247 protein-coding genes, 3 other RNA genes, 2 pseudogenes, 6 riboswitches and 3 other annotated features (2 of these 261 cut by a window edge) are annotated in these 230,686 nt (G+C 35.4%); of the genes and pseudogenes, 54 read left to right on the top strand and 198 right to left on the bottom strand.

Annotated elements, in window-relative coordinates; genetic code table 11:
* Positions 1-9,814: the 3' portion of a DUF7507 domain-containing protein gene (locus tag AC2CGR_RS03330; RefSeq protein WP_484480501.1), read on the top strand. It extends 5,240 nt beyond the left edge of the window; 9,814 of the gene's 15,054 nt are visible here — the last part of the coding sequence; its start codon lies off the left edge, out of view; the stop codon is at positions 9,812-9,814.
* A gap of 112 nt (positions 9,815-9,926) precedes the next feature.
* Here the strand turns inward: AC2CGR_RS03330 and AC2CGR_RS03325 are convergent, their stop codons facing one another.
* From AC2CGR_RS03325 to AC2CGR_RS03255, 15 genes are all read right to left on the bottom strand, one after another.
* Positions 9,927-11,474, bottom strand: a complete 1,548-nt coding sequence (locus AC2CGR_RS03325) for a glycoside hydrolase family protein (protein WP_270185345.1) — start codon at positions 11,472-11,474, stop codon at positions 9,927-9,929.
* 91 nt (positions 11,475-11,565) lie between these two features.
* Positions 11,566-12,618 (bottom strand): glycosyltransferase family 4 protein, encoded by a 1,053-nt coding sequence (locus AC2CGR_RS03320; RefSeq protein WP_484480500.1) that lies wholly within the window; start codon positions 12,616-12,618, stop codon positions 11,566-11,568.
* Positions 12,615-13,415, bottom strand: coding sequence for a glycosyltransferase family 2 protein (locus tag AC2CGR_RS03315; protein ID WP_484480499.1), 801 nt, complete (start codon positions 13,413-13,415; stop codon positions 12,615-12,617). The genes AC2CGR_RS03320 and AC2CGR_RS03315 overlap by 4 nt, the downstream gene beginning before the upstream one ends.
* Complete coding sequence (locus AC2CGR_RS03310; RefSeq protein WP_484480498.1) at positions 13,390-14,604, bottom strand: O-antigen ligase family protein; 1,215 nt, start codon at positions 14,602-14,604, stop codon at positions 13,390-13,392. The genes AC2CGR_RS03315 and AC2CGR_RS03310 overlap by 26 nt, the downstream gene beginning before the upstream one ends.
* Positions 14,605-14,607: 3 nt before the next feature.
* Complete coding sequence (locus AC2CGR_RS03305; RefSeq protein WP_140349769.1) at positions 14,608-16,044, bottom strand: oligosaccharide flippase family protein; 1,437 nt, start codon at positions 16,042-16,044, stop codon at positions 14,608-14,610.
* A 56-nt stretch (positions 16,045-16,100) separates the two neighbouring features.
* Entirely contained in the window at positions 16,101-16,739 is a 639-nt protein-coding gene (locus tag AC2CGR_RS03300) for a sugar transferase (RefSeq protein ID WP_087964799.1), read from the bottom strand.
* Positions 16,740-16,757: 18 nt separating this feature from the next.
* The gene (locus AC2CGR_RS03295; protein ID WP_484480497.1) at positions 16,758-17,378 is read right to left on the bottom strand and encodes a CpsD/CapB family tyrosine-protein kinase; all 621 of its coding nucleotides are present in this window, start codon (positions 17,376-17,378) and stop codon (positions 16,758-16,760) included.
* Complete coding sequence (locus AC2CGR_RS03290) at positions 17,365-18,108, bottom strand: YveK family protein (protein WP_087964797.1); 744 nt, start codon at positions 18,106-18,108, stop codon at positions 17,365-17,367. Before AC2CGR_RS03290 ends, AC2CGR_RS03295 begins: the two co-directional genes overlap by 14 nt.
* Entirely contained in the window at positions 18,109-19,302 is a 1,194-nt protein-coding gene (locus tag AC2CGR_RS03285; protein WP_087964795.1) for an acyltransferase family protein, read from the bottom strand. It lies immediately after the preceding gene.
* A gap of 330 nt (positions 19,303-19,632) precedes the next feature.
* Positions 19,633-19,773, bottom strand: a complete 141-nt coding sequence (locus AC2CGR_RS03280) for an FbpB family small basic protein (RefSeq protein ID WP_001228048.1) — start codon at positions 19,771-19,773, stop codon at positions 19,633-19,635.
* Positions 19,774-20,130: 357 nt separating this feature from the next.
* Positions 20,131-20,997: a 5'-3' exonuclease gene (locus tag AC2CGR_RS03275; protein ID WP_087964792.1), complete on the bottom strand. Its 867-nt coding sequence runs from the start codon at positions 20,995-20,997 to the stop codon at positions 20,131-20,133.
* Between the two features lie 130 nt (positions 20,998-21,127).
* Positions 21,128-21,853 (bottom strand): P-type ATPase actuator domain-containing protein, encoded by a 726-nt coding sequence (locus AC2CGR_RS03270; RefSeq protein WP_029440722.1) that lies wholly within the window; start codon positions 21,851-21,853, stop codon positions 21,128-21,130.
* Between the two features lie 343 nt (positions 21,854-22,196).
* A riboswitch (M-box (ykoK) riboswitch) is annotated at positions 22,197-22,362 on the bottom strand.
* A gap of 125 nt (positions 22,363-22,487) precedes the next feature.
* Entirely contained in the window at positions 22,488-22,874 is a 387-nt protein-coding gene (locus tag AC2CGR_RS03265; RefSeq protein ID WP_000606854.1) for a DUF350 domain-containing protein, read from the bottom strand.
* Positions 22,867-24,105: a glutathionylspermidine synthase family protein gene (locus tag AC2CGR_RS03260; RefSeq protein WP_484480496.1), complete on the bottom strand. Its 1,239-nt coding sequence runs from the start codon at positions 24,103-24,105 to the stop codon at positions 22,867-22,869. Before AC2CGR_RS03260 ends, AC2CGR_RS03265 begins: the two co-directional genes overlap by 8 nt.
* Before the next feature lie 3 nt (positions 24,106-24,108).
* Positions 24,109-24,420: a hypothetical protein gene (locus AC2CGR_RS03255; RefSeq protein WP_087964788.1), complete on the bottom strand. Its 312-nt coding sequence runs from the start codon at positions 24,418-24,420 to the stop codon at positions 24,109-24,111.
* Between the two features lie 83 nt (positions 24,421-24,503).
* Between AC2CGR_RS03255 and AC2CGR_RS03250 the strand changes: the two genes are divergently transcribed.
* On the top strand, positions 24,504-24,953 hold the full coding sequence (locus AC2CGR_RS03250; RefSeq protein ID WP_087964786.1) for a hypothetical protein: 450 nt from the start codon (positions 24,504-24,506) through the stop codon (positions 24,951-24,953).
* 54 nt (positions 24,954-25,007) lie between these two features.
* Here the strand turns inward: AC2CGR_RS03250 and ssrS (AC2CGR_RS03245) are convergent.
* From ssrS (AC2CGR_RS03245) to AC2CGR_RS03225, 5 genes are all read right to left on the bottom strand, one after another.
* A non-coding RNA gene (ssrS, locus tag AC2CGR_RS03245) (6S RNA) lies at positions 25,008-25,191 on the bottom strand.
* Positions 25,192-25,212: 21 nt separating this feature from the next.
* Positions 25,213-25,395: non-coding RNA, 6S RNA (gene ssrS, locus AC2CGR_RS03240), on the bottom strand.
* A 116-nt stretch (positions 25,396-25,511) separates the two neighbouring features.
* Positions 25,512-26,345 (bottom strand): sulfurtransferase, encoded by an 834-nt coding sequence (locus AC2CGR_RS03235; protein WP_087964784.1) that lies wholly within the window; start codon positions 26,343-26,345, stop codon positions 25,512-25,514.
* 2 nt (positions 26,346-26,347) lie between these two features.
* A complete protein-coding gene (locus AC2CGR_RS03230; protein WP_000451818.1) occupies positions 26,348-26,620 on the bottom strand; it encodes a YpbS family protein in 273 nt (90 codons plus the stop codon).
* A 20-nt stretch (positions 26,621-26,640) separates the two neighbouring features.
* Positions 26,641-27,108 (bottom strand): GNAT family N-acetyltransferase, encoded by a 468-nt coding sequence (locus AC2CGR_RS03225; protein WP_061687681.1) that lies wholly within the window; start codon positions 27,106-27,108, stop codon positions 26,641-26,643.
* Between the two features lie 72 nt (positions 27,109-27,180).
* Here AC2CGR_RS03225 and AC2CGR_RS03220 point away from each other — a divergent pair, with 72 nt between their 5' ends.
* The gene (locus AC2CGR_RS03220; protein ID WP_000369737.1) at positions 27,181-27,435 is read left to right on the top strand and encodes a DUF3931 domain-containing protein; all 255 of its coding nucleotides are present in this window, start codon (positions 27,181-27,183) and stop codon (positions 27,433-27,435) included.
* A gap of 3 nt (positions 27,436-27,438) precedes the next feature.
* Here AC2CGR_RS03220 and AC2CGR_RS03215 read toward each other — a convergent pair whose 3' ends face one another.
* Positions 27,439-31,098, bottom strand: a complete 3,660-nt coding sequence (locus AC2CGR_RS03215) for a dynamin family protein (RefSeq protein ID WP_087964781.1) — start codon at positions 31,096-31,098, stop codon at positions 27,439-27,441.
* 551 nt (positions 31,099-31,649) lie between these two features.
* Between AC2CGR_RS03215 and AC2CGR_RS03210 the strand changes: the two genes are divergently transcribed.
* On the top strand, positions 31,650-32,813 hold the full coding sequence (locus AC2CGR_RS03210; protein WP_087964780.1) for a DUF418 domain-containing protein: 1,164 nt from the start codon (positions 31,650-31,652) through the stop codon (positions 32,811-32,813).
* Positions 32,814-32,828: 15 nt separating this feature from the next.
* Here AC2CGR_RS03210 and pbuX read toward each other — a convergent pair whose 3' ends face one another.
* The 13 genes from pbuX to AC2CGR_RS03145 all read right to left on the bottom strand — a co-directional run bounded on the left by pbuX (position 32,829) and on the right by AC2CGR_RS03145 (position 44,342).
* Complete coding sequence (gene pbuX, locus AC2CGR_RS03205) at positions 32,829-34,151, bottom strand: xanthine permease PbuX (RefSeq protein WP_002194155.1); 1,323 nt, start codon at positions 34,149-34,151, stop codon at positions 32,829-32,831.
* A 3-nt stretch (positions 34,152-34,154) separates the two neighbouring features.
* A complete protein-coding gene (locus AC2CGR_RS03200) occupies positions 34,155-34,748 on the bottom strand; it encodes a xanthine phosphoribosyltransferase (protein ID WP_044584263.1) in 594 nt (197 codons plus the stop codon).
* Positions 34,749-34,856: 108 nt separating this feature from the next.
* Positions 34,857-34,958, bottom strand: a riboswitch (purine riboswitch).
* 116 nt (positions 34,959-35,074) lie between these two features.
* The gene (locus AC2CGR_RS03195) at positions 35,075-35,821 is read right to left on the bottom strand and encodes a type I methionyl aminopeptidase (RefSeq protein ID WP_484480495.1); all 747 of its coding nucleotides are present in this window, start codon (positions 35,819-35,821) and stop codon (positions 35,075-35,077) included.
* Positions 35,822-35,960: 139 nt separating this feature from the next.
* A complete protein-coding gene (locus tag AC2CGR_RS03190) occupies positions 35,961-36,434 on the bottom strand; it encodes a GNAT family N-acetyltransferase (protein WP_087964776.1) in 474 nt (157 codons plus the stop codon).
* A gap of 46 nt (positions 36,435-36,480) precedes the next feature.
* Positions 36,481-37,998: a carboxypeptidase gene (gene ypwA / locus AC2CGR_RS03185; protein WP_087964774.1), complete on the bottom strand. Its 1,518-nt coding sequence runs from the start codon at positions 37,996-37,998 to the stop codon at positions 36,481-36,483.
* Between the two features lie 101 nt (positions 37,999-38,099).
* Positions 38,100-40,037: an ATP-dependent DNA helicase gene (locus tag AC2CGR_RS03180; protein ID WP_000493699.1), complete on the bottom strand. Its 1,938-nt coding sequence runs from the start codon at positions 40,035-40,037 to the stop codon at positions 38,100-38,102.
* A gap of 137 nt (positions 40,038-40,174) precedes the next feature.
* Complete coding sequence (locus AC2CGR_RS03175) at positions 40,175-40,357, bottom strand: DUF3921 family protein (RefSeq protein WP_029440710.1); 183 nt, start codon at positions 40,355-40,357, stop codon at positions 40,175-40,177.
* A gap of 61 nt (positions 40,358-40,418) precedes the next feature.
* Positions 40,419-41,558, bottom strand: a complete 1,140-nt coding sequence (locus AC2CGR_RS03170) for a THUMP domain-containing class I SAM-dependent RNA methyltransferase (RefSeq protein WP_000521234.1) — start codon at positions 41,556-41,558, stop codon at positions 40,419-40,421.
* Between the two features lie 180 nt (positions 41,559-41,738).
* An RNA gene (gene rnpB / locus AC2CGR_RS03165) (RNase P RNA component class B) lies at positions 41,739-42,129 on the bottom strand.
* An 87-nt stretch (positions 42,130-42,216) separates the two neighbouring features.
* Positions 42,217-42,555, bottom strand: a complete 339-nt coding sequence (gene gpsB / locus AC2CGR_RS03160) for a cell division regulator GpsB (protein ID WP_000622430.1) — start codon at positions 42,553-42,555, stop codon at positions 42,217-42,219.
* Between the two features lie 97 nt (positions 42,556-42,652).
* Positions 42,653-43,207, bottom strand: a complete 555-nt coding sequence (locus tag AC2CGR_RS03155; protein WP_000862921.1) for an SLOG family protein — start codon at positions 43,205-43,207, stop codon at positions 42,653-42,655.
* A gap of 57 nt (positions 43,208-43,264) precedes the next feature.
* Positions 43,265-43,687 carry a CotD family spore coat protein gene (locus AC2CGR_RS03150; RefSeq protein WP_000546264.1) on the bottom strand — a complete coding sequence of 141 codons (423 nt, stop codon included), beginning with the start codon at positions 43,685-43,687 and terminating at the stop codon, positions 43,265-43,267.
* A gap of 154 nt (positions 43,688-43,841) precedes the next feature.
* Positions 43,842-44,342: a YppG family protein gene (locus AC2CGR_RS03145; RefSeq protein WP_000487702.1), complete on the bottom strand. Its 501-nt coding sequence runs from the start codon at positions 44,340-44,342 to the stop codon at positions 43,842-43,844.
* Between the two features lie 177 nt (positions 44,343-44,519).
* Here AC2CGR_RS03145 and AC2CGR_RS03140 point away from each other — a divergent pair, with 177 nt between their 5' ends.
* Positions 44,520-44,711: a YppF family protein gene (locus AC2CGR_RS03140; RefSeq protein ID WP_000242660.1), complete on the top strand. Its 192-nt coding sequence runs from the start codon at positions 44,520-44,522 to the stop codon at positions 44,709-44,711.
* Between the two features lie 24 nt (positions 44,712-44,735).
* Here the strand turns inward: AC2CGR_RS03140 and AC2CGR_RS03135 are convergent, their stop codons facing one another.
* Together AC2CGR_RS03135 and AC2CGR_RS03130 are read right to left on the bottom strand one after the other, a co-directional pair.
* Positions 44,736-45,080 (bottom strand): YppE family protein, encoded by a 345-nt coding sequence (locus AC2CGR_RS03135; protein ID WP_000872961.1) that lies wholly within the window; start codon positions 45,078-45,080, stop codon positions 44,736-44,738.
* 15 nt (positions 45,081-45,095) lie between these two features.
* Positions 45,096-45,338, bottom strand: coding sequence for a hypothetical protein (locus AC2CGR_RS03130; protein ID WP_001252039.1), 243 nt, complete (start codon positions 45,336-45,338; stop codon positions 45,096-45,098).
* Between the two features lie 85 nt (positions 45,339-45,423).
* Here AC2CGR_RS03130 and AC2CGR_RS03125 point away from each other — a divergent pair, with 85 nt between their 5' ends.
* Positions 45,424-45,600, top strand: coding sequence for a hypothetical protein (locus AC2CGR_RS03125; RefSeq protein WP_002020884.1), 177 nt, complete (start codon positions 45,424-45,426; stop codon positions 45,598-45,600).
* 149 nt (positions 45,601-45,749) lie between these two features.
* Here the strand turns inward: AC2CGR_RS03125 and AC2CGR_RS03120 are convergent, their stop codons facing one another.
* Entirely contained in the window at positions 45,750-46,775 is a 1,026-nt protein-coding gene (locus AC2CGR_RS03120) for a DUF2515 domain-containing protein (protein ID WP_087964994.1), read from the bottom strand.
* Between the two features lie 103 nt (positions 46,776-46,878).
* Between AC2CGR_RS03120 and recU the strand changes: the two genes are divergently transcribed.
* Both recU and AC2CGR_RS03110 read left to right on the top strand, forming a co-directional pair.
* Positions 46,879-47,481: a Holliday junction resolvase RecU gene (recU, locus tag AC2CGR_RS03115; RefSeq protein ID WP_000155595.1), complete on the top strand. Its 603-nt coding sequence runs from the start codon at positions 46,879-46,881 to the stop codon at positions 47,479-47,481.
* Between the two features lie 65 nt (positions 47,482-47,546).
* On the top strand, positions 47,547-50,255 hold the full coding sequence (locus AC2CGR_RS03110; RefSeq protein WP_484480494.1) for a PBP1A family penicillin-binding protein: 2,709 nt from the start codon (positions 47,547-47,549) through the stop codon (positions 50,253-50,255).
* Between the two features lie 23 nt (positions 50,256-50,278).
* Here the strand turns inward: AC2CGR_RS03110 and AC2CGR_RS03105 are convergent, their stop codons facing one another.
* The 10 genes from AC2CGR_RS03105 to panB all read right to left on the bottom strand — a co-directional run bounded on the left by AC2CGR_RS03105 (position 50,279) and on the right by panB (position 59,445).
* Complete coding sequence (locus AC2CGR_RS03105) at positions 50,279-50,797, bottom strand: YpoC family protein (protein WP_033692812.1); 519 nt, start codon at positions 50,795-50,797, stop codon at positions 50,279-50,281.
* Positions 50,798-50,800: 3 nt separating this feature from the next.
* Positions 50,801-51,448 carry an endonuclease III gene (nth, locus tag AC2CGR_RS03100; protein WP_484480493.1) on the bottom strand — a complete coding sequence of 216 codons (648 nt, stop codon included), beginning with the start codon at positions 51,446-51,448 and terminating at the stop codon, positions 50,801-50,803.
* A 15-nt stretch (positions 51,449-51,463) separates the two neighbouring features.
* Positions 51,464-52,171 carry a DNA replication protein DnaD gene (dnaD, locus tag AC2CGR_RS03095; protein WP_000728549.1) on the bottom strand — a complete coding sequence of 236 codons (708 nt, stop codon included), beginning with the start codon at positions 52,169-52,171 and terminating at the stop codon, positions 51,464-51,466.
* Positions 52,172-52,292: 121 nt separating this feature from the next.
* Positions 52,293-53,480 (bottom strand): aspartate transaminase AspB, encoded by a 1,188-nt coding sequence (gene aspB, locus AC2CGR_RS03090; RefSeq protein ID WP_000761545.1) that lies wholly within the window; start codon positions 53,478-53,480, stop codon positions 52,293-52,295.
* An 18-nt stretch (positions 53,481-53,498) separates the two neighbouring features.
* Positions 53,499-54,002 carry a cell wall elongation regulator TseB-like domain-containing protein gene (locus tag AC2CGR_RS03085; protein ID WP_000758750.1) on the bottom strand — a complete coding sequence of 168 codons (504 nt, stop codon included), beginning with the start codon at positions 54,000-54,002 and terminating at the stop codon, positions 53,499-53,501.
* Between the two features lie 7 nt (positions 54,003-54,009).
* Entirely contained in the window at positions 54,010-54,180 is a 171-nt protein-coding gene (locus AC2CGR_RS03080) for a YpmA family protein (RefSeq protein WP_000358353.1), read from the bottom strand.
* A 251-nt stretch (positions 54,181-54,431) separates the two neighbouring features.
* Positions 54,432-57,236: an ATP-dependent DNA helicase DinG gene (gene dinG, locus AC2CGR_RS03075; RefSeq protein ID WP_087964766.1), complete on the bottom strand. Its 2,805-nt coding sequence runs from the start codon at positions 57,234-57,236 to the stop codon at positions 54,432-54,434.
* A gap of 128 nt (positions 57,237-57,364) precedes the next feature.
* Positions 57,365-57,748, bottom strand: a complete 384-nt coding sequence (panD, locus tag AC2CGR_RS03070) for an aspartate 1-decarboxylase (protein ID WP_000490177.1) — start codon at positions 57,746-57,748, stop codon at positions 57,365-57,367.
* A gap of 12 nt (positions 57,749-57,760) precedes the next feature.
* Positions 57,761-58,609: a pantoate--beta-alanine ligase gene (gene panC, locus AC2CGR_RS03065; protein ID WP_000707005.1), complete on the bottom strand. Its 849-nt coding sequence runs from the start codon at positions 58,607-58,609 to the stop codon at positions 57,761-57,763.
* Entirely contained in the window at positions 58,609-59,445 is an 837-nt protein-coding gene (panB, locus tag AC2CGR_RS03060) for a 3-methyl-2-oxobutanoate hydroxymethyltransferase (RefSeq protein WP_087964764.1), read from the bottom strand. The genes panC and panB overlap by 1 nt, the downstream gene beginning before the upstream one ends.
* Positions 59,446-59,853: 408 nt before the next feature.
* Here panB and AC2CGR_RS03055 point away from each other — a divergent pair, with 408 nt between their 5' ends.
* Entirely contained in the window at positions 59,854-60,243 is a 390-nt protein-coding gene (locus AC2CGR_RS03055) for a cupredoxin domain-containing protein (RefSeq protein ID WP_087964763.1), read from the top strand.
* A 103-nt stretch (positions 60,244-60,346) separates the two neighbouring features.
* On the opposite strand, the gene AC2CGR_RS03050 is transcribed toward AC2CGR_RS03055, so the two are convergent.
* From AC2CGR_RS03050 to AC2CGR_RS03020, 7 genes are read right to left on the bottom strand one after another with little or no spacing between them, the layout of a single operon-like run.
* Entirely contained in the window at positions 60,347-61,327 is a 981-nt protein-coding gene (locus AC2CGR_RS03050) for a biotin--[acetyl-CoA-carboxylase] ligase (RefSeq protein ID WP_087964761.1), read from the bottom strand.
* On the bottom strand, positions 61,312-62,505 hold the full coding sequence (locus AC2CGR_RS03045; RefSeq protein ID WP_484480492.1) for a CCA tRNA nucleotidyltransferase: 1,194 nt from the start codon (positions 62,503-62,505) through the stop codon (positions 61,312-61,314). The genes AC2CGR_RS03050 and AC2CGR_RS03045 overlap by 16 nt, the downstream gene beginning before the upstream one ends.
* Complete coding sequence (gene bshA / locus AC2CGR_RS03040; RefSeq protein WP_000768298.1) at positions 62,492-63,637, bottom strand: N-acetyl-alpha-D-glucosaminyl L-malate synthase BshA; 1,146 nt, start codon at positions 63,635-63,637, stop codon at positions 62,492-62,494. Before bshA ends, AC2CGR_RS03045 begins: the two co-directional genes overlap by 14 nt.
* The gene (bshB1, locus tag AC2CGR_RS03035; protein WP_000015666.1) at positions 63,634-64,338 is read right to left on the bottom strand and encodes a bacillithiol biosynthesis deacetylase BshB1; all 705 of its coding nucleotides are present in this window, start codon (positions 64,336-64,338) and stop codon (positions 63,634-63,636) included. Before bshB1 ends, bshA begins: the two co-directional genes overlap by 4 nt.
* An 11-nt stretch (positions 64,339-64,349) precedes the next feature.
* The gene (gene mgsA, locus AC2CGR_RS03030) at positions 64,350-64,745 is read right to left on the bottom strand and encodes a methylglyoxal synthase (RefSeq protein ID WP_000684765.1); all 396 of its coding nucleotides are present in this window, start codon (positions 64,743-64,745) and stop codon (positions 64,350-64,352) included.
* Positions 64,746-64,759: 14 nt separating this feature from the next.
* Positions 64,760-65,560 (bottom strand): dihydrodipicolinate reductase, encoded by an 801-nt coding sequence (gene dapB, locus AC2CGR_RS03025; protein WP_000658802.1) that lies wholly within the window; start codon positions 65,558-65,560, stop codon positions 64,760-64,762.
* Positions 65,560-65,901 (bottom strand): nucleotide pyrophosphohydrolase, encoded by a 342-nt coding sequence (locus AC2CGR_RS03020; RefSeq protein WP_050587968.1) that lies wholly within the window; start codon positions 65,899-65,901, stop codon positions 65,560-65,562. The genes dapB and AC2CGR_RS03020 overlap by 1 nt, the downstream gene beginning before the upstream one ends.
* A 268-nt stretch (positions 65,902-66,169) precedes the next feature.
* On the opposite strand from AC2CGR_RS03020, the gene AC2CGR_RS03015 reads away from it, so the two are divergent.
* Positions 66,170-67,051 carry a YitT family protein gene (locus AC2CGR_RS03015; RefSeq protein ID WP_087964758.1) on the top strand — a complete coding sequence of 294 codons (882 nt, stop codon included), beginning with the start codon at positions 66,170-66,172 and terminating at the stop codon, positions 67,049-67,051.
* A 28-nt stretch (positions 67,052-67,079) separates the two neighbouring features.
* Here the strand turns inward: AC2CGR_RS03015 and AC2CGR_RS03010 are convergent, their stop codons facing one another.
* The 29 genes from AC2CGR_RS03010 to AC2CGR_RS02870 form a co-directional block, all read right to left on the bottom strand.
* Positions 67,080-67,721 (bottom strand): uracil-DNA glycosylase, encoded by a 642-nt coding sequence (locus tag AC2CGR_RS03010; protein WP_484480491.1) that lies wholly within the window; start codon positions 67,719-67,721, stop codon positions 67,080-67,082.
* Between the two features lie 101 nt (positions 67,722-67,822).
* Complete coding sequence (locus AC2CGR_RS03005) at positions 67,823-68,503, bottom strand: zinc metallopeptidase (RefSeq protein ID WP_025988738.1); 681 nt, start codon at positions 68,501-68,503, stop codon at positions 67,823-67,825.
* A 112-nt stretch (positions 68,504-68,615) separates the two neighbouring features.
* Positions 68,616-69,401, bottom strand: a complete 786-nt coding sequence (gene ypjB, locus AC2CGR_RS03000) for a sporulation protein YpjB (protein WP_061687692.1) — start codon at positions 69,399-69,401, stop codon at positions 68,616-68,618.
* Between the two features lie 107 nt (positions 69,402-69,508).
* Positions 69,509-70,195: a lipoprotein intramolecular transacylase Lit gene (gene lit, locus AC2CGR_RS02995; protein ID WP_270185352.1), complete on the bottom strand. Its 687-nt coding sequence runs from the start codon at positions 70,193-70,195 to the stop codon at positions 69,509-69,511.
* Positions 70,196-70,219: 24 nt separating this feature from the next.
* Positions 70,220-70,810 (bottom strand): lipoprotein heptaprenylglyceryl N-acetyltransferase LhaT, encoded by a 591-nt coding sequence (gene lhaT / locus AC2CGR_RS02990; protein ID WP_131101770.1) that lies wholly within the window; start codon positions 70,808-70,810, stop codon positions 70,220-70,222.
* A 110-nt stretch (positions 70,811-70,920) separates the two neighbouring features.
* On the bottom strand, positions 70,921-71,688 hold the full coding sequence (gene qcrC, locus AC2CGR_RS02985; protein ID WP_000554603.1) for a menaquinol-cytochrome c reductase cytochrome b/c subunit: 768 nt from the start codon (positions 71,686-71,688) through the stop codon (positions 70,921-70,923).
* A gap of 43 nt (positions 71,689-71,731) precedes the next feature.
* Positions 71,732-72,406: a menaquinol-cytochrome c reductase cytochrome b subunit gene (qcrB, locus tag AC2CGR_RS02980; RefSeq protein WP_000932700.1), complete on the bottom strand. Its 675-nt coding sequence runs from the start codon at positions 72,404-72,406 to the stop codon at positions 71,732-71,734.
* On the bottom strand, positions 72,407-72,919 hold the full coding sequence (gene qcrA / locus AC2CGR_RS02975; RefSeq protein WP_001290420.1) for a menaquinol-cytochrome c reductase iron-sulfur subunit: 513 nt from the start codon (positions 72,917-72,919) through the stop codon (positions 72,407-72,409).
* 140 nt (positions 72,920-73,059) lie between these two features.
* Positions 73,060-73,518 (bottom strand): YpiF family protein, encoded by a 459-nt coding sequence (locus tag AC2CGR_RS02970; protein ID WP_000871318.1) that lies wholly within the window; start codon positions 73,516-73,518, stop codon positions 73,060-73,062.
* A gap of 153 nt (positions 73,519-73,671) precedes the next feature.
* Positions 73,672-74,208, bottom strand: coding sequence for a ReoY family proteolytic degradation factor (locus AC2CGR_RS02965; RefSeq protein WP_001095923.1), 537 nt, complete (start codon positions 74,206-74,208; stop codon positions 73,672-73,674).
* A 73-nt stretch (positions 74,209-74,281) separates the two neighbouring features.
* Positions 74,282-75,544 (bottom strand): tetratricopeptide repeat protein, encoded by a 1,263-nt coding sequence (locus AC2CGR_RS02960; RefSeq protein ID WP_001168676.1) that lies wholly within the window; start codon positions 75,542-75,544, stop codon positions 74,282-74,284.
* Positions 75,545-75,851: 307 nt separating this feature from the next.
* Positions 75,852-76,964, bottom strand: a complete 1,113-nt coding sequence (gene hisC / locus AC2CGR_RS02955; RefSeq protein WP_087964748.1) for a histidinol-phosphate transaminase — start codon at positions 76,962-76,964, stop codon at positions 75,852-75,854.
* Between the two features lie 132 nt (positions 76,965-77,096).
* On the bottom strand, positions 77,097-78,182 hold the full coding sequence (aroB, locus tag AC2CGR_RS02950) for a 3-dehydroquinate synthase (RefSeq protein ID WP_087964746.1): 1,086 nt from the start codon (positions 78,180-78,182) through the stop codon (positions 77,097-77,099).
* Positions 78,182-79,354, bottom strand: coding sequence for a chorismate synthase (gene aroC, locus AC2CGR_RS02945; protein WP_087964744.1), 1,173 nt, complete (start codon positions 79,352-79,354; stop codon positions 78,182-78,184). The genes aroB and aroC overlap by 1 nt, the downstream gene beginning before the upstream one ends.
* A 270-nt stretch (positions 79,355-79,624) precedes the next feature.
* Positions 79,625-80,071 carry a nucleoside-diphosphate kinase gene (gene ndk / locus AC2CGR_RS02940; protein WP_087964742.1) on the bottom strand — a complete coding sequence of 149 codons (447 nt, stop codon included), beginning with the start codon at positions 80,069-80,071 and terminating at the stop codon, positions 79,625-79,627.
* A gap of 124 nt (positions 80,072-80,195) precedes the next feature.
* A complete protein-coding gene (gene hepT, locus AC2CGR_RS02935) occupies positions 80,196-81,158 on the bottom strand; it encodes a heptaprenyl diphosphate synthase component II (protein WP_000776081.1) in 963 nt (320 codons plus the stop codon).
* A 31-nt stretch (positions 81,159-81,189) separates the two neighbouring features.
* Positions 81,190-81,903 carry a 2-heptaprenyl-1,4-naphthoquinone methyltransferase gene (menG, locus tag AC2CGR_RS02930; RefSeq protein WP_001187661.1) on the bottom strand — a complete coding sequence of 238 codons (714 nt, stop codon included), beginning with the start codon at positions 81,901-81,903 and terminating at the stop codon, positions 81,190-81,192.
* Between the two features lie 29 nt (positions 81,904-81,932).
* Positions 81,933-82,682, bottom strand: coding sequence for a heptaprenyl diphosphate synthase component 1 (locus AC2CGR_RS02925; protein ID WP_131102719.1), 750 nt, complete (start codon positions 82,680-82,682; stop codon positions 81,933-81,935).
* A gap of 214 nt (positions 82,683-82,896) precedes the next feature.
* Entirely contained in the window at positions 82,897-83,466 is a 570-nt protein-coding gene (gene folE / locus AC2CGR_RS02920; RefSeq protein ID WP_001151482.1) for a GTP cyclohydrolase I FolE, read from the bottom strand.
* 120 nt (positions 83,467-83,586) lie between these two features.
* Positions 83,587-83,859: an HU family DNA-binding protein gene (locus AC2CGR_RS02915; protein ID WP_001043860.1), complete on the bottom strand. Its 273-nt coding sequence runs from the start codon at positions 83,857-83,859 to the stop codon at positions 83,587-83,589.
* 298 nt (positions 83,860-84,157) lie between these two features.
* A complete protein-coding gene (spoIVA, locus tag AC2CGR_RS02910; RefSeq protein ID WP_000416519.1) occupies positions 84,158-85,636 on the bottom strand; it encodes a stage IV sporulation protein A in 1,479 nt (492 codons plus the stop codon).
* 243 nt (positions 85,637-85,879) lie between these two features.
* Positions 85,880-86,593, bottom strand: a complete 714-nt coding sequence (locus tag AC2CGR_RS02905; protein WP_048527031.1) for a hypothetical protein — start codon at positions 86,591-86,593, stop codon at positions 85,880-85,882.
* Between the two features lie 64 nt (positions 86,594-86,657).
* Positions 86,658-86,861, bottom strand: a complete 204-nt coding sequence (locus AC2CGR_RS02900; RefSeq protein ID WP_001288997.1) for a DUF2768 domain-containing protein — start codon at positions 86,859-86,861, stop codon at positions 86,658-86,660.
* A 267-nt stretch (positions 86,862-87,128) separates the two neighbouring features.
* Positions 87,129-87,380 (bottom strand): stage VI sporulation protein F, encoded by a 252-nt coding sequence (locus tag AC2CGR_RS02895; RefSeq protein ID WP_000369753.1) that lies wholly within the window; start codon positions 87,378-87,380, stop codon positions 87,129-87,131.
* Positions 87,381-87,495: 115 nt separating this feature from the next.
* On the bottom strand, positions 87,496-88,518 hold the full coding sequence (locus AC2CGR_RS02890; RefSeq protein ID WP_029440681.1) for an NAD(P)H-dependent glycerol-3-phosphate dehydrogenase: 1,023 nt from the start codon (positions 88,516-88,518) through the stop codon (positions 87,496-87,498).
* Between the two features lie 18 nt (positions 88,519-88,536).
* Positions 88,537-89,847, bottom strand: coding sequence for a ribosome biogenesis GTPase Der (der, locus tag AC2CGR_RS02885; protein ID WP_001125893.1), 1,311 nt, complete (start codon positions 89,845-89,847; stop codon positions 88,537-88,539).
* 124 nt (positions 89,848-89,971) lie between these two features.
* Positions 89,972-90,157: a capping complex subunit for YIEGIA gene (locus tag AC2CGR_RS02880; RefSeq protein WP_087964738.1), complete on the bottom strand. Its 186-nt coding sequence runs from the start codon at positions 90,155-90,157 to the stop codon at positions 89,972-89,974.
* Positions 90,154-91,047, bottom strand: coding sequence for a YIEGIA family protein (locus AC2CGR_RS02875; protein WP_270185353.1), 894 nt, complete (start codon positions 91,045-91,047; stop codon positions 90,154-90,156). Before AC2CGR_RS02875 ends, AC2CGR_RS02880 begins: the two co-directional genes overlap by 4 nt.
* Complete coding sequence (locus tag AC2CGR_RS02870; RefSeq protein WP_000399228.1) at positions 91,040-91,651, bottom strand: YphA family membrane protein; 612 nt, start codon at positions 91,649-91,651, stop codon at positions 91,040-91,042. Before AC2CGR_RS02870 ends, AC2CGR_RS02875 begins: the two co-directional genes overlap by 8 nt.
* Before the next feature lie 117 nt (positions 91,652-91,768).
* On the opposite strand from AC2CGR_RS02870, the gene AC2CGR_RS02865 reads away from it, so the two are divergent.
* Positions 91,769-91,903 (top strand): YpzI family protein, encoded by a 135-nt coding sequence (locus AC2CGR_RS02865; RefSeq protein WP_000513900.1) that lies wholly within the window; start codon positions 91,769-91,771, stop codon positions 91,901-91,903.
* Between the two features lie 314 nt (positions 91,904-92,217).
* Here AC2CGR_RS02865 and AC2CGR_RS02860 read toward each other — a convergent pair whose 3' ends face one another.
* From AC2CGR_RS02860 to AC2CGR_RS02845, 4 genes are all read right to left on the bottom strand, one after another.
* Positions 92,218-93,267, bottom strand: a complete 1,050-nt coding sequence (locus tag AC2CGR_RS02860) for a type 2 isopentenyl-diphosphate Delta-isomerase (protein WP_029440680.1) — start codon at positions 93,265-93,267, stop codon at positions 92,218-92,220.
* Between the two features lie 12 nt (positions 93,268-93,279).
* A complete protein-coding gene (rpsA, locus tag AC2CGR_RS02855; protein WP_000229567.1) occupies positions 93,280-94,428 on the bottom strand; it encodes a 30S ribosomal protein S1 in 1,149 nt (382 codons plus the stop codon).
* Between the two features lie 333 nt (positions 94,429-94,761).
* Entirely contained in the window at positions 94,762-95,439 is a 678-nt protein-coding gene (gene cmk / locus AC2CGR_RS02850) for a (d)CMP kinase (RefSeq protein WP_131101765.1), read from the bottom strand.
* A gap of 128 nt (positions 95,440-95,567) precedes the next feature.
* A complete protein-coding gene (locus AC2CGR_RS02845) occupies positions 95,568-95,741 on the bottom strand; it encodes a YpfB family protein (protein ID WP_087964731.1) in 174 nt (57 codons plus the stop codon).
* 180 nt (positions 95,742-95,921) lie between these two features.
* Between AC2CGR_RS02845 and ansA the strand changes: the two genes are divergently transcribed.
* Positions 95,922-96,896 (top strand): asparaginase, encoded by a 975-nt coding sequence (gene ansA / locus AC2CGR_RS02840; RefSeq protein ID WP_000822020.1) that lies wholly within the window; start codon positions 95,922-95,924, stop codon positions 96,894-96,896.
* 37 nt (positions 96,897-96,933) lie between these two features.
* On the opposite strand, the gene AC2CGR_RS02835 is transcribed toward ansA, so the two are convergent.
* From AC2CGR_RS02835 to AC2CGR_RS02780, 12 genes are all read right to left on the bottom strand, one after another.
* Complete coding sequence (locus tag AC2CGR_RS02835) at positions 96,934-97,914, bottom strand: YpdA family putative bacillithiol disulfide reductase (protein ID WP_131101761.1); 981 nt, start codon at positions 97,912-97,914, stop codon at positions 96,934-96,936.
* Positions 97,915-98,022: 108 nt separating this feature from the next.
* Complete coding sequence (locus AC2CGR_RS02830; RefSeq protein ID WP_001240643.1) at positions 98,023-98,553, bottom strand: peptidoglycan recognition protein family protein; 531 nt, start codon at positions 98,551-98,553, stop codon at positions 98,023-98,025.
* 79 nt (positions 98,554-98,632) lie between these two features.
* Positions 98,633-98,869: a DUF3961 domain-containing protein gene (locus AC2CGR_RS02825; RefSeq protein ID WP_001983018.1), complete on the bottom strand. Its 237-nt coding sequence runs from the start codon at positions 98,867-98,869 to the stop codon at positions 98,633-98,635.
* A gap of 93 nt (positions 98,870-98,962) precedes the next feature.
* The gene (locus AC2CGR_RS02820; protein ID WP_087964727.1) at positions 98,963-99,172 is read right to left on the bottom strand and encodes a hypothetical protein; all 210 of its coding nucleotides are present in this window, start codon (positions 99,170-99,172) and stop codon (positions 98,963-98,965) included.
* Positions 99,173-99,250: 78 nt separating this feature from the next.
* Complete coding sequence (gene gudB / locus AC2CGR_RS02815; RefSeq protein ID WP_000225176.1) at positions 99,251-100,537, bottom strand: NAD-specific glutamate dehydrogenase; 1,287 nt, start codon at positions 100,535-100,537, stop codon at positions 99,251-99,253.
* A 268-nt stretch (positions 100,538-100,805) separates the two neighbouring features.
* Complete coding sequence (locus AC2CGR_RS02810) at positions 100,806-101,414, bottom strand: genetic competence negative regulator (protein ID WP_001235392.1); 609 nt, start codon at positions 101,412-101,414, stop codon at positions 100,806-100,808.
* 77 nt (positions 101,415-101,491) lie between these two features.
* The gene (locus tag AC2CGR_RS02805; protein WP_484480490.1) at positions 101,492-102,367 is read right to left on the bottom strand and encodes a MerR family transcriptional regulator; all 876 of its coding nucleotides are present in this window, start codon (positions 102,365-102,367) and stop codon (positions 101,492-101,494) included.
* Entirely contained in the window at positions 102,367-103,143 is a 777-nt protein-coding gene (locus AC2CGR_RS02800) for a metallophosphoesterase (RefSeq protein WP_087964723.1), read from the bottom strand. The genes AC2CGR_RS02805 and AC2CGR_RS02800 overlap by 1 nt, the downstream gene beginning before the upstream one ends.
* A 58-nt stretch (positions 103,144-103,201) precedes the next feature.
* Complete coding sequence (locus AC2CGR_RS02795; protein WP_087964721.1) at positions 103,202-103,681, bottom strand: LysM peptidoglycan-binding domain-containing protein; 480 nt, start codon at positions 103,679-103,681, stop codon at positions 103,202-103,204.
* 22 nt (positions 103,682-103,703) lie between these two features.
* Positions 103,704-104,267, bottom strand: coding sequence for a CPBP family intramembrane glutamic endopeptidase (locus tag AC2CGR_RS02790; RefSeq protein ID WP_001025765.1), 564 nt, complete (start codon positions 104,265-104,267; stop codon positions 103,704-103,706).
* On the bottom strand, positions 104,267-105,796 hold the full coding sequence (locus tag AC2CGR_RS02785) for a RecQ family ATP-dependent DNA helicase (RefSeq protein WP_087964719.1): 1,530 nt from the start codon (positions 105,794-105,796) through the stop codon (positions 104,267-104,269). The genes AC2CGR_RS02790 and AC2CGR_RS02785 overlap by 1 nt, the downstream gene beginning before the upstream one ends.
* The gene (locus AC2CGR_RS02780; RefSeq protein WP_087964717.1) at positions 105,786-106,847 is read right to left on the bottom strand and encodes a YpbB family protein; all 1,062 of its coding nucleotides are present in this window, start codon (positions 106,845-106,847) and stop codon (positions 105,786-105,788) included. Before AC2CGR_RS02780 ends, AC2CGR_RS02785 begins: the two co-directional genes overlap by 11 nt.
* A 298-nt stretch (positions 106,848-107,145) precedes the next feature.
* Between AC2CGR_RS02780 and AC2CGR_RS02775 the strand changes: the two genes are divergently transcribed.
* On the top strand, positions 107,146-107,394 hold the full coding sequence (locus AC2CGR_RS02775) for a ferredoxin (RefSeq protein WP_001151996.1): 249 nt from the start codon (positions 107,146-107,148) through the stop codon (positions 107,392-107,394).
* Positions 107,395-107,516: 122 nt separating this feature from the next.
* On the opposite strand, the gene AC2CGR_RS02770 is transcribed toward AC2CGR_RS02775, so the two are convergent.
* Positions 107,517-108,095, bottom strand: a complete 579-nt coding sequence (locus AC2CGR_RS02770) for an ECF transporter S component (protein WP_484480489.1) — start codon at positions 108,093-108,095, stop codon at positions 107,517-107,519.
* A gap of 162 nt (positions 108,096-108,257) precedes the next feature.
* A riboswitch (FMN riboswitch) is annotated at positions 108,258-108,397 on the bottom strand.
* Positions 108,398-108,642: 245 nt separating this feature from the next.
* Between AC2CGR_RS02770 and AC2CGR_RS02765 the strand changes: the two genes are divergently transcribed.
* Entirely contained in the window at positions 108,643-109,329 is a 687-nt protein-coding gene (locus tag AC2CGR_RS02765) for a hypothetical protein (RefSeq protein WP_087964715.1), read from the top strand.
* Positions 109,330-109,357: 28 nt separating this feature from the next.
* Here AC2CGR_RS02765 and AC2CGR_RS02760 read toward each other — a convergent pair whose 3' ends face one another.
* From AC2CGR_RS02760 to AC2CGR_RS02695, 14 genes are all read right to left on the bottom strand, one after another.
* The gene (locus AC2CGR_RS02760; RefSeq protein WP_029440669.1) at positions 109,358-109,972 is read right to left on the bottom strand and encodes a peptidoglycan DD-metalloendopeptidase family protein; all 615 of its coding nucleotides are present in this window, start codon (positions 109,970-109,972) and stop codon (positions 109,358-109,360) included.
* 84 nt (positions 109,973-110,056) lie between these two features.
* Positions 110,057-110,638, bottom strand: coding sequence for a cob(I)yrinic acid a,c-diamide adenosyltransferase (locus AC2CGR_RS02755; protein WP_087964713.1), 582 nt, complete (start codon positions 110,636-110,638; stop codon positions 110,057-110,059).
* 137 nt (positions 110,639-110,775) lie between these two features.
* Complete coding sequence (gene resE / locus AC2CGR_RS02750) at positions 110,776-112,551, bottom strand: sensor histidine kinase ResE (protein WP_087964712.1); 1,776 nt, start codon at positions 112,549-112,551, stop codon at positions 110,776-110,778.
* Positions 112,551-113,267, bottom strand: coding sequence for a DNA-binding response regulator ResD (resD, locus tag AC2CGR_RS02745; protein WP_000426862.1), 717 nt, complete (start codon positions 113,265-113,267; stop codon positions 112,551-112,553). The genes resE and resD overlap by 1 nt, the downstream gene beginning before the upstream one ends.
* A gap of 302 nt (positions 113,268-113,569) precedes the next feature.
* Positions 113,570-114,727, bottom strand: coding sequence for a cytochrome c biogenesis protein ResC (gene resC / locus AC2CGR_RS02740; RefSeq protein WP_000250094.1), 1,158 nt, complete (start codon positions 114,725-114,727; stop codon positions 113,570-113,572).
* 14 nt (positions 114,728-114,741) lie between these two features.
* A complete protein-coding gene (gene resB / locus AC2CGR_RS02735) occupies positions 114,742-116,367 on the bottom strand; it encodes a cytochrome c biogenesis protein ResB (RefSeq protein ID WP_087964709.1) in 1,626 nt (541 codons plus the stop codon).
* A 121-nt stretch (positions 116,368-116,488) separates the two neighbouring features.
* On the bottom strand, positions 116,489-117,010 hold the full coding sequence (resA, locus tag AC2CGR_RS02730; protein WP_087964708.1) for a thiol-disulfide oxidoreductase ResA: 522 nt from the start codon (positions 117,008-117,010) through the stop codon (positions 116,489-116,491).
* Positions 117,011-117,104: 94 nt separating this feature from the next.
* Entirely contained in the window at positions 117,105-117,833 is a 729-nt protein-coding gene (rluB, locus tag AC2CGR_RS02725; RefSeq protein WP_029440666.1) for a 23S rRNA pseudouridine(2605) synthase RluB, read from the bottom strand.
* A 289-nt stretch (positions 117,834-118,122) separates the two neighbouring features.
* Positions 118,123-118,653 (bottom strand): spore maturation protein SpmB, encoded by a 531-nt coding sequence (spmB, locus tag AC2CGR_RS02720; RefSeq protein WP_029440665.1) that lies wholly within the window; start codon positions 118,651-118,653, stop codon positions 118,123-118,125.
* Positions 118,650-119,246 carry a spore maturation protein SpmA gene (gene spmA, locus AC2CGR_RS02715; RefSeq protein WP_000247806.1) on the bottom strand — a complete coding sequence of 199 codons (597 nt, stop codon included), beginning with the start codon at positions 119,244-119,246 and terminating at the stop codon, positions 118,650-118,652. Before spmA ends, spmB begins: the two co-directional genes overlap by 4 nt.
* Entirely contained in the window at positions 119,239-120,363 is a 1,125-nt protein-coding gene (gene dacB, locus AC2CGR_RS02710; RefSeq protein ID WP_087964707.1) for a D-alanyl-D-alanine carboxypeptidase DacB, read from the bottom strand. The genes spmA and dacB overlap by 8 nt, the downstream gene beginning before the upstream one ends.
* A gap of 111 nt (positions 120,364-120,474) precedes the next feature.
* Positions 120,475-121,389, bottom strand: a complete 915-nt coding sequence (locus AC2CGR_RS02705) for a superoxide dismutase (protein ID WP_000082664.1) — start codon at positions 121,387-121,389, stop codon at positions 120,475-120,477.
* A 105-nt stretch (positions 121,390-121,494) separates the two neighbouring features.
* On the bottom strand, positions 121,495-121,986 hold the full coding sequence (locus tag AC2CGR_RS02700; RefSeq protein WP_000067568.1) for a YpuI family protein: 492 nt from the start codon (positions 121,984-121,986) through the stop codon (positions 121,495-121,497).
* A 21-nt stretch (positions 121,987-122,007) separates the two neighbouring features.
* Positions 122,008-122,397: a hypothetical protein gene (locus tag AC2CGR_RS02695; protein ID WP_000583785.1), complete on the bottom strand. Its 390-nt coding sequence runs from the start codon at positions 122,395-122,397 to the stop codon at positions 122,008-122,010.
* A gap of 186 nt (positions 122,398-122,583) precedes the next feature.
* Here AC2CGR_RS02695 and mprF point away from each other — a divergent pair, with 186 nt between their 5' ends.
* Positions 122,584-125,169, top strand: a complete 2,586-nt coding sequence (mprF, locus tag AC2CGR_RS02690) for a bifunctional lysylphosphatidylglycerol flippase/synthetase MprF (RefSeq protein WP_087964706.1) — start codon at positions 122,584-122,586, stop codon at positions 125,167-125,169.
* Positions 125,170-125,173: 4 nt separating this feature from the next.
* On the opposite strand, the gene AC2CGR_RS02685 is transcribed toward mprF, so the two are convergent.
* Positions 125,174-125,962, bottom strand: a complete 789-nt coding sequence (locus tag AC2CGR_RS02685) for a hypothetical protein (protein ID WP_061402064.1) — start codon at positions 125,960-125,962, stop codon at positions 125,174-125,176.
* 175 nt (positions 125,963-126,137) lie between these two features.
* On the opposite strand from AC2CGR_RS02685, the gene deoD reads away from it, so the two are divergent.
* The 5 genes from deoD (at position 126,138) to AC2CGR_RS02660 (ending at position 131,449) form a co-directional block, all read left to right on the top strand.
* Positions 126,138-126,845: a purine-nucleoside phosphorylase gene (gene deoD / locus AC2CGR_RS02680; protein ID WP_000110703.1), complete on the top strand. Its 708-nt coding sequence runs from the start codon at positions 126,138-126,140 to the stop codon at positions 126,843-126,845.
* 156 nt (positions 126,846-127,001) lie between these two features.
* Positions 127,002-128,813 (top strand): sensor histidine kinase, encoded by a 1,812-nt coding sequence (locus AC2CGR_RS02675; protein ID WP_000797529.1) that lies wholly within the window; start codon positions 127,002-127,004, stop codon positions 128,811-128,813.
* A gap of 107 nt (positions 128,814-128,920) precedes the next feature.
* Positions 128,921-129,451, top strand: coding sequence for a tyrosine-type recombinase/integrase (locus AC2CGR_RS02670; RefSeq protein WP_000806236.1), 531 nt, complete (start codon positions 128,921-128,923; stop codon positions 129,449-129,451).
* 119 nt (positions 129,452-129,570) lie between these two features.
* Positions 129,571-129,765, top strand: coding sequence for a DUF3924 family protein (locus tag AC2CGR_RS02665; RefSeq protein ID WP_001094857.1), 195 nt, complete (start codon positions 129,571-129,573; stop codon positions 129,763-129,765).
* A gap of 946 nt (positions 129,766-130,711) precedes the next feature.
* The gene (locus tag AC2CGR_RS02660) at positions 130,712-131,449 is read left to right on the top strand and encodes a hypothetical protein (protein ID WP_484480488.1); all 738 of its coding nucleotides are present in this window, start codon (positions 130,712-130,714) and stop codon (positions 131,447-131,449) included.
* A gap of 507 nt (positions 131,450-131,956) precedes the next feature.
* Here the strand turns inward: AC2CGR_RS02660 and AC2CGR_RS02655 are convergent.
* Entirely contained in the window at positions 131,957-132,802 is an 846-nt protein-coding gene (locus AC2CGR_RS02655) for a DUF72 domain-containing protein (protein WP_484480487.1), read from the bottom strand.
* 160 nt (positions 132,803-132,962) lie between these two features.
* On the opposite strand from AC2CGR_RS02655, the gene AC2CGR_RS02650 reads away from it, so the two are divergent.
* From AC2CGR_RS02650 to AC2CGR_RS02640, 3 genes and pseudogenes are all read left to right on the top strand, one after another.
* The gene (locus tag AC2CGR_RS02650; protein ID WP_484480486.1) at positions 132,963-134,234 is read left to right on the top strand and encodes an ATP-binding protein; all 1,272 of its coding nucleotides are present in this window, start codon (positions 132,963-132,965) and stop codon (positions 134,232-134,234) included.
* Positions 134,235-134,461: 227 nt separating this feature from the next.
* A pseudogene (locus AC2CGR_RS02645) lies at positions 134,462-135,883 on the top strand (Gly-Xaa-Xaa repeat protein); the annotation flags it as partial.
* Between the two features lie 195 nt (positions 135,884-136,078).
* Entirely contained in the window at positions 136,079-136,507 is a 429-nt protein-coding gene (locus tag AC2CGR_RS02640) for a hypothetical protein (protein WP_001265569.1), read from the top strand.
* 124 nt (positions 136,508-136,631) lie between these two features.
* Here the strand turns inward: AC2CGR_RS02640 and AC2CGR_RS02635 are convergent, their stop codons facing one another.
* On the bottom strand, positions 136,632-138,674 hold the full coding sequence (locus AC2CGR_RS02635; protein ID WP_087964702.1) for a transglycosylase domain-containing protein: 2,043 nt from the start codon (positions 138,672-138,674) through the stop codon (positions 136,632-136,634).
* Positions 138,675-138,986: 312 nt separating this feature from the next.
* Here AC2CGR_RS02635 and AC2CGR_RS02630 point away from each other — a divergent pair, with 312 nt between their 5' ends.
* The 3 genes from AC2CGR_RS02630 to AC2CGR_RS02620 all read left to right on the top strand — a co-directional run bounded on the left by AC2CGR_RS02630 (position 138,987) and on the right by AC2CGR_RS02620 (position 141,535).
* Complete coding sequence (locus tag AC2CGR_RS02630) at positions 138,987-139,607, top strand: DUF47 domain-containing protein (RefSeq protein ID WP_000231448.1); 621 nt, start codon at positions 138,987-138,989, stop codon at positions 139,605-139,607.
* 11 nt (positions 139,608-139,618) lie between these two features.
* Positions 139,619-140,617, top strand: coding sequence for an inorganic phosphate transporter (locus tag AC2CGR_RS02625; protein ID WP_087964701.1), 999 nt, complete (start codon positions 139,619-139,621; stop codon positions 140,615-140,617).
* Positions 140,618-140,734: 117 nt separating this feature from the next.
* The gene (locus AC2CGR_RS02620; RefSeq protein ID WP_000455757.1) at positions 140,735-141,535 is read left to right on the top strand and encodes a sulfite exporter TauE/SafE family protein; all 801 of its coding nucleotides are present in this window, start codon (positions 140,735-140,737) and stop codon (positions 141,533-141,535) included.
* A 294-nt stretch (positions 141,536-141,829) separates the two neighbouring features.
* On the opposite strand, the gene AC2CGR_RS02615 is transcribed toward AC2CGR_RS02620, so the two are convergent.
* Complete coding sequence (locus AC2CGR_RS02615) at positions 141,830-142,057, bottom strand: hypothetical protein (RefSeq protein ID WP_000882907.1); 228 nt, start codon at positions 142,055-142,057, stop codon at positions 141,830-141,832.
* A gap of 165 nt (positions 142,058-142,222) precedes the next feature.
* On the opposite strand from AC2CGR_RS02615, the gene AC2CGR_RS02610 reads away from it, so the two are divergent.
* Complete coding sequence (locus AC2CGR_RS02610) at positions 142,223-142,735, top strand: Crp/Fnr family transcriptional regulator (protein ID WP_087964700.1); 513 nt, start codon at positions 142,223-142,225, stop codon at positions 142,733-142,735.
* Between the two features lie 29 nt (positions 142,736-142,764).
* Here the strand turns inward: AC2CGR_RS02610 and hmpA are convergent, their stop codons facing one another.
* The 3 genes from hmpA to AC2CGR_RS02595 all read right to left on the bottom strand — a co-directional run bounded on the left by hmpA (position 142,765) and on the right by AC2CGR_RS02595 (position 145,863).
* Entirely contained in the window at positions 142,765-143,973 is a 1,209-nt protein-coding gene (hmpA, locus tag AC2CGR_RS02605) for an NO-inducible flavohemoprotein (RefSeq protein WP_484480485.1), read from the bottom strand.
* A gap of 156 nt (positions 143,974-144,129) precedes the next feature.
* Positions 144,130-144,651 (bottom strand): hypothetical protein, encoded by a 522-nt coding sequence (locus AC2CGR_RS02600; RefSeq protein ID WP_484480484.1) that lies wholly within the window; start codon positions 144,649-144,651, stop codon positions 144,130-144,132.
* Positions 144,652-144,765: 114 nt separating this feature from the next.
* The gene (locus AC2CGR_RS02595; protein ID WP_087964697.1) at positions 144,766-145,863 is read right to left on the bottom strand and encodes a site-2 protease family protein; all 1,098 of its coding nucleotides are present in this window, start codon (positions 145,861-145,863) and stop codon (positions 144,766-144,768) included.
* Positions 145,864-146,014: 151 nt separating this feature from the next.
* Here AC2CGR_RS02595 and AC2CGR_RS02590 point away from each other — a divergent pair, with 151 nt between their 5' ends.
* Positions 146,015-146,212 (top strand): hypothetical protein, encoded by a 198-nt coding sequence (locus AC2CGR_RS02590; protein WP_484480483.1) that lies wholly within the window; start codon positions 146,015-146,017, stop codon positions 146,210-146,212.
* Positions 146,213-146,296: 84 nt separating this feature from the next.
* On the opposite strand, the gene AC2CGR_RS02585 is transcribed toward AC2CGR_RS02590, so the two are convergent.
* A complete protein-coding gene (locus AC2CGR_RS02585; RefSeq protein WP_029440652.1) occupies positions 146,297-147,148 on the bottom strand; it encodes a YhfM domain-containing protein in 852 nt (283 codons plus the stop codon).
* A gap of 108 nt (positions 147,149-147,256) precedes the next feature.
* Between AC2CGR_RS02585 and AC2CGR_RS02580 the strand changes: the two genes are divergently transcribed.
* Positions 147,257-148,033 (top strand): class I SAM-dependent methyltransferase, encoded by a 777-nt coding sequence (locus tag AC2CGR_RS02580; protein WP_087964696.1) that lies wholly within the window; start codon positions 147,257-147,259, stop codon positions 148,031-148,033.
* A gap of 39 nt (positions 148,034-148,072) precedes the next feature.
* Here the strand turns inward: AC2CGR_RS02580 and AC2CGR_RS02575 are convergent, their stop codons facing one another.
* Positions 148,073-148,282, bottom strand: coding sequence for a hypothetical protein (locus AC2CGR_RS02575; RefSeq protein WP_000880630.1), 210 nt, complete (start codon positions 148,280-148,282; stop codon positions 148,073-148,075).
* 266 nt (positions 148,283-148,548) lie between these two features.
* Positions 148,549-148,807, top strand: a binding site (T-box leader).
* A 56-nt stretch (positions 148,808-148,863) separates the two neighbouring features.
* Here AC2CGR_RS02575 and brnQ3 point away from each other — a divergent pair.
* Positions 148,864-150,219: a branched-chain amino acid transport system II carrier protein BrnQ3 gene (gene brnQ3 / locus AC2CGR_RS02570; RefSeq protein WP_087964695.1), complete on the top strand. Its 1,356-nt coding sequence runs from the start codon at positions 148,864-148,866 to the stop codon at positions 150,217-150,219.
* Positions 150,220-150,243: 24 nt separating this feature from the next.
* Here the strand turns inward: brnQ3 and AC2CGR_RS02565 are convergent, their stop codons facing one another.
* From AC2CGR_RS02565 to gltP, 9 genes are all read right to left on the bottom strand, one after another.
* The gene (locus tag AC2CGR_RS02565; protein ID WP_412678144.1) at positions 150,244-150,582 is read right to left on the bottom strand and encodes a DUF3992 domain-containing protein; all 339 of its coding nucleotides are present in this window, start codon (positions 150,580-150,582) and stop codon (positions 150,244-150,246) included.
* Positions 150,583-150,637: 55 nt separating this feature from the next.
* The gene (locus tag AC2CGR_RS02560) at positions 150,638-151,270 is read right to left on the bottom strand and encodes a response regulator (protein WP_000598703.1); all 633 of its coding nucleotides are present in this window, start codon (positions 151,268-151,270) and stop codon (positions 150,638-150,640) included.
* Complete coding sequence (locus tag AC2CGR_RS02555) at positions 151,267-152,322, bottom strand: sensor histidine kinase (RefSeq protein ID WP_000744330.1); 1,056 nt, start codon at positions 152,320-152,322, stop codon at positions 151,267-151,269. Before AC2CGR_RS02555 ends, AC2CGR_RS02560 begins: the two co-directional genes overlap by 4 nt.
* Entirely contained in the window at positions 152,322-153,062 is a 741-nt protein-coding gene (gene liaF / locus AC2CGR_RS02550; protein ID WP_000716094.1) for a cell wall-active antibiotics response protein LiaF, read from the bottom strand. The genes AC2CGR_RS02555 and liaF overlap by 1 nt, the downstream gene beginning before the upstream one ends.
* A 106-nt stretch (positions 153,063-153,168) precedes the next feature.
* Entirely contained in the window at positions 153,169-153,831 is a 663-nt protein-coding gene (locus AC2CGR_RS02545; RefSeq protein WP_087964692.1) for a PspA/IM30 family protein, read from the bottom strand.
* Positions 153,832-153,881: 50 nt separating this feature from the next.
* Entirely contained in the window at positions 153,882-154,238 is a 357-nt protein-coding gene (locus AC2CGR_RS02540; protein WP_000808632.1) for a lmo0954 family membrane protein, read from the bottom strand.
* Positions 154,239-154,466: 228 nt separating this feature from the next.
* Entirely contained in the window at positions 154,467-155,783 is a 1,317-nt protein-coding gene (locus AC2CGR_RS02535) for a Na+/H+ antiporter NhaC family protein (RefSeq protein WP_087964691.1), read from the bottom strand.
* Positions 155,784-155,877: 94 nt separating this feature from the next.
* A riboswitch (SAM riboswitch) is annotated at positions 155,878-155,983 on the bottom strand.
* A 120-nt stretch (positions 155,984-156,103) separates the two neighbouring features.
* Positions 156,104-156,622: a ribonuclease FAU-1 family protein gene (locus AC2CGR_RS02530; RefSeq protein ID WP_087964690.1), complete on the bottom strand. Its 519-nt coding sequence runs from the start codon at positions 156,620-156,622 to the stop codon at positions 156,104-156,106.
* Between the two features lie 66 nt (positions 156,623-156,688).
* Entirely contained in the window at positions 156,689-157,960 is a 1,272-nt protein-coding gene (gene gltP / locus AC2CGR_RS02525) for a glutamate/aspartate:proton symporter GltP (RefSeq protein WP_070805591.1), read from the bottom strand.
* Between the two features lie 493 nt (positions 157,961-158,453).
* On the opposite strand from gltP, the gene AC2CGR_RS02520 reads away from it, so the two are divergent.
* Positions 158,454-159,725 carry a murein hydrolase activator EnvC family protein gene (locus AC2CGR_RS02520; RefSeq protein WP_087964689.1) on the top strand — a complete coding sequence of 424 codons (1,272 nt, stop codon included), beginning with the start codon at positions 158,454-158,456 and terminating at the stop codon, positions 159,723-159,725.
* A gap of 103 nt (positions 159,726-159,828) precedes the next feature.
* The gene (locus tag AC2CGR_RS02515) at positions 159,829-159,990 is read left to right on the top strand and encodes a hypothetical protein (RefSeq protein ID WP_001096005.1); all 162 of its coding nucleotides are present in this window, start codon (positions 159,829-159,831) and stop codon (positions 159,988-159,990) included.
* A gap of 30 nt (positions 159,991-160,020) precedes the next feature.
* Here the strand turns inward: AC2CGR_RS02515 and AC2CGR_RS02510 are convergent, their stop codons facing one another.
* From AC2CGR_RS02510 to AC2CGR_RS02455, 12 genes are all read right to left on the bottom strand, one after another.
* On the bottom strand, positions 160,021-161,376 hold the full coding sequence (locus AC2CGR_RS02510; RefSeq protein WP_029440642.1) for a sodium-dependent transporter: 1,356 nt from the start codon (positions 161,374-161,376) through the stop codon (positions 160,021-160,023).
* A 111-nt stretch (positions 161,377-161,487) separates the two neighbouring features.
* Positions 161,488-161,736: a binding site (T-box leader), on the bottom strand.
* 61 nt (positions 161,737-161,797) lie between these two features.
* Positions 161,798-162,415: an NAD(P)-binding protein gene (locus AC2CGR_RS02505; protein ID WP_087964687.1), complete on the bottom strand. Its 618-nt coding sequence runs from the start codon at positions 162,413-162,415 to the stop codon at positions 161,798-161,800.
* Complete coding sequence (locus AC2CGR_RS02500; RefSeq protein WP_087964686.1) at positions 162,390-163,145, bottom strand: sirohydrochlorin chelatase; 756 nt, start codon at positions 163,143-163,145, stop codon at positions 162,390-162,392. The genes AC2CGR_RS02505 and AC2CGR_RS02500 overlap by 26 nt, the downstream gene beginning before the upstream one ends.
* A gap of 1 nt (position 163,146) precedes the next feature.
* Positions 163,147-163,923, bottom strand: a complete 777-nt coding sequence (cobA, locus tag AC2CGR_RS02495) for a uroporphyrinogen-III C-methyltransferase (RefSeq protein ID WP_484480482.1) — start codon at positions 163,921-163,923, stop codon at positions 163,147-163,149.
* Positions 163,924-164,009: 86 nt separating this feature from the next.
* Positions 164,010-164,210: a DUF3906 family protein gene (locus tag AC2CGR_RS02490; RefSeq protein WP_000366912.1), complete on the bottom strand. Its 201-nt coding sequence runs from the start codon at positions 164,208-164,210 to the stop codon at positions 164,010-164,012.
* Between the two features lie 10 nt (positions 164,211-164,220).
* Positions 164,221-165,843: a nitrite/sulfite reductase gene (locus tag AC2CGR_RS02485; RefSeq protein ID WP_484480481.1), complete on the bottom strand. Its 1,623-nt coding sequence runs from the start codon at positions 165,841-165,843 to the stop codon at positions 164,221-164,223.
* 11 nt (positions 165,844-165,854) lie between these two features.
* Positions 165,855-166,448, bottom strand: a complete 594-nt coding sequence (cysC, locus tag AC2CGR_RS02480) for an adenylyl-sulfate kinase (protein WP_000380508.1) — start codon at positions 166,446-166,448, stop codon at positions 165,855-165,857.
* A gap of 12 nt (positions 166,449-166,460) precedes the next feature.
* Positions 166,461-167,597: a sulfate adenylyltransferase gene (gene sat, locus AC2CGR_RS02475; RefSeq protein WP_087964682.1), complete on the bottom strand. Its 1,137-nt coding sequence runs from the start codon at positions 167,595-167,597 to the stop codon at positions 166,461-166,463.
* Between the two features lie 38 nt (positions 167,598-167,635).
* The gene (locus AC2CGR_RS02470) at positions 167,636-168,340 is read right to left on the bottom strand and encodes a phosphoadenylyl-sulfate reductase (RefSeq protein WP_484480480.1); all 705 of its coding nucleotides are present in this window, start codon (positions 168,338-168,340) and stop codon (positions 167,636-167,638) included.
* A gap of 87 nt (positions 168,341-168,427) precedes the next feature.
* A complete protein-coding gene (locus AC2CGR_RS02465) occupies positions 168,428-168,571 on the bottom strand; it encodes a YezD family protein (protein WP_000116161.1) in 144 nt (47 codons plus the stop codon).
* A 72-nt stretch (positions 168,572-168,643) separates the two neighbouring features.
* Positions 168,644-168,752, bottom strand: a riboswitch (SAM riboswitch).
* A 117-nt stretch (positions 168,753-168,869) separates the two neighbouring features.
* Positions 168,870-170,186, bottom strand: a complete 1,317-nt coding sequence (gene lysA, locus AC2CGR_RS02460; RefSeq protein WP_029440634.1) for a diaminopimelate decarboxylase — start codon at positions 170,184-170,186, stop codon at positions 168,870-168,872.
* 180 nt (positions 170,187-170,366) lie between these two features.
* Positions 170,367-170,548, bottom strand: a riboswitch (Lysine riboswitch).
* 89 nt (positions 170,549-170,637) lie between these two features.
* A complete protein-coding gene (locus tag AC2CGR_RS02455) occupies positions 170,638-171,033 on the bottom strand; it encodes a DUF3888 domain-containing protein (RefSeq protein ID WP_029440633.1) in 396 nt (131 codons plus the stop codon).
* A gap of 254 nt (positions 171,034-171,287) precedes the next feature.
* On the opposite strand from AC2CGR_RS02455, the gene AC2CGR_RS02450 reads away from it, so the two are divergent.
* Together AC2CGR_RS02450 and pssA are read left to right on the top strand one after the other, a co-directional pair.
* Positions 171,288-173,174 carry an LTA synthase family protein gene (locus tag AC2CGR_RS02450; protein ID WP_087964679.1) on the top strand — a complete coding sequence of 629 codons (1,887 nt, stop codon included), beginning with the start codon at positions 171,288-171,290 and terminating at the stop codon, positions 173,172-173,174.
* A 182-nt stretch (positions 173,175-173,356) separates the two neighbouring features.
* Complete coding sequence (gene pssA / locus AC2CGR_RS02445; protein WP_000285422.1) at positions 173,357-174,058, top strand: CDP-diacylglycerol--serine O-phosphatidyltransferase; 702 nt, start codon at positions 173,357-173,359, stop codon at positions 174,056-174,058.
* 31 nt (positions 174,059-174,089) lie between these two features.
* Here the strand turns inward: pssA and AC2CGR_RS02440 are convergent, their stop codons facing one another.
* From AC2CGR_RS02440 to AC2CGR_RS02340, 21 genes are all read right to left on the bottom strand, one after another.
* On the bottom strand, positions 174,090-175,061 hold the full coding sequence (locus tag AC2CGR_RS02440; RefSeq protein WP_240687556.1) for a 2-hydroxyacid dehydrogenase family protein: 972 nt from the start codon (positions 175,059-175,061) through the stop codon (positions 174,090-174,092).
* Positions 175,062-175,208: 147 nt separating this feature from the next.
* Complete coding sequence (locus tag AC2CGR_RS02435; RefSeq protein WP_087964677.1) at positions 175,209-175,376, bottom strand: YozQ family protein; 168 nt, start codon at positions 175,374-175,376, stop codon at positions 175,209-175,211.
* Between the two features lie 67 nt (positions 175,377-175,443).
* Positions 175,444-176,460, bottom strand: coding sequence for a histidinol phosphate phosphatase domain-containing protein (locus AC2CGR_RS02430; RefSeq protein ID WP_087964676.1), 1,017 nt, complete (start codon positions 176,458-176,460; stop codon positions 175,444-175,446).
* A gap of 11 nt (positions 176,461-176,471) precedes the next feature.
* On the bottom strand, positions 176,472-176,795 hold the full coding sequence (gene hisI / locus AC2CGR_RS02425; RefSeq protein ID WP_001973369.1) for a phosphoribosyl-ATP pyrophosphatase: 324 nt from the start codon (positions 176,793-176,795) through the stop codon (positions 176,472-176,474).
* Positions 176,796-176,805: 10 nt separating this feature from the next.
* A complete protein-coding gene (gene hisI, locus AC2CGR_RS02420) occupies positions 176,806-177,111 on the bottom strand; it encodes a phosphoribosyl-AMP cyclohydrolase (RefSeq protein WP_087964675.1) in 306 nt (101 codons plus the stop codon).
* Positions 177,108-177,866 carry an imidazoleglycerol phosphate synthase cyclase subunit gene (hisF, locus tag AC2CGR_RS02415; protein WP_087964674.1) on the bottom strand — a complete coding sequence of 253 codons (759 nt, stop codon included), beginning with the start codon at positions 177,864-177,866 and terminating at the stop codon, positions 177,108-177,110. Before hisF ends, hisI (AC2CGR_RS02420) begins: the two co-directional genes overlap by 4 nt.
* A complete protein-coding gene (hisA, locus tag AC2CGR_RS02410; protein WP_087964673.1) occupies positions 177,860-178,579 on the bottom strand; it encodes a 1-(5-phosphoribosyl)-5-[(5-phosphoribosylamino)methylideneamino]imidazole-4-carboxamide isomerase in 720 nt (239 codons plus the stop codon). Before hisA ends, hisF begins: the two co-directional genes overlap by 7 nt.
* Positions 178,552-179,181 carry an imidazole glycerol phosphate synthase subunit HisH gene (gene hisH, locus AC2CGR_RS02405; RefSeq protein WP_087964672.1) on the bottom strand — a complete coding sequence of 210 codons (630 nt, stop codon included), beginning with the start codon at positions 179,179-179,181 and terminating at the stop codon, positions 178,552-178,554. Before hisH ends, hisA begins: the two co-directional genes overlap by 28 nt.
* A complete protein-coding gene (gene hisB, locus AC2CGR_RS02400; RefSeq protein WP_087964671.1) occupies positions 179,182-179,766 on the bottom strand; it encodes an imidazoleglycerol-phosphate dehydratase HisB in 585 nt (194 codons plus the stop codon).
* Complete coding sequence (gene hisD, locus AC2CGR_RS02395) at positions 179,766-181,055, bottom strand: histidinol dehydrogenase (protein ID WP_087964670.1); 1,290 nt, start codon at positions 181,053-181,055, stop codon at positions 179,766-179,768. Before hisD ends, hisB begins: the two co-directional genes overlap by 1 nt.
* An 11-nt stretch (positions 181,056-181,066) precedes the next feature.
* Positions 181,067-181,702: an ATP phosphoribosyltransferase gene (hisG, locus tag AC2CGR_RS02390; RefSeq protein ID WP_087964669.1), complete on the bottom strand. Its 636-nt coding sequence runs from the start codon at positions 181,700-181,702 to the stop codon at positions 181,067-181,069.
* A complete protein-coding gene (gene hisZ, locus AC2CGR_RS02385; protein WP_484480479.1) occupies positions 181,678-182,940 on the bottom strand; it encodes an ATP phosphoribosyltransferase regulatory subunit in 1,263 nt (420 codons plus the stop codon). The genes hisG and hisZ overlap by 25 nt, the downstream gene beginning before the upstream one ends.
* A 310-nt stretch (positions 182,941-183,250) precedes the next feature.
* Positions 183,251-183,832, bottom strand: a complete 582-nt coding sequence (gene leuD / locus AC2CGR_RS02380; RefSeq protein ID WP_087964667.1) for a 3-isopropylmalate dehydratase small subunit — start codon at positions 183,830-183,832, stop codon at positions 183,251-183,253.
* Positions 183,810-185,204 carry a 3-isopropylmalate dehydratase large subunit gene (leuC, locus tag AC2CGR_RS02375; protein ID WP_131101736.1) on the bottom strand — a complete coding sequence of 465 codons (1,395 nt, stop codon included), beginning with the start codon at positions 185,202-185,204 and terminating at the stop codon, positions 183,810-183,812. Before leuC ends, leuD begins: the two co-directional genes overlap by 23 nt.
* The gene (gene leuB / locus AC2CGR_RS02370; RefSeq protein WP_087964665.1) at positions 185,204-186,268 is read right to left on the bottom strand and encodes a 3-isopropylmalate dehydrogenase; all 1,065 of its coding nucleotides are present in this window, start codon (positions 186,266-186,268) and stop codon (positions 185,204-185,206) included. The genes leuC and leuB overlap by 1 nt, the downstream gene beginning before the upstream one ends.
* Positions 186,269-186,344: 76 nt before the next feature.
* The gene (gene leuA / locus AC2CGR_RS02365; protein WP_131101734.1) at positions 186,345-187,865 is read right to left on the bottom strand and encodes a 2-isopropylmalate synthase; all 1,521 of its coding nucleotides are present in this window, start codon (positions 187,863-187,865) and stop codon (positions 186,345-186,347) included.
* A 1-nt stretch (position 187,866) separates the two neighbouring features.
* Positions 187,867-188,877 carry a ketol-acid reductoisomerase gene (ilvC, locus tag AC2CGR_RS02360; protein WP_484480478.1) on the bottom strand — a complete coding sequence of 337 codons (1,011 nt, stop codon included), beginning with the start codon at positions 188,875-188,877 and terminating at the stop codon, positions 187,867-187,869.
* Positions 188,878-188,903: 26 nt separating this feature from the next.
* The gene (ilvN, locus tag AC2CGR_RS02355; protein ID WP_000822948.1) at positions 188,904-189,413 is read right to left on the bottom strand and encodes an acetolactate synthase small subunit; all 510 of its coding nucleotides are present in this window, start codon (positions 189,411-189,413) and stop codon (positions 188,904-188,906) included.
* A complete protein-coding gene (gene ilvB / locus AC2CGR_RS02350) occupies positions 189,410-191,110 on the bottom strand; it encodes an acetolactate synthase large subunit (protein ID WP_087964663.1) in 1,701 nt (566 codons plus the stop codon). The genes ilvN and ilvB overlap by 4 nt, the downstream gene beginning before the upstream one ends.
* A 72-nt stretch (positions 191,111-191,182) precedes the next feature.
* Positions 191,183-191,410 (bottom strand) — a binding site (T-box leader).
* A 16-nt stretch (positions 191,411-191,426) separates the two neighbouring features.
* Entirely contained in the window at positions 191,427-192,323 is an 897-nt protein-coding gene (gene ilvE / locus AC2CGR_RS02345; protein ID WP_131101732.1) for a branched-chain-amino-acid transaminase, read from the bottom strand.
* A gap of 141 nt (positions 192,324-192,464) precedes the next feature.
* On the bottom strand, positions 192,465-192,680 hold the full coding sequence (locus tag AC2CGR_RS02340) for a hypothetical protein (protein WP_484480477.1): 216 nt from the start codon (positions 192,678-192,680) through the stop codon (positions 192,465-192,467).
* A 59-nt stretch (positions 192,681-192,739) separates the two neighbouring features.
* Here AC2CGR_RS02340 and AC2CGR_RS02335 point away from each other — a divergent pair, with 59 nt between their 5' ends.
* Positions 192,740-192,979 carry a DUF3911 family protein gene (locus AC2CGR_RS02335; protein WP_000752502.1) on the top strand — a complete coding sequence of 80 codons (240 nt, stop codon included), beginning with the start codon at positions 192,740-192,742 and terminating at the stop codon, positions 192,977-192,979.
* Between the two features lie 125 nt (positions 192,980-193,104).
* On the top strand, positions 193,105-193,344 hold the full coding sequence (locus AC2CGR_RS02330; RefSeq protein WP_000101006.1) for a YkuS family protein: 240 nt from the start codon (positions 193,105-193,107) through the stop codon (positions 193,342-193,344).
* 352 nt (positions 193,345-193,696) lie between these two features.
* Here AC2CGR_RS02330 and AC2CGR_RS02325 read toward each other — a convergent pair whose 3' ends face one another.
* Positions 193,697-193,786 carry a hypothetical protein gene (locus tag AC2CGR_RS02325; protein WP_000608225.1) on the bottom strand — a complete coding sequence of 30 codons (90 nt, stop codon included), beginning with the start codon at positions 193,784-193,786 and terminating at the stop codon, positions 193,697-193,699.
* Positions 193,787-193,894: 108 nt separating this feature from the next.
* Positions 193,895-194,362 carry a GerW family sporulation protein gene (ytfJ, locus tag AC2CGR_RS02320; RefSeq protein WP_001973324.1) on the bottom strand — a complete coding sequence of 156 codons (468 nt, stop codon included), beginning with the start codon at positions 194,360-194,362 and terminating at the stop codon, positions 193,895-193,897.
* Between the two features lie 264 nt (positions 194,363-194,626).
* Here ytfJ and AC2CGR_RS02315 point away from each other — a divergent pair, with 264 nt between their 5' ends.
* Positions 194,627-195,019, top strand: coding sequence for an imidazole glycerol phosphate synthase (locus AC2CGR_RS02315; protein ID WP_002020776.1), 393 nt, complete (start codon positions 194,627-194,629; stop codon positions 195,017-195,019).
* A gap of 33 nt (positions 195,020-195,052) precedes the next feature.
* Here the strand turns inward: AC2CGR_RS02315 and AC2CGR_RS02310 are convergent, their stop codons facing one another.
* Complete coding sequence (locus tag AC2CGR_RS02310) at positions 195,053-196,396, bottom strand: TrkH family potassium uptake protein (RefSeq protein WP_087964659.1); 1,344 nt, start codon at positions 196,394-196,396, stop codon at positions 195,053-195,055.
* A gap of 766 nt (positions 196,397-197,162) precedes the next feature.
* On the opposite strand from AC2CGR_RS02310, the gene AC2CGR_RS02305 reads away from it, so the two are divergent.
* Entirely contained in the window at positions 197,163-198,398 is a 1,236-nt protein-coding gene (locus AC2CGR_RS02305) for a dicarboxylate/amino acid:cation symporter (RefSeq protein WP_029437975.1), read from the top strand.
* A gap of 22 nt (positions 198,399-198,420) precedes the next feature.
* Here the strand turns inward: AC2CGR_RS02305 and AC2CGR_RS02300 are convergent, their stop codons facing one another.
* Complete coding sequence (locus tag AC2CGR_RS02300; RefSeq protein WP_000184934.1) at positions 198,421-198,576, bottom strand: hypothetical protein; 156 nt, start codon at positions 198,574-198,576, stop codon at positions 198,421-198,423.
* A 137-nt stretch (positions 198,577-198,713) separates the two neighbouring features.
* Entirely contained in the window at positions 198,714-199,133 is a 420-nt protein-coding gene (locus AC2CGR_RS02295) for a MarR family winged helix-turn-helix transcriptional regulator (protein WP_000081447.1), read from the bottom strand.
* Between the two features lie 161 nt (positions 199,134-199,294).
* Here AC2CGR_RS02295 and AC2CGR_RS02290 point away from each other — a divergent pair, with 161 nt between their 5' ends.
* Together AC2CGR_RS02290 and AC2CGR_RS02285 are read left to right on the top strand one after the other, a co-directional pair.
* Positions 199,295-199,726, top strand: a complete 432-nt coding sequence (locus tag AC2CGR_RS02290; RefSeq protein WP_098314276.1) for a YrvL family regulatory protein — start codon at positions 199,295-199,297, stop codon at positions 199,724-199,726.
* Between the two features lie 33 nt (positions 199,727-199,759).
* Positions 199,760-200,347 carry a thioredoxin family protein gene (locus tag AC2CGR_RS02285; protein ID WP_110093220.1) on the top strand — a complete coding sequence of 196 codons (588 nt, stop codon included), beginning with the start codon at positions 199,760-199,762 and terminating at the stop codon, positions 200,345-200,347.
* Between the two features lie 28 nt (positions 200,348-200,375).
* On the opposite strand, the gene uppP is transcribed toward AC2CGR_RS02285, so the two are convergent.
* Positions 200,376-201,167 (bottom strand): bacitracin resistance undecaprenyl-diphosphatase, encoded by a 792-nt coding sequence (gene uppP, locus AC2CGR_RS02280; RefSeq protein WP_000796243.1) that lies wholly within the window; start codon positions 201,165-201,167, stop codon positions 200,376-200,378.
* A 183-nt stretch (positions 201,168-201,350) separates the two neighbouring features.
* Between uppP and AC2CGR_RS02275 the strand changes: the two genes are divergently transcribed.
* The 3 genes from AC2CGR_RS02275 (at position 201,351) to AC2CGR_RS02265 (ending at position 203,126) form a co-directional block, all read left to right on the top strand.
* A complete protein-coding gene (locus tag AC2CGR_RS02275; protein ID WP_131101728.1) occupies positions 201,351-202,715 on the top strand; it encodes an MATE family efflux transporter in 1,365 nt (454 codons plus the stop codon).
* A gap of 69 nt (positions 202,716-202,784) precedes the next feature.
* Entirely contained in the window at positions 202,785-202,958 is a 174-nt protein-coding gene (locus AC2CGR_RS02270; RefSeq protein WP_000343559.1) for a hypothetical protein, read from the top strand.
* A gap of 18 nt (positions 202,959-202,976) precedes the next feature.
* Complete coding sequence (locus tag AC2CGR_RS02265) at positions 202,977-203,126, top strand: hypothetical protein (protein WP_165507125.1); 150 nt, start codon at positions 202,977-202,979, stop codon at positions 203,124-203,126.
* Positions 203,127-203,189: 63 nt separating this feature from the next.
* On the opposite strand, the gene AC2CGR_RS02260 is transcribed toward AC2CGR_RS02265, so the two are convergent.
* Positions 203,190-203,708, bottom strand: a complete 519-nt coding sequence (locus AC2CGR_RS02260) for a biotin transporter BioY (RefSeq protein ID WP_270185360.1) — start codon at positions 203,706-203,708, stop codon at positions 203,190-203,192.
* A gap of 83 nt (positions 203,709-203,791) precedes the next feature.
* Here AC2CGR_RS02260 and AC2CGR_RS02255 point away from each other — a divergent pair, with 83 nt between their 5' ends.
* Entirely contained in the window at positions 203,792-204,694 is a 903-nt protein-coding gene (locus AC2CGR_RS02255; protein WP_270185361.1) for an aminoglycoside phosphotransferase family protein, read from the top strand.
* A 2-nt stretch (positions 204,695-204,696) separates the two neighbouring features.
* Here the strand turns inward: AC2CGR_RS02255 and AC2CGR_RS02250 are convergent, their stop codons facing one another.
* The 5 genes from AC2CGR_RS02250 to amaA form a co-directional block, all read right to left on the bottom strand.
* Entirely contained in the window at positions 204,697-204,858 is a 162-nt protein-coding gene (locus AC2CGR_RS02250; protein ID WP_000651093.1) for a hypothetical protein, read from the bottom strand.
* A 98-nt stretch (positions 204,859-204,956) separates the two neighbouring features.
* The gene (locus AC2CGR_RS02245) at positions 204,957-205,730 is read right to left on the bottom strand and encodes a hypothetical protein (protein WP_000544557.1); all 774 of its coding nucleotides are present in this window, start codon (positions 205,728-205,730) and stop codon (positions 204,957-204,959) included.
* A gap of 24 nt (positions 205,731-205,754) precedes the next feature.
* A complete protein-coding gene (locus tag AC2CGR_RS02240; RefSeq protein WP_000041145.1) occupies positions 205,755-206,201 on the bottom strand; it encodes a flavodoxin in 447 nt (148 codons plus the stop codon).
* Positions 206,194-206,370: a hypothetical protein gene (locus tag AC2CGR_RS02235; protein ID WP_071724117.1), complete on the bottom strand. Its 177-nt coding sequence runs from the start codon at positions 206,368-206,370 to the stop codon at positions 206,194-206,196. Before AC2CGR_RS02235 ends, AC2CGR_RS02240 begins: the two co-directional genes overlap by 8 nt.
* 226 nt (positions 206,371-206,596) lie before the next feature.
* Complete coding sequence (amaA, locus tag AC2CGR_RS02230) at positions 206,597-207,766, bottom strand: N-acyl-aliphatic-L-amino acid amidohydrolase (protein ID WP_484480476.1); 1,170 nt, start codon at positions 207,764-207,766, stop codon at positions 206,597-206,599.
* Between the two features lie 336 nt (positions 207,767-208,102).
* On the opposite strand from amaA, the gene AC2CGR_RS02225 reads away from it, so the two are divergent.
* From AC2CGR_RS02225 to dltD, 5 genes are all read left to right on the top strand, one after another.
* Entirely contained in the window at positions 208,103-208,249 is a 147-nt protein-coding gene (locus tag AC2CGR_RS02225) for a teichoic acid D-Ala incorporation-associated protein DltX (protein ID WP_000440293.1), read from the top strand.
* A 12-nt stretch (positions 208,250-208,261) separates the two neighbouring features.
* Positions 208,262-209,776: a D-alanine--poly(phosphoribitol) ligase subunit DltA gene (gene dltA / locus AC2CGR_RS02220; protein ID WP_087965269.1), complete on the top strand. Its 1,515-nt coding sequence runs from the start codon at positions 208,262-208,264 to the stop codon at positions 209,774-209,776.
* A complete protein-coding gene (dltB, locus tag AC2CGR_RS02215; protein WP_071724114.1) occupies positions 209,773-210,939 on the top strand; it encodes a D-alanyl-lipoteichoic acid biosynthesis protein DltB in 1,167 nt (388 codons plus the stop codon). The genes dltA and dltB overlap by 4 nt, the downstream gene beginning before the upstream one ends.
* Positions 210,940-211,007: 68 nt before the next feature.
* Positions 211,008-211,247 carry a D-alanine--poly(phosphoribitol) ligase subunit DltC gene (gene dltC / locus AC2CGR_RS02210; protein WP_000807310.1) on the top strand — a complete coding sequence of 80 codons (240 nt, stop codon included), beginning with the start codon at positions 211,008-211,010 and terminating at the stop codon, positions 211,245-211,247.
* Positions 211,244-212,419 carry a D-alanyl-lipoteichoic acid biosynthesis protein DltD gene (gene dltD / locus AC2CGR_RS02205; protein WP_001030263.1) on the top strand — a complete coding sequence of 392 codons (1,176 nt, stop codon included), beginning with the start codon at positions 211,244-211,246 and terminating at the stop codon, positions 212,417-212,419. The genes dltC and dltD overlap by 4 nt, the downstream gene beginning before the upstream one ends.
* Before the next feature lie 17 nt (positions 212,420-212,436).
* Here dltD and AC2CGR_RS02200 read toward each other — a convergent pair whose 3' ends face one another.
* Positions 212,437-213,531, bottom strand: a complete 1,095-nt coding sequence (locus AC2CGR_RS02200) for an NAD(P)H-dependent flavin oxidoreductase (protein ID WP_484480906.1) — start codon at positions 213,529-213,531, stop codon at positions 212,437-212,439.
* A 115-nt stretch (positions 213,532-213,646) separates the two neighbouring features.
* Here AC2CGR_RS02200 and AC2CGR_RS02195 point away from each other — a divergent pair, with 115 nt between their 5' ends.
* Positions 213,647-214,567, top strand: coding sequence for a S66 peptidase family protein (locus AC2CGR_RS02195; RefSeq protein ID WP_131101720.1), 921 nt, complete (start codon positions 213,647-213,649; stop codon positions 214,565-214,567).
* A 27-nt stretch (positions 214,568-214,594) separates the two neighbouring features.
* Here AC2CGR_RS02195 and AC2CGR_RS02190 read toward each other — a convergent pair whose 3' ends face one another.
* Positions 214,595-214,993, bottom strand: coding sequence for an SseB family protein (locus AC2CGR_RS02190; RefSeq protein WP_016716961.1), 399 nt, complete (start codon positions 214,991-214,993; stop codon positions 214,595-214,597).
* Positions 214,994-215,095: 102 nt separating this feature from the next.
* A complete protein-coding gene (locus tag AC2CGR_RS02185) occupies positions 215,096-215,611 on the bottom strand; it encodes a carboxymuconolactone decarboxylase family protein (RefSeq protein ID WP_270185362.1) in 516 nt (171 codons plus the stop codon).
* A 63-nt stretch (positions 215,612-215,674) separates the two neighbouring features.
* Here AC2CGR_RS02185 and AC2CGR_RS02180 point away from each other — a divergent pair, with 63 nt between their 5' ends.
* On the top strand, positions 215,675-216,127 hold the full coding sequence (locus AC2CGR_RS02180; protein WP_001175492.1) for an Lrp/AsnC family transcriptional regulator: 453 nt from the start codon (positions 215,675-215,677) through the stop codon (positions 216,125-216,127).
* 100 nt (positions 216,128-216,227) lie between these two features.
* Positions 216,228-216,410 carry a DUF3913 family protein gene (locus AC2CGR_RS02175; protein ID WP_087965279.1) on the top strand — a complete coding sequence of 61 codons (183 nt, stop codon included), beginning with the start codon at positions 216,228-216,230 and terminating at the stop codon, positions 216,408-216,410.
* Positions 216,411-216,439: 29 nt separating this feature from the next.
* On the opposite strand, the gene AC2CGR_RS02170 is transcribed toward AC2CGR_RS02175, so the two are convergent.
* From AC2CGR_RS02170 to AC2CGR_RS02115, 12 genes and pseudogenes are all read right to left on the bottom strand, one after another.
* Positions 216,440-217,453, bottom strand: coding sequence for a CPBP family intramembrane glutamic endopeptidase (locus tag AC2CGR_RS02170; RefSeq protein WP_087965281.1), 1,014 nt, complete (start codon positions 217,451-217,453; stop codon positions 216,440-216,442).
* A gap of 202 nt (positions 217,454-217,655) precedes the next feature.
* Entirely contained in the window at positions 217,656-218,432 is a 777-nt protein-coding gene (locus AC2CGR_RS02165) for an ABC transporter permease (RefSeq protein WP_087965283.1), read from the bottom strand.
* Positions 218,432-219,334, bottom strand: coding sequence for an ABC transporter ATP-binding protein (locus AC2CGR_RS02160; protein ID WP_484480475.1), 903 nt, complete (start codon positions 219,332-219,334; stop codon positions 218,432-218,434). The genes AC2CGR_RS02165 and AC2CGR_RS02160 overlap by 1 nt, the downstream gene beginning before the upstream one ends.
* A gap of 14 nt (positions 219,335-219,348) precedes the next feature.
* A complete protein-coding gene (locus tag AC2CGR_RS02155) occupies positions 219,349-220,137 on the bottom strand; it encodes a hypothetical protein (RefSeq protein WP_000804803.1) in 789 nt (262 codons plus the stop codon).
* Positions 220,134-220,832: an ABC transporter ATP-binding protein gene (locus AC2CGR_RS02150; protein WP_484480474.1), complete on the bottom strand. Its 699-nt coding sequence runs from the start codon at positions 220,830-220,832 to the stop codon at positions 220,134-220,136. Before AC2CGR_RS02150 ends, AC2CGR_RS02155 begins: the two co-directional genes overlap by 4 nt.
* Positions 220,829-221,209 carry a GntR family transcriptional regulator gene (locus AC2CGR_RS02145; RefSeq protein WP_000687513.1) on the bottom strand — a complete coding sequence of 127 codons (381 nt, stop codon included), beginning with the start codon at positions 221,207-221,209 and terminating at the stop codon, positions 220,829-220,831. Before AC2CGR_RS02145 ends, AC2CGR_RS02150 begins: the two co-directional genes overlap by 4 nt.
* Before the next feature lie 216 nt (positions 221,210-221,425).
* On the bottom strand, positions 221,426-222,394 hold the full coding sequence (gene nrdF, locus AC2CGR_RS02140; RefSeq protein ID WP_001203038.1) for a class 1b ribonucleoside-diphosphate reductase subunit beta: 969 nt from the start codon (positions 222,392-222,394) through the stop codon (positions 221,426-221,428).
* 93 nt (positions 222,395-222,487) lie between these two features.
* Complete coding sequence (locus AC2CGR_RS02135) at positions 222,488-223,438, bottom strand: ribonucleotide reductase large subunit (RefSeq protein ID WP_074543497.1); 951 nt, start codon at positions 223,436-223,438, stop codon at positions 222,488-222,490.
* A 382-nt stretch (positions 223,439-223,820) separates the two neighbouring features.
* A pseudogene (locus AC2CGR_RS02130) lies at positions 223,821-224,948 on the bottom strand (ribonucleotide reductase N-terminal alpha domain-containing protein); the annotation flags it as partial.
* A complete protein-coding gene (nrdI, locus tag AC2CGR_RS02125; protein ID WP_000959450.1) occupies positions 224,935-225,294 on the bottom strand; it encodes a class Ib ribonucleoside-diphosphate reductase assembly flavoprotein NrdI in 360 nt (119 codons plus the stop codon). The gene nrdI and the pseudogene AC2CGR_RS02130, both read right to left, overlap by 14 nt.
* A 476-nt stretch (positions 225,295-225,770) precedes the next feature.
* Entirely contained in the window at positions 225,771-226,088 is a 318-nt protein-coding gene (locus AC2CGR_RS02120; protein ID WP_270185367.1) for a hypothetical protein, read from the bottom strand.
* A gap of 26 nt (positions 226,089-226,114) precedes the next feature.
* Positions 226,115-226,309, bottom strand: a complete 195-nt coding sequence (locus tag AC2CGR_RS02115) for an abortive phage infection protein (protein WP_484480473.1) — start codon at positions 226,307-226,309, stop codon at positions 226,115-226,117.
* Between the two features lie 245 nt (positions 226,310-226,554).
* Here AC2CGR_RS02115 and AC2CGR_RS02110 point away from each other — a divergent pair, with 245 nt between their 5' ends.
* Positions 226,555-227,133, top strand: coding sequence for a GNAT family N-acetyltransferase (locus AC2CGR_RS02110; RefSeq protein WP_131101711.1), 579 nt, complete (start codon positions 226,555-226,557; stop codon positions 227,131-227,133).
* A 35-nt stretch (positions 227,134-227,168) separates the two neighbouring features.
* Here the strand turns inward: AC2CGR_RS02110 and AC2CGR_RS02105 are convergent, their stop codons facing one another.
* Both AC2CGR_RS02105 and AC2CGR_RS02100 read right to left on the bottom strand, forming a co-directional pair.
* The gene (locus AC2CGR_RS02105) at positions 227,169-227,771 is read right to left on the bottom strand and encodes a histidine phosphatase family protein (protein WP_484480472.1); all 603 of its coding nucleotides are present in this window, start codon (positions 227,769-227,771) and stop codon (positions 227,169-227,171) included.
* 88 nt (positions 227,772-227,859) lie between these two features.
* Positions 227,860-228,042 carry a hypothetical protein gene (locus AC2CGR_RS02100; RefSeq protein WP_001997014.1) on the bottom strand — a complete coding sequence of 61 codons (183 nt, stop codon included), beginning with the start codon at positions 228,040-228,042 and terminating at the stop codon, positions 227,860-227,862.
* A gap of 234 nt (positions 228,043-228,276) precedes the next feature.
* On the opposite strand from AC2CGR_RS02100, the gene AC2CGR_RS02095 reads away from it, so the two are divergent.
* Complete coding sequence (locus tag AC2CGR_RS02095) at positions 228,277-228,462, top strand: YkvS family protein (RefSeq protein ID WP_001165081.1); 186 nt, start codon at positions 228,277-228,279, stop codon at positions 228,460-228,462.
* Positions 228,463-228,517: 55 nt separating this feature from the next.
* Here the strand turns inward: AC2CGR_RS02095 and queF are convergent, their stop codons facing one another.
* The 4 genes in view from queF to queC are tightly spaced (at most 18 nt apart) and all read right to left on the bottom strand, a layout consistent with a single transcriptional unit that may run on beyond the window.
* A complete protein-coding gene (queF, locus tag AC2CGR_RS02090) occupies positions 228,518-229,015 on the bottom strand; it encodes a preQ(1) synthase (protein WP_000918895.1) in 498 nt (165 codons plus the stop codon).
* Between the two features lie 18 nt (positions 229,016-229,033).
* A complete protein-coding gene (queE, locus tag AC2CGR_RS02085; protein WP_087965291.1) occupies positions 229,034-229,750 on the bottom strand; it encodes a 7-carboxy-7-deazaguanine synthase QueE in 717 nt (238 codons plus the stop codon).
* On the bottom strand, positions 229,743-230,234 hold the full coding sequence (gene queD / locus AC2CGR_RS02080) for a 6-carboxytetrahydropterin synthase QueD (RefSeq protein WP_000368412.1): 492 nt from the start codon (positions 230,232-230,234) through the stop codon (positions 229,743-229,745). Before queD ends, queE begins: the two co-directional genes overlap by 8 nt.
* On the bottom strand, positions 230,234-230,686 hold the 3' portion of the coding sequence (gene queC / locus AC2CGR_RS02075) for a 7-cyano-7-deazaguanine synthase QueC (protein ID WP_000711596.1). The gene runs 210 nt beyond the window's last position; the window shows 453 of its 663 coding nt (coding positions 211-663); its start codon lies off the right edge, out of view; it ends in the stop codon at positions 230,234-230,236. The genes queD and queC overlap by 1 nt, the downstream gene beginning before the upstream one ends.

Raw genomic sequence — 230,686 nt, 5'->3', positions numbered from 1 at the left:
GAGTACACTCAGTTTTCAGGTAAACATTACAACACTTCCAGCCCCTAATCCAATTCCGAACAAATCATCACTTCAATATAGCTTTATTGTTGATATAAATGAGCCGCCTGTTTCACGAACAGTTCAATCCAATAAAACTTTTACACAAGTAAATACTGCTTCTGTTATCGCAACAAAAACTGCAAGCAGCGCATTTGCTGCTGTTGGAGATACAATTACGTATACAACTACCCTCACTAATAGCGGAAATACTACCGCAAACACACCTGTTTTTATCGATATATTACCACCTGAACTTTCATTCGTTCCTGATAGCGTACAAATTAACTCCATCCCACAACTTGGATTTAGACCAGATAGCGGAATCTCTTTAGACTCAATTCCAGTTGGAGGAACGACAACAATTAGCTTTCAAGCTATCGTTGGCTCAATACCAGCTACAAATCCAACATTGAACCAATCTAGTACAACATACTCTATCATTGTTGACCCTACCCAGCCGCCGGTGACAGAAACAGCTACAAGTAATCCAACGTTAGTTCAAATTAATGAAGCGATTATTCAAGCAACGAAAAGTGTGGATCGACTATTTTCTGACATCGCACCTGGAAATTCATTTTTAACGTATACAGTTTTATTAGAAAATGTAGGGAACACAACTGCTACGAATATCATTTTTACAGATCCGATTCCAAATAACGTAGTATTTATAGAAGATAGCGTTCGAGTAGGCGGAGTTTTATTACCTGGAGTAAATCCAGCGAACGGGATACCAATTGGAGATATTATTGCAGGAGATTTTATAAATGTTACCTTCCGTGTGCAAGTAGTTAGCATTCCAAATCCAATTTTCACAATTGGACCAGGCGGACCAAACTCACCGGTTGTAAACGGCGCTTCTATTGATTATCAATTTATGACAGGACCTAATTTACCACTTGTTTCACGAAATACGACATCTAATTCTGTTTCGACACAAATAAATTCTGGGGAAATTGTGGCAATCAAATCTGTAGATAAAACTTTCGCAACGATTGGCGATACAATTTCTTATACAATTACATTAAGTAACCCTGGAAATGTCACTTCACAAAAAATAATTTTCACGGATACTTTACCTGATGGAACGACATTCATATCTGGTACTCTTACAAACGATTCTGGTACACAGCAAATCGGAAATCCATCTAACGGGATTCAGATTGGAAATATAAACCCAAATGGAACGGCCGTTATTACTCTCAATGTACTTGTTACAAACATTCCAAGTATAAATCCAATTTCTAATTTTAGTTCTGTACAATTTCAGCATATTGTCGATCCAAGTCAACCAGTTATCACTCAAACCGCTTCATCGAATACCGTTACTACGACAATAAATAGCGCAATATTAACTACCACAAAAAATGCTGATAAATCCATTATTTCTGTTGGCGATACAATTACGTATACATCTACTATTACAAATACAGGAAATACAACAGCAACGAATATTACATTCACAAGCGCTATTCCAGCTAACACAACATTTATACCAAATTCCTTCACAATCAATGGTATGCAGCAATTTGGTGCACGGCCAGCGCTCGGAGTAACTATACCAAATATCGCCCCTGGCGCAACAGTAACTGTTACTTTCCAAGTAAATGTTATTTCTGTACCCCCTTCAAGTTCAATTATGGGGAACGATACAATTTTATACTCTTATACTGTTGATCCAAGCGCAGCTCCTATTACTACTTCTACTTCAACGAATATCGTTACAAACCCTGTATTAGATGCTATGATAACGATGGTAAAATCGGTCGATCAAACTATTGTAACACTAGGTGATACCATTACCTATACAACCATTTTAACGAATACTGGCAATACAAATGCAACGAATATTACTTTCACTGATCTTATTCCAGACGGCACAACGTTCATTCCGAATAGTGTCACAATCAATGGCAGTACACACATCGGACTCGATCCTAATACAGGTATAACAATCGGATCAATTGCTCCTAACAACTCAATATCTATAGCATTTCAAGTTACCGCTACTTCGACCCCTGTTCAAAATCCTATTGCCAATGCGGCTACTGCTTCTTACTCATTTATCGCTGATCCAAATACACCGATTGTTTCAAGAACTGCTACTTCAAACACTGTATTTACTACAATTAATACCGCTACAATTCTTTCATCAAAGCAAGTGGATAAAACCTATAGCCAAATCGGAGATACAATCACCTATACCGTCGCTTTAACAAACAACGGAAATTCCTCCGCACAAAATGTTATTTTTACAGATACCGCGCCAAGCGGAACCACATTTATTGCAAACTCATTTTCTATTAATGGAATTCCTCAAATTGGTGCGAATCCAACAAACGGTGTAAATATTGGGCCTATAACAGCTGGGTCTACAGTAAATATTTCCTTCCAAGTAAACGTGAGCTCCTTCCCAACTGAAAATACCATTGTAAATTTCTCATCGACATCGTATCAATTAGTCTCACCACCTGATACAGAAACTTCTATTAGTAATCCTGTTTCCACGCAAGTTACAGAAGCTATATTATCCATGACGAAAAATGAAAGTGTATCCTATGTAGATATCGGGCAAACCGCTTTTTACACTACTTCTATTACCAATGTAGGCAATACCGATGCAACTAATATTATATTCACAGATGTATTACCAAGTGGACTCACATTTGTTCCTAACACATTAACCGTTGATGGCGTTTTACAACCTAACGCGAATCCAAATACAGGTGTATTACTTGCAGCACTTCCACCAAATGAAATATATAGTATCGTCTTTCAAGTTACAGTTAGCAGCATTCCACCTATTAATCCAGCACCGAATACAGCATCAACGACATATGAGTTTACTGTTGATCCTGTTAACCCTCCAGTGTCGAGTTCAGCTACTTCCAACACTACGCTTCTTCAAATAAATAACGCAAATATTATAAGTACAAAAACAGCAGATCTTACCTTTGCGGATGTTGGTAATACAATAACATTTACACTTAATCTCCCTAATACCGGGAATGTGACCGCAACTGATGTTACCGTTATCGATATACTTGATAGCAATTTAAGTTTCGTTCCAAATAGTTTCACAGTTAATGGGCAAACCATTCCAAATGCTGATTTATCTACTGGTGTAAATATCGGTTCCATTAATGGTGGTAATGCGGCAATCGTCACATTCCAAGCAACTGTTACTACACTTCCAACACTGAATCCAATTTCTAATTCTGCTTCTATCACATATCATTATGTCGTTGACCCTAGCCAGCCATCTATTACAACTTCTAATCAATCTAATACAACAACCACACAAATTAATAGCGCTATCCTTACTGCACAAAAAAATTCAAATGTATCTACGGTTGACATCGGGCAAGATATTGTCTACTCCGTTACAATTACAAATAGCGGAAATGTTAGTGCAACAAATGTTATTTTTACCGATCTTATTCCAGATGGAACTTCATTTGAACCGAATAGTTTTACACTTAACGGAACTAGCATCCCAACTGCAGATATCGTTACAGGGGTTCCAATTGGTGATATCGCGCCAAATCAATCTGTCATTGTGGCATTTAATATTATCGCAGATGAAATCCCGCCTATAAATCCAATTACCAATCAAGCTAGCGTTAACTTTCAACATATCGTTAATCCGGCTAATCCATCAGTTTCAAAAAACATTACTTCTACTACTGTTTCAACAAAAATCGAAAGTGCAATTTTAAACACGATTAAAATCGGAGATAAAGCTTTTGCAACGATTGGTGATACGATTACGTATACAACTACGATTACGAATACAGGAAATATTCTAGCTAACAACGTTATTTTCTCAGACCCTTTACCATCATGGACACAATTTGTTGCAGGATCAGTTGTTGTTGACGGTACTTCATTACCATCCGCTTCTATCATTGACGGTGTTGGCATAAATACAATCAATCCAAATCAAACTGTAACAATCATATTCCAAGTTCAAATTGTAAGCAATCCAACAACATTCACTCCTGAACTTCAAAACTTAGGATTTGTGAACTTCCAATATAACGTAGGCAATGCCTTACAGGCTCAGCCTGGCAACGTGGAAACGAATGTCTTCGTTACTTCTATTAATTCAGCAATACTTTCAGCTGTAAAAACTGCTAGTACAGCCTTTGCAAATATTGGAGACACGATCACTTATACCGTTTTAATTCAAAATAGCGGCAATACAAACGCTACGAATGTAAATTTCTCAGACCTCATTCCAGCAGGAACGACCTTTGTTGAAAATAGTTTTGCTGTAAATGGAAATACCATTCCAGGTGCAAATCCAAATAACGGAGTTAATATCGGAACCGTTAGCGCGGGTAGTTCCTTAGCTGTTACTTTCCAAGTCATAGTTACATCTACTCCACCTTCAAATCCAATTACAAACGTTGCATCTATTCAATACGCATTTATCGTTGATCCGGCGGCTCCTCCTGTTACCGGCACAATAAATTCTAATAGCGCTTCAACACAAATTAATAACGCGACTGTTACAACTGTTTTAGAGGCAAATCGAACAATTGTATCTACCTTAGATATCATTACGTATACAGCAATATTAACGAATACTGGAAACTTCCCTGCAAACTCTGTATTACTCATTAACGGAGTTCCTGAAGGAGCATTATTTGTTCCAAATAGTGTTACACTCAACGGGATTTCACTTCCAGATGCAAGTCCAACTCTCGGTATTCCAGTTGGTATTATCGCACCAGGTGATTCTGCTACGATTACGTTCCAATTTCTTGCAAGCTCTATTCCATCGCAAGGAGCAATTATAAACCAAGCACTTACAAGTTACACGTATATTGTCGATCCGAGTCAACCACCAGTTACAGCAACATCTTCATCTAATACGGTTAGTACAGCTGTCGTTGATGCATCGTTATCCGCAATTAAAAATACAGATTCTCTCGTACAATCTACTAACGGTACAATCACTTACACCGTAGTCATTCAAAATAAGGGGAATACAACTGCAAATACAGTTACTTTAACAGATTTGGTCCCAGAAGGAACTGCATTTATTCCGAATAGCGTAACCATTAATGGCGTTTCAGCTCCAGGTACCGATCCAAACGTAGGGATACCATTAAACTCCATCGTGCCTTCAGACATTATCACCATAACATTCCAAGTTATCGTTCAATCCATTCCAAGCGTGAATCCAATTTCTAATATAGCCCGTATTGCCTATACTTTTATCGCCGATCCAACCGCTCCTATCATCTCTCGAACAATAACGTCTAATCCAGCATTCACACAAATTTCGGATGCGAATGTTCTTTCATTAAAAGCAGTCAATGCACAACAAGCAACAATAGGTGACATTTTGACCTATACGATAACACTAGAGAATACCGGAAATATTCAAGCTACTAATCTTATATTTTCAGATACTATTTCAGAAGGGACTACATTCGTAGATAATAGTTTTACACTTAACGGAACAGCTATACTTGGTGCAAATCCAAACGCAGGTGTTACTTTGCCTAACCTAGCAGCAAACGCTACTCACCTTATTTCGTTCCAAATTCTTATTAACGATCCATTCTCGCAACAATCGATTACAAATCAATCCAATACAACATATACAATTCAACCAGATCCAGGGCAACCTCCTATTACGGAAACATCTACTAGTAATATCGTCATTACAAATTTCGTGCAAGCACAATTGACAATTACAAAAACATCCAATCCAACAACTGTAGATATTGGTGGAACGATCCATTATATTTCTGAAGTGAAAAATATCGGCAATGTTGACGCAATAAATATTATTTTTACAGATTCGATTCCAGCTGGGACTACATTGGTTCCCGACAGCGTCACAATTAACGGTGTACTTCAGCCTGGTGCAAATCCTGAAAATGGAATATCAATTGGAACGATCCCACCAAATAGTTCCAAAACAATACTATTTCAAGTACAAACAAATAATCCACCTACTGAAACAGAAATTGTAAATCAATCTTCAGCAACTTACCAATATGTAAGTATTCCTACAGCTCCCCCAGTGAATCGCTCTGCAACTTCTAATATCGTTACAACATCACTTCAAAATGCAAATATTATTTCCGTTAAACAAGCGGATGTTACTTTCGTATCCATCGGGCAAAATATTACCTACACAAATACACTACAAAATATCGGAACTGTTCCAGCTAACAATACGGTGTTCATTGACAACATTCCAGAAGGTACTATATTCATTGAAGATAGCTTATCAATAAATAATGTCATTCAGCCTGGTGCGAACCCTGAAAATGGAATAACTCTTGGCACGATACAACCAGATGAAACAGTCACTATTTCATTCCAAGTACAACTTACAAGTATACCTCCTGGCAATACAGTCATTAACATTTCAGACACTTCGTATGAATACCAAATTGAGCCTAGTTCTCCAATTATTCAGCGTAGATCGTTATCAAATGCAGTAAACACGGAAGTCCGTACAGCAAATGTTAGTGCAATTAAATCCGCTAACAGATCTATTACACGCATCGGTCAAATCATCACATATACAGTCGCAGTTACAAACGCTGGTACAGTACCTATTACAAATACTCTCCTAATTGACGCAATCGCTGCTGGCACTACATTCATTCCAAATAGCATCCTTGTAGATGGTATACCAAGACCTAACGAGAATCCAATTACCGGAATCACCCTTAATATTATCCTTCCAAATAATACAATTATCGTTACGTTCCAAGTAAATGTAGTCTCTATACCTCCTCAAAATAACATTAATAATATCGCCGTCATTCACTACGAGTATCGACCAGACCCAAGCACACCAGCAATTTCAGAAACGACCTCTTCCAATGCTACAAATATACAATTTATTGATGCTATTCTTATCGCTACAAAATCCGCTAATACAGTATTAGCTAACATTGATGAAACTATTGAATATACAGTACTCATTCAAAATAACGGTTCCACTACAACTAACTCCATCTTTTTTACAGATACGATAGAGGATGGAACAGTATTTATCCCGGGAAGTGTAATAGTTAACAATACTGCATTTCCTGCGGCAGATCCGAATATCGGCTTTTCCATCCCTAATATCGCATCAGGTCAAGTGGCTACAATAACCTTCCAAGTTTCCGTTACGAATTTACCTGCTGTAAACCCAACACCTAATACTGCAAACATCGCCTACGACTTTATTTTCAACCCTGATTTTGCACCAATTCAAAAATCGACTACTTCCAACACTACTTTCGTTCAAATTAATGATGCTGATATCGTTTCACTTAAAACTGTTGATTTGACTTCTGTAACAATTGGTGACATTTTAACTTATACAACAACTTTAACGAATACAGGGAATACAGATGCCACTGCTGTTGTATTTACAGACAATATTCCTGGTGGAACTACCTTTATTGACGGTAGCGTTTTAGTAAATAACACTCCGCAGCTGAACGCCAATCCAAGTACCGGTATACTTGTAGGAACGATTGCTCCTAACATTTCTATCCCAGTCACATTTTCTGTTACCGTCATAGCGCTCCCAGCTAGCGGCCATGTTCAAAATCAATCAACTTCTCGTTATACGATAAATGGAGAAGAACAAATATCGACTAGTAATATTACCTTCACTGAAGTTATTACTGCTACTATAGTCGCAACAAAAACAACGCCTATCCAATACGCTGACCTACAAACGATTATCCCTTACACAATTTCCATCACAAACAATGGGAATATACAAGTAGAAAACATTATCGTTACAGATATCATCCCAGCAAATACGAGCTTTATAGAGAACAGTGTTATTGTGAATGGCAACGCTCGTCCAAATGACAATCCACTTAGCGGGATACAAATTGATAACATTCCACCTAATACAACAGCAACTATTCTATTCCAAGTACGGGTTACTTCGATTCCACAAACAAATCCAATCTCTAACACAAGTACAATTGAATTTCAATACACGTTACCAGATCGACCACCTATTACCGAAACTATTATTTCATCAGCTGCCGTAACAGAAATTAATCACACGACTTTGAATAGTAATAAAGCTGTAGACCTTGCATTTGCAACTGTCGGTGACACGTTAACGTATACGATTACACTCAATCAAACTGGTAATGTTGCAGCAAATGATGTAGTCATTCAAGATATTATTCCTGAAGGTACTACGTTTATAGAAAATAGCGTTATTGTAAACGGAGAAACTCTTCCAGGAGTTAATCCAGTAAGTGGCATACCAATTGGCACTATAATTGTTGGTGGAGATGCTATCGCTTCATTTCAAGTTTCTGTGACTTCTATTCCAATACAAAACGAACTCACCAACCAAGCAATCACTACTTTTAACTATATAGTCAACCCAAATAACGCACCTGTTACGAATACGACGACAACAAATACAGTCACAACAACCGTTCAAAATGATAATGTCATTGCCATAAAAGCAGTTGATTTCACGAGTGCCTTACCTGGTCAAACTTTAACGTACACCATTACTATTACTAATAGTGGTAATATGACTATTGAAGATATTCTTCTAGTAGACACGGCACCAGTAGATACGACATTCGTTATTGGTAGTGTTACGATTAATGGACTCAATCAGCCTAATGCAAATCCTGAAAATGGTATTACGTTAGGAAAGCTTGCTCCAAATGAATCTGTTATTATTACATTCCAAGTTACAATATCTTCCTCTACTCTTCAATCTACAATCAATAACGATGCTACTATTTCCTATACACCTATTGTCGGTCCAACCAAACCACCTATTACGATTACAAGGCAAATAAATACCGTTACAAAGCAAACAACTACTGTTACAACAACAGTAGTTGATCCGATGGTTAGTATTGAAAAAACAGCCGATAAATCTATCATAGCGACAGGAGATACCATAACTTTCACATTAGAAGTGATAAATCATTCACCAATTCCTACAATCAGTACTTCCGTCCTAGATATAATTCCAGTTGGTACAACATTTATAGAAAATAGCGTAACAATTAACGGGACTCCGGTTCCAAATATCCGGCCAGACACTGGTATTAATATTGGCGCTTTACCTGCAGATACAGTAGCAACGATAACATTTCAAGTTCTCGTCACTTCTATCCCTTCAAACAGTACAATTATTAATTCTGCAACAGTTACAGCCGCCTTCCAATTGACACCACAGGCCCCAATTATTACTTTTATTGTTAATTCAAATATCGTTCGTATACCAGTTCAATTTATAACTGCGACAGTAGTGAAAAACGCTTCCGTCAGCTCAGCTTATTTAAATCAATATTTTGATTACACGGTGCGTATTACGAATACTTCCGAGGTTTCACTTTCAAATGTTTCTTTACAAGATACTATTCCAGCAGGCTTACAATTTATGAACGGCACTGTCTCCATTAATGGGGAACGTTCTCCACTAGCGAATCCGAATATCGGTTTCCTAGTCGCTACTAATTTAGAACCAAGCGAAACAATTATCGTATTATTCACAGTACAAGTGATAAGTACACCTGTTAATAATCAATTTAAAAATACGGCTAATATTTCGTTACAACTTCAAGCCTCGCCTACCGACCCACCAATTACAGTAACCATCACAAGTAACGAAAACATTGTCACCTTTGTTACAGAAAATCCAGATGAAACACTTCCAAATTTTAATTGCTTCTTTGACGGTGAACGCTTCATACGGATTACTCCTGGAAATGTACGAAATTACCTTTGGACTTGGATTTGGTGGGATTAAATGAAACAAAAAAGAGATTGTAATTTGGTTTCAACCAAATTACAATCTCTTTTTCATTACCTTTATCGCACTACGTTGTAACTCGTCCAATGATATACAATTAAGCATTATCTCAAGTTATTTTCGTCGTAATAAGTTGGCCAGCCTCATTCATAGTAATTTTCCATTTCGCTCCACTAGCAGTCTTCATGATTATACCTTTACTTGCCTCTATTTCAATATCTCCAAACATTCTTCCGCCAGTTGTTGCTAACCAAGCATTCCCATTTTCCATAGAAGACCTTGCAAACATACGATTAATTCGAAAACGCTTATGATCTTGAGAATAACCACTCAATGTAATTCTAACTTTATATAACTGACTCGCTTTCATATTAGATATAATTGTATCGCCTACATTTAATGGAACATCCGATGCAACCACCCAATTTCCAGTTGCACTTAATGCATATTCAACTTTAATTTTCTTCGGGCTCTCTCCCCATCCAAAATACATTCCAAAACAATTCAACATTTTGATTGGATTGTTCGTGAAATCTAGTTCAATGACAACTGGATTACTATCAGGAACATCAATATAGTTTACACTTTGTTCATCTATTAAATTAAAACAATTTGCGAGATTCCCCCCGTACGGTAATTTCCCACTTACTTGCTTAATTGTATACTTCTGCTGAGCATTTACTAAAATATCATCTTGATTCCCTATTAAATGTGGTTTATTTAACGTAATTGGTAACTGAATTCGAAGAGATTCTTCATAGGTAGACTTACAAACATTGTATTGCCCTTTATCTACAATAGTTGTAGAAAGTAAATTTGAAAAAAGATAGTTACGATGCGAATTAGAAGAAAATTCAATGACAATCTGTTCACTACTCATCCGGTACGTATCCCAAATCATACAATCAAATGTATTATAGGCACCCGTACAACGAATGACTTTTTTCGTTTGCTGTCTACATTGCACTTGAATATCATGAAACGTATTTCCTGAACTTTCATTTGGTAAATCACTGTTCCCATCAACTTCTATCCCATACTGACATCCATCAATAAATATAGATTGAAATACATTTGCGTTAATCCAGCAAGGTGTATTGATATCATCTATATATTCTGTCTTCAAATGTATTGCAGTTTGAAAGTTTTTAATTTGAATAAAATTAACTTGAAAGAAACTAATATAATCCCATGCTTTTTGACAATAAAAGTGTATTGCTTTACCTTTATATGACGACGTTGCATTTATTATATTTATATTTGATATAAGAGAGTGATTAGGAACTTCTATTTGTTGTGAACCGGAAATATAAATAACAGCGGATTGAAACACTGAATTTATAACTTGAACTGTACCACCTGTTATAGACGCATTTTGTTGCAGTTCAAACGCATTAAAATCTCCATCAATTTGCAGCGTTACAGTAGGATCTAACTCTAATCTTACATTTGACTTAATAACAATCGGCTTTACAATTTTGTACGTATTTACCCCTGTAATTCTAACCGTCGAAATTCGATTCGCTACACAATAATTTATAGCTTGCTGGATTGCTAATGAGCTATCATTTCCTGAGTTCGGAACTGCTCCAAAACAATCAATATGAACGCTATTTTCTGGTGCACAATCTTCTTGGGAAGAAATATATTCTGACAAAATAAATTCACTCCTCATATTACCTTTTTCATATAATATGTGCGTTTTCTCTTAAAAGTTTCTATAATAAAAAAACAAACGACTTCGACAGTCATTTGTTTAATTCATATATATCTTTCGTTTCTTCTATCATTTTAAATAACGAGAAATTTCGTTCCGCTTTTTCTCGCGCTTTCTCTCTCATATCATTCACCTTTTCTTCATTTCCATGTAATTTCTCCAGTGCATCTGCAAATTTAGATTCGCAATATTCATGTATCAACACACCTGATTCTCCATCTATTACTGCCTCATTTATGCCGCCAACATCTATTGAAACAATTGGTGTTCCTGTAGCCATTGCTTCAATTACTACCATTGGAAACACTTCACGAAAAGATAATAAAAGTAAGACATCCATATTCCCTATAAACCTATGCGGCTCGGAAATATTCCCTAACATCTTTACACTTTGTTGCAATCCATACTTTTCTATTTCTTTCATAATAGGTTCTTTCTCTGGCCCATCACCAGCAATATAAAATTTAAAATCATTTCTCTCTTTCAACACATTTGCAATTTTTACAAATAGTTGATGGTTTTTCTCCTTGGATAGCCTAGCTAATATCCCTATTTTATAAATAGATTCTTTCTTTTTCTGCTGGAATAAAAACTTTTCTATATCAACACCGTTATAAATTGTCTTTATTTTCTCTTCTGCTACATGCATTGAAAGTAAATTATTCTTTTCAAACTCACTTACTGTAATAATATTGTTCACATATTTATTCATAAAATAACGAAAAAGAATTGGCATTTTCTTTTCTAATATTGTTACATTATGTTTCGTATACACAATTTTCATCTTTTTTTTCATAAATTTTTGAAGTAGAAAAGCATATAATACCATTCGCAAACTATTTGCATGTATAAGTTCTATCTTTCGTTTACAAATTTCGTTTCGTAAGTAATAAAGATTTCTCAAATGATTCCATCGACTAAGTAACATAAAATTTTCTTTTCTAGTAAGAGATTCATATAGTTCTCCATCACCTGCAGCTGTATAAACCTTAAAATCCTCATAACGCAAATTGCTTTCCAATTTACAGAAATAACTTTCGGCTCCGCCAGTTATCAATTTATCTGTCATCAACAGTATATTCATAATTGCGTCTTCCCAACTACATTGATTTTATTTTTTCTATAGGCATGATAAGCATACTTACTAAAATAGTAAAAAATTTGCACTGCATTAAGACATTTTTGCTCCCTTAATAATTTCCAATACCGAAAAGCAGCTCTCATTTTATTTCTTGAAACAGAATTTGCAACAATTCTATACTTCGCTAACACTTGCTGTATCCCTTTCGCTTCATGCCCTTCATGTAATAAGTACAGCCATAACGCTGTATCTTCTGGCTGTACACTAGGCATTTCAATATGCGGAATTTTTTCACGATCAATCATTACTGTTAAACAACCGATAATTGTATTCCCTACCAAATAGTGATAGTCAACAGATTTTGGTACATTCACTTCTCGATTTAGTTCATTACCGTTTTCATCTATTAAACTATACGATGCATATGAAAAGGCCACATTCATTTCTTCCATAAATATCAATTGCGTCTCCAATTTATTTGGTAACCAAATGTCGTCACTATCTAAAAAAGCAATATACCTTCCTCGTGCTTCTTTAATTGCTAAATTCCGAGCTTTCGCAGCACCAACATTTTCTTTTAATGATAATAGCCTAATACGCGAGTCCCCTTCTATTATCTCTTTAATTTTTGCAAGAGATTGGTCAGTTGAAGCGTCATCAACGATAATCATTTCCCAATTTTCATATGATTGATTCTGTACAGATAAAATCGTCTCACCTATAAATCGTATACTATTATAAGAAGGTGTTATTACGGAGACATGAGGCGTCATATTATGCGCTAATAGACATTTTACCATCTACCTTTCCCCTTCCTTCATATATTGAAATGTACTTCACAACCATTGCTAAAAATAAAAAGAACGCTTCGTTAATAATGAGTGACAATGACATCATCTGAAATAAAAATCCAATCATAGTCAATAAAAGATATGGTTTTTCGCGAAACAAGTTATACTGTGTTAACTTGAACAGTAATATGAATAAAAACGCACTATATAAAAGAAAACCGATTGTACCCGATTCAGATAAAATTTCTAAAAATGTATTGTGCACATATAATTTCTCATTGAACTGGTATTCATAATAATTAGAAAAATTAAATGCACCGATACCGATATATGGATTAGATAAATAATATTTAAAAGCAGCTTCCCATAATGTAAATCTACCACTTCCATTATCGTGAGAAAAATCAGAAATCCGCTTGTTCAATATATCATCCAACTGTCCACCCATTACTGCATTCGATAAACTAAAAATAACAATACTAAATATTACTAAACCTATTAATATTTTCACTTTTTTAGCAAAGCTAGACATGCATATATATACAACAATAACAAGCGCAATTGCTAAAATCCCACCTCTTGAAAATGTTAATAAACTTGTCGTAACACATAAAACCAATCCTATGACGTTGGTCATGTTATATAAATTTGTCATATAATACATAAAAAATATCGTATTATAAAAAATAAAAATGTTAGGATCATCTAATAGCCCAATTAACCTTGGATATCCTCTATCAACTAATAACCCAGCATAAACTTCTCTCTCTTCCCCACCATATAGTCCAAAATATTGTAATCCGATTATATAGAGTATAAGACTCACAATATTAAATACTATCCCTGCGTAGGCAATGGATGATTCAAGCACTACTATTTCGGTATTCCCCAATAAATTCCTCATTATAAAATAGCAACCTAAAACAAGAAGCACACCAAAAACCATACGAATACTAGCACTTAAATACACTGAAAGAATACCACTTAAACAATAAACGAAATAGAACAATAAAAATACCACTTCATGCAAATATAGCTTTTGAACATGAAAGTCTTTAATTGTAAAACAAAAATAAATGACTAAGAAAATCATATATATTTTCAAGGAAAATCCTATATATATATTGTATTTACTTAACATAACAAACAAGATTAGAAGAAAAATCCATTTCATCGAAATTTGCATATTATTTTCCATAGGCTATATCCCCTGTTTCGTAATATAATCCTTTTCTCCTGTCTTTCGTATAAACGAAAGAATAAGTTTGTTCAACTCACGATCATATAGGAATATACCAACTACTACAATAACCGTATGAAGTACAAGTGCAATCAAATTGTATGCATGCAACATATATTGCACTCCTATAAAAGTTATGCCAAAGTAAATTGTATAAGGGATTACAATTTGGAATACAATTTTTTTCTTCACTGCACTTACCGCTATATATCCCACTAAAGCGACGATTTCAAATAAAACCATAGCATATGCCGCTCCTATCACTCCACCAATACTACTAAAGCTATAAAGCATAACCCCACCCATCACCAATGCTACACACTGCACAATAGTTCTCTTATTTTGACATCCACTCGTCGTTAAACCGTCAGCAATGGCAATATTTAAACTTTGTAGCACAATAAGAAATGATAATATTTGGAGTGGTTCTACTGCATTGCTCCATTCTTCATGAAAAAATATAGAAATAAAGTATGGTGCTAAATGATATAAACCGATCGTCATACATATTCCTACAATCGCCATTGATTTGATTTGAAGCAAATTTAATTTCGTATGCTCTTCTAAATTATTCTGGTTATAATGCTTAAAGAGCACTGGAAAAAATGCACCTGCAATCACCCCTGGTACTTGATATAAAGCTGCCGGCATCCGGTACGCCACTGCAAAAACACCTACCATACTTAATGGCAATGTATAGTTGAGCAAGATAGGCGCTAATTGTGGCGTACTCATTATTAAAAAACCGCTAATAATAAAGGGAGGTAATTGCCAAAATAACGCTTTATGAATTACAACTTTCATATTCATTTTCGTCTTTCTTCTCATGATATATATACTGAATAAACCACCAATCATATACCCAAAAGCATATAAGCGAGCCGTTACATACACCGGCAACTCTCCCAAAATACAAAAACATGTAATTATAATGATAACCGATGCTGATACAACTTTAATGAGCGCTATATACTTCATACGTTCCGTCAGTTGAAAATAGGCAATACCTATGTTTTGCCAAGTTAACCCTATTAACATGAAAAACATTACGTTTATCATCATATAAATTACATTTCTATCCGCATACATATAATGAATAGCAATATAACCGATGATAGAAATAAAAATAAGTAGAATCACCCTTATTTTTATATACGATGATAAAATCTTTTCTAAATCTGCTCCATCTTTTGCCCCTTCTCGAAGAAACGTATTACTAAGTCCTAAATCTGTAAAAAATAACATAACAAACGTCACTGCTATGGCAACACTAAACATCCCATAATGTTGTGCGTTAAAAAAGTTTGCTAAAGCGATTAAACTGACAGCCTGAAGAAGGTTAGCTAAAATCGTACTATAAAATAGATGGATAATATTGTTTAGAATAGATCTACCCATACCAGTTCTCCTTTGCAAGTAACCTACTTACATATGTTGTTTGTTTACATATATATTTATCTTGCGCCATTACCATTCAATACAATTAAAACCGTCTTACATAAAATATGAATGTCCATCTTAATCGTTTTCATTTCAATATACTCCATGTCCCATTTCAACTTTTCTTTCGGATCAAGATCATACCCACCATTTATTTGTGCCCATCCTGTTAACCCTGGCTTCACAATTAAACGTTCCTTGAATTCCGGAATATAGGCATCAAATTGTTTATAAAAATACTCTCTCTCTGGCCTAGGTCCAACAAAAGACATATCGCCTTTTAAAACATTGAAAAGTTGCGGCAATTCATCAATTCTCGTTTTTCTTATAAATGATCCAACTTTAGTAATTCTTGGATCATTTTCATCTGCCCATTGCGGTCCATTTATTTCAGCATCTTTTACCATCGACCTTAATTTAAATACATTAAATTTCTTCCCATTCATCCCTAAACGTTCTTGAAAATAAATTGGAGCTCCTGCTGTTTCGAAAGCAATTATAATACAAAAAAACAACATAATTGGCAGCGTTACTAGTAACAATATGAGTGAAAATATAATATCAAACAAGCGCTTTATACTTCGATTCAAAATACTGGTCTTTTCTTGGGCCGGAATCGTATACAACTTGGCTTGATTTGTTTCACGAATCATAGATCGTTACCCCCACATTCAAGAATATAAAACTATACCTATTAATTCACATTCTTTCTTCTTTATATTTGCTATCACTTTTTGCACAGTACGTAGGGAATCTTTTCTCTTTTTAACCGCTAAGACCACTCCATCGCATTTCCCTGCAATCATGTGCGTAGCAGGAAGCTCAAATACTTCAGATGAATAAAAGAAAATGTAATCAAAATCTTCTTTCCACTTAGCAATTAAACTATCAAATTCATCCATTGCAACTAATGGTGTCCCTGTGTGTACTGTTTTTTTTGCAGGAATACAATATAAGTAATTAGACAAATTACTAGAAAAAGGTTCATAATTGCAGGCGAAAGAGCTTATTATATCGTTTACTGTTATCATGTGATCGCTTTGTAATAATACATGTAATTTAGGGTCAGAAAAATTCACATCGATAAGTAACACCTTTTTCTTCATTTCCGCAAACACTAGACCCATATTTACGATAAGTGAGGCAACAACGCCACTGTCCTTCGTTGAACTAATTGTAAACACTTGCTTTCCAGATTTTTTTAATGCGTGATACACCGTATAAAACTGCTCTTTCATCAGAGCATCATGCGGATCGAATGGTAGTATTTTTTTTTTCTTAAACATCGACATGTTCACCTCGATATATAGATGATTGCCCATCAACTTCTGTAGGTTTCTTTTTTCTATTTGGTTTCATATTTATGTGACCAATAACAGAGACTGTTGTTATTTTCTCTAAATCCTGTTCCGTGTATATACGTTCATCAAAATAATCTCGAAATACAGCTAAACCTATCCCAACAAAAAAACTAACAATTAAAGAAATAGGAATGATTAGTTGAAATTTCGGAAACAATTTTTCAGCCTGTTCCTGTAACTCAGGATCAGTCAATACTTTCACCCCTTGTACATTTGTGTACTGTTGAAAGCTTTTTTGTGATTGCTCTGCCAATGTCTTTACAATGTCTTTCACGATTTTCGGATTGGAATCTTTTACTGTAACAGTTACAATTTGTGAGTTGTCCGTATTCACCACCGAGATTTTTTGTGCTAATTCATAACTTGATTGCTCTAATTTCAAAGTTTTTTTGACTGTTGAAATAATTAATGGGCTTTTTAAAATATCAACATACGATGTTACTAGTTGCTTATTTTCTTGTGTTTTATTTGTTGAATTTTCCTTATTAAACTCATCTAAATTCCCAACAAGAATTTGCGTTGAATATTGATATGACGGCTTTAAAACATACATAGAGATAAGAACTAAAGAAGCGGTTAAACAACACATCGTTAAAATAATCGTTACGAATCTTCTTTTCAATAATTGTTGAAAATCTTTTATACTCATTTCTTGCTTCAATTATTTCACCGCCTTTGTTTGAATGACATCCTGCAACTCACTTTCTACAGATAGTCCTTTCTTTTCTAAATTCGATTGCTTTGTTATATACTTTCCGATCCTGAATGCAAATTTTTCTACAAACAAATAAGAAATCATCGCAAGTATAAACGAAAAAATAAGCGAAAAAATTAAAATAATAGGTAAAGGCAATATTTCATGGAGCATGTACATAAGGGAAAATAAAGATATAATATGGTATAAATAAAGACTGTAAGAAATCTTTCCCAAGTATAACAAGTATTTATTACGCAGCAAGGATGACAAAGTTGATACTGACAAACTTAATATGACAAATAAACACGCACTTATCGCTACTACGTAGTCTCGAAATATAAAATTATTGAGTAATTTAATTTCTCCAATAAGCCCTTCATACATATAAAGTAAAATCGCAAATAAAAACCATGCAATTTTCTCATTTTTAGTACGATTACTATAAAAAACTATTAACTTATTTTTATATTTCGCAACTAGTGCTCCTAGTAAAAACAGCACTGTGTAATGCAGAGTTAATGTATAACTAGTTAATGTTAAACTTGAGTGAAATAAAAATAAAATTACGACAGAACATATACTAAAACTAAACACTGACAATAATGAATACCTCAACGTTTTTCGTAAACAAACCATCAAAACTAACGGGAAAATTATTGATATTCGCATTTCATGAACAAGTGACCAAATTACGCCGTTATATGCATCTGTATTATATTTCCCAACCAATAAAATATGTTGCGCTATTAAACTTGAAGAACTTTCAATCGTCCATGAGCGATTAAACCATTCACTTAAATACGAAATACCATATTTACTCATTGTAGTCTGGCATAAAATAGCTATAATTATCGCGACGATATATGGAATATATATTCTGCATATACGCTTTAAAACGAATGACCTATAGCTATCGTAGTTCTTTTGAATGGATTTATACAAAACAAATCCACTCAAAACAAAAAAGATAATAACAGATTCGTTACCACTACTAAAAATTAGACGAGCAGGCGTTTCTTTTAATAGATACACAACAAATGGTTTATTATCTTCATAACTGTAATTTTGAAATGCTGAAAAAATCATTAAATGATGGCCAATCATTACTATCAATGAAGAAATTCCTCGTATAGAATCCAGTTCTTCATACCTATCCATCGTTTTACATCAACTCCTACTGAAATGATAATAATCATTTCAAAGCGACACCATTATTCATATTCCTCTCCTTTCTTTTCATTCCAATTTTTCATATTAAAATGATTTTATAGCGTAATTTTGAATGTATTGTAACATTTTTTGTAATATTATGAATAGCGAATCTTAAGAATTGGCATATACCAATTTCAACCTCGAAAAATGAATAATATTGATAGAAAAACACTATAAAAATATCTTGTATAGTTACAAAATTAAAGAGAGAAATAGAGTTTTTTCAATATAAAACAAAAAAAGATAGCCTATAAAGGCTATCTTCTTTTATTTTATTTAATTACTGGCACCACTATATGCTACATGTCGTTTCTCAATTCGTTCCTCAATTTCTTTCATATTTTCTTTATTATTTAATAGTGATTGTTTATTTTCAATTAATAATTGTTTAAAGGATTTTCTCACTTTTTTTCTCATTTTCATTGTCCTCCTTGGGGGATGGTTTATATAAAAGATAAAGAATTATCTGGTTGTTCTTATAATAATTGATTGTTGTGAACTTCATTTGAACTTCATATGAAAATTCCGTTTATTTTCTGACAACTTTGTGAACACGAAAAAAGAGCCTGTTCTAAAACTATGTTGAAATTAATTCACTTAATTATAAAATTTGCTATTTTCATCAACTTTTATCAATTTATATTGTCGAAATATTTATATATTTTAAGCTACATTCCATATACTTTCACTTACTAACATACTGTTTTCCAAAACAAAAAGAAGGTGTCACTTAGTCAACGTTCGACTCATGCAACATCCCTCTTACCAAACTATTTACAGCATATTGATTAATATTTCAGGTCTTCCCCAATTCATTTCTTCACAAACGAATCGTAGTTTTTCTTCATCTATTGTGTGTAATCCCTCTTCTAGTGAACATGAAATAGGAACTTCACAATGAATTTGCGCTAATTGTAATGAAATATTTAAATTCTCTAAATCACTTTCAATCTTCGTACGTTGTGCTTTCGTTAATGATGCCACATTTTCTAGTACAGTTGCTACTGTACCATGTTCTTGTATAAGCTTATACGCTGTTTTTTCACCGATACCTTTTACACCTGGGTAATTATCACTCGTATCTCCCATGAAAGCTTTCGCATGCACGATTTGCCACGGTTCCACACCTTTTTCTTCCATAATTTTCTCCGGTGTGTAATACTCGTAATTTCCAATTCCTTTGCGCAGAAGCATAACTGTAACGTTCTTATCAACAAGCTGAAGTAAATCCGTATCACCTGTTAAAATATAAACTTCCGCTTCATTGCCGTATTGTTTCGCTAGTGTACCGATACAATCATCCGCTTCATACCCTTTCATACCGATAACTGGAACAGATAATTTCGCAGTCATTTCTTGTACTAGATCAAATTGCGGAATTAATTCTTCCGGCGGTGCCGCACGATTCGCTTTATAATTTGAGAACGATTCTGTTCTAAATGTCGTACTTCCCATATCCCAGCATGTTACGATGTGTGTCGGTTCAATTGCTTGCATTGCCGTTAATAAATGTTTCATATAACCATGAATCCCGTTTGTAGGGATACCATCTTGTCGTTTCATAAACTGTCCGTAGACACTTGTTGCATAAAAAGCACGAAATAATAGCGCCATACCATCAACTAATAATACTTTTTTCATAATTCCTCTCCTACCAAAAAAATAATAACCCCACGTCATCACGTAAGGTTATATAAATAGATTACCATTCTACGTTTTTTCAACTTTGTCTATTATACATTGTTTTTGTATATTTAGCATCATTTACACATTAAGACGTTCTACTACAACAAGTATGAAGAATCCCTGAATACGTATTTTTCCCAGTCGAAACTACTACAGCCTTCGCATTTCCACCAACAATATACGTCCCTTTAAAACATACGTTTTCAAGTTCAAGTGGATTATAATCTTTCATTCTTTTTAAAGGAATAAATCGTTTGCGCTCAAGATGATAGCAGCTTTCAAATTTCTCAATACTCGCATCGTTTCCTGTTAGCACAGATTCATTTACTAATAAATCATTTGCATAAATGATACGTACATCTGCTGGTACTGTATCACCTTCTGAAAGGAAAATCATATCTCCAGGAACAAGCTCTTGTACTGGCAAGTTCATCATTTTTAATTCACCGTTTAAACTTGTTACACTAGAACATTCTACTCGAGACACAGTAATTTTCTCACATTGTACTCCATCACTCACATGTTGTTTTGAAAAACCTGGAATCATGCCACTTAGCTTCATCATCACTTCTGCAATACGAGCTCTTTTTGAAGTTAATTCATTTCGGCCGTATACTTGAATACGTTTTTGTGCCTCTTTCATAGATAATCCGTCTCTTGTTGTTTTGAAATACGCAAATACAGATTTTACATCTCTCGTTGCGATTTCAATTAATAAATCTTTATTTTTTTGAAGTAATGTTTGTTCTTTCATTGATTTTTTACTTAATTTATATGACGTGTTACCCACAGTTTTGTTTGCATATAACATATTATCGTCTCCTCCTTTACAACATAGGAAGAAACGCTTTGTTTCTCAATTTATCCACTTTACTGTGAAAGTGTCTAGCGCTTAAACATACATATAAACGCTACATGATGATAAATATAAAGGGAGGAACAAGTCGTTTCCTGCCTACATCATATATTTTTGATTTGAAGTATATGGGTAACGGAACCGAGTCAGAATTTGACATGCTCCTCACCTCCTCGTTTCATTTTATAGTTTATACTATGAACTTACTCATAGCTTTGTAACAAAAAGACCTTTACTCTGAAAAGAGTAAAGGTCATGACATACACAAATAAACGATTCCTAATACAATTAGAAATCTACGGACCTCTCCCTCACCGAGTTTTAGCACTGTATAGCATAGGTACATTACCAGCTACGTTAAGAAAAACCTTAATTCGATCATTCCTGTTGACCCATTGGCGTCTCTCGACATTTTTGGGCAGTAGCATTTCTCTATACAGGAGCCTCACCTAACAGAGACTTATTTTAATTACATAGAAAATGTTACTCTTATTTAAAATAGATGTCAACTGTAGTCTACAATTTTTTCAAAAGGTATAACAAACTAACGTAGATAAAATAAAAAACTTTACGTTCAAACGTAAAGTTTTTAATAAGTTATACAACCAGCAATTACAATCCCAATGGAAAGCGATAAAAACATAAGAAAAAGACCGACTGCTTGATTATCTTCTTCAAGACTTTTATTTATATTAAAGCGTGGTGTAAGCCACTCAGCTAAATAAAAGACGATGATTTGAGCCAGAATTCCAACCGCTCCCCACGAAACCATATCAAAAAGTGAAATGGAATTAGCCGCTGTTGAATATAAAACAATAGCTAACCCAAGTAATCGACCTCCAAGTACATAGCTTACCGCCTTATTTCCTTGGGCCATTAACTTAAATTCTTTTACTTTCGTTGTCACTTCCATTAGGAAAAGACCAATGCATAAAAGACCAAGTGTTACTGCTAAATATAATAAAAAATTAATCATATACTTCCTCCTTTTTTATACCTACCGGTAAATAGTACGATTCATTCCCCGTAATTTTTTCACCAGCACGAATACCAATACTGCTCGCTTTTCCAGCAATTAAAAATGAACCAAACACATACGACAATTTCTCCATCCCTTTTTCTGTTTCCAACGATACGACTGGAAGTTCTGTATACTTTTGAAATATCGGCAGCGACGCTTTATACGTTTGGTGTGTATTTTGAAGCATAATATTTTCGTCCTTATCGCGAATCGTAATTGTATCTCCTTCTCTACCAAATGAAGGTTTTTGAACGAAAGAACCTCTTCCTAAAAATAAATCTGGTTCTAAATATGTAGGTAGCATATATTCTTTAATCCACTGTTGTTCCTCATTTGTATAAAAGGCCTCTTCTTCTGCTAACCCCCAAATAAGACACTGAACTGATTTTGACTGAAGTAAAAAGGCTGACAAAGGATTGATGATAAAAAGCTTTCCGGCTTTTACAAGTTGCAACAACTCCACGCCTACCAAATCCCCTGTTTCAGGATCTTGATCCTCAATTAAATCTTCTATCGGATATGTTTGGCGATATAAAACATCAATTTGTACTCCATCCCTATCCACTAAAGCATCTTTTGTAATTCTAAGTTCTGACATTGGCACTACTTTATTTTCAACATGGCATAGCTGACTCAAATACATAGTCGTATTCCAATCCTCAATATGTTCATGATGTGCTGTAAAAACAACATTTGGATTGTCTATTCCCTTTGTCGCTTCCATTACTGCTTTTGTAACACCAGAAGATAGTAATCGCTCTTGATCCGAGTTTGGATCATCATAGCCTAGTTTCTCGCAAACTTTTCCATTCATTTGAAAGCATTCCATAATAAATGTTGGTGTATCACTATTAAACTCAAGCATTTTAATTTTGTTTTCACCTGTTAAAACAAAATCAAACCGCGAAATAACAGATTCAGGATATAATCCTTTCATTCTAATGAATGATAAGCTTGCAGGAGGAAACCCAAGTTCAAGAAGCTGTTCGTCACTTAAATTACGCAGAAGTCTAGCAGTCTTAAAAAATATTTTTCCCATTCGTTCAGTTGCTAACTGTAATTGTTTCATATTCTCATTTGTTATAGAGAAAACATGAAACAAACTATACTCACATTCATATAAATCCGACCAGAAATCCGGATATTTTGAATAAAACTCTTTTCGATTTCTTATGTACTGCGACATATTTTAGCCACCAAATCCTCCCTTTGAACCACTTCCAATTCCACCTTTAAATTCCGCAGACGATTGATACGATTTAAACGCCGATGAATTTTTAAAAGTGGATTTATTTTGATAGTATGTTCCGCCATAGAAATAATGTCCACGATAACCTGAACTACTATCATCACACTGCCATACCCCAAGTTCATCATCCCAATCCCAATCTGAACAACTTCTATCATTCGGTTTTGGGGGTAAATCTTGCGCGCAGCCAAATAAGGTGCCAGTCATTAAAGACGTTATGACACCACCTACTAGCCATTTCGTTTTTGTCACCTTCGCACTCCCCTTTTTAAATTCTATTTCTATTATATAAGATGGCATGATAAAGTAGAAGAAAAAGGAAGAAGAGGGATAAAATGCGTTTAGAGTATCGACTTAATGATGAAACGAAAGGCTACCCTGCTTTATGGAATTACGCAAATATTTCTAATTCTGAAATTATCGCACGCATGACTTGTGAATATTTTATAAAAGATAAAAATACATATGTTGTTACTGCAACTTCAGTAGATCCAGATGGAACAGCAGTTATATATATTCAACAAGAAACTTTTTCTAACGACCCTTCAGATCCTACTTACTTCCATATCGGTTTTGAAATTAGAGAGCTAAAGGATACGAGTTCCAACTTGATTGAAAGTAAAGATGTATGGAACTATGAAGAAATTCTACCATCTCTTCATTCAGATATTATATATATTCAGCAAGATGGCATGCATATGGAGTTTACTTTAGATTCAAGAGAGATTGATGAAGACAGAAAGTGCTATATTTATTATGGAAACTTCACAGGTGAATCAAGATAACATGGATATTTGTATACAACAAAAAAACCTTACGTATAAAACGTAAGGTTTTTATATAGCCCCACATATGCCGTTCTCTCTAGATGTCCATAAACCTGCTCTCACAGGTGGATGCTCTCACAAATGTTTGTAACTTCCTTCTTAAAAAGATGGCATGTTAGCTACATTTAAATATTGAACTTCCATATTAAACTTATTGGTTTAAGACATGCATAAGCTACGTACACCGTAGGAATTTTATATAGTGTTAGTTGAAATAAGACCCCCGCACGTGCCGCTCCTCGTAAATGTCCAAAAACCCGCTACTCGCAGGTGGATGCCCTCACAGTTACCGTACATCTTCCTCCACAAGGAAGGCTTGATGATGATCGCTAAATATTGAGCTTCCGTATAACTAACATCGGTTTTAGACATAAATAAGTTACGTACACCGCAGGATGTATTATTTACTTGTCGTTATATTATCACATTGTTTCCAATGTGTAAAATACAAAGTTTTTCGAGCAATCTCTTGCTTGTGACCTTATTTTAATACAAATTATTTTTGCATGCAAGTGATTAATCTTCTTCTTTTGCAATTTGATTTTCTGGATAAGAAATCCAATCACTCCAACTACCTGCATACAATTTAACATTTTGGAATCCAGCTAATTTCAATGCAACGATATTTGGACATGCTGTAACACCAGAACCACAATATACAATTGTTTCCTTATCTTTCGAAAGATTTTGGAATCGCTCTTGTTGCTGAGCTTTATTCTTAAATTGCCCTGATTGCAGCATTCCATCCTTCCAAAAATAGTTTACTGCCGTTGGGATATGCCCTGCTTTTGGATCAACAAGTTCCTCTACACCAGCATAACGTTTTGGCTCTCTGGAATCAATTAATGTAACATCTGCACCTGCATGAATATTCTCTCTAACCGTTTCCATCGTTACAAGCATATGATCTCGTATATTTGCTTTGAATGTCTTTCGCATAACAACAGGAATTTCTTGTGTTACTGATAGTCCATTCTCTTTCCATGCTGGAAACCCACCATCTAATATATATGCTTTCTCATGTCCTACATAGTTTAGTAACCACCAGAAACGAGAAGCATTTGCACCCGCTTGACTGTCATATGCAACTACTGTCGTGTGTTCATCAATACCAGCTCGCGAAAGCTTGTCCGCAAACTCCTCAATATTTGGCAACGGATGACGACCACCATGTTCTGTTACAGGACTTGATAAATCTAAATTCAAATCAAAATATAATGCATGAGGAATATGTTCTTCCTCATACTTTTCTCTACCCCAATTAGGATTCGCTAAATCAAAACGACAATCGATTATACGGACGTTCTCATCTTCTATATGCTCACGTAACCATTCGACTGTAACTATCATCTTTAACGACCTTCTTTCTCTTTCAAACGACTTACATACTCCATAACCATTTCTTCTGTAACATATTTACGCTGCAAGGTAACACCATTTTTTGCAAGATCATTAATTTGCTTCGTTACAACATTAATGACATCAACCGAAAATTCTTTCCCGTTTGACGCAAGAGATACGGCAGCTTCAATAGCTGCTTCACGCTGCGCATCTAATTGTAAACATGCTTTTACACTTTCATTTTGTTTACGAGAATGTGCTGTAATTGCTTTATGTACTTCCATCTTCTCTTCCCCCTAAATAGTTATACGTTTTGATTCAATTCCATTGCAAGCCGAATCATATCGCGGCAGACAATCCCATTTTCAATAATCTCTTCTTCATAATGCTTCGAAAAGTAATCAAAATCAATAGAAAAAATACGAAATCCACATTTTTGATATAAAGCAAGTTGTGAAACACTAGAATTGCCTGTACCAACTTCAAGTTTTGACATACCATATCCTTTAGCAGTTTCTATAGCATGACTTAATAGCTTCTTTCCAATCCCTTTTCCTTGCAAATGCTCTACAACCGCAATATTCATAATTTCCATCGTCTTCGGCCTTGTTTCCAAAATCACATATACACCGATTACATTATCTTCTTGCTTAGCTACGTATGTTACCCCTCTTTGTACATATGTAGCTACTTGCTGTTCACTCGGATCAGCAAGTAGTAATAAAGACTTCGGTATAGCTTCTTTTGAAATACGTTCTATTACAACAGTCATAAAAAATTCCCCCTTCTCTATTGTTCTAAACCCTCCTTGTCTACCATAAGTAATAGAAAGGAGGGATTCACCATGGACAACAATGAGAAAAAATGCAACGTCATCTCTATTGATGGAAAGAAGAAGAAGAGCGATACGTATTCCCATCCAAAATTAGTAGTAGAAAACAAAACATATGAATTTTCTTCATTCGTCTTATGCGGTGAAACACCAGACGGCAGACGACTCGTTCTTACTCATATGATTTCTACCGATGAATTTGCTGGGTTTGTCAAATCTTTAGATACGGTACTACAAAAGAAAATCGAACGAATCTTTTTCTCATAACGACTACATCACATAAATTTCTTTTTCAATCTCTACTAATTGCTTTTGCAATCGTTCTTTACTTTGTTCATATAGGGATACATCAATCGTTTCAGCCAATGCAAATAATATACTTTCATAATAGTTTATCACATCTTGCTGCATCACTTTTTGGAATAATTTCCATTTCATATCCCATTCTTGCTTATAATGATGAACAAATAAATCTTTTTCATCAGCTACATAGTTTGATACGAAAGGCTCTAATACAACTTTAGCCTCTTCTTGCATGAAAGCTTTATCATTTTTTTCAAAAAAGCTTTTTTCATTTTTAAAATGTGCCAATGCTTTTTTGAAATCTTTTATTTCAACTGATGGGAACGGTTCTTTATGTGTAATATCTTTATATTCATATTCCACTGTTCCACTCATAGAAATTGATTCATTTTCTACTTTACAGTTCACCACAATTTCATTCTTGGCACGCTTCATCGCTTCGTCTATCCATTTTTCAAGACGTAATGATGTCGCACGCATTTCTTGTAATAAATCATGCTGAATAAATGCTACTAATTCCATAACACACTGCTGCAACTGCGCTTTCACATTTCCGTCCGTTCGAAGCGATGCCGGATTAATAAATTCAGTAAACACATCGTTATAACGTAGGAATAGGCGTTGTTGCACGTAATAAAGCAATTCTTTCACTTCATTTTGCATCGCCTGTTCTTCAGCAAGCACACTATATGATGAAATAATATGAAGTAGTTGATCACGCTCTGCTTCATATTTTTTCGTTTGCTTCTCTTTCTCTTCATTCCCCTGCTTTGCACCATTTATCATATTTACTAACAGCTGATCTGCCCCTTGCAATGCACCATATAAAGCATGAACAGATACGAGCATTAAATCTCTCATCATAAAGGATGTAAATGATTCCTCGAACTTAGCAATCCCAGAGTTTTGTAAAATACCGTACTTCTCTTTTTCAATATTTTTTCCTTGTTTCTCTTCAAGGGCACATAAACTTGAAATTGCAAATAAACGTGGATTTCTAATACCATATTGCAATAGCTGGTCTGCGATATAACCTTTTACCATTTCAAGTTCTTCTTCAGACTCTGCTAAATCGGCCGCATTAATTAAGAAGAACATTTTATCAAGAGCGAAAGTATCCTTTACACGACCAAGCTGAATTAAAAATTCACGGTCAGCACGAGAGAACACGTGATTATAATACGTTACAAATAAAATAGCATCTGCGTTTTTAATATACTGGAACGCAACGTCTGTATGGCGGGCGTTAATAGAATCCGCTCCAGGTGTGTCTACAAGCGCTACTCCTTGCCTTGTTAATGCACAATCATAATAAAGCTCCATATACTCAACAAAACAAGATTTTTCTTCATTCGCTACATAATCAGAAAACTCTTCTAATGTAACTTGTACTTGCTCACCTAAATACGCTGAAACTGTATCATACCCTTTTTGTACCGCTCGTAAAAAGCTAAATGTTGTTTTTTGCTTTCCAGTTGGTGAAGGATATTTCATAACTTTATCAATCTGTGCTAACGCTTCATCTAACGTAGTAATCTCATAATGAAACAGCTTATAAACAGCTTTCATATCTTCTAATAAGGCTTGCTTTGATTTAAATTGAACCATTACTGTGCCATGTGGTTTTTCCTCTGTAACTGGCAAAATTTGATTAATTGTTGCCGTCGTCGGATTTGGTGACACTGGAAGTACTTTCTCACCAAGCAATGCATTGGCAAATGATGATTTCCCAGCACTAAAAGCTCCGAATAATGCCACTGTAAATTGTTTCGTTTCCACACGGCGCCTTTTTTCTATTACTTCTTGCTGTACATGTTTCAGCGCTGGCAATGGCTCTAATATCGTTTCAGCTTTCTTCACTTTCTCTAATATACGCTGAATATTTAAAGCTGCCGTTCCTTTTATCTCTTCCTCATGAGCCGCTACGTTATCATTTACAATTTCCTGCTCTTGTAGTGTGAATTTCTCACTAACAATTTGTTTTTTACTTTGCAATATCTCTTCTATTTGCAACCCTTCTGGTGTAGCAACACGCTCATACCAAACATTTTGTAAATAACTTTCATATGTCTCCAAATTGTTACTGTATTGCAATTTCGTTTCTTTTGCCGTTTGCAACATCGTATACGTTTCAATCTCTTCTTCAATACGATTAACTGCTTCTTTTACCTTTTGCTTTAAAACGACTGCACTTTTATCAAAAATTTGCTGTGCTTTTGTAAAATAACGTTTCTTTAATTCATTCGCTACATCCGCTGTATAAAGAAGTAAGTAATCACCTGTGAAACCTGCACCTTGTTTAATTACTTCAGCTAACATTTCTGGGCCAAAAGCAATTTCTAAAGCATATATGTCTTTCCCGATCTCTTCTGTAAACAACCCTTCTTCTTTTAAGAAGGCAACAATAAATTCTTTCACATGAAAATCAAGTTGCGTTTCGACAGTCTTTTGCAAAGCAGAATAAAAAGCATCTAAACGTCTCTGTTTTTCTTGCTCAGTCTTTCCTTTCGCAAATAGCAAACCAACTTTAAATTTTGTTAATTTCGTTTCTAAGTAGGCATTTGCCAATTCTCTCATTTCAAATGGCATTAAATACGCGTTATCTAATATAGCTTGTAAGCCTTTTATAAATTCGTTTCTCATATGAGACTCTTTACTAGCCTCGCGATGTTTCGTTTCCGTTAGCTCTTCTTTCTTTTCAACTATTTCTGAAATGGAAAGCGGTGATGCTAACTCTTCCTCATATTTCAAAAGAGCTTTTTCATTTTCAGAAAGAATAAACGAGAAATGTTCCCCCATTAAATATTCTGTTTCTCGCTCCATTCCATCTCTTACATACTTCTCTTTTTCTTTCATAATAGAAGTAATTAATGTTTCTAAGCTTCCAATTTCATTATGTGGATGGTTCATCATTCGTAATGATGTATAATAAACTCCATCTACTTCAATATCCCAGTTAGAGAACGATTGTTTTACACTATCTCTATAATCCGCAAACGATAATTCATTTTCTTTATGTTTATCTATTTGATTTACAACGAGATAAACTGTTTTATTACGTTGTTTCAATTCTTTAACAAATTGTAAATTCACTTCCGATTGGACGTGATTATAATCCATCATATAAAAAATTACGTCTGCTAGATGCAGCGTTGATTCTGTCGCTAGTTGATGGGCATCATCTGTTGAATCAATCCCTGGTGTATCAACTAGCATAACACCTTCAGGAATTGGAGCATCATTCCGATAAATATGAACACCAATTACCTCATCGCCATCTTTACAAATTTGTTTTAATTCTTCTGCTGAATATGCACCGTCATATTCGTACTGCTCTCCAGATTTAATTGTTACAACAACACGATTAAATCCCTTTTCAATTTTAACGACGTTAGCGCTTGTCGGAATCGGACTTGTCGGTAACAACTGCGCTTTATATAGATGATTCATCATCGTTGATTTCCCTGCTGAGAAGTGACCGCAGAATGCTATCATAAGCTGCTCTCGTTTATATTTTTGAATTACTTCAAACAACTTTAAGCTATTCTCTGCATCGCCGTGTTTTTGCCACTCTTCATAAAAACAAACAAGTTTTTTCATACCGTTTGTCTGTACTATGTTTGTCATCCCCTTGTTCCCCTTTATCCAAGATGTATATACTTTTCGCCCGCTATTTGCGAGCTCACAATCAACAGGAGATACATCCCCTCATTGATTACCGTTTTACTTTACTATCATACTAAATTTTCAGCATATTCTCATTAAAAATAAAAAATCCCTTTCATTCTTTTTACAAATGAAAGGGATTTTATGTAATATCACTCATTTTGCTGTTCCTACTCCATTTAAAACATACTTTGCAATAACTGCATATACAGCGACTGTACCTGCTACTAATGCATATACCATACTCATGCACCAACCTTTTTTTGATAATGATTATCACTTTTGAATACATTTTATCATTAAAGAGAATCATTATCAACACTTTTCATAAAGAAAGCCCCTTATAAGAAGGAGCTTCACTGCCTGTTTTGAAAAAGGTTAAAACTTGTTGTGCACTCTTATTATATCTCATCTTACATAACTTAATAGTTAAAAAAAATGGAAATCCACCCTATACCCTCCATCTTACATTTTGTATAATAAAAGGGAATTACTTAACAAGGAGGAAAATAATGACACAAAATATTTCACAAGGCGAGAGGATACACTCCATCGATATTATTAGAGGAATAGCTGTACTTGGTATTTTTCTTGTTAACTGGCCTGTTATCGCCGGGATTGACTCACGTGATCTTTCAGGAGTTTACGAGGGGCTAGATAGCTATATCCGTCTATTTTACGATATGTTTATTCAAACAAAGTTTTATACTATCTTTTCGTTTTTATTCGGCCTAGGCTTTTACATTTTTATGACTCGTGCTGAAGCGAAAACGGATCGACCAAAAACTTTATTTGTTCGTCGCTTACTTATTTTATTATTATTTGGTTTCTTACATTACGTTCTTTTATGGGACGGAGACATCTTACATAGTTATGCAATCGCTGGATTTTTCTTATTTTTATTTTATAAGAGAGAACCTCGTACTATTTTAATATGGGCAATCGTTTTATTAAGTATTTTTCAATTTCTTATGCTAATCGCTAGTATTGGTATTGCCTTCATGCCAAAGAATGAACTTGGGTTATCCTTACCAATCCTGCCACTTGAAGACTGGGTGTCACAAATTCAAAATCGTTTCCATGATTTTTATGCTAATGGAATAGGGCTAAATATTTCTATGCTCCCAGAAACACTCGGATTATTTTTACTCGGTTTATATGCTGGAAAAAAAGACATTTTCCGTCGCACGAAAGAGTTAGATCCGAAACTAAAAAAATGGCAAATCATTATGTTCGTTTTAACATTACCGTTTTGGTTCTTTATGGTTCGTTATTTCTTATCAACACCATCATATGAACCACTTTATATGCAAGGACTTGCAATGTTTAGCGGAAAAACATTATTCATCTTCTACATTTTCACACTCATGCGTTTATTACAAAAGGAAAGATGGCAAACATTATTACGTCCATTCCAGTACGTTGGGCGAATGGCATTAACAAACTACATCTCGCATACAATTGTTACATTACTTGTATTCGGACTACTGTTTAAAAGTTATTATCCTGCTCCATTATGGGTAGGACCAATATTTTGCATCGGTTTCTATACGTTACAAATCTTTATTAGCCGCTGGTGGCTGTCACGTTATCAATACGGGCCACTTGAATATATATGGCGCCTTGGTACGTACGGGAAAATGATGCCACTTAAAAAGAAAAGCAAGGTCTCATAGTGAGACCTTGCTTTTTTATGCTTCTCTTACCGCACTTTGTATCGGAACTGGTTCGTCCTTTACTTTCACTTTACGCTGCGGCACCATATTAAATACGATATTTAAAAGTACTGCTGACGCACTTCCAAGTACGATTCCGTTATCTGTTAAAATACGAATGCTTTCTGGAAGTTGTGAGAATAATGTAGGAACGACAGTAACCCCTAGTCCGATCCCAACAGAACATGCAACGATTAATAAGTTTTCTTGTCTTCCAAAATCAACGCTACTTAACATTTTAATACCATATGCCATTACCATACCGAACATCGCTAACATCGCACCGCCAAGTACCGATTTCGGAATAATTGTTGTAATAGCTGCGATTTTTGGGATGAACCCAAGAACGATTAACATACCACCACAAGTGTAAATAATCACGCGATTTCTTACTCCAGTTAATTGAACAAGCCCTACGTTTTGAGAGTATGTTGTATATGGGAAGGCGTTGAAAATACCACCTAACACCATCGCTAATCCTTCTGCACGATAACCTTTTGTTAATTCTTTTTCACCAATCTTTTTATTGCAAATATCAGATAATGCAAAGTAAACGCCTGTTGCTTCTACAATCCCTACGCAAGCAACTAAAATCATCGTAATAATTGGCGTTAATTCAAACGTTGGTGTACCGAAGTAAAATGGCTGAATACCATGGAACCAATCTGCTTCTCCAACCGCTTGCAAGCTTACTTTTCCCATAAATGCTGCAACGATTGTACCGAACAATAGACCTAGTAAAATAGAGATTGAACGAATAAATCCGTCAAAGAAACGATACATAATGATGATAAATAGTAACACACCAAACGCTAATGCTAAATTTTCAAGACTACCGAAATCTTTGCTTCCTACTCCACCAGCCATATCATTAATTGCTGCTGGAACAAGTGTAACTCCAATTACGGTAACGACAGATCCTGTTACAACAGGGGGAAACAGCTTTACAAGCTTTCCAAATAATTTCGCAAAAATAACAACGAATAACCCCGCAGCAATAATTGCTCCATAAATAGAAGACACGCCGTATTGTTTTCCGATTGCAATCATCGGCCCAACGGCTGTAAATGTACAACCTAGTACAACTGGGAGCCCAATACCGAAAAAGCGATTTGATAATGCTTGTAAAATTGTCGCAACGCCGCACATTAATAAATCAATTGAGACTAAATACGTTAACTCTTTTTGATTTAAACCTAGTCCGCCGCCCACAATAAGCGGAACGATAATTGCACCCGCATACATAGCAAGCATATGCTGCATACCAAGCGATGCAATTTTAATTGGATGTTGCTTCATCGTTTATTTCACCTCCGCAGTTTCTTGCTGTACAAATGTAACTGTGCCGTTATCAAGTGATGCAATTTCTGCTAGTGATTCAACACGAACGCCTTGTTCACGAAGCTTCTTTCCTCCATCTTGAAATGCTTTTTCAATAACAATACCAATTCCGGCAATACTTGCTCCTGCTTGCTCGACTAAACTCATTAAACCTAAAGCAGCCTGACCGTTCGCTAAAAAGTCATCAATAATTAAAACGCGATCACTTTCATCGATATGATTTCGAGATAATGAAATTTCATTCGTTTCTTGTTTTGTAAATGAATATACGTTTGCAACATACATATTATCTTGTAACGTTAACGATTTACGTTTTCTTGCAAAAATTACTTTTACACCAAGCTCTAGTGCAGCCATAACCGCTGGTGCAATGCCTGAAGATTCAATCGTCACGATTTTTGTAATGTTCTCTTCTTTAAAACGTTTAGCAAATTCTTTTCCGATTTCTTGCATAAGTACTGGATCAATTTGATGATTTAAAAAAGCATCTACCTTTAATACGTCACCAGATAAAACCTTTCCTTCGTTCAAAATCTTTTCTTGTAATACTTTCATGTTTGTTCCCCCTCTTATGCAATAAAAAAACTCCAAAAGCTGCCACCACTCGTTACAAGTGAGAGACGCGCTTTTGGAGTTTCGCAAAAAAAGAATGCTAAACAAGCAAATATATTCGTCCTCACTCATAGTCAAAGTATTTACGGTACTTCGGTAGAAACTTGCAGGCCATATCCCCGCGATTATATGAGTGTAGCTAACTATTTATTTTATAGATGGATTATAACGCACTTTTTATACTTTGAAAAGCATTTATTAACAAAACACGTACAAATTTTATGAAATTATCATTTTCGTTCGATTTTTGTAAACTCTTTCATTCCCAATTATAACTTCGTTAAAATGATTGGTCCATCTTTTGTAATCGCAATTGTATGTTCATATTGAGCTGATAATTTCCCGTCCATCGTTCTCGCCGTCCATCCATTTAAATCTACTTTCGAATATCGCATACCTACATTGACAATTGGCTCAATCGTAATTACCATTCCTTCTTGTAACTCAGACCCTTGTCCTTGCTTCCCAAAATGAAAAATTGCTGGTTCTTCATGAATCTCTTTACCGATTCCATGTCCCGTAAAGTCTCTTGCGACAGAAAAACCTTCACTTGCTACATAACTTTCAATTGCATAGCCAATATCTCCTACATGATTACCGATTATCGCCTGATCAATCCCTTTATACAAAGCATTCTCAGCTACTAACAACAACTTTTCTGCTTCATCAGAAACTTTTCCAACTCTATACGTCCAAGCAGAATCTGAAAGACCACCATTTAAGTTTACTACCATGTCAATTGTTACAATATCACCCTCAGTTAAAGGAACATCGGCCGGAAGCGCATGACACATTTCATCGTTTACAGATGCACACGTTGCATATGGATACCCGTTATATCCTTTCTGCTGAGATATTGCACCATGCTTTTCTAAATATGCTTCAACAAACGTATCAATTTCTTTTGTTGTCACACCCGGTTTCATCATTTTCGCAATTTCTCTATGACATGAAGCAAGTAACTTTCCAGATTCATGCATTAAATCTATTTCATTTTTCGTTTTAATTGTAATCATGCTGTCTCTCCTTACTAAACTCGCTATTTACTATTAAACTTCAATCATACACATCCTCTTCCAAAATTTCAAAACTTCCAATTACAAAAAGTATGATTCATTTCTGCATAAAAAAACAGAAGGAGATTCTTCTGTTTTTTTATGCATTTTTACATATATAATTCATTTTCAAAAACTCAAAACAACTACCATTTGTTTTCTGTATAAACGTTCCAACCACTTCAAATCCTGCCCTTTTATACACTTTAATCGCTCTCTCATTAAATATAGCTACTGATAGTGTTATATACTTGCATCCATATTTTTCTTTACTAAAAGCTAGTATAGCGTTTAAGAACTGTAAACCAAATCCGTTCCCAGTTATATTAGGTCTCATTCCAAGACCAATATCAACCGTTCCATCATTTATTTTACAAACAGTAAAATAACCCATGAGAGTGCCATTTTCCTTCACAGAAAATGTATGATCCCCTCTACTTTCATCATGTAAAAATTCAGCTAAATCTTCTTCATCTGCCTCTATATCGTAAAAGGAATATTTCCCTTCATAATGCCAGTTGTATGCAATTTCTTCTGCTTCTTCTTGCGTCATTACCGTATAAGTATACTCCATTTTTCTATCCCCTTTAAAAAAAGAGCTGCAAGTAAGCAGCTCTTTTTTATAACTCATAAATTTCTTTATACTTCGCTTCCAAATAATCTGCTAAGTAATTTGCATTTAATCCTTCACCTGTTACATCTTCTAAAATTTCAAGTGGCTTTTTCGTTTTACCGTATTGGTGAATGTTTTCTGTTAACCATTCACGAATTGGTGTTACGTTTCCTTCTTCTAATAATGAATCAAAGTTCGGAATATCTTTTAACATCCTTTGCTTAAATTGCGCTGCATACATATAACCAAGCGCATAAGATGGGAAGTATCCAAATGAACCACCAGCCCAGTGAACATCTTGTAATACGCCTTGTGCATCGTTAGACGGACGAATCCCTAAATATGCCTCCATCTTATCATTCCAAGCAGCTGGCAAATCCTTCACTTGTAATGTACCATCAAATAACTCTTTCTCAAGTTCATAACGAACCATGACGTGAAGCGGATATGTAAGCTCATCTGCTTCTATACGAATAAACGACGGCTTTGATTCGTTAATCGCATCATAAAACTCATCGACTGATATATCATTGAATTGACCATCGCTATACTCTTTTAATAAATCATAATTTTTCTTCCAGAATGATTTATTACGACCAATAAAGTTCTCAAAGAATAATGATTGTGACTCATGAATACCCATAGATGTTCCACTACATAGCGGTGTACCTTCAAATTTTTCTGCTATATTTTGTTCGTATACGGCATGACCACATTCATGAATTGTTCCAAACACAGCCATACGGAAATCTTTTTCGTCATAGCGTGTCGTAATACGAACATCCCCTCTATTTAATGTAATCTCGAATGGATGTACCGTTTCATCAAGACGACCTGCTTCAAAGTCATAATTTAATTGCTTTAATAGCTCTAATGTAAAGCTTTTTTGTTTTTCTTTTGAAAAATGTTCTGATAAAGCACTTGTCTTTAATCTCTTTTGCGACTCTGATATTTCTTTTACAAGCGGAACGATACGCTCACGAAGTTGACCAAATACGTGATCTAACACTTCTACCGTAATACCCGGCTCATACATATCTAATAATGTATTATATTTATATGTTTCGTAACCCCAATATGCAATAAATTTCTTTTTAAATTCAACTATTTGTTCTAAATACGGACGGAACATTTCGAAATCAGATTTTTCGCGAGCTTCTTCCCACACACTTTCCGCTTTCGCTTCTAATTTTACATACGCTTCATATTCTGCTTGTGGAATTTTCTTGTTTCTATCATATTCTTTACGACACTCTTCAACCATTTTCTTCGTCGTTTCAGAAAGTTTGTCTTCACTTATTAAAGCTTCAAGCTCTGTTAAATAGTTCCCCATCTCATCTGAAGTTGACATGGCAAATACTTCTGATGAAAGCATGCCAATTACTTCTGAACGCTGGTCTACACCTTTTTTAGGCGCGCCTGTTCTCAAGTCCCAAAACATTAAGCTTAATGCTTCTCCGTAATTCTGTATCTTCTTCACATATGTTAAAAATTGTTTTTCTACTTCATATGTAGCTACTGTCATCGTATAAAAACCTCCTTTTTCTACCTCAAACTTAATTCGACATGAAAATCTAAATTCCTTTTATAATAGAAAAAAAGCTTGGCAAGCGCCAAGCTTTCTCCTTATAATTCTTTACCTTCTACTGGTAGTACGTTTTTCACCGCTTCTACCACTTTCTCATCTTCTGTATCAGATAAGAAGATTGATATAGCACCTTTATCGTCGCTCGTACGAATTAAACGGCCAATCCCTTGACGAAGACGTAAAATCATATATGGTACATCTACATCCCAGAATGGATCATTTACGTGCTTACGCTTCGCTTCAAACACAGGATCATTTGGAGGGAATGGTAATGACCAAATAATAACATGTGATAATGATGAACCAGGAATATCTAAACCTTCCCATAAATGAACGGCACAAAGTACAGTCTCTTCTTCATTTTGGAAACGGGAAACGAGCTGACTAATTTCTTGGTCCCCTTCATATAAAAACGGAACTGACATTTGCTCTTTACTTACATATTCTTTAAACGCTGCAAGTTCTTGCGTTGTACGGAATAATACAAGTGTACGTCCATTTGTTTTCTGTATATTTTCAAGTGTATATTGACACTTTCTTTCCCATTCATTTTCTTTCGTATGCGATAGTAAGTTTACTGCCATTTGCTCTTCGTAATCAAACGGCGAGGCAACTGAGAATGATAAGTAATCTTTTACCCCTAGGCTATTTGCTGTAAATGCGAATGAATCGTTGTTAGATAATGTAGCAGAAGAGAAAATATATGGAATTTTCTTCGAGAATACTTTCTCTTGTAATACTTCTTCAACTGCACGCGGCATAATTACTAACGTGAAGGCTCCATCACCTTCTTCACCCCATGTAATTACATTTTTCTCGTGCATAAACAGACGAAGTGAATGCTCTAATACATCTAAATGTTCATCAACGATATTTAAATCATACGTGTTTACTGTATGCATTTCACTTTCAAATACTAATGCATCACCGACTTCACCAATTTTCGCATAAAGTCGCTTTGCTTCAGCAGTTACTTTTTCTGTCACGGTAATTTCTAAACGGTCAGAACCGGCAATTTCTTTTTTATTCTCTTGTAACACATCAAAGAATCGCTCTGTTTGCCAAATTGTTTCTTCTACTAAATGTGCAAACTCCTCGCGAATATCATTTTGTAATAATCTCGTTAAAAGTTGCTCCATCATCGTTTGTTTTAAACGATATGTTAAAGCTTTTTGAGCTGCATATTCTACAAGATGTCCTTCATCGAATACAACACAACTACTTTCTGGTAATAACGGAATTTGTCCTTCACGCTTACGAGCATCGTACGTCCAAATATGATCCATATAGAAATCTTGAGAACAAATAATTAAATCTGCTGCTTTACGATAATGTTCACGTGATAGAGTTTGTCCGCAACGATGACGAGAATCACAAGTGAAACAATCTTGGAAGTAATCCCAATTTACTTTTGACCATTCTTCGTCATTTAAAAGCGGAAATTCTTTTCGGTCACCATAGTGAGTAAAGTTTTGCATCGTACCGTGGTCAAATACAAACTGCGGTAATTCGTAGTACACATCTTCAATTACTTCTGGAGCTCGTCCACTCATAACATCTTCAAGTTTACGTAAACATAAATAATTATCCATTGATTTCGCAAGTCTTACATCTACTGATAAACCTAACGCTTCGGATAATTTAGCAATGTCCCCTTCTTCTTTCACAAGCTGCTCAATTAACGTTTCATCTGCACAAGCGATAATCGCTGGCTTTCCAGTATAACGTGCATAACAAATTGCATATAGAAGATATACAATTGTTTTCCCGGTTCCTACACCCGCTTCTGCGAACATAACTTTCTTTTCTTGGAAAGCACGCTCTAATTGAAACGCCATAAAAATTTGTTCATCACGCTCTTCAAAGCCTTTTTCCGGAAGGATGTCGTAAAACACATCTCCAATCCACTCATTCAACTTATCATAAAAATTGTCTTGTTTCCCTACTTCAAATGGTAATCTCTTCTCAGTAAACATCCTTAGCCTCCAACCAAAAAGTTTTTCTATAAAAGATATAGCAACTGCTACTCATATGTGTGCAGCCACTTTCCCCTGTTGTAAAACATAGAAATACACGAAAAAAAATTTTCCTTTCGAAAAAGGAAAATTTTCTTCTATATTAATGACTTTAAATACCGTTTATCAATCGCTGTTTCATGTGAAAGAGCTGACAAATATTCTTCTTGTGCTTTTTGTATTTCATCTACAATCGCATCTTGGCTATCCACTTCTTTTCCAAGCTCATCATACGTACGGTGAATAGCTTTTTGAATCATTGATAATTGGAAACTATCCATATCAGTTCCTCCTTTACGCATTACATAATAGCCAGTATATGCGCGCTGGAGGAGTTTTATACTAGGAATTACGCGGTGGACGTTTTCCGAAGTATTGGTAGTAATCTGTACGGATAAATCCGTTAAACAGTTTACGCTTCTTCGATGCATCTTTTCCGTAGCACTTCTCAAATGCTTCGTAACTTGTTAATACATACGCTGACCATGTGTCTAATGGGCGGAATACTTGTCCCATTTCTTTATACAATTGTTCAACGAGTGCTTTTTCACTTAAACGTTCTCCGTATGGAGGATTCGTTACAACATAGCCATAATCCTCTTTTGTTGTGAAATCTTTTACTTGCATTTGTTTAAATGTAATTAAATCGCCTAAACCTACTTCTTCTGCGTTATCTTGAGCAACTCGAATCATACGATGGTCAATATCTGATCCAATGATTTGCAACGGTTGATCGTAGTTTGCTAAATCTTCAGCTTCTTGACGAGCTTCACGCCAGTTTTGTTTACCAACCCAGCCCCATTCATCCGATGCAAAGCCACGGTTAAATCCTGGTGCGATATTTTGTCCAATTAATGCTGCTTCAATCGGAATTGTACCTGATCCGCAGAAAGGATCAACGAAAGGACGATCTGGCTTCCAGTTTGTTAATTTAATTAAAGATGCAGCTAATGTTTCTTTTAAAGGAGCTTCCCCTTGATCCACGCGGTATCCACGTTTATGAAGTCCCACACCGCTCGCATCAATTGTTAATGTTGCGATATCCTTGAGCATTGCGATCTCAATACGGAATAACGGTCCATCTTCTTCAAACCAAGTTGTACGTTTATATGTTGTTTTTAATTTTTCAACGACAGCCTTTTTAACGATACGTTGGCAATCCGAAACACTGAATAACTCAGATTTTAAAGATTTACCGATAACAGGGAACTCACCGTTTTCTGGAATATAATCTCCCCAGTTTAATGCTTTCGTTTTCTCAAACAGCTCATCAAATGTTGTCGCTTTAAATTCGCCAACTTTAATTTTCACACGGTCCGCAGTACGTAACCATAAATTCGTGCGACAAATCGCCTTTTCATCTGCTTCAAATGTTACTTTGCTGTTTTCTACTTGGCATTCATAACCAAGATCACGAACTTCTCGGGCAACTAAAGCTTCAATACCCATTGCCGCTGTTGCGATTAAAGTAACTTTTCCCATTTGCATTCACCTCTTATGTATATTCAAACAATAATTAATAGCCATTTATCCTATTAATCATTACATTTTACGAAGAATTTTCTCATTAACCATTTTAACTCATAATTTATAACTTCATACAAATAAAAAGCCCTCCTCTAACAAAGGAGAGCTGAGTTATTTCATAGTTGGTTCATAACGTTCTGTAAGCCATGTTCTGTTCCTTTGTACTGCAAACGGCCCACGCCTCGTACTCCGGTGGCAATCATCTATCTACAGGTTATACAACCTGTCCTTTCCCATCGTTCATTTCCTTGGAAAAGATTCCCCTACCATTATTTGGGTTTCTCGCTCGTGGGGTTTACCTCGTTCCACTCCTATCATTTCTTCAAGGACTTCGTCACTGTGGCACTTTAAAGGTAGTCAAACCATATCCGAAAGGACTTAGGTTTTTTCCCTGCCGTTAAACCAGCCTTACAGCCAGAATACCCTAGCTTATGAATTGGCTAGGCACGAACACTACAGCCATCTCAGGCCGTGCGAGCATGGACTTTCCTCTACAACGTTGGCGTTGCAGCGATTACCCAAACGTTATGACATCCATTAGTATAGTGGAAACAAAAAGATTTTGCAATGTTTTTTTCTATGTAAAATGCTTTAACCTTTTTATCACCAGAAATTATTCGTATAACTTACTTCCAAATACAGCTTTTTCTAAATTCGATAGACGTTTTAAAATGTCCGTATTCGTGTTGTTATATACTGGTTGTGCAACTGGTGTTTGTACAACTGGTTGTTGTGGAACTTGCGTTGCTGCTAGCTTTTGTTCTTCTAGTTCACGCTTTAAACGAGCATTTTGTTGCTTTAATTGCTCAAATTCCTTGTGAAAGGCTTCATAATCTTTAATGATCATATCAAGAAACTTGTCTACTTCTTCTTGTTGATAACCTCTCATACCTGTTTTAAATTCTTTTTCTAAAATATCTTTTGCCGTTAATTTAATTTTATCCGAAATCATTTTCTTCACCTCAAATTTTTGCCAAAACTTTCATTAACTAAATTTTTTCAGAAACAATGCTTTTTGTCAATCATATATACGAGTACTATATTACATATTACTCAGCATTATTCCACTGTTCCTCTTCTATTATATCTTGTAAATCGGAAAAAAGAATGAAATAACTGTGATAATTTTCTATTTCTCCTTTTTTCTTTGCCGCTTCTACAATATATTTAGGACTCCCTGGTTTTTCTTCATCATATACAGCTAAAAGTGCATCACTTTTTTCAATAAAAAATTGATTTTTTAATTTAAATTGCTCTGGGCTTTCGTACTTTCGTTTTGTGATACTATCAACATGGTCTGCTTGAGAGAGAATAAATTCGTAATATTCACGGTTATCTTCCTTCCAACCTTCTTCTTGTTCTAAAAATGGAGTAAATACCGCTAATTTTAAATCTGGATATTCTACTTGTATTTCAAAAACAACTTCAGCAGCCCATAATTCTACACCTAACTGGCCACTTATTATAACCCACTCTAACCCATCTTCTACAAAAGCAGTTAATTTACGACGCAGCGCCTTTTTTATACATTCTACTCCTGGATGATCATTTTTAAATATTCCAAGTTCAAATGGCTTATAGCCTGTTACTGCAATAACTTTCATATCAACACTCCAATTACAAAAAAAAGAACTAGCATTTCGCTAGTTCTAACATATCATTTACTTTTTAAATATTCCACCAACGTTTGGTCCAATATTCGGACCTACTGGTGATACATTATTTGGTAAAAACGGAGATACATTTGGTCCTGGTCCAAACGGTGATACATTCGGTCCTGGTCCGAATGGGGATATTTGATGACCGTGGTGGTGATGATGACCATGGCCACATGGTCCACATCCGCCGAATCCTGGGTCGATTGGGTCCACAACATTTACATTTGAATTTGTTTGCGGGAAGAAGTTTTGGTTTTTAATTTGTTGATGATGTACATGTGTTGTATGCGTCGGGAAAATGTGTGGCACCACCGTTGTTGAAAAAGAATGTGTTACGCATTGTTTCGTCGGATGAATGACAGGAGCAGTTGTACAAATAGGTCCTGTAGGCTTATGCCCTCCAAAGCAAGGATGACAATGATGCATAGTTTTTCTCTCCTCTCTCATAAAAAAAATCTGATTACACTTTACAGTATGAGAAAAGAGGGTAAGCCGCTTGTTATATATACCCATTTATTCTAAGGAAATTTGTCTAGTCTTTATTTCATATACAATGTTTTTTATAGACAACCCTCCAAAATTACTTACCGAAAAAACCTCCAACTTGCTTTACAATACCTGTCACTTGATTCATCGCATTCATCATTTGTCCAGCTGTGTTCATCATTTTATTTACATCATAGTTACCATCTGAATTTTTAAATTGGGAAACAAAACTAGAAAATTGACTTGGTTGTTGCTGTTGCTTTTGTTTATTTTGTGTCGGATACGGTTGTTTTGGTGGATAAAACATCGCTTGTTGATTATAGGGAGATGGTGGTGGCATATAGTATTGTGAATTCATATAAGGTTGCTGTTGTTGATCCATATAGGGCTGCGGTTGTTGATTCATATAAGGTTGCTGCGGTTGTTGCGGTTGATTCATAAACGACACTTCAAATGGCTGGTAATAATTTTGATTTCCATAATGAGGTTCGAAAGGATACATATTATAACGTAAATATGTATCCGTATTATATTGGTACATATTTTGCTGTGCATATGGATTGGATTGCTGATATACGTTAGATTGTTGAAACATGCATTCTCTCCTCCTTCACATAAGTTTCTACATATATAATATGTACTTGTAAAATAATTTGTGTGACGGAGTATCTGTCTATTTTTGTCGGAAGTTTAAATTTTTAAAAAATTAAAAAAGAAAACCCTTCCATGCTATGATAGTGAAGAAGAAGATTCTCATGGGGGAGGAATCAACATGGTATTAGGGGATTTAAAACAAGCGTTTTCTCAAAAAAAGGGGTATTACACAGAGAATGTAAATGAATTGTTAGACTTTGCGAGACATTGGTATCTCGAAGGAAAAATATGTATTTCAGATTACCGAACATTAATAAAAGAATTAGAAATAAACGGTGCAACAAAGCCTTCAACAATGACAGAAGCATAAAAAACAAGAGGGTTTCCCCTCTTGTTACTTACATTGCTCCATTATATTTTGCAAAGTATACGAAATGGCTTGATGCGTTTCAAAGAATCGCTTGCCCTTACCTTTATTTACAAAACATTGCAACACATTTGTTTGTAAATTATCGTACACTTGATCAATTTGCTGTACATGTATATACTTCGGTTTTTCTTCCTTAATCCATTCATAAGCCAATTCTTTCCATACCTTTAATTCCTCATCTACCATATCTACAAACGGTTTCATATCCTTATAAAAATCGTATTCAATCATTTCTCTTTTTTTCACATTTGCTTCATTATTATGTTGCATAAGTTTTTCCGAAGACTGTATTAATGCCTCATACTTCATTTTATTCCCACCTTATTATGCACTCACTACGACGTTTTGAAATGCCTTCACCCAATTCCCTTTTTCTTCGTGATGCACTAATTTATTTTCCATATGCTCAATATGCATTTCTGTTATTTCTATCTTGTTGCATATTTTTTCACTCTTATCCTTTAATGCATGATTCATTCTAATCCCTATATTCATTTCCAGCAAATCGAGAGAACTTAACATTTGATCCATTGTTTTCATTACATCTTCCTTCTGAACCATCGCCATATACAAAACGCCTCCTTCTTTGCTTTTCCTTTGTCATGTAATTTCGCCGAATGATTCTTCACTCCTGCCCACATGACAAAACTAGTTGTTATTCGTCAAAGAAATCATTTTGTATGTCATTTATAGAAATGGTAACAATACAAAAAGGAGGTGCATGAAAATGACAAAGAACAAAAACGAAAAAAAGAAAAAACAAAACAAACAAAATAAACCCGAAACTGGCAATCCAAAATTAGATGGTCCAAACTTCCCTGCTACATAAAGTGAAACTTTAATCATTGGGGGTAAAGTGAAACTTCCTTAATCTCTTATATCCATTACATTTTGAGATTAAATGTTTATCACGCATAGCAGGATTACTTCACATTAAGAAGTCCCGTCTTCATAAATGAAGACGGGACTTCTTTTTAATTATATCACGAACTCATCCATCCTCTTAACAAAACGATTTATGATAGAAGCAACATAAATTTGCTCCCTCTTTCTTTTATACCATTCTGTTATATCAACTTCACCCTTATACTCTACTGGTAAAAATAGTTCATTTATTTCCGTATCTCTACAAAACCAATCTCTCATACTTATTTCATTATGTGCAATAACAGGATAAGCTTGTCTAAGGGTTGGCGTACAAGATTTTCTAGCTTCTCCTACATAATATTCATAATCTGCTCTCGATCCTGTATGTCTAGTTTGCAATGCAAACCTATGAAATAAACTTTTATAATTTGGATGAAATAGTAACGCTGCTAATTTCTTTCCTAGTTCTATACGCTTTTGCAACGTTTCAAATTGATAAACTGAAAAACCATACATCTTCCCTTCAACGGTTGGAAAAATAACAGCACTAACATGAAGCATTTCTTGCAATTTAAAAAGGGCTGTATGAAATACATGTTTTTTAAAATATGCATTCTCAATAACTGGTTTTTGAATTTTATTTTGTTCATTTATAATAAGCGCCGTCATAAGCCTATTTATATCTTTTTTCTCCCAAAAATATATCCATTCTTTTTCCATAAAAATTGATACGTTGAAATATTGTAACAAATGGAATAGTGGCACCTGCCTCCTCTTACTTTCTTCGTATAACAACAGCTGAGGAAATGCATCTAAAAAAATAATCCAATTTGCTTCTTCATAAGTCAAAAACAAATGTTTTTTTACTGTTTGAGGTAAAACAGTAGCATAATACCTCCCTTTTAAATCAGTCATATTCCACCCCGCATTTCTCGAGACCATACTCGCTAAAAAAGCCCACCTAATTTCACTATTTCTTACATAATAGTCTTGATAAGACTGTGTTCGAGAAATGTTATCCATATTAGCTATTTCTATTTCCCTCTTCATGTTGTAAACCATTGTTTTTTCTTCTTCTGTACAGACCATATTTTTACGATATTGTTTAATTTTTTCATAATTATTCCATGTAAACATGAATAAGTCATCATACCTTTCTTCAAAAAGGTCACATCTTTTTTCATTTTTTGTTATAATCACCTTTGTAAGTAATTCTTAGCAAGTTGGGAGTGGACACGCTATGACCATTCGTTACCCAAATGGAAAACGGTACAATCAAGCTTCACAACCTCATAAAACACCAATTAAAAAACATACTTATAGTAACAGAGGTATGTCCCTTGAAGAGGAATTGAATGAAACAAATGAATATTACTTAACCCATAATATTGCATGTGTACATAAAAAACCTACACCTCTTCAAATTGTAAAAGTAGATTACCCCGCTCGAAGTGCTGCAGTGGTAAAAGAAGCGTATTTTAAACAGCCTTCTACAACAGATTACAACGGTGTATATAAAGGGAAATACATCGATTTTGAAGCGAAAGAAACAAAAAATAAAACCAGCTTTCCACTTCAAAACTTCCACCTTCATCAAATTGAACATATGAAGCAAGTAATTGCTCATAATGGAATTGCATTTGTTATTATTAAATTTACACTTTTTGATGAACTTTATTTATTAGATGCAAAATATATTATTGCATTTTGGAATCGTCAAAATACTGGTGGACGAAAATCGATTACGAAAGAAGAAATAGTAGAGCATGGGTCTTTATTATCATGCGGTTATCACCCTCGGATTGATTATATCCGTGTACTAGACACGGTTTATTTTTCGTGATAGAGTCATCACTAAGGCTCTTTTTTCGACTTTTGGGGAGAGAATGAAAGGTAGGAGAAAGTATAATGTCAGATAATTATCGTTCTCGTACAGAACGAAATCATGTAAAAAATCAAAAGGAAGAAACAAATACAGAGAAAAAACCAAAGAAAAAAGGCTCCTTTTTTAAAAAATTCCTTATAGGTTGTCTACTTCTTGGTATCGTTGGTCTTGTAGCTGGCGTTTCCGCTTTCTTTGTTATGGTGAAGGACGCTCCAAAATTAGACAAATCTAAACTTGTCAATCCTTTATCAACAAAGTTTCTTGATAAGGATGGGAACTTTTTCTATGAATACGGTGCTGAAAAACGAACCCACGTTACGTATGATCAAATTCCAAAAGTAGTTGAAAATGCATTCCTTGCAACTGAGGATTCACGTTTCTATGATCATAATGGAATTGATTTTAAACGAACTACAAAAGCAGTTATGGAAAATGTCACTGGAGGATTCGGATCTCAAGGTGGTAGTACGATTACACAACAGGTAGTTAAAAACTATTTTTTAACGATGGACAAAACTGCAAAGAGAAAAGTACAAGAATGGTACTTATCTTATAAATTAGAGCAACAATACTCTAAACATGAGATTTTAGAAATGTACTTAAATAAGATTAATTTGGGTAACCGTTCATATGGTATTGCGACAGCAGCGCAAAAATATTACGGTAAAGATTTAAAAGACTTGCAATTACATGAAGCTGCAATGCTTGCAGGTTTACCCCAAGGTCCTAATATTTATGATCCAACAAAACCAGACAACGTTGAACGAGCTACACAACGTCGTAACGTCGTATTATCATTAATGAATCGACATGGTTATATAACAAAAGAAGAAATGAATAACGCAGTTAAGATCCCAGTAACAGAGGGGCTTCAACCGTCTTCAGAAATAACTGAGATGAAGTATCAAGCATTTTTAGATGCTGTTGTAAAAGAAGTTGAAAAAGAATATCCTGATGTAAATATTGGCTCAGATGGTTTAACGATTCATACAACACTTGATCAAGATGCTCAAGATTATGCTGAAAAAATTATGGATGGCAATCTTATTAATTATCCAAACGATCAATTCCAAGGATCGTTCGTATTTATGGATACACAATCTGGAGAAGTTCGAGCAATTGGAGCTGGGCGTAAAGGAAGTAAGTCTACTTTCAAAGGTCATAATATGGCCACTGATTTAAAACGCCAAGTCGGTTCAACAATGAAACCAATTTTCGACTACGGACCAGCAATTGAGAATTTACAATGGTCTACATACCATCAATTAAATGACTCAGAGTATACGTATTCCGATGGTAAAAAAATACGAAATGCAACAAATAGTTACAAAGGTGACGTTTCACTACGTGAAGCTTTGAAAAAGTCATTAAACATCCCAGCTTTAAAAACAGCCCAAGCGGTTGGTATTCCTAAGTCTCAAGCGTTTGCTGAAGGATTAGGTATGACATTTAAAGACGGCAAAGCATATGAATCAACGGCAATTGGTAGTAACGATAGTTCTCCATTACAATTAGCGGGTGCATACGCAGCCTTTGGTAATGGTGGGAACTACAATAAACCGCACTTCGTAAAAGAAGTTATCTTCCCAGATGGGAAAAAGAAAAGTTTTAAACCGAAAGAACAACGTGCGATGCAAGACTACACAGCTTACATGGTGACTGACGTTCTTCGTGACGTAGTAAAACCCGGTTCTGGTGGTACAGGTGCAACGGCATACGTTCCAGGTGTTGATGTAGCCGGTAAAACAGGAACACAAAACTTTGATGAAGATGTTATTAAAAAATATGGTATTCCAGCTGATGCAAACAGGGATAGCTGGTTCGCTGGATATACACCGCAATATACTATGACTGTTTGGACTGGTTACGAAAAAGACGGTCCAGAAAATTACATTGGCGATCGCTCTACTAGAATTGCGCAACAAATGTTCCAAGTAATGATGAGCAAATTCGCTACAGATAAAACTCGTTTCGAACGCCCTTCTTCTGTACAAGAATTAAATGGTGAATTGTACGTAAAAGGCGCTAAGAAAGATGCAGTGAAACAAATTAAAGTCGATGCACCTAGTGGTCTTAATGTCACTTTCGATGGTGCTAGCACAGTTACACTAAACTGGTCTGGACCAGCAGAAGTTGATGCTTATGCAGCAAGCTATAAGGCGACTGACGGTTCAAGCGGTAGTTTATCAATAAAAGGTACGACAGCTACTCTTGGTGGTATTAAACCAGGTGTTACTTATAGCTTCTCTGTAGTAGCGAAAAAAGGTACTGGAACAAGCCCGGCCGTTGGTGCATCCTTCACTGCGCCTGGAGGAACTCCAGACGCGAAGAAAGCTGAAGATGAGGCTGCTAAGAAGAAGGCTGAAGAAGAAGCTAAGAAAAAAGCCGATGAGGAAGCTCAGAAAAAGACTAATGAAGATAAATTAAAACAAGAAGAAGCTGCTAAGAAAAAAGCTGAAGAAGAAACTAAGAAACAACAAGAGCAACAACATAAACAGCAAGAAGAAGCTCAAAAGAAAGCTGAAGAGGAAGCTAGAAAAAAAGCTGAAGAAGAAGCTAAGAAACAACAAGAACAACAACGTAAACAGCAAGAAGAGGCTCAAAAGAAAGCTGAAGAGGAAGCTAGAAAAAAAGCTGAAGAAGAAGCTAAGAAACAACAAGAACAGCAACAACAAAATACCGGCGAAGATACACCACACGCAGACGGAGATGTTGTTACAACAGAGTCTTAATACAAAAAAGAAGTCCTTTTCTCTTAACGAGAAAAGGACTTCTTTTTTGTTATCATTTTCTTTACATATAGCTTTTCTATTTCAATATACAACTGTGCTAACTGAATATAAGAATGATAATTATTCGGTTTCTTTATAATGAACGAATATCGCTCTATAAAATTAACTGGTTGTACTTCCAACTTACTCGTGTAATCTGCCATTTTGTTCAAACAATGAACAGGTTGCTCGTTTAGCCAATATACAATTGATAACAAATGCGCTGCAAAAAGAATCATTGGGCCTTCAGCTTCTTGCTTATTTCTGTTTCGAAATAGTGTCGCAATGTCTTCATGCTTACTTTTCCATACATTCAATAGTACTGGAATACTATTTTCAATTTCATTCCACGGCTCATATTGTCTTTCCATATCATATATAAAATAAGTATTTTGTATTGTTTCTTCAAAAGACTGTTCTGTATAATATGCAATCGAATTTATACTTTCTTTAAAAAATGGTAAGCATCGAAATTCTTTCGGTATTTCTATAACTCGCTCCATCCTTTATTTCCCCTTCATTCGCTTTTTTCCTTCACGACATACTTCTAGTAAAGGGCACTCCTCACATTGTGGTCGCTGTGCTTTACAGTGATAACGTCCAAAGAAAATCATACGGTGATGTGTAACGCTCCATTCATCCATCGGAATTTTCTTCATTAATGTCTTTTCTATTTCTAACACCGAATCTTTCCATCTACAAATCGCTAACCGTTTACTCACTCTCTCTACATGAGTATCAACAGCAATTGCCGGAATACCAAACGCTACCGAAACAACTACATTTGCTGTTTTTCTCCCTACTCCTGGTAATTTCGTCAACTCGTCACGGTCTTCTGGAACTTTTCCGTTATAATCATCCAGCAACATCCGGCACAATTTTTGAATGTTTTTCGCTTTATTTCTATACAATCCAATAGAACGTATATCTTGTTGTAATTCTTCTAGAGAAACACTTAAATAATCTTCTGGTGTTTTATATTTTTGAAATAAATTTTTCGTTACTTTATTTACAAGTGCATCTGTACATTGTGCAGATAATGCTACCGCTATTACTAGTTCAAATGGATTATCATGAATTAATTCGCAATGTGCTTCTGGATACATATCCGCCATTGTGTCTAAACAATAGCGGATTTGCGTTTTATTTAACATATACTTCCTCCTACATTACTGCTCCAACCAATTATAAAAAGGCACTTTCCCAGTAAATTTCGTCTCTTGTTTTGTCGTTTGCTGCGTTCGTTGTTGATTTGCTCTAAATTTCCGTCCTTGGTTTTGGGCTTGATCTACTGTTTTAATACCATTCTTTTTCCATTCAAATAAAATACGATCAATATATCGGAAATTAAGCTTACCACTCATTACAGCTTCCCTGAGGGCCGCTTGAATTAAATTCGGATGATGTTGATCTTGATCTTCCCACATTCCCAACGTTTCACATTCAAATGGAGAGAGCGGTCTTCCAAATTCTTTTTCAAATACTGTATATAAATTTACTTGCAGTTGCTTTATTTCTTTTTGTTCTTCCTCTATTGATTCATTCATTAAGAAATGCAATATTTTTTCCCATAGCGGTTGTAAAGAATAACTTTCACACATCATCGCTTCTGATTTTTGTCCACCTTCTAGTGATAAAAAACCTTTTTGAATCAATGTCTGAATGACTTCCATACATTTCATTTCGGTAATCGTCATCCGTTCTGAAATCTCTGACGGAGTCGGAAACGAATTGCCCGATTCTAAAAATGTATGTACATGAAGTACAACCATAAATTCCGTTTCATTTAACCCTAATTTTTTATAATGCATCATAAGTAATTTTGGAATTGCAATGCTTCCCTGCTCAAACCACTGTAACATCATTTTCTTTTTCATCACCAAACACCTCGCTCTCTAGTATAACACACCTTTCGCTATTTCTTTTTGCCACAATTCGTCAAAAAAACCTCCCTATTATGTAGGAAGGTTTTTTGTATTACATTAATAAAATATACAATTAAGCTTGCACTTTACTTTTCATAAACGTATGAATGCGTTCTAATGCTTTCTCCACTTGTTCAAGAGATGTCGCATATGATAAACGAACGTTATTTGGAGCACCAAATCCTGTACCTGGTACAAGAGCCACTTTTTCCTCTTCTAATAGAGCTTTTGCCCAATCATCAACAGTTTCGTATCCTGATAAAGCTACTGCTTCTTTTACATTAGGGAATAAGTAAAATGCACCTTGTGGTTTAATGCAAGTAAAGCCAGGGATTTGAATTAATTTATCATAAATAATGTTTAATCTCTCTTCAAATGCTTGACGCATTGTTTCTACAGGTTCTTGTGAGCCTGCATATGCCGCGATTGCGCCGTATTGAGCGATTGAAGTAGGGTTTGACGTACTATGACTTGCTAAGTTCGTCATCGCTTTAATAAGCTGCTTATTTCCTGCTGCATATCCAATACGCCATCCTGTCATAGAATGAGATTTAGATACACCATTAATAATAAGTGTTTGTTCTTTTAATGCATTAGAAAGCTGGGCAATTGAAGTATATTCTGCTCCACCATAAATTAATTTCTCATAAATTTCATCTGAAACGATTAAAATATCATGTTCTAAACATACTTCTCCAAGCTGTTGTAATTCTTCTTTGCTGTAAATCATTCCTGTTGGATTACTCGGTGAATTAATAATAACTGCTTTCGTTTTCTCTGTAATTGCCTCACGCAGCTGCTTTGCTGTAATTTTGTATTCATTGTCTTCCAGACCTTCTACATAAACCGGCTTACCACCAGCAAGCTTTACTTGCTCAGGATAGCTTACCCAATAAGGAGTTGGGATGATAACTTCATCTCCTTCATCAAGTAACACTTGGAATAATGTATATAATGCATGCTTTGCACCGTTACATACAATAATTTCAGACGGATCATACGCAATTCCTTGATCGCGAGTAAATTTCTTCACAATTTCTTGTTTTAACGCTTGTAATCCACCTGTTGGTGTATACTTCGTATGTCCTTCTAACATCGCTTTATGTGCAGCATCCATAATATGTTCTGGCGTATTAAAGTCAGGTTCTCCTGCCCCTAATCCAATTACATCATGACCTTCTGCTTTTAATGCTTGTGCCTTTGCTGTAATTTCTAAAGTTGCAGATGGTGTTAAAGCAGCTACTCGCTTTGCTAATTTCATTTGTAGTTCCCCCTACATCTATTTTTCAATGCTGTAATGACCAGCATAAGCCCCATTTTGAAACTCTAAATAATAATACGTATAACGATCTTCCTGATCAATATATGTAATTTCCCACAACGGAATATCATTTTGAGCACCTAATTTTACTTTTATAATTTCTTTTGGCTTTGGCTTCGGCTCATCGCCTTTTCCTGTAGCTTGTTCAGCCAACTTTTGCAAAGCTTCTTTTTCAGGAATACCTTCACTCTTTTTCTTCACAAGGACATTCCCTTTTTTATTAGGCACCCAAACAATAATTTGTTCTCCTTTTTCGTCTACACCTTGTACGACTGTATATGAAGAATTTCCGTTATAATAATCCACAGATTTTACTTTTACAAGCTTTGCTTTTTCTTTTGCAATTTCTACAGATTTTGCCTCTTTAGGGATTTTCTTTTCCATTGCTTTATTATAAACATACGCCCCATATATTCCGCTAGCAACGATTACGATAACGATTGCAAAGATCCACTTTTTCATTGTATCACTACGTTCTGTAAATCGTAAATACAGCTGTTTCTTTATCTTTTTCGTCTAATGCTAATCCGAACATGAGGTCCTGCTCTTTTAACGTACGATTCAAACTATCAACAATTTTATACAAGTCAGACGTATATTTAATACGCGTCGTTGATAGGACTTCGATTTTCTTATCCATGAAAAAACTCCTCCGTTACACAAAAATTTCTAATTATAGAAGAACGCAATGCGGTTACAATAAGAGTACATTCTTTACAACCCCTGCTTCATCACCCATCTATTATAGCAGGACATGTACAGCAAAAAAAGGTTTCAAGTCGAAAACCAATACATTTTGTATACAAGAAGTAAGAAAAATAAAATTCCTCCTACCCACATTTTTTACGCCTGAAGTTTAAATGTACTTCAGGCGTATTTTTTCTTCCAATTTTATTCAGTTGGTCGTTCCTTTAATTGTTCTAACAATTCTTCTAAAGGGCCTTCATAGAGCGGGACATTGGGGATTGATTGTAAAAAATGTTTCCCATATGAAGAGCTTGTCAAACGACGATCTAATACAAACACCGTCCCGGTATCTGTACTTGTTCTAATAAGACGACCAAATCCTTGTTTGAAACGCAGTATTGCTTGCGGGAGTGCTAACTTAGCGAATACGTCCTCTCCTTGATTTTTTAACCACTCCCCTTTGGCTTGCATCATCGGTTGATGAGGAGGCGTAAAGGGAAGGCGGACAATAACAAGACAACTAAGGGCATCTCCAGGTATATCTATCCCTTCCCAAAAACTACTTGTTCCTAATAAAATTGATTTGTCGAACTCTTGAAACTTACGAATGAGACGACTTCGGCTCTTATTATTCACACTTTGCGTTAATAATAAATACCCTTCCAATTCCTCATCATTTTTCAAATTCGTATAAGCTTCTTTCAACATTTCATACGAAGTGAATAAAACAAGCATTCTACCTTCTGTAGCTTTTGCTATTTTTGCAATATGTGCCGACACAGATTCAATATATTCTTCATTACTTGCTTGCTTAATAAAAGGCACATCCGTTGAAACCATTAATTTCATCTGTTCTTCAAAACGGAATGGGGACGGGACCTGTAATGTATTTGGAGCAAAGTCATGTAAACCTAGCTCTTCTTTTATATAGTCAAATGAATCGTTTACTGTCAGCGTTGCTGATGTGAAAATAACACTCTTTTTTTGTGTTAAAAATTCATCCGCAAATCTTTCACCAATATGAACAGGCTGTGCATATAAAACCGTTGAATGAATTGTTCCCTTCGTTTCAGTCTCCATCCAAGTCACGTATGAATTTTTTTCTAAAATGAGTAATTGTAAAGATTGCTCCATCTTTCTCAACAACTCAATTAAATGCATAAATTCACCTGTAACAACATGCATCTCCCATTCTAATTTACTTTGCAATATGTCAACTTGCTTCTCAAGTGTGGTCAACAATTTTCTTACATCGTATACAAAACGATTTGTTAACTCGGTAATACTATCCCACAACTTACCTTTCTCTACTTCCGTGTTATATCGATAAATGAGTGGCATATTGCTTATCCCTTGTTCCTGCTTTGTTTGCTTAAAGATAAAAGCACGTAACATTTGGAATAGCTCATCCGCATCAAATTTCAACTCCTTCAAACTATGACTCACCATACGGAAAGTTGAACGAGAGGCTTGCTCTGATTTTTTCATCATTTTATATACTTTAGAAAGTACATCATCTGTTTCTAGCGTACCAAGACGAGATAAAACTAATTGAAAATACATACAGGAGAACTGTTCACCTAATGTTCTACTCGCCGCTTCCTCAATATGATGAGCTTCATCAAAAATAATATGTTCACATGAAGCAAAAAGTGGTTCTTCACTTGAAAAATCTTGAAATAATAACGCATGATTTGTAATAACGATATCTGCAAATAATGCTTTATTCTTTGCTCGTTGATAAAAACAACGACTATACCAGTTGCTTTGCATCCCGCCTGGACTATGTACATCACTACAAATACGGTTCCAAAGTAACTTTCCGCCCTCAGGAATATTTAATTCATCCCGATCGCCCGTTTCCGTTTGCAATAACCACACTAAAATTTTTGCCTTTGTGAGCGCCATATCATAATTTTTCTCTTCCTCTTGCAAAGCATATTCAAATTTATGTAGACAAAGATAATGCTTTCTTCCTTTCAAAAGAGCTACTTCAAATGAAAATGGCATTATTTTCTGTAATAATGGAATTTCTTTTTCTAATATTTGTTGTTGCAATTGTACTGTTTGGGTACTAATGATGACAGGTTCTTCTTTTTTCGTTGCAAAATAAATACTTGGAAGTAAATATGCAAGAGTCTTTCCTGTTCCTGTTCCAGCCTCAATTAGTGAAAACCTAGAATCTCTTAGTGCTGTATATATTTCCTTCATCATAATCTGTTGGCTTTCTCTTTTTTCAAACTTTGGCATATTCAATGCAAGTTTATCGATTGTCTTATGCAAGAAAGCATCAAATTTTGATGAACATGTTTCACTGAGATGTAAAGAATAATTCCGCTTTCGAAGCGCAATATTTCGATACACTTCATACCCCTCTGCCGCTTTTTTACCATGCATCATTTTCTTTAAAATATTTTCAGAAAGTACATCCGCTATATCACTTTGAAAAACATCGCTCAATTCATAGAGGGATTGCAAGGTGACAAGGGGTAACTTTTCAATTTCATTTAAAAATTGTAAAAACAATTCCGCTGTTGCAAGAGCATCACTATCCGCACGATGCGGTTGATCATGCTCTAATTCGTGTCGTTTAGCTAAATCACGTAATTTATAACTATCAGCCGTTGGCAAAAGAATTTGCGCCAACTCAACTGTATCAACTTTTGGACAATGTATTTCTGTATATCCAGCCTGCCTTAATTCTTCCGTTAAAAAATTCCAATCAAAGTGAACATTATGTGCAACGAAAGCTGCACCTTGTAATAGCTCAACAACCATCGGGGCTACATCTTGAAATAACGGGGCTTGCTTAACCATACTCTCATCAATCCCTGTTAGCTCTGTAATAAATGGCGGAATCTCTCTCTTCGGATTAATAAAAGATGAAAAAATCTCTAATATCTCTCCATCTTCCACTACAACAGCTGCAATTTGGGTAATTTTATCTTTCCCATCCTTCCAGGAGTTCCCTGTCGTCTCTAAATCCACAACGACATAACGCTTACTCATATATGTAACACCTCAATTTCTTACCTATCAAACACAAAATTATATAATGTTACTATACCACGTTTTATCTCATCTTAATGAAAAGATGCACAAAAAAGCTATCTCCGTAATAGAGATAGCCTTCTTACTTATAATATCGTGCCCGCTTTTTCAGCACCTAACATTTCAATAATTTGATTATTATCGTCTAATACTGCAATTTTAGGCTCTTGTTTATGAATATTTTCTTCTGCCACTAGACCGTAGCAAATAATAATAACTTTATCTCCTGGCTGTACAAGCCTTGCAGCTGCACCATTCAAACAAACAACACCGCTACCGCGTTCTCCTTTAATAACATATGTCTCTAAACGAGCACCATTATTATTATTTACAATTTGTACTTTTTCATTTTCTACAATATTTACTGCATCCATTAAATCTTCATCAATTGTAATACTACCTACATAATTTAAATTTGCCTCTGTTACTGTTGCGCGATGTAACTTCGCTCTCATCATTGTGCGAAACATAGATGCTCCCCCTTATTTAACCGTTACTGTTATATTGTCAATTAATCGTACATTTTCAAATTTAACTGCGATTGCTAAAATGATTCGCCCTTCAATTTTATCCATTACTTGTAGTGAAGGATATGCATATAAATCAGCATAATCTACAGTGCCTTGCGTATGCGTCTCAATATACTCTTTCACAAGTGTTGTAATGATTTCTGCATTCCGTTCGCCTGCCTCAATTCTGTCTTTCGCTACACATAGGCTACGGTATAAATGAGGAGCCTCTTTACGCTCTGCTTGTGATAAATACACGTTACGAGAACTTTTCGCTAATCCATCTTCTTCCCTTACAATATCTACTGGTACGATTGTAACCGGAATATTAAAATCAGCAACAAATCCTTCAATGACAGCAACTTGCTGTGCGTCTTTCATACCGAAATAAGCACGCGTTGGTAATGTAATATTAAATAGTTTCATTAGTACAGTCGCAACACCAGCAAAATGACCAGGTCTTTGTTTGCCACATAATACATCGGTACGCTTTACAACTTCAACTGTTGTCGTTTGTTCTGATGGATACATTTCTTCCACGCTCGGATAAAATAAATAATCTACACCGTTTTCTTTTGCTACATTTTCATCTCTATTAATATCACGAGGGTATCGATCTAAATCTTCATTCGGTCCAAACTGTAGCGGATTAACAAACACGCTTAACACTACAATTTCATTTTCTTCTCTTGCCTGACGTAATAAAGTCGCATGACCTTCATGCAAATAGCCCATCGTTGGGACAAAGCCAATACTTTTTCCACTTGTACGAATTTCATTTGTAATTTGCTGCATCTCTTGTACTGTAGTTACGATTTTCATTACTGTTTTCCTCCGTATAACGCTAAGCATTCTTCCTCTTTCATTGTGAATGAATGTATTTCTTCTGGAAATTGCCCTGTCTTTACTTCAGTAACATATTGTGAAATTCCTCGCACAATCTCTTCTTGAACAGACGTATATTGCTTCACAAATTTCGGAACACGATTTACGCCGTATGAGATAAGATCATGATAAACGAGTACTTGCCCATCTACTTTTTTTCCTGCTCCAATTCCAATCGTTGGAATTGTTAGTTGCTTCGAAATCAATTCCGCTAACTGCATTGGCACACATTCTAATACAAGCGCTATCGCACCAGCTTCCTCACATCTCTTCGCATCTTCTATTAATTTTTTTGCACTTTCAGCATCTTTTCCTTGTACTTTATAGCCACCTAGTACTCCTACAGATTGAGGAGTTAAGCCTAAGTGTGCCACGACAGGAATTCCCGCATTCGTCAAGTAATGAATAGTGGCTAACACTTCCCCTGCACCTTCTACCTTCAGTGCATGAGCACCACTCTCTTGAACGATGCGGCGTGCATTCACCATCGTATCTTGAGGCGACACATGATACGACATAAATGGCATATCAGTTACAATAAACGTCTCTTTTGCCCCCCGGCGTACAGCTTTCGTATGATGAATCATATCCTCTACTGTTACAGGTACTGTTGAATCGTATCCGAGCACAACCATCCCAAGTGAATCTCCAACTAGAATCATATCAACTTTAGCTTCTTCCGCTAACTTAGCAGATGGATAATCATACGCCGTTAGCATTGTAATCGGCTCACCTTGCTCTTTCATTTTCAAAAAATCTGTTTTTGTTTTCAAAAACTACTCCTCCTTTATACAGGAGAGAGGAGATGGCCGAAATCATATAAAAACCCCTCTGGCCATAAAAGGGCAGAAGGGTTGTGTGTTAGTCGGCATTATTCATCCCTCTGTCCCAGTCCGTTATTGGATCAAGGCAGAATCCAAGTTATTATTTTTTGTATTGCATCGAATCATGGTGCAGTTCGCTCTGATACTGCCCACATTCGAACTAATTATAGCAAACTCCAAAAAGGAATTACTACATTTTTTTGAAAAAATAATTTTTATTCTTATTACGGTATGTGAAATTTTTATGAATAACTCAATTATAGAAAGATAAACAACTTTGTTTACATGTATAGTATAACTCTTAAAATAATGATGCAGGTTAATTGAGGAAACATACTTACAAAAGGAGAATTGCGAATGTCTATGAGTAAATGGTTATTTCCATTCATCGGTTTTCTTGTGATGCTTGTGGGAGTAACAACTTTAAATTCCCTCAATGTATTTGCCTCAGTTAACGTCGTAACACAACCTGTTGAGTCTGCGAAAGTGATTGAAGTCGAGCTAAACGATGATTACTTCAAGCCAAACGTCATCACGATTCCGACTGAAGAATCAACAACATTGCTATTGAAAAATAAAGGCAAGAGTGAGCACACCTTTACAGTGAAAAAACTCGGAATTGACGTCGTCGTCGAGTCAGGAAAAGAAAAAAACATTACCGTGAAACCTACAAGTACTGGTACATATGAACTAATATGTCGGTACCATCTTCTTAAAGGAATGGAGGGCAAAGTAATCGTCAAATAACATGCATGGCCAACTAGACGAATGATAATAAGACTTTATTATCAATTTACAAATTCAAATCAAAAACATTGAAATAAAAAGAAGTTCCAAAAAGGAACTTCTTTTACTTAATTTCGATATCCGCAGAATGAATGTGATGTACTTTTCCTTCATGGTCTTCCAGAAGCAATACACCATCCTCTGTAATTCCTTTTGCTACACCTGTAATCGTCTCTCTCATCGTTCGAGCGTTAATTTCTTTCCCGATGCTCACAGCGTAACTTTCCCAAAGAATTTTAATAACAGAGAAACCATTTTGTAAATACTCTTCATATAATTTTTCTAGTTGTAAAAAGATTTGTTGCATAAGCTCTGCACGAACAATTGGCTTACCAGATTCAATCGCTAAAGAAGTAGCAATATGCTGAATTTCCTCATCAAAATGTTCTTGCTTTTGATTCACATTCATACCAATACCCATAATGACAGCATTAATTTTATCAGGATCAGCCTGCATTTCTGTTAATATACCTACAGCTTTTTTCCCTTGAATTAAAATATCATTCGGCCATTTTATTCCTACATTTACACCTGTGCACTTTTCAATTGCTTGTGCAACGCTAACAGCCGCTAACAAAGTAAGTTGTGGTGCATGATGAACCGGGATTGATGGACGTAAAATAATACTCATCCAAATTCCTGTTCCTTTTGGTGAATGCCATTTTCTGCTTAAACGACCTCTACCCGCTGTTTGTTCTTCTGCCACAACAATCGTTCCTTCTTCTGCACCTTCATAAGCAAGCTTTGCTGCAATATGCTGCGTTGATTCAACAGACTCTTCAAAATACACTGTTCTACCAATATGTTTCGTTTGTAACCCTAACTGAATTTCATTCGCAGTCACTTTGTCTGGCTTACTTGCAATTCGATAGCCTAATCGACGGACAGCTTCAAGTTCATATCCCTCATTCCGAAGGTCCTCCATATGTTTCCACACAGCGGTTCTTGAACAACCAAGTTTATCACTAATCGTTTGGCCAGATACAAACTCGCCATCCGCTTCCGAAAAAACTTGCAATAACTGCTTTCTTATAGTAGATTGCATTCTTGCAGCCACTCCCTTATACACTCTTTCTCATTAACTACGTTTCCTTGTACGATTGCTTCCTCAATCTTTTGAATCATTTCAGCAACCCATGGACCTGGCTTTTTACTTGCCCAGTTTAACAAATCATTCCCAGTCACATTCATCTCTTGTCGACTCTTGATTGGCAATGCTTGAAACAACGTTTGTACCCGGTTAACAGATGTATTATCATAGCTTTCAATCATCGCTTCATATACTCTTTCTGCCATTTCAGCTATATGAATTCCCGTTTTATAAAGAAGAACTGTATCCCAATCCTTCTCCTTTCTCTTACGGATTGTTAATAAAACTGCGACGATATCTTTTATTTTTTTATTCGAAAACTTCCATTGACGTAAAAAGACAGATGGATGTTCTTCCCCGATACAATATAAGAAAAACGCCCATGCCTCAATGTCTGTTTCAAAAGAATCCCAGTTATACTGCGTAGCTTTTAGCAATCTCTCTTCTGACATTTGTAAATACGGCAGATGAGAAAATAGTTTCGTTTCTACTAATTCTTTGAGACCCTTCACACAATATGTGCCAGTTAACAGTTTTTCAAACTCCACTGTAATTCTCTCAATTGCTATATGTTCCAGCAAATGTCCAAATGTTTCAATTGCTTGTTTCGTTTTCGTCTCTAAAGAAAAACCTAACGTACTTACGAACCGAATACCACGCATCATTCGCAGGGCATCTTCTTGAAAACGATCCGCAGCATTTCCCACTGTCACAATTTCTCTCTTTTGAATCGCTTCCTGTCCAGCAAATAAATCGACCATTTTGCCTTCTTCTGTCATTGCAATTGCATTCATTGTGAAATCACGACGTTTTAAATCCTCTTCTAATGAACGAACAAATTGAACACTACTTGGTCTTCGAAAGTCTTCATACTCACTCTCTGTTCGAAAAGTGGTTACCTCATAAGGCTCACCATTTTCTACTACAATTACAGTTCCATGCTCAAGACCAACAGGAACATGTCTTGGAAATATCCCCATCACTTCTTCTGGTAAAGCAGATGTCGCAATATCAATATCACCAACCGGCCTATCGATAATAAGATCTCGTACGCTTCCACCGACAAAGTAGGCCTCATGTCCTTGTTGCTTTAAAGTCTCAATAATAGAACTAGCTTTTTTAAATCTTTCCATTTTTGTCATCCCTTAGTACATCATAATAAATCGCTTCATATTGCGAAACGATTTTTTCAGAGCGGAACTGCTCGTAAACACTTTCTCTTGCTCGCTCTCCCATATTACGGTGAAGTTCTTCATCCTTTAATAGCTGAATAGCTTGACCTGCCACTCCTGTTGTATCGCCAACTTCACATAAATATCCTGTATCACCATGTTGAATGACTTCTGGAATACCTCCAACCCTTGTTCCGATACAAGGTACACCACACGCCATCGCTTCTAATAAAACAAGACCAAAACTCTCCTTCTCTGATAAAAGCAACATTAAATCACTCATCGCAAGTAACTCTGCAACATTATCTTGCTTCCCTAAGAATAAGACGCGATCTTCAATATGTAAATTTTTCACCAACTGTAAAATCGTGCAAAATTCCGGTCCATCTCCAACAAGAAGCAACTTCGCATCTACTTCTGTAACAATTTTAGCGAATGCCTGCACAACATCTTGCACACGTTTCACTTTACGGAAATTTGAAATGTGAATGAGTATCTTTTCACTCTCACTTATACCGTATTCTTTCTTTAATTGAGTCATATCACGTTTGAAATATACACGTTCGTCTATAAAATTATATACCGTTTGAATGTCTTTATTTGGTTTTACAAGCTCGTGCGTTTCGTTAATTAATGAATGCGAGACAGCCGTCACAACATCAGATTGCTCAATACCAAAACGAATTAAATTATTTAGCGAGGGGTCGGAACCTAACACAGTAATATCTGTTCCATGCAAGGTTGTAACAATTTTAATACGCTCGCCAATCATTTGTTTTGCTAAATAGGCACAAATGGCATGTGGTATTGCGTAATGCACATGTAAAATGTCTAGGTTTTCTCTTTGTGCAACCTCTGCCATTTTACTCGCTAACGCTAAATCGTATGGTGGATATTGAAATACAGAGTATTGATTTACCGTCACTTCATGAAAATAAATGTTTGGATACACTTTATTTAACCGGAATGGTAAACCCGATGTAATAAAATGAATTTCATGCCCGCGTTCCGCTAATTGCTTTCCTAATTCTGTTCCAACAACTCCAGAACCACCTACAGAAGGATAACATGTAATACCTATTTTTAATTTCATTTACATCCCCCTATTAAATCAGCATGTAATAAAACCGGTTTCTTACTCATAAACCCTTCGGCATATAAGACTCCAACTTCTTTTCCAAACATTTTCTCACGAGCGACTACAGTTTCAACGTAACCTTCTGTTAACGGCGTCTTCACACCATCACTCCCTGTTGAAAACTGACTTTCATATGCTTCTAATGCTTCCACTTTTTGCGATACGTATTCACTAATATCTATACAAAAATTCGGTTTATGAAAACCATTAATCATATAATGATAAAAAGACTCCACACGATGTGGTGGAACCTCTGGCATATATTTGCGAATTCCCGCTGAAAAAATAGCTTCTTCCACAAGTTTTGCACAATTTGCATGATCCGGATGGCGATCTTCATAATACGGCGCAAAAACTAGTTTTGGTTTATATGTACGAATTACCTTTACAATTTCACGTATATACTCTTCTTTCATATACAAACCACGGTCTGGCATCGCTAAATTTAGTCTCGTTTTTACTCCCATTATACGAGCTGCCGCCTTTGCTTCTTCTTTTCTTAACTCTATCGTTCCATTAGAAGAAAGATCAGCTTCTGTTAAATCACAAATACCTACTTCATACCCTTGCTTCGTATATTTAGCAATGGTACCAGCCATGCCGATTTCAACATCATCGGCATGAGCACCAAACGCTAATATATGTAATCCACTCATAATTGTTCCCCTCATTTTCTTAACTTGCGGTAATCTAAATCTCCTCGCTCTAATGCGTGCATTAACATTTCAGCACTTGCCATATTCGTTGCAAGTGGAATTGCATATACATCACATAAACGAAGCAATGCATTCACATCCGGTTCATGCGGCTGTGCTGTTAATGGATCGCGGAAGAAAATTACCATGTCTAAATCATTTTTCGCAATCATTGCACCAATTTCTTGATCGCCGCCAAGAGGACCAGATTGATATCTTGTTACAACTAAACCGGTCGCTTCCATAATACGAAGCCCTGTCGTTCCTGTTGCAAATAATTCATGTTGTTCAAAAATTGGTTTATATGCGTATGCAAACGAAACCATGTCATTTTTCTTTTTGTCATGTGCGATTAAGGCAATTTTCATCCGTTGTCTCCCCTTTAGTCGATAATATTCTCTAAACCGTACACAAGATGATCTAGATTCATTACTGTCTCAATTGATAGTTTTACACCAGACATAAATGATGCACGATTGAATGAATCATGACGAACTGTTAACATTTGTCCGTCTCCACCAAACATTACTTCTTGGTGTGCAATAAGTCCTGGTAAACGTACACTATGAATGTGAATGCCGTCTACATTTGCACCACGAGCTCCTTCTAATTGCTCTACTTCATTTGGATGGCCTTGCTGCTTGGATTCACGATTTTGACGAATCAATTCTACTGTTTTTACCGCAGTACCAGATGGTGCATCTAATTTTTGATCATGATGCAATTCAATTACTTCAACATCTTGGAAGTACTTCGCTGCCATTTGTGAGAATTTCATCATAAGAACTGCACCAATTGCAAAGTTTGGAGCGATAATTGTTCCTACTGCTTTTTCTTTTGCAGTCTCGGTTAATTGTTTTAGCTCTTCTTCTGTAAATCCAGTTGTACCAATAACTGAACGAAGTCCACGCTCAACTGCTAGTGTAACGTGTTGTTTCCCAACTTCTGGCGTTGTTAAATCTAACAACACATCTGCTTCTACTTCCTCTAAACAAGTATGTAAATCTGCGTAAATAGGTGCATCTAGCGCTGGCATTCCAGGTAAATCAGAGATTTTCTCTCCACCATGCTTATAATCCACTGCTGCTACTAAATTAAAATGTTCCGTTCTTTCCATAAGAAGAACTGCTTCATGTCCCATGCGTCCTCTTGGTCCAGCGATAATTACTTTAATTTCTTTCATTATTCTTTCTCTCCCTCATCAATACGTGTCCAGCGATCTTTATCGCGAGTATTAAATTTATTCATTACAATGTTATGTGCTGTTTCTAAATCAATATTTAAACTATTTGCCATACAAATCATAACAAATAATACATCTCCAAGCTCTTCTTCAATACTACGTTCTTTTTCAGTTGTTTTCTTCGGTTTCTCACCATAATAATGATTAATCTCTCTTGCAAGCTCCCCCATTTCTTCCGTTAAACGAGCCATCATTGCAAGTGGACTGAAATAACCTTCTTTAAACTGACCAATATATGCATCTACTTCTTTCTGCATATCCTTCATCGTTTTCGCTTCCATACAATTCACCTCTAATCCTTCCTCTTTCATGTTAGCCAATTCATCGCGATTTGACAAATATTATTCCCCGCTAAACACCTATTTGCGACCCTTTTTTGGATAGACTATAATAAAGTGAAACTTCTTTTGCACTTTTTGCAAAAGATTAGCCAGAACCAATTTGGTTTTATAGCCTTCACTATTTTCACTAGCAACTAGAAATTACTTATCATTATGTTTTACCGTTTCAGCGGAGCAATGCCATTTACATAATTAGGGGGATTTCTATATGACATCAAATTTGAAGATTCGAAATATCATTTTCATTTTAATCGGTTCCGCTATTTTTTCTTTCGGTATTGTGAATATCAATATTGAAAATCACCTTGCAGAAGGTGGATTTACCGGTATTACACTCTTATTGTATTTTCTATTTAAGTTTGACCCTTCTTATTCAAACTTAATTTTAAATATCCCTATATTTTTTATTGGTTGGAAGTTACTTGGAAGAACGACATTTATATATACACTAATCGGCACCTTTAGCGTATCTTTATTTCTATGGATTTTTCAGCGTTACGAAGTTCTCAACTTACATGTAAACTTACAAAACGATATGACACTCGCTGCTTTATTCGCCGGAGCATTTATTGGTATCGGTCTTGGGATCATATTTAAATACGGCGGGACTACTGGCGGTGTAGATATTATCGCGAGACTCGCTCATAAATATGTTGGCTGGAGTATGGGGAAAACGATGTTTATGTTTGATGCTATCGTCATTATCGTCTCTATCCTTACCTATTTATCATATCGCGAGGGTATGTATACGTTAGTTGCTGTTTTTATCGGGGCGAAAGTGATTGATTTTATGCAAGAAGGAGCCTATGCAGCAAAAGGAGCAACTATTATATCAGATAAAAACGATGAAATTGCTGCCAAAATTTTATCTGATATGGAGCGCGGAGCAACCTTTTTAAAAGCTGTTGGATCGTATACAAAAGTGGAACGGAACGTATTGTATTGCGTTGTTGCTAAAAATGAAATCGTGAAATTAAAAAATATTATTACTTCTGTAGATCCTCATGCATTTGTTGCTGTAAGTGATGTACATGATGTAGTTGGTGAAGGTTTTACATTGGATGAAAATAAAAATCCATTACATACATAAACACAACTAGAAAAGCTTTTTAGCTTTTCTAGTTTTTTATTACATATCGCTTAAGTTTCTCTAAATCCTCATAAATAAGCTCCAATAAGCTCCGATTATAAAAAATAGAAGCAGGATGGAAGGTCGGAAAAATATGATATTCTTTCTCTGACCATGTAAACGCTGCACTTTGCATATCCTTTAATTTTTGAATGGGCTGTTTTAATAATTGTCCGTGTACGTCTGTAATCTTTTTATCTTTTCCTGCTAAACGTTGAAGACCGATATTGCCAAGCGTGACGATAAGCTTCGGATTTATTTTCTCTAATTCATAATCTAACAAAGGTGCATGGGCAACTATTTCTCCTTGATTTGGCGTTCTATTATACTTTTTTTGTATAATTTCACCATTTCGTTCTTTTTTCTCTCGCCATTTATAAGGTCTACTTCGAACAGCGCTCGTAATATATACTTCTTCCCTTGTAACATGAATACGTTCTAAAAAACCCATTAATTGTTTTCCGGCTCTCCCGCTAAACGGAATCCCATTATGAATTTCTGTTTCACCAGGCGCTTCTCCTAACAACATAAATTTCGGATTTTCAGGACCTTGTCCACTTAAAAAACCTTCTAATTGATAAGGAGCACTACGCTCTTTCACTTGTTTTACTAAATGGTCTGGATATTTCATTCCCCCCACCACCTTTCCGTATTACTTCTATTATTTCTATTTGCAATACATTATATAATTCAATCCACACAACAAAAAAAGACTATCAAAATTGATAGTCTTTAGTCGTCGCTACGCTGCATACCAGTATACATTAATACGAGACGTAATAATTCAAATACCGCTACAGCTGCAGCTGCTACATATGTTAATGCTGCCGCATTTAATACTTTACGAGCTTGCCCATATTCATCTGTTGATACGATACCTAACGCTTCAATTTGTTGCATTGCACGCTTGGATGCATCAAACTCAACTGGTAATGTAACAAGTTGGAACACAACTCCTGCTGCCATTAAGATAATACCTAATAACAATAAGTTAGCCATAGATGCAAAGGCACCAATCATAATAAATATCCAAGAAATATTCGATCCAAAGTTTGCAACTGGCACTAACGAATGACGAATACGCATAAAGTTATAATCTTTTGCATCTTGAATTGCGTGTCCTACTTCGTGTGCTGCAACTGCTGTACCAGCAACTGAATGACCGTAATAGTTATCTGTTGATAATCGAACTGTTTTAGCAGTTGGATCATAATGATCTGATAAATGACCTGGTGTTTCTTCTACAGCTACGTTGTATAATCCATTCTCATCTAAAATTTTCCGAGCCACTTCCGCTCCTGTCATACCCGATGTTGAATAAACTTGTGAATACTTGCTATAGGCACTACGTACTTTTGACTGTGCATACAACGGTATGATCAAAATGATCGCGAAGTAAATTAAATAAAACATCATGAATCTCTGAACCTCCATTGAAGTTTTAATTATAGTACTTCTCATTCTATTTTCTTCTGCCACCATTGTCAATGAATAAAACTTACAATCCGTATCTTTATTTATTACATTATCTATTCTTAGAATGTACATTACCTTTTCTTTTTTCTCTCTCTCCTTTATACTTTCTCCACCCAACATAAGTTAATGTGAATAAAATAAGACCTCCAGTAATTGTCATAAACCAAATGAGAGAAGGTGCAATTTCATCTTTTTTTACTGTATGAAATATTTTTTGCAAATCTCCTTTAATGATTCCTAATTGCATTTGTCCACCTTTCGTTTTTAACATAACGTTACGAAATTCATCTAAATAAGATAGATGGGCATTTACACGCTGTACTTCATTTTCTGGCAGGGCTATCATTAAGCTTGGATAAATAATATTAAATTCATGTAAAAATGTGTTTAACGTTTGTTGAAACTGTCCCGTATCTTCTTTTGTCATCGCTTTTTCCATTTGAGAAAAGGCATCCATTACTTTTCCTTCTCTTTCCATCCAAAGTGGTTGATACTTGGATACTTGTGCATCAACAGCGAGCTGCAGGGCTAGCACATTATCAATTTTAACTTGTTTACCTACATCTTCCGCGAGAGATTGTTTCGCTTTGTCGTAAGCTAAAGAAATAACTCTAACTTGATCTGGCGTTACTTCTTGCTTCTTTTCATTCCCCTTTATGACAAACTGCTCCGAGAAATGTTGTAATACTTGTACTGCTTTTTCATCTTCATTACGCTTCACTAATTGTAATGAGTCATCCAACAATCCTGTTAGTTCACTCCACTCTTCAGCATATATACGTAACGGAAACATTATAATTAGAAAAGCTATCAATCCAATTAATGTTCTCTTCATCACGGTCCCCCCTATAACTACTAGTACAAAATATGTTAATTTGGACAAGAATAGAACAGAACTGGACCGAAAAATATATTATCGTTTTACAAACAAAAAAATTCTCTTTAAACAGAGAATTTTTCCTTTGAAATCCTTTTCTTTTTTACGAAATATTTATACAAGCTATAACAAATTATGCTGCCACATAAAATAAATAATAAAATAGCACACGCTGCATGCATAAAGAACTCTTCTGGTAACATTAATATAATTGGATCCGTTTCAATATCAAACATCCAATAATCATTACTGAATAAAAGCTTATGGAATAATACAAAACTCTTTTCAAAATTAATAGCGATTGGTAGCACAAGCGCGATCGGAAAAATAATTGTTACAATCGATCCGTGCAGTAAAAACTTTTCATTTTTCTTTTTTAATAAATACATGCCGCCTACTATTGCAATCATAATTGTCGCATACATTACATATTGAATCTTTACTAAAATATTTTTAACATCTACAAAATGAATACGGCCATTTGCAGACATATCTAATGTGGGCAACTGTAATGCTCCATCATAAAACGGAGATAAATATGTGATAAGCACATCATAATTTCTTTTAATATCATCCTTCGTCATATCTGCTAAATCTGGAATGTTTAAAAAATCAATTTCAAAATAATATAGCCATTTTCCGTATACAACCGCCGTTGTTGCGAGTGCAAATATAGAAAATGCTATGCTATATGAAACAATTATCGTAGTCAATCGATCCAATATTTTTATACCACTCGTATTTTTCTTCATTTTCTCCCCCTAATGTTCTAACTATCATAAAGAAAACTGTTTTCGATTCTCACGTAAGCAATAATAATATGTCATACAAAGTACTACAATGCTTAGCCAAAACGTAAAATAACCAATTTCCCCTACAAACAAATGCATAATTCCATATCTCGGCATTTGCCAAAATAAATAATCAATTGCATCGTTATGTAATGTCCATATAGCTGCTACCGCAAAATGCCATTTTTTTATACGGTAAAACGGTGCATATAGCACTGCTTGTACTGCCATCGCAAAATGTGAAAGCATTAACATATAACCGATAAAACCAATAGGACCTTTTACATAGATCATAACCCCATTTACAACAACAGCCCATATTCCATATTTTATTAAAGTAACAATCGCTAGCGCCTCTATTAATCCCCAATTTTTCTTTATTAAAAAAGCAATTAAAACAAAGACAAAAAAAAGACTCGCCATAGGGCTATCAGGTACAAACGGCCAAAATATAGGTGAAGTTTCTTTTAATTGGTTTCCATACCATATAAATCCGTATATCGTACCTAATATGTTAACAACTAATAAAAATAATAATACGGAGCGTTGCCTTAACATTGCATACAAGTAAACCAAGCTGTATGTCCAACACCTTTCATTTTTTCATCAAACTCTACTCTATTATATAGTAAACTTTCTATCATCAAAATAAAAAGCTGACTACAAATTTTGTAGTCAGCTTTTTATTATTTTTTATTATACTTTGCAACGAATTCCGAAAGCTTCTTCAGTTCCTCATCTGTACCTTTAAATACACCTTTAGGCATGGAACCTTTTCCCTCTTTCGCAATTTTAGCAATTTCTTCTGGCTTCAAAGTTAAATTTTGCAGTGCCGGTGCTGCTGCGCCGCCCTGTAAATTGTCACCGTGACATGTTAAACAAGTATTTTTTTGCATTAATTTATAACCGTCATCATTTTTATCAACTGGTGCTGTTTTTACAATTGCTCCTTGTTTTTTTGCAGCTTCCCAGTCGTGGTGTGCTACAGATTCCCAAGTTAAAAAGATAATCGATGCAATTGCTAAAAGCATAAATCCCGTTGCTACAGGACGCTTCAATGGGCGTCTTTCTGGGCCTCGATCAAGAAATGGAGCTAACAGTAATGCGCCAAACGCAATCCCTGGCATAATGAACGCTCCAATTACAGTAAATGAGCCAGAAGCATAAGAATACTTTAATAACTGATACAAGAATAAGAAATACCAGTCTGGAAGTGGTATATACCCAGCATCAGTTGGATCCGCCATTCTCTCAAGCGGTGACGGATGCGCCACTGTTAAACATAAATAACCGATTAAAAAAACTGCACCAACCATCCATTCTTTTAACAAGAAGTTCGGCCAAAATGCTTCTGTTTTCCCTGGGTATTCAGAATAGTCTTTTGGAATATTGGGTTTTCGAGCTACTGGTACCCGAGAATCTCCTACAAACTTCATCCCTTTGCCGCGATGCATAATCTCCCTCCTTTAGTTCTTTCCCCTTTAATTTAGCAATCTCTTATAGCGGACCGGAAATACCTTGTTTGCGAATCATGATGAAGTGGAAGGCCATTAAACCTAGAAGTGCTGCTGGTAAGAAGAAGACGTGAATAGCAAAGAAGCGAGTTAATGTTTGAGCGCCAACAATTTCGGAATGACCAGCGAGTAATGTTTTAATGTAAGGACCAATAAGCGGCGTTTGCTCTGCAATTTGAATCCCTACTTTCGTAGCAAATAACGCTTTCATATCCCACGGTAATAAATATCCGGTAAAACCAAGACCTAACATAACAAAGAAAATAAGAACACCAACAATCCAGTTTAGCTCACGAGGTTTTTTATACGCACCCTGGAAGAAAACTCTAAGTGTATGTAAAAACATCATTACAATTACGAGACTAGCACCCCAGTGGTGCATACCACGAACAATTTGTCCATATGCAACTTCATTTTGCAAATAATAAACCGATTCCCAAGCATTTTTAATATCAGGCACATAATACATCGTCAAAAACATTCCAGATAAAATTTGAATTACAGTAACGAAAAAGGTAAGTCCGCCAAAACAATAAACGAATGCAGAAAAGTGATGTGCCGGGTTTACATGTTCAGGTACTTCATGATCAGCGATATCACGCCATATTGGTGTAATATCTAACCTTTCATCTACCCAATCATAAATTTTATTTAGCATCTACTTTGCACCCCCTCTTGGCTTCGCTTTTCCTAGATACAACGTTCCATCTTTCACTTTAGATTCGTATACATCAAGTGGAGCAAGGGGCGGCGTGCCTTTAATGTTCATCCCGTCTTTTGTGTAACGGCCCCCGTGACATGGACAAAAGAATTGATTCGGATGTGCTTTGTCCGAATTCCAGTTCACTGTACATCCTAAATGTTTACATACCGGAGAGAACGCAACAATGTCTCCGCTTTCATCTTTATGAACCCAAGCTGATTTTGGCTCTTCGGACTTGTACCAACCATCAACCTGCTTCACCTTAAAGTCGAAACGTTTCGGCTCTGTTGTAATATCCTTTACTTGTGCAACAGCAACCATATCTGTTCCCGCTTCTTTTCTTAACACCGGATCAAGCGCAAATCGCGTCATCGGCATTAAAATACCCGCTGCCATAAAGCCTCCTACCCCTGTAAGGGTGTAATTTAAAAACTGTCTTCTTGACACACGATGTTCTTTCTCGCTCACGAAAATTTCCCCCCTCTATCAGAAATTGTCCCCTCGTGATAAATTATATAAAAAATAAAAACTAGGACACTATCATGATATAATACGCTCATGCACAGGTCAATATCATACTACTCATAATAATAAGAACTTTCTGTTTATTATTTTTTTCCCCATTTTTCTTCTAACATTACCATTATATTTTTTATATGTGCATGAATCACTTCTCTTTTCGCTTGATCACTAAATTGTTCTAACGCTAATGAAGGAAACCAAAATAAATCTCCCTGTAATTCTTGCATATCTTCTTTCCATGAAAAATCACTTGTAACATAAGCAATATGCTTAAAACCTTGCTTTTGTAAATGATTTGTCCATTCTTGCAAACGACCTTTTTCGTTTTTTTGACTTTCTACTAAATACGTAAATGCAGGTAGTAAAAGTACTCTTCCTTTATATTCTCTTTCCAGCTCCATACTCAACAATTCGATAAATTCTCCTTGTTCTACTACTGTTTTCATTTCTTTCGCTGCCGAAATTGATAAAAGTGGTATTACCCCTGTATCTACATACTCTCTTGCTTGCTCAAACTGTTCCACATCTTTCACAATCCATTTCAAATTTCTCCCCTCCCTCACCTAGAAATGACAGAACTTTCACTTTATATATATTAAACCACACTAAAAGAGGTAAAAAAAGAAAAACCACCTATATTAAGGTAGTTTTTCTTAAAAAGTCTGAAATTTGTAAAATTTTATGAATCCAAATGAATTCTATAACATCTTTAACTCCGCTGTTAACCTATGAAATGCTTCCTTATCTTGCTTATCCAGCGCTTCATCAATTTGCTTTAGAAGACGTTCTCTTCTAAAAGAAAATACACTTTCTTCTAAAAATCTTTCTGCAAGTAAACGATCTTTTTCATTTACTTCAATATGCTTTGGTAAATACGGGTTTTCTTCTAATACAGCTACATAATTGGCATTTTGAAACGATGATTTAAAATTGAGTTGAATATAAATATCCTCATCTCGATTTAAACGAATATCATGAAACGATTTTTCAGCATCTGTTGTCATAACATTTTGTTTGAAAAAGTGAAACGGTGTGTCTTTTACACAATTCGCGGACATTACTAAGCCACGCGGACAATATTTTGCATGCTCTACGAAGTGGACTTTATGCATCAATTGGTCGTGACTCATTAAATAATTCAAAATCCATACACATTCACGCTGTTTCAGTTGGTAATTATTCAAAAACCATTTTACAAAATCCTTCTTCTCGTTTACAGAAACAGGGGTATTCATAGCAATTAAGTCCCTCCTCTGTCTTTCTCTTTTCTTTTTAGATTCAAGAAGCGGTATTCAGTTTCCTTCCAACTTATGAAAAATCCTCTAAATTATATAACAATTCTTCAATATGAATTTGTGTCGGGTCTAGTTGTATTAACTGAGTAAATACTTCTTTCGCCTCTTTTCGCATACCTTCTTCCAATAAGAAATAACCGTACTCTTCCAAGAAGTCTGGATGATTCTTAAAAGAAGTATATGCACTTTCATAGTGTTTTAATGCATCCGAATACATTTCTAATTGTTTTTTTGCAAACGCAAGATCCCAAAGTAGTTGTGTATCTGGTTCTCCGCTGTCAATGGCACGCTCTACAACAGCAATTAGCTCTTCATACTTTTCTTGTTCTTTTAAGATATACGCATATTTTAATGTTGCCCCTAAATGTCCTGGATCTAACTCAAGCGCTTTTTGAAGTACTTCCTCTGCTTCCGCTATTTTCCCTAATTTCGCCGCGATGTTCGCTAATTCTACATAAAATGGTACAGAAAGCTCATCTACTTTAATTCCTTCATGAAGTGTTTCATAGCTTTCTTGAAGCATTCCTTCTTTTTCATAGCTTTTCGCTAAATACATGTAAAGCGATGCATACTCAGGATCTAATTCTTTTAGTTCTTGCCAAGCACCAATTGCTCTTTGATATTCTTCACCTTGGTATAATGTGAAGGCATATCCAAATAATGAGTGAATATCTTTCTGTTCCTCTAAACCTGCTTCGTAGTAAGAAATCGCCTCTTCCCAATTTCCAATCGCACTTAACGTTTCTCCAAGGCGTAGCGCAATGACAACACCACCCATTACTTTATGTTCCGCTAATAGCGACTCATAATAAGTAATTGCCTTTTGTTCCTCACCTTTACTACTATATAACTCTGCTAATCCAAACGTAATAACAGGTTCGTCAGGCATCATTTCTTTCGCCTTTAATAGTTTTTGTTCTGCTACATCATCGAAACCTTGCATTTGGAATAAATCCGCAACAAGTAATAACGATTGAACATATAAATCATCATTTTCTGGAATATCATGAAGCACTTCAATCGCTTCGTCTTCTTTGTCTAGATCAATATATAATTCTGCTAAAAATACAGTAAATTCACTTTCTTCTGGATACAATAAACGTAAGTCTTCTGTAATAGCTAACGCTTCATCCGTAAATCCAAGTGTATGATAATAGCGAGCGATATCATACTTCTCTTCATCATTCGCAATTTTTAATTGTTCTTTTAATAATTGTAACCCTTTTTCAGCTTCACCATTTTCAATATATGAAACAGCTTGTTCAAACTTTTGCATAAACGTCTCCTTTAATTCTAAAAAATATTCTTTTCTGTTCATTTATCATAAGCAACAAGGTGTAAGAACGCAACCTTTAGAATGAGTATACTTCTTGTACTTTCACTGATAACGATTCGAATATGACACCGATACCGCATTACTACTTTCTATTGTACCGTTTTCTTTTATGACCGTGCAAATAACTTCTCTCACTAATTATCGAGCCATACAAACCGTGGTTTACAGAACAACTTAATTACCAGTCTTCAACCTTTATTTTTAATGCGATAAAAAAGGCTCCTATAATAGGAGCCTTCACAATCTCTTAAGAATATGTTTCTTCTTTCTGTACTTGCTCATTTACAAGCTCTTTCAACAACTCTATAATTTCATCATTTTCTTCCTTCAAACCGACAGTAATACGAATACCATCATCGATACCAAATGCAGCACCCGAACGAACAATATATCCTTTTTTCATTAATCGTTCGAAAGCTTCATTACCAGGAATACCGAGTTTTAGGAAAATGAAATTTGTTTGAGATGGATAATAGAATACATTATATTCCTTACAAAATGCGTAATATTGATGTAATCCTTCTTCATTCTTTTTCACACATTCTTGTAAAAACGCTTGATCTTCTAATGCAGCAAGTGCTACTGACTGCGCTACAGTCGATGTATTAAATGGTAACCTAGCTACTTCTAGCTGTCCGATTAACTCCGCATTACCAACCGCATATCCGATACGGAAAGCAGCTAAACCATATGCTTTTGAAAATGTACGTAATACCATAAGATTTTCATACTTTTCAAGAAGTGGTAACGTTTGCGGATAGTCTTCTGCCCCCGCATATTCATAATATGCTTCATCCATAATAACAAGCGCTGACTTAGGAACTGATTCTAAAAATGAAAGTAATTTTTGTTTTTCTACATATGTACCTGTCGGATTATTCGGGTTACAAATCCATACAATCTTCGTTTGATCATCTACTTGCTCTAGCATCGCATCTAAATCATGAATGCCATCTTTAAGTGGTACTTCACGAACTTCTGCTCCTTCAATAACAGCATGGTGATGGTATTGCGAGAATGTTGGATTCGCCATTACAACATTTGTTCCTTCATGTAGTAATGCACGACTAATCATTTGAATGACTTCATCTAACCCACTACCAAATAACAGTTGTTCCGCTTTAACACCTAAATGTTTTGCTACTTGTGTTCGAAGTTCAAAGGCATATCCATCTGGATAAAGAGCGTATTGACTCGCTAAAGAAGTTAATGCCTCTGTTACGCGTGCTGAGCAACCGAATGGGTTTTCGTTCGATGCCAATTTCACAATTTTTGATAACCCATATTCCCTTTTTACTTCTTCAATATTTTTCCCAGGTACATATGCTCTCAAAGTTAACAATTGCTCTTTCACTCTCATTTTTCTTCCCCCAGTCATTTTATTGAATTCGATTACAATACAATATTAGCCCTTTACTGTAATCTTTTATCCTAACCGTCATTATTACGAAAACACCTCTAAATAAGCACTTCATGACTACTCTCTATTATTTTAAACCATATCCTTTTGAAATGCCTCTAACGCAATATGAACAGTCTCATCAGGAATAGATACGACATTCACTACCCCATATTCCTGCATAAGTACCATATGAATTGTTCCTGCATTCGCCTTCTTATCTTGTTTCATCAATTGAACGAGACGCTCTACATTCAAATCACTTGGCATTTTTGGATAGCCGTACTTTAAGAACCACTGCTTCATCGCTTCATAAGCAAGATCAACCTTATGCACTTGCTCACTTAAAAACAAGGCAAATAACATTCCAACCGCTACTCCGTCACCGTGAGTAATATTTCCATACCCTAACTCTTTTTCAAGAGCATGTCCTAACGTATGTCCAAAGTTCAAATGAGCACGTACACCTTTTTCTTTTTCATCTTGCGATACAATGTTTGCTTTTACAGGAATCGCCTTCGTTAATATGTGAATTAACTTCTCATCACGAAGATCTGCTAATGTTTGCACTTCTTCTTTTAGCCAATGATACAGCTTTACATCACCAATTAGTGCATGTTTTATCACTTCTGCATAACCTGAACGCCACTCTTTTTCGGGAAGAGACTGTAAAAATGGCGTATGATATACAACTGCTTCTGGTTGATGGAATGCTCCTATCATATTTTTACCTAACGGATGATTGATCGCTACTTTCCCACCTACTGCGCTATCGTGAGCTAATAAAGTCGTCGGAACTTGAACAAAGCGAATTCCACGCATAAACGACGCAGCAACAAAACCAGCTAAATCTCCAATCATCCCGCCTCCAAGTGCAACAATTAAAGAATTTCTATCTAATTTATTTTCAAGAGCTGACGTATGAGCCGCATAGAAATTTTCAAAGGACTTCTCTTTTTCACCACTCGGTACAACGAATGAAAATACTTTTTGCTCTATTTGCAACGCATCTACAACTGTCTGTAAATGTAAAGATGCAACAGCTTCATCTGAAATGATCATTACATTAGACACAGCTGGCTGCATATTTTGAACAATTGTTATCAAATGTGACAACGCTTCTTTTCCAACGTGTACATCATATTCTTTTGACTTCGTTTGAATATGTATGTTTCCCATTAAAATCCCCTCGCATATTCATTATGTTTCTCAATATTTTCACGAATAAGGTCCATACGATCTAATCCGAATTGTTCTATTAAAGCTGTAGCTAATTCCCAAGCTACAACCGCTTCTGCAACGACACTAGCTGCTGGAACAGCACAACTATCTGAACGTTCAATACTCGCTGTAAAAGGCTCTTTCGTATCAATATCGACACTTTGAAGCGGTTTATATAGTGTAGGTATCGGTTTCATCACTCCGCGCACAACAATTGGCATTCCAGTCGTCATACCGCCTTCTAAACCACCCGCGTTATTTGTTCTTCGTGTATATCCATGCTCTTCATTCCACAAAATTTCATCATGAACTTCGCTACCCGGTCTATGTGCTGCTTCAAAACCAATTCCAATCTCGACACCTTTAAAAGCATTAATGCTCATCATTGCGGCTGCTAATTTTGCATCTAGTTTTCGATCATAATGCACATAGCTTCCTACTCCAATCGGCATCCCTTCCACAATTACTTCAACGATGCCACCGATTGAATCACCATTCGCTTTCGCATCATCAATTGCTTTTATCATTTGATTACCAGCTTCTTCATCTAAACAACGGACAGGTGATGCTTCTGTAATACTTTTTAATTCTTCAATTGAACGATACGTAGTCTCCTTAGCCTCAACACCGCCAATTTCAATTACATGGCCCGCTACTGTAATACCAAGTTCCGCTAACACTTTTTTAGCAACCGCACCAGCAGCAACACGTACTGTCGTTTCGCGAGCTGAAGAACGTTCCAGTACATTTCTCATATCTCTATGACCATATTTAATCGCACCATTTAAATCAGCATGTCCAGGTCTTGGTTTTGTTACTTTCCTTTTCATTTCTTTTTCTTCTTGTTCCGTTAACGGCTCTGCCCCCATAATTTTTGTCCAATGTGCAAAATCACGGTTTTCGACAACAAGTGCAATTGGAGAACCTAATGTCTCTCCATGTCTAACACCACTTACAATTTGCACTTGATCTGTTTCAATTTGCATGCGTCTACCACGCCCATATCCCTTTTGCCTTCTAGCTAACTCTTCATTTATATCATCCGCTACTAATGGTAGTCCGGCTGGAACACCTTCTATAATCGTTGTAAGTTGTGGACCATGAGATTCACCAGCTGTAATATATCGCATACGTTATTCCTCTTTTCGTATATGTATTTATCTCGCTATATTAAGCAATAATATTATCTTTCATTACTCTAAAAATATGAAAGAATTATTTATACATCAGCCATTCGCTTATTCTCCGATAGGCCTTTACTTTACATATCAATATATCATAACAGCTCTAACTTCGTAACTAATAGAAATAAAAAAAGTGCAAGAAGAATACCCCTATTCTCCTTGCACTTTCTACTATTATCACAGTTATTAAAGCGTTTACAAATTATTTCAAAATAATTAGTAAATCCATTCATTCATTAATTTTGAGTAGTCAACTAATTCTTCTTCTTTAAAGAAAATAGCAATCTCGCGCTCTGCACTTTCTAACGAATCAGAACCATGGATAATGTTTTTCGCAACAGTTACACCGAAATCTCCACGAATTGTTCCAGGAGCTGCTTCATGTGGTCTTGTTTTACCCATCATGTTACGAGCTGTATCTACTACACCTTCACCTTGCCATACCATTGCGAATACAGGGCCAGATGTAATAAAGTCTACTAATTCACCAAAGAAAGGTTTCTCTGTGTGCTCAGCATAGTGTTTTCCAGCAATTTCTGGAGTAACTTGCATTAATTTTGCACCAACTAATTGAAAGCCCTTCTTCTCAAAACGAGCTACAATTTCCCCAATGAAGGCACGTTGTACACCGTCTGGTTTAACCATTAGAAATGTTTTTTCCATAAAAAATCTCTCCACTTCTGAATTATGTATGTAATTGTATATCCCCACACACATATTAACACCCTTATCACAATTGTGCAATAGTTTTGAAATAGAGAGATTATTTTATTTTTTAGAAAAAACACTAAAATTTTCGTTTTCCAATATACTTTGCTACATTTTGTAATGCATACTTTGCTTGTCCGCGTGGGAGTGGTTTTATAATTTCTAATGCTTTATGTAAATAACGTTCACTAAACGCAAATGCTTTATCAATAGCAGCACTATTCTTTACAGCCTCAATAATTTCTTTCATTTCGTCCGCTGTTGTATTTTCATGTACAGATCTGATTTTCTTACAAAGGATCGGATCTTCCATAGCATATAGAGCAGGAAGCGTAATGTTTCCTTGCAATAAATCACCACCAGCAGGTTTTCCAAGTTTCTCTTCTGTGGAAACAAAGTCTAAAATGTCATCAATAATTTGATACGACATCCCTACGAAATAGCCATACCAAAACAGACGACTTACCGTATCACGATTAGCGCCAGCAGCAATCGCTCCTAGTTGGCAACTTGCAGCAATTAATAATGCGGTTTTTCGCTTTATTCTTCTTAAATATGTTCTTAAATTTTGGTCATAGTTATACTTATCTTTAATTTGTTCGATTTCACCTTTACAAACTTCTAAAATGGTATGCGATAGAGCCTGATGTGCCTCTGGAATTTCAATATTCGTTATACATTCAAGAGACTTAGCGAATAAATAATCCCCTGTATACATTGCAATACGATCTCCCCATTTCGCATTCACAGTTGCACTACCACGTCGTAAAAACGCAGCATCAATAACATCATCGTGAACAAGAGAAGCCATATGAATAAGTTCTAACGCTACAGCTACATGCTTAATTGCGTCTAACTTATAATCTCCAAATTTCCCCGCAAGCAACACAAATACAGGACGAATTCGCTTCCCACCAGCTTCAATAAGTTGTAATGCTGCCTCTTCTACTAATGGCTGTTCAGAAGCAACTGTCTTTTTTAATTCTTTTTCTATCACATTAATATCCGATCGTAAAAAAGAGTACATAAGTTGTAACTTCATATTGTTCACCTTAACCTAAAACTTCTTTTTTCTATTTTGATTCTGGTTTCATACCTAAATGCATCGCTGCTACCCCAAAAGTAAATGGCTTCACTTGCACACGTTCAAGTCCAGCTTTTTCGAACATATTAGCCAATTCTTTCATCCCTGGGAATGTACTAGCAGATTCTTGCAACCATGAATATTCTTTATAACTTTTCGCAAATAACTTTCCAAATAACGGCATGATATATTTAAAGTATAAAATATAACCTTGTCGAAAACCAATCATTGTTGGTTGAGATGTTTCTAAACATATTACTTTTCCACCCGGTTTTACTACACGCGTCATTTCTTTTAATACGTGCATATAATCCGGTACGTTACGTAAACCAAATCCAATCGTTACATAATCAAATGTGTTATCTTCAAATGGAAGTTCCATTGCATTCCCGTGTAGAAGTTCTACTTGTTTTAATTGTAACGCCTCTACCTTTTGTTTACCAACAGATAACATATTTTCACTGAAGTCTAAACCAACAACCTTGCCCTGTTCACCCACCGCTCCAGCTAGCGCAATTGTCCAGTCCGCTGTCCCGCAGCATACATCAAGTGCTTTATTACCTGGTTTTACATCCATAATGCGCATCGTCTCTTTACGCCACGCTTTATGCCTTTGAAAACTAATTACAGAATTCATTACATCGTATTTGTCAGAGATTTTCTCAAATACATCATGTACTCTTTCTTCTTTTGATTGTTGCATGCTCGTACCTTCTTCCAATGTAAAGTTGCTTATGTCTTCGATTTATCTCTTAACACAGAGTTTATTTCGCTTATATCTGTGTGATTTTCTAAAAATTGATTTTCTTTCTTTCCGAGTTCCATCACCCATCCACTCATAACTGCTTCTGCATCCGCTTTATCGTTCACAATCCCTTGAACCGCTTGAAAAACAGGTGAATGTTGTTTATCAACATGTAGTTCACATTCTTTTTGAAGACGATTTTTTCCTAGTACATACGCTATAAACGGCTTCCAATGCGATAAATGAAAATGATCACATGTTTTTTGCAAAAGTGCAGACTCAATTGTTACTACACTTTCCTTTATGTCATCCATCGTTTTATGCGCTTTTTGATATAACATTATTTTGTGTTCATTAATTTCTTTAATTCCTTCAGCAAGCGCACGAATTAAAACAATATCACGATTCATAGACAATAAGTAATAATATAACCCACTATAATAATCGCCTGCAAGTACTGTTAACTGGCGACGCTTATGCGATTCATTTGCTTCTTCTCCTGCTTTATTTGATACTCTTTCATGTGTATCAAGCGCAATTTGCACAAGCATAATCGTTACTACATAATGCTCAATTTGTTCTATATGTAAATTTGCACCTTTTAAAGCACCGTATAACAATGCTATTTTCTCTTCATCAATAAACGGTTCTTCAATATAGTTTATAAAATAAGGATGGCGTAATTTCACCATCAATTTCTCTCTTATACCCGCATACCCTCCGTAGATGTCACACACAAAAATCACCCTTGTTTTCTAATTCATAAAACTTATTATAACACATACACTCTATTTTCTATAACCAAAACTTGGCTACTCTTTCCAAACTTCTATCGAACTAAATAACATCTGCTATTCTTTTACATAGTCTTTCTATTCTCACTCTGCCTTGCTAAAACTATATCATTTATTTACAAAAAAAAAAAAAAGAAAAGCAGTTTCCCACTTTTCTTTACTTCGTTTTAATAAAAGATAAAATTTCACTACGTGCTGCAGCATCATTTTCTAGTACACCACGTACTGCTGTTGTTACTGTTTTTGCACCTGGCTTTTTCACACCGCGCATTGTCATACACATATGTTCCGCTTCTACTACTACCATTACACCATGCGGCTCTAGTACTTCCATAATAGAGTTCGCTACTGTTGATGTAATACGTTCTTGCAGTTGTGGACGACGTGCAATTGTATCTACAGTACGAGCTAATTTACTTAACCCTGTTACTTTTCCGCCTTGCGGAATATATGCAACGTGAGCAACTCCATAGAATGGAACTAAATGATGCTCACACATCGAATAAAACGGTATATCTTTTACTAGTACAAGCTCCTCGTGATCTTCCCCGAACACTTTGTGCAAATGTTCTTTCGGATCTTCATGCATACCTGAGAACACTTCTGCGTACATTTTTGCAACACGCTTTGGTGTATCAAGTACTCCCTCACGATTTGGGTCATCTCCGATTGCCTCTAAAATAAGGCGTACTGCATGTTCAATTTGTTCTAAATTAACTTTTGCCATCCGCTAGCCCTCCCGAAAACCTAAAAGTGATACGAACACATTCTAGCATATTTATGTTTTTAAAAGCAAAAAGAAGAGTTTCCAAAAAGGAAACTCTTCTTCCCTGTTAATATGTAAGGATTATTTAACCGCATCTTTTAACGCTTTACCAGGTTTGAATGCAGGTACTTTACTTGCAGCGATTTCAATCTCCTCACCTGTTTGTGGGTTACGACCTTTACGAGCCGCACGCTCACGAACTTCGAAGTTACCGAATCCGATCAGTTGTACTTTATCACCTTGTTTTAAAGCTTCTAAGATAGAATCAAAAACAGCGTCTACTGCTTTTGTTGCGTCCTTTTTAGAAAGGGAACTTGCTTCTGCAACAGCATTGATTAAATCTGTCTTGTTCATGCCATTCACCTCCTCCCAAAGATAAGACTGTATAATGATCATAAAATGAGTCTTACTTTCATTTGTAGGCAATTTTTGCAAATTCTATACTACAAAGATGTAGATAAATCATTATCAACGCCTATATTATACGATTCTCCTTTATAATTCAATATTTTTAAGGAAATTGTTACTCTTAAAATGTGAAAATCTGATGAAACTTGACAATTTACAACAATATATTAGATAATGACTGTTTATTTTCCTATTCTATATGCGAAAATTAAAAAAATCCCTCTACGATGAGAGGGATTTTTTCTTATAATATAATCGCAATTAATCCGCCAGATCCTTCATTAATAATTCTTTCTAGCGTTTCTTTTAATTTATATCTCGCATTTTCTGGCATTAAAGATAGTTTCGCTTGAATGCCTTCCCGAACAATAGAGCTAAGCGAACGTCCAAATATATCAGAATTCCAAATTGATAATGGATCATCTTCAAAATCTTGCATTAAGTAACGAACGAGTTCTTCACTTTGTTTTTCAGTACCAATAATTGGCTCAAACGTGGACTCCACATCAACTTTAATCATATGAATAGATGGTGCTACAGCTTTTAATTTCACACCAAACCTTGAACCGTGACGAATAATTTCTGGCTCATCTAAGCTCATGTCAGCTAACGCAGGCGCGGCTACACCATATCCTGTTTGTTTTACCATGCGCAGGGCATCCGCCACTTGATCATATTCTATTTTCGCATGAGATAAATCGAGCATAAGCTTCAATAAATGATCTTTCCCTCGAATTTCTACCCCTACTACTTCTTTTAAAATTTGATCATATAATTCATCTGGTGCATATAAATCAATCTCTGCTACGCCTTGCCCCATATCAATGCCAGCTAGGCTCGCTCGATCAATAAATTCATACTGACTAAACTGCCATACGACACGGTCTACATCACGAAGACGTTTTATATCCTTGACAGTCTCTTGAACAGCTTCTTGATAACTCTGACGTAACCAATGCCCTTCATTTAGCACCATTACCCAGCTTGGAAGGTTCACATTCACTTCTAAAACAGGGAACTCAAATAACGCCTCTCTAAGCACATTGTACACATCTGTTTCTCTCAAACTTTCGACACTCATCGCAATAACTGGGATATCATATTCTTCAGATAAACTTTGGCGCAATTGCTCTGTATCTGGATGATACGGCTGTACAGTGTTAATGATCATAATGAAAGGTTTTCCGACTTCTTTTAACTCATTTACGACGCGTTCTTCTGCCTCTATATAATCTCTTCTTGGAATTTCACCAATCGTTCCATCTGTTGTAATCACAACACCAATTGTTGAATGTTCTTGAATTACTTTACGTGTTCCAATTTCTGCAGCTTCATGGAATGGAATAGGCTCTTCATACCAAGGAGTATTAATCATGCGCGGGCCATTCTCATCTTCATAACCTTTTGCTCCTGGAACTGTATATCCGACGCAATCTACTAATCGAATATTCACTTCAAGACCTTCATCTACTTCAATAGAAACCGCTTGGTTTGGAACAAATTTAGGTTCCGTCGTCATAATTGTACGGCCAGCAGCACTTTGAGGCAGCTCATCCTGCGCCCTTTGACGGTCAGACTCATTCTCAATATTAGGGATAACTACAAGTTCCATAAATTTTTTAATGAATGTTGATTTCCCTGTTCGAACAGCTCCTACAACTCCAAAATAAATATCACCGCCTGTGCGTTCCGCAATATCTTTAAAAATATCTACCTTTTCCAAGTGATTCCCTCCCTCAATATTTTTGGGAATAATTCCACGTTTATAGTCAACTAATACCTTCTCTAACGTTGCCTATAATATCTGATATAATATAATGGTATTCTAGAAGTTCGGACAATATATCATATAATTTTGTCCAATTTCATATGACTATTAAAAAAATACCTTTTGTTTGCATCGCAAGTTGTGTAACATAAAAAACCTTTCTTCTAGAACTTATTCACTAAAAGAAAGGTTCATGACTTATGATTTTAAAAAAATTGGTTCTCCATCCTTTACCGTATACGGCAAAGAATACGCAGGTACAAATGGAGAATCTTTCGAAAGGATATTTCGGATATCTTCTCCCTCCTTAAATTGCCCTTCATTCTTTTTCAACGCTTCATATAAGTCAATTCTATAATCAACAAAAAGTTCTCCTTTTTCGTTGATTACAAATGGTAGTCCTTTACCAGAATAAGGACTTGTCACTTGCGGTACATCTTTATATCCTAGTTTTTTGAAATCTAATTCATACACACCATCTGAAATTACCTTTTTAAAAGGTGGATATTGATGTTCATCTCGATACATCCGAAGCTTTAAAGATAATTCCTGAATTTGTTCAGCCATCCTAACATCAATTAACTTTACTGTCGGGTTTGTTTCAACGTCTATTAATACGTATTGATATACTCCCCCGCTTTCATACGCGTTCCCTGGCGCTTCTTGTATGTAACGCGGAGAAATTTTTTGAAAATCGATTGGATACTTTTGATAAATAGGCGTATTCATATCCCGCGTCTTAATTGGCAATATCCCACTATTTTGCTCCTTAAATGTCGCAACAGCTTTTTGAACGACCTGTAGCTGATCTTCATAAGGGACAGCATTTTGTTTCATATTTTCTTTTGGATACAGACATCCTGTTAAAAGGCTGATACAACAAAATATTAAAATAATATGGATTTTTTTCACTAGTAATCACCTTTTCATACTAATATAACTTGCTCCGTATGTAGCATTTTCGAGACCATCCCCTTTACTGCTGTACCGGTCCACTAAATACAACAAGAAAAATAACAATTCCTGACACAACCATAAGGGTGTAGGCTACCAATGCTGTAATCCCTTTCAAAATTTTATTCTTTATTTTATATCTGCTTAGCAAAATAAAACTTACTGCAAAAAACATAAAGCCAATTGCCCCTAAAGCAAACCACATTTTTATAAGCCCTTCCGACATATACACACCCCTTTTTATCAATCTATTTTTATACTATTTTAACAAATTAAAATCTTTAAACAAATACAAAAAGAACATTTTACTACAAATTGCGAATATGTAACTTTAATCAATAGGTTTTTCAGCATTTCTCACTAATCTACATAAACATAAAAACCGAAGCGAGTGTATCTCTCGCTTCGGTTGACCAAATATGCCCAAAACAGCTCTATTCCCATACTTTCATGGCTATCATATGCAATCTACAAACTCTTTGTTTCTCATATTTTATTTTTTAAACATTTTGCTTAACGAGCCAAAATCTGCCGGCATATTATTGTTAATAATCGCTTTTACAATTTGATCCTCTTGTTCTTTCGGCACTTCACGTCCTGCCATAAGAGCCACTTGATGAATCAATTGACGAAGCACAGTCTCATCACGTAAATTCGCATTTTGTACAGATGATGCTAATTTAAAAATATCTTCTTTATTCACTTTCGCTTCTTTTTCAATGTTATTAAAAATGTTATTATCCATTCTTTTCACCCTCTCCTCAAGTTACTCTTCATCCTATGCAAAAATAAAAAAATGGTGAAAAGACCCAAAAAAATAAAAAGCGACAGAAGTACAAATGTACTTCTGTCGCTTTTCTTTACAGTAAGTCAGGTATAGCTTCCACTTCGTGTTTTCGAACACGTCCCATTAATGAGCCTACTGCGTCTTTTACATTATTCCCATTAAATAGCACGTCATATAAAGCTGCTGTAATCGGCATTTCAACTTCCATTTTCTCTGCTAATTCATGAGCAGCTTTCGTTGTTCTTACACCTTCTACAACCATACCCATACTTTCTAATACTTCTTCTAAAGAGTGTCCTTTTCCAAGCATATTTCCAGCACGCCAATTTCGGCTATGGACACTTGTACAAGTTACAATTAAGTCCCCCATACCAGTTAGACCAGCAAACGTTAACGGATTTCCACCCATTTTTCTTCCTAAACGAGCAATCTCCGTTAAACCACGCGTCATTAATGCCGCTTTCGCATTATCACCTAATCCAAGTCCATCAGTTATCCCTGCAGCTAATGCGATAATATTTTTTAACGCACCACCAAGTTCAACTCCAACGATATCCGGATTTGTGTATACACGGAAGTAACTATTCATAAACAAGTCTTGCACTTCCTCAGCCGCTTCCATACGCTTCGCCGCTGACGTAACCGTCGTCTCTTGACGTAAACCAACTTCTTCAGCATGACTCGGCCCAGACAGTACAACAACGTCTTTAATTAAGTTCTCTGGAATTTCTTCCTCAATCACTTCCGAAATACGTTTTGACGTACCAGGTTCAATTCCTTTACTTGCATGAATCCAAGTAGTCGGGCCTGCTACATATTTCTTCATATCTTGCAGTACTTCTCTATACGCTTTCGTTGGTACTACAAGAAGTACTACATTTACATCTACTAATGCTTCTTCTAAAGAAGAGTAGGCTACGATTGTGCTTGGCAATGTAATTCCCGGAAGGTATCGACTATTCTCATGTTTTGTATTAATCTCATCCATAAGTTCAGAACGATTTCCCCAAATACGTACATCATGCCCATTGTCAGCTAATACCATCGCTAACGCTGTTCCCCAGCTACCTGCTCCAACTACTGTGATTTTTGTCATAAAATCACATCCTCTCCATTAGTCTCTTGCTCTAGCGATAATGTGAATCGGCGTTCCTACAAAGCCAAATGATTCACGTAAACGATTCTTTAAGAAGCGCTCATATGAGAAGTGCAATAATTCTGGATCGTTTACAAACACAACAAATGTTGGTGGTTTTACCGCAACTTGTGTTGCATAGAAAATCTTCAGACGACTACCGTTATGCGTTGGCGTTGGATTCATCGCTACCGCATCCATAATTACATCATTTAATACATTCGTTTGAATACGGATACTATGGCTTTCATTTACCTCATCAATAACCGGTATTAACGTTTGTGTACGTTTTCTCGTTTTCGCAGATAAGAATACAATCGGTGCGTACTCTAAAAATTGGAAATGAGCACGGATGTTTTCTTCAAATGCTTTCATTGTTTTCTCGTCTTTTTTCACTGCGTCCCATTTGTTTACAACAATAACGACAGCTCGCCCTGAATCATGAGCGTATCCAGCGATTTTTTTATCTTGTTCAATAATTCCTTCTTCACCGTCTAAAACGACTAAAACAACGTCAGAACGTTCAATCGCTCTTAGTGCACGAAGTACACTATACTTTTCTGTACTTTCATACACTTTCCCTTTTTTACGCATACCAGCTGTATCGATAATTACATAATCTTTTCCATCTTTACTATATGGTGTATCGACAGCATCACGAGTTGTTCCTGCTACATTACTAACAATTACACGCTCTTGACCAAGCAGAGCATTTACAAGTGATGATTTCCCTACGTTTGGACGTCCAATTAAAGAGAAACGAATTGTATCTTCATCATATCCGTCTTCTTCAATCTTTGGAAAATGCTGCGCAGCTTCGTCTAATAAGTCACCTAATCCTAATCCATGTGTACCTGAAATTGGGAATGGCTCACCGAATCCTAATGCATAGAAATCATAAATGTCACTGCGCATTTCCGGATTGTCCACTTTATTTACTGCAAGTACAACTGGTTTATTTGAACGATATAATATTTTCGCAACTTCTTCATCAGCTGCTGTTACACCGTCACGACCATTCGTCATAAAAATGATAACATCCGCTTCATCAATTGCTACTTCAGCTTGTTGACGAATTTGTGTCAAAAATGGCTCGTCTCCAATATCAATTCCACCTGTATCAATAATGTTAAATTCATGATTTAACCATTCTCCAGCGCTATAAATACGATCGCGCGTTACACCTGGAATATCTTCTACGATTGAAACTCTCTCTCCAACAATTCTATTGAAAATAGTAGATTTCCCTACGTTCGGGCGGCCTACTATTGCTATTACTGGTTTCGGCATATACTTTCATCCTTTCAACTTGCTTCTGTTTATTATGTAAAAAACCCTTCTTTGTGCAAGAAGGGATTTGCATTCCAGAATATTTCTCAACGTATCAAAACACCTCACATTATAACACACGTTGCTAATGTTTCACAATAATATATACATTCTGTTGTAAGCGATGCGCAATACCATCTAGAATTGCCTCTAAATTATTTGCAACAAATTCTAATTCCTCTGTCGATTCACAAGTAAACAGAGGAGCACCACCAGCAAATTTCTCCGGGGTCGTTGTAATAACTGCAAGAATTACACTTTCTAACATCATCTCTTATCTCCCCTTCCTTTCGGGGCTTCCGATGACATATGAACAGCACTTTCTAACGTCGGCACGTTCCCTATGACACCTATCGCTTTCTCCGCATCTTGATCTTGTGGCAAGACAAAGATTCCAACCCTACCATCCTCTAAATCACGCTTTGCTAACGGAACAAGTGCCGGCGTACCAGAATCTCTATAAATCCCTAAAGCAACAGAAACATCATGTAAAATAGCCTGTCGTTGTCCTAAGTTGGAGATTGTCACCATCGCATCAATTGTTTTCGGCCTTAAAATAAAACCCATTCCATATTTCATAATTTCCTCTTGTCTTGCTGGCAATCCAATATTCATAATGTAAATATTATCAATATATAGCCCTGCTCCTTCAAAACGAAGTGGAACATGCTCTATATCAACAAGATCATGCAACCTTCTGCCAGACATTAATTTTTTCGCAATAAAAAATGCGATGATTGCCATAATTACTCCAGCAATCCATGAACGGAACCCTATATACGCAAACGTCGTCACAAACGACGTTAACATCGCCAAATAGTTGCGACTTTCAAAAACTAATGCAATTCCTTCAATGTATGTATTCCCACGCGGTACGAGCTCATAACCATCTAATTGTTGCAATGTATTTCTTTCCATATTACGCACATCACGAAACTGTGTTGCTGCTAACGTCAAAAACGTAATGGCAGAAAAATCTTTTTTCAATATGGACGGAATTGCAATCGCTCCTAAAGCTGCTGCAATTAACCCCATCGCAATATGAATAATTTTCCCGTGAAGTCTCGTCGGATATTGCCGCGTATCCGTCCTGAGCATTAGCACTCTCGTTACTGTCCCCGCTATTACGCCACATAAAATGGCCGGTGTATATTCAATCATGTATTACCCTCGCCTTTCTTTTACGTGTTTTCCTCTTAAACTGTTCCATATATACTGATGCTTTCGCAATCCAAAACAAAATTGCCATAAAAAATGTAGAAACGGCGACGATATCAAAAAATGCCAAACTTCCGTAATCATAAGGAAAATGTAGTTTCCGAAAAATAAGTGTCACTAGCAATTCTCCCTGTAACATTCCTATATAAAGAGAACATAATCGTAGTATGCGATCTTCGTGTAATAAAACCGATGCATACACAAGTGCACCACTTAACAAAAACAACCTGTCCACCACAATCCAAATTGGATCATATACTTCTAACAAATGAAAACTCGTATATAACATTGCAATAATAAGTGCCGAAAGTAAGCTATATAATTTTTTCCAAATAGAATATAGTGCGATTCCTATAAAAGCAACAACAGAAAGTAAAAGTGCATTTACTGATACCGTGAATGAAGCAATCGTTACATGTAACGGAGAGCAAATAATAAAAATCAATATACAGGCGCTGATCTTCCACCGAATAGAATCCTTTTTCATAAAAAAAGTTACGACAATCCACCCTATCCAAGCTACAAAATAAAAAGTACTCCCTTCCATCATTTCACCTCCTATGTTTTCCATTATGGGAACTTTTTATGAAAGTTAATCCCTCTTTCTTTACGCATAGTTTTTTCCTATAACAGCAACACTTTTAGTAAGGAGGTGCTATTCATTATGGGTAAAGATCGTCAAGAACGAAAACTAAGAGAATCACGCCGCGTTGAATCTGACCGCGACCAATCACTACAATATCCAGGGGCAACTGGACTGGATACACCAGAGCAAGCTCGTAAGCAAAATCAGCACTAATGAATACAAAAAGACGGTTTCGATATTGTACGAAACCGTCTTTTACATATCCCTCATATTTTACTTATATCAAAATAACATTTCACATGCGAATCTTTCTACAATTTATTTCTATTCTTCTCTCTTTTCCCTTGGCAAAATTAAATCTTCTTCAATAATTAATTAGCACACTTTCCACATTTTTAATCAAAACTTATTTAATAAAATATTTATACATATTAATAATTTCATTTTTATAGAATATTAATTCTATCCCTCACCTTATATTACTAAAACGAATAGAATACAAAAAAATCAACCGTTTGGTTGATTTTTTATCTTCTACTATAATGCGTCGTATCAATTCCACGCTGCGTTAACCAATGATACGTTTCGCCCTTTACAACAAGAGGTACAGACTGTAACTCTTCTATCGTCTTCGCACCGAGAGCTGTCATAATAAATTTCAAATCTGTATGTAAAAGATCAATTTCATCTACTAACTTCTCGATACCATCTTGCATTAAAATACGTAAAAAGTATCCAGCAAACGCAGTTGTATGCGCCCCTAATGCGATTGCTTTCGCTACGTCAAGCGCTGTTTGTATACCCCCAGATGCAATAAAAGAGAGGTTATTATTTGTAGAGGTTGCTTCAATAATCGAGGTTGTTGTTTGTATGCCCCAGTTATTAAAATAAGAAAGCATTCGCTGTCTTCTTTCATTTTCAACAGCAGCAAAATTCGTACCACCTTGTCCGCCAATATCAATTGCCGTTACACCTATGCTCGCCAACTGTTGCATTGTTTCCTTACTCATCCCAAATCCAACTTCTTTCACAATGACAGGAACTTTACTATTTAAAACAATTTTCTCAATACGCTGAAGCACACCAGTAAAGTCACGGTCTCCTTCTGGCATCGTTAACTCTTGTATGACATTTAAATGAATTTGCAATGCGTTCGCTTCAATCATATCAACGGCACGCTCTGCCTGTTCAATAGTTGCCTCACTACCTAAATTAGCAAAGAAAATCCCATTTGGATTTACCTTTCTAATAATCTTATAAGAAGCAGCCTCACTTTCATCTTTTAACGCAGCCATTTGCGATCCTACAGCCATAGCAAGATTATGTTGTTTTGCTACATATGCTAATTGCTCATTAATATGTAACGTTTTCGCTCCTCCACCACCAGTCATCGCATTGATAAAAATCGGCGAACTTAGTGAAAGTTCGCCGATTTTTGTTTCACATGTTATTGTATCATAACTTGAATTTGGCAAGCTTTGATGCACAAAATCAATATCATGAAAGCCATGCGTACGAGACTGACCAGTAGAAAGAGCGTATTCAATATGATCTAATTTACGTTTTGCCCTTACCACTTGTACCCCTCTTTATTTCTTTAATTTTTTCAGTTGTTCACCAATAATATCACTTAATTGGAAAGTAGCAGAATCAGCATTTGGTTCATACTGACTGTAATCCTCAATTACATTATTTTCCTCAAGCGCTTCTTTTATACTTAAAGAAATACGTTTCTCTGCTACATGCACTTCAAGCACTTTCACTTTTACTTCTTGTCCCATTTCCAATACTTCATTTGGATTCTTCACATGACGATTTGCAATTTGAGATACATGCACAAGGCCTTCAACGCCAGGTAAAATTTCAACGAATGCACCGAATGTAACAAGACGCTTTACTACTCCTTCACGAATATCTCCAGCTTTTATTTCGCCAGCAACATTTTCCCAAGGTCCTGGTTGAGCTGCTTTAATTGATAAAGAAATACGTTGTGTATCAGCATCCACAGATAACACCTTCACCTTTACCTTTTGACCTTGCTCTAATACTTCGGAAGGTTGCTCTACACGTTCGTGTGAAATTTGTGAAATATGAACTAAACCGTCCACACCACCAACATTAACGAAAGCACCAAAATCCGTTAGTCGTTGTACTGTTCCTTCAACAACGTCGCCTTCTTTTAATGAAGAAATTGCTTCTTTCTTCTTAGAATCTAGTTCTAATTCTACTACCGCTTTATGCGAAAGGATCACACGATTTTTTTCACGGTCCAATTCAACAATTTTCACGGCTAATGTTTTGCCTTTATAGTCAGTAAAATCTTCTACATAATGTACTTCTACAAGTGAAGCTGGTATAAAGCCACGAACACCAAGGTCCACAACTAATCCACCATTCACGATATCTTTTACGGTAACATCAAATACGTGACCAGAAGTAAATTTCTCTTGTAATTCTACCCATGCTTTTTCTGCATCAACAGCACGTTTAGATAAAACAAGATCATCCTCTTCTAACTTAATAACCTTTAATTCTAGTGTTTGATCTAATTCTACAACATCGCTTGCTTTTTCAATATGAACGTTAGCTAACTCACTAATCGGAATTACGCCATCTGTTTTGTATCCAACGTTTACAAGCACTTGTTTCTCTTCAACTTTCGTTACAGAACCTGTAACAACGTCACCAACTTGTAATTCTTTTGAATCCATAACTTCTTCATTCATTTTCTCTACCATGGAAATACCTCCCTACAGAATTGACAAAGCATTTTTTATGTATATACGAAATGAAAACAATTGTTTTCATTTGCATGTTTAAGAATTTATCATCACATACTTAAACTTCATACATTTCACTAGAAAATATATTAAACCTATATAAATAGTATACAGCAAAATCATCTTGAAGAAAGTATGTTTTGAAATATAATAGCGAATATATTCTGACAGTTTTACTCCTCTTTAACTAACTTCTTACAAATCCGATCATTTGTCAAGGAAAGAGACTCACAATTCACGTATCTTTTACATTTCTATATAAACAAAAAAGAAAGAGGCTACCCCCTTTCTTTATTTCGCAAACACTCCTGAAACAATACCCATAATTTTTTGGACAACTTCTTCAATTGATAAAGAAGTTGTATCTAATTCCAATGCATCATCAGCTTTTTTTAGAGGAGAAACTTCGCGTTCTGAATCTAATTTATCACGCTGTGCAATTTCTTCTTTTAACTGCTCTAAATTAGAATCGAAACCTTTATTCATATTTTCTAAATGTCTTCTTTCTGCTCTTTCTTCAACAGAAGCAAGCATAAAGATCTTCACTTCAGCATCTGGTAACACATGTGTACCAATATCACGGCCATCCATTACAACGCCGCCTTTTTCTGCTAACTCTTGTTGACGACGTACCATTTCTTCACGAACAAGGCGATGTTTCGCCACAATAGATACTCGGTTCGTCACCTCAGGTGTACGAATTACTTCAGAAACATCTTGTCCATTTAAAAATACAAGTTGTGTATTTTCCCCTTGCTGAAACTCAATATTTACATTTTTTACAACTTTCATTAACTGCTCTTCATTTTCAATGTCCACTTTTTGTTCAAGGGCTGCATATGTAAGCGTACGATACATTGCGCCTGTATCAATATAAACGTAAGAAAGTTTCTTCGCCACAACTTTCGCAACTGTACTTTTTCCAGCAGCTGCTGGACCATCTATAGCAATTGAAATTCGTTTATCCATTGTAACACCTCATTTTTTCACTTATAAAACAAAACGAAAAGCAGGTATTCTCCTGCTTCTTCTCATTTGCTTCACGTCATTAAATCCTCAATTATTGTAGCATAATCCTTCCTAGAAGAAAATGAAAACTACCTATTCACCTGTAAGATTTTCGCTTTGTTTTTTACCATGACACCTTCATAATAAACAATTTTCGATAAATATGTTACCGATGACTTATGTATAAATAACAATTGCACAACACAAAGACAAATAAATTGTATTATTAATATACGAATAAAAATTCTCTCCATCTTTTTCACCGTAATTGCTCCCTCTTATACTATATTTGCACATTTCATTTCGCGATTTTATACATCGTACATATAGCAGTTCATTTTATTGTCATTTTCGAGGCATACTTTTATACATTTCCATTGTCGAATTTACTCAAAACATGTTATGTTCTAAATGTATTTTTTTACTTGAAAGGGGTATAAGCATTGAAAAGAATCCTAGTTTTACACACAGGTGGAACAATTGCAATGGAGGAAGATAAAGAAACTGGGGTCGTACAACCAGGTGAAAAAAATCCTCTTTTAAAATTCATTCCTGATTTAGAAGGCGATGTTGATTTAATCGTTGAAGATGTGTTCCATCTACCATCTCCTCATATGACACCGAGCGAAATGTTACAATTACAAGTCATTATTGATGAAAGAGTAAAACAAGACAACATTCATGGCGTAGTCATTACGCATGGTACGGATACATTAGAAGAAACAGCCTATTTCTTAGATTTAACAGTACAAGCAACTATTCCGATCGTTGTAACAGGTGCAATGCGCTCTAGCAATGAATTAGGCGCTGATGGTCTATATAACTTCTTATCAGCTGTAAAAGTTGCTAGCAGTAGTGAAGCTGCTGAAAAAGGCGTTTTAGTCGTATTAAACGACGAAATTCATTGCGCTACAAATGTAACGAAAACACATACAAGTAATGTAGCAACATTCCAAAGTCCACAGTATGGACCAATCGGTATGGTAACAAAACGTGGTGTTGTATTCCACCATGCTTTAGTACATCACGAAACCTATTCAGTAAATAAAGTTTCTAAAAATGTAGTCGTTCTAAAAGCGTACGCTGGTATGGACGATACATTGTTAGCAGCAATTGAAAATCTTCCAGTAGACGGTATTGTTATTGAAGCGCTTGGACAAGGTAATTTACCTCCAAGAACACTTCCTAGTCTAGAACGACTAATAAACAAAGGAATTCCCGTCGTATTAGTTTCCCGCTGTTTCAACGGCATCGTTCAAGATGTATATTCATATGAAGGCGGCGGCAAACAATTAAAAGATATGGGTATTGTATTCACATACGGTTTAAACGCTCAAAAAGCACGTATTAAATTATTAGTTGCATTAGAGAACACAACTTCTCATGAAGCAATCCAAAATATGTTTATGCACGATTAAAAAAGAAGCTGTCGAAGTTTATTTCGACAGCTTCTTTTTACATTTCCCTTGTTGCAATGGTTTGCGCAAGCGCATCTCCATGAAATCGACCGTTCTCAATAAATATTTCATTTGCATTATTTCCAGCAGCAATTACACCTGCAATGAAAATATTTTCAGCGTTCGTTTCCATCGTATCCTCTGTATAAATCGGACGTCCTGTCTCTTCATCAATCCGAACACCCATTTTCGTTAAGAAGCTATGATCAGGATGGTAACCAGTCATCGCAAATACAAAATCATTTTGGATTGTATATGCCTCGCCATCAACTGTATACGTTAATGTATGTTCAGTAATTTCTTTCACATGAGCCCCGAAATGCATGTGAATTGTACCATTTCGGACTAACGCCTCAAACTCCGGCAAAATCCACGGCTTTATGCTTGGTGAATACTCACTTCCGCGATATAAAACTGTTACACGCGCACCAGCTTTAACAAGCTCTAAAGCGGCATCTACACTCGAGTTTTTCCCACCTATAACTACTACATCTCGATCAAAATAAGGATGTCCTTCTTTAAAATAGTGAGCTACTTTCTTCAATTCCTCACCTGGAACATTCATATAATTTGGATTGTCATAATATCCAGTTGCTACAACAATATATTTCGCTATATATATTTCCTTACTTCCGTCACGCTTTGTCGTCTCAACCTGAAAAACTTCTCCATCTTTTTGAACTTTCTCCACTCGCTCAAAAGCATTTACACGTACAGATTTACGTCTTACTACTTCACGATAATACGCAAGCGCTTGATTTCGAACTGGCTTACGATTTTCTGTAATAAAAGCTACATCACCAATTTCTAATTTTTCACTAGAAGAGAAAAATGTTTGATGAGTCGGATAATTATAAATGGCATTTACAATGTTTCCTTTTTCAATTACTAACGGATTTATCCCTACCTTTTGCAACGAAATTGCAGCCGCTAATCCGCACGGACCGCCTCCGATTATAATAACTGTTTCTTTCTGCATACTCGTCCACTCCTAGTCTTCTACCAATACACTATTTATAAAAACAAGAAAAAACCTACTTACAGCAGTAGGCACCTATCTTTATTGTATTCATTTTTCATATATTTGTCATCTAAACGAAACGTACATCCGATAGACATCTGCTAAAAACTGCTGAAATTTAATACCTTGTTTGCCTAATACATTTTCAGGATCAATCTTTCTAGCTGGGTCAAGTGTTTTATGTGAAACGATATCTTTTTTCGGATTCAAGCCGAAGTTTTGACATAAATACGCATGATACCACGTAAAACGGGTATATGCTTCCCAAAAGTTAACATCACCACCATAACAAAGCTCCACTCCAATGGCAGCCTTATTGGCATCATACCCATATAAATCATTATCTGTCGGCACACCATATCGAACATGATAGGCAACTTCATTTATAGGAATAATTTCTAATATTGTTTTGTCATCTATAAATGTATGTGCCGAGGCTTTCGGTTGTATTTCATTAAAATAATCTCGATTCCCTATCGCATTGCTACCAGGATTCCCCGTATCATGACTTACAATAAACCTAACTTTAGAAAGAGGAATTCCCGGTCGTGAACTTCCATATCCAATATAGTTACGCTCTATAGGAAACATCGCCATTACTACCAACTCCCGCTTCAGAAGATTACCTTACTTCCTTATATATGTATTCGGTAGTAATGTCCTTATAGCATATTTCTTACGCGAAGAGAAAATCGAAAATGTTTGATGTGAACACCATAAATAATAAAATACTTACAGCAACTCCATAAAAACCGTAAAACCAAACACAATCTTCTTTCGTATCTAAACCGAAAAATTTATTTACTGATTGTAATAATGTGCCGCGCTTACTTTGTTTATTTCTTAATACTTCCACTCGTTCTACAACATCCGCTGGCATCATAAATCTTTGGTCTACTGTCATTTTCATCATTTATCTCTCCTTAAAATCATTTCCGTTTTGTTTATCTAAGGAGAGTATAGCACGTTTGTTCGTATAGAACAAGCGTTCTTTTCATTTTTTATTTTATTTTTCAGCAAACCAAGTAAGAATCGTGATTACAAAGGCAATAATCGGCCCTACTACAACTGCACCAAATATTAAAAACAGTAGCCCTTCCCCGAACACCCGAACGATACTTGCTTTTTCGGCTTTCATCGTTCTTGCGAGTTCTCCCTCTAACCTCTTAACCTTTTCTTCTAATTGTTCTACTCGTTCCATCATTTCATTTCCCATATGCACCACCTCACTCTAATACTTCAACAAAAAAACGTGATTCCCTCGAGAGGAATCACGTTTTCTCATGATATGGTATTATACCCAACCTCTGAAGCGACTTGCTTCAGCCATTTTACGAACACCGACCATGTATGCTGCTAAGCGCATGTTCACTTTACGAACCTGTGCTGTTTCATAAATAGAATCAAATGATCTTACCATCACTTTTTCTAAACGTTGTTCTACTTCTTCTTCAGTCCAATAGTAACCTTGGTTATTTTGTACCCACTCAAAGTAAGATACTGTTACCCCACCAGCACTTGCTAATACGTCTGGAACAAGTAAAATTCCGCGATCTGTTAAAATTTTAGTTGCTTCTAATGTTGTTGGACCATTTGCAGCTTCAACAACGATTTTCGCTTTAATATCATTAGCATTTTCTTCTGTAATTTGGTTCTCAATTGCAGCTGGAACTAAAATGTCGCAATCAAGTTCTAACAATTCTTTGTTTGAAATTGTATTATTAAATAGTTTTGTTACTGTACCGAAGCTATCGCGACGGTCTAATAAATAATCAATATCTAATCCGTTTGGATCATGCAATGCGCCGTAAGCATCTGAGATTGCAATAACTTTCGCACCTGCATCATGCATAAATTTAGCTAAGAAGCTACCAGCATTACCGAATCCTTGAACAACAACGCGTGCACCTTTAATATCGATGTCGCGTTTTTTTGCAGCTTCGCGAATACAAATTGTAACACCTTTCGCTGTTGCTGTTTCACGTCCATGTGATCCACCTAATACAAGCGGCTTACCTGTAATAAATCCTGGCGAGTTAAATTCATCGATACGGCTATACTCATCCATCATCCATGCCATAATTTGAGAGTTTGTGAATACATCTGGTGCTGGAATATCTTTCGTCGGTCCTACGATTTGGCTGATTGCTCGTACATAACCGCGGCTTAGTCTTTCTAACTCGCGGAATGACATTTCACGTGGGTCACAGATAATTCCACCTTTACCTCCGCCATATGGTAAGTCAACAATACCACATTTTAAACTCATCCAAATTGAAAGTGCTTTCACTTCATTTTCTGTTACATTCGGATGGAAGCGAATTCCACCTTTCGTTGGACCAACAGCATCATTATGTTGTGCACGATATCCTGTAAATATTTTAACAGTCCCGTCATCCATACGAACTGGTATTTTCACTGTCATCATACGAACTGGTTCTTTTAATAATTCATATACTTCGTTTGGATAACCCAATTTTTCTAACGCTTCACTGATAACAATTTGTGTTGAATTCAATAGTTCAAAATGTTGTTCCCTTTGTTGTTGTGTTTTTGTTTGAGTTCCCTTTTCGGCTACCATAGTAAGTAAACCCCCTGTAATTTCACTTGTTTAGTAAACCTTCATTGCCTAGTATACACCGTTAAATTTGGAATGCAATAGAAAACGCTAACAAATATATACAAAGTATTTTCCGTTGCAAGCGTTTTCACTATCATTATAGTCCTTTTATTGCTTTTAGAAAAGTAAAATACTTAAATATTTAAATATTTTTTATTTTACTTATATAAAGTACTTTGAAAAGATACATTTAAGTAAGGTAAAAAAACAAAACCTTAGCTATGTTATATTAGCTAAGGTTTTGTTTTTTTACAAAGTAATTGTGTATTTGTTCAATTGCTTGAGAAGCCATTAATTCTTTACCATACTCCATTAGACGATAAATAGTTGCTGTAGACGGATTACCATATTCCGCTAAAATAGCTATAAAATCTGCCTTCAGTAATTGTATTTGCTCCTCTTCTTCCATCCAAAGATAGAAACGCCCATCCCACGTATATAATTTTCCGCCAGTTACATCAAGGTTATATAAACGATTCGACAGGTTAATTACGTCATCGAGTGTAGCAAACTCATAAAGGATATGTTCGCTTTCATCTAGAGTCACTTGCATTTCAATAAACTCATCACGGAACTCATCATCTGTATCCGCTTCTTGATGTTCTTTCGTTACAATTACGACCATTCCTTGCGCTTGTAGAGAAAATACTTCAACTGCAATCGGACCATCCGCTTCAAATCCTAATTCTTTATTTGCTTCTTGCATCATATCACGAAATAATTGCTGTACTTTCGGTGCATTTCTCCACAAATCTTCTTTCGTTAATCCTCGTTCAGATAAATCATCAAATGTTAAGAAAATTTTTATCTTATTGTAATTTAATCGTTCCAGCCTCATCTCATACCCTCCCTACGCAACCAATGAATATAATTTTTATTATATGAAATAGAAAATAGATGGTTCTTTTCGAACAACTATTCTAACATTTTTAACCAATCATCCCATTCTTCTTTCGTATCACCTATTAGGCTTGTTTGAATGTTCAACTGATTTCGAGCACCTATTTCTCCTATAACCCCAACAGAAAGGTTATCATTTTTTTCTTGCAATAAATCCACGTAGCTCATTGCGTTCTTCAGTTCTTGTCCATCATCAAAAGAGATTACTACATATTTAGGTCTTATTTGCTCAACAGCTAACGAAATACTAGCTTCCGCTAAGCTTGCCCTAATATATATCACCTCATATCCTTTTAATCGTAAATACGTTGAAAAAACAAACCCTTTCAACATATTACTTTCTAACACGACAACTTTGTGTATAGAAGAAAACGATGATGCATTATGATATACCATCCCTAGACGCGTTTGTAAAAATGATACGACATATTGGAATTGCACCATTGTAACTTCATTATTATTTTTTAACGTTAACAATTTATTTGACACTTGAAGAACAATACTTGCTATAACTTTTTCTGTTGCATAAATACTAAAAGCCTCGTTTAACAATGCAGAAGTTTTAATTTCATCAAATTTTAACAAAGCTTGTAGTAAATCGTCCACTAAAACAACTTCTCTATCGTAATGTATTTCATTTTGAACATTACTCTGCAAACGATTCCCTTCTAATAATTGAACTGCTTGTCCAATCATCATACCGGAAGAAATCTTGTCCATTAGCCATTTCAAAATTTGAATATGCTCTTCTGTATATAATCGATGCCCCGCATGATTCCGCTTTGGAGCAATAATTTGATATCTTCTTTCCCAGGCACGAAGCGTACTTGGTTGAATTCCAATTATATTCGAAACAGCTTTTATGTTATATTTTCCGTTTAGAGTTGGCATCATTTCCCTCCGCATAACGTAATAATATGTGTTTGAGCAGGTGCTCGGAAGCGAAGCGGAATCAACGTTGTTCCATGCCCATTACTAACAAAAAGAGTCATATTTGAATGCTTATATACGCCACCTTTTAAATATTTTTTAGATGGGAATAATCGGATCTGTCCTCCATGTGTATGTCCACTTAACACAAGTGAAATTTGTTCTTTTCCAGACATTTTATTTATTATATCAGGGTTGTGGCTAATTAATATGCGAAAACCCTCTTCCTTACAATCAGCCAACGCTAAGTCTAAACGATCACGTTCCAAACCAACATCATCTACACCGAGCAAACAAATTTTCTCTCCTAATTCAGACTCAAATACAACTCTTGTATTATCTAAAACTTTCACATTATTTTCTAATAACAAAGCATCTAATTCATGATATTCAATCTCATAATCATTATTTCCCCATACAAAATATACAGGAGCTATCGCTCTTAACTTTTGTATATTTGCAGAGATTTTCGATAAAGGGACACCTTTTTCCGCTAAATCACCACCAATAATTACAAGGTCTACTCTTCCTTTTACTTGTTCAATTAACGAATTCGAAATGGCCCTTCTATGAATATCAGATATAAAAAATACATTTACTTTTTGAAAACTTTTCGGAAATTCTTCAAATATTAAAGTATGTTCTAGTACCGTATCACGCATTGCTTCTGTATACATTACAAGAAGCAATATAATACCAATACAAACGAGAGTACTTAATAAGATAATCCATATCATATATTTTTTACTCCCCTCCTCATAAAGATAATCCTCAGTTTTTATAGTAAACGTTTTACTAACTCTCTCGCTTTGTGGACTTACCTTTTATCGGAATTTTTAATTCTTGACCTACATGCACTTCATCTTTTTGTAAATCATTATACTTTTTAATCACTTCGATCCCAGTTTCATCTGAAAAATATTGCTTCGCTATACTTTCTAAAGTTTCTCCTTCTTTCACCGTATGCGTGACGACTTTCTCAGATGATGCCTCGGACTCAGATTTAACTGAATCAAAAAAAATGACCTCAAATGCACTTTTTCCAGCGTTATTACTATCACTTTTCACCTGAATATATTTATCTGTATACCATAAGATACTAATTGGCAGTAATATGAATAGAAATGTTAAAACTCGGACGAAAATATGATTCATTTTAAACTTTTGTTTTTTCTCTTTATTTCTATGAATTTCACTACGCGGCGGTAAACCTTCTTTTTCTTCCACTCGCTCAACTTCTAATTCCTCTTCAAAATCAGGAATTCGTTTCCTCATGTTGTTCACCACCACCTTCCATTTATTTTCTTAATTGGAGTCCCATTATAAAATCAACAAGAAAGTGTGCAAAGATTGTTATAAACAAATTTCCTGTCCATTCAAATACATAACCAAAGACAAAACTAATGAAACAGACGAAACAAAACAAAAATGGCTTTTTTATATACCGAATATGTAACACTGCAAATACGAAACTCGCTATTACAATTCCAAAGTGCGTCTGCACTACACCTCTAAATAAAAATTCTTCTGCAAAGCCGATAATGAACGTAATAACAAGTAGATGCATAACTGACATCCCTTGAAACATCCTATCATTAATACCACCATCATCAAACCAAGACTCTGGAAATACTCGCATTGCAACATAATCTAATAACACAATACCAATCGCTAACAAGCCACCTATTATAAGTATAGACACCGGTTCCCATTTCCACAGACTATACACCGATTTTATATCTCGGAATAGTATATATGCTAGTAAACAACCGATACCGATAATAATGAACTGTGTGATATACAGATTCAGCCTTATTTCTTTCGGACTCATATCTTCAATATTATGCCTTTGAATGTTCATCATTCCCCCATCTTTTCTAGACCGAAAAGCTTTTGTAACTCTGTTTCCCAATTATAGTCGAAATCCGATTGTTGCGCTTGTCTTTTTTTATAATCTGTTTTTGTAATATGACAATAGTCGCAGCAATTCTTTAACTCGCCCTCTTTTCTGTAACCGAACTGTTGCAGCAAATATTCACGTCTACATCCTTTCACTTGTATCCATGATTTCATGTTTTCTAGCTCACTATATTTATTGCGTAGCCTTATTTCTACTTCAGCTATTAATCTGGTCATAATTTCATCTGACAAGCTCTCTAACATTAATTTTCTCTGTTGTATGATTCCAAGCTGTTCAAGATGATAGCGGATGAAACGCCAATATTGTTCATTAAATCTTGCTGCATTATAACAAATTTCTTCTACCTCTTCTATTGGTAATTCTTTCGTTTGAAACATTCTTTCTTGTAGTAAAGAAAATAAAAATTGTATTTGCGACTGACTTGGCAATTCATCTTCAATTATTGAAATTGGCAAATCGTGATCTAACGGACTACATAGTAAAATAGCTATACTCGGTTCACCATCTCTTCCAGCTCTTCCGATTTCTTGTAAATAAGAAGCTATATTAGTCGGATAGTGGAAATGAATAATATATCTCGTATTCGATTTATTTACTCCCATACCAAAAGCACTTGTACATATTACAAGCTGCAACTGGTCATTCATAAACTGCTGTTGAATTAACATGCGCTCTTCATGTTCCATACCACCATGATAGAAAGCGACACCAATAACGCCTTTTCCTCTTAAATATTCCGTTAAACGTTCTGTCCACGCTCTGCTTGAACAATATACAATCCCCGGCCCTTGTAAATACATCACCTGTTCCAAAAGCGCCTCTTTCTTCTCTTCTATCGTCTCCACAAATTGTACTTCCATCGCTATATTTGGACGATCAATAGAGTACACATGCTGCGTCACATTCTCCAAATTTAAACTCTCTGCTATATCTCGGAGTACATCTTTCGTCGCTGTTGCAGTTAAGGCTAGCACCGTAGGAGACCCGATATTTTCAATAACTACATTTAGTTTTTTATAATCTGGTCTAAAATCATAACCCCATTGCGAAATACAATGAGCTTCATCCACAACGAATAATGAAATATGAACTTTCTTCAATTCTCTTATTAATAATTCCGACTGCAACATCTCTGGTGAAACAAAAATAAATTTATAGGAAGCTAATCTTTTCATTGCTTCTCTTTTTTCATGTAATGTCCGAAAACTATTAAATGCTATCACTCGGTTTTTCACAACGTATTTTAATTGTGTAACCTGGTCCTCCATCAAAGATAATAATGGTGATACAACAAGTACTGTCCCTTCTTGCATGAGTCCTGGAAGTTGATAGCACATAGACTTCCCTCTTCCGGTCGGAAGCATCGCTATAACATCTTTTCCTTCTAATAAATCTGTAATTACCCCTTTTTGACCTGGACGAAATTCAGAATATCCAAACCACCTATATAAATATTCCTCAAGTTTCATTTATACCCTCCATCCGCGCCAATACAAGACGAACTTCAAAATAAGAGATACCCTCTCCAACCGCTTGTTTCAACTCACGTAGCTTACGTGTTTGTAATGCATCAATTACTTCTATTATTTTATCTATTTTTTCTTTTTCCATAAACATCTCGATAGAAAAATCTCTTTCTCGCAAAGCAATTTCAACAAAATGATCTTCTATCGTTGCAACCTTTAGATTTCTAATTGTCGCTATTTCTTCTAATGAGCGCCCTTGCCTCCAAAAATTATATGTTTTTTTCGTTGATAAACTAAATAATTCAGCTCTCTCATTTGGATAAGAGATAATCTCAGCTAATAACGGAAATTCATTTTCTTTATCGCGAACTTCTTGTATAAGGAAATGAATTGTACCCCAAAATAAAAAATACACCCTGAAAATATCTCGTTTCGTAATTTCCGCTAACTGCTGCAATGTACAACCGATACGTTCATATCCTGTTAATCTATATGTTACAATCGTCGCTTCTATCACATCACATTTCCCTAAAAGATTATGTATTTCTTTCCATAATCTTTTTGCCAATTCACTTCGCCTATACGGCATACCTGTTAAAAATCGCTTCACCCACACCATTATTTCTGTATCTTGTTGAATAGGAATAAACTTCGTATTATTCTGTTGTAAATTAGATACAGTTTGAATAATTAAAGATAATCTTTTCCAAAATGTTTCACCTAATTCACCATAGTGCAAACCATGTAAATGCGCTGGAAAAGCATACCCTTCCTCCCATGTATGTAGCTGCATTTTACCTTTAGGTGTTAACAAATATGTATTTTCATGTATTTCCTGAATCAAATCTGCTTGCAACAACTTTGCAACTTCACGATCATATTCAGTTCTATTTAACGATTTATATATTCCAAACAAAAAAGAAATTCGGAACATATTTCCATCTTGTAATGTTTGCGAAGAACGTTTTCCCTTTAATAAATAATAAATAGAAGAAACGGTCCTTTCACCATTCAATTGTTTTAAACAATACAATAAAGTATATTGTAGTTGCATTACCGCTTCCACCTTTCAATCTAACTTAATTGCTTTTTGATATGATTGTGCCATCTACCGTTACTCATTAAACTTATCATATGGGCAATATATACTTGTATATATTCTATTGTACCAAACGAAATAACATTTACGTATTTTGAAAATCTTATGACATAATGCAAAAATTAGTTGACACTCTAATTGATAAGGATTATCATTATAATTTTATGTTGAAAAGTTTTAAAAACCGTTTTACAATAAGGTTATAATTTTTATGGCGAGCTTTTCACATACATATTATCAGGAGGGAAAAAAGATGGCAAAATATACAATCGTTGATAAAGATACTTGTATCGCATGTGGTGCTTGTGGCGCTGCTGCACCAGACATTTATGACTATGATGATGAAGGTATTGCATTCGTAACATTAGACGATAACCAAGGTATCGTTGAAATTCCAGATGTATTACTTGAAGATATGATGGATGCATTTGAAGGTTGTCCAACTGACTCAATCAAAGTTGCTGACGAATCATTCGACGGCGATGCTTTAAAATTCGAATAGTCTTTTATTAACTTCAAAAAATACCCCTCATTCATTTGAGGGGTATTTTTTGTTTTCTATTTTCAGTCTCCTTAATAAAAAACCATTAGTAGTTACATACTACTAATGGTTTTATTTTATATTTATGCATTTTTCATTTTTGCAAACACCCATACTTTCAGGCGTGAGAATAACGCTCCAAATACAATTGTTACAACAATTCCTTTAATCAAATTAAATGGTAAGATTGCCGTTACAACCGTTGTTTTTATCGCTTCGCTAGACATAGCTGGTGAATTTAAAAACCAAGTGTAAGCTGGGAATATGATGATGTAATTTAATACACTCATAATGAGCGCCATTGTAATTGTCCCTAGCATTAATCCTGTCGTTAAACTCTTAACAGTACGATACTTCCTAAATAAGAAAGCTGCTGGTCCAATAAATAAACATCCTGCAATAAAGTTAGCAATTTCTCCAACTGGTACTCCCGTTAAACTCCCTTGAATCCCGTAATGTAAAATATTCTTTATCGCCTCTACAATTATCCCTGCAACTGGCCCGAAAATAATCGCAGCAATTAGAGCTGGCACATCACTAAAATCAATTTTTAAAAATGGCGGAAGCCCTGGGAATGGGAAATCCAACATCATCAGTAAATATGCAATACTACTTAGCATCGCTACACTCACCATCTGCACTACACTGTTTTTTTGTTTCATCTTTCTCTCTCCTTTTCCATCGATCATCTCATGGAAAGTGGAAAGGTTCTGCTATGCCTACTTTTTCATAGAACGAAAAAACCCTTTGTGTTTTACACAAAGGGAGAATTTAAGGCACATCAAACAGACGTTCAAACACCTATCTTTTTTGAACGCTTGAACCTCCATCTTCTCCCATCCAGACTGTACTGTCGGCTTTGGAATCACACCAAATCCTGCCTTAACGGCTCGCGGGCTTAGAACAAAATCACATATAGTTCATCACCGCCGGTCGGGATTTTCACCCTGCCCCGAAGATAGACCGATATTCTATTTTCCACTTCATTATACAACAACATGATCGTATTGTGAACAAAAAAAGCGTAACTTATTAAAAATAAGTTATTAATTTTACATAACCAAAGTCATTCATTATATTTTACAATACACCCCATATTTTTTAGTATTCGGCATTTCTCCTATGAATCCCCTAGTCATATATAATTAAAAGTGATAAGATGTTGAATTGTTAAGATAAGAACATTTTCTGGATTATGGAGGAAATGTCATGAAGAAAGAAAAGAGACACTCTATTCGAGAAACAATGAAAAAAAACTTAAGAAAAGAATACTTTTACTTAAAAAAAGAATTACTTTTCTACTGTCCAATTGATTTAGGCACATTCTCAAGCGAGACATACTATGCTGCTTTTGATGAAGATGGCATCAGTATTTATCAGTATGATAAAAAGACAGAAAGTAAATTAAAATTATGTGAGCGTCATCCATGGAAGAGTTGGAATAAAGTGAAGGTTGATCATTATTTGACAACTTCACAATTTATTTTTCAAGGTGAGCGAAACTGGATATTATCCCTTTTCCAAAAAGGAAAAGAAGCTCAAAAAATAATCGAAGAGCATACATCTTTACAAACTGAAGTTGTTTCCCGCTCTTTCTTAAAAAAGCTTCCTGGTTTCCGTTCTGGTACACCGTTGAATAAATACATCGGCAGCATTTGCTACACTGCACTCATTGCATTTTTATTAAAATGGATGATTCCATTTCAAGGACCACAAATCGCCCTGTACTCTATTTCAATCGGTTGTATGCTTCTTGGTTTACTTTGTTTGACAATCGGTTTAATTGAACCGACTATTGTACTATTTCGAACAAACGAAAAAACAAGAACGAAAGTATTTTACTTATATAGCTACTTAGCTATTTCTGGATTTATATGTGTCTTTATTTTTTGGTAAAAAAGAGCTAGTTAAACTAGCTCTTTTTTTACTTTACATATAATTGTTGATTTGGATAAATCAGCTCTTGTTGCAACCCATTTTTTTCTTGAATTTCCTTAACTGACATTCTAAATTTCCGCGCAATGCTCACTAGAGTATCACCTTTTTGGACGACGTATAACGATGAAGAAACTGCTTCATTTCTTTGTTCATGTAAAACAAGCAATGGATTCATCGCATTCTTTTTTGCCAGCGTCCATCTTCCTTGATGAACTTCTAAATGTAAGTGTGCACCTCGGGATTCTCCTGTATTTCCTACTTCTCCAATTATTTCTCCTTTTGAAATATCATCCCCTTGAACTACATATCTCTTATTTAAATGTGCATACACAGCCTCATATTCACCATGTTTAATAAAAATAACGTTTCCATAACTACTTGAATAATAAGACTTTGTTACCTTTCCTTCTTGAATAGCTGACACAGGCGCGCCGATCGGTGCTGCTATATCTATACCATAATGTTTTCCGTGCCTTGTTCCAAAATAATCACTTATCTGTCCTTCAACAGGCCATGCCCATTGATTTCCCTCTGCGTACACATGTAATTGAGATAAAAATAGTACTGTCAATAACATGACGCCATATTTTAGAGCTTTCATATACATCCTCCGTTTTCTAATTACCACCATACCTTCTCTATTTTGGTATATTACAGAAAAAAGTATACAAAAAAAGAAAGTGAATCACTCCACTTCCTTCTCTTTCTTATCACGAAAAACGATTGCACTGCGATTATACTCTACATCTTTTACTTGTAATCGAGCGTTTATTACTCTAGATACTGCAAATAAATAATCAGATAATCTATTTACATACTTTAGAACAATTTCATTTATTTCTCCTTCTTTTTGCAAGGACACGATACATCGTTCTGCTCGCCTTACAACTGTACGCGCAATATGAATAGCAGCTGCCGACTCGCTTCCACCTGGTAAAATAAACCGTTCTAGCGGCGGTGCTTCTTCTATATACGAGTCAATCCTATTTTCTAAGTTTTCGATCATTTCAATTTTTACTTTATAAGGAATTTTCTCGCCTACTATCGCCAAGTCTCCCCCGCAATCAAATAGTTCATGTTGAATCGTTTCAAGTTCATTGTAAATATCTCCGAAAGACCCTCCTTGTAGTTTAGTCATCGCATATCCAATATGAGAATTCGCCTCATCTATTGTGCCATATGCTTCAACTCGGATATTATCTTTATCCACTCTGCCGCCTATTACACTTGTTGTCCCTTTATCTCCTGTTTTTGTATATAATTTCATTGCTTTACGACACCCCTCTCATTATTCTTCATTCGACTAAGTTAGAAAAAAAGTTCTACTATTATTTATTTAATTGATTTTACAAAAAAATAAACAACAGTAGAACTTTATTCATTATCAACTTTAAAAACATATATCTAAATTATACGATTCGGTAAATATACAGAGAATGTAGTTCCCTTTCCAACAACACTTGAAACAGCAATTTTCCCATCATGGCCTTGCACAATATTTTTTGCAATCGCAAGTCCGAGTCCTGTTCCACCTTTTTTCCCACGTGTTCTTGCTTTATCAGCTTTATAGAAACGATCAAATAAAAATGGAATATCTTCTTCTGGAATACCAGCGCCCGAATCTTGTACTTCAAAAATAAGACCATTATTTTTCGTATCAATTACAAGCGTTACATGTCCGCCTGCGTTCGTATGACGTATTGCGTTATCAATTAAATTCGTCAATACTTGTTCCATGCGATCTGCATCAAACGGGTATTGCTCAATTGGATCTTTGAAGTCAACCGTTAACGCGACTTCTTTATCCTTTGCAATCCCTTGGAATTTACGACCTATTTTTTCAACGAAAGGGTGAATGTCAACTTCACCTATATGTAACTCTACATTACCACTTTCCATACGCGCTAAATCTAATAATTCATTTACAAGTTTACCTAAACGAACAGATTCGTCATAAATGATTTGAACAAACTCATTAATTTCTTCTTTTGTTTGCACAATATCATCTAAAATTGCTTCACTATACCCTTGAAGCATGACCATCGGTGTACGAAGTTCATGTGATACGTTCGCAATAAAGTCTTGACGCATCTTCTCAAGACGGCGTTCTTCCGTCATATCGCGCAATACAGCTACAGCCCCGCGAATTTTCGTTTGATTGTAAAGCGGCGTCATAAGAACTACATAGTTACCTTTTTGTAAATTAATTTCAACCACTTGTTGTTGTTCGCTTTCTACAACGAGATGGAATAGTTCAACAAGTTCAGAAGGCAGTTTTTTACTGAGCTCTATCTCTTTTTCTTCTTGCCAAACTTGTAAGAAATGTTCAGCCGGCGGATTGATTACAACGACTTCACCTTCTTGATTTAATGTAATAACCCCATCTGCCATACTACTTAAAATACTAGCTAACTGTTCTTTCTCTTGCTGCAGGGCATTCATATTAAACTTCAACTGTTTCCCCATTTGATTTAAGGCCGTTGCAAGCTCACCAATCTCGTCCTGAGATACCATAGGAGCTTTTGCATCAAACTTCCCACGCGACACCTCAAAAGCAACCTCACGCATTTTACGAAGTGGCGCTGTAATTCGAGTAGATAAGAAGAATGCAAAGAAAGTTGTTAATATAATCGCAATCCCTGCTGATAAGAATATAAAATCAGTCGTTCTTTCCATGCCTTGTATCGGCACTTGTAAAGATTCGTATACAAACACTGCACTTTGATCTTTTGACTGTACTGGTTTTCCAACAATCATAATATCATTTTCAGTATTTTTATTCTTTCTACTATTAGAGGCTTTTCTAATGTTATTCTTAATTTCTTTTTTGTCTGTAAACACAGCCGCTAATTCTTTATCTTCTTTTAAGTCATCCATTGTAAGAGTGACTAATCCTTCTTGTTTCGGTGAAGAAGATATTTCTTTACCATCTTCTACAATAATGATCCTTGAAAGTGGGTCAGAGAATTTGTACGCGATATTCTCAATCGTTTTTACATCGGCACCTTCTTCAATTAACTCTGAAACACTTGTTGCAACTTTTTGAAGCCGAGTTTCACTCATATCAACATAATACGTTCTAAAAAATTGTGAAAGTAAAATCGCAACAAATCCAAGTACAAACGAAACGAGAAGTAATATGGTCATCCATAACTTCCCTACTACACTTCTCCAAAGCATCAGTCGTTCACAACCTCAAACTTGTAACCTACGCCCCAAACGGTAACAATCATCTTCGCAGCATCTGGTGATTTTTTGCTTAACTTCTCACGTAAACGCTTTACATGCGTATCAACTGTACGTAAATCTCCAAAGAATTCATATTGCCATACTTCTTTTAACAATTGCTCACGATCAAACACCTTATCAGGAGCTTTCGCTAAGAATAATAGTAATTCGTACTCTTTCGGTGTTAAATTCACTTCATTCCCATCTGCTGTAACACGATGTGCATCATTATCAATTGTTAAATGAGGGAACACAGTAACATCTTTTGTCGTTGTATCTTGCGTAAAGAATGTTGTTGGTACAGAACGGCGTAAGACCGCTTTCACTCGAAGCACTACTTCACGTGGGCTAAATGGTTTCACAATATAATCATCAGTTCCTACCTCAAACCCTTGTACTCGATTTACTTCTTCACCTTTTGCTGTCAACATAATAATTGGCGTCGCTTTCTTCTCACGAACCCCTTTACATACTTCAATACCATCTTTACCAGGCATCATAAGATCTAATAGGATTAAATCATAATCATTTTGCAGTGCCATTTCTAAAGCTGTATCACCATTGTCAGCTTCTTCAATTGTGTATTGTTCTCTTTCTAAATACATTTTCAACAAACGACGAATACGATCCTCATCGTCTACAATTAAAATTCTTGATTCATTTTCCATTTCTACCCGTTGCGTACTTTTACCACAACGGTTCACACCTACCCTTCTATACTATTATGTTGCGCTATTCTCGTTTATTTAAGCAATTCTCTAAATGTTTCACTTTCCATATTATGCTTCACAAGAATAATAAAGTTTGTTCAATTTTTTTCCAAAACTATGTATTTTTTTCGAACAGTATATAATGTCCTCGACATCATTTTACAAAATCAACCGCTACTTTGTCATGTTTTTCTCAAAAAAGAAGAAAAGTTGACAAAAATAAAATAGGAAAGTGACATTCACTCTCCTATTTTATTTCTCTATGCGTATGAATGTAAACCCGCGATAATTAAGTTTACTACAATAAAGTTAAACATAATGATTGCAAAACCAATTACCGCTAACCACGCCGACTTCTCTCCATGCCACCCTTTTGATAAACGTAAATGTAATACCGCCGCATAAAAGAGCCAAGTAATAAGCGCCCAAACCTCTTTTGGATCCCAGCCCCAAAAACGTGTCCACGCTATTTGAGCCCAAATCATGGCGAAAATCAATGCACCTAATGTGAAAACTGGGAATCCAATTGCAATAGAACGATATCCTATTTCATCTAACAAATCGCTGTTCGTATTTTTCACTAACGGCTGAAGTGCCGCTGATACTCGTTTACGTAAAATTAGCCTTAATACGATATAGAGTAACGTTCCAACTAACACTGACCAAATAACAGTATTTAATTTTTTCGCATTTACAATCGCTGGAACTTCAACTGTCGGTTCTAATTTATTTTCTGTCAATAACTTCCCTTCATGCGGTCCAACTAAAGCGGGAAGGTTGTACTTCATTTCCACTTGTTGTTCATTTTTATCAATCCATTGGAACTTCGCCTCATATTTCATACTAGAAAATACCGTCGTTACTCCAATAAATCCAACTGTACAAACAAGCGTGAACACGACCGTCTCCAACCAAAATGTACGTTTACTTTTCACTGATTGATCTACATTTTTCAATAAATACATAACACCCGTAATAAAACTAATTGCTAAAATTGCTTGTCCTGCCGCCGCAGTCGTCACGTGAATATGTAACCAATTACTTTTTAAAGATGGAATAAGCGGTGATATTTCCCTCGGAAACATACTCGCATAAGCAATTAATAAAAGCGCAACCGGTAATGCAAATAGTCCGATTATACTTACGCGGTACATAAAGTACATGACAATAAATGCTCCGACAAGCATCATGCCGAAAAACGTACCAAATTCAAAAAAGTTACTAACTGGCGCATGACCTGATGCGATCCACCTTGTTACAAAATAAACTGTTTGTGCAATAAACCCTAAAATTGTAATCGTTATTCCTACATTTGCCCACTTATGTCCCTTTTCTTTAATTGCTCCCCCAAAAAACAGAGTGGCAATTAAATATAAAATAAATGCGGTAAAGAGAAAGTTACTACTTATTTGCACCATATCGTTTCCCCACCTTAACTAATTTTTTTATCGACTACTTTATCATTTGGTTGCGGAATTGCTGTACCTTCTAGTACTCTTTCAATATCTTTCTTTAAACCGAACCAGTTTTTATTCGTATGCCCTGCAATCCACCATTCATCATTAACGCGTTGTATCCAAATACGGCGATGATTCCAATACATCCCTTGAATGACACCAACCATAAATATAAATCCTCCAATACCGAGAATCCAAAGCGTTAAATCTTTCCTTACAGTAAGTGCAGTTGCATTTTGCATTTCCACACCTGCAAAGGACATTTTATATTTGTTATTCCCATCAGGTTCTATATTTTGCTGAATACCAACAAAACTCACTTCACCATCTGGTGTTTCAGGTGTAAACATTTTAAATACGAATGCTGGATTGTTTGGTAATTTCGTTTTTGTATTTGGTCTTCCATTCTCATCAAAATAAAAGTCAGGGAAATAACTTAATAGTTCTAAAGAATAACCATTTCCTAAATCAAATTTTTCCTTAGGATTCGTTAAATCAACTTTAATCGGTCCCCACTTTTGATTATTTTCTTTATTTTGCAAGTTAAAGGACATACTTTTAAATTCACTTTCTTTGTAATCCACTTGATATACAGCAAATTGATCAAATTTCAGCGGTTCATTCACTCGAATTTCCGCTTCTTTTACTTTTTCTAATTTCGGTTTTTGTCCTGCTATATTTTCGCCCACAGCTTTATATAATACGGCATTCGTTTGGAAGTTTTTCGCAATCATTTTATCACCTACACGGTCAATTGCTTCATCAAAAACTTCTTTATCCTTACTCTTATCATAAACTTCCTTTATAAACTTCTCGTTTTTTAAATAGTATTGCCCATCCGTTCCAGGTATTTCTTTCGTTTCACCGTCACGTAACCAAAGCGCTTCATCTACGTACATACTCGGTAAAAAACGAAGCATTGCACCGAATAAAAAGATAATGAGACCGATATGATTCACATATGGACCCCAGCGTGAAAACCGTCCCTTTTCCGCCAAAATATTTCCGTCTTCCACTTTTACGTTATAGTTTCTTTTCTTTAAATTCTTTTGAACTCTTTCAAAATCACCATCTTGCGGTGTACCAGTACCGTATAATCTTTGTCTCTTTAAAAAGCTAGGGTGTCTTTTCACCCCTTGCTTCTTTAAGGCTTTATAAAGTGGAATGACACGATCTAAACTGCATATCACAAGTGAAATACCAATTGAAGCAATTAAAATCATATACCACCACGAGCCGTATAAATTATTAAATCCTAATTGATAGTATAATTGCCCTAAAAATCCGTATTCTTGTTTATAATATTCGGCGGGTGCAATCCCTGGAGTTATGTACATTTCTTGTGGGAAAATAGTTCCAATCGCCGATGCAGCTAAAGTGATTACAATGAGCCATACACCGACTTTTACAGAAGAGAAAAAGCTCCAAATTTTATCGACAATCGTTTTTGTTTGCGTGAGAGATCTCCGAGCACTCCCCTCATAGCGCATATCCAATAGTTTTATATTTTCATTGCTTTCAAATGGTTTCCCACAAGCTTCACAAAAAACAGTTCCTATTGGATTCACATGTCCACATTCACACTTAATTTCTTTCAACACTCTCACCGCCCCTGTATCTATATGTACTATTGTATATTCTAACCTCGAGTTACCGCAATACTCAGAATTTTTAAACTGAAGGCGCTATAGGTAAGCGCCTCTTATGTAAAGGCTTTCTTTATTACGGAGTAATTTTCTTTAAGTATCCTTCTAACTGTTCTTTCGTTTGTTCACCTATAATTTTCTCCACTACTTTTCCATCTTTATCAATCAAGAAGCTTGTCGGTAATGGTCCTACGCTATATGTCCCTATGATTTTTGTTCCTTTATCAATAGCAACTGGGAATTTCAAATCATATTGTTTCACAAAGTTCTTAACAGCAATTTCTGTTTCATCTGCATCTAACGCAATAATTTCAACGCCTTTTTCTTTATACTTTGGATATAATTCATTCATATAAGGCATTTCTTTCTCGCAAGGTTTACACCAAGTGCCCCAAAAGTTTAAAAATACACCTTTTCCCTTTAAATCTTTTAATTCAATTTTCTTTCCTTCTAAATCTGTCACAACAAAGTTAGGTGCTTCTTTTCCGATTTGCATTTTCTCTTTATCAGCAAAGAATCCTTGATAAAGTGTAAATCCTACAGCACCACATAAAATGAGCAGAATCATAACGCGAAATAATAAGCGATTTTTTTTCATATTGTCTCCCCTCTCTTCGACGAGTGATGAATATATGTATTTTTTAATAAATCACCAGCGGAGCATTCCACTGGTGAAATTTTCAAAATATCGATTAGCGAGGTTTTGTAGAAGCCAATGCACGTAATTGTTTTACCTCATGTGGTGTCAATTCTCTTGCATCACCAGGTCGCAGGCTTCCTACTTCTAAGAAAGCATAGCGTTCACGCTTTAGTTTCACTACTTTACAATCTAACGCTTCAAACATACGACGTACTTGACGATTACGTCCTTCATGAATTGTTAATTGGACAATCGCCATTTCTTTACGCTTGTCCCAAGAAATAATCTTCACACGTGCTGGTGCTGTTTTTCCGTCTTCTAACATCACACCGCGTTCTAACATGCGGATTTTCTCACCTGTTAGTGGACCTTTTATTTTTGCAACATACGTTTTTTCAACTTTATATCTAGGGTGCATTAATACGTTTGCGAAGTCCCCATCGTTTGTCATTAATAATACGCCAGACGTATCATAATCTAAGCGTCCGATTGGGAATAAACGTTGTGTAATTTCAGGGAAAAAGTCTGTTACAACATTTCTTCCTTTATCATCTGATACACTTGAAATTACGCCAGTTGGTTTATATAGTAAAAAATAAACAGGTTCTTCTTTTTCAAGAGGGATGTTATTTACTTCTACTTTATCTTGAGGAGTTACTTTCGTTCCTAACTCCTTCACTATTTTTCCGTTAACTTTCACTTTTCCTTGCTGAATTAATTCCTCAGCCTTTCTTCTCGATGCAATACCTGCTTGCGCAATCACTTTTTGTAATCGTTCCATTTCTTTTTTTCACCTCGAATTTATCTTACCTTACATTAGAAAGACTTGGCAACCGCATACGCTTGACGGCTTTTCGCTTCATCTTACTTAAACAACATAGCGATGATAATAAACATATAAAGGTCAAACCATGTTTTTACCTTTTATTATTGTCCATATTTTTCATATTGCTCACAATAAAAGTTCATTATTTTGTCAAAAATACCGCATAAAAAAACCACTATTAAGCAACACCTTAATAGTGGTCGTATACGTATTATAAGCGAAATAGCATAAAAAATGAATAGTATTACTTAAACAATAGAGAAACAAATACAAGCGAACAAATAATTCCGATTAAATCGGCAAAAAGTCCTACTTTTAATGCATCTCCCATTTTTCTAATTCCAACAGCTCCGAAGTATACTGTTAAAATATAAAAAGTCGTATCTGTACTCCCTTGCATCGTAGAAGCCAATCTTCCAATAAACGAGTCTGGCCCATATGTGGCAATTAAATCAGTCGTAATACTTAAACCAGCAGAGCCCGAAATAGGACGTATAAGTGCTAGTGGAACAATTTCTGCTGGGACATGAATTAAATCTAACATCGGCTTCATTACTGATATCATTGCATCTAATGCACCTGAAGCTCGAAATATAGAAATAGATACGAGCATTCCAACCATAAACGGTAAAATAGAGATTGCAATTTGAATTCCTTCTTTTCCTCCCTCAACGAACGATTCATACGTCGGAACTTTCTTTATCGTTCCATATAAAAGGATAAAACCAATCACACAAGGGATTACCCATAATGATATCGTATTAACAATACTCATTTTTTCCGCCCCTTCCTACTCCTTCTTCGGTAAAAATAGCGATCAATCCAAATCGCTCCGATCATAGAGAGTACTTGTGCAATGAATGTTACCCCAACAATTTCAGTAGGATTCGCTGATTCATACGTCATTCGAATCGAAATGACAGTAGTAGGAATTAAAGTAATCGCTGATGTATTTAAAGCGAGAAACGTCACCATAGAACGGCTCGCCGAATCCTTCCCCCCATTTAACTCTTTCAATTGTTCCATCGCTTTTATACCAAGAGGGGTCGCTGCATTACCTAACCCAAAAAAGTTGGCCATCATATTCGATAAAATAAATCCCATTGACGGATGGTCCTTTGGTATTTCTGGAAACAATCTTTTTACTATCGGCATAAAAAGTGACACTAACTTTTTTAACAATCCTGCTTCCTCTGCAATTTTCATTAAACCGAGCCAAAATACTAAAACACTAATCAGTCCTATACAAATTGTTACTGCGTCTTTTGCTCCATCAAATACTGCTTTATTTATTGCTTCCATCGTTCCATTTATCATGGCATATACGATCCCTATGACTGCCATCGCTACCCATACGAGATTAACCATCGCTTCCAACACCTATCATATGAGAAAAAATTTCTTTCACATTATTCCAATACACTCCCGTTGTAGCTACTAACTTTCGTTTACTATAAAATAAATTTCGTTCTCCAACTTTCTCATTGCCAACATAAATTTCTGTCTTCCCAACCTTTACTCCATCCTTAAGTTTCATACTTTTATCGAGTTCAACTTTTAATACGACATCCTTTCTTTCCTGCTCAGTTAAAGGTACCGCAAAACTATTTTTCGTATAAACATGATTGGCATATTTCTTTTCAGTTATTTCAGCAAGCGCTCCTTGTCCTACAACGTTTGTTTGTTTGAAACGTTCAAAACCTTTATCAAATAAATTCATATGATCATCCCAATCGCTAGAAGCGCTCAAAGTTACGACAATTAGATCTAGTCCATCTTTTGATGCTGTTGTAACAAGCGTCCGGCCTGCTTTCTTCGTAAAACCCGTTTTTCCTCCTGTTGCAAATTCATAATAAGACGTCACAAGTTTATGTTTGTTTTTCCACGGATAATCCCACGAATCTGATTTATACGTTTTTGTCCCAAAAATCTTCTTAAAGGTTTCGTTCCCCATTGCATACCTTGTTAAAAGTGCCATGTCATAGGCCGACGAATAATGGGACCCATCTCCATCCAAACCATGTGGATTTGAAAAGTGAGTATCTTTCATTCCAATTTGTTTCGCCTTTTCATTCATTAAATATACAAACCCTTCTATACTCCCTCCCACATTTTCAGCAATTACTTGTGCTGCATCATTACCAGATCTAAGCATGAGTCCGTATACTATATCCTCTAACTTCACTTTCTGCCCAGGCTTTAAATAAATTGCTGAGCCTTCTACTCTCACTGCTTCATTACTAACCGAGACCATTTCTTTCATTTTTCCTGATTCAGCAGCTAACAAGGCAGTCATAATTTTTGTTATACTAGCAATCTTTTGTGGCTCATGTTCTGCTTTTCCGTATAATACACGACCTGACTGTTGCTCCATTAATACAGCATTTCGAGCACTGACATTACTGTTCATCTTTGCATATGTAGGAATTGGCATAACGCTTGCGTACACAATAAAAAGCGTAATGATTACACAAATTCGTCTCATATTTCCCCCCACGTCCTTTTGGCACTTTTTGTACAAGTGTATGCTTGGCCTTTTAAAATATGAACGAAATCTCCCTCCTCTTCCCATAAAAAAGACGCAGAGAATCTGCGTCTAATACGGTGTCCATTCTATTTGTTTTGCACTTTCAAATCTTTTTTCTACATCAGGCCAATTTACAACATTCCACCAATTTTTAATATATTCATCTTTTCGATTTTGGTATTGTAAATAATACGCATGTTCCCACACATCTAGTACAAGGAGCGGTATCGTATCCCATTGTGTAAATAATTGATGAAGTGTACTCTGCAAAATTTCTAATCTTCCTGATCGTGGAACCCAAACGAGAATCGCCCATCCTGAACCTTCCACTTTGGAGGCTGCTTCTGTGAAATGTTTTTGAAAACGCAAGAAACTTCCAAAATCTTGTTCAATCCGGTGTGAAAGTGCCCCCCTCGGACTTCCGCCGCCACCTTTTTTCATGTTATTCCAAAATATCGTGTGTAAGTAATGACCTGATCCATGAAAGGCCGCTTCTCTTTCCCAATGCTTAATTAAATCAAATTGATTTGTTTTTCTCGCTTCTTCCATCATCTTCTCTGCCTTATTTAATCCTTCCACGTAACTGCGATGGTGTTTATCATGGTGTAACATCATAATTTCTCTAGATATATGCGGTTCTAACGCATTATACGGATATGGTAATGGCGGGAGTGTATGCCCTCCAATTGGAACAGCTCGTTCACTGTCCCCTCTTTCATATAGTTCATATTCCTCTTCTCCCTGCATAAATACTTCCTGCAAATGATGCTGAATATGTTCTACATCATCACTTATTTCATACATAAACTCTGCATCTGTATCATACTCATGCTCTTTCATACGGTCTAATAACGTTTGAATTTTATAAGCAAGCATATGGACATCATACACTTCCATTGCACGGCTATCTAATACGTGAAGAACACTTTCACACCAGCTTTCTACTTCATGAAAGTAATCTGTAAATACACCTTGCTGACTCATGTTACACCTCCTTAATGCTATCCCCTTAAATATATTCAAAGGAAATCCCTTATATAACTGTACACAAGGAAAAGAAGCTAAGTCCCCTTAGCTTCTTTTTCACAATTAATATTTGTGTAACATCTTTGTTTGGTAATCCGTTTCATAATATTCTAGTTCTTCACGCATCAATTGAAATTTACCTTCTAAATTCTTCATTACTTGCTCTATAGATGCAGGTGGCGTTTGTTGAAAAACGATGGAGTTTTTCCCTGTATAAGCAGACCGACTATTTTCATACCAATGATCACTCTTTGGTGAAAAAAACTCTGCAATTACTTGATGATAAATTTTATATAAAATCTTTTCAGCTGCTGTCTTTCGAAATGGCTGGCTATTTAACAAAACAAAACATGCATCATGCCCTTCTTCACAAAAAACGAGAAGACGTCTTATTGACCCTAATAACCCTTTATAATATTGTTCGTTTCCTGCCGGTGTCTCTTCTAATAAAGAAGGCAACGTATGATAATTTACATAATTGGTTATCAAATGAATAACATCTTCTAAAAACATAGAAACTTGTTCTGTTTGATTTTCCACCATTAGATTAGACATTTTTCCCTCTCCTTTGCCATTTTACGCTATTTCTACTCTTTTATTTTTATGTAATTCAGCCAATATTTCTTGTACTTTCACCACTATTTCCTCATCAAAATATTGTTGGAATTCTTCTATATTATTTAAATACAAACGTTTTTGCATGCGAAGCTCATTCTCTTTCAGTAAACAACATATCGCTACAATATCCCGCAAATATATGTCTTGATTTTCTACTTTACATACTGGATTTCCTTCAAAAGGAGTAATTTCTTGTAAAACTTCTTCAAAATACCGAACATATAAAACAGAAAAGGTTCTTTCTTTATCATTTAATATATATGTCACTTCAGATCTATTAAAAAAATCTTCTGACGTATTAGGTTTTGCTTTCTCTAGCTCATACCCTGCATAACCTATTATAATCATCTAATTCCCCTCTCTTCCTTCTTTCAACTTATTTTAACTTAATTTTCTGACAAACGAAATACTCTTTTAAATGTAACCCTTATAAAAAATAGCTTCCTTATACAGGAATTTACCTTTTTATTTTTCTTGAAGTTTGTCATAATAATATTATTGTCTCAGTTTTCTTATACAAGGAGAGTTGTATTTATGTCGTTTTCATGGAAACGTTTCTTACAAATCGGGAAAATTATCTTCCCATTTGTTGTATTAACAATTGTATTCTTTCAAGCAAAAAAAGAATTAGCAGGCATTTCTTTTTTAGAAGCAATTAATACAATTAAAAACATTCCAACCGGAGGAGTCTTTTTAGCAATTACACTTGGTGCATTTGCCGTATCAACAATGTTCTTTTACGACTATGTTATGCTTCGTTATTTAAAAGCTGATATACCTGTCCAAAAGATTTTTCGTATCTCATGGATTGCTAATACTTTAAATGGATTTATTGGATTTGGTGGTCTCGTTGGAGCAGGTGTACGAACAATGCTTTATCGTCCATACATAAAAGAAAATGGCAAACTTATTAAAAGTATCGCCTGGATGACAACCGCTTTTATTAACGGACTCGCTATTCTTTCGTTCCTCGGTCTTATTGGAATATTAGACACAAGTTTTATTTTGCATGAAAAACCGTGGCTATGGCCTGTTCTTATCTTCTTCGCCCTTTTCGTCCCTATATACATTGGCTTTTCTAAACTAAAAAATAGAAAACCAAAGCAAACCGAAGGACAAGATGAAGGAGAAGAAGAGAAAAATCCAACTGTTTTATACTCATTAGTTTCATTAGTTGAGTGGGTATCTGCTGGTATCGTTATGTATGTCATACTAATATTATTTGGCATTGATATCGAATTTCAAAAGTTTTTAGGTGTGTATGTAATTGCTGCATTAGCTGGTGTTGTTAGTCTTGTACCTGGTGGACTTGGTTCATTTGACCTTGTCTTTTTAACTGGGCTCGGACAGTATGGCATTGATACAGGTGTATTACTACCTGCTATGTTATTATATCGCCTCGTCTATTACATTTTACCATTCTGCCTTGGTCTTATTTTTGCAGCTTTTGAAATGACAGGTGTGGCCATTAAAAAGTTTGAAGACAAACCTTTTATTGCGCCTGCATTAGAAACAACTGGTGTTATATGGACTTTGCAGCGTGATTTTCTAGGAAAACTAGGTTCATGGGCCTCTGCTGCTTTAACAGTATTTGCGGGATTAATGGTTATTTTATCGACCATTCTACCGACAAGTATAAACAGAGCACACGCCTTACATATTCTAGCTCCAAAACATCTTATTCAATTTTCTTTTAGCTTATCACTAACATTTGGTATTCTCCTCCTGATCCTTTCACGAGGCATATATTATGGAACAAAGCGTTCTTACTATATGACGATTATTTCTTTAATTGGAGCAGCCATCTTTAATACGCTAAAAGGGATTGATATTGAAGAGACGTTTATTTTATTAATTGTACTCGCTGTATTATATATGCTTCGTAAAAGATTTGTACGCGAGAAAATGGAAGTCTCACTTTCTGATATCGTAAAAGTTTTTGTATTCTTACTTATAACTTTATATTTATATAAAAACTTAGGTATTTTATTTGCAGGTGCAAAAGAAGCTTTTAAACCTGATTTTGTCGTTCGTAATATTACACAAGTGAAACGAAGTGCATTAGCAGCTGCCTTTTTCGTTCCTACATTTTTATTGATTGGCTCACTCATCGCTAATCGTTATCGAAATGAATTTCCCGGGCAACCAGCTAATGATAAAAGATTGCAAAACTTTTTAGATGAACATGGAGGAAATGTACTTAGTCATTTAGGATTTTTAGGTGATAAACAATTCTTCTTCAGTAGTGATGGGAAAGCGCTCCTTCTCTTCTCTATAACTGGAAAACGTCTTGTTGTGCTAGGGGATCCAATTGGAGATCCTTCCTCCTACCGTACTGTGTTACAAGAGTTTTTAGCTGAAGCTGACCGATTTGGATACATTTGTGTATTCTACCAAATCGAAAGTAAATGGATGAGTTTATATCATGATTTTGGTTATAACTTCTTTAAGCTTGGTGAAGAAGCTGTCGTTGATTTGAATACATTTACCATAACAGGAAAAAAACGTGCCGGTATGCGAGCGACTTTCAACCGTTTTGAACGAGAAGGCTATACATTCTCTATTCACCAGCCACCGTTCTCAAACGAATTATTTGAAGAATTAAGAAAAGTTTCAGATGCGTGGCTCGGTGGAAAAAAAGAGAAAAGTTTCTCACTCGGATACTTTGATCGCGAATATATTAGCCGAGCACCTATCGCTACATTATCTGATGCAGATGGAAAAATCATCGCATTTACAACTTTTATGCCTGTATATCAAGACGGATCATTGTCTGTTGATTTAATGCGGTATTATCCAGATGCACCTAGCGGCATTATGGATGCAATTTTCATCCACCTATTCCAATGGGCAAAAGAAAATGAATACCACTCCTTTAATATTGGTATGGCACCACTTTCAAATGTAGGTTTATCGACACAATCTTTCTGGTCTGAACGGGTTGCTGCTGCCATCTTTAATAATGTTCGTTATACATATAGTTTCAGCGGATTACGACATTTTAAAGAAAAATATAAACCAGCATGGAGCGGTAAATATTTAGCATTTAGAAAGAATCATTCTTTACCAATTACAATGCTCTCTGTAACAAAATTAATAGGAAAAAGAAAAAACAGCTAACTAGTTAGCTGTTTTTTCTTTTTTGAACTTGTACAATAAATTCTTTTTCATATTTCTTACCATTTATATAGAAATCTCCCCATATTTTATACGTTCCTTCAGCAGGAAATGTAATGCGATATTGTAATTGCTCATCTGTATCAACAGGGATTGCATATAAAAAGTTTTCTCTCGTTTCGTCCACAATATAGAGCGCCTCCACCTCTCCTCTCTCTGAATGTAATTTCAATTTTTCACCCTTTTTCGCTTGAAATTGAAATGTTAATGTCACTGGCTCATTTGGATGCAGTGCACCAAATAAAAGAGAAACTTCATACTCCCCTATTTTTTTTGTAAGTACACTATCGATTGGAAATTTTACTTTTTTCTTATTTTTCTCGTCTATTTCTTTCCCAAAATCTTTCTTCGCAAATGATTGCACAGACTTATTTTTGTCTTCATATAAAAATATTGTATATCCTTCATCTTTCGCTATTTTAGAAGAGACCTTATATGATCCATTTCCTGCGAATGTAGGTTTCATTTGTTGTACATGTTTTAATTGTCCGTCTACAATAACTGCCCGAATTTGATCATTCACACCACGCACTTCGCTATTTTTATTATTTAATAATTGAAACAAAATATCTGCTTTCTCATTTCCTTTTCTATTTGACACATCCCATTTTACTTCCTGAACATCACTTACAGTCTCTGTAGTTTCTTGATACTTTTTTATGTAAAATCCGCCTACTACAACAAATAGCAAAGCTACGAGTCCAATGACTAGATTTTTCAAAACATCACCTACCATTTTTATAGTCTCTATTCATACAAAACTTCTTACATATATATTCTAGATGACAATTTATGAAATCCTTCTGTTTTGCACATATTACAAATAATAAAAAGATTTTAATTGAAAGGATTCGTAGTGTATAATGCAAATGATATTGATTTCTATCAATACATTATAAGGAGGACTTTTCATGAGTGTACATATTGAAGCAAAACAAGGCGAAATCGCTGAATCTATTCTATTACCTGGTGATCCATTACGTGCAAAATATATCGCTGAAACATTTCTAGAGGACGTTACTTGCTATAATAACGTGCGTGGTATGTTAGGATTCACTGGAACTTATAAAGGAAAACGTGTATCTGTTCAAGGTACAGGTATGGGTGTTCCTTCTATTTCTATTTATGTAAACGAATTAATCCAAAGCTATGGAGTTAAAAATTTAATTCGCGTTGGAACTTGCGGTGCCATTCAAAAAGATGTAAAAGTTCGTGACGTTATTATTGCAATGACGGCTTGTACTGATTCTAATATGAACCGTTTAACATTCCCTGGATTTGATTTTGCACCAGCTGCAAACTTCGACCTTCTAAAGAAAGCTTACGATGCTGGAACTGAAAAAGGCTTACACGTTCGTGTTGGTAACGTTTTAACAGCAGATGTATTTTATCGCGAAAGCATGGACATCGTTAAAAAGCTTGGAGATTACGGTGTACTAGCAGTAGAAATGGAAACAACTGCTCTTTACACATTAGCAGCGAAATACGGTGTAAATGCGTTATCTGTATTAACAGTAAGCGATCACATCTTCACTGGTGAAGAAACAACATCTGAAGAGCGTCAAACTACATTTAACGAAATGATTGAAATCGCTTTAGATGCAGCAATTCAACAATAATACATTAAAGAACTCGTCATACGTCTGTCGAGTTCTTTTTATGTGACTTTTTATTAAAAACTACTTTCAGAAGAGACAGATTTTCTCCTCTACTTTTTTGTAACGTTTGTTATAATAAAGAAATCATTTACAGTATTTCTCACAAGAGGTGACGCAGTGAAAAACAGAAGTATCGTCTTTAAACTATTTTTATTAACATCAACATTATTTACAATCATATTCCTCCTCTTTTTCCTAGGACAATCTCTATTTTTAGAGAAATTTTATATTAATAAAAAAGTAAAAACAGTTCAAACTGCTTTTGAGAAGTTCGTAGATACTTACGAAAAAGGTGGGAAAAGTTCTGAAGAAATTCGAAAACTAAAACAAGAATTTCATGATAAAACAAATGCTGATATGCAATTTTTATCTCCTGAAGGCATTATTAAAAGTGACAACAATTACTACATTGATGTAATTAATCCTAAAAATAGTGAAACATATTCCATTCCGCTCAATAATCTTTTAACGCCCGAAGAATATAAGAAATTCGAAAACTTAGGATTGAAAAAAGATGACATGATAAACGTCGTTGGTTTGGTACGAGGGAAAACAATAACACCACTAGAATTGACAACAAGTTATAATCGATGGCAAAACGAACGTATCAATTCAGATTTTTCATCCATTAATGGCAACCCTTCTAAAAATAGACTTACAAGCCGATACAAAACTGTGACTCAAATTGAATTTACTGGTATTGTATCTAAGTTACAACTTCCATCGAAAGCGGAGGTTCGTCTTGCAAATGATATTGAAACATTACAAGCCGTTCAATATTTTGCAGAGCTTATTAGAAATGGCACTGCTAACTCGCAGCAATTAAACACTTATATAATAGATGGCGGGGAGAATATAAAGAATAGTATCTTTGTAAAACCTATTATGGAAAATGGAAAGATTACAGAATATGCTTTTGCGATAGCATCCTTGCAACCTGTTAATGAAGCGATGCTTGTTTTGAAAGATTATTATGTCTATGCCTTAATCATCGTATTTCTCGTAATTATTTTATTATCCTTTTACTACTCAAAAATCATTGTGAAACCATTAATTAAAATTAATCGCGTTACAAAGAAAATGGCCAATTTTGATTTTAGCGAGAAATTACCTGTAACAGCAGATGATGAAATTGGCGGACTTTCTGGTAGTATTAATACGTTATCTGTAAATTTAAAAGACCGAATCGATCGATTAAATGTTGCCAATACAAAATTACAACAGGATATTGAACGTGAACGTCAATTAGAGAAAACGCGAAAAGAATTCATTTCTGGTGTATCACACGAATTAAAAACACCACTCAGTGTAATTAGAAGTTTTGCAGAAGGAATTAAAGATGGCGTTAGTAAAGATACAACGTATTACACAGATGTTATTTTAGAAGAAACAGAAAACATGAACAGACTTATTGTTGAAATGTTAGAGTTAGCAAAATTAGAATCAGGTACTTACAAACTAGATATGACGACATTCTCAATTGGTGAATTAATTCAACAAGTTTATACAAAATTATTATTTAGCATGGAAGAAAAGCATTTACAAGTGAATATAGATGTAGAGCCTTCTATATTTGTAAAAGCGAATCGTAGTCGTATTGAGCAAGTGGTTGTGAACTTACTTAGCAATGCCATTCGCTATACGCCAGATGGAGAAAAAATACAAGTCTCCGTTATAGCAATGGAAGATACAGTAAAAGTCGAAATTGAAAACACAGGAAACCCTATTCCAGAAGAAAGTCTTGAAAAAATTTGGGATCGTTTCTACCGTTTAGATGCATCTCGTAGCCGTCATACTGGTGGTACTGGTCTTGGGTTATCTATTGTCAAAAACATTTTAGATCTCCACCATACCGAATACGGTGTATATAACACGACTAATAGTGTTGTATTCTACTTTAATTTACAAAAAGTAAAAGAAGTCAAATAATTTGTCTTAATTTCACTAGGAGTTCACATGAAATTCACACTCTCCCTTTATAGTAAGAAACAAGTTAATCCTTTCCTTTACACATATAAAAGAGGAGAGTGCGTGAAATGAAACAAGCAGGACAACCTATTCAAAATGAAAAACAATTAGAAACTATCAAAAATATACTTTTACAATCTTCGAAACGTGATGGCTTATTATTCGTATTAGCTGTAAATTCTGGCTTAAAAGTAAGTGAAATCTTACAATTAAAAGTTAGTGATGTAATCGATGAAAATGAAAATGTTCGCCATTCCATTTTATTTTACAATGAAAAAGTAAAGAAACATAAATGGTTCGCTGTAAATGAAGACTTACAGCACGCGATCGAAGACTACATGAAAGAACGTAAAACTTGGAAACGTAATGAACCATTATTAAAGTCTCAAAAAGGAACAAAATCTATTACGAGACAACATGCGTGGTACATTTTAAACAAAGCTGCAAAAGAAGTTGGATTAGAAGGGATTAGCTCACATACACTTCGAAAAACTTGGGGATATTGTGCATACAAATCAGGTGTTGATATCGCATTTTTACAACACTTCTTTGATCATAGTACTCCATCAAAAACTTTAAAGTATATCGGTATTGCTTAATAACTCTTATACATAAAAAAGGTTACCATTTATAAATGGTAACCTTTTTTATGTTTCACATTCTCTTTTCTTGTCTCTCCTATATTGTAGTGGTACTCTAATAGTAAGGGGGAGAAATTATGAACACTTTAACAATTGAATTACCGAAAGAAACGGCTGAAAAACTTGATTTATTAAAACAAGCTTACGAAAAGAAAACAGGTGCTTCTATTTCTGAGAGTACTCTTGTTCAAACACTTATCTCAAAAGAATTTATCCAAGCGATAACTCCTTTTGATTTACAACAATTCATCACTGAAAAAGAACAGCATTAATTGCTGTTCTTTTTCAGTTTTTCGTGTAGGGACGATATTATAAGGACAAGCCATAGAAAAAGGATGTATACAGTGAAAATCGCTGAGTGAACAGGGTCTATACATACGGATACCTTATAAATGACCGCATGGCAAAAACAAAAACACTTATCCATCTATTTTGATCAATTACTTTTTTGTAGTCTTTCAAAGTAGGGGATAAATCTGCCTTCCAGCCGTATTCCATAATCGTTCCCACATGATAAAAACCCTCAAGACCTTCAGTCAACATTAAATTCGAAGAAAAGATGAAAAATATAGGATTGTATAAGACTTAGGGTAATGACTCACTAAGTTAAGGGAATACATAAGGGAATTATTACTTATTGGATTAGAGGATAAGGGGACGGCTGGTTAGAATACCTCTTATTGCAGGACTTGGTTTTACACATCGGATATAGTACGTGAAATTTCTTGTATTATTTTTATCTACTTAAATTTTTACAAACGCCATAAATTCACCTACATTAGCTGTTTCTTTAAATGTGTGTTAGTGCCATACCAACACCATCCACCTCTTCTAATATTGACTAATTCATCTTGCATTTTCTCTTTCCTTCATACCATTAAATTTACGGAATTTATAGAAAGTATATTCAATCCGTTTATGAGTATTTTAGTATATTATGTTGTAAATAAATAAAAAAATACATCCTAAGGTGCCTTCCTCCGACTTGAACCATATGTTATATATCGAATTATGGTAACAAGTCAATTGATTGTGAATTATATCTATTTTTCAAATCATTTACACATACCTAATTATAAACTACGTTAAGTTTACATTTTTTTACAAGTTAAGTTTATCAAAAAAACACATGGATAACTAGACTTGTAATTAAAATCTATAAATCTTAATATATAATTGCAATAACATTAATACAAAATGGGATTGGAGAGGTTATTTATGAAAAAAACTTTAGGGTTATCATTAGCATTAGGATTAACATTAAGTGCATTACCAACTATTGGTAATGCAGAGTTGCAACCAAATTCTTTTGTAGCACCGCAAAAAGAAGTACTTAGCGAAGAATTAATTAAAGAAATAAAAAATAATTTCACTATAGGTGGGATTTCAGAAGAAACTCAAATAAGATTGATTGAAAAACTTAAAAAAGGTGAATTATTAGATGCTCAGAATCCTGCAAAAGTAGGGACTGGATATACGCAAACTAAAGAATATTTAGATGAAAATGTTGTACTTTGTACAGAAAAGAAAACAACATATTTGGATGGATCTGTTACATTAGAATCTATTACAGGTGGTACTTTTGAAGAAGTTGGACCGAAAGTTGAACAAAGAACTATTTCAGGTGGTACTTCTAGAACTGGTTCAGGTTATGTGAATTATTATGGTCGGAAAGTTTCTCGTTTAAGTGGCGCAGTATATTCTAGTTTTAAAGCTGATTACTCACATGTAAAAGGTGGTTATGATAGTCTTAGTAGAATATATGAATGGGATATTTCTGGTGTAGGTAGTTTAGGGAATATAGAATTAAAATTAGAAAGAGGTACCGAAACTTCTAGTAGAAATGCATATGGTTTTCTAAGGTTTACCGGAACTATATCAGGTAATTATACAACTACATTTTATCATAAAATATATGTAGGCGGAGATAAAGCTTGGGATACTGGAAACTGGTAAGAATTAAGAGGTGGAATAATGAATATCGGTACAACAATTTATAGTGTTATAGGCTTAATTTCAATTATAGCTATCCTTTTGATTCTATTTCTTTTGATGAAAAAAATAAAAAATAAGTAATTAAACATACAAAAATAATATTAAATGGTGTGTATACCTAAAAACCTTGATTTATATATCTAAATCGAGGTTTTGTTTTTAATTCGATGTAATTTGAGATTATTCTAATGATATTCCCTCTAATTTTTATTAGTGTTGACACAAAAATAGGTTGTGAAGAAGAAGAGCATTAATGCTGTTCTTTTTTTATTGCTATTTAAAATATAAAAAGTTTTTTATTTATTTTTCGGAAAACTATTGACAATGATAATGATAACCATTATCATTTATTACGAAGCCAACAATTGATGAATCAACCAAACGCTCAGTAACATTGTTACCCCTCTTTTTCATATAGAAAGGCACTGTACATTCCCCCTGTTTGTACAGTGCCTTTCTTGCTTATTATCACTCAAACAAATTTAATTGCTCAGGCTTTGGCTCACCATATGTAATGTTCATCATTTTCATAAGCTGTTTCGCATTATCAGCTGCATCGCCGCCCGAATTATTATTAAATAGTACATATATGTCCTTTGTCTTCTTTTTTAATTGTTCTAGTCTTTCTACCCATTCTTCTAATTCTTTATTGTTGTAGCGATATAAGCAACGAACCGCTCTCCAATTTTCCCCTTTATCAAGCCAGCCATGAACATTCCGGCCATGAAAACGTATTAACACCATCTCTGCATTCGTTACTTCTAATACAAGCGGTACTGAACCCATCCCTGCCTGTGGCTCATCACAAATTGTATGAATCCATTTCTCCTGCTCTAGGAACTGTAACGTCTTATCTCTCATTTTTGGATAAAACCATGTTTGATTTCGAAATTCTATCGCACACGGCAAACCTTCCATTTTTTCTTTTGTATATCGGAGAAAATCTACATTTTTCTTTTTACAATCAAACCATGGTGGATATTGAAATAAAATCGTTTTTAATTTACCAGCTTCAATTAAAGGAAGAATAGATTGTTTATATACATCAAACATCTCATCGAACGTAGAAAAAGGAATTTCACCTTTCATATGTCCTGTCATTCCTTGATATGCTTTTACGATAAAAGAAAAATCTTTCGGTGTTTCCATTGTCCATTTTGTATAGTTTCGTGCAGGTTGCATCGCATAAAATGAACTATCCACTTCTACTATAGGAAAATACTCACTATATGTTCGTAATTTATTTCTATTTTCATAGGGGTCTATATATAAAGAATCATGATCTCCCCACCCTGTTACTCCAATGAAAAGCAAATATATTCCTCCCTTTTTAACTTCACCTTCTATCCAGTCTACTCACTTCCTTAACACTTCGACCAATCAATTTCATTAAGTAGTCCCTTCTTTAAGAGTATCCGTATAAAAATATGATATACTAGATGGAAGAATTTTTAAATTGAGGGGTTATTTATTTATGCTTCCAAAAGATGATATTGTATCTCATGAAAAACGAATAGAAGAACTAGAAAATAAAGTACGTTTTTATGAAGAACTTGTGAATCAATTACCACATCATTTCACATATAAAAATCCACATATTGGTTTACAAATAAAGAAAACGAGATCGACTCATTCCATTCAAAGCATAAAAAAAGAAAATAAAGAGGCTGATTTTCAACTGACTTGCGATTCATTATTTTTATTTAAACAACTTGAAACATACTTTGTTCATATTTTTGATGCTTTTTCACATCATGTAACCTTTGTTGATAATAAAGGAAATATAACTTTATGTAATCAAGCTGCAGCAGATGATTTTGGTGTAATACGAAATGATATAATTGGAAAACCAATTCAACAATTACTAAAATTACCTGAAGAAAAAATCAAAGCTCTAGAAACATTAAGAACGGGCACAGAAATATATAATGAAGAAGTTTTAGACAAAAACTATGGCATTTTAAATAACCGAATTATTCGTGATTATAACGGAGAGATTTTTAGAGTTATTAGTGTCTTTCATTATTTAAACACAGAACGTGATGCAGAAAAATTTTCGTTAGCAGGGCGAATCGCGGCTGGTATTGCACATGAAGTACGTAATCCTCTTACAACCGTACGAGGATATTTACAATTTTTACAAGAAAGTGTTTCTCCATCTAATAAAGAACTATTTAAAAATTTACTTATTCCTGAATTAGATCGAGCAAATAGTATCATTACAAAATTTTTATCTATTTCAAAAACACGTGAATTTAAAAGAGAACCCTTTCCCATTAATACATTTTTACGTGAGTATATTCAACAGTTACTAGCTAGCGAAGTCTTTTTACATAACATTTCAATTGATTATAATTTTTCTACCGAATTAGATGATATATTAGTTCATATTGATCGTCATGAACTTGTGCAAGTTTTTTTAAACTTATTCCAGAACGCTGTCGATGCTCAAGGAGAAAAAAAACTTTCTATCCAAATCACTAGTTACCGCCTAGATAATTTTGTTCGTATTACTTTCACTGATAATGGGACTGGTATTCCACCAGCGATTCAAGACTATATCTTTGATCCATTCTTCTCAACAAAAGATTCCGGCACAGGTTTGGGCTTGTCAGTAACGAAAAAAATTATTCAAAATCATAACGGTACATTAAAAATGACTAGTAATGAAGATGGTACTACTTTTACTATTTCAATTCCAATCTTACCTAAAACAGCCCTTGAAAGATTAAATCAATACAAATAAAATCCAATCCACGAACTGCATGTTAATTGTTACATCCTTCAACAATTGACATGCAGTTTTTATATTGAACTTTTCTTCTTTACATTATATAAAACCTTCTCTATATTTCACTTATTTTTTGCTAGCTGGGCCCATTTCTTATTTTTTTAGAAATGGTAGTTTGTCCAGCACGGATTTAGTATAAATTTCATTTTAATATATAGTAATGACTATTGATTCTATGAAAGAAAGGAAAAGTATTTTATGGTAATGATTGTTGCGAAGTCAGAACTTGCAGTCACATTAACATCTCTAAGTCCGAACTTACAGAATTCGTTAGACTTCTTCAAGCTCTTGGCCAAGCTATTCAAGCTGTCTTTCAAAACCCTTCTCAAAATAATATCAACAACTTGATTGCTGCCCTAAATAACTTACAAAAATTCCTTAATTGCTTAGATTTATCTCCAGCACAAAAACAAATTGGAAATTCTATTATTGCTAATCTATTAACTATTTTAAGAACAACACCTTTCTCATGCGGAGCATTGTACGTTGAGCTACAAAGCTTACTTAATTATTTATTGTATATCGCTAAGTTATTCAAAGTAGATTGTTGTACGATCGACAAACTAGTTAGACTCATAACAGAGATCCAAACTATCCTAGTTCAATATGGATCAGGTTGTCTTGGAGGTAGAGGAGCAACAGGCGCTACTGGTGCTACTGGGCCTCAAGGACCGGCGGGTGCTCAAGGTGCTACTGGGCCTCAAGGACCAGTGGGTGCTACTGGTGCTCAAGGACCAGCGGGCGCAACAGGCGCTACTGGTGCTCAAGGACCAGCGGGCGCAACAGGTGCTACTGGTGCTCAAGGACTGGCAGGTGCGCAAGGTGCTACTGGTGCTCAAGGACCGGCAGGTGCGCAAGGTGCTACTGGTGCTCAAGGACCGGCAGGCGCAACAGGCGCTACTGGTGCTCAAGGACCAGCGGGCGCTCAAGGTGCTACTGGTGCTCAAGGACCAGCAGGCGCTACTGGTGCTACTGGTGCTCAAGGACCAGCAGGCGCTACTGGTGCTCAAAGACCGGCAGGCGCTCAAGGTGCTACTGGTGCTCAAGGACCGGCAGGTGCAACAGGCGCTACTGGTGCTCAAGGACCGGCAGGTGCGCAAGGCGCTACTGGACCTCAAGGGCCTCAAGGTATTCAAGGACCGGCAGGCGCAACAGGTGCTACTGGTGCTCAAGGTGCTACTGGCGCAACAGGACCAGCAGGTACGCCAATTCCTGTAACGATCGCAGCAATCGGAAACTCAAATCCACAAACTATATCACCTGGAACAAACCTTCAATTCAATCAAGTGTTTGAATTAACTAATATCTCTTTCAATGATACTTCAGATACTTTAACGATTTTAGAAACAGGTGTATATGATATTAGTTTCTCAGCGTCTACAACTTTCCCAGGCTCTTCACCGTTTGGTTTTGGTATTTCGTTCAATGGTCAACCACCTACTCGTAATTTCTCAACTAACGTTATCGGTAGTGCTGTTTCATTCTCTACAATCGTTACTTTACAAGCTGGTACAACGATTGCTGTACAACCTACAGCAAACACTATTTCTATTCCAAACACGGGCGATACAACTGCAACACTATCTGTATTCCGAATTTACTAATTTTCACTCAATAAGTATATTTATAATAATATGTATTGTTTAACCGTGCATTAAATCTCTCTTTATATAGAAAGGAGCACTTATTTGGGAGGATAAGTGCTCCTTCTTTACGTTTCTTTACCTCAAATTTACTCTATCTTAATCCTCTTTTTGTATGATAAATAGTGAAGTCAAAGATATGAAAGAGGGATGAAAATGAGAGTTATGTCACTAATACGCATTTGGTTTGCTCTTATGGTATGCATTATTTTATGTGTAGGATTTTTTTTAACTCTAAAATATTCCACTATATCAAAAGCAGAGAGAAAAACTGTTCCATACAAACTTTTGTATACAAAACAAAGCAACATCCCTTATTCCAATGCAACAAATAATGAAAAAAAAGTTATAAAAGGAATGCTTATTACGAAAGCTTCTAGTTCCGAGGCGTTACTCCAAATTGCTGAAACGATTAAAGATCAGTATACAAATAAAAAAATCGATGAAATTACACTTTCTATCCACAATGAAAATAATGGTAATTACGAAGAAGAATTGCCTTACGAACCTATTAGTAAAGGCAAAATAATCGTCACATACGATTCCGAATCCTTTGGCAGTACGAATATTGTACTTAATGAGTAATATCATGTATCTCAACGGATATGGATTAATAGCTAATTAAGATAGACAAAAATCTCTACCGATTAAAATTTTATTTTGTTTTCATACAAAAAAAGAGGCGAATTTTTTTATTCGCCCCTTTCTTTTACCAAAATGAAGGAATCCATTCTTTCACTTTATCAAACCACTCTTGTTGCTCTTGTTTTCGTTGTTGTTCCTCTTCTTTCCTTCTCTTCTCTTCTTCTTTTCTTCGTTTTTCCTCTTCTATTGTAGTCAATTGTTTTTTATAATCAGCCTCAGATATGAGCGATAACTGGAATGCTTTTTGAGCTGGATTTGCGTTTGCTTTTTTCATAATATCCCGGAACATTGTCGTCGTAATTTGACTACCACCCGGAACATAATGATCGCTATCTGTTTTATCATATCCTACCCAAATCGCACCTACCAAATCTGGTGTGTATCCAACAAACCATGAATCCTTTGCACCGGTGCTCGGGCCATTTACAATTTGAGTAGTTCCTGTCTTACCAGCCGTATCAACATTATTAACTTTCGCCTTTTCGCCCGTTCCCTTTTCGACAACACCTTTTAATAAATATGTCATCTTTTGAGAAACTTTCTCGCTCGTCACTCGTGTCTCTTTCTTATACCACTTTCCAAGCGTTTCACCTTCAGCATTTTGTACCTCCCTAATTGCATGAGCTTCCACTTGGACTCCATCATTTGCAAATGTACTGTATGCTTGAGCCATTACAAATGGAGATGTCCCCACATGCATACCGCCTAAAGCAATCGGATACGTACGATCTTCTGGCACTAATGGGATACCAAATCGCTCTAAAGATTTCAATCCTTTATCTAATCCAATTTGTTCTAATAGCCACACAGCTGAAACATTGTACGACTTTGCCACAGCTTCATACATTGTCACATCACCGTGAAAAGTATGATCGCTATTTTGTGGTTTATATTCTTTAATGTTAAATGGTTCATCTTTTAATATATCGTATACTTCATATCCTTGTTCTAACGCTGGTACATATACAGCCAAAGGCTTTAGCGTTGAGCCAGGTTGTCTTTTTAATTGGGTTGCATGGTTAAACTGTAAAAACTGATACGGCCCTCTGCCTCCAACTAGAGCTGGTACACCACCTGTTTTGGGGTTCATAAGAACTACACCCGTTTGCATAAGTTGGTCTGAGCCACTATCTTTGAAATAACTATCATTATTTACAACGTCTTCTACAGCCTGTTGTTTTTTCGGATCAAGCTCTGTATAAATACGATAACCACCCGCTAAAATTTCATTTTGTGTTAATTCGTACTTGTCCATCGCCTCTCTAACAATATAGTCTACATATTGAGAGTATTTTCCCTTGTATTTATCATCAACGCCACGTTTTAACACAAGTCCGCTCTCTTTTTCTTTATTATACTGTTCGTCAGAAATATACCCTTGCTCTTTCATTAAACTTAATACGACATTACGTCTTTCAATTGACTTGTTAAAGTTTTTATAAGGTGAATACGCAGATGGTGCTTTAATCAAGCCCGCAATCGTTGCAGCTTCTGAAATTGTTAAATCTTTTACATCTTTATCAAAATAAGATTTAGCTGCCCTTTTTATACCCCAAGCACCTTCACCAAAATAAATTTGGTTCATATACATTTCAATGATTTCATCTTTCGTATACGTGCGCTCTATTTTTTTCGTTAAAAAATATTCCTTTATTTTTCGGGAGTATGTGCGGTCTTGTGTCAGAAATACATTTTTCGCAAGTTGTTGTGTTATTGTACTTCCCCCTGCTACAACTTCTCCTGCTGTAATATTTTTAAAAACTGCACTTATAATTCCACTATAGTAAATACCATGATGGTTAAAAAACTCCTTATCTTCTACTGCAACAATTGCCTGAACCATAATATCAGGAATATCTTTCTTTTTTACGCCTTCTGTTTTAGAAGAAGCTAATTTAGTCGCAACTTCATTATTCGCATCATAAATTAAGGTCGGTTGCGGAACAGCTTGCTTTAATTCAGATATGTCTTGGATGGAAATTATAATATTTATAGCAATAAATAGAGTAGCGAGCAAACTTCCTAATATAATTAATGAATTACGAAGCTTCTTTCTCTTGTTGAACCACTCCTGCATTTTTTTTAAGTGAGTGTTCTTCAATTTCATTCGTTCACTTCCTTCGTTTGTTTACACTCTTCTTTTCAAAAGGAAGAATATACCTCCTTTTAAATTTATTATAATAACGTAGTCTTTCCTGTAGTGTAAAGCTTTTCTTTCACATTCATACTTTTTGCAAGAAAAGGACATTCTACAAGTAAGATATTCAATATTGATTATTAATATTATTAATACAACAATGAGAGTTATGTTAAGTTTTTGTAAACTTTTCGATAAAATGTTTTAAAAAACGACAGTTTTTTGTTAGAATTGACTAGCCAATATATTTTACATATATTACTTTTGTGGGGGTAACTAATAATGGTCTTTAAATCAAAAAAAGATAAATTTTCTGAAATGTTAATGAATGTTTCCGAGAATTTAAAAGAAGGCGCGCAGTTTTTCGTGGAGTATAAAATTAAAAATGCTAGCGATTTAAAAGAGTTTTCTATGCGCATGAAAGAGTATGAGTCAAAAGGTGACTCATTTATTCACGAAATCATTATGGAGCTAAACAAAGCGTTTATTACTCCTATTGAACGTGAGGACATCCTACAGCTTGCAATGAGTATGGATGATGTATTAGACGGATTAGATCATAGTGCTGGTCTATTCGAAATGTATTCTATTACAGAAGCTGATGAATACATGATTAAATTCGTAGAAGCAATTAATCAATGTGCGATTGAAATTGCAAACTCTGTTGAATTAATGTCTAACAAAAAATTAGTCGACATTCGTACAAATGCGATTAAGATTAAGGATTATGAATCACAATGTGATGATATTCGCCGTCATGCGATTAAGCACTTATTCTCTCGTGAAAAAGATCCAATTAAGATTATTCAATACAAAGAGATTTACGAAGAGCTTGAAGAAGTAGCGGATAGCTGCCAAAGCGTTGCAAACGTATTAGAAACAATTATTATGAAGAACGCGTAAGGAGTTTGATCATGGATACACTCTTGATACTGACCGTTTTAGTAGTCATTTGCGCTTTAGCTTTTGACTTTATTAATGGATTTCACGATACAGCAAACGCTATTGCAACGGCTGTTTCAACGAAAGCTCTAAAGCCTAGACATGCAATTGTTATGGCAGCTATTATGAACTTTTTAGGTGCGATGACATTTACAGGTGTAGCAAAAACGATTACGAAAGATATCGTTGATCCATTCGCTTTACCAAATGGTTCTCTTGTTATTTTAGCAGCTTTACTTGCGGCAATAGCATGGAATTTAATTACTTGGTACTACGGTATTCCAAGTAGTTCTTCGCATGCAATCATTGGCTCGATCGCAGGTGCAGCTATCGCTGCTGCTGGTTTTAGTTCATTAAACTTTAAAGGTTTTATAAAAATTCTTGAGGCTTTAATCATTTCACCGATTATCGCTTTTGTTATCGGGTATATCGTATACAGTATTTTTAAAGTCGTCTTTAAAAACTTCAATTTAACGAAGACAAACAAAAATTTCCGTTTATTCCAGATTTTCACTGCTGCATTACAAGCTTACACACACGGTACGAATGATGCGCAAAAAGCAATGGGAATTATTACGATGGCTCTTATGGCCAATAATTATCATACTTCTAGCGACATCCCGTTCTGGGTACAATTATCTTGTGCGATTGCAATGGGTCTTGGTACTTCTGTCGGTGGATGGAAAATTATTAAAACTGTCGGTGGACAAATTATGAAAATTCGTCCTGTAAATGGTGTAGCTGCCGATTTATCATCATCTCTTGTTATTTTCGGGGCAACATTCATTCACTTACCAGTTAGTACGACGCACGTTATCTCTTCTTCTATTTTAGGGGTTGGTGCTTCTCATCGTGTAAAAGGTGTAAAATGGGGAACTGCAAAACGCATGTTAATTACATGGGTTATCACACTTCCTATTTCAGCTTCTTTAGCTGCTTTATTTTACTCTTTACTACACTTAATCTTTTAATTAAAAGTCGTCTTCCTTATTTTTCTAGGAAGACGACTTTTTTGTGAACAAACCTTTTTCTCCTTAAAAAGCGTGTATAATAATTGGTGGATAAGTTATATAGAGGAGTTGGAAATTTTGGAATACATCATGTTACTTTTCATCGGGCTAATCGCCGGGACAGTCGGGAGTCTAGTCGGTCTTGGTGGCGGAATTATTATCGTTCCGTTATTAATTGGATTACACAGCCTATCACCACAACTCGCAGTAGGAACCTCAATGGTAACAGTCGTTTTTACAGGACTATCTTCCACCCTTACTTATATGAAGCATAAACGAGTAGATTACAAAAGTGGACTTATTTTATTTATCGGGAGTGGCCCTGGTGGTATCATCGGCTCGTGGGCAAATAAATTTTTAAACCAAGATACATTTTCTTTATATTTTGGGATTTTCCTTATTTTTGTCTCCATTCTTCTTATGTTACGAGACAAATTAAAACCTCTTTCTTTATCAAATATGACTGTAATTAAGCGTTCTTTTACAGATAACGAAGGAAACACTGTGCACTATCAATTCCCACCGCTTCTCGCTATCTTTATCGCTTTTATAGTTGGTTTTATATCTGGGTTATTTGGAATTGGTGGCGGTGCCTTACTTGTTCCAGCAATGATGCTACTTTTTGCATTCCCAGCACATATTGCTGTAGCAACTTCGATGTTTATCGTATTTCTATCAGCAATTGTAAGTTCTGCAACTCACATCTCCCTTGGAAATGTCAGCTGGATTTACGCATTAATTCTTATTCCTGGTGCATGGATCGGGGGAAAAATCGGGGCTTATATCAATACGAAATTAAGTGGTAAAGCCGTAATTAATTTATTACGTATCACATTAATTATTCTTGGGACTAGATTAATCATTACTTCTTTTTTATAACGCGTTCTTTTTAGAATGCGTTTTTTCTTATACGCATGAATATAAAAATCCTCCTAAGAGAACGAATAAAATTAAACAAACACATAATAACATGTAATTGGAAATATGTACTTTCTTCAAGTTGACCACTCCTATAACTGCGACTGTTATCTTTATGATAGCGAAAAAATAATTTACTTGCAGTTACAAAGTGCTAACAATGCAAAATCATTTATTACAAATTTTATCCTTATATTTCATTTCTTTGTATATTCTATCGTTTTAATAAAAAAAGATGTCATATTGACATCTTTTTTAGTGAAGAAGTGACCATCCCATAAAGTCTTCATGTACTTGGCACGCCCTCTTATCGTTTCGATCATATAATTCAGCATAACTATCTGTTTCTTCATCATAAGCCATCGTATAAATAATTTGGCCGTCTACTTCAACGGATAACACGACTCCACCTTTCATCTCTTCTACATGAATGATGGCATTCGCCGGAATTCTCATATCCGTCATTTTTATCGCATCTAACAATATACTAAACCCCCTACAGCGTATTCATTGCTAGTACTATTACACACTAAATAGTATACTACTGTAATAGCATATATTTCGTCAATGAAATTGCTGTTTAAATAGCATATTGTCTTTATACATATACACGAAAAGAAATAGAAATGTTTAAATGGGGGGCTAACATTGATTCTACACAAAGGAGATATACTATTCCGTCAAGGTGAGGACGGTCCTTTATATTTTATAAAAACAGGTTTATTAAAAGTAGTAAGAATAGAAGAAGATGGAACACCATTTCTATTCAACATTATCGTTCCAGGAGAAACGATACCTCACCATTCTTTAATTTCACCGAAGGAATATCACGGTACAGCAATTGCTTTAACGAAAACAGAAGTTGAACCTATAATTAGTAATGAATGGTACGATCAACTCCAGGCAAATCCTGCATCCTATGCAAATATCGCTATGCAATTACAATCAAAATTAAGAATGATGCAACAGCGTATCGATCAATTGACAACCGTTTCTCCGAAAGAACGTCTTCATCGTTTACAAGAATGGTTCACACTCTATTTAGGTGATATTCCTATATATGAAATATTAACGCAAACTGAAATTGGTCAACTGATTGGTATACGCCGCGAAACAGTAAATCGACTATTACGAGAACAAATAAAAAACGAGGTAAAATAATACCTCGTTTTTTACTTATTCAGTGCAATCTATTGTAAGCTTGCTGCTGGACCAAAAAATTCATAATGAATATGCTCTTGTTTCACACCTAAATCAGTTAGTGCAGCATTTATATGCTTCATAAATGGTACTGGACCACAGAAATAAAATTCTGCTTCCGTTTTCGGCATAATCGTTTGCAACCATTCAGCTCCAATGAAACCTTCTTTATCAAAGTTCTTCATTTCCAGATCTTTTTCAGTCGGTGCCGAATAGCAAGTGTATGTTTTAACTTGTTCGTATTCATTATCCACTGCCTTAACGTGTTCTTTCATTGCATGTGTATGACTATTTATCGCTGCATGAACAAAACATACATTACGTTTTGAATCTTGTTCAATTAACGTATTTAGCATACTCATCATTGGTGTAATACCTACTCCACCACTAATTAGGACAACTGGTAAAGTTGAATCCATATTTAATACGAAATCTCCTGCTGGGGCACTTACTGGTAACATATCGCCTTCTTTTATATAATCATGTAAGTAATTAGATACTTTACCGTCTGGTGTATCTACACCTTTTTCTTTCTTGACACTAATACGATAATATTCTTTTCCAAGAGCATCTGATAAGCTATATTGACGATTATGTGTATATGTTTCACCTTCGATATTTATTTGAACCGTTACATATTGTCCTGGGATGAATGAAGAAACTTTTTCTCCATCTTCGGGTTTCAAATAAAATGACGTAATAACATCACTTTCCTTCACTTTTTTTACAACTACAAAGTTACGGAAATCTTTCCATCCACCTTCTTTATGTGCTGCTTCTTCATACATCTCTGCTTCAATGCTAATGAATGCATCAGCAATGACACCATAAGCTTCTCCCCATGCGTTTAAAACTTCATCAGGTGCACCTGCGACCTCTTTAATTGCACGTAGTAAACATGTACCTACAATCGGGTAATGCTCTGCTTTAATACCTAAACTTCTATGCTTATGACCAATTTGTTTTACAACTGGAATAATAGCTTCTAAATTATCAATGTACGTTGCAGCTGCATAAACAGCATTCGCTAACGCTTGTTGTTGTCTTCCCTTTTTCTGATTTGTATGGTTGAAAATATTCAATAACTCCGGATGTTCTGAAAATAAAATTTCATAAAATCTCGTTGTAATTTCAACGCCTTTTTCCTGTAATAATGGTACTGTTGACTTTACGATTTCAATTGTTTTTTCACTTAACACTGTATCCCACTCCTCTATTTCCTTAACTGTTTTTAGTTTAACTGAATTGTATAATACAGATTGTGATTTTAATCACTATTAACACGATGTTTTTGTGAAAAATATATGAACATTGCACTTACAAAAGAAAATAAGCCAACTAGAATGCTAGCTCGCTTATTTTTTAGACTGTATCGCTTGTTCAATTACCCTTATATCTTTCCCATCTCCAAATTCTGTATACCCCCAGATGTTCGCTTCACCTCTATACTTATTTACGATAATATCTAAGTCATGGTATACACGGTGTGCATACACTACATACTCAATATTTTGGAGCTCCACACCTTTTTTTACAATTTCATAGCTTCTATTTACATCACGTTTTATTTTTTCATTCTTTATGTCTGTATGTATATTTTTTAATGATGATTCTTGTTGTTGAAACCATTGTTTAAATTGGCTCCAGTCCCCTTCTGTATAATTCTCTGCTTTACCATAATTTAAGAAATTATTATAACTTTCATGTGTCATACGAATAAAATCTAGTACTTTTGTCTCTTCTTGCACATCTTCTATTTGAGTTATTGTATTTACCTCAGCAGGTTTATTGGCATAATGTAACAGCACTTTCATAAGACTATAGCTCGCAATGATCATCACGATAATAATGCCTAATACATTTAACAATTTCTTCATATACAGAACTCCTTCTCTACTAAAAATATTACAACGTATGACTATACTTGTATCATTCTCTCGTAGAAATATAATTCCTGTATAAATTCTTCCTATCATTTCGACAATATTTTTCTATACATTTCTCGTTGGCAAATGTTCTTGTAAAACAATATATCCTTCATAAGCTGTATAACCAAGTATAGCCATTAATCCGATATAACAAGCAAATACTGTCCATTTCGTTTTCGTATCCACTTTATAATAGTTTTCCTGTTGTCTCTTTTCTGCATCCCATTTCTGTAATTTTCTTTCTGACATTTCAAATGCTTCTCGTATATGAATGGTATGTGTTTCTTTTTCATCTTCATATGGGACGTAATCCAGTGGCTCAAACTTTGGTAACAGATACTCTAACACTTCAATCTTTTGAAGTTCTCCTGTTTTTAATTCTTTCTCTCTTTCCTTTTGCCTTAATACATTTATTTCATGTTGCATCATATATATATTTCGATGCACTGCACCAGTTTCTTTTAACTCTTCTTCAAGACTTGCAACATATTCTTTCATTCCATCAATTCTATATCCTAATTCCTTAATTGGCTCATCTCTCTTTATTACTCTATACAATTCCATACAGCCGATAATAAAAATAAATCCGCCCAAAATACTTTTAAAATAAATTGAATAGCCAAGTAGTAAAACAAGCCCCGCTACCCAAATTTTCGTACTTACAACTGAAATAATTCGTCCCCCATCTAACGGAGAAACCGGAATTAAATTAAAGAAATTAATCATACTTCCGAGTAAAATAATGAGCGCCCAAAACGGCTCCTTCGTTATCATATAAAGTGGAATAGCCGGTAAAAATGAAAGTAATCCGAAAAGAGGGCCCATATAGGCAATATATGCTTCATCTTTTGCATTTTTTGGCATCTCTTTCATCCCAATAAGAGCGCCCATAAATGGAATAAATATTGCTGGCGATGTCGGTATACCTTTTCTTTTCGCAGCCCATAAATGGCCCATTTCATGAATAAACAACAAATAAATGAGCGCTACCCCAAATTTCCAACCATATATAACTGCGTACGCACCAAGTGATAGAAACATACTAAATACCGTTGAAAACTTTGCTAATTTAAAAATCGCAAATACCCACTTTAACTTAGAAAGTAAAAATACCCCTATTGCAACAATAATTCCCCATAATCCTTTTTTATTATTTTTCATATTCCTCTCCTTTATCTCTCATTAATGGATTATATACATTCATCAAAGCTTGTTCTTTTCTCTATTATGACATATTTTTTTCTATTGTTAGAAATAATGTTTATATAATCCATTTTTAGCCAAAAATATAAATAAAAGGAGGTGTACGCAATTGAATTTACAATCTCTCATAATAGGCGCTCTATCGTTTTTAGCTTCAACTCTTATTTTTTATACTGTTAGTTACGTATTATTATTAGATTTGTTGCCCAATCACGTATTTATTGCCCTTATCATCCTTTCCGCTCTTATGATTTCTTTTCTTATTACACGAAAATCAATGAATAAGCCATCTGCAAAAGCAAAGTAATAGAGAGGGGGGCCCCTCTCTATTATCATTTCCTAGGAAAGTTCATATAGAATTAACGAGTTTATATTCATCCCACGTTTCACTTTATCTTTGTAAATTCATTTTTTCACCATACTCTTTAACAATTTGAATAATATTTTGAAAAACACCTATTTTTTCTTGTTTACTATTTAATATTTTCAAATCATAATTTTCATAATATGTTTCTAATGACTTTAATTGTGATTCTGAAGCACCTTGTATCGGAACAGTAGCATGCAATTCATACTGTTTATATCCTTCCTTTACCTTTTCTCCTAAGATTTTTTCACTCTCTTTTGCTCCAATTAATTTTTGAACTTTTTCTGGAAAAACGACCTGCAAATAGTATTCTTGTTCCTTCTCTAACTTGTTGTATAATGACTGTGAAATCGTATACCGTACCGTATAATTCACTTTTTGATCGCCTGCTTTAATATGGAACGCGGTAATCTGCAAATCTTTTTTTGTTACTTCCGTTAAAGGACCTACCTGTATTTCATCTTCTTTTTGTTCTGATACATTTGGAAATATAGCCAAAAGCTTTTCTGTATCTTTTTTATTCAGCATATACATAGCTTTCTTATGTTGTATCCATCCTCGTCTGTCTTCTCCTCTTAGCCATGCATAATATGTTTCTTTTTTCCCATCTCTACTAATTTGTATTTCATATTCAGGTTCACCGAAGCTGCCTGTTATTTCTTGTTTCTCAGCTCTATCCATAATATCTATTACTACCTTAGCTTCTGATTCCTGTAACTTTTTCTCTTTATGTTTTTTTTGTATAACGGTTACCCCTATTGTTTCTTTCACTTCATTCACCGTCTCTTCCACTTTTTTTGTTTCTTTTTTTTGCTCAAATTGACTACAAGATGCTAGTAACATAGCAAATAACAGCAATACATATTTCCTTTTCAACTTAATCCTCCTTTTACAATAAGAAATCCTTATAATCTTCATATAAAAAACAAAAACGTGACACACTATAAAATACGCTATACTAAGCAATGAAAGGAGGTCTTTTTCATGTCCATTAATTTTCACGATGCAAATAATAAATACACATATGCACAGCGAAATGCCCATACTTCTTGGGGAGAAATGATAAAAAGTATTACAACTATACAAAACAAGCAAATAATTGATATCGGCTGTGGTGGCGGGATTTATACGAAAGAACTTGCTCTTATGGGAGCAAAAAGTGTTGTTGGTCTTGATTTTTCAAAAGAAATATTACAAGCTGCAAAAGAAAATTGTAGCAGTTTTCCAAACATTTCTTTCATTCACGGTGATGCACATAGCGTCCCTTATCCTAATGAGACATTCGACATTGTTATTTCGCGCGCAGTTATTCATCATTTACAAGACATTCCTACATTTCTATGTGAAGCTTCTCGCATATTAAAGAAAAACGGTGTACTTATTATACAAGACCGAACGATTGAAGATTGTACACTCCCTGGAAGCCCCGAACACATTCGTGGATATTTTTTCTCTACCTTTCCAAAACTTATTGAAATAGAATCAAAAAGACGACCAAAAACCACCACGATACAACGAGAATTACAAAAACATTTCCTTCACGTGTTCCCGGCTCAAACGCAATGGGAAGTACGAAAAATACATGATTCTGTAGAAGCATTATTGCAAGATTTATCACCTCGAACAGGTCGATCCATTCTATACGAATTAACAGATTATGAACTTTCTCAACTTTTACAACAGGTCCAAACTGCATTACAAAACACCTCTCCTATTATTGAAAGAGATCGGTGGACCATTTGGAGCGCCATGAAATTGTAAGGAAGGAAGCCTCACAAAATAATGTGAGGCTCCCTTCTTTCATAATCTAATTTTGCAACACTCTTGATAGCCTCCACTTCTGGCCTGTGCACTTCCACACTTCGGACATACTAAATATCTAGACTGATTTGTCAACAAACTACCTTTTTGAAAGAGTAAAACTTCTGCTTGTTTAAATGAACGCGAATAATATAACCACATAAAACCAATTATAGCAATAATGCCAAATAATACTCCCATCGCAAGCATTTCAGTCACCTCTTTTGGTTTGTTCTTTCCAGCAAGTGGATTGTTGTATTATTCTCTGTAAATTCAAACAATCCCTTCTTTACTCTTATAAATATCAACTTTCTCTATAAATTTTACAATTCTCCGCAAATTTTCACTTCCGTTTTACAATTCAATTTACATCAACCATTCATTTTAAAACAAATAACATTTCCGCATATGTTTTATTTAAAAATATATTGACTTTCTAAAAAAAAAATGTAACAATACTTTCAGAATACTTGAATAAAAATTCATTGACGAGAACGAGTACGTTATAGGACTGTCCCCCAGAGAGTTGGCGATTTGCTGAAAGCCAACGTTCAGTGCGTAGCCGAAAATCATCTCCGAGAAGTAGAACCGAATGCTGTAGTAAGTTCTTACCGGCTGTCCCCCGTTACAAGGAACACGTATCATGTTGTACGTTGCAGAGCCGTATACATATAGAATTATTTCTACATGTATAAATTAGGGTGGTATCGCGGGTAAATATAACTCGTCCCTTTCTTTAGGGACGAGTTTTTTGTGTTCTTACAAATGAATTTAAAAAAGGAGGAAAAACAATGAACACTGTATCAAAAAAACATATTTTTTTCACGGGTCTTATGCTATTTTCTTTATTTTTTGGGGCAGGTAATTTAATTTTCCCTCCCATGCTTGGACAAAATGCAGGTGAAAACTTTTGGCCGGCAATGATTGGATTTTTACTAACAGGAGTCGGTTTACCACTACTAACTGTGATCGCAATTTCTTTATCAGGAAATGGTATGCAGCAACTAGCAAGTCATGTTCATCCATTATTCGGAATATTCTTTACGGTAGTCGTATACATTGCCATTGGTCCTTCTATGGGAATTCCACGCGTTGCAAATGTCGCTTATGAAATGGGTGTTAGTTCTTTCTTACCAGAAACGATTCGCTCTAGCAGCCTAGCACTATTTGTATATACAATCATTTTCTTTGCTATCGTATATTGGCTGAGTTTGAATCCATCTAAACTTGTCGATCGAATTGGAAATATATTAACACCTATTTTATTACTCTCTATTTTCTTATTATTTGTTAAAAGTGTATTTACACCACTTGGACAATCAGGACCAGCGATGCAAGAGTATCAAACTTCTCCGATTTTCAAAGGCTTTATGGAAGGATACTTAACGATGGATACCATTTCAGCACTTGCATTTGGAATTATCGTTGTAAATGCGATTCGCTCTAAAGGTGTGAAAGATCGTAAATCCATTGCCATCGCAACAGCCAAAGCTGGACTTATTGCCGCTACTGGCCTCGTACTTGTATATGGTGCGCTTGGCTGGCTCGGTGCAACTAGCGTCTCGCTCGGATATGCAAAGAATGGTGGACAATTACTTACTGTGATCGTACAACAATTATTCGGTCCATATGGGCTGCTTTTATTATCTCTTATCGTTACACTCGCTTGCTTAACAACATGTGTTGGACTTGTATCTGCATGTAGTCAATATTTCTCAACATTATTGACTAAATTTTCATACAAAACGTTCGCAAGTATCATTTGTGTATTGGGATTATTAGTTGCCAACTTAGGTTTAACAAAAATCATTTCCATCTCTGTTCCAATTCTACTTGTTGTATATCCAGTTGCGATTGTACTTGTTCTACTATCGTTACTTCATAAATATTTTGGTGGATATCGCTCTGTTTATGTAGGTGCTTTAATTGGAGCTGCAATCGTAAGCGTATTTGATGGATTAAAACAAGGTAGTATTTCAGTTTCATATATCACACCATATTTTGAATTTATCCCTTTATATAATGAAGGAATTGGCTGGCTAATACCAGCATTAGCCGGAGCTCTTATCGGCCTTGCAATCGCTAAGCTAAGTGGCGCGCAAAAAGTTCCCTTACTAACCGAATCTCGTGAAGTAAAAGCATCCTAAAAAAACTCCCGAAAGGGAGTTTTTTTACTTTTGATAAGCGGTATGATTAAAACTGCTTATTTTATACACTTTCGTATAATAATCAATATTTGTATCCACTGTTTCTACTTTGACAACATCATAGCACTTTTCTTGCTTTACTAAAAATAAATAGTACTCTTCTGTCGCCTCAACAATTGCAATTTTATCTGTTTCAACATTATATTGTTCACAAAGCGCTTGTAATGCGTTCACATAATCCCCTAATTTTTTAGACTTATCCATGCCAAATATAGTTTGAACTAACATATACATTCTCCCCTTTGTATGTACTGTTAACAACTCAATGATAACGCTTACATTTATTGTCGTCAATAAAAAGATTTGGTACAAACTAATAACCAGTGGGGACCACCCCACTGGTTAAAGTTTCACTTTATCATTTCGTCAATTGATGTCTAAACGCATAAATAACCGCCTGTGTTCGGTCACTTACATTTAGCTTATTTAATATATTACTCACATGTGTCTTTACTGTTTTGAGGGCAATGAACAACTCATCTGCAATCTCTTGATTACTTTTCCCCTCTGCAATTAATAACAAAATTTCAGACTCTCTTTCTGTTAACTCCTCATGCAAAGGTTGTTCTTTCTTCTGACGCATACGAGACATCATTTTACCAGTAACTTTTGGCTCTAATACCGTTTCTCCATCATAAGTAGCTCGTACAGCGTCTGCTATATCACTCGCTCTTGATGTTTTTAATAAATAACTCGTCGCTCCGGCCTCAATAACAGGGTATAATTTCTCATCATCTAAAAAGCTCGTTACCACTACAATTTTCGCTTCTGGCCATTCCTGAATAATAGCTCGTGTTGCTTCAACACCATCCATCTCGTCCATGACAAGGTCCATCAAAATAATATCCGGTCTTAATTGCAGTGCTAACTCTGCACCTTTTCTTCCGTTTTCAGCTTCTCCAACTACTTCAATATCTGGTTGCGTTGATAAATATGCTGATACACCCATTCGAACCATTTCATGATCATCCACTAGTAATACTTTTATCATGATTCTCCCCCTCTCTCAATCATAATCGGTACTTTTACTTCTATTTGTGTACCTTTATTTGGAAAACTAAGTACTTTTAATGTACCACCAATTTCATGAACTCGCTCTTGCATGGATCTTAAACCATATGAACCAGCTTTATTAACTCCAACTTCAAATCCAACGCCATCATCAATAATTTTTAGAATTGCATATTGATCAATTTTTCGAAGACGCACTTCCGTTTTCTTTGCCTTTGCATGCCGTAAAGTATTAGACAGCGCCTCTTGTACTATGCGGAATAAATGATCTTCTACGCCTTTTTTCAATTCTATTGGCTCAATTAACCATTCAATTTTCATATGTTGCTTTCTAGACAGTTCGGTTAATAACTCTTCTATACCCTCTGTTAGTTTCTTACCTTCTAACTGCACTGGGCGTAAATGAAGAAGCAATGCTCTCATTTCTGATTGTGCATTTACAACCATATTTTCAACGAGCTGTAACTGCTTTTTCGTCGTTTCTGGAAATTCAGCTACTTGTTCATTAATAGCCGACATCATCATCGACATTGCAAAAAGCTGCTGACTTACAGAATCATGCAGCTCCCTCGCCAATCGATGCCTTTCTTGGGAAATCGCTTCTTGTCTCATCTCTTCATTCCAATGAGCTCGTTCATTCGTTACTTTTTGAAAGAGTCCAGCTTGCTCCTCTAATCGACGAGCCAGAACAATTACTTTTCGTTCCACTTCATGAAATTCATCATCTGCAGTAAACGAAACATCACTCGGAAAGTTCCCTCGCTCTACTTCAAATAGAAACGTATTCAATCCTTGTATCCGCTGCTCTATATAGTAACCGATTGCATATCCTACAATTCCCCCGATCAGTAAACTTGTAGTCATAATAAACAAGCCAATTGGAACAGAAGCGATGGATTCCTTCCATAATAAATCATATACTTGTTGCTCGCTTTTCCATACATATACAATTGTACAAATGAGTGCGATACTAACTGAGGACAACATAGAATAACGAATGTACATCCACGAAATATTTTTTTGTTTCTTCATTATACTTTCCTCACTTCCGTATCGCCTACGACAAGCGAAGAAATAATTTTAATACGACGCGGAGCCTCTTTATACTGCTCTGTTCTAAATGTAACATTGCGGTTAAACCCTGTCTCCTCATGACCTGGCAAGAGCACACGTCCGACAATAACAGAATGGTTTAAAGACAGTTCAATATCATATGGCACATATAAACGAATATTACCAACGACACCTCGAATAACAATTACCGTTTCTCCTTCTGGAATCATAGCAGTTGTTAAATCTATTTCCACATCACAAGCACCATATTGAACATTAATATCCTCAAGTTCATAAATATGATCCATCATTCGTACATTGCCTACAAACATATTTTTCAAATATGGTTCTGTACGATATATTTGCTTCTCTTCATCTATAATCCCTTTTTCTTTAATTTCAACCTTCATTGCCTTTTGCTGATGCCCTTGTTGAATCAATTGATAACCAATTAAAGCTAAACAAGCAAATACGACAAGAACAAATGCTGCTGATGAAAATAAGAAGAATAAAAATACGATACCACCAACAAATAAAAATACATTTCCCCGTACATAACGATTCTTTTTACGATAATGCCTTCCAAACATAAGCATAATAAATGCAAAAATGAGACCACCTGGTTCAAAATGTCCAAGTATCATATCAAGAAAAAGACCGAATCCAAATATGATGAGGAGCATCCCCATTAATTGTGTTTTTGAAAAATGCTTCTTCATTTCAGCTCCCCCCTTCTTGTCACATATACATAGAAGAAAAGGCATTGCTTTCCAACACCTTTTCTCCTATCACTATATCATAAGCCTGTTTTATAATATACTACTATTATTTTGTTAACTCTTTCGTTAACGATACATCATTCTTTTCTTTCATTTCACGCTCAAGCTTTGCAATCTTCATATCAAATGTGTCACGTTCATGCTCCTCGTTCATACGAGTTTCTAAGTCGCGAATATGATCTTCAATTTCTTCAAAGCGTAAGAATGGATTATTTTCATCCATTTTATGCATCGCAGTATTCATACGACGATTTGCATGTGCCATATTTTCACGTGCCATTAATTCCATACGTTTTGCGTGCATTTCTTTTAATTTATTTTTCATTTCAGAAAGACGACGCTCTAGCTCATCAATTTGTTCTACAACACCTGCATACATTTCTTCTAATCGAGTTACTTGCCCTTCATAATAAGCTACTTCTTCTAATGCACGCTCATGTAGTTGTAATTCGCCTGCTTCTTGAGCGATGATCGCTTGCTTTGATCTTTTATTCACGAAATAACGAGCTTGCTCAAGCTCACGAGCAAAGTTAGATTTTAATGTTTTATGACGCTGAATTAACTTCTCAATTTTTGTTATTTCACGCTCACTATCGCGTAAATATTGGTTTAACATAGCAATTGGGTTTTTTCTTTCTTTCTCATCTAACACACTATGAAAATCTGCTAAAATTGCATCGCGTACACGTCCGAATAAAGATTGTTTCATTATAATCTTCCTCTCTTCTACTTTATAAATTTGATTTGATTTATTTTATATTAGTTTTTCATTAACTTGTTCCACTCATCTTCAAAGTTGCTATATGGTTTAGAACTTTCTGGAGCAGAATCAACAACTACATCTTTTTCTTTTTTCCACTCACGGTATCCGTAGTATAAAACTACTAATGCTGCAATACCGATTAATGCTGGGGAATGAGAAAGGGCGATGGACAAGCCGATTAAACCAACAATACCCCAAGCTAACTTTCCAAAAAATGATTGTGCTCGCACAAATGATTTATAGCTCCAGTACACAACTCCTGCTCCAATTGCGAATCCTATAATACCAGCAAGACTGCCAAGAGCAATTAAAGCTAAAATACCAGCCGCGATAAACGCTAGAAATTGTTTCATCTTGTGCTTGCCTCCCTTCGATTTGATACTCTTATCTTAACTATTTTTTCTTTTTTCCATAACGAGCTTAAGAACCGTTTTTAACTCAGACTTAAGACCGAGTTGCATTCAGCCTTTTGTAAAAACATACGGTAGCATTGAATCATTCACTCTTTTACCGCACATAAAAAGCCGTACAGAGAACATTCTCTGTACGGCTTTCGTTGCTTTTCATACACTTCATTTTCATTATGCTGTTTTATGATATTCTTTCTTTTCCGCTACTTTAGAAAACCTCGGAAAACCAATTAATATAGAAATGATTCCACATACTCCAACTAAGATCGGATAAAACGCATATGGTAACAGTTCAATTGGAGATAACGCCGCAAATCCTGCTGCTGTTAACATTTGCGCACCATACGGAATTAATCCTTGCACACAGCATGAGAAAAGATCTAATACACTCGCTGATTTTCGAGGATCAATTTCATATTGATCTGCAATGTTTTTCGCAAGCGGACCTGTAAATATAATAGAAATTGTATTATTCGCTGTACACATATTCGTCATACCTACTAAACCAGCGATACCGAACTCCGCTCCTTTTTTTGAACGAATGTTACGCGTTAAAATATTCATTAAATATTGAATGCCACCATTATATTGAATCAATTCGACCATACCACCAATTAAAATAGCAAGTAATACTAACTCCATCATACCGCCCATTCCAGTCGTTACACTTTTAAAGAAACTCTCTAACGTATAACTTCCATCTAAAAGACCGATAATCCCAGATAGTACAGTTCCACCAGTTAACACGATAAGTACATTCCAACCAAGTAACGCTGTAATAAGTACTCCTGCATACGGTAAAATCTTTATCCAGTCAAAGCTATGCGCTTTAATCTGCGTATCGCTCCCTAAAGTAATGATTACTAATAGGACAATTGTAATAATTGCTGCTGGTAATACAATTAAAAAGTTCGTTTTAAACTTATCTTTCATTTCTGTTCCTTGTGAACGTACAGCTGCGATTGTTGTATCTGAAATAAATGATAAGTTATCGCCAAACATCGCTCCGCCAACAACAGTAGCCATCGTAAGTGCAATTGAGATATCAGTTTGCCCACTAATACCTACAGCAATTGGTGCTAATGCAGCAATTGTTCCCATTGAAGTTCCCATCGCTAATGAAATAAATGCTCCTATAACGAAAATGCCAGCTACGATAAATCCTTGTGGTAAAATGGATAACGCTAAGTTAACTGTAGAATCAACGCCACCCATCCCTTTTGCTGTTTCAGAAAACGCTCCTGCCAGTACAAAAATCAGAACCATAATCATAATATCTGGGTTCCCTGCACCTTTAGCAAATCGTTCCACTTTTACATGAAAACTTTCTTTACGATTCATCGCTAAAGCGACTCCTACAGCAATTGAAATTGCTACAAGTATCGGCAATTTATAGAAATCACCTGTAATAATTCCAGAACCAATAAATAGCCCCAAAAATATCCCAAGTGGTAATAATGCCAAACCATTTCCTCTCGTTTCTTTCAAAGTACCATCTCTCCCTAGTTTCAACCTTTTTCTAATGAATAACAAAAGACCTCTTCCAACAAGAAGAGGTCTTATACATCTATAAGAAACGCTCTTCTCATCTTTCAAGCATATGCTTGCTGGATTTGGCACAGCACTCTGAAATCGAGTCCGCTGCCGAGGCATCGTAGGGCCAGTCCCTCCGCCTCTCTTTATAAGAAGGTTTCATATTTATTTTTTAATAATAATTTCTTCCCTAACTTTACTCGCTTACAAAACAAAAGTCAATTATTTTTTGTATAGATTTTTTTGGTAATTATACAAAAATTTGAATACAATAATCATTTCAACTTTTTGATTTCTTCTTCCAATATTGAAATCCAATAAAATTCACTATTTTTTATTGCAGCTATGATCCATTTCGTAGTGTACCATGCTAACTCATACTCTTCTTTTGTAACATCGCTACTTTTATAAGCATCCTCTAGCTCATCTTCGTCCAATACATACATTTTACCATTCGGTAATAACACTACATCTAAATATAAATCATCAAAATATGGTAAACCACGGTCGTCTATTCCATATTCTTTCGCCACATCGATATAATACTGCACTAATTTTTTCTGATCATCTAACATAGCAGTAATCGCAAAGTTTTTCCCGTTTATGAAATATTGAATCCACGTATACTGATTCCCTGCAATACAAAGTTCTTCACCATCATATTCTTTACAATTAGGTTCTCTCACTTTTTTTATTTCCAGTATTCCTAGCATTCCCTCTTCTATTTGCTTAACCGTATAATCTTTCTCTATTAGTCGCTTCCACGAAGAACCGTCACCATATTTACGTTTCATTACTTCCGCTCCCCTTCTATATAGAAAAGCTCCCACATATTATGTGAGAGCTTTTTCAAATTATAATTAAGCTGCTTGCTTATTGGAAATTTCCTCCAAATAGGCTTGTCCTTTTTCAGCATCATACTGACCTTCCCACTTAGACATAACTACAGCTGCTAAAGAGTTACCTACAACGTTAACTGCTGTACGAGCCATATCTAAAATACGGTCAATACCGGCGATGAAGGCTAAACCTTCAGCTGGAATACCTACTGTACCAAGTGTCGCTAATAATACAACGAATGATACGCCCGGTACACCCGCAATACCTTTTGATGTAACCATCAATACAAGTAATAATGTAATTTGTTGTGTAATAGATAAATCAATACCGTACATTTGTGCTAAGAAAAGAGCTGCAATTGCTTGATATAAAGTTGATCCATCTAAGTTAAAGGAATAACCTGTCGGAATAACGAAAGATGTAATTGCTTTCGGACAACCGAACTTTTCCATTTTCTCCATAATTTTCGGTAAAACTGTTTCTGAACTTGCTGTTGAATACGCTAAGATCAGTTCGTCTTTTAAAATTTTAAAGAATTGGAAAATGTTAATTCCAAATATTTTCGCTGTAAGTCCTAAGACAACTACAACGAAGAAAATCATTGCTCCGTATACTACAATTAGTAATTTCCCTAATGGAATTAATGAAGCAAGACCAAATGTAGAAACTGTAACACCAATTAGTGCGAATACACCAAATGGTGCAAATTTCATAACTTGGTTTGTTACATAAAACATTGCATCAGCTACACCTTGGAAAAATTGAAGAACCGGTCTTCCTCTTTCACCAATTGCAGCTACCCCTAAACCAAATAATACAGAGAAGAAGATAATAGCAAGCATATCTCCGTCAGCTAATGACTTCATAATGTTCGTTGGAACAATATTTACAAATGTATCTGCAAATGAATGACTTTGTACTTGCTCTGTCGTATGTGTATATTTCGAAATATCTGTCTTCGTTAACTGATCCATATTTACGCCTTTTCCCGGTTGGAAAATATTCGCAATTAATAGACCAACAATAATTGCAATTGTTGTAATAATTTCAAAGTAAATAATTGTTTTTCCGCCTAGTCGGCCTAATTTTTTTACATCGCCAACACCAGCAACCCCAACAACAATACTTGCTACAACAATCGGTACAACGATCATTTTAATTAATCGGATGAAAATATCACCAATTGGTTGTAAGTAACTCACCACTGCCGGATTGCCAAAGAAAATCGCTCCAACTGCAATACCAAGCGCAAGCCCTATTAAAATTTGCCATGCAAGTCCTATTCTTTTCATATTTGTTGTAACCCCCTCTTCGATGTGTCACTCTACCTCTCATTCTATATCTATAAAACTTGAAATTAAGAGTATTACATATTATTCGACAATTCACTACATTTTGTCCCTGTTAAAAATCATAAATCAAAATTTAAAATCTGACAACAAAATAAGTTTGCCCGAACACAAATAATTTTCTTGACAAAAACAAAACTCATGTCAGAAAACCTCACATGAGAACGATTCCTTACTAGTATTTTATTGAGTTTCCAAATCAAATTTCACTACATAAAACAACCCCGTTTATTCCTTTATTTAACAAAAAGTAATCCAGAACACACCTTTGTTACACAAACTAAAAAATAGAATCACCATTACAATTACCGTAAAAAAATGATAAATTCCGACAAAACTTAGCAATTTTATAAAATTTTCTTTACATTATGGTTACAACGATAGACACTCTTCTTCTTATGATATATAACATTCATAGGGAAGGAGCTAGACAACAATGAAAAAGAAATTTGCAGCGTTTAGTGTTTTAGCAGCAGGAACGATTTTTGTTTCTCCACTACTTTCACCCACATACGCTGAAACGAATCAAGATAAATTATCTAATATTCAATCTGAATTAGAAGGAAAACAAAGTGACTTACAAAATAAATCAGCCGAGAAAGAACAAATAGAAAAAGAAATTCAAGAATTACAAAAGAAAATTGACGATTTAACTACTTCTATTAATAAAAACGAAACTGAATTAAACGATACCAAAAAAGAAATTAGTAAAACACAACAAGTAATTACTGAAAAAAAGAAACATATAGAGCAATTACAAACAAACATAGATACGCGTCAGGAAGTTATTAAGCAACGTTTACAATCTATGCAAGAAAAACCTCGCACAAATATCATTACAGAAGTATTAACAAATTCTGCAAACATTGCTGATCTCGTTGATAATATGTACTCTGTCAGTTTAATTTTAAACAACGATACCGATATTGTGAAAAAACAAACAACTGATCAAAATGCTGTGACGAAGGAAAAAGAGGCTGTCGAGAAAAAAGAGCAACAATTAAAAGAAGCCGAACAGAAATTAGTTCAAAAACAACAAGAGTTGCAAGCGAATCAACAGCAGCAGCAAACCTTTATTAGCGATTTACATACGAAAGTCGCAAAAGTAGATTCAGAGATTGAAGGATTAGAAGAATCTAAAGGTATTTTAGAAAATCAGCGTCAAGCTGTTCAAAAGGCAATTGAAGAAGAAAAACGCGCAGAAGAAGCTCGTAAAGCTGAAGAGGCACGTAAGGCAGAGGAAGCTCGTAAACAAGCAGCCTCATCTGCCCAATCAGCTCAAGCTGCTCCAGTACCTCACGATACAAACGTCGGTGGATTTATTAAACCAGCAGCTGGATCAAAAACTTCTGGTTTTGGCGTGCGCTCTATAGATAACCATAAAGGAATCGATATCGCTGCTTCAGGAACTGTTCCAATTATTGCCGCTGCAGATGGCGTTGTTATTCGCTCAGAATTATCATCTAGTTACGGAAATGTTGTGTACTTATCTCACCGTATTAACGGAAAAACATACACAACAGTATATGCTCATATGAGTAGTCGTTCTGTATCGAATGGACAAACTGTAAAACAAGGAACTCAACTTGGATTTATGGGGAATACTGGCCAATCATACGGACAACATTTACACTTCGAACTTCATCTTGGAGAATGGAATGTTGGCAAGACAAACGCAGTTGACCCATCTCCTTATATCGGATTATAAAAAAAACCTCGGTGCATACCGAGGTTTTTCATTTCCACTTCACACATTATAGGCATTCCACATAGACTACAACTAAATGCCTATATTTTACGGGGTGAATCATATGAATACACAATTACAACAAAAAATAGAAGAAGCTAGAGAAACTTACATTGGCCGGCTATTTACATTTGGTGGCTCAGCATTATTTTTAATTGGATCATTCCTCGCAGTCGTCACAGCCTATAAAGCATATAATCGCTTATTAAATACACCTACAACATAATAAAAAGACGGAGATTTCTCCGTCTTTTTATTATGCAAACATTTTAAATACGCCTATCACATTTAAAAACACAATAATTACAGTTACTGGAATAACATAACGAAGTAAGAAGAACCAAATATTAAATAATGTTTTCCCTTTCGTTTCCGTAACTTCTAATTCTTTCATTAACATTTCCTTACTCATTTTATTTGGTACGAATAACGAAATGGCTAGTACCCCTAACGGCAGTAATACGTTACTTACTGAGAAGTCGACTAAGTCAAAGAATGTTTTCCCAAATATTTTCACATCACTCATAATTCCAAACGATAGAGCTGACGGAATTCCAACTGCAAAAATTAGAATACCAATTAATAATGATGCTGACGGACGCTTCTTCTCATTTCCCTTCGCAACAGATGCTACTACAATTTCAAGCATGGAAATCGCAGATGTTAACGTTGCAAAGAAGAATAATACTAAAAACATAATGAAGAAAAATTGTCCAAATGGTATTTTCGCAAATACTGCTGGAAGGACGATAAATAGTAACCCTGGCCCTTCAGTCGGCTTAACACCTAACGCGAAAATCGCCGGGAAAATCGCTAATCCTGCAAGTACTGTAACAAAAACAGTTAAACTTACAATAGATGTTGCTGATTTCGCTAAATGTTCTTCTTTCTTTAAATATGAACTATACGTTACCATTACTGAGGCCCCTACTGTTAGCGAGAAGAACGATTGTCCCATCGCATATAAAATCGTATCTGCTGTCAGCTTTGAAAAATCTGGTTTTAAGAAGAACTCTACCCCAGCCATAGCACCATCAAGTGTTAACGCACGAACAATGATCGCAATAAATAAAATAAATAATAGCGGCATCATATACTTACTTGCCTTTTCTATCCCTTTCTCTACACCTTTACTTACGACAAAAATCGTACAAAGCATAAAGATAAATTGCGCTCCAATCGCGCTTACTGGATTTGAAATCGTCTCACCGAATAATTGCCCATAATCAGTCACTCCATTCCAGAAACTTCCTGTCACACTATAGTATAAGTAAAGTAAAATCCATCCACCTACAACACTATAAAAAGATAGTACACTAAAACAAGTAACAACTCCCATACGACCAATCCAAGGATATAACTTGCTATTTGGCACTAATACTTTATACGCAGTAACTGCCTCTTTTTGTGTACTACGTCCAATAACAAATTCAGCTATAAGAAGCGGCATACCTATAAATAAAGTTAATAGTAAAAACACAAGGAAGAATGCGCCTCCCCCGCCATTACCTGCAACATATGGAAATTTCCATATCGCACCAAGACCTACTGCGGCTCCGGCTGCTGCGAGTACAAAGCCTATTTTCGACGTCCATTGCTGTGTTTCTTTCATCATAAATTCTCCTTTTCTGAATATTTAAACTTTTATTAATTATACACTTTCATTTCATACTCGCACACCTCCTTTAGAAAATAAAAAAGTCCCCTACACGCAAATATGCATGTAGAGGACGATATATGTAATATTAATACCGTGGTACCACCTCAATTGGATTGATAAATCCCACTTATTCAAGTACAGGAAAAACTCCGATACTCTATCCTTTTAACGGCGGAACCCGGGTTGCCTACTACAATGTTCAACATACCTCTCGCAAGCCCATTCTGTATATTTTATCGTACCGGGCTCACACCTTACCCCAGCTCTCTGAACGTATCAAATATACATACTCTTCTTGCTCATCGATTTCATCTATTGAAGTTACTTGTGATTATAAATTATATTCTTATAGTTGTAAAGTACAATTTATTCATTATCCTATACGAACTTTTCTCTCTAATTCTTGTAAAAACAATTCTCTTTTTTGTTCATTTTGAACATATATCGACTTTAATACCTCTTGCAACAATATATTTCTCTGCCTTTTCTCTATTTGTAATTCTTTCACTTTTATTCTAACTTCGTATAAAAAATCAAGATATGATTCATACGTCTCATCATATTTATTTGCGATATCATCACGAATTTTTTTGGCAAGTTTTGGGCTCGCTCCTCCAGTAGAAACTGCCACATTCAGTAATCCACGATGAATTGCTGCCGGAAAATGAACATTACCACTTTCCGGATTCGTAATAACATTTACTAATTGATTCTCTGCGGCATCTTCAGCAATTTGTTCATTTAATACAGCATCACTACTCGCTGCAACAACTAAAAAAGCGTCTTTAATATCACTTTTTTCATACTCCCTTTGATACCAACGAATTTTCTTTTCTTCTACAAATTTTACTAAATTCGCATCCAATTCAGGACTTACTACAACTATATCTGCACCTTGTTTTAGTAAAGGAATAATTTTAAATCCCGCAACTTTTCCCCCGCCAATGACAACAACACGTTTCTTCTCAACTCGCACTGTAAGTGGATACATATTGATCTCCCTTCAATAATTTCTTCGTTTTCTGAATTAACATATACTGAAACGCTTCATTCTTTCCTAAATATGGACTTATTTTTATCTCATCTAGCTCATATTGACGTACTTCTTTTTCAATATGCTTCATAAGCAAACCTGTAAATAACAAGTAAGGCAGTACAACGATATTCTTTTCTTTTCGTTCTACAACTTCCTTTAACTTCTCCTCAAATTTTGGCTCTGCAGCCGCTAAATAACAAACTTCTACTTTCTTAATCTTCTCTTCCGTTTGAAATAAAGAAGCGATCCAGTTTATATCTCTTAACACTTCAGGATCACTGCTCCCTCTTGCAACGAGAAGTAACGTCACTTCATTGTTACCTTCCTGTTCAATGCCACTTCCGCTATACACCGATTTAACAAGTGTTTCTGATACACCAAACGGATTACCATAGGTCACTTTAACATTCAAAAATTGATTAGATAACTTTTCTAATTCAAACGGGATATCTTTTTTTACATGACCTGCGGCTAATAAAAAAACGGGAATAACAATAATCTCTGTAGCACCACGCTTCACACATGTACGGAACCCTTCATCAATAGTTGGACTCGCTAACTCTAAAAAACAAATTTCTTGAATACTTGCATCTATACGGTTCATACATGACGTAATAAATGCAACCGCTTCTTCTTTCGCTGCTTTCAAGCGACTTCCATGACATATATATAAGATGGCTTTCATTTTATAACACTCCGCTTACTTGATACGTACTTTCTGTCTGTTTCTCAAACCAATGGATTTTTTCTCTAAAACGGACGACTTCTCCAATTACAATCATGCTCGGATTTTGAATTTGTTCTTTTTTCGCAACATCTACAATTGTTCCTAACGTCCCAACAACTGTGCGCTGCATAGATGTCGTTCCCCGCTCAATAATAGCAGCAGGCGTACTTTTATCTTTTCCATGCTTCATCAGTTGTTCACATATGTAGGGTAAATTGCTAACCCCCATATATACAGCTAAAGTCTCTACACCTTTCGCTAAATTTTCCCACTTCACTTCCTCTGCAGCATCTTCTTTCCTATGCCCTGTCACAATAGCAAAGCTTGCACTTGCATCACGATGTGTCACTGGAATGCCTGCATAAGCAGGAGCAGCTATTCCAGCTGAAATACCAGGAACAATTTCAAATGGTACACCTTGCTTTGCTAACGCTTCAGCTTCTTCTCCCCCTCTACCAAACACAAATGGATCGCCTCCCTTAAGCCTCGTTACAACTTTTCCTTTTTTCGCATACTTAATAAGAAATGTATTAATTGTTTCTTGCTTCATCGTGTGATAATTCGGGAGTTTCCCGCAATAAATTAAATCCGCGTCAGGCTTTGCGTGTGAAAGCAACTCTTTATTCACAAGACGGTCGTATAAAATAACATCTGCCTTCTCAATACATTTCAACCCTTTTACAGTAATTAAATCTGGATCCCCAGGACCCGCTCCAACGATATATACTTTTCCCATCATCTCTCCTCATTTCTACTATTAAAGTGAAACTTCCATCCTTATATATGAATGGAAGTTTTCATTTCTTCATATTTCAATGTTCCTTACTCATGAATAACAAAGGCCGCGCTTTTTCGAATCTTCTTTTTTTCAAATAAAGCAATCTCCTTTACCTCTGGTAACGGTAAAAAATGTTTTTCAAGCTCAATCTCCGCCATCTTAAATGCCTGCTCTTCACTTTCAGCAACAACAACAATTGGAACAATGCTATTCACTAATACCGCTTCAAATCGATATAAATCCATATTGCCCCTCCTAAGACGCTATTACTTCTTCTAACACGTTATTTAATGCTATTTGTAATGTCTCTACACCCACACGGCCTACAAAATCATAAAACGTTTCAGCTGGTAATTTATTTTCTTTGAAATAACGTATAAATGATGCGAGTACATCAGGTAGATCCTCGCCATCTATTTTTCCTTTTAACTTTTGATTATAAGCACCACCATCTAACAACGTTCCACCTACATATATTTCAAATGCTTCAACAATTCCTTTTTCCTTCGTTTTCATTTTTACACCTTGCAATCCAATATCAGCAATTTGACGTTGACCACATGAATTCGGGCATCCTACCATATGAATACGAACCGGAACATCAAGTGCAATTTGTGTATCTAAGTATTCGGCAATTTTTCGTAATCTTTCTTTCGTTTCTACTAAAGCAAGATTGCAATATTCAATACCAGTACAAGAAACCGCGTGACCAATAAACGATTTCGGATTTGCTGATATCGCTTCAAACAACGGCTCATTTAGTAAGCCCGTTACATTTTCCGGCGGAACATTCGGAATAATGAGGTTTTGCGAATTACATGTACGAATTTGTCCATTTCCATATTGTTTTGCTATTCTTGCAATCTCAAACATTTCTTCTGCATGTAGGCGCCCTACTGGCACATTAAAACCTACATATTTTAGTCCATCTTGTTTTTGCTCTTGGACACCATAAAAGTATCCCGCATTCCAGCCTTTGAGAGCACTTTCTCCTTTACTTTGTAATGGTCCTGTATATTCTATTAGTTTCTCTTTAAACTTCTCTGCTCCCCAGTCTGCAACAAGAAATTTCAAACGAGCTAAATGACGTTTTTCGCGATATCCAAAATCACGGAATATCGTAGCAATCGCAATCGCTACCGCTTTCACTTCTTCTGGTAAAATGAATACATCTAATTCATCAGCTAAATACGGACGGGCTGATAACCCACCGCCTACTTTTATATGAAAACCAACTTTTTTCTCACCATCTATCTCTTTCGTTGCAGGTGTAAATGCAACGCAGTTAATCTCTGCGTTTGCTGAATTATAAATGTTAGAACTAATAGACATTTTAAATTTACGTGGTAAGTTAGAAAACTCTTCATTATGTTGGAAATAATCATATACTTCTTTTACAATACTAGTGGTATCAAATAGTTCATTTGCATCAATGCCAGCAAGTGGATTCCCTGTAATATTACGCGTTATATCACCACACGCCCCAGCTGAAGATAACCCAACTCTTGCTAATCTTTTAAAAATATCTGGAATTTGATGAATTTCTAACCAATGAAACTGAATTGCCTGTCTTGTCGTAATATCTATTACGTCACGTCCATAATCCTCAGCGATAGAAGCAAGCACTTCTGCCTGTGCATTCGTAATAATCCCAGAAGGAATATTTACACGCATCATAAAATAACCAGCTTCTTTCGGTCTTTGTAAATACAACCCTGCCCATTTGAATGCGTCCCACTCTTCTTTCGGAATAGATTCGAAGCCATTCTCTGCATAGTAAGGAATGTCATTAAAGATTTCCAATCCATCTTTTTTTAATTTATTTTTCTCAGTTTGATTTAATTTTTCATTGTTAGCCCATACTTTTTCATAACTCATTTTTTATCCCCCTATATAAAACTACGCTCTTGTAAGTACTTCACGATTTGTTCTGCACATTCTTCAATAGAATACTTGTGCGTTTGTACAATTAATTCCGCTTTCTCTGGTTCCTCATACGGTGAATCGATACCTGTAAAGTCTTTAATATCACCTTTTCTTGCTTTTTTATAAAGCCCTTTCGGATCACGTTTCTCACACTCTTCAATTGGACATTTTACAAACACTTCTATAAATTCATCTGCAGCTAATAGATCTCTAACTTGTTTTCGGTCTACTCGAAACGGTGAAATAAACGCTGTAAGAACAACAGTCCCTTGATCTACAAATAACTTCGCCACTTCGCCAATCCGTCTTATATTTTCCATACGATCACTTTCAGAAAAACCTAAGTCTTTATTTAAACCGTGACGTATATTATCTCCATCAAGTACATAGTTTCCAATATTCTTTTCAAATAGTTTACGAGCAACCGCGTTTGCTACTGTAGATTTACCCGAAGCTGATAAACCAGTAAACCAAATTACAAAACTATGATGCCCATTCTTCACTCTTCTCTCATCTTTTGAAACAGAAGCTGTATGCCAAGTAATATTCGTATCCATTTCATTCTCTCCCTATTCTGTTACTACTTCTTTTTTCAATCCTTTAATTAGTACCTCTACTACCTCTTTACGACTAAATGTACTTGGCGGAACCTCACCGTTTCTTAATAGTTCTCTTACTTTCGTACCTGATAAGATGACATGATCTTCTTTTCCATGCGGGCATGTTTTCGTCGAAGCCATCGCTTCACATTTCGTACAGTAAAAACTATGTTCAAAAAATAATGGCGTAATCCCTAACTCTTCCACTGTAAAGTTTGTAAAAATTTCTTGCGCTTCATAAGTACCATAATAATCTCCTACCCCAGCATGATCGCGCCCTACGATAAAGTGGGTGCATCCAAAATTCTTTCTGACTAACGCATGGAATATCGCTTCCCTCGGCCCTGCGTAACGCATTGCTGCAGGAAATACACTTAAAAAGACACGATCTTTCGGATAGTAGTTTTGAAGTAATACTTCATAACTTTCCATTCTTACATCAGCAGGAATATCATCCGACTTCGTTTCCCCAACGAGCGGATTTAAAAAGAGGCCATCTACAATTTCAAGAGCAGATTTTTGAATATATTCATGGGCACGATGTACCGGATTTCTCGTTTGGAATCCAACTACTGTTTTCCAACCACGTTTTTTAAATTCTTCTCTCGTTTCAATTGGATCTAAATGATAAGCAGGAAACGGATTATTTTCAAAACGTTTCGTAAGAACAATAGCTCCTCCGACGTAAACGTTCGGTCTTTCGTATAATTTTTTCACTCCAGGATGAGCCTCATCCGTCGTTTTATACACTAGTAACGCTTCTTTTTCCTTATCAGGCACAAAAATATCTTCTATTTGAATAACACCATATACATTTCCACGGTTAACAAGTTTTACTTCCTCTCCAGCTTTTAGCGTCTCTGCTACTTCTTCTGTTACTGGTAATGTAATGGGTATACTCCAAACGCTCCCATTAGCTAAACGAAGCGTTTCTACAACCGAATCATAATCTTTCTTTCCTAAAAAACCAGTAAGCGGGCTATATCCTCCTGTCGCTAATAGTTCTAAATCACTTAACGCAATGTTATCTAGCCCAATTTCTTTTTTAATTTGTGATACGTCGTATGTCTCGTCTATTCGATTTATTAATTCGTTTCTTGTACTCATTTTCTATACCCTCTCTTAGCTTTATTTTCAAATTCATCTTATTGGTAATGAAGACCACATTCAGTTTTCACTTTCCCAGCCCATCTACCATCTCTCGAATCGCCACCCTCTCCTACAGGCAACGTACACTTCTCACACCCAATACTTGGATATCCAATGTCATGTAATGGGTTATAAGGCAAGCTATGTTTGTATACATATCTCCATACTTCTTTCCACGTCCAATGAATGAGCGGACAAACTTTAATAGATTGAAAGCGATGATCTAGATTTATAAACTTTGTATGCTTACGGGTTTCTGATTGTTCCCTCCTCAGTCCCGATATCCACGCTTTTTCATTCGCTAATGATTCTTCTAAAGGTAAAATTTTTCTAATCTTACAACAGAGATTTGGATTACTTTCCCATAGCTTGTCACCATGCGCTTCGGCTTGTTCATCAAGTGTAAGTTCTGGCTGTTTTTCTATAATATTCAATAAAGGAAATCGTTCCCGCACTTTTTGAATTAATTCATACGTTTCTTGAAAATGTACGTTAGTATCTAAAAATACAACTTTAGCAGATGGATTTACTTGGTTAATAAGATGCAGCAGTACCATCCCTTCCACTCCGAAGCTACATGCGTATACAATTTCACCTTCATATTCTTTATAAGCCCAACTTAAAACGGATAGCGCACCTTTCGTTTCATCTTCTTCTGAAAATGAAACATTCTTGTCTTCCCACGTTTCATAAGTCAACATGTTTTTTCCCCCTGTAAAAGCAAAAAGACGGTTTTAACCTAATCAAAATAGGTTAAAACCGCCTCTAGTTTTTCTAGTCAGCGCTTTTTACTTTAAACGTACCTTTTCACTTTTCTCCAATTGAATGACTTTTCCATCTTGCACAACAATTGTAATTGAACCATATTTCATATCAGCAAGCATCGCTTCAATTTTCTCAGATACTTCCTCAAAATGTTCCCGTACGCTCACGCGAACAGCCCCCCTTTTTATTCATAAAAAAAATCTTTCCCATTTCGAAAAGACTGTTCGGTAATATATTTTACCTTATCTTTCAAAATGGATTCCATTTTGCTGGATTTAGCACCTTGCTTTCTATAAGCAGGTTGCCGAGCTTCGTCGGGCCAGTTCCCTCCGCTTCTCTTGATAAGCTTTGTATTTGTATTTTATCACAATTCTGATTTTTTTCAATCCTAGTTTTCCGATATATTTTAATTATTTTATTTTATAAAAAAGGAATTGTCCCTCCGAACAACTCCTTTTTCCTCATTTAAACAAGTTCTTTAATGCGTATGCGATCGTTCCCAATAATATTTTCATATGTTTCGCGCTCTACAACAATTTGTGATGTGCCACCTTTCGCGAAGACGACAGCTGGTCTACGAATCCGATTATAATTATTCGCCATTGAGTACCCGTATGCCCCTGTACAAGAAATTGCTAATAAATCCGCCGAAGCAACTTTCGGTAGAGTAATATCCCAAATTAACATATCTCCACTCTCACAGCATTTCCCTGCAATCGAAACAACTTCCTCGTTCTCATCATTCCCTCGATTCGCTAACATCGCTTCATAACGAGCGTTATATAAAGCAGGTCTTAAATTATCAGTCATCCCACCATCCACTGATACATATTTCCGAATACCCGGAATGTCCTTCACAGATCCGACTGTATAAAGTGTCGTTCCAGCATCACCTACAATGCTACGACCTGGTTCAACCCATATTTCCGGTAGTGGATATTCACATACTGTAAATTGTTCTCTCACCGCACTTGTTACAGCTCGCACATATGTCTCAAGAGTTAATGGTGTATCGGACTCTGTGTAGCGTATTCCGAATCCTCCCCCCACATTTAGCACTTTTACTACATAGTTTGTTCGCTCTCTCACTTCTTCTAAAAATTGACGAAGAACTTCAATCGCTCGCACAAAGCCAGCCGTTTCAAATATTTGTGATCCGATATGTGAATGAATCCCTAACACGTTATAATTTGATTTTTGTAAAGCAAGCTCAATTGCCTGCATCGCTTGACCATTTGACACACCAAATCCAAATTTCGAATCATCTTGGCCTGTTGTAATATATTCATGTGTGTGCGCCTCTACTCCAGGCGTTACACGAATTAATATGTTCACAAATTTCCCATGTTGCACTGCTAAATCATGCAAAATTTCTAATTCTAAAAAATTATCTACGACAAAACAACCAATATTCGCCTGAAGAGCCATCACAATTTCTTCATCTGTTTTATTATTACCGTGAAAATGAATGCGTGATGCTGGAAATCCTGCTTGAAGCGCAGTATATAATTCTCCTCCAGAAACGACATCTAATGACATATTCTCTTCACGAGCTACTCGGCACATCTCCATGCACAAGAACGCCTTGCTTGCATATGCTACTTGATAAGAGAAACCACTTTCTTTAAAAGCACGATGAAACGCTCGGCACTTTCCTCGAATTGACTCTTCATCGTATACATAAAGTGGTGTTCCGTATTGTTTTGCTAGCTGCGTCGTATCGCACCCTCCAATTTCTAAGTGTCCTTGCCCATTGATTCGGCTTGTGCCGTGTAAATACATTTGAATTCCTCCCTTATTTCCTCTAAAACTCATAACCCCAATCTTCTATTCATTGCAGCACGCTTTTAGATAGACAAAAAACGCGCGGAACAATGTTCACACGCGTTTCTTATTAGGAAAAATATATATTGAAAAAATAAACGAGTTGTTATCTCCTCAAAATAAGAAACCGCATCAACATCTCCAAATAGCTCTCCATAAAATAAATCTTATGACAGTACTACATTTATTCAATGCAGTCCCAATATATGAATAAGATGGTTATTCTTATATTTCGGCAATAGTCCCTTTCAACCTATGATCACAGATTCCATTAAATCTCCCATAGCTTACTCTTTCCTATCGCGGCCTCTACCTTTGAGAGTAGATGAGGTAAGTCTATTTAATTTTCAAACATCTAATTGTTGCTATTAACAATACCAAAGGACCATTTTATTTGTCAAACAATTTTTTATATTGTTTTTTTACAGTTTAGTTTCGTATCATTTGGTAAGCGCTTTACTAAAACCTTCGTCACTTCCCATTCGCCTTCTTCATTATTAAATGTAATCGTTACCTTCTCAAATGGTGGCGCAATTTTCCCAGCAACACGTTCATACTTTGTCACTTCAATACTTGCTTGAAATAAATATGTACCGCTATACACTTTTTTTAAACTAATAATTTTAGGACATTGATAAGGCTTCAAGCTCCCATATTGTTGTTCAATTGCTTTATTTATTTTCGGGAATAACACAGAATAAAGGGCATCTTCCATAAGAGGTGCATCATATTGAGCTACCGACACACTCGGTGCAGCAAAAAGTATAACACTACTGCATACTATAAAATATAATAATTTTTGCATTATAACCTCCGTATTGTTACACGATTCTTTCCGCGTACGATAATAATCATACATAGAAACTCCGTTTTATTGTCTCCTACTGCCCTTTTTCTACTCAATTGTTATAAAAAAGTCCACAACTCTCTTTTATTTTCGTATAATGATACTCATAGTATAATAAACATAATAATAAAGGACTGTTCGTATATATAAAATGAGGCCCTAATCAAATAGGCCCACAAGAACCGTCATGCTTTTTAGGAGAGGAGTATATTATGCTACAACGTCTGTTTCCAAAACTGCGATTCGCACTCGTTGCAGTCGTTTTATTATGGATAAAAACATATATTGTGTACAAGCTAGCATTTGATATTAAAATTGATAATTTCTTTGAAGAATTTATGCTTTTTATTAATCCGCTAGCTGCGTTACTTTTATTTTTCGGTTTTGCTTTATTTGCATCTAAACACCGAAACCGCATTATAGTTGGAATTAGTTTTATACTATCATTCATTTTATTTGGAAATGCAATGTTTTATGGGTTTTATAACGATTTCGTTACGTTCCCAGTGTTATTTCAAACAAATAATATGGCTGATTTAGGGACAAGTATAAAAGAACTCTTTACGTACAAAACATTACTTTTATTTGCAGATGCAATTATTTTAATGTTTCTTTCACGTAAATTCCCGGCATTTTGTGACAAGACGCCGCTTTCTCGCTCTGAGAAGCGAACTTTCTTTAGCGGTGTAACAGCTCTATTAGCACTACAAATTGTTGTTTCTGTTATTTATAAACCACAAATGTTCTCACGCTCATTTGACCGTCAAACTGTCGTGAAAAATTTAGGTTTATACACATATCATCTATTCGACATTACGCTTCAATCAAAATCTTCAGCTGAACGTGTATTTGCAAGTGGGGACGGTTTCTCTGAAATTAAAAACTATACAGACTCAAAAGATAAGCAAATTGATAAGAACTTATTTGGAGCTGCAAAAGGTAAAAATGTAATTTTGATTTCAATGGAATCTACACAAAGTTTTGTTATTAATAAAAAAATAAATGGAAAAGAAATTACTCCATTTTTAAACGAATTTATTAAAGATAGCTTTTATTTCGATAACTTCTATCATCAAACAGGACAAGGTAAAACTTCTGATGCTGAATTTATCGTTGAAAATTCACTTTATCCGTTAGACCGCGGTTCTGTATTCTTTACTCACGCAACAAATGAATATACAGCTACACCAGAACAATTAAAAAAATACGGATATTCTTCTGCTGTCTTCCATTCAAACGATAAAGCGTTTTGGAATCGTGATGTAATGTATCCTGCACTTGGATATGATCGTTACTTTAATTTAAATGATTACGTAGGCACAGAACAAATGTCTGTCGGTTGGGGTTTAAAAGATAAAGAGTTCTTTGAACAATCTATTCCAAAGTTAAAATCTTTACCACAGCCGTTCTATACAAAATTCATTACTTTAACAAACCATTTTCCATTTCTTCTAAATCCAGAAGATCAATATGTGGATGAGTTTAATTCAGAAAGTGGCGTTGTAAACCGTTACTTCCCAACCGTGCGTTATACGGATGAAGCTCTTAAACAATTTATTAAACAATTAAAAGATGAAGGACTGTATGATAACTCAGTTATTGTCATTTATGGAGATCATTACGGTATTTCTGAAAACCATAACGCAGCTATGGCTCAGTTCCTTGGGAAAGATGCTATTACACCGTTTGATTCTATGCAATTACAACGCGTCCCTCTCATTATTCATGTACCTGGTCAAGAAGGAAAAGTCATTTCTAAAGTATCTGGTCAAATTGATATTAAACCAACGCTACTTCATTTACTTGGTATTAAAACAAATCAATCCGTTGAATTTGGAACTGACCTATTTATTAAAGAAAAAGACCCTCTTATGGTAATGCGTGATGGTAGCTTCGTTTCGGAAGATTATGTGTATACAAAAAACATGTGCTATAAACGAAATACAGGTGAAGAAGCAGACATCTCATTATGTCAACCGAATATTGAAAAAGCAAAAACGGAATTGAAACTTTCCGACAAACTCATTTATGGAGATTTATTACGTTTCGATCCTAACAATCGGTATAAAACCGGAACGATGACAACGAAATTTGAATAGTAAAAGAAGCAACTTTTATAAAAGTTGCTTCTTTTTTTACTTATTTTTCAAATCATTCTTCTATGAAATCTTTCACAAATTGGGAATTTCTTTCGTATGAGGAAGAAATTTATGGTATGATAAAATAAGTAAACTTTCATACACTAATTAAGAATTTATTACAGAAAGCAAGGGATCAGATTTTGTATAGAGCAGCTATTCCAAACTTATTTACGCTCGGAAATTTATATAGTGGATTCTTGTCAATCGGCTATGCATCTTTAGGATATTATAAATCAGCTGCTATTTTAGTACTTATCGGGATGATGTTAGATAGTCTTGATGGGCGTGTCGCTCGTTTATTACGTGTCGATTCACAAATGGGAAAAGAGCTTGACTCGCTTGCGGATGTCGTAACATTTGGTGCAGCACCTGCTGTTCTTATGTATTACACATCTTTCTCTAATTATGGAATCATCGGACTATACATAGCGGGGCTATTCCCTCTTTTCGGAGCATATCGTTTAGCACGATTTAATGTAACACCATCTTCTACTTCAATGAAATATTTCACTGGGGTACCGATTACAGCAGCGGGAGGGCTTGTTGCTTTCTTAACATTATTTTCACATACCATTCCAAAAATCGTTCTTATTACAGTATTTGTAACGTTCGCATTTTTAATGGTGAGCCGCATTCGTATCCCAAGTTTAAAAGATGTACCAATTCCACGATATAGCATCATTATTACACTATTTTTAGTTGGAATCATTATCACAATGTACCAAACAGGTTTCGGGAACTTTTCTGTTTTCTTATTCATTGCTATTCCACTATACATTTTGTACATGCTATCTCAATTCCTTAGACAAAGACCATCAAAAAGAGCAAATAAAGAAAAATAAGAAAAACCTTCCGATTCCGGAAGGTTTCTTTTTATTTTGTAACGAATACTTTTTGATTTACAGGTGTTACAGGTTCTTCACCATTTAATACAGCTAAAATATTTCTTACTGCCATTTCAGCCATCGCATCACGCGTTTCGAATGTTGCATTTCCTACGTGAGGAGCAAGTACTACATTCTTTAATCCTTTTAGCTCTTCAGTAATCTTTGGCTCAAATTCAAACACGTCAAGAGCTGCCCCTTCAATTTCATTCGTTTTTAATGCATGAGCAAGTGCAGCTTCATGCATAATTGGTCCACGTGAAGCATTTACAATATAAGCTGTTTTCTTCATCATTTTAAACTGTTCTTCATCAATCATATGATGCAATTTCGGATTATACGCACAGTTAATTGTAATAAAGTCTGCTGTTTGTAATAATTCTTCCAATGTTACATATGTTGCTTCCAGTTCACTTTCAGCTTCATGCTTTCGATTTGGTCCTGTATATAAAACATTCATTCCAAACGCTTTCGCACGCTTTGCAACTGCCTTTCCGATTTCTCCAAGTCCAATAATTCCAATTGTCTTTCCATGTACTTCACGGCCTAAGAAAAATAGCGGTGCCCATCCATTAAATCCAGTTGTACGACATAACGTATCACCTTCAGGAATTCTACGTGCAGCTGCCAAAAGAAGTGCGAATGTTAATTCTGCTGTCGCTTCCGTTGATACTTTCGGTGTATTTGTTACCGCAATCCCTTTTTCTCCAGCATACGTGTAATCAATATTATCGTAACCAGCACCGTAGTTTGCAACAATCTTCAAATTAGGTGCCGCATCAATCACTTCTTTTGTCACCTTTGTAGAAAGTAGGCTTAGCAATGCATCTTTGTCTTTTACACGCTCTGTTAATTCATCTAAAGAAATTAACTCCTCTTTATCATACATTTCTACATCATGATCTTTTAATAGTTCTAATCCAATTTCGGGAATTTTTCCTGCTACTAATATTTTTGCCACTATACTAACACCTCTTCTATACAAAATAGGATAGCTCTTATCTTTCATTGTAAGAAATCCACATATAAAAACCAAGGAATTTGATTATAGTTTTGAAAATCGACACTTTTCCATGAAAAAAAGAGGAGATGCAAGTCTCCCCTCTTTTTACGCTTTTTCTTGCGATTCTTTTCCAAGCTTCACATCAATTGTTCCTTCTGCAACTGTATCACTAATTTGCTCCTCAATCACTGATTGAGATGTAGCATTCGTATCAGAAGTATACACTTGTTGCTGTGCACCTTGTACATTTTGTTTATTTTGTTGTTTCGACATTTCTTACCCTCCTTTTTATTCTTTCTTATTTTGAACAAAAAGGAGGGTTTTCATCAAAAAATCGTGATCATTTTGAAATTGTTACTTCTTCTAGTAATCTCATCGTTCTGACTCGTTTCGTAAATGTAGCTAAGTGAGCAATATCATGATTACGCAATGTCTTTATATTCTCTTCCACATATTTTCCTAAATCATTCGGATAATGAGCATCTGAAGAGAGTGTAATCGCAACTTCGTGCTTAGCTAATACTTGTAAATATAGCGGACTTGGACACATTTCGCGCACAGGATAGCGATAGTACAATCCCGCATTTATTTCCGTTGCCGTATTTGTTTCTACTAATGCACGCGCAATTTTCTTATAATAAGAAAGTTGTTCATTCTCATCTAACCGATAATTAAATACTTTTATGTTGTCAAGATGAGCAATAATATCAAATAACTCAGAACGAACTGCGCACTCAACCGTTTTGAAAAACGTATCATATAAAGCATATAAGTCATGTTCCTTAAAATATTCTTTCGTATCTGGATTATCAAATCCCCAGCCATTTAAAAAATGAACAGAACCAATTACATAATCAAAATCTCCTAATGCGAGTAAAGATTGTAATTCTTGTTCACCACCAATAAAATAATCCGCTTCAATTCCAAGTTTAAGCGTAACACCTCTTTTACTCCACCGTTCTTTCGCCTCTTCAATTGCCTTTGTAAAATCATGTAGTGAAGCTACCCTTACTTGGTCTAACCATTCCTTTTGTAAACGTCCAAGCCCCGAATCACTAATATCAACATATTTTTCATAGTATTCTTTCGCTTCATAAAAACGGTATAAATGATCGACAATACCAACTTCTTTTATCCCTTTTCGCAAAGCTTCTTCTAAATATAAATCAATCCATTTCGTTGTAAATGGCCCTTCATTCACACGTCTTTGCAGGCGTTCTTGTGTTTTCACAAGCCATTCCATAGAATGTTTTTCTTCTTTCAGCGGTTCATAGTGTTGTAATGATTCATTTATTTTAGCTAGCCATCCTATTGAATATGGCCCTTCTTCTAAATGAATGTGATAATCCACTTTCATACATATTCCCCCTATAATGTATCTATTTCTCTTCTGTCCCCTACTCTCGAAAGCTTCCCATTTCTTTCTGTCACTTCCTCCATAATATCTTCTAATGATATATTTTTTTCGGCTAATAACACGAAGCAGTGATACAATACATCAACCATTTCTTTCACTAGCTCTTCTTTATCATTATTTTTAGATGCGATAATTACTTCGGAACATTCCTCACCAATTTTCTTTAAAATTTTATCTTCTCCTTTTAAAAACAAGTAATTTGTATATGATTCAGAAAGTGGATTTCTCTTTCGTTCTTCAATTGTTTCAAAGAGTAATTTAAAAGCATTTTCCATATGTGTCCCCCTATATAATTTTGTAATGAAAACACGTTTTTTCTCCCGTATGGCAAGCAGGCCCTACTTGCTTTACGACAACAACGATTGCATCTTGATCGCAATCTAAATAAAGAGATTGCACATGTTGGACATTACCTGATGTTTCTCCTTTGTTCCATAACGACCTTCTTGAACGAGAATAAAACCATGTTCTTTTCGTTTCTAGCGTTTTTTCATATGCTCCTTCATTCATATAAGCTAGCATTAAAACTTCTTTTGTACCTTCTTCAATTACAACTGCTGGTAATAGTCCTTTTGAAAAGTTAGGTTTCATAGCCGCACCTCGACGTTTGCATTTCTTAACTTTCTCTTTACGTCCCCTATTGTCGCCTCACCGTAATGAAAGATTGATGCCGCTAACGCTGCATCAACTGTTGTCTTTTGAAACACTTCTATAATGTGATCAGCATGACCACATCCACCTGACGCGATGACTGGTACGGAAACACTTTTTGAAATTTCTTCTGTTAAACGAAGGTCATATCCGTTTTTCGTTCCGTCTGCATCCATACTCGTTAATAAAATTTCGCCTGCGCCTAGCTCTGTAACGCGCTTTGCCCACCCGATTGCATCCATTCCCGTATCAACTCTTCCGCCGTTCACATATACATTCCACTTACCCTCTGCTACTTTTCTAGCATCAATTGCTACGACAATACATTGTGAGCCAAAATGCTCTGCCCCTTCTTCGATTAATTTTGGATTTCGCACTGCTGCTGAGTTAATGGAAACTTTATCTGCTCCAGCTCTTAATAAATTGTACATATCTTTCACACTTGAAATTCCTCCTCCAACTGTAAGAGGAATAAATACTTTTGAAGCCGTTTTTTCTACAACATCTATAATCGTTTTTCGTCCTTCATGCGTTGCCGTAATATCTAAAAATACTATTTCATCTGCTCCTGCATCATTATATAAAGCTGCTATTTCAACAGGATCACCGACATCCTGTAACCCTATAAAATTTACACCCTTTACGACTCGCCCTTCTTTCACATCTAGACATGGAATAATGCGTTTTACTAACATAACTTTGTTACCTCTAGCACTTCTTCTAAATCAATCTTTTTCTCGTAAAGAGCTTTACCAATTATGACACCGTATATATTCATATCATTTAATTTCTTCACATCTTGAATAGATGCAACTCCTCCAGAAGCAATAAGTCGAGTAGAAACACTTTTTTGTAGTAACTCCAATTGCTCTATATTCGGTCCTGCAAGTGTTCCGTCTTTCGAAATGTCTGTAAACACAATTGTTTGAACACCTATATTCTCCATTTGCTTCGCTAAATCAATGTAAGAAATTTCAGACATATCAAGCCAGCCTCTCGTTGCTACGAAACCATTTTTCGCATCAATGCCAACAATGATTTTTTCTTTATATAGAAGAACCACTTCTTCTAAAAATGCCTTATCATAAAGAGCGGCTGTTCCTAAAATTACTTTATCCACACCTACTGAAAATAAATTCTCTACCGCTACAAGTGATCGAATTCCTCCTCCAACTTGTACAGGAATACGTACTGCCTTGCAAATTCTTTCGATGACGGACAAGTTTAACGACTCGCCAGCAACTGCACCATCTAAATCAACAATGTGTAGCGTTTTCGCTCCAAATGTTTCAAATATAATCGCTTGCGCAACCGGATCTTCATTCATTACTGTTTCTTTACTAAACTCTCCTTGATACAGTCTAACGCATCGTCCCTCTTTTAAATCGATAGCTGGGAAGATTTCCATGCTTCTACCACTCCTTTGAAATTTTTCAACATTTGCATTCCTATGTCACCACTTTTTTCAGGATGAAACTGTGCACCATATATATTTCCTTTTGCTACAAAACCAGGTACTTTCACTCCATATTCACTTATTCCATATACAATTTCATTTGGACAATCTGCGTAATAAGAGTGGATATAATATACGAAAGAACCGTCCTCTACTCCATTCCAAAGCTCTATTTCTCCTTCTTTCTTTAACTCATTCCATCCCATATGAGGAATTTTATAAGGAACCTTTAACTTTCGAATAACGCCTGGCAATAAACTTAACCCGTTACAGTCTTGTAGTTCCTCACTTTTTTCAAATAAAAGCTGCATTCCTAGGCAAATACCTAAAAGTGGTTTTCTGGAACGCCCGATTTCTTGTAACACACGTACTAAATCTTTTTCTTCCAATACATCCATCGCTTTTGGAAATGCACCTACTCCTGGTAAAATCACTCCATCACTTCTAAAAATCTCTTCTTTATCACTCGTTACAATGTACGCTGCTCCAATATGCTTTAATGCTTGTTCTACACTACGAATATTTCCCATTCCATAATCTATAATGGCAATCAATTACAACATCCCTTTCGTTGAATTTACACCAGTAATGTTGACATTTCTTTCGACTGCTTCTCTAAGCGCTCTACCAAACGCTTTAAATAACGCTTCAATTTTGTGATGTGTATTACTTCCGTATAAAATGCGAGCATGTAATGTAATATTAGCAGCATGAGCAACTGCTCTAAAAAATTCTTCCGTTAGTTCTGTATCAAAATCCCCAAGCTTCGGATTCGTTAATTCTCCTTGAAATATAATATATGAGCGTCCGCTTATATCAATTGCGACAAAGCCTAAAGATTCATCCATCGGTACATATGCTGAGCCATACCTGTTAATCCCCTCTTTACTTTGCAATGCTTCTTTCAAGCAATTTCCAAGTACAATCCCAACATCTTCAACTGTATGATGCGCATCGACGAATACATCGCCTTCCGCCTCCACTTGCAAACCGAATCTTCCATGCCTTGCAAATAAAGTGAGCATATGATCAAAAAAACCAACTCCCGTTTGTACAGAAACGTTCTTCCCTTCATCAAGCTGTAAACTTAATTTTATTTTTGTTTCTGTCGTCTCACGTATTTGACTAGACTCACGCATTATTCTTCCCCCTCAAATCTTATTTGAATTGCTCTCGCATGCGCATGTAACCCTTCTTTATTGGCAAGTTCTACAATATGATGCTGGACATCTCTTAACGCTTCCTCTGTATAAGACAGAAAGCTTGATTTTTTGACGAAATCATCGACTGATAACGGTGAGAAAAACCTTGCCGTTCCACTAGTCGGTAACACGTGATTCGGTCCTGCTAAATAATCGCCGAGCGGTTCCGGAGCATATGGTCCAAGAAAGATAGATCCTGCATGTTTTACATAAGCTAGAACATTCATCGGTTCTTTTATATGTAACTCTAAATGTTCTGGAGCAATTTCATTCGATAACTTTAGTGCCTCATCTAAAGAAGGAACGATACAAATGGCTCCATTTCTATTTATCGACTCACGGGCAATTTCGCTTCTTGGTAATGTTTCTAACTGTCTTTCTATCTCTTTTTCTACTTCTTTTGCTAACTCTATATTCGTTGTAATACAAATTGCCGTCGCTCTCTCGTCATGTTCTGCTTGTGATAATAAATCAGCAGCGATATATTTTGCATTACCGGTTTCATCAGCGATAACTACAATTTCTGACGGTCCAGCAATCATATCGATATTTACTATTCCATATACTTCTCGTTTTGCTAAAGCGACGTATAAATTTCCAGGTCCAACTATTTTATCCACTTTCGGAATCGATTCCGTTCCGTATGCTAAAGCTGCAATTGCTTGTGCACCACCTACCATATAAATTTCATCTACTCCTGAAAGGCTTGCAGCAACTAAAATATGTGGATCAATTCCTCCTTCTCTCGGCGGTGTTACCATTACAATCTTTTTCACACCAGCGAGTTTTGCAGGCAATACATTCATTAATACTGACGAAGGATACGAAGCCTTTCCGCCTGGCACATATACCCCTACATTTTCTAACGGCCGAATGATTTGTCCCCTTATGATGCCTTCACTCGCGCAATCGAATATGGATTGTCTTTTTTGCTTTTCGTGATACGAAATAATATTTTTCTTCGCCTCTTGTAACGCTTCTAAAAATGAATTCTCTACAAACATACTCGCTTGTTTTATTTCTTCTTCACTTACACGAAACTCTTTCATCTTTACACCATCAAACTTTTTTGTATAAAAAGATAGGGCCTCATCCCTACTCTTCCTTACATTTTGAACAATTTCGCTTACACTTTTTTGAACAGTTTCTTCTATTATATTGGCATTTTCTCGTAGCAATTTTATTTTCGATAACGCCTTTTGAAAATCTTCAAAAACGATCTCCATTACAAGTCCCCCTATTTTCCTGACAAAATTTCTTGCTCCATCATATTTATAATGCTGAATATTTCGTCTTTTTTAGTTTTTAATGCAGCCTTATTTACAATCATTCGAGCAGATATAGAACACATTTCCTCAAATACAATAAGTCCATTTTCTTGTAATGTTTTTCCTGTTTCAACAATATCAACAACTGCATCTGCCAATCCAAGAATAGGGGCGATTTCTACGGAACCTTCTATTTTAATAATTTCTACATCCTCTCCTTTATCATGAAAATAGTTAGAAGTAATATGTGGATATTTCGTCGCAATGCGTTTTTTTCGGTAACTTTTCGGATTATAAGTAGGAATAGAAGCAACGCAAAACTTACACACCCCTACTCCTAAATCCAACATTTCATAAATATCTTTCTCGTTTTCCATTAAAATATCTTTTCCAACGACCCCAATATCCGCTACTCCATGTTCTACATACGTAGCAACGTCTACTGCTTTCACTAAAATAAATGAGATATCTGTATTTTTACTTTGAAAAACAAGCTTTCGTCCTTTATTTTTGAGCTCTGAACAATCAATTCCAATCTGCTCAAAGAGTGGAATTACATGTTTTTCTAATCTTCCTTTCGTTAACGCAATTTGAATGTTACGCATGAAGTTTCTCCTTCTTTCTGGACGATCCATTTCTCTTTCCATACATATTCCACTAATGATTCGTTCTTTGCCTCAACAACCGTTACTATTTGATTTTTTCTTGCAAATTGAAAGGTGTCATTTAAATTAGAGAATAAAGATAGCTCTACTTTTTTCCCGTCCTTTTGAAGTAAATTTCGTAATCGTTCTGCTTCTGCTAATCTATTTAACTCATAATGAATCATAATATCTATTCTCTTTCGTTCATATGGTTCTTGCTGCTCCTGCAGCGCCTTCACAATTTGATTAACTTGTACCGCGAGTCCAACAGCTGATAACATTTCTCCAAAATTTCCAATTAACTCATCATATCTTCCACCACTAATAATTTCTTCTCCAATTTCATATATATACCCTTTGAAAATAACACCTGTATAATAGTCCAAATGTTGAATCATTCCTAAATCAATTGATATATAAGATCCATAGCCTAGTTTTTCAATTGCTTCATATATTTCTTTCACTCTTGCAATAGCCATTTGCATTTCATGACTTGAGGCGAGTTTTTCTGCTTCCTCAATCACTTCTAAATTCCCAAATAACCTTGGTAATTTCTCCAGTAACTTTACTGTTTCATCACATCGAACTAATTTCTTATCTCTAATAAAATCTGATAGCGCGGCATAATTTTTACTTTCAATATATGTTCTAAGAACTTTCTCTTCTTCCTCATGAATGGAGAGCTTTTTGACAATACATTTATATAACTGCACTTGCCCAATCTCTATTGTAAAAGATTGCACTTTCAATTTTTGAAGTGATTGAATGACGCTTATAACACATTCAATTTCAGCTCTTACATTATCAATACCGATAATTTCAATACCACTTTGTACGATCTCATTATATTTTCCAGTAAGGGACTCATTCGCTCGAAATACATTTCCGCTATACGTCACTTTAAGTGGCGTATCACACCTCTGCGTTCCTATCACTCTCGCTAAAGGAATTGTCATATCTGGACGCAATACGATAATCCGTCCCTTTTCATCAAAAAATCTATACATCTTTTCTTCATCTATCGGCCTGCTTTGAAAGGCGAACACATCATAAAATTCAATTGTCGGTGTCCTTATTTCTTCATAACCTCTCTCTAAAAAAGTACGCCTTAACTTTTGCTCCACTTCTTCAATTAACGTACACTCTTCAAATAAATAATCTCTCGTTCCGTTTGGGTTTGCCCGTTTCCATTTTGTCATCTAAATTCTCACACCTTTCCTTTTCTAATGTATGCTTATTTCATGCACCTAAACCGAAAATAAAAAGAGCCTTGTAGATAAAATATACCTACAAGGCTCTTTAGTAGCGTGTAGGTACAACGGGAATAACCCTTGCACCTACACGTTTTCACGTTAGGTTCAAGGGCTTTACGTATGATGATGTAGTTGTGTAAGCATTTTAATAGATTGCATTGTTTTCATAATACTTACTCCCTTTCTCCTCTAATTTTTACATAGTATATAACACATAATTCCGAATGTAAATACATTTTAAACATTCCGTTATCTCTTAATATACAGCTACCCTTCTTTCATACTCTTTTATTTCTTGTTCATATTGCATTGTAATACTAATTTCATCTAAACCATTTAATAATTTTTCTTTCCACATTTTCTCGATTGTAAAATGAAACCTGTGCGTACTTGTTGTAATTACTTCATTCTCTAAATCTACTTCTATTTGTTCTCTTGCATCCGTTTTGGCAAGCTTTTCTCGCATTTCTTTATCCATTACAATTGGTAACATACCATTCTTCATACAATTCATATAAAAAATATCTGCAAACCCTCCCGCGATAATTACGCGGAAACCATAATCAGCAAGTGCCCAAGGTGCGTGTTCTCTTGAAGAACCACATCCAAAATTATCACCTGTAATTAATATACTTGCCCCTTCTCTATCTGGTGCATTAAGTGGGAAATTAGGGTTTTCGTGTCGTTCATTATCATATCGCCACTCATCAAATAAATATTTTCCAAATCCCGTCCTTTCAATTCTCTTTAAATATTGCTTCGGAATAATTTGATCTGTATCAATGTTATCATTCATAAGTACTGCGGCAGTACCTTTATGAATACGAAATGGCTCCATCATAACTCTCCTTTCTAATATCAACAAAATGACCATACAACGCAGCTGCTGCCGCCATTGCCGGGCTAACTAAATGTGTTCTTGCTCCTTTTCCTTGTCTTCCTTCAAAATTACGATTTGAAGTTGAAGCGCAATGCTCTCCTTCAGGTACTTGATCTGGATTCATTCCAAGACACATGGAACATCCAGGTTCTCTCCATTCAAATCCTGCTTCTTCAAATATGTGATGTAGTCCTTTTTGCATCGCCGCGTCCCTTACTCTTTTCGATCCAGGCACAACGAGTGCTCGCACACCTTCTTTTACCTTTCTCCCTTTCACAACAGATGCAGCAATTTCTAAATCAGAGAGCCTGGAATTTGTACAAGATCCAATGAAGACATGCTGAACTGGAATGTCATACGTACTTTGTCCAGGGCTTAATCCCATATAAGAAAATGCTCTTTCGTCATTTACATCATGCTTTTCTGGCAATTTCTCATCAATACGAACTCCCATACTCGGATTTGTTCCCCATGTAACGTATGGGGCTAAATCCGTAACATCTATTGAAATATGTAAATCATAAATTGCATCTGCATCAGTATAAAGTTCAGACCATTTCTTCTCGAAAGTTTCATAGTCTCTCGGTGCATATTTACGTCCTTTTACATAAGCAACTGTTTTTTCATCTGGCGCGATAATACCCGCTTTTGCTCCTCCTTCAATCGCCATATTACAAAGCGTCATTCTCTCTTCCATCTCCATAGCCTGAATCGTTTCTCCGTAAAATTCCATTACGTATCCAGTTCCAACTGCTACACCGTACTTTGAAAGGAGATGCAAAATAATATCTTTTGCGTAAACACCTTTCTGTAATTTTCCTTTTAACTCAATTCCCATTGCTTTCGGTTTTCTTTGCCATAACGTTTGCGTTGCCAATACATGTTCCACTTCACTCGTACCAATACCAAATGCTAGCGCGCCAAACGCACCGTGCGTTGCTGTATGACTATCACCACAAACAATTGTTTTTCCTGGCTGCGTGAGCCCTAGTTCTGGTCCGATAACATGAACGATCCCCTGCTCTTCATCTCCGATATCCGCTAACGGCACCTGAAATTGTTTACAATTTTCCCGAAGTGTATCTAGTTGCTGCTTCGCAATACGATCGGTAATATTCCAAACATCTTTCGTTGGAATATTATGATCCATCGTTGCGAATGTTAAATCTGGTCTGCGTACCGTTCGATTTGTAAGCCGCAAGCCTTCAAAGGCTTGCGGTGACGTTACTTCATGAACAAGGTGCAGATCGATATATAATAAATCTAATCCATTTTCATTTGTCGTAACTACGTGTTTTTCCCAAAGCTTATCTAGCAACCTTTTCCCCATTATCTTCCTCTCCCTACTAGCGCTTGCTCTTCCATTTCTTGCATAACTGCCTTTGTAAATGAAGTTGTCGTTTCAGTCCCCCCGATATCTGCTGTACATTTTCCTGATTTAAGGACTGCAGAAACTGCTTCTTCAATTGCATATCCTTCCCTCGTTAATCCGAACGATTGCCCAAGCATCATGGCAACAGAGCGCATCATAGCAATTGGATTCGCCTTATTTTTCCCGGCAATATCCGGTGCCGATCCGTGAATAGGCTCGTATAATGAAGGCCCCTTTTCAGCGTGACTTGCTGATGGAAGCATTCCTAATGATCCAGCTAATACGGAAGCTTCGTCACTTAAAATATCCCCAAATAAATTTTCTGTTACAATTACATCAAACCGCCCTGGATTCCGAATTAACTCCATAGCAGCTGCATCTACTAAAATATGTTCTAGTTCAACATCTGGATAACGAAGTGCTACTTCTTCTGTCACAGTTCTCCATAGTTTACTAGATTCTAAAACATTCGCCTTATCAATAGATGTTACTTTTTTCTTCCGCTTACTTGCTAATTGAAAGGCATAAGAAACGATACGTTCAATTTCATGGCGATGATACGTAAGTGTATCTGTTGCTACTTCGTCCGTTCGTTCTTTCGGATAAGAAAAATAAATCCCACCTGTTAATTCACGAACGACAACAAAATCAATTTCATCAGCCTTTTTTAATGGCGATAAATGTGCCGTTGCACTTTCTACCGTTACAGGGCGAACGTTCGCAAATACACCGAGTCCTTTTCTTAAAGCTAATAATCCTTTCTCTGGTCTTTCTTTCGCACTATCCCACCTTGGTCCACCAACTGCACCTAGTAAAACCGCATCACTTGCTAGACAAGCGGCAAGTGTTCGTTGTGGTAATGGTTGCCCATTTAAATCGATAGCACTCCCGCCGAAGTACTCATCTTGCAAATGAAAATGATGACCATATAGCCTTTCTACCATATGCAATACTTCCTTCGCACTTTCCATAACTTCCGGTCCAACACCATCACCAGCTAAACAAACGATACGTTTTTCCAATTTCAACACCCCTTTAACTGAATTTCCAGAACTTTTATTTGATAGGTGAGAATAGCTCCTCTCACCTATCAAACATTTATTTCACAAGCTGAATAAAAGATTTCAATTTCCCCGCTGCGTGGACATATGCTCTTGCCGACGCTTCCAATACGTCTTGTGCAACACCAAAACCTGATACTTGATGTGTCCCTTCTTTTAATTCAACATGAACATGAGCCAGTGCATCTTGACCTTGTGTAATAGATTGTATGCGATAATCTGCCAATTCACATTCTAATCCTAAAATTCTTTGAATTGCATTATAAATCGCTTCAATACTACCAGAGCCAGTAGCTGCATCTTCGAATACATTTCCTTCCTCATCTTTTAGTACAACTGTCGCGCATTGTGTACTATTTGATACGAAATGTACTTGCAATTGCGTAATATTATATTGCTGAGCCGCAAATGCTGCTTCACCAAGCATAAGTGCTCGTAAATCTTCCTCCGTAATTTCCTTCTTACGATCAGCTAATTTTTTAAATGCTTCAAATACTGCATCCCGCTCTTCGTTTGTAAATTCATAGCCAAGTTCTTTCATTTTTTCTGTAAACGCGTGACGCCCAGAATGTTTTCCAAGTACAAATAGATTTTGAGATTCGCCTACTAGCGCTGGTTCAATAATTTCATATGTTGTCACTTCTTTTAATACACCATCTTGATGAATTCCTGATTCATGAGCGAATGCATTCGCTCCAACAATCGCTTTATTTTTCGGTACAACCATACCTGTTAATCTGCTTACTAATGTACTTGTCGCTTTAATTTCTTTTAGCGTCATAGAAGGCTCTGCTTGATAGAAATCTTTTCTAATATGAAGAGCAACTGCGACTTCTTCTAATGCCGCATTCCCTGCTCTTTCTCCAATTCCATTAATTGTTCCCTCTACTTGCAATGCTCCCCCTTCAACTGCAGCTAGCGAATTTGCTACAGCCATCCCAAGATCATCGTGACAATGACAAGAGAAAATTGCTTTTTCATATGAAGGAACGGATTCTTGTAAGTACTTAAAAAGAGAATAATATTCTTCTGGATTCGTATATCCAACTGTATCTGGAATATTAATTACATTCGCTCCTGCACGAATCGCAACTTCTACTGCCTCAGCTAAAAAATCTCTTGATGTTCTTGTCGCATCTTCTGCTGAAAATTGTACTGTCGGAAATAACGACTTCCCAAGTGTAACCGAGCGGTAAATACTATCTAATACATCTTCTTTTGACATACAAAGTTTATATTTCATATGAATATCACTCGTAGCTAAAAATACGTGTAAACGAGGAGATACCGCACCTTTCACAGCTTCATATGCTCTTCGAATGTCGCTTTCTTTCGCTCTAGCTAAACTCATAACTGTAGCATTTTGAATTGTATTCGCGATGCGTTTTACCGATTGAAAATCCCCTTCGGAAGCTGCTGCAAAGCCAGCTTCCATTACGTTAATACCAAGTCTCTCTAATTGTTTCGCAATTTGCAATTTCTCTTGTTCATTTAAATTCACTCCTGGTGATTGTTCGCCATCACGTAGCGTCGTATCCATGAACAAAATCTGCTTCATATTATTTCATCCCTACCTTTACTCGTGGCTGTACGAAAGGCATCATTTTACGTAATTTACGTCCAACTACTTCGATTTCATGTTCATTTTCTTTCTCATTTGTTGCATGGAAATTCGGTCTTCCTGCTTTATGCTCTGCAATCCAACCTCTTGCAAATGTACCATCTTGAATTTCTGCTAGTACTGTACCCATCGCTTTCTTCGTATCTTCCGTTACAACACGTGGTCCTGATACGAAGTCGCCCCACTGCGCTGTATCTGAAACTGAATATCTCATATTTTCAAGTCCACCTTCATACATAAGGTCAACAATAAGTTTCAGTTCATGTAAACATTCAAAATATGCAAGTTCCGGCTGATATCCGGCATCAACTAACGTTTCAAATCCAGCTTTCACCAGCGCAGTTACTCCGCCGCAAAGTACAGCTTGCTCTCCAAATAAATCTGTTTCCGTTTCTTCTTTAAATGTCGTTTCTAATACACCAGCTCTCGTCGCACCAATTCCATCAGCATAAGAAAGTGCCTTTTCAGTCGCAACTCCTGTTGCATCTTGGTATACTGCAAATAATGCAGGAACAGCTCCGCCTTCAACAAATGTACGGCGTACAAGATGTCCTGGACCTTTTGGCGCTACTAGAAACACATCTACATTCGCTGGTGGTTTCACTTGATCAAAGTGAACATTAAATCCGTGTGCAAAAACGAGAGAATTTCCTGCCTGTAAATTTGGCGCAATTTCCGCTTCATATACTTCTGGTTGCAGTTCATCCGGTAGCAAAATCATTACTACATCAGCCTGCTTTGCTGCTTCTGCTACTGTATATACAGAAAATCCATCTTCTTTCGCTTTATCCCAAGACTTCCCTTTTCTCAGCCCTACTACTACATCAAATCCGTTATCACGTAAATTTTGCGCATGTGCATGACCTTGCGAACCATATCCAATGATTGCTACTTTCTTTTCCTTTAATACATTTACCGTTACATCTTTTTCATAATAAACTTTAGCCATTTTCATTTCCCCCTAAATTTAAATGATTATTGAATTAACATAACTTGCTTATCTTGCTTTTTCATACTGCGTGTAAAGGCTGTTACACCTGTTCTTGCAATTTCTTTCAAACCGTATGGACGAAGTAATTCAATTAATGCTTCTACTTTTTCCTGCGTACCTGTTACTTGCACAACTATGGAATCCTTCCCAACATCTATTACAGCGGCTCGAAATGGTTCAATTAAACTGTATAATTCCGCCCTCGCTACCGAAGTTGCTACTTTAATAAGTGCAAGTTCTCTTGCAATCATCGCTTCTTCTGTAATATCTGATACTTTCAAAACATCGATTTGCTTATGAAGTTGTTTAATTAACTGCTCAACTTGCTGTTCATTTTCAACGTGTACAACAATCGTCATCCGCGATATGTCCGATGATTCTGTATGACCTACTGAAATACTTTCAATATTAAAATGTCTTCGTGTCATAACACCTGTAATTCGGTTTAACACACCACTTTGATTTCGAACTGTCGCTGTAACAATTCTCTTCACCTTTTTTCCACTCCCTCCATTTGGTGAACACCTTTCCCTGGCGCAACCATCGGCATTACCTTTTCTGATTGAAGTACACGGCAATCAATTACGACCGGTTCTTGTAATTCAATTGCATGCTGCAATTGTTTCTTTGCAAGAAGTGGATCATCTATGCGAACTCCTTTTATGCCATACGCATTCGCAAGAGCAACGAAATCTGGTTGACACGATAGTAAAGAGTGCGAATATCTTTGGTTATAAAATTCATCTTGCCATTGTCTTACCATTCCTAAAGCTTCATTATTTAAAATAAATACTTTAACAGGTAAAGAGTGTTCTTTTAACACACTTAATTCTTGCAGAGTCATTTGAAATCCAGCGTCACCAACAATTGCAATAACTAGTTCTTCAGGCTTTGCAATTTGGGCACCAATTGCTGCAGGAAATCCGAATCCCATCGTTCCTAATCCTCCTGAAGTTACCCATTTATCTGGATTTTTCAGCGGATAATATTGGGCTGCCCACATTTGATGTTGCCCCACATCTGTTGTTACAATCGCTTCTCCTTTCGTAATATCATATAGCATATCAATTGCATATTGAGGCTTAATACTTTCAGAATTTCGTTTATAAGAGAATGGATACTTTTCTTTTCTATTCTTTAATAAAGAGATCCACTCATGATGATTTTCTTTCCTTCCTTCTGGTTGAAGTAATACTTCGAGCGCTCGCTTAGCACTTGCAACAATAGGAATTTCAGTCGGCACATTTTTTCCGATTTCTGCTGGATCAATATCGATATGCGCGACAGTCGCCTCTTTCGCAAAATAAGCTAAATTTCCAGTAAGACGATCATCGAATCTCGCACCTATATTAATGAGTAAGTCGCATTCATATAACGCCATATTAGCTGTGTAAGAACCATGCATTCCTCCCATCCCTAGAAAAAGCTCATCATCTGGCGGAAAGCCACCAAGACCAAGTAATGTATGCACAACAGGAATTTCATATTTACGAGCAAAACTTGTTAATTCTTTCGAAGCTTTCGCATGCAATACACCTGCTCCAGCTAAAATTAATGGCTTGTTTGCAACCCTAATTGCTTGTAATAATTTGTTTAATTGAAGTAGATTCGGTTCATAATTAGGGTTGTATCCTGGTAAATCCATTTGCACATCACTACATCGTTCGCCTTGCTCTACCACCATATCTTTCGGAAGGTCAATAACGACTGGCCCTGGTCTGCCTGTTCTAGCAATATGAAATGCTTCTTTAATAATTCGAGGTAAATCTGAAGCCTTTCGCACTTGATAATTATGTTTTGTCACCGGCATCGTAAGCCCCATAATATCCGCTTCTTGGAAAGCATCACTTCCAATTAACGTTGTCGCTACTTGCCCTGTAAATACAACAAGTGGTAATGAATCAATCATCGCATCTGCTAGACCAGTAATTACATTCGTAGCACCTGGTCCACTCGTTGCAATTACAACTCCTGGATTGCCAGTAATTCTGGCATACCCTTCAGCAGCGTGAATAGCTCCTTGTTCATGCCTTGTTAAAATATGCGGAATTTCACAGTCATAGAGCGCATCATAAAGAGGTAAAACAGCACCACCAGGATAACCAAAAATCACTTCTACTCCTTCCTTTTCTAGCGCTTCTAACAATAGCTGTGCACCAGTTGCCAGTTTCTCTTCCGTTTTTGAAGACATTGTTCTTATAAGCCCCCTTTTAAAAACTTTTATCAATAAAAAAAATCCTACGTCCACACTCCAGCTATGTGCTGAAGGGACGAAAGATTTCGCGGTACCACCCTTCTTTGCAAGAATACTCTTGCCTCAGTGACCCATAAATGAGTCTAGCTAATAACGGAGCTACCGTCTAAGCCTAGACAAATGCTTCAGCTTAGCACTCAAGGGCGATGTTCGTCAACGTGAACCATCGGTTTCCAGCAACCACCGACTCTCTGTGAGGCTTCACAATCAACTACTCCTCCCTATCAACGCTTTCTTATGTTATAAAGAGTTGTTATCCAACTTTATTTTCTTCGTAAATTTTCTCTCCATCTTCTATAACTAACTTTCGGAATTCTTCTAATAAACGATTCGTATGTGGACCCGTTTGCCCTAAACCGATTGTTCTACCATCTACTGTCGTAACAGCAATTACTTCCGCAGCCGTTCCTGTTAAAAACACTTCATCAGCTACATATACATCATGTCTTGTAAATAACTCTTCTCTAACTTCATATCCAAGTTTTTCACCGATTTCTAAAATAGCGTTTCGTGTAATACCTTCTAACGCTCCAGCAGAACTTGGTGGTGTAATTAATTTATTTCCTTTTACAATAAACACGTTATCTCCTGAGCCTTCAGCTACGTATCCTTGATCATTTAACATAAGCGCTTCTTGTACTCCAGCCAATTTCGCTTCGATGCGAACTAAAATATTGTTTAAGTAATTTAAAGATTTTACTTGAGGCGACAATACATCTGGACGGTTTCGACGCGTTGCAACTGTTACAACTGGAATCCCTTTTTCATAATACTCTTGCGGGAATAAAGATAGTTGCTCTGCAATTACTACTACATTCGGTTTCTTACAAGAATCAGGATCTAACCCAAGATTTCCTGCTCCTCTCGATACAACTAGGCGAATGTATCCATTAGATAATTTATTTTGTCGAATCGTTTCAACAACAATATTCGTTACTTCATCTAAAGAATATGGAATTTCTAACATGATGGATTTTGCTGATTCATATAACCGGACAAGATGCTCTCTCAAACGGAAAACATTACCGCTATAGACTCTAATTCCTTCAAATACTCCATCTCCATATAAATAACCATGATCATATACTGATACTTTTGCCTCGTCTTTTGGAACAAATTCTCCATTTAAGAAAATCCATTGCTCGTTCACTGGAAAGCGCCTCCTATGTTCTATGAATTTTTTATTGTTTCCTAGTTTACTCTCCTTTCTAAATAAATCAAGTGAATTTTTAGAAAATTTATAATTTTTATTCGTACGTACATCTTTAATTATATTGATTTAACAACATTGTTAACGTTTACAAAAAGTCAAAAAATTTTTTTCGCCAATTTCTACTAAAAAAAATATTTGTTTAAAAGAAGGATTTTCGCCAATTGATACGAATCTATTGTATTCAATAAACGGACGTCCGTTTTTATAAATTCGGGAATATACAACGACTTTTGCTGAAAAAGGGGGAAAATAATAAAAATAACGCTGTCTAAAAATAACATTCATATTTTTCATTTCGGAATCATAATCCTATTTTAAAAAAACAATTTGTCAAAATGAAGGAGGAAATCAATATGGCGTGTGTACAAATTAAAGGAACGAGACAAGAAGTAGTAGAAATGCTTCAACTATTTGATCTAATGGATACGAAAGGTTTTTGTAAATTCGATAATTATGTAGAGGTAGAACCAAATCATAAAGAACATAACAATTTTATTGCTTCCATCGACATCCATTCAAATACTTCTTCCGCCCAAGATACTTTAAACGATCAATTCGTAAGCCAAATGCTTACTGGTGTATATAACGACTAAATAAAGTGAAACTTTAATCAGGCTATCCGTAAATTACAGCTAACTATATGCTTCCTACCGTCTTTGTATAAATATATGCGATGTACTTGAGCATACTAGCAACTAGATGGTAGGAGGTGAATATTATGGCTAGAATCGGTGTTGAAAACTCGTTAACAGATGTTCAGCAAGCTCTTAAGCAACAAGGACATGAAGTTGTTACCCTTAACTCCGAACAGGATGCACAAGGCTGTGATTGTTGTGTTGTAACTGGGCAAGATTCCAATATGATGGGGATTGCAGATGCATCAATTAAGGGTTCGGTAATTACAGCTCATGGTTTAACAACGGATGAAATTTGTCAACAAGTTGAAAGTCGCACTTAAAAAATGAAAGAGGACCCCTTTTGAAAAGGAGTCCTCTTTTTTATATTCACCTAACGGGAAAGTAACATATACTGGATGAAAGCCCTACCTCTCTCTCATCATTACGGTTCCACTGACCGCTCCTTGATTCACTAGTATACCTATAAAGCCTATAATTATAATTTATAGGGTTTGTTCACAAAAGTTGTTGGTAAAACTACCCGATCTTTCGCAAACTTTTCGTATTATATTTATAAGATTTATTTACTTTACACTAGCTGTAACCGAGACACGAATTAAAATTTTAACACCGATACAATAACTTGTCAACATTTTTTACAAATTAAAAACAGACAGTAACGGTTTGTCTGTTTTAAAATGGAGCTTTTTCTTTTATTACATATACAACAAAGCCGCTTACTAACATACATAAGCCAACTACTAAGTTTTTGATATTAATCATAAATTCCTCTCCCTTATTCCACACATCATATATATTTACAGTTCAATTATTCCGATCATCATAAAGCGCACTTTTTCTAATATATCATAATTCCTAAAAAATGCAAGTTCACTTTTGACGATTATTTACAAATTTATCTACAGTGCTTGGCACAGTATTTAAAGCCTTCTCAATTAAATGCGTACTACTATTAAGGTGCAATACTTGCACACCGTTAGAACCAACTACTAAAAAAGCAACTGGGCTAATAGAAACCCCAGCCCCGCTTCCGCCTCCAAACGGATGAGTTTGCTTGTTCTCTTTATGCTGCCCTTGTCCGTTATTATGTTTTTCGGAAATAAAATCACCTTTAAAGTCACTTCCACCGGCACCAAAACCAAAAGCCACTTGAGATACTGTTAATACTACATTTCCATCAGCTGTTGAAACTGGACTTCCAACAATCGTATTTACATCTACCATCTCTTTTAAATTTGTCATTGCTGTTTTCATTAAATTTTCAATTGGATGTTCCATTATGTATTGCACCCTTTCCTCATTATTCTTTTTTATACTTTCCAAAATAGAGGAAGTCATACTAACTTTTCCTATTTCAAAAAAACAATTTCCTCTTTCTAGATGGATATTACTCCCTGTACCTACTCGGATAAAGTGAAACTTTAATCAGTGGAGGGGTTCTTCATCCCCCGCTGATTATTAGCCCTCACCAATCGGACTTTAATGGGCAGCCCGCCCCCATCTAACTTCTTTGCTTTCTCTGAATTTGGAGGTGGGGGTCTTACTGCCCATTAAAGCGGGATAAAAAATAAAAAGAGATACATACTACTATTGAACCTTGTTATGAAAGGAGTCATGACTTTGACTGAGAAATTTGATGAGTATAAAAAAAGAGATAGAATAGATAGTGATTATAGTGACTATAAAGAAGAATATGCAGCTGAGGTTGCACCACAGCGCATTGATTATGATTACGATGAGAAAGATCATAAAGATGATGTAAGATCGTCCGCTGCTGGATCAACGGCTGGCTTTATCGCTCTTGCCTTATCTATCTTATCACTATTTACCTTCCCAACATTATTTGGTCTTGTTTCTGTACTACTAGGGATTTACGCTTATAATCGCGGAGCTACTGTAACTGGTGGTATCGCTGCGATTGTCGGCGGAATTGCAGCACTCATTGCAATTTTATTCCGAGTAGCGCTTATCGGCTTATTGTTCTCCCTTTTTTAAAAAGAAAAAGGTATCTCGCTTATGCGGGATACCTTATCCTGTAAATACATCTTCTGATGGATATTTAATTTTTTGTTTTGCTGGCCGCGCTAAAGAAAATACGAGTGTTAACGGTCCGATTAATCCACAAAACATAACAAACATAATAATACATTTTCCAAATGCTGATAACTTTGCAGTAATTCCCATCGTTAATCCTACCGTTCCAAACGCTGAAATTGTTTCAAATAGTAACTGAATAAAACTGAAGTTTTCTGTAAGCATTAACATAAAAACTGCTGCAAAAATGAGGATTTGACTGGCAACGGCAATGGCTAATGCTCTCGTTACTGTCGACATTTTAATTGTGCGCTGAAATAATACGATTTCCTCTTTCTTTCTAAAGAAAGAAAGGACAGATGTAACTAAAATAACAAACGTTGTTAATTTAATCCCTCCACCTGTTGATACACTTCCTGCACCAATAAACATTAAAACCATCGTAAATAATATAGATGATTCTTCCATTCCCCCGTAGTCAACTGTATTAAACCCAGCAGTACGAGGAGTAATCCCTTGGAAGAAAGAAGCCCATAACTTTTCATTTAAAGGTAAATCCCCTAACGTCTTCACATTATTATATTCCAATACAAAAATCACAATCATCGCTATCATATTTAGCGCTACCGTTCCAATAATCATGATTTTGGAATGAAGCGATAGTTTTCGAAAACTCCGGCTATACCATATATCAATTAATACGGTAAATCCGAGACCACCTATTACGATTAAAGAGCAAATCCCAATATTAATAATAGGATCGCCTACATACCTTGTTAAATTATCCGGCCATAGGGCAAATCCAGCGTTATTATAAGATGCGATTACGTGAAAAATACTATAGTATACACCTTTTCCAAAGCCAAACTCTGGAATAAAACGAAATGATAAAAAGATGACTCCAATAAACTCAATACAAATTGAAAATATAAAGACACGTTTTACTAATTTTACGAGACCACCTATATTTGTCTGATTAAACGCCTCTCCAATTAATAAGCGATGACGTAATCCAATTTTTTTACCTAATACCCAAACAATTAAAATGGCAATTGTCATAAGGCCTAAACCGCCTGTTTGAATTAAAAACATAATTACAATTTCACCAAACATCGTAAACGTACTTGCAGTATCTACTACTCCCAATCCCGTTACAGTTGCTGCTGACGTTGCCGTAAAGAAAGCATCTACCCAACTAATATGTACTTTCGTTGCGAATGGTAACTTTAATAACAAACCGCCAACCACAATTAAGCAGAAAAAACCTAATGCTAATATTTGTGGTGGATTTAATCGTATAAAACGATTATACAGCCTTTGTCTTTTTGTTACTTCCATATTCACTAGCTCCCTTTTTGCCCCTCATAACTAAAGGCTTATAAAAAACCTTAAATAGTAGGATAAACCTTATATTCTTATAATATAGTTGAGCATAATCCTTTTTTTCATAGTTTTCAACTTTTATTTATACTCAAACTTCACTTCATTTTATGAAAAGACTCTTTCTATTATAAGTATCCTTACTCTACAACTCTCACAACAATCATTTTATATGTATCATTTCTTAAATCCTCATACCTTTCACTCTATGTTCACATAGGGGTCACATCTATCTTTTATAGTATATGTATCGGAGCTGTTCCTCCCTAATTTATAAGACATTCCCCAGTGTCTTTGAACAGCTTTCCATCCCTAATTAAATTGACATAAATTGTCCCCTTCCTTAGGCCATCCTGTGTGTGATGGTCTTATTTTTTTGTCTTTCTATCTTCTATTTAAAACTCCCTCTCTCTTTCACTCTATGTTCACACCCCGGTCACATCTATCTTTTATAGTATATGTATCGAAGTTGTTCCTCCCTAATTTATAAGACATTCCCCAGTGTCTTGAACAACTTCCATCCCTAATTAAATTGACATAAATTGTCCCCTTCCCTAGGCCATCCAATGTGATGGCCTATTTTGTTTTTCAAATACAAACGTAATCCTCTCTACACTAAAACAAATAATTTTATACAAATTTTCAGAAAATATTGTAAAAATAGGTATTTTTTCGGTACAATTAATGTAGAAAGCTATTTTACAAAAAATAAGGGGGGATTTTATTGAAACAAACAAAAGCAATCTTAATTGCATTATTTCTCGGTTTAGTTGTCGGACTCACTTTAAATTTAGCTGCTCCATCCATTTTTGATCCGTTAAATCAATATGTGTTCAATCCACTTGGTCAATTGTTTATTCGACTCATTAAAATGCTAGTTGTTCCTGTCGTATTTATTTCTATCGTACTGGGAGCTGCTGGTCTTGGAGATCCGAAGCAACTTGGAAGAATCGGTTTAAAATCAATTTCATTCTTCCTCGTAACAACAGCTGTTGCCATCTCTATTGCTGTTACATTTGCACTTATTATAAAACCAGGATCTGGCGGTAACTTTAAAACCGAAGGGCTTAAATATGAGGGGGCAAAAACCGAAACATCTTTCGTTGATACATTGCTAAATATCGTACCAGATAATCCAGCAAAAGCAATGGCCGATGGAAACATGTTACAAATTATTGCCTTCGCCGTATTAATCGGACTCGGTATAGCTATTTTAGGAAAACGAGTTCAAGGTATCCATTCATTACTTGAACAGGGCAACGAATTAATGATGTATCTTGTTAATCTCGTTATGAAATTGGCTCCAATCGGAACATTTGGCTTGCTCGCTTCATCCGTTGGTAAAATGGGTCTTGCAGGCGTCGCTGCGATGTTCAAGTATATGATTGTCGTTATGCTAGTACTTATTATTCACGGTGTCTTCGTATATGGCGGCTTATTAAAGGTATTAGCAAAAGAAAGTATTGTCCGTTTCTTTAAACATTTCGGACCAGTAATGGCGATTGGATTTAGTACATCTAGCTCTAATGCATCTCTTCCATTTGCTATGAAAACCGCACAAGAAAAACTAGGAGTTCCAAAAGCAATCAGCTCTTTTGTACAACCATTAGGTGCGACGATTAATATGGATGGTACGGCTATTATGCAAGGTGTCGCGACTGTATTTATCGCTCAAGTATACGGCGTTGAACTTACATTACCGCAATTAGCTATGGTCGTATTAACTGCTGTACTAGCAAGTATCGGCACTGCTGGTGTACCAGGTGTTGGGCTTGTAATGCTGACGATGGTTTTAAATCAAGTAAATCTACCAGTAGAAGGTATTGCCTTAATTATCGGTATTGACCGCATTCTAGATATGTCAAGAACAGCTGTAAATATTTCTGGTGATGCAATTTGCGCAATGATTGTCGCAAAATCAGAAGAAAAATATAATACGGATCAATCTGCCGCATCTTAAATCAAAAAAGGAGTGAAATGATTCACTCCTTTTTTGATTTACTTCCTTTTTTCGAACGATATTCTTTTCCTTTGTTATCATTACCAGTCTCAAATTCAGCACTAAACTCTTGCTGAAATTGCCCTGATCTGGGTGAGCCTTGATTTCCGCTCCCTTTACTACCATTTCGATTTGTCATATTTTTGCCCCCTTTCCTTTACTAGTAGTATGTTACATATTTTCTTTTTTATAATCTTTTACATACAAAAGAAGACCTTCCTCATATAAGGAAGGTCTTCTCCATCACTACGTAAGCGTTTTCTCACTTGTAATAACTTAAATAAGTTTTTTAGAAATAGATATCATTATATTCATTTCTTCTTCTGAAAGCGTAGAAAATCTTTCTTGTAAATATTGTTTTTTCGCATCTTCCATTTTCGCAACTAAATTTTTTCCTTGCTCTGTAATCTCCAAATATACAACTCGGCGATCTGACGTAGAACGTGAACGAGTTACAAAACCTTTATTAATTAATTTTTCTGTAACAGCTGTAATATGACTATTCGACACATTTAACTCATTCGCTACACGTGATACCATTTCTTTATTCGTACGATTCAATATTCTAAGGACGATGAACTCATTCCACGGTATGTAACCACCAAATATTTTTCCAATATCATTACGCAACGTGCGGAACATAGCAAAAACATTTGTCGATAGTTCTTCCATTAATTGCTCTCGATTTTGAGACAACTTTGACAGCCCCTTTTATTTCATTTAGTTAAATAAAAACCTTATTAATAATTTTACATGAAATCTTACTTTTTGTCACCTTATTTTCCCATAATTCGTAGTTTTTTAATATGAATTTTATGATAAAATGAAGTTAACTTCCAGAAAAAGGGGGTATTTTAATGCGTGAGGAGGAGAAGTTCTCAAATCTCAGCCTAAAAGATAAGACCATTATCATTAGTATTATTGCTCTTTTTCTCATTATAGTTTTTGCATTTATATTTTTTGTATATGTAGGAATCTTTCAAATTACAGGTATAGAGTATAATTCACGTACTGCTTTACTTCTCTTTTTTTTATTAATCACTTTCTTAGACGGTATTACATTTTTCATCTTCAGCTTCTTCAAAGCACTGCTATATCCACTGACACAAAACATGCAAAATTGGATTTCTATTACGCTTTTCTCATTCATTGAAATTACACTAGATTGGTTCGTCATTCATACTGCTGATGATTGGATAGAAAGCGTACAAATGTCCAACATAGCTGAATTATGTGTCGTACTATTCCTTTTCCTATTAAGTAAATTATTAAGCGATAAGAAAGAGTAAGAATACAAGCTTTTCTACATAAAAATTGGTACAATGAAAATAAATCATACTAAAGAGGTGTTACTTATGAACTTACAACAATGGGCTGATAAAGGTATGTCCTTTGATACATATGTGAATGAAATGAAAGTAAATCAATACGAGCTACTGCACATTTACAATAACTTTTTAATTCCAAATGAATTACTTCCAGTTTTAGAAGAGCGTCAAAATGATGGATGGCGTGTTATCGTATTAACAGCTGATTGGTGTGGTGATGCTCTTTTATGCGTACCTGTTATGAAACGAATTTCTGAAGTTGCAAATATTGATATGTCATTATTAATTCGCGATGAAAACTTAGAATTAATGGATCAATATTTAACAAACGGAACAGCACGTGCGATTCCAATCTTTATTTTCATTGATAAAGATGGAAACGAACAAGCCGTTTGGGGACCACGTGCTCCAAAAGTACAAGAGTTAGTAACTTCGATGCGCGCTACATTACCTGAAAAAGAAGACCCAACATTCGAAGAGAAACAAAAAGAAATGTACGCTAACTTCCGTGCTACATTGGCTGACGATACTTCTCTTTGGGAACATGTAATGGAAAGCATGATGGAAAAAGTAGTAAAATAAAAAACTGCCGAATTCGGCAGTTTTTTTATTACATAATGAAGAAATAGAATACCGCAGCTAAAATGAAACGATAATAAGCGAACGGTGTTAGTTTTACACGAGATAATAATTTTAAGAATGAAACAATTGCAAGCATTGCAACAACGAACGCTGTAATAAATCCTGTTGCAAATAACGGTATATCAGCCGCACTTAATATATCCCAGCTTTTAATTAAATCTAAGCCACTTGCTGCTACCATCATTGGTACTGCTAAGATGAATGTATATTCAGCTGCCGCTGTATGTGACACGCGAGCTAATAAACCACCACTTATTGTAGAACCAGAACGAGAAAATCCTGGCCAAAGCGCTAAACATTGGAACATTCCGATTGTAAATGCTTGCTTATATGTGATTTCATCTAATGTTCTTGCTGTACTTGGTTTCGAAAACTTCTCAGCAACAATCATTAAAATACCACCGGCTACTAAACTAATGACAACTGGTCCTGGACCAAATAAAACCTTTTTAATTGCACTATGGAATAATACACCTAATATGCCGGCAGGAATCATTCCGATAATAATATGTAATAAATTTAACGATGGTCCATCTGTTACTTTTCCTATACCTACTAAAGACCATAGACGCTTCCAAAATATAACTACAACTGCTAAAATCGATCCCAATTGGATAACAACTTCGAAAACTTTCGCTCTCTCGTCGTCGAATCCAAGTAAATGACCTGTTAAAATCATATGTCCTGTTGATGAAACTGGTAAAAACTCTGTTAAACCTTCAACAGCACCCATGATTATTCCAATTAACCAATCAGCCACGAGTAGTGCCTCCTTAATAACAAATATGTAATTTTTCACACCTTATCATAATACCTTATCCCCTTTTAAAGTGCATCCTTTTTTTATTGATTGTACATATTGTATGCGCGTATTTCTTTTCTATTTTTTGATTAAATTGTATGATAGTTAGAGTTTGTTTTTTTTATACGGAAAGGGGATTTTATGAAAGAAACTAATTCATTATCACAAAAATTAAAGCAATTTGTATTACTATTTTTCCCGATTTTCGTTACGCAAATGTCATTATTTGCAATGAGTTTTTTCGATACGACAATGTCAGGACATGCAAGCCCTATTGATTTAGCAGGTGTTGCTATCGGAACAAGTATATGGATTCCAGTTAGTACGGGATTAACAGGAATTTTGATGGCTACGACTCCAATTGTTGCACAACTCGTCGGATCTAAGAAAAAAGAGGATGTTCCTCACGTTGTCATACAGGCAGTATATTTAGCCATTTTCGCTAGCCTCGTTGTTATCCTTATCGGTTTCTTTACTGTTACACCTATTTTAAATGGCATGCGATTGGAAGAACCTGTAGAACGTATTGCAGCACAATTTTTAAGTATTATCGCAATTGGAATTATCCCTTTATTTACTTACACAGTTTTACGCGGATTTATTGATGCATTAGGAAAAACTCGTACAACGATGATCATTACATTACTATCATTACCAATTAATGTAGTATTAAATTATGTATTAATTTTCGGTAACTTCGGTTTTCCAAAACTCGGTGGTGTCGGAGCAGCAATTGCTTCTGCAGCAACCTATTGGTGCATTTTAATTATTACCGTTATTATTATTCGTACGAAAGAGCCTTTTGCATCTTTCCATATCTTTAAACAATTATATCGCCCTTCTCTTTCGAGTTGGAAAGAGTTCTTACAACTTGGCGTCCCTATCGGATTTGCTATCTTTTTTGAAACGAGTATTTTCGCTGCGGTAACACTTATGATGAGTAATTTTAGTACGACAACAATCGCAGCTCATCAAGCAGCTATGAACTTCGCTTCCTTGCTATATATGACTCCTTTAAGTTTAGCAATGGCCATGACCATCTCTGTTGGATTTGAAGTTGGAGCGAAACGATATAATAACGCAAAACAATATGGATTTATCGGGATTGGCTTAGCACTTGCATTCGCCCTATTATATTCCATTCTTCTTTACTTCTTTGATGATGAAATTGCTTCGATTTATACGACAGATATACAAGTTCATCATTTAGCAAAAGAATTCCTTATATTTGCGATTTTATTTCAAATTTCAGATGCAATTGCAACTCCTGTACAAGGGGCACTACGGGGTTATAAAGATGTAAATGTCGCCTTAATTATGACATTGATCGCCTATTGGGTAATTGGTCTCCCTCTCGGTTACATATTAGCAACCTATACTGATTGGGCAGCAAAAGGATATTGGATTGGTCTTATTATCGGTCTAGCATTTGGAGCAACCTTCCTGCTTGTCCGTCTCTTTCAAGTTCAAAGAAAATACACAACAGAAGACCGCCGCTCACGATAGAGGGCGGTTTTCTTTATGCATATTTTTTCTTTAAACGTATAACATAATGAAAAAGAAAGGTGGATACATATGGACGAAAAAGAAAAAAAGCAATCATTCGACGAAGAATTCGCCCCTGAAATTTCACCTGGATATCGGCAAGATGTACATAAGCCACCTAAATATAAAAACACTTCGTTTTTAATGGGGATTACCATTTTTGCTGCTGTATTGCTTGTGCTTATCATTTTCGTTTATTTTTGATGGAAGGTGATTTATTATATGAAGAAACAAAATTCCAATCGTTCAAAAAGAACTGTAAAAACAGAAAAAGGGTATGTAGGTGATTCGGTTCTTACTCAAAAACAAGTCGAGCAAGGAAATTTATATATTGCTCAAAAAGAAATTGGTCAACAAAATGAAAATCTTTAGAATCCCTCAAAGAACTGGGGGATTTTTTATTCCGCTATTTATGGCACTGATTCATGTTTCACTTTATTGTACGTACTGTTTTTGTTCTAACACCTTAAATGTATGATTAACCTTTACAATTTTCATTTCATAATTCAATTTCATTTCGCTTCTCTTACCATTTTCAGTACCCACCACGTACGCTACAGTTTTATAGAGAAAACTTTCATCCGTCACTTCACGTATTTCCCCGTTTATAAATTTATACTCTAAGTCCCGAAAACGATTTGGATAATAGTTTTTCATTAATTGTTCATACCCACTATTTACAAATATTTCTTCACTTTTTCGTTTTACATCTTCTTTATTATGAAACCCAAACACTGATAGTTGCTCGGTCACAAAATGTTCTCCTACCTTTTTCATTTCATTATGAGTTAAAATTTCTATACTTTTGTTCTTTAATCCCTTATTTAATCCGTACTGATCAATCGGTTTATAGCTAGCAAAAACCTCTTCTTTATATGACCAAAACAATCCAAAAGCGATACATAGAGAAGTGATTAATAGTCTTTTCTTCATAACACTCCCGCCCCTCTTCATAATGATAATTGTATTTTAACATATAGAAAGAAAATTCTGATATCATGAAGTAGAATAACTTAACTTAGAAACGAGGAACAATTATGGACTCTTACAAACAATATATTAAAAAAGCTCTACCTAATCTTTCTATACATTCCTATAAACAAAATGAGGAAGGATGGGATAATGTAGCAATTATAGTAAATGATGAACTACTGTTTCGTTTCCCGCGAAAACAGGAATATGCAATGCGAATTCCATTAGAAAAAGAACTATGCACACTTCTCTCTTGTTCACTACATGAAATTGAAGTTCCAAAGTATCACCTATTCTATGAAAAGAATACTGATGCTATTCCGCTTTGTAGCTACTATACTCTCATTCATGGTGAACCTTTAAAAACAGAAATAGTTACTACACTAGAAAAACAAGAACGAAAAGCACTTATTACACAATTAGCAACTTTCCTTGCTGCTCTACATAGTATTCCTCTAAAAAGTGTTACAGCGTTAGGATTCCCTATTGAAAAAACACTTACCTACTGGAAAGAGCTACAAACTAAATTAAATCAGTATGTTACTAACAATCTTACTTTGTTCCAAAAATCAGCCTTAAATCGTTTATTCGAGAGTTTCTTTGCCTGTCTAGCTACATCCAAATTTCAAAATACAATCATTCACGCCGACTTTACACATCATCACATTTTATTTGATAAACAAAATAAAACCATTTCAGGAATTATCGATTTTGGTGATGCTCAAATTGGAGATCCTGCCTTTGATTTCGCTGGGCTATATGATGATTTCGGACATGAATTTACTACATCAGTATATGAACAATACAGTACACTTACTTCACATCATGATCCATTACTCATTCACCGCATCACAAGTTTTTATCAATACAGTCCTTTACTACATAATATGATTTATAACTTTGAAACAAAGAATGAACTTAAATTTCTAGTAGGTATAAAACAACTGAAAGTAATACTGCAGGGATGAGATTACATTCTCTCCCTATATTCCCTCTCCTCATACATCATTAACTTTTTATCCATTTCAACAATGACTTTATACAGTTGAAATGCTTGTAAAATTTGCAGTTGAATTCCAAAAGGAGCATTCTGTTCTTTTAACCATTGAAATACTTTCGTTTCATCTTTCATTGATTATTCCTCCCTTTATTAAAATCTGCTACAAATATACGGTAAATGATGAAAAGCTTTTCATGTCAATAACAAAAAAGAATGCAAAATTGCATCCTTTAATGTACGATATTTTTCTTCTGTTTCGCTTCTTTCTTTACTTCTTCCCCTTGGCATTCACTACGAAATGCACAACTTATACACTCAGAACGAAAATGACGCTCTGTATAATGCTCAGGTTGCTGTAACATCTCTTTCATTCTAGATAAATCAGCCATTCCAGTTATAATATCTTCCTGTTTCGGAATGTAGTCATACTTAGTTCCTTCTATTAAATTAATAACTTCAATTTTTCCTGGAAGAATGCCGAAAGCTTTATAACTGAATACTGTCATTAACTTTTGACAAAGAGCAAGCATTTCCTCATCCGCATCGACAACATACTTTTTAATTACAAACGACTCAGTACTCCACTCACCAACTTCTAATGTCAATGACATGTGAACACCTAACTCTTCCATATATGTTTGAAATTTTTCATATAAAAATAACGGCGGTGTCTGGCTATCATCTCTTTCAACAAACTGTAATAAGTGATCCGTTAGCTTCGCTAACACAATATAATACTCCGTCTTCGAAGCAAACATATTAACCCTTACTTTTTTCCAATACTTTTCTATTAATATTAAAAGTACAATTTTCGTTTGTTGGCCTGCAGGTAGCGTGTAATATTCGTTAATAATTCGATTCACAATCATTTGTGCGATTTGTTGCCATTCAAACGAAGAAGGTTCTCTCCTTTTTATATGACGAAAATAAAATTTATGCGGACAACGCATAAAATCATACAAATGATAATCTGTCATCGTTTTGATTGCGATTTTCTCATGCACTTGCTCTTCATCTCCCTTCTGCCATTAAGAAAGGTGTTTTACAAATTCAGCTCCAAACTGTAAACATTTTTCTACATCTTCATCTTCTGGCGTTAATTCTACTTTTAATCCTTCTAACACAACTGCTGCCCCGCGTTCTTGTAGCTTTTCTATTAAAATGTCAACTGCCACGCCATATTTTGGATAAGCCGAATCACATGATCCGAATACTGCCGCTTTTTTCCCATTTAAATCAATAGAATCCATTGCGTCATAAAAATCTAAGAAATCATCAGGAAGATCACCATCTCCCCAAGTGTATGCCCCTAAAATAATTCCATCATACTGTTCTAATATAGAAGCTTCCGGTGAATCCATAATATCAATAACTTCAATTTCATTTTCTGTTTCACGAATTGCACCGGCAATATGGTCAGCCATTTCCTCTGTATTTCCACTCATACTTGCAAAAATCATTACTAACTTACTCAACTGAACCTCTCCCTTTACTTTGTATCTCTTTTTCTGTTTGAATGCTCTTCTTCTCATCTACATATTCAGAACGAATTACATTTCGTTGCCATTCCATATGCTGATTAACTTCTTTATTTTTATCTTTTAATCCCCTCCGTAGAAGGTGAAATTTTTTTCTCATTAACATGTCGCATCCATCCCATTGATAATAATTATCAATTTCAACTATATTTAGATTAATTGACATTGATAATCAATGTCAATAACTATTTTTAAAAAAATGATTAAAATGTACAAGCTTGTCCGTTAGCTATTCATATACTATAAATGAGCATAGTTCTTTCTCAGCCCTCTCTGACGGAAAGAAATAAAAGCAACTGCGATAGAGCGCAGTTGCCTTTTTTTATACTTTTCTATGATTTCAGTAACCTCATCGTTGTTTCTAAAAATAATTCCACTCCATAAATGAGAGCTGATTCATCTACATCAAATTTTGGATGATGATGAGGATAGCAAGTATCTATCTTTTCATTCCCCGTCCCCAATTTAATGAAGCAACCCGGTGCTTTTCTTAAATATGCTGAAAAATCTTCTCCTCCCATAGAAGGTTCAAGCTTCACAACACGCTCATTCCCAAACAAATGTAGTGCACTTTCTTCTACTACTTTCGTAATATATTCATCATTAATAACTGGATCATATCCATATCGATACGTATATGTATACGCCCCTCCATGTGCTTCTGTAATTCCTTTCACAATTTTCTCGATTTTCTCTTCGGCTTCTATCCTTAATGCTTGATTAAATGAACGAACAGTTCCCATTAAAGTTACTACACTAGGAATAATATTATCAGCCATTCCCCCATGAAACTGTGTAACCGAAACTACCCTTTGCATAAAAGCACTTGTATTTCTTGATACGATATGTTGTAAATTTGTAATAATCTGTGCTCCGATAGCAATAGGATCTATTGTTTCTTCTGGCCTCGCTGCATGCCCTCCTTTCCCTTGAATTTCAACTGTAAATACGTCTGGTGCCGCCATCATCGGCCCGTACGCAATGCCTATCTTTCCGCTCTCAAGTCCTGACATAACGTGTAAACCTATTACATAATCAACACCATCCATCACGCCTGCTTCAACCATTTCTTGTCCCCCGCCGGGATACACCTCTTCGGCATGCTGAAAGAATAGACGGATTTCACCTGCAAAATCTTCCTTTATATTTGATAGCACTTCTGCTGTACCTAACAAAATAGCTGCGTGAGCATCATGCCCACATGCATGCATCATTCCTTTATTCACAGACATATAAGATTTACTTGTCTCCTCTTGAATTGGCAAAGCATCTATATCAGCTCGAATCGCAATCACTTTCCCTTGTTCTGTTCCTCTTTTTATTGCTAGTACACTATACTTTGTAGGCCTCGTTACTTCTAAAGAAGAAAATGAGCATACTGTATCATATATAAATTGCGAAGTTTCTTTTTCATAAAATGATAATTCCGGATACTTATGGAAATGTCTTCTCCATTTCAAGATATTTTCTTCCGAAATTAGATTCTTCCACACTCTATTCATGATAATTTCCTCCTTTTCAAAAGAGATAGAAATGAAAAAGTTTACTCCGTTTCAAATGATTCATAAAAACAAATACTATATTTTACACATTCTTATCGTCCACTTTTATTTATTCACACAATCTACATTCTATTTACATGTCAAACCCATTACAAATTCATGCTGAATGTAATATAATTGCTAAGTTAGGGATTTTCTTTTTTAGTATTTAGTGCTAATATCAGAAAAGAGCCTTTTGACTTATTTTTACCTAAAATGTGGAAGTTTGTTTTTTTCACAATAATGTAGGACATGATACCTACAAAGAGCTATTATTTCATTAAGAGAGGGAAAGACATGGAAAGATTAAAAGAGATATGGTCTCGACCACTCACACAATGGGTTGCAAAGACGGTTTATTACCTTGCAATTTTATTTGCATTACTTTGGTTGTATGGATTCCATGATACAAACACAAGTACATTTATTTACAACGAATTTTAGGGTGGGAACGTTATGAAGTTATTAGAACAAATTGAAAAGTGGGCTATTGAAACGCCTGATCAAACTGCTTTTGTTTGGCGAGATGCGAAAATTACGTACAAACAATTAAAGGAAGATTCTGATGCGTTAGCACATTGGATTTCTTCTGAGTATCCAGATGATCGTTCACCAATTATGGTGTATGGCCATATGCAACCTGAAATGATTATTAACTTTTTAGGTTGTGTAAAAGCTGGACATGCTTATATTCCTGTAGATTTATCTATCCCAGCTGATCGTGTACAACGTATCGCTGAAAATTCTGGTGCGAAATTACTTTTATCAGTAGCAGAAGTAGCTGTAACTGATTTACCAGTTCGCATTGTAAGTGAAGACAACTTAAAAGATATTTTCTTTACTCATAAAGGGAACACTCCAAATCCTGAACATGCGGTAAAAGGTGATGAGAACTTCTACATTATTTACACATCAGGAAGCACAGGTAATCCGAAAGGGGTTCAGATTACTTATAACTGCCTTGTAAGCTTTACAAAATGGGCTGTAGAAGATTTCAACTTACAAACAGGGCAAGTATTCTTAAACCAAGCACCTTTCTCATTTGATTTATCTGTCATGGATATTTACCCATCATTAGTAACAGGTGGTACACTTTGGGCAATCGATAAAGATATGATTGCACGTCCAAAAGACTTGTTTGCTTCTTTAGAGCAATCGGATATACAAGTATGGACTTCAACACCCTCTTTCGCAGAGATGTGTTTAATGGAAGCATCTTTCTCTGAGAGTATGCTACCAAACATGAAAACATTCTTATTCTGCGGTGAAGTGTTACCAAATGAAGTAGCTAGAAAATTAATTGAGCGTTTCCCAAAAGCAACAATTATGAATACGTACGGTCCAACTGAAGCTACTGTCGCTGTAACAGGTATTCACGTTACAGAAGAAGTACTTAATCAATACAAATCACTTCCAGTTGGCTACTGTAAATCAGATTGCCGCCTTCTTATTATGAAAGAAGATGGTACGATTGCACCTGATGGTGAAAAAGGTGAAATCGTAATTGTTGGTCCTAGCGTCAGCGTTGGATATTTAGGAAGCCCTGAATTAACAGAAAAAGCATTTACTATGATTGACGGTGAGCGCGCCTATAAAACAGGCGATGCTGGCTATGTTGAAAATGGTCTTCTATTCTATAATGGTCGTCTTGATTTCCAAATTAAGCTGCATGGTTATCGAATGGAATTAGAAGAAATTGAGCATCATCTTCGTGCGTGTTCTTACGTAGAAGGAGCAGTTATCGTTCCAATTAAAAAAGGTGAGAAATACGATTATTTATTAGCGGTTGTTGTTCCTGGAGAACATTCATTTGAAAAAGAATTCAAATTAACATCTGCAATCAAAAAAGAACTCAATGAGCGATTACCAAACTACATGATTCCACGTAAATTCATGTATCAATCTTCTATTCCAATGACACCAAATGGAAAGGTAGATCGCAAAAAATTATTGAGTGAGGTTACAGCATGACCGCATATGGATCATTTTATTTTTTCGCTATAGTGGGCATTTTATTAATACCTACTATCATAGCTGGATTAAAAGGTAAAATGTTGCGTAAATATAATGCCGTTTTAACATTAGTCATGATTGCTATTATCTTCTCGGATAAACCGAAGCAAGCGATTATGTTAGCCGCATTTATTATTTGGCAATATGCCCTGATTAAAGGCTATTTACTTTTAAGAAAACAAAACAATAGTACATTCATGTTTTGTATAGCTGTTATTTTATCGATTTTGCCACTTATTTTGGCAAAAATCGCACCATTTGTACCTGAATTACATTTTATTGTTTTCGCAGGTATGTCTTATGTAACATTTAGAGCTGTACAAATGGTCTTTGAAGTTCGTGATAATTTAATTAAAGAACTTTCCTTCTTTAATTTCTGGGAATTCGTTTTATTCTTCCCTGCGATTTCAAGTGGACCTATCGATCGTTATCGTAGATTCCAAAAAGATATCCAAAAGCCACCTAGTGCTGAGGAATATCAAAATTTACTATATACAGGACTTAACCGTATTTTCCAAGGTTTTCTGTATAAGTTTATAATCGCTCACTTGATAACAACATACCTTGTAAAGGCAGTATTCGCCAATCAAGATACACTTTTATCTAATGCGATTTTTATGTACGCTACTAGCATGCAGTTATTCTTTGACTTTGCAGGTTATAGTGCGTTCGTAATTGGTATCAGTTATATGATGGGAATTAAAACTCCAGAAAACTTTAATAAGCCATTCCTTAGTCGTAATATTAAAGACTTCTGGAACCGTTGGCACATGAGTTTATCATTCTGGTTCCGTGATTTTATTTACATGCGTTTCGTCTTTTTTGCAACGAAGAAAAAGTTAATTAAGAACCGTTACACTATTTCGTATATCGGGGCATTTTTAAACTTCTTCATTATGGGAATTTGGCACATCCAAGGAAGCGCTGTTGCGCAGTATGTTATTTATGGTCTATATCATGCCGCACTGTTTATTTTATTCGATATTTTCGAACGAAAAAACAAGAAGCATAAGTTTTGGCCAAACAATAAATTTACACACGTCCTTGCGATTGTAATTACGTTCCATGTTGTATGTTTCGGTTTCCTAATTTTCTCTGGACACCTTAACAGATACTTTTAATGCACCCTTCTTATACCATTAAGAAGTTGCACATATAATATATTTCGGATATAAAGGAGATTTTAAAAATGGCAGAATTCAAAGAGCAAGTATTAGATATTTTAGAAGAAGTATGTGAAAACGATATTGTAAAAGAAAACTTAGATGTTCAATTATTTGAAGAAGGTATTCTTGATTCTTTCGCTGTAGTATCTTTATTAGTTGAATTCCAAGAGCGTTTAGATATTGAAGTTTCTATTTCTGATTTTGATCGTGACGAGTGGGCTACACCAAACATGGTTATTAAGAAGTTGGAAGAAATCCGATGAACAAAGCAAAATTTGGTCCGATGCTTTTAGCATTGGCCCTTTTTGCTGTATTCTTACTTATCCCAACGCGCTTTCTACTTCCACTTTTAAGTGATGAAAAAGTAGAACAAGCTGCCACTTCTTTAAAAGAAGAAAAGATTCAAAGTATGATTTTACAGCAAAAGATGTTAGCAGACCCGAAATACCTTCCGATGTATGGATCATCGGAATTCGCACGTATGGATGCTTTTCATCCATCAAATTATTTCAAAGTAAAGCCTGAAGGGTTCACACCATTCCTACTTGGACGCGGCGGAACACAAGACCTTGTGCATGTATTAAACTTCGCATCTACAATGGATCAATTAAAAGATAAGAAGATGGTATTCGTTCTTTCTCCGCAATGGTTTGTACCACAAGGTATTGATGAAACACACTTTGCACCTAACTTTTCCAAACAACAAGGTTACCACTTCATTTTCAACGATGATGTAAAACCTGAAATGAAAAAGCAAATTGCAAAGCGTTTATTAAACTTTGAGATCGTTAAAAAAGAAACTTTGCTTAAAATTTCTCTTGAAGGTATCGTTTATGATGATACAAAGCATAAAGTAAAAGCACTTGCTGCTAAACCTTTCGCTTATATTTATCGTAACATTTTAGATCGTAAAGATTTATTTACAGCTATGTTTGATATTAAACCGCATAAAGAAAAACTTGATCCTTCATTAAAACAAATGAATTGGGAAGAGGCTCGTAAACATGCAGATCAAACTGGTGCAGTAGAATCTAAATCTAACAAATACGGTATCGAAGACGGCTACTTCAACAGTAAAATCAAGAAGAAATTAAAGCAACGTGAAGGCTACTTAAAAAATGATGCTTATGATCAATCGCCAGAATATGAAGATTTACAAATTGTACTTGATTTATTAAAACAATCTGGTGCAAAACCACTCTTCATTTCTGTTCCTGTAAAAGGTCCTTGGTACGATTACGCTGGCTTCCCGAAAGAACGCCGCGAATTGTACTACAAGAAAGTTCATGAGCAAATTGAGAAAGCTGGCTATCCAATTGCCGACTTCTCAAATCATGAGTATGATAAATACTTCTTAAAAGATCACATGCACTTAGGTTGGAAAGGCTGGGTTTATATTGATGAAGCCATCCAACAATTTTATAAAGCAAACTAAAGAAAAGACCGCTTGAATTATTCAAGTGGTCTTTTTCTATATACATTTTGCAATTGTTCAATTACGTTATCTGCTTCTTTCATCACTCTCTCCACTACATGCTGAGCTGATTCTATTCGTGCTAATGATGACGCTTGTCCTGCCCAAAGTGACATATATTCTCCATTATTTTGCTTTGCTGCTTCTTGGCGTATTTTAGAGGTTAATACATTTTGCACTGGATACATCGGAAGGTCTTCTTCTTTCCCTTCATGCTTCTCTATAAATTCATTACGAATACCGCGTGCATATTTCCCAGAAAACGCACGCGTCACAGTTGTACTCGTATCTGTACTACGTAAAACCGCTTTTTTATACACGTCATGCGTAAAGCTTTCTTCACTCGTTAAAAAGGCTGATCCCATTTGAACAGCTTCTGCCCCCAGTGTAAATGCCGCAACAAGCCCCTGTCCGTTCATTACACCACCAGCTGCAACAATCGGGATATGCGGGACTGCTGCTACTAACTGCGGAATTAATGCGAACGTCCCAATCATAGCGTTCTGTTCTTTCCCGATAAACGTTCCTCTATGTCCCCCTGCTTCACTACCTTGACCGACAATCATGTCTACTCCTAATTCAGCAAGTACTTTCGCCTCTGTCACATGAGTAGCTGTTCCGATGACTTTTATTCCTCTTTTTTTTAAGTCATTTATTTCTTCTTTTTCTAACGTTTGAAATGCAAAGCTAACGACTGGTACGTTTTCTTCTAATAATACTTGTAATTGTTCTTTATAGCCTTTTGGTAGCTTTACTATCTCTTCTCCCTCTATACCGAATTCTCTATTCACTTCGCTTAGTAATGCCTTTGCCCAATTTACTTTCTCTTCTTCTATCTTTATCTCTTTCGTTAAAAGTAAATTAACACCGAAAGGCTTATCTGTTCGTTCCCTTATTTTATAAATTGCTTCACGAATTTGTTCTGGGCTCATATAGCCTGCTCCAAGCGTTCCTAATCCTCCGCTATTACTTACAGCAGCAACAAGTTCTGGCGTCGTAATCGCACCGGCCATTCCGGCTTGAATGATGGGATACTTAATTTGTAATAAATCTATGACTCGACTTGTAAACATCATTTCTCCTCCAATTCCCTTTATATCTTCTTTATTTGACAAACTTTCCCCTTCTTTTACAAGGGTTGAACTTCCTATGAAGCGAATATATTGAAAGGGAAGGAGGCTGAAAAAAATGATATATCCAAATGCATTACAACAAGGTGATACAGTAATGATTATTGCACCGTCCGGCCCACCAACAATTGAAAATGTATTAAAAGGTGTAACTGTACTACAAGAAATGGGGTTGTCTGTAGTAATCGGGAAAAGTGTTTATGAGAAATATGGATATTTAGCAGGAAGCGATCAAGTTCGGCTCGATGATATACATGAAGCATTTTTAAACCATGAAGTAAAAGCCGTTTTCTGTGCACGAGGTGGTTATGGAAGTGCTCGTCTCCTCCCTCACATTCAATATGAAATCATTCAGCAAAACCCTAAAATCTTTTGGGGATATAGCGATATTACAGCTTTACACACTGCCTTTTCACGTTATGCAAAGCTTGTTACTTTTCATGGCCCAATGGTAGAAGAATTAGGTAAAGGTGTAGATTCTCTTTCTTTATCTTCTTTCAACCAACTATTTCACCCATATTCAACCATCTTATCTGCTTCAGAATGTATCGTACCTAGCTCTTCCCGTACAGTTACAGGTCAGTTAGTTGGCGGCAATTTAGCGGTGTTAACGAGTATCATTGGCTCCTCCTACGAGATAAATACAGCCAATAAACTTTTATTGCTTGAAGACATTGGGGAAGAACCATATCGCATTGACCGTATGTTAAATCAGCTACTTTTATCTGGAAAGTTTAATGAATGTAGTGGTGTTATTTTTACAAGTTGTCATGACTGCACTCCTTCTAAACCATCTCAATCATTGCAAACAATACTATATGAATATTTCACTTCATATGCTATACCTGTCCTATTCGGTTTACCAATTGGACATATAAGCCCAAACATTGGGATTCCTCTTGGAGCTACAGCTACAATAAGTACACATAATAAAACACTCTCTATTTCTTCCGGCGTAGCCACCCCGTGTTCAAATTAAAAAGGAAAAGCGATTACGCTTTTCCTTTTATTTATAATAGTTAAAAATTCGTCCAGATGCGATATCTGCAATTTCCTCTGGAATAAATGTTTTACTTATATCAGTACCGACATTTAATACTGCTGTAGCATCTTTCTCAATGCTACTAAATAATTCTTTCCCACGTATCGTAATAAGGGGTGTTCCTTCTGGCAACACGTCTTTTACAAATTCCATTTGTGTAAAGAACGGAACGATCCATCTACCCTCTCCTTGGAAATGACGCAAGCGAAGAATTCCTTCTGTTGCCCCTTCCTCTGCTTCTAGTGAGCCAGCAACATAAAACTCAGTAGATAAGAGCAATTCATAAAATTCCTTTTGCTTTTGTTTATCATCCCCTGCTACAACAAGTACTTTTTCTATTCTCTTTACCGGAATTTGCTCCATATGATGCCACCCCTATTTTCAAAATGATTGTACTTAGATTATACGAAATATTCTTATTTTTTTCTACATAATTCGCAATTATTTTCTTAAAATAATTTTATATCAATTATGATAAGTGCTATTTGATTCATCATCATTTTCTCCTTCTTTCGGCTGTAATTGAAACAGAAAACCAAGTTGTTGTGACGCAGTAATAAAACAAATATAAGCGCAAAGCTCTACAATTTCTTTTTCCGTCCAATATTGTTTCAATACATGAAACATAGTATCATCTATTGCCTTTTTGTCATGAATAAATGTATGCGCAAAAGTAACTGCTACACCAATTTCTTCTACCTTTTGCATATCATCAGGCCTTCCCTTTGCCATACAGTACGGGCATTCATTCCCGTACGCTAATGTTCTTCTCACTTGCTCCTTTAACTCTGCTGAAAGAGTTCCTTTATTGTACAGTGTATTTTCTAATGTACTCCAAGAATGTAATATTTCCGGATTATGACCTAATAACTTTTGAAACTTTGTATCTCCTACATTTGATAATGAAATTCTCTCCATTATTTTCCCTCCTATTCCCTTCAGTTTTATTGTAAAATAAATAAAGTTCTCTTTACATTTCATATGAATCTTAATTTATATTTTTCCTTTACAAAAATTATCATTTTACTGGAGGTATATTTACAAATGCAACTAGACCGTGTTGATCGAAAAATTTTAAATGAATTATATAATGATAGTCGCCTTTCCATGCGTGAATTGGCGAAACGAGTAAACTTATCTGCTCCGTCTACTGCAGAACGTGTTCGTAAACTCGAAAGTGAAGGCGTTATCCAAAAATACACAATCGATATCGATTATAAAAAAGCAGGACTTGTTTTAGACTGCATTTTAGAAATCACTTTAAAAAACGGTGATACAACACGTATGCAACAGTTTATTCAGTCCTATCCATCTGCAAGTTTTTGTTACCGCGTAACAGGAAGCTTATGCTACATTGTAAAAATTTCTGTTCCTTCACTCGTTGAACTTGAAGATTTTATCAATGATGTTTCTTCATATGCAACGACAGTTTCTCATATCGTATTATCAGAAGTGTCTCTTACTCCTGATATTGAACATATCTTCCCAGAAGATTAATTCATTTTTATTCATAAAATATATAAAAACCCCTTACAATGAGAATAAAAATAATATATTATGTATTAAAATACATAAAGTTCGAGAAAGGGGCTTTACATTGAAAATCTGGTTTTATGAAAAAACAGCACAATTAGATGATTTGCTTGGCATTTGGGATAATGTTCCCACTATCCCTCGAATTGGTGAAAAAGTGGAGATTTTAAAAACAGTGCGCACTGTTACAGATATTAAATATGTAAAGAACGGTAATAATTTTCGTGTAGAAATTATCACAAAGTAAAAAGTAGCTCTTAAGGAGCTACTTTTTACTTATCTATCATGCACTTTCTTTATAACGATTTTATCGTCTTCTACAGATACTGTTACATAATCATTTTCTTCTAATCGGAGCTTATTTACAGCCTCATCTGGTAGCTCTACAGCCATCAATCTATCTGTTACAATCACTTGACTATACACTTCATTTTCTTGTGATGCACTCACTACTTTTTCCTCATTTATGAAACGCACTGGTGGCACACCCACTTCTTTTACCGTACGCCATTGTTTCCAAACGTAAGGAATTAACCAAAGTAATCCAACAACTGTAAGACCGATACCGATCCATAAATTACTTTGCGCTTGTAATTCAGGAATTGAAATTGCGCTACTCTCTTCTCCGCCAACAAATTGCATACTTGTTGCAATTAAATTATTTAGAGCGTGTACAGCGATATTCGTCCATATATTTTGTGTCTTTATGTATAAAAGACACATAACAACACCAAACATGAACGCACCAATAACATCAAAATGTCCTAAGCCAAAAATAATGGAAGATATAATGACAGCTTTTTTAATCCCCCATTTATAAGCCATTCGCTGTAAGAAGAAGCCTCTAAAAATAACCTCTTCCATAATTGGTGCTAATACACATGCTGAAACGAAAGTAAATATCGTCATATATATGTTACTCGTATTAATAACAGTTCCGTCTTCTAACATAGTAACTAAGAAATTCGGTAACGTATGTGCTAATATGTAAAATTGAATATGAGATATACCGACTGAGAAAATCATTCCCATTATCGTTGCTAATACAATTAACCCCCACGGTAAACGTCCTGGCTTATCAAAAAAACTATTAAATACAACATTATTTTTATTGGTTTTTACGTATAACCAAAATAATGGAAATACAAAAAACACAGTTATTTGTGAAATAACCTCCATCGTATTCTCAGAAACATTTGATAGACCTAATGGGATCATCGTAAGGAACAACCCTATGATCATCCATCCAAAAAAGCTACGTAGCCTTATACGTGAAAATGCATAATGCATATAGAACACCTCCAAAGATAGTAAAAGTAAATGGTCGGATAACTACATTATAATATGAATATAGTTGAAACTCTTCCTATTTTTCTCAATTACTTTCAAACAACATATCTCTTAAAATACTATATTACTGCTCTTCAAGTTGCACTACCTGAGCAAGTTATGTAATAAAAATCCCCGTTTTTACAAGCGGGGATTTCTTTTATTATAATACGTCACGTTTTTGGAATAATGCACTTGATGCTACAAGTAATACAACAAAGTATGCAGCTACAAGTAATAATGAAGTTGTAAACGTAAATTCTGTAAATGTAGGTTCTGCTCCACCACTAATTAATTTATTACTGTCGTAAGCTCTTAAATCCAAATGGAAGAATACTACAAACTTCGCTACACCTTTTGCAAACATCATTAGTGCCATATTAATTGCTCCTTGTAAGAATAATAGGAACATCGTAATAATTAATGGTAATACAGACTTTCTAAATACGTTTGCTAGGAAAAATGCAAGTGTTGCAAAGAAAAATGGTGATAGCAGCTGATATAATATTGTTTTTAAAACAATTCCTAACGTTAATTCAGTTTTACTACCGTCCATTACAATTAATCCAATAATCATAGCAATTAACGTACTAGCAAATACGATAAATAACATCGTTAATAACACTGTAATATATTTAGAAAATAAAACTGTCATTCTTTTTCTTGGACGAATTAATAATTGTTTAATCGTTCCTTTTTGGAATTCATCTGTAATTGTACGAGAAGCTGTTGTAATTCCAAAAATCGTTGCGAATATCATAATTAAGCCGATATCTGAACTTACAAAATCTAAGTAAGATCCACTTAAACTACCAGCTTCCCCCCATTTTGCCAGTACTACTGCTCCTAAAATCTCCAATAAAGCAATGACACCAATTAAAATATACATACCTTTTTTCGCATGCAACTTTAAAAATTCATTTTGAATTAATTTAAACATTACGCTTTCACTCCCCCAGTAATCGCTAAGAACTCATCCTCTAACGTTTTATTTTGAACAGTAACTCCGTATACAAGTACATCAGCATGAACAAGTTTTTTTACAAGTTGCGGAATGTTGTCTTTTGTTACAGATGCTACAATTACATTCCCTTTTGCTTTACCTTTAATGATTTCATTTGCTTTCTGAACTTCATCTACTTCAAACGCTACAACGACTGCCTCATCATGTTTCACTTTTTCATGCAAGTTGTACTCTTGTACAAACTCACCTTGTTTAATAATAACGACGCGATCACACATTAATTCAATTTCACTCAATAAGTGACTTGATACGATTACAGCAAAATTCTCTTCTTTCGCTAAACGTTGTAAATAATCACGAATTTGGCGAATACCAGCTGGATCTAATCCATTTGTCGGCTCATCTAAAATTAAGATTTTCGGCTGATGAAGTAATGCCTGTGCAATTCCTAAACGTTGTTTCATACCAAGTGAATATGTTTTCACCTTTTTATGAATCGCATGCTCTAATTCAACAAGCTTTACAATCTCAGCAATGCGCTCTTTACTAATTGGTGTAATGGCCATGTTCGCAAAATGCTTTAAGTTTTGCATTCCTGTCATATAATCATATAGTTCAGGATTTTCTACAATTGCTCCAATTTGCTCTAGTGCCTTTTCACGCTCCGTGCGAATACTATGACCACAAATTGTAATATCGCCCTCTGTCATTGAAATAAGACCTGTCATCATACGAATTGTCGTCGTTTTACCACTACCATTCGGTCCAAGGAACCCGTACACTTCCCCTTCGCGAACTTCAAATGATAAACCGCGAATAATTTCCGTTCCACCAATCCTTTTTCGAACATTCTCTAACTTTACTACTACGTTTCCCAATGCCGATTCCTCCTTTAGACTTCTAGTTTTTTATCGATTATGCGACCTGTTATATAAACAAGTAGAATAAATATTCCTATAGAAAAACTAAGGCTATATAAATTCATAAGTTTTTCCGGATAGAGCAACACATCCGCCCCTGATGATTCATCTATATATACTAATTTTTTTATTAAAGGTGCAGTAGGTGCAAGACCGCCCAACATTCCATATATAGTACCTAATAATTTTGTTACTAGTAAAAATAAGAAAAATATAATTGGATATTTTAACTTCTTCTTTTTCAAAGAAAACACTTTAACGCTTGCTACTGAAAAAAGTAATACTAGCAATATACTAGATAAATTAAATACATATAACATAGTACTAAAGAGGTGCTTTAGTGGATTGAATACACTTTGTGTAAATAATACTTCATAGAGCTCTGTACCTTTTATTATTTTCATAGAAATACCATATAAAAAAATAGAGCCTATTAATTCAAAAATAAGTAAATAAATTACAGCGTATAACAATATTGCTAAAACAATCTTTTTACCGGATATCGATGTTAACCGAAATAATGTGCTTTCAGTCATTTTTCCAAATGCAGACACCGCCTGAATAACTATCATTGCTAAAAAAGTTATATATACTAGAATAACGAAACTAACTATAATTGTTTGTCTTACTTCTCCTGATTCTTGCTTAATATAATTTCCCAAACTTACGAAAGCTACAGCGACAACGAATATAAATGATAACAAAGAAATAATTATTTGCTTTTTATTTATATTGTACATATATATTAAGCTCGGCTTCATCTACTAAACACCTCCTTAAACACCTCTGTAACAGCTTTCCCTCTCTGAAAACGCAACTCTTCTACATTTTCATACAATACAATTTCTCCATCTTTTAAAAAGATCACTTCATCAAAAATATTTTCAACTTCATTTATTAAGTGCGTCGAAATTAGTATCGTACAATCTTCGCGATAAAACTGTAAAATAAGTTTCAGTACGTGTTCCCTAGAAATGAGATCAATTCCGCCTAGTGGTTCATCTAGTACATATAACTTCGCTTTCCGAGAAAACGTTAAAATAATTTGTAGCTTTTCAACCATCCCTTTTGATAAAGCTGTAATTTTTTCTTCTAACGGTATTTTAAATTCCGCAACCGTATCTACCGCTTTTTGAATATCGAAGTCTTTATAAAAATCTCGGTAGAAAAATAAAAAATCTTTTACCGTCATCCAATCATCAAATACTGGTTTATCCGACATAAAAGAAACAATTTCTTTCGTTTCTAATCCTACCTTTTGACCAGCGATTGTAATGCTACCTTCAGAAGGGTGCTGCAGACCAGCAATCATTTTCAATAACGTCGTTTTCCCGCTCCCGTTATCTCCAACAAGCCCAATAATTTTCCCTTCGGTAATCTCTATGTTCAATTCACGGATCACTGCTTTTAACCCGTATCTCTTCCATAAATTCTCTATTTTTAATAGCTCTGTCATTCGCTCTCCTCCCTTTTCTCATGTAATGAAGAACGAAGAATTGTAAGAATTTCTTCTTCTGAAAAACCTAAATTGTCCATTCCATCTATAAAAGAGTGAAGTAATTCTTTCGCCATCTCTTTTCGCAGCTCCATAATTTTCTCCCCTTCATTCGTTACATATCGTCCCATTCCTCTACGCGTTACGACAACTCCATCTCGTTCTAGCTCTTGAAATGTACGCTGAATCGTATTTGGATTTACTTGTAATTCACTCGCTAATTCACGTACAGAAGGAATTTTATCACCAGGCAATAAATGTCCTGTTACGATTTCTTTTTTTATGTATTCCATTACCTGAATGTAAATTGGTGTATTTGGAGAAAACTCTATTTTCATTTCTTCCCTCCTTTTGTATCAGTGTACTAGTTAAATAATACACCGATACAAAAGGATTGTAAATACCCATTTACTTACAAAAAAATTCTATCCGTTAGCTGGATAGAATTTTTCAAACAGAAATCGTTATACAAAAATAATAGTGTTATGTAAACAAAACCATAAAGAAAAGCTGTCTTATCAATGAATAAGACAGCTTTTCTTTATGATCATATATTAAAAATTAAACACGAAGTCATCATCAGATAACTTTTCAACGTTCGTTGCTTTTACGTAACCATTTCCTTTTACAGAGAAGAAATCATGGTTTTTCGTATCTGTACGTAAACCATTTAAAACGATTGGGTTAATTTCTTCTTCTTCAAACTTCGGTTCAAGTCCTAAGTTCATAAGTCCTTTATTCGCATTGTAACGAACGAAACGATTTACATCTTCTACAAGACCGATAGAAGTGTAAATTTCTTCTGTGTATGCCATTTCAATTTCATATAGTTCCATTAATAACTCTTGCGTTTCTTTTTGCACTTCTTGTTGATCTTCTGCAGAAAGTTCCGCGAAGATTTGTTGTGCTAAAATACCGACGAATACGCCGTGAATGGACTCATCACGAATTATTAAGTTAATAATCTCACCACTTGCCGTTAGTTTTCCTTGACCAGCTAAGTAAAGTGGGTAGAAGAATCCACTATAGAATAGGTAACTCTCTAAGAACACACTTGCTACCATTGCCATGTATAACTCTTTTTTCGTCACTTCAGGTTTTAATAAACGACGATAGTAACTCGTAATAATACCAGCCTTTTTCTCAAGTAACGGATGAGTATCTACCCAGTCAAAAATCTCATCGATTTCTTCTTCAGTAGCTAATGTTGTAAAGATATGACTGTAACTCTTCGCATGTACTTCTTCCATTGCACCCATGAAAGCTAATACACTTTTCGCTTGTAAATTTTCAAGATGAACAAGTACAAGTGGCATCCCTTCGCCGCCTTGTTTCGTATCTAAAAGTGTTAAACCACCTAATACACGCTTATAAGCAATTTGCTCTTCTTTTGATAATTGCACCCAAGTATTTTTGTCAGAAGACACCGCGATTTCTTCTTCTGTCCAAAACTGAGCGATGTTTTGCTTCCAAAACATTAAACTAAAATCATCTTCTTTTTTGTTCCAGTTTACCGCACGCATTCAATCGCCCCTTCTCTAAATAAACATGAAAAATTCATAACTGAGCATGAGCAGGGTTCAGAAAACCCTGCTCATCATGTCTCGCTTTTTATATTAAACAGTACAAGCCACACACTCTTCCACGCTTAATTTACGTGTTCTCGTATAATACAGACTCTTTAAGCCTTTTTTATGTGCATAGATGTAGTAACGTGCTAATTCACGTGTTGAAATATCACTATTAACGTAAAGAATTGTACTAATTCCTTGGTCAATATGTTCTTGAATTTCTGCGATTAAATCAATTAATTTAAACTGATTCATATCGTAAGAAGATTTATAGTACCAGAACGTATCTTTTGATAAATACGGCATTGGATAATATGTTGTCGCATTCGCATACGTTCTTGATTCGATTTGACTTACAATTGGCATTACGCTTGAAGTTGCATTTTGAACGTAACTGATTGATTGTGTCGGAGCGATAGCAAGACGATATGAGTTATATAAACCATTCTTCTGCACTTGCTCTTTTAAACTTGTCCAATCTTCTTTTGTTGGAATATGAATTCCTTCAAATAATTGCTGAACTTTTTCAGTTACTGGGCTGTAATCTGTCGTTTCATACTTTTCAAAGTATGTGCCATTCGCATAATCAGATTTATCGAAGTCTTTAAATGTTTCGCCTTTTTCCTTAGCGATTTCCATACTTTTCTCAATAGAGTAGTAATTTAACATCATAAAGAATGTACGAGCGAACTCTTTCGCTTCTGCACTTTCATAAGCGATTTTATTTTTTGCTAAATATCCGTGTAAGTTCATTGCGCCAAGCCCTACTGAATGAAGCTCATCATTTGCTTTTTTCACAGTTGGTGCATTCGGAATAATCGTCATATCAGAAACAGCTGTTAAAGCTTCCATTCCCGCATGAACTGCTTCACGAATTTCTTTATTTTCCATTACATTTACGATATTTAACGATCCTAAGTTACAGTTAATATCACGACGGATAATGTCATCTGTACCGTAATCGTTAATTTCAGAAGTTTCTTGAAGCTGGAAGATTTCTGTCTCGAATGTTCAACCGAGTTCGCTATTCCTCAGTCCGTTGCTCATGCAACTGCTGTATGTCACCATACAGGACAGACTATATCATCACCTACAGCATTACCTGATTAGGTGCTCCGCTTTTCGAACGCCAATCGCTTGCGCTCTACTCCCATAAGGGATAGTCGTTAGGCTTTTACTTATCTTAATCTTTCAGAAAGTCTCTTATTACTTTATGTTGTCCCATAACTCTGCTATACAAAATAATAAGATACATTCTGAACTTTTATATTTTCATTCTAAGATAAGATTTAGCACGGTAGGTTACCTCAAATTTGAGGCTTTCCCCGTTTAACGGAGTTTTCGACTAGCATTTCTACTAGAAGGTGCTACATATTTAACACAAGTTCGACATCTTCACAGTTCCAATATCCTTCAGTGGATGTTGATTATTTGCATTTGATTTAAACATTAAGTACGGATAACCCGACTCAAGCTGAATCATAGCAATTTTAATAAGCATATCACGTGCACTAATATCTAGCGGCTTCTTCTTCACTTTCGGATTGCTCATTAATTCATCGTACATTTCATCGATATCAATGTCATCTAAATGCTTTCCGTATTCTTTATACACCGTATAAGGCGCGAAAACATGGAAAGGTTCGTTTTTCTCAGCAAGCTCAAAGAACTTACTTGGAACGATAATTCCGATTGATAGAGACTGAATACGGCTCTTCTCATCGGCATTTATTTTTTTTGTATCAAGGAATTCAATAATATCCCAATGGAAAATGTTTAAGTATACTGCGCCAGCACCTTTTCGTTGGCCAAGTTGATTCGCATATGAAAACGAATCTTCAAGTAATTTCATAACAGGTACTACACCACTTGCAGCGTTGTCGATACCTTTAATTTGCTCACCACGTGCACGTAGCTTAGATAAGTTTAAAGCTACTCCCCCGCCGATTTTTGATAATTGCATTGCAGTATTAATGTTAAAGCCGATTGAATTTAAGCTATCATCCATCTCTAACAAGAAACAAGACACCATTTCTCCTCTTCTGCTTCTTCCCGCATTTAAAAAGGTTGGTGTCGCCGGTTGGTAGTTTTGTTTGACAATCATGCTTGCGAATTGTTTTGCCTTCGCAACATCACCGCGCCCTAAGTATAATGACACAATTGCTACACGATCTTCATAGCTTTCTAAGTATTGTTTTTGATCATTTGTTTTTAACGCATAATCTTTGTAGAACTTAGATGCTGCCATATAAGATTGGAACTCGAAGTTTTCACCATAAGCGATGTTATATACCTCTTCTACTTCCTCCAAGTTATACTCGTCCAGAACGTTGTAATAGTAATCATGTTCTTTCATATACTCCATTCGCTCTGCCACGCTATTAAAATGAACGGTATTCTCTCTAGCTTCTTCCATAAAGACTTCTAATGCCTCTTTATCTTTATGAAGCTGATAAAAACCGTCCTGCATTTGCGTGATTTCATTATTCAGTTCAATGTGTCGCAATCTCCCGCACCCTTTCCTTAAAATATTCTACATCGTTATTTGTTCCTGATAACTCAAATTTTGATACAATAGGCACTTCATATTTAGCAGAAATTTTGTCAGCACTTGCACCGAACATGTCTCCCCAGTTACGATTGCCGCTTGCAGATACGCCTTTTAATTTTTCATTATTGCGCTCTAAAAATTCTAAAACACGTTCTGGTACATTGCCAAAACCTGTTGTATACGTAATTAAAATAAAGTCTTCATCTATTACTAGATCTTCACCAATTTGAACGGCCGGCATATTTAATTTGTGGATGAAACGCTTCACGTTTCCTGTCATAGAATCATATGCAACTAACATTTCCGACCCTCCCTTTTCAATCTATACTCTCTGTATGTTGTTTCTTGATTTCTCTATATATTGTATTACGTTTCAAAATAAGACACAAGATATATGTATAAATTCTTTCTTTTTTTAACTTTTACTTTTCGACAAGACCGTCGATTTTTTTCAATACAATGACTATGAAACAACATTCTAAAACTCATGTCAATAAAGTGCTTTTCAAAAAAGTTGTCAACGAATTTAACCTTATTTTAAAAAAAGTTACCAATATATTTTGTCATAAAACGGCAAATGCTGGAGGAATATATTTCTCCAGCATCACGCAAAAAAGAACAGACATGAAACGATAATCTGTTCTAAAAAACGATTACATTTATCAATTTTACTTTATTAAATATTATACATATACTTTCGGTTCGCGTTACATACTAAAAGATAACTATTATAGAAAAAGATTATTATTATGGAAATTCAGCTTATTTATGAAAAGATTATTCAGAGTGCTCAATACGCAAAATATCTTTTACAAATATATGATGTGGATTTTCATCTTTATCAATCATTGTACATACAGGAGCTTCTTCATCAAAGTATACAATCATTCCTTCTATGTACTGATACGTACGTTGAACTTGTACAGTTATTTTAATTTCTACAGCCTCTTCATATGCTCTTTTTATTTTCTGAAGCATTTTTATTGAACACTTTCTTTTCTCTGGATACATGACCATTCCCATAAATCGGTTGCCGGCTCTATCTTTCCACATATAATCCCAATGCGGTAATATGCCTTGTTTAAAATCGCCCATAAGTCTCCTCCCCTATATTCTTCTAGTTACGAACGTGGCATTTCTGAGTATGTATAAATGACCTGTCCGCCGCGCTGTGCGTTACCAATGAAATGTTTAAAGTCTTCTCGATTTACTAAAACTTCTCTGAACGTATAAAATACATCTTTCGTAACAACATACTCCTTTATTTCACCATTTTTCAGCTGATCCAAAATTGTATTTGCTAATTCTTTATCCATGTATTTCACCTCTATGCAATATTTTATTTTAACTTATATTCTATAGGTCAACAACTGTAAAATTATCCAGATGCTATACCTTCATTTCATTTTCATTATTTTTCAAAAGATATCTCTTAATTATATGTCCACTAAATATCATATACTAACATAGCTACTTCTCTATATCAAACATTTCGACATTCAATTATGCAAAGTTCCATACCACTATGCTACAATATATAAATAGAACTAGGAGGGATACTATGATTCGGAAAGCAAAAAAGACAGATGCGAAACTGGTAGCACCTTTATTGTATAACGCTCTGCACGAAATTGCTGAAAAAATCACGGGTAGCACAGTTGAGACAGAAGTATTACTAGGACTTGAAACATGGTTCTCAAACGAGAGAAATCGACTGAGCTATGAAAACTGTTTTGTATATGAGCAAGACGGGGATGCAGTTGGAGTTATTGTCGCTTATCACGGTAGTGAAGCAACAATGCTTGATGCACCAATTGTACATCACTTAAGAGAATTACATAAAGATGAATCAATTACGTTAGAAAAAGAAGCTGAACTTGATGAATATTACATTGATACATTATCCGTTTCAAGTACATATGGCGGAAAAGGAATTGGTTCTAAATTAATTGAAGCTGCTGAAATTTATGCAACTGAAAAGAAGCATGAAAAAATCGCATTACTTGTTAATTTAGAAAACAAACGTGCCTATTCATTATACGAAAAACTAGGTTACAAAAAAGATCAAATCGTTATGCTTGTAGGCGAACCTTATGCGCATCTCGTAAAACCATTGAACATCAAAATTTCTATATCTTAAAAAGAAAGCACACGATTTATATAAATCGTGTGCTTTTATGTTAAATTCGTATTTAATACAGTTCCATTCATCGCCTCATGAAACGTATATGTTGTACATCCCCATGGCTCTCTGTGCAAAATAGGAGAACCAGACCATCCCTTCGCTCTCAGTTCGGCACCAATCATTACATTCACATAATTATGACCTACAAGAGCAATACTTCCATGTACGAGAGCGTAACGATGTAATAAGTAAGCCGCTTGTCTCGCCCTCTCTCTTACTTCCTTATAAGACTCAACATCTTTATGGTAACCAAGTATCCATAATGTTCGTCCGATAAACATCCATACGTTAGGTTTACACTTCAACCATTTTGGAGCATAAAAGCTCGTCGGAACTGTAGCTTCTCTAAAGAGAGGATTTTGTATAAACGATAAAGAATCCATTAATTCAGCTGCTGACTGTACAGCACACTTTTGATCACTCGTTACAATCAATTTTGCCGCTTCAACCGCTTCCCTTGTTTCCGTTGGTATAGGTGCTTTTTTTGTTATAGTATGTAAGTCATATCCTTTCATCCATTCATGAAAGGATGTAACCGTCATTGGTTCTATAGTACGATCTAAGCGACCATGACGAATAAAAGAAATCTTCATTCTTTCCACTCTCCATTCATCACTTACGAACTCTATTATGTACTATTTTTACATATCATACCACGCAAAAAAAGAAAGTTATACACCTTTACATATCCCCGCCACTCTCATGTGTGACCCCAGCATGTATACCATCCATCCCATCAAAATATGTAGTCGTTTCATGATGACGAATCTTTTTTAAATGTATATAAGAAAATACAAATAAAATTAATGCTATAACACTCCCAACAAATTCAAACATCATTTTACCGCCTCTAATTTCTCCCACTTTAGTAGGTTATTGTATATTTTTATTATACCCCTATATAAAGATGCTCGCATTTAAACCTTTCTTTTTTTCAAAAAACATGGGATTCTTTCATATTTTCTTACAAAAAGTGAATATTTTTCGAATTTTTACTTTGAAAACATTTACAAAACAGGAAACATAGTTCAAAATAAAGGGAAATAAAAAATCCCAAATTATTCTTTTTTGGAAAAACTGTAACAAGGAGAGTTGCTTATGCAGATCGCAGAAACTGGAGATATCATTGAATTTAAAGGTGGAATGCAAGGCCGTGTTCAAAAAGTAAATCAAAACTCTGTTATTGTGGATATAACAATTATGGAGAATTTTAGAGAACTAGATATGGAACCTCTTACAGTTGTTAGTCATAAAAACTATACTGTCATTAATCAAAATGCATAATATAATAGAAAGAAAGGATCTGTATAACATACAGATCCTTTCTTTCTATTATATATTAACGATTATCAATTGTTTCTGGATATAGATCATGGTTCATCATGCGGTAGTCTGCCATTTGTTCATATTTCGTTCCTGGGCGACCGTAGTTGCAGTAAGGATCAATTGAAATCCCTCCACGTGGTGTGAATTTACCCCATACCTCAATGTAACGTGGATCCATTAATTTAATTAAATCATTCATAATAACGTTCATGCAATCTTCGTGGAAATCACCGTGATTGCGGAAACTAAATAAATATAGCTTTAGAGATTTACTCTCTACCATTCTTTGTTCTGGAATGTAGCTAATATAAATTGTTGCAAAATCCGGTTGGCCTGTTTTTGGACATAAACTTGTAAATTCAGGACAATTGAATTTAACAAAATAATCACGGTTTGGATGATTGTTATCAAATACCTCTAAAATTTCTGGACTGTATTCAAATAAATATTTTGTATTTTGATTTCCTAATAATGTTACATCTTTTAAATCTTCATCTAATCTTCCTGCCATTTTAAACATCCCTTCTCATTATACTCCGCGTTTATTTCCCCATACTAACGCATGGAGCTGCGGTAATACTTTTGCATTATTCATTTCTTTACGGTTAACTGCTTTTTCAATCAGCCACTCATATTTATCTAATAACTTTTTAATCAACATCGCATCATCCACAGTTTTTGTATCATCATTCCCTACTTGTAAGAAAAATGGTACATGTGGATAACGTTCGTGCATCTTAACTGCATACTCGAAGTCATAATCGTCAAATACTACTACCTTTAAACTAATATCTTTTCCTGCTAGTTTCTGAATCATAGCATCTAACTTCTGAAAATCAGTTTTCATTGTCGAACTTGGTGGTTTTGGAGAAATCGTTATCTCATCAATTTGAAGTAACCAATCTTGCCATTTACTCCCTTGCGTTTCGATTGCTGTTCGCATTCCATTCTTTTTTAATATAGAAAGAAGAAACTCAATATTTTTCAGCAATGCCGGATTTCCACCTGAAATCGTAACATGAGAAAAATTTTCACCACCAATTTCTACAAGCTCATTCCAAACATCTTCTGCTGTCATCTGTCTAATTTGATCTTTAGCTGATCCATCCCACGTAAAAGCAGAATCACACCAAGCACAGCTATAATCACAGCCAGCTGTACGGATAAACATCGTCTTTTGTCCTACAACCATTCCTTCACCTTGAATAGTCGGACCAAATATTTCCAAGACTGGGATTTTACTCATCGAGCATCCACTCCCGTCTTACTTCCGCATAACTAGTTGGCGTCTCAAACAGACGAACAAATTCAACACGAGCTCCTTTATATTCGTTCGCGCGATTATCTTTTGTTAACGCTTCTGCCATCTTTTCATAAATCCAAACGACCATATTTTCAGCAGTTGTATTCATCGCTGGTAACGTTTCGTTTAAATAACGATGATCTAAATAAATTTCTATTTCATTCTTCCAAATTTCTTTTATATCTCCAAAGTCAATTGCAAGGCCTATTTCATTTACATATCCACTAATCCCAAATACAACTTTATATGTGTGACCATGTAAGTTTTTACATTTCCCTTCATAACAGTGTAAATGGTGTGCTGCATCAAATGTAAATTCCTTGCTGACCATTACTCTTTTATTATGATATTTGAGCTGCTTACGCTGAATATCCTTGTCCATTTTTTGCAAATTTTCTACGATGCGAAATCCAAAGAAATTATCCATTAGTTACTCGCTCCTTCGCGTTCTTGTAGGTACGTATCTAATCCTGCTTTACGAAGTTGACATGCTGGACATTCACCGCAACCATCACCAATGATTCCGTTATAACATGTTAATGTTTTTTCTCGAACAAACTCGAATGCTCCAAGTTCATCTGATAATTTCCATGTTTCCGCTTTATCAATCCACATAAGTGGTGTATGAATCACAAACGGATAATCCATGGATAAATTTAAAGTAACGTTTAACGATTTCACAAACACGTCACGGCAATCTGGATAACCACTAAAATCAGTTTCACATACACCCGTTACAATATGACGTGCTCCAACTTGTTTTGCTAATACAGCAGCAAATGATAAGAATAGTAAATTTCGTCCATCTACAAACGTCGATGGTAATTCACCTTCTTCATGTGTAATCTCCATATCCGTTCTCGTTAACGCATTTGGAGC

The sequence above is a fragment of the Bacillus sp. LSHTCR4 genome (genome assembly GCF_057197025.1).
The sequence above is the reverse complement of the archived record's forward strand: the minus strand, read 5'-3'. Positions and strand labels throughout refer to the sequence as shown.

What these genes read in the sequence shown, in the direction of transcription:
- dnaD (WP_000728549.1), bottom strand. Translation starts at nt 52,171, where the DNA reads ATGAAAAAGAAAATGATGTTACAGTGGTTTGAGCAGGGAAGCATTGCA.
- recU (WP_000155595.1), top strand. Translation starts at nt 46,879, where the DNA reads ATGACCATTCGTTACCCAAATGGAAAACGGTACAATCAAGCTTCACAA.
- nth (WP_484480493.1), bottom strand. Translation starts at nt 51,448, where the DNA reads ATGTTAAATAAAACGCAAATCCGCTATTGTTTAGACACAATGGCGGAT.
- AC2CGR_RS02650 (WP_484480486.1), top strand. Translation starts at nt 132,963, where the DNA reads ATGCTTCCAAAAGATGATATTGTATCTCATGAAAAACGAATAGAAGAA.
- AC2CGR_RS02625 (WP_087964701.1), top strand. Translation starts at nt 139,619, where the DNA reads ATGGATACACTCTTGATACTGACCGTTTTAGTAGTCATTTGCGCTTTA.
- AC2CGR_RS02185 (WP_270185362.1), bottom strand. Translation starts at nt 215,611, where the DNA reads ATGAAATGTAAAGAGAACTTTATTTATTTTACAATAAAACTGAAGGGA.
- AC2CGR_RS03155 (WP_000862921.1), bottom strand. Translation starts at nt 43,207, where the DNA reads ATGAAAGTTATTGCAGTAACAGGCTATAAGCCATTTGAACTTGGAATA.
- resE (WP_087964712.1), bottom strand. Translation starts at nt 112,551, where the DNA reads ATGCTTTGGAGAAGTGTAGTAGGGAAGTTATGGATGACCATATTACTT.
- AC2CGR_RS03305 (WP_140349769.1), bottom strand. Translation starts at nt 16,044, where the DNA reads ATGGGTAGATCTATTCTAAACAATATTATCCATCTATTTTATAGTACG.
- hisI (WP_087964675.1), bottom strand. Translation starts at nt 177,111, where the DNA reads ATGAAACCTAACTTTTCAAAAGGACTATTACCAGCAGTTGTAATTGAA.
- AC2CGR_RS02530 (WP_087964690.1), bottom strand. Translation starts at nt 156,622, where the DNA reads ATGAAACGTAAATATGGTGACGGTTCTTCGTGGAAGCGACTAATAGAG.
- dapB (WP_000658802.1), bottom strand. Translation starts at nt 65,560, where the DNA reads ATGAAAGAAATTAAAGTAATTATCGCTGGACCAAGAGGACGCATGGGA.
- AC2CGR_RS02195 (WP_131101720.1), top strand. Translation starts at nt 213,647, where the DNA reads ATGATATATCCAAATGCATTACAACAAGGTGATACAGTAATGATTATT.
- AC2CGR_RS03270 (WP_029440722.1), bottom strand. Translation starts at nt 21,853, where the DNA reads ATGTTATATGCAAACAAAACTGTGGGTAACACGTCATATAAATTAAGT.
- AC2CGR_RS02790 (WP_001025765.1), bottom strand. Translation starts at nt 104,267, where the DNA reads ATGAACATTCAAAGGCATAATATTGAAGATATGAGTCCGAAAGAAATA.
- AC2CGR_RS02700 (WP_000067568.1), bottom strand. Translation starts at nt 121,986, where the DNA reads ATGTCTAATCTAATGGTGGAAAATCAAACAGAACAAGTTTCTATGTTT.
- AC2CGR_RS02805 (WP_484480490.1), bottom strand. Translation starts at nt 102,367, where the DNA reads ATGCCAACTCTAAACGGAAAATATAACATAAAAGCTGTTTCGAATATA.
- AC2CGR_RS03280 (WP_001228048.1), bottom strand. Translation starts at nt 19,773, where the DNA reads ATGAGAAAAAAAGTGAGAAAATCCTTTAAACAATTATTAATTGAAAAT.
- AC2CGR_RS03320 (WP_484480500.1), bottom strand. Translation starts at nt 12,618, where the DNA reads ATGAATATACTGTTGATGACAGATAAATTGATAACTGGCGGAGCCGAA.
- AC2CGR_RS02520 (WP_087964689.1), top strand. Translation starts at nt 158,454, where the DNA reads ATGAAAAAGAAATTTGCAGCGTTTAGTGTTTTAGCAGCAGGAACGATT.
- dltC (WP_000807310.1), top strand. Translation starts at nt 211,008, where the DNA reads ATGGCAGAATTCAAAGAGCAAGTATTAGATATTTTAGAAGAAGTATGT.
- ytfJ (WP_001973324.1), bottom strand. Translation starts at nt 194,362, where the DNA reads ATGACTTCCTCTATTTTGGAAAGTATAAAAAAGAATAATGAGGAAAGG.
- AC2CGR_RS02120 (WP_270185367.1), bottom strand. Translation starts at nt 226,088, where the DNA reads ATGGGCGATTTTAAACAAGGCATATTACCGCATTGGGATTATATGTGG.
- AC2CGR_RS02155 (WP_000804803.1), bottom strand. Translation starts at nt 220,137, where the DNA reads ATGAAGCCGAGCTTAATATATATGTACAATATAAATAAAAAGCAAATA.
- folE (WP_001151482.1), bottom strand. Translation starts at nt 83,466, where the DNA reads ATGGCAAAAGTTAATTTAGAACAAATTGAACATGCAGTACGCCTTATT.
- AC2CGR_RS02180 (WP_001175492.1), top strand. Translation starts at nt 215,675, where the DNA reads ATGCAACTAGACCGTGTTGATCGAAAAATTTTAAATGAATTATATAAT.
- AC2CGR_RS02595 (WP_087964697.1), bottom strand. Translation starts at nt 145,863, where the DNA reads ATGAAAAATAATAAAAAAGGATTATGGGGAATTATTGTTGCAATAGGG.
- gltP (WP_070805591.1), bottom strand. Translation starts at nt 157,960, where the DNA reads ATGAAAAGAATAGGACTTGCATGGCAAATTTTAATAGGGCTTGCGCTT.
- AC2CGR_RS02665 (WP_001094857.1), top strand. Translation starts at nt 129,571, where the DNA reads ATGAACACTTTAACAATTGAATTACCGAAAGAAACGGCTGAAAAACTT.
- dltB (WP_071724114.1), top strand. Translation starts at nt 209,773, where the DNA reads ATGACCGCATATGGATCATTTTATTTTTTCGCTATAGTGGGCATTTTA.
- AC2CGR_RS03310 (WP_484480498.1), bottom strand. Translation starts at nt 14,604, where the DNA reads ATGGAAAATAATATGCAAATTTCGATGAAATGGATTTTTCTTCTAATC.
- lysA (WP_029440634.1), bottom strand. Translation starts at nt 170,186, where the DNA reads ATGTATTTACACGGCACAAGCCGAATCAATGGGCAAGGACACTTAGAA.
- AC2CGR_RS03265 (WP_000606854.1), bottom strand. Translation starts at nt 22,874, where the DNA reads ATGATTAATTTTTTATTATATTTAGCAGTAACACTTGGTCTTTTATGC.
- rluB (WP_029440666.1), bottom strand. Translation starts at nt 117,833, where the DNA reads ATGGAACGATTACAAAAAGTGATTGCGCAAGCAGGTATTGCATCGAGA.
- AC2CGR_RS02325 (WP_000608225.1), bottom strand. Translation starts at nt 193,786, where the DNA reads ATGATTAATATCAAAAACTTAGTAGTTGGCTTATGTATGTTAGTAAGC.
- AC2CGR_RS03295 (WP_484480497.1), bottom strand. Translation starts at nt 17,378, where the DNA reads ATGTCGATGTTTAAGAAAAAAAAAATACTACCATTCGATCCGCATGAT.
- cobA (WP_484480482.1), bottom strand. Translation starts at nt 163,923, where the DNA reads ATGGGAAAAGTATATATCGTTGGAGCGGGTCCTGGGGATCCAGATTTA.
- AC2CGR_RS02315 (WP_002020776.1), top strand. Translation starts at nt 194,627, where the DNA reads ATGAAAGGAGTCATGACTTTGACTGAGAAATTTGATGAGTATAAAAAA.
- AC2CGR_RS02430 (WP_087964676.1), bottom strand. Translation starts at nt 176,460, where the DNA reads ATGAAAGTGGATTATCACATTCATTTAGAAGAAGGGCCATATTCAATA.
- AC2CGR_RS03080 (WP_000358353.1), bottom strand. Translation starts at nt 54,180, where the DNA reads ATGGATAAGAAAATCGAAGTCCTATCAACGACGCGTATTAAATATACG.
- queF (WP_000918895.1), bottom strand. Translation starts at nt 229,015, where the DNA reads ATGGCAGGAAGATTAGATGAAGATTTAAAAGATGTAACATTATTAGGA.
- nrdI (WP_000959450.1), bottom strand. Translation starts at nt 225,294, where the DNA reads ATGTTAGTTGCATATGATTCTATGACAGGAAACGTGAAGCGTTTCATC.
- AC2CGR_RS02200 (WP_484480906.1), bottom strand. Translation starts at nt 213,531, where the DNA reads ATGTTTACAAGTCGAGTCATAGATTTATTACAAATTAAGTATCCCATC.
- leuC (WP_131101736.1), bottom strand. Translation starts at nt 185,204, where the DNA reads ATGGGGAAAAGGTTGCTAGATAAGCTTTGGGAAAAACACGTAGTTACG.
- resC (WP_000250094.1), bottom strand. Translation starts at nt 114,727, where the DNA reads ATGGTGCAAATAAGTAGTAACTTTCTCTTTACCGCATTTATTTTATAT.
- AC2CGR_RS02770 (WP_484480489.1), bottom strand. Translation starts at nt 108,095, where the DNA reads ATGAAACAAAAAAACAGTGTAGTGCAGATGGTGAGTGTAGCGATGCTA.
- AC2CGR_RS02110 (WP_131101711.1), top strand. Translation starts at nt 226,555, where the DNA reads ATGATTCGGAAAGCAAAAAAGACAGATGCGAAACTGGTAGCACCTTTA.
- amaA (WP_484480476.1), bottom strand. Translation starts at nt 207,766, where the DNA reads ATGAATAGAGTGTGGAAGAATCTAATTTCGGAAGAAAATATCTTGAAA.
- AC2CGR_RS02450 (WP_087964679.1), top strand. Translation starts at nt 171,288, where the DNA reads ATGCTACAACGTCTGTTTCCAAAACTGCGATTCGCACTCGTTGCAGTC.
- AC2CGR_RS02600 (WP_484480484.1), bottom strand. Translation starts at nt 144,651, where the DNA reads ATGAAGAAATTGTTAAATGTATTAGGCATTATTATCGTGATGATCATT.
- AC2CGR_RS02830 (WP_001240643.1), bottom strand. Translation starts at nt 98,553, where the DNA reads ATGGCGATGTTTCCTATAGAGCGTAACTATATTGGATATGGAAGTTCA.
- AC2CGR_RS03045 (WP_484480492.1), bottom strand. Translation starts at nt 62,505, where the DNA reads ATGGAAAGATTTAAAAAAGCTAGTTCTATTATTGAGACTTTAAAGCAA.
- AC2CGR_RS02285 (WP_110093220.1), top strand. Translation starts at nt 199,760, where the DNA reads ATGAAAATAAATCATACTAAAGAGGTGTTACTTATGAACTTACAACAA.
- AC2CGR_RS02505 (WP_087964687.1), bottom strand. Translation starts at nt 162,415, where the DNA reads ATGTATCCACTTACAGTGCGAGTTGAGAAGAAACGTGTTGTTGTCATT.
- hisA (WP_087964673.1), bottom strand. Translation starts at nt 178,579, where the DNA reads ATGGAAATCTTCCCAGCTATCGATTTAAAAGAGGGACGATGCGTTAGA.
- AC2CGR_RS02820 (WP_087964727.1), bottom strand. Translation starts at nt 99,172, where the DNA reads ATGGGAAATGAAATGATGGAACGAGTAGAACAATTAGAAGAAAAGGTT.
- AC2CGR_RS03230 (WP_000451818.1), bottom strand. Translation starts at nt 26,620, where the DNA reads ATGGAAGTACATAAAGCAATTACAGCACATTCTCGTAAACAAAATGAA.
- dltA (WP_087965269.1), top strand. Translation starts at nt 208,262, where the DNA reads ATGAAGTTATTAGAACAAATTGAAAAGTGGGCTATTGAAACGCCTGAT.
- bshA (WP_000768298.1), bottom strand. Translation starts at nt 63,637, where the DNA reads ATGAAATTAAAAATAGGTATTACATGTTATCCTTCTGTAGGTGGTTCT.
- AC2CGR_RS02515 (WP_001096005.1), top strand. Translation starts at nt 159,829, where the DNA reads ATGAATACACAATTACAACAAAAAATAGAAGAAGCTAGAGAAACTTAC.
- gudB (WP_000225176.1), bottom strand. Translation starts at nt 100,537, where the DNA reads ATGGTAGCCGAAAAGGGAACTCAAACAAAAACACAACAACAAAGGGAA.
- AC2CGR_RS02560 (WP_000598703.1), bottom strand. Translation starts at nt 151,270, where the DNA reads ATGATAAAAGTATTACTAGTGGATGATCATGAAATGGTTCGAATGGGT.
- AC2CGR_RS03300 (WP_087964799.1), bottom strand. Translation starts at nt 16,739, where the DNA reads ATGATTCGTGAAACAAATCAAGCCAAGTTGTATACGATTCCGGCCCAA.
- AC2CGR_RS02340 (WP_484480477.1), bottom strand. Translation starts at nt 192,680, where the DNA reads ATGAAAAATATGAATGTTATTTTTAGACAGCGTTATTTTTATTATTTT.
- AC2CGR_RS03190 (WP_087964776.1), bottom strand. Translation starts at nt 36,434, where the DNA reads ATGGAGTATACTTATACGGTAATGACGCAAGAAGAAGCAGAAGAAATT.
- AC2CGR_RS02695 (WP_000583785.1), bottom strand. Translation starts at nt 122,397, where the DNA reads ATGATTATAATAGGTTATGCAGGGTATGAGCTAGAGAAAGCAAAACCT.
- aroB (WP_087964746.1), bottom strand. Translation starts at nt 78,182, where the DNA reads ATGGGAAACATACATATTCAAACGAAGTCAAAAGAATATGATGTACAC.
- hisG (WP_087964669.1), bottom strand. Translation starts at nt 181,702, where the DNA reads ATGCGTAACATTCAAATTGCGTTAACGAAAGGAAGATTAGAAAAACAT.
- AC2CGR_RS03105 (WP_033692812.1), bottom strand. Translation starts at nt 50,797, where the DNA reads ATGGAGCGAGTTATAGAAATACCGAAAGAATTTCGATGCTTACCATTT.
- gpsB (WP_000622430.1), bottom strand. Translation starts at nt 42,555, where the DNA reads ATGATTTCGGATAAAATTAAATTAACGGCAAAAGATATTTTAGAAAAA.
- ypjB (WP_061687692.1), bottom strand. Translation starts at nt 69,401, where the DNA reads ATGAAGAGAACATTAATTGGATTGATAGCTTTTCTAATTATAATGTTT.
- AC2CGR_RS03140 (WP_000242660.1), top strand. Translation starts at nt 44,520, where the DNA reads ATGGTATTAGGGGATTTAAAACAAGCGTTTTCTCAAAAAAAGGGGTAT.
- deoD (WP_000110703.1), top strand. Translation starts at nt 126,138, where the DNA reads ATGAGTGTACATATTGAAGCAAAACAAGGCGAAATCGCTGAATCTATT.
- dltD (WP_001030263.1), top strand. Translation starts at nt 211,244, where the DNA reads ATGAACAAAGCAAAATTTGGTCCGATGCTTTTAGCATTGGCCCTTTTT.
- sat (WP_087964682.1), bottom strand. Translation starts at nt 167,597, where the DNA reads ATGAGTACAAGAAACGAATTAATAAATCGAATAGACGAGACATACGAC.
- resA (WP_087964708.1), bottom strand. Translation starts at nt 117,010, where the DNA reads ATGAAAAAAAATCGCTTATTATTTCGCGTTATGATTCTGCTCATTTTA.
- lit (WP_270185352.1), bottom strand. Translation starts at nt 70,195, where the DNA reads ATGAAGAAAAATACGAGTGGTATAAAAATATTGGATCGATTGACTACG.
- pbuX (WP_002194155.1), bottom strand. Translation starts at nt 34,151, where the DNA reads ATGAAGCAACATCCAATTAAAATTGCATCGCTTGGTATGCAGCATATG.
- AC2CGR_RS02145 (WP_000687513.1), bottom strand. Translation starts at nt 221,209, where the DNA reads ATGAAAATAGAGTTTTCTCCAAATACACCAATTTACATTCAGGTAATG.
- cysC (WP_000380508.1), bottom strand. Translation starts at nt 166,448, where the DNA reads ATGGATACGAATATTACTTGGCATACAGCTTCTGTTTCAAAAGATGAG.
- AC2CGR_RS03150 (WP_000546264.1), bottom strand. Translation starts at nt 43,687, where the DNA reads ATGCATCATTGTCATCCTTGCTTTGGAGGGCATAAGCCTACAGGACCT.
- bshB1 (WP_000015666.1), bottom strand. Translation starts at nt 64,338, where the DNA reads ATGAGTGGATTACATATATTAGCGTTTGGTGCTCATGCCGATGATGTT.
- AC2CGR_RS03085 (WP_000758750.1), bottom strand. Translation starts at nt 54,002, where the DNA reads ATGAAAAAGTGGATCTTTGCAATCGTTATCGTAATCGTTGCTAGCGGA.
- AC2CGR_RS02825 (WP_001983018.1), bottom strand. Translation starts at nt 98,869, where the DNA reads ATGATGAAAATGACAGTAGACCAAAGATTTATGATGCCAGCGGATGTT.
- AC2CGR_RS02755 (WP_087964713.1), bottom strand. Translation starts at nt 110,638, where the DNA reads ATGAAATTATATACAAAAACAGGAGATAAAGGGACAACAAGTGTAATA.
- AC2CGR_RS02780 (WP_087964717.1), bottom strand. Translation starts at nt 106,847, where the DNA reads ATGCAACTACAATATACTTTATTGTATTGTTTAAAACAATTGAATGGT.
- AC2CGR_RS02800 (WP_087964723.1), bottom strand. Translation starts at nt 103,143, where the DNA reads ATGATATGGATTATCTTATTAAGTACTCTCGTTTGTATTGGTATTATA.
- panD (WP_000490177.1), bottom strand. Translation starts at nt 57,748, where the DNA reads ATGTTTCGCACAATGATGAGAGCGAAGTTACATCGCGCAACAGTAACA.
- rpsA (WP_000229567.1), bottom strand. Translation starts at nt 94,428, where the DNA reads ATGGTAGAGAAAATGAATGAAGAAGTTATGGATTCAAAAGAATTACAA.
- AC2CGR_RS02835 (WP_131101761.1), bottom strand. Translation starts at nt 97,914, where the DNA reads ATGCAGAAAGAAACAGTTATTATAATCGGAGGCGGTCCGTGCGGATTA.
- AC2CGR_RS03005 (WP_025988738.1), bottom strand. Translation starts at nt 68,503, where the DNA reads ATGTTTTATTTAATTTACTTCGCGATCATTTTGATCATACCGTTGTAT.
- dinG (WP_087964766.1), bottom strand. Translation starts at nt 57,236, where the DNA reads ATGAGTAAGCGTTATGTCGTTGTGGATTTAGAGACGACAGGGAACTCC.
- AC2CGR_RS02965 (WP_001095923.1), bottom strand. Translation starts at nt 74,208, where the DNA reads ATGAATACCCCTGTTTCTGTAAACGAGAAGAAGGATTTTGTAAAATGG.
- resD (WP_000426862.1), bottom strand. Translation starts at nt 113,267, where the DNA reads ATGGAAAATGAATCAAGAATTTTAATTGTAGACGATGAGGATCGTATT.
- AC2CGR_RS02915 (WP_001043860.1), bottom strand. Translation starts at nt 83,859, where the DNA reads ATGAACAAGACAGATTTAATCAATGCTGTTGCAGAAGCAAGTTCCCTT.
- AC2CGR_RS02575 (WP_000880630.1), bottom strand. Translation starts at nt 148,282, where the DNA reads ATGCTTGCGATGGGAGTATTATTTGGCATTATTGCTATAATTGGTTTT.
- AC2CGR_RS03050 (WP_087964761.1), bottom strand. Translation starts at nt 61,327, where the DNA reads ATGCAATCTACTATAAGAAAGCAGTTATTGCAAGTTTTTTCGGAAGCG.
- AC2CGR_RS02250 (WP_000651093.1), bottom strand. Translation starts at nt 204,858, where the DNA reads ATGAAAGATGAAACGAAAGTATTTCAATGGTTAAAAGAACAGAATGCT.
- AC2CGR_RS02810 (WP_001235392.1), bottom strand. Translation starts at nt 101,414, where the DNA reads ATGAGGCTGGAACGATTAAATTACAATAAGATAAAAATTTTCTTAACA.
- AC2CGR_RS02760 (WP_029440669.1), bottom strand. Translation starts at nt 109,972, where the DNA reads ATGAAAGCTCTAAAATATGGCGTCATGTTATTGACAGTACTATTTTTA.
- AC2CGR_RS02170 (WP_087965281.1), bottom strand. Translation starts at nt 217,453, where the DNA reads ATGCATTATGCATTTTCACGTATAAGGCTACGTAGCTTTTTTGGATGG.
- AC2CGR_RS02960 (WP_001168676.1), bottom strand. Translation starts at nt 75,544, where the DNA reads ATGCAAAAGTTTGAACAAGCTGTTTCATATATTGAAAATGGTGAAGCT.
- AC2CGR_RS02255 (WP_270185361.1), top strand. Translation starts at nt 203,792, where the DNA reads ATGGACTCTTACAAACAATATATTAAAAAAGCTCTACCTAATCTTTCT.
- AC2CGR_RS03260 (WP_484480496.1), bottom strand. Translation starts at nt 24,105, where the DNA reads ATGTCGCAGTACATAAGAAATCGAAAAGAGTTTTATTCAAAATATCCG.
- ilvB (WP_087964663.1), bottom strand. Translation starts at nt 191,110, where the DNA reads ATGTCTTCAAAAACGGAAGAGAAACTGGCAACTGGTGCACAGCTATTG.
- AC2CGR_RS02435 (WP_087964677.1), bottom strand. Translation starts at nt 175,376, where the DNA reads ATGTCGAAACAACAAAATAAACAAAATGTACAAGGTGCACAGCAACAA.
- AC2CGR_RS02165 (WP_087965283.1), bottom strand. Translation starts at nt 218,432, where the DNA reads ATGTTTAAATTAATTCAAAATGAATTTTTAAAGTTGCATGCGAAAAAA.
- AC2CGR_RS02455 (WP_029440633.1), bottom strand. Translation starts at nt 171,033, where the DNA reads ATGCAAAAATTATTATATTTTATAGTATGCAGTAGTGTTATACTTTTT.
- AC2CGR_RS03225 (WP_061687681.1), bottom strand. Translation starts at nt 27,108, where the DNA reads ATGACTGTTGTAATAGAACGTATTTCAAAAGAAGCTATACCGAAGTCT.
- AC2CGR_RS02095 (WP_001165081.1), top strand. Translation starts at nt 228,277, where the DNA reads ATGCAGATCGCAGAAACTGGAGATATCATTGAATTTAAAGGTGGAATG.
- liaF (WP_000716094.1), bottom strand. Translation starts at nt 153,062, where the DNA reads ATGAAGAAGCATTTTTCAAAAACACAATTAATGGGGATGCTCCTCATC.
- AC2CGR_RS02335 (WP_000752502.1), top strand. Translation starts at nt 192,740, where the DNA reads ATGGCGTGTGTACAAATTAAAGGAACGAGACAAGAAGTAGTAGAAATG.
- AC2CGR_RS02275 (WP_131101728.1), top strand. Translation starts at nt 201,351, where the DNA reads ATGAAAGAAACTAATTCATTATCACAAAAATTAAAGCAATTTGTATTA.
- hisI (WP_001973369.1), bottom strand. Translation starts at nt 176,795, where the DNA reads ATGGAAAATGCTTTTAAATTACTCTTTGAAACAATTGAAGAACGAAAG.
- AC2CGR_RS03120 (WP_087964994.1), bottom strand. Translation starts at nt 46,775, where the DNA reads ATGTTTACATGGAATAATTATGAAAAAATTAAACAATATCGTAAAAAT.
- AC2CGR_RS02270 (WP_000343559.1), top strand. Translation starts at nt 202,785, where the DNA reads ATGGACGAAAAAGAAAAAAAGCAATCATTCGACGAAGAATTCGCCCCT.
- AC2CGR_RS02510 (WP_029440642.1), bottom strand. Translation starts at nt 161,376, where the DNA reads ATGAAAGAAACACAGCAATGGACGTCGAAAATAGGCTTTGTACTCGCA.
- AC2CGR_RS03170 (WP_000521234.1), bottom strand. Translation starts at nt 41,558, where the DNA reads ATGGGAAAAGTTACTTTAATCGCAACAGCGGCAATGGGTATTGAAGCT.
- AC2CGR_RS03110 (WP_484480494.1), top strand. Translation starts at nt 47,547, where the DNA reads ATGTCAGATAATTATCGTTCTCGTACAGAACGAAATCATGTAAAAAAT.
- leuD (WP_087964667.1), bottom strand. Translation starts at nt 183,832, where the DNA reads ATGGAGCCATTTCGTATTCATAAAGGTACTGCCGCAGTACTTATGAAT.
- cmk (WP_131101765.1), bottom strand. Translation starts at nt 95,439, where the DNA reads ATGGATAAACGAATTTCAATTGCTATAGATGGTCCAGCAGCTGCTGGA.
- AC2CGR_RS02545 (WP_087964692.1), bottom strand. Translation starts at nt 153,831, where the DNA reads ATGAAACAATCTTTATTCGGACGTGTACGCGATGCAATTTTAGCAGAT.
- AC2CGR_RS02310 (WP_087964659.1), bottom strand. Translation starts at nt 196,396, where the DNA reads ATGGAAGTAACAAAAAGACAAAGGCTGTATAATCGTTTTATACGATTA.
- AC2CGR_RS02490 (WP_000366912.1), bottom strand. Translation starts at nt 164,210, where the DNA reads ATGGATTTATATCGATTTGAAGCGGTATTAGTGAATAGCATTGTTCCA.
- AC2CGR_RS02500 (WP_087964686.1), bottom strand. Translation starts at nt 163,145, where the DNA reads ATGAAAGCCATCTTATATATATGTCATGGAAGTCGCTTGAAAGCAGCG.
- AC2CGR_RS03130 (WP_001252039.1), bottom strand. Translation starts at nt 45,338, where the DNA reads ATGGCGATGGTTCAGAAGGAAGATGTAATGAAAACAATGGATCAAATG.
- AC2CGR_RS02895 (WP_000369753.1), bottom strand. Translation starts at nt 87,380, where the DNA reads ATGGATAATAACATTTTTAATAACATTGAAAAAGAAGCGAAAGTGAAT.
- AC2CGR_RS03015 (WP_087964758.1), top strand. Translation starts at nt 66,170, where the DNA reads ATGACATCAAATTTGAAGATTCGAAATATCATTTTCATTTTAATCGGT.
- AC2CGR_RS02265 (WP_165507125.1), top strand. Translation starts at nt 202,977, where the DNA reads ATGAAGAAACAAAATTCCAATCGTTCAAAAAGAACTGTAAAAACAGAA.
- nrdF (WP_001203038.1), bottom strand. Translation starts at nt 222,394, where the DNA reads ATGCGTGCGGTAAACTGGAACAAAAAAGAAGATGATTTTAGTTTAATG.
- aroC (WP_087964744.1), bottom strand. Translation starts at nt 79,354, where the DNA reads ATGCGATATATTACAGCTGGTGAATCTCATGGTCCACAACTTACAACG.
- AC2CGR_RS03055 (WP_087964763.1), top strand. Translation starts at nt 59,854, where the DNA reads ATGTCTATGAGTAAATGGTTATTTCCATTCATCGGTTTTCTTGTGATG.
- ilvC (WP_484480478.1), bottom strand. Translation starts at nt 188,877, where the DNA reads ATGGCTAAAGTTTATTATGAAAAAGATGTAACGGTAAATGTATTAAAG.
- dacB (WP_087964707.1), bottom strand. Translation starts at nt 120,363, where the DNA reads ATGAGACGAATTTGTGTAATCATTACGCTTTTTATTGTGTACGCAAGC.
- leuA (WP_131101734.1), bottom strand. Translation starts at nt 187,865, where the DNA reads ATGAAGCAGATTTTGTTCATGGATACGACGCTACGTGATGGCGAACAA.
- AC2CGR_RS03180 (WP_000493699.1), bottom strand. Translation starts at nt 40,037, where the DNA reads ATGTTTACTGAGAAGAGATTACCATTTGAAGTAGGGAAACAAGACAAT.
- AC2CGR_RS02190 (WP_016716961.1), bottom strand. Translation starts at nt 214,993, where the DNA reads ATGGAGCAAATTCCGGTAAAGAGAATAGAAAAAGTACTTGTTGTAGCA.
- hisD (WP_087964670.1), bottom strand. Translation starts at nt 181,055, where the DNA reads ATGGAGATCGTTTTTGAAGATTTTCAAAAGGCGTTATCGAAAATAAAA.
- hepT (WP_000776081.1), bottom strand. Translation starts at nt 81,158, where the DNA reads ATGAAGTTACAACTTATGTACTCTTTTTTACGATCGGATATTAATGTG.
- AC2CGR_RS02540 (WP_000808632.1), bottom strand. Translation starts at nt 154,238, where the DNA reads ATGAAACAATTTCTAGCGTTTATCGCGGCTGGTATTTTAGCTTTAATT.
- AC2CGR_RS02235 (WP_071724117.1), bottom strand. Translation starts at nt 206,370, where the DNA reads ATGTTAATGAGAAAAAAATTTCACCTTCTACGGAGGGGATTAAAAGAT.
- AC2CGR_RS02485 (WP_484480481.1), bottom strand. Translation starts at nt 165,843, where the DNA reads ATGAGTTATGAAAAAGTATGGGCTAACAATGAAAAATTAAATCAAACT.
- AC2CGR_RS03020 (WP_050587968.1), bottom strand. Translation starts at nt 65,901, where the DNA reads ATGGAAGCGAAAACGATGAAGGATATGCAGAAAGAAGTAGATGCATAT.
- AC2CGR_RS02765 (WP_087964715.1), top strand. Translation starts at nt 108,643, where the DNA reads ATGAAGAAAGAAAAGAGACACTCTATTCGAGAAACAATGAAAAAAAAC.
- AC2CGR_RS02900 (WP_001288997.1), bottom strand. Translation starts at nt 86,861, where the DNA reads ATGTCGGAAGGGCTTATAAAAATGTGGTTTGCTTTAGGGGCAATTGGC.
- mprF (WP_087964706.1), top strand. Translation starts at nt 122,584, where the DNA reads ATGTCGTTTTCATGGAAACGTTTCTTACAAATCGGGAAAATTATCTTC.
- hisB (WP_087964671.1), bottom strand. Translation starts at nt 179,766, where the DNA reads ATGCGTGAGTCTAGTCAAATACGTGAGACGACAGAAACAAAAATAAAA.
- AC2CGR_RS02260 (WP_270185360.1), bottom strand. Translation starts at nt 203,708, where the DNA reads ATGAAGAGGGGCGGGAGTGTTATGAAGAAAAGACTATTAATCACTTCT.
- mgsA (WP_000684765.1), bottom strand. Translation starts at nt 64,745, where the DNA reads ATGAAAATTGCCTTAATCGCACATGACAAAAAGAAAAATGACATGGTT.
- AC2CGR_RS02685 (WP_061402064.1), bottom strand. Translation starts at nt 125,962, where the DNA reads ATGGTAGGTGATGTTTTGAAAAATCTAGTCATTGGACTCGTAGCTTTG.
- AC2CGR_RS03135 (WP_000872961.1), bottom strand. Translation starts at nt 45,080, where the DNA reads ATGAAGTATGAGGCATTAATACAGTCTTCGGAAAAACTTATGCAACAT.
- menG (WP_001187661.1), bottom strand. Translation starts at nt 81,903, where the DNA reads ATGCAACAATCAAAAGAAGAAAGAGTACATGATGTATTTGAGAAAATC.
- brnQ3 (WP_087964695.1), top strand. Translation starts at nt 148,864, where the DNA reads ATGAACACTGTATCAAAAAAACATATTTTTTTCACGGGTCTTATGCTA.
- AC2CGR_RS03250 (WP_087964786.1), top strand. Translation starts at nt 24,504, where the DNA reads ATGCGTTTAGAGTATCGACTTAATGATGAAACGAAAGGCTACCCTGCT.
- AC2CGR_RS03220 (WP_000369737.1), top strand. Translation starts at nt 27,181, where the DNA reads ATGGACAACAATGAGAAAAAATGCAACGTCATCTCTATTGATGGAAAG.
- der (WP_001125893.1), bottom strand. Translation starts at nt 89,847, where the DNA reads ATGCCGAAACCAGTAATAGCAATAGTAGGCCGCCCGAACGTAGGGAAA.
- AC2CGR_RS02875 (WP_270185353.1), bottom strand. Translation starts at nt 91,047, where the DNA reads ATGATTGAATATACACCGGCCATTTTATGTGGCGTAATAGCGGGGACA.
- AC2CGR_RS02330 (WP_000101006.1), top strand. Translation starts at nt 193,105, where the DNA reads ATGGCTAGAATCGGTGTTGAAAACTCGTTAACAGATGTTCAGCAAGCT.
- qcrB (WP_000932700.1), bottom strand. Translation starts at nt 72,406, where the DNA reads ATGCTAAATAAAATTTATGATTGGGTAGATGAAAGGTTAGATATTACA.
- AC2CGR_RS03235 (WP_087964784.1), bottom strand. Translation starts at nt 26,345, where the DNA reads ATGATAGTTACAGTCGAATGGTTACGTGAGCATATAGAAGATGAGAAC.
- AC2CGR_RS02555 (WP_000744330.1), bottom strand. Translation starts at nt 152,322, where the DNA reads ATGAAGAAACAAAAAAATATTTCGTGGATGTACATTCGTTATTCTATG.
- AC2CGR_RS02870 (WP_000399228.1), bottom strand. Translation starts at nt 91,651, where the DNA reads ATGGAAGGGAGTACTTTTTATTTTGTAGCTTGGATAGGGTGGATTGTC.
- AC2CGR_RS03210 (WP_087964780.1), top strand. Translation starts at nt 31,650, where the DNA reads ATGACACAAAATATTTCACAAGGCGAGAGGATACACTCCATCGATATT.
- hisZ (WP_484480479.1), bottom strand. Translation starts at nt 182,940, where the DNA reads ATGACAAAATGGAAACGGGCAAACCCAAACGGAACGAGAGATTATTTA.
- AC2CGR_RS02890 (WP_029440681.1), bottom strand. Translation starts at nt 88,518, where the DNA reads ATGACAAAAATCACAGTAGTTGGAGCAGGTAGCTGGGGAACAGCGTTA.
- AC2CGR_RS03145 (WP_000487702.1), bottom strand. Translation starts at nt 44,342, where the DNA reads ATGTTTCAACAATCTAACGTATATCAGCAATCCAATCCATATGCACAG.
- AC2CGR_RS02115 (WP_484480473.1), bottom strand. Translation starts at nt 226,309, where the DNA reads ATGGATAAAGAATTAGCAAATACAATTTTGGATCAGCTGAAAAATGGT.
- spmA (WP_000247806.1), bottom strand. Translation starts at nt 119,246, where the DNA reads ATGGTTAATCTCGTATGGGTAGCGATGGCAGTCATAGGGATCGTATAT.
- AC2CGR_RS03175 (WP_029440710.1), bottom strand. Translation starts at nt 40,357, where the DNA reads ATGGATAGTTTCCAATTATCAATGATTCAAAAAGCTATTCACCGTACG.
- queE (WP_087965291.1), bottom strand. Translation starts at nt 229,750, where the DNA reads ATGAGTAAAATCCCAGTCTTGGAAATATTTGGTCCGACTATTCAAGGT.
- AC2CGR_RS02705 (WP_000082664.1), bottom strand. Translation starts at nt 121,389, where the DNA reads ATGAGTCAGCAAGGTGTATTTACAGATTACTTTCATGAAGTAGAAAGC.
- AC2CGR_RS02630 (WP_000231448.1), top strand. Translation starts at nt 138,987, where the DNA reads ATGGTCTTTAAATCAAAAAAAGATAAATTTTCTGAAATGTTAATGAAT.
- AC2CGR_RS02795 (WP_087964721.1), bottom strand. Translation starts at nt 103,681, where the DNA reads ATGAGGAAACGAATTCCTGATTTTGAAGAGGAATTAGAAGTTGAGCGA.
- hisC (WP_087964748.1), bottom strand. Translation starts at nt 76,964, where the DNA reads ATGAGAGTGAAAGAGCAATTGTTAACTTTGAGAGCATATGTACCTGGG.
- AC2CGR_RS02660 (WP_484480488.1), top strand. Translation starts at nt 130,712, where the DNA reads ATGAAAAAAACTTTAGGGTTATCATTAGCATTAGGATTAACATTAAGT.
- AC2CGR_RS02150 (WP_484480474.1), bottom strand. Translation starts at nt 220,832, where the DNA reads ATGACAGAGCTATTAAAAATAGAGAATTTATGGAAGAGATACGGGTTA.
- ndk (WP_087964742.1), bottom strand. Translation starts at nt 80,071, where the DNA reads ATGGAAAAAACATTTCTAATGGTTAAACCAGACGGTGTACAACGTGCC.
- panC (WP_000707005.1), bottom strand. Translation starts at nt 58,609, where the DNA reads ATGAAAATCGTAACTACAGTACAAGAGATGCAGCAAATTACAAATGAA.
- ypwA (WP_087964774.1), bottom strand. Translation starts at nt 37,998, where the DNA reads ATGACAGTAGCTACATATGAAGTAGAAAAACAATTTTTAACATATGTG.
- AC2CGR_RS03315 (WP_484480499.1), bottom strand. Translation starts at nt 13,415, where the DNA reads ATGGTAAAATGTCTATTAGCGCATAATATGACGCCTCATGTCTCCGTA.
- AC2CGR_RS03200 (WP_044584263.1), bottom strand. Translation starts at nt 34,748, where the DNA reads ATGAAAGTATTACAAGAAAAGATTTTGAACGAAGGAAAGGTTTTATCT.
- AC2CGR_RS02470 (WP_484480480.1), bottom strand. Translation starts at nt 168,340, where the DNA reads ATGTTGACTTATGAAACGTGGGAAGACAAGAATGTTTCATTTTCAGAA.
- AC2CGR_RS03275 (WP_087964792.1), bottom strand. Translation starts at nt 20,997, where the DNA reads ATGAAAAAAGTATTATTAGTTGATGGTATGGCGCTATTATTTCGTGCT.
- AC2CGR_RS02105 (WP_484480472.1), bottom strand. Translation starts at nt 227,771, where the DNA reads ATGAAGATTTCTTTTATTCGTCATGGTCGCTTAGATCGTACTATAGAA.
- AC2CGR_RS02670 (WP_000806236.1), top strand. Translation starts at nt 128,921, where the DNA reads ATGAAACAAGCAGGACAACCTATTCAAAATGAAAAACAATTAGAAACT.
- AC2CGR_RS02580 (WP_087964696.1), top strand. Translation starts at nt 147,257, where the DNA reads ATGTCCATTAATTTTCACGATGCAAATAATAAATACACATATGCACAG.
- AC2CGR_RS02880 (WP_087964738.1), bottom strand. Translation starts at nt 90,157, where the DNA reads ATGATGTTAGAAAGTGTAATTCTTGCAGTTATTACAACGACCCCGGAG.
- AC2CGR_RS02865 (WP_000513900.1), top strand. Translation starts at nt 91,769, where the DNA reads ATGGGTAAAGATCGTCAAGAACGAAAACTAAGAGAATCACGCCGCGTT.
- AC2CGR_RS03285 (WP_087964795.1), bottom strand. Translation starts at nt 19,302, where the DNA reads ATGGATAGGTATGAAGAACTGGATTCTATACGAGGAATTTCTTCATTG.
- qcrC (WP_000554603.1), bottom strand. Translation starts at nt 71,688, where the DNA reads ATGCATCGCGGCAAAGGGATGAAGTTTGTAGGAGATTCTCGGGTACCA.
- AC2CGR_RS02785 (WP_087964719.1), bottom strand. Translation starts at nt 105,796, where the DNA reads ATGAAACTTGAGGAATATTTATATAGGTGGTTTGGATATTCTGAATTT.
- hisF (WP_087964674.1), bottom strand. Translation starts at nt 177,866, where the DNA reads ATGTTAGTAAAACGCATTATTCCATGTCTAGATGTGAAAGAAGGGCGA.
- AC2CGR_RS02775 (WP_001151996.1), top strand. Translation starts at nt 107,146, where the DNA reads ATGGCAAAATATACAATCGTTGATAAAGATACTTGTATCGCATGTGGT.
- aspB (WP_000761545.1), bottom strand. Translation starts at nt 53,480, where the DNA reads ATGAAATTAGCAAAGCGAGTAGCTGCTTTAACACCATCTGCAACTTTA.
- AC2CGR_RS02635 (WP_087964702.1), bottom strand. Translation starts at nt 138,674, where the DNA reads ATGAAATTGAAGAACACTCACTTAAAAAAAATGCAGGAGTGGTTCAAC.
- AC2CGR_RS02300 (WP_000184934.1), bottom strand. Translation starts at nt 198,576, where the DNA reads ATGACAAATCGAAATGGTAGTAAAGGGAGCGGAAATCAAGGCTCACCC.
- AC2CGR_RS02290 (WP_098314276.1), top strand. Translation starts at nt 199,295, where the DNA reads ATGCGTGAGGAGGAGAAGTTCTCAAATCTCAGCCTAAAAGATAAGACC.
- AC2CGR_RS03215 (WP_087964781.1), bottom strand. Translation starts at nt 31,098, where the DNA reads ATGACAAACATAGTACAGACAAACGGTATGAAAAAACTTGTTTGTTTT.
- AC2CGR_RS02640 (WP_001265569.1), top strand. Translation starts at nt 136,079, where the DNA reads ATGAGAGTTATGTCACTAATACGCATTTGGTTTGCTCTTATGGTATGC.
- AC2CGR_RS03195 (WP_484480495.1), bottom strand. Translation starts at nt 35,821, where the DNA reads ATGATTACAATTAAAACGAAAAATGAAATAGATTTAATGCATGAATCT.
- AC2CGR_RS02225 (WP_000440293.1), top strand. Translation starts at nt 208,103, where the DNA reads ATGGAAAGATTAAAAGAGATATGGTCTCGACCACTCACACAATGGGTT.
- spmB (WP_029440665.1), bottom strand. Translation starts at nt 118,653, where the DNA reads ATGAGTATTGTTAATACGATATCATTATGGGTAATCCCTTGTGTGATT.
- AC2CGR_RS03010 (WP_484480491.1), bottom strand. Translation starts at nt 67,721, where the DNA reads ATGAAATATCCAGACCATTTAGTAAAACAAGTGAAAGAGCGTAGTGCT.
- queD (WP_000368412.1), bottom strand. Translation starts at nt 230,234, where the DNA reads ATGGATAATTTCTTTGGATTTCGCATCGTAGAAAATTTGCAAAAAATG.